The sequence below is a fragment of the Bombilactobacillus sp. ESL1092 genome (assembly GCF_058107465.1).
This window is the reverse complement of sequence record NZ_CM176594.1, coordinates 346,028-576,713: the sequence shown is the minus strand read 5'-3', so window position 1 is coordinate 576,713 and position 230,686 is coordinate 346,028. Positions and strand designations below refer to the sequence as shown.

The 230,686-nt window shown below is 38.1% G+C and carries 185 protein-coding genes, 16 tRNA genes, 6 rRNA genes, 1 pseudogene, 1 CRISPR repeat array, 1 riboswitch and 2 other annotated features (2 of these 212 cut by a window edge); of the genes and pseudogenes, 167 read left to right on the top strand and 41 right to left on the bottom strand.

The features are described from left to right. The 3 genes from AC3B6Y_RS02760 to AC3B6Y_RS02750 all read left to right on the top strand — a co-directional run. On the top strand, window positions 1-1,297 hold the 3' portion of the coding sequence (locus AC3B6Y_RS02760; protein ID WP_489791495.1) for an amino acid ABC transporter substrate-binding protein/permease. The gene continues 113 nt to the left of window position 1, outside the view; 1,297 of the gene's 1,410 nt are visible here — the last part of the coding sequence; its start codon lies off the left edge, out of view; the stop codon is at window positions 1,295-1,297. Then, the gene (locus AC3B6Y_RS02755; RefSeq protein ID WP_489758143.1) at window positions 1,294-2,031 is read left to right on the top strand and encodes an amino acid ABC transporter ATP-binding protein; all 738 of its coding nucleotides are present in this window, start codon (window positions 1,294-1,296) and stop codon (window positions 2,029-2,031) included. Before AC3B6Y_RS02760 ends, AC3B6Y_RS02755 begins: the two co-directional genes overlap by 4 nt. A gap of 175 nt (window positions 2,032-2,206) precedes the next feature. After that, the gene (locus tag AC3B6Y_RS02750) at window positions 2,207-10,396 is read left to right on the top strand and encodes a mucin-binding protein (RefSeq protein ID WP_489791295.1); all 8,190 of its coding nucleotides are present in this window, start codon (window positions 2,207-2,209) and stop codon (window positions 10,394-10,396) included. A gap of 105 nt (window positions 10,397-10,501) precedes the next feature. On the opposite strand, the gene AC3B6Y_RS02745 is transcribed toward AC3B6Y_RS02750, so the two are convergent. Next, window positions 10,502-11,677: a hypothetical protein gene (locus AC3B6Y_RS02745; protein WP_489791294.1), complete on the bottom strand. Its 1,176-nt coding sequence runs from the start codon at window positions 11,675-11,677 to the stop codon at window positions 10,502-10,504. A 175-nt stretch (window positions 11,678-11,852) separates the two neighbouring features. On the opposite strand from AC3B6Y_RS02745, the gene AC3B6Y_RS02740 reads away from it, so the two are divergent. Then, window positions 11,853-13,055, top strand: coding sequence for a metal-dependent hydrolase family protein (locus AC3B6Y_RS02740; protein WP_489758146.1), 1,203 nt, complete (start codon window positions 11,853-11,855; stop codon window positions 13,053-13,055). Between the two features lie 115 nt (window positions 13,056-13,170). On the opposite strand, the gene AC3B6Y_RS02735 is transcribed toward AC3B6Y_RS02740, so the two are convergent. Continuing rightward, entirely contained in the window at window positions 13,171-14,577 is a 1,407-nt protein-coding gene (locus tag AC3B6Y_RS02735; RefSeq protein WP_489791293.1) for a basic amino acid/polyamine antiporter, read from the bottom strand. A 306-nt stretch (window positions 14,578-14,883) separates the two neighbouring features. Here AC3B6Y_RS02735 and AC3B6Y_RS02730 point away from each other — a divergent pair, with 306 nt between their 5' ends. The 3 genes from AC3B6Y_RS02730 (at window position 14,884) to AC3B6Y_RS02720 (ending at window position 18,244) form a co-directional block, all read left to right on the top strand. Continuing rightward, window positions 14,884-16,263 carry a cytosine permease gene (locus AC3B6Y_RS02730; RefSeq protein WP_489791292.1) on the top strand — a complete coding sequence of 460 codons (1,380 nt, stop codon included), beginning with the start codon at window positions 14,884-14,886 and terminating at the stop codon, window positions 16,261-16,263. Between the two features lie 168 nt (window positions 16,264-16,431). Further along, the gene (locus tag AC3B6Y_RS02725; RefSeq protein WP_489769531.1) at window positions 16,432-16,863 is read left to right on the top strand and encodes a MarR family winged helix-turn-helix transcriptional regulator; all 432 of its coding nucleotides are present in this window, start codon (window positions 16,432-16,434) and stop codon (window positions 16,861-16,863) included. Further along, complete coding sequence (locus AC3B6Y_RS02720; RefSeq protein ID WP_489791291.1) at window positions 16,853-18,244, top strand: DHA2 family efflux MFS transporter permease subunit; 1,392 nt, start codon at window positions 16,853-16,855, stop codon at window positions 18,242-18,244. The genes AC3B6Y_RS02725 and AC3B6Y_RS02720 overlap by 11 nt, the downstream gene beginning before the upstream one ends. A gap of 199 nt (window positions 18,245-18,443) precedes the next feature. On the opposite strand, the gene AC3B6Y_RS02715 is transcribed toward AC3B6Y_RS02720, so the two are convergent. Together AC3B6Y_RS02715 and asnB are read right to left on the bottom strand one after the other, a co-directional pair. Then, window positions 18,444-18,611, bottom strand: coding sequence for a hypothetical protein (locus AC3B6Y_RS02715; RefSeq protein ID WP_489758151.1), 168 nt, complete (start codon window positions 18,609-18,611; stop codon window positions 18,444-18,446). 296 nt (window positions 18,612-18,907) lie between these two features. Beyond that, window positions 18,908-20,866 (bottom strand): asparagine synthase (glutamine-hydrolyzing), encoded by a 1,959-nt coding sequence (gene asnB, locus AC3B6Y_RS02710; protein WP_489775147.1) that lies wholly within the window; start codon window positions 20,864-20,866, stop codon window positions 18,908-18,910. 633 nt (window positions 20,867-21,499) lie between these two features. On the opposite strand from asnB, the gene AC3B6Y_RS02705 reads away from it, so the two are divergent. From AC3B6Y_RS02705 to AC3B6Y_RS02690, 4 genes are all read left to right on the top strand, one after another. Continuing rightward, window positions 21,500-23,548: a bacterial Ig-like domain-containing protein gene (locus AC3B6Y_RS02705; protein WP_489791290.1), complete on the top strand. Its 2,049-nt coding sequence runs from the start codon at window positions 21,500-21,502 to the stop codon at window positions 23,546-23,548. Window positions 23,549-23,701: 153 nt separating this feature from the next. Next, window positions 23,702-24,256 (top strand): TetR/AcrR family transcriptional regulator, encoded by a 555-nt coding sequence (locus AC3B6Y_RS02700; RefSeq protein WP_489758154.1) that lies wholly within the window; start codon window positions 23,702-23,704, stop codon window positions 24,254-24,256. 238 nt (window positions 24,257-24,494) lie between these two features. Beyond that, window positions 24,495-24,677 carry a type II toxin-antitoxin system HicA family toxin gene (locus AC3B6Y_RS02695; protein WP_489758155.1) on the top strand — a complete coding sequence of 61 codons (183 nt, stop codon included), beginning with the start codon at window positions 24,495-24,497 and terminating at the stop codon, window positions 24,675-24,677. A 32-nt stretch (window positions 24,678-24,709) separates the two neighbouring features. Continuing rightward, window positions 24,710-25,150: a type II toxin-antitoxin system HicB family antitoxin gene (locus AC3B6Y_RS02690; RefSeq protein ID WP_489758156.1), complete on the top strand. Its 441-nt coding sequence runs from the start codon at window positions 24,710-24,712 to the stop codon at window positions 25,148-25,150. Window positions 25,151-25,572: 422 nt separating this feature from the next. Here AC3B6Y_RS02690 and AC3B6Y_RS02685 read toward each other — a convergent pair whose 3' ends face one another. Further along, window positions 25,573-26,043: a nucleoside 2-deoxyribosyltransferase gene (locus tag AC3B6Y_RS02685; protein WP_489758157.1), complete on the bottom strand. Its 471-nt coding sequence runs from the start codon at window positions 26,041-26,043 to the stop codon at window positions 25,573-25,575. Window positions 26,044-26,146: 103 nt separating this feature from the next. Between AC3B6Y_RS02685 and AC3B6Y_RS02680 the strand changes: the two genes are divergently transcribed. The 5 genes from AC3B6Y_RS02680 to glpO all read left to right on the top strand — a co-directional run bounded on the left by AC3B6Y_RS02680 (window position 26,147) and on the right by glpO (window position 31,351). Further along, window positions 26,147-27,004, top strand: a complete 858-nt coding sequence (locus tag AC3B6Y_RS02680) for an RluA family pseudouridine synthase (protein ID WP_489775149.1) — start codon at window positions 26,147-26,149, stop codon at window positions 27,002-27,004. 69 nt (window positions 27,005-27,073) lie between these two features. Then, entirely contained in the window at window positions 27,074-28,429 is a 1,356-nt protein-coding gene (locus AC3B6Y_RS02675) for a PTS sugar transporter subunit IIC (RefSeq protein WP_489758159.1), read from the top strand. A gap of 5 nt (window positions 28,430-28,434) precedes the next feature. Then, window positions 28,435-28,608, top strand: a complete 174-nt coding sequence (locus tag AC3B6Y_RS02670) for a hypothetical protein (protein ID WP_489758160.1) — start codon at window positions 28,435-28,437, stop codon at window positions 28,606-28,608. Between the two features lie 213 nt (window positions 28,609-28,821). After that, a complete protein-coding gene (locus AC3B6Y_RS02665; RefSeq protein WP_489758161.1) occupies window positions 28,822-29,247 on the top strand; it encodes a DUF3284 domain-containing protein in 426 nt (141 codons plus the stop codon). A gap of 247 nt (window positions 29,248-29,494) precedes the next feature. Beyond that, window positions 29,495-31,351 (top strand): type 1 glycerol-3-phosphate oxidase, encoded by a 1,857-nt coding sequence (gene glpO / locus AC3B6Y_RS02660; RefSeq protein ID WP_489758162.1) that lies wholly within the window; start codon window positions 29,495-29,497, stop codon window positions 31,349-31,351. Window positions 31,352-31,604: 253 nt separating this feature from the next. Here glpO and AC3B6Y_RS02655 read toward each other — a convergent pair whose 3' ends face one another. Both AC3B6Y_RS02655 and AC3B6Y_RS02650 read right to left on the bottom strand, forming a co-directional pair. After that, window positions 31,605-33,209 (bottom strand): hypothetical protein, encoded by a 1,605-nt coding sequence (locus AC3B6Y_RS02655; RefSeq protein WP_489791289.1) that lies wholly within the window; start codon window positions 33,207-33,209, stop codon window positions 31,605-31,607. 303 nt (window positions 33,210-33,512) lie between these two features. Next, complete coding sequence (locus tag AC3B6Y_RS02650) at window positions 33,513-34,619, bottom strand: SLC13 family permease (protein WP_489758164.1); 1,107 nt, start codon at window positions 34,617-34,619, stop codon at window positions 33,513-33,515. 360 nt (window positions 34,620-34,979) lie between these two features. Between AC3B6Y_RS02650 and alsS the strand changes: the two genes are divergently transcribed. From alsS to htpX, 4 genes are all read left to right on the top strand, one after another. Continuing rightward, window positions 34,980-36,653, top strand: a complete 1,674-nt coding sequence (gene alsS, locus AC3B6Y_RS02645; RefSeq protein ID WP_489791288.1) for an acetolactate synthase AlsS — start codon at window positions 34,980-34,982, stop codon at window positions 36,651-36,653. A gap of 307 nt (window positions 36,654-36,960) precedes the next feature. Beyond that, window positions 36,961-37,668 (top strand): acetolactate decarboxylase, encoded by a 708-nt coding sequence (gene budA, locus AC3B6Y_RS02640; RefSeq protein WP_489758166.1) that lies wholly within the window; start codon window positions 36,961-36,963, stop codon window positions 37,666-37,668. Between the two features lie 88 nt (window positions 37,669-37,756). Then, window positions 37,757-38,308: a LemA family protein gene (locus AC3B6Y_RS02635; RefSeq protein WP_489791287.1), complete on the top strand. Its 552-nt coding sequence runs from the start codon at window positions 37,757-37,759 to the stop codon at window positions 38,306-38,308. 11 nt (window positions 38,309-38,319) lie between these two features. Then, window positions 38,320-39,234, top strand: a complete 915-nt coding sequence (gene htpX, locus AC3B6Y_RS02630; protein WP_489791286.1) for a zinc metalloprotease HtpX — start codon at window positions 38,320-38,322, stop codon at window positions 39,232-39,234. 143 nt (window positions 39,235-39,377) lie between these two features. Here htpX and AC3B6Y_RS02625 read toward each other — a convergent pair whose 3' ends face one another. Then, window positions 39,378-40,010 (bottom strand): HAD family hydrolase, encoded by a 633-nt coding sequence (locus AC3B6Y_RS02625; RefSeq protein ID WP_489758169.1) that lies wholly within the window; start codon window positions 40,008-40,010, stop codon window positions 39,378-39,380. Between the two features lie 85 nt (window positions 40,011-40,095). Between AC3B6Y_RS02625 and AC3B6Y_RS02620 the strand changes: the two genes are divergently transcribed. From AC3B6Y_RS02620 to AC3B6Y_RS02605, 4 genes are all read left to right on the top strand, one after another. Further along, window positions 40,096-41,046 carry an SGNH/GDSL hydrolase family protein gene (locus tag AC3B6Y_RS02620; protein ID WP_489769545.1) on the top strand — a complete coding sequence of 317 codons (951 nt, stop codon included), beginning with the start codon at window positions 40,096-40,098 and terminating at the stop codon, window positions 41,044-41,046. Window positions 41,047-41,205: 159 nt separating this feature from the next. Beyond that, the gene (locus tag AC3B6Y_RS02615) at window positions 41,206-42,861 is read left to right on the top strand and encodes a putative polysaccharide biosynthesis protein (protein WP_489758171.1); all 1,656 of its coding nucleotides are present in this window, start codon (window positions 41,206-41,208) and stop codon (window positions 42,859-42,861) included. 12 nt (window positions 42,862-42,873) lie between these two features. Then, window positions 42,874-43,668 carry a hypothetical protein gene (locus AC3B6Y_RS02610; RefSeq protein ID WP_489758172.1) on the top strand — a complete coding sequence of 265 codons (795 nt, stop codon included), beginning with the start codon at window positions 42,874-42,876 and terminating at the stop codon, window positions 43,666-43,668. Between the two features lie 405 nt (window positions 43,669-44,073). Then, entirely contained in the window at window positions 44,074-45,411 is a 1,338-nt protein-coding gene (locus AC3B6Y_RS02605) for an NCS2 family permease (RefSeq protein ID WP_489758173.1), read from the top strand. A gap of 292 nt (window positions 45,412-45,703) precedes the next feature. Here the strand turns inward: AC3B6Y_RS02605 and AC3B6Y_RS02600 are convergent, their stop codons facing one another. Both AC3B6Y_RS02600 and AC3B6Y_RS02595 read right to left on the bottom strand, forming a co-directional pair. Continuing rightward, on the bottom strand, window positions 45,704-46,648 hold the full coding sequence (locus AC3B6Y_RS02600; protein ID WP_489758174.1) for a 2-dehydropantoate 2-reductase: 945 nt from the start codon (window positions 46,646-46,648) through the stop codon (window positions 45,704-45,706). Window positions 46,649-46,999: 351 nt separating this feature from the next. Then, entirely contained in the window at window positions 47,000-47,362 is a 363-nt protein-coding gene (locus AC3B6Y_RS02595) for a hypothetical protein (RefSeq protein ID WP_489791285.1), read from the bottom strand. Window positions 47,363-47,436: 74 nt separating this feature from the next. Between AC3B6Y_RS02595 and AC3B6Y_RS02590 the strand changes: the two genes are divergently transcribed. Next, window positions 47,437-48,615 (top strand): MFS transporter, encoded by a 1,179-nt coding sequence (locus AC3B6Y_RS02590; protein WP_489769549.1) that lies wholly within the window; start codon window positions 47,437-47,439, stop codon window positions 48,613-48,615. Between the two features lie 157 nt (window positions 48,616-48,772). Here AC3B6Y_RS02590 and tpx read toward each other — a convergent pair whose 3' ends face one another. Beyond that, window positions 48,773-49,267 (bottom strand): thiol peroxidase, encoded by a 495-nt coding sequence (tpx, locus tag AC3B6Y_RS02585; protein ID WP_489791284.1) that lies wholly within the window; start codon window positions 49,265-49,267, stop codon window positions 48,773-48,775. 119 nt (window positions 49,268-49,386) lie between these two features. Here tpx and AC3B6Y_RS02580 point away from each other — a divergent pair, with 119 nt between their 5' ends. The 23 genes from AC3B6Y_RS02580 to AC3B6Y_RS02470 all read left to right on the top strand — a co-directional run bounded on the left by AC3B6Y_RS02580 (window position 49,387) and on the right by AC3B6Y_RS02470 (window position 75,164). Then, window positions 49,387-50,874: a glycosyltransferase gene (locus AC3B6Y_RS02580; RefSeq protein WP_489791283.1), complete on the top strand. Its 1,488-nt coding sequence runs from the start codon at window positions 49,387-49,389 to the stop codon at window positions 50,872-50,874. Between the two features lie 102 nt (window positions 50,875-50,976). After that, window positions 50,977-51,471 carry a hypothetical protein gene (locus tag AC3B6Y_RS02575; RefSeq protein ID WP_489791282.1) on the top strand — a complete coding sequence of 165 codons (495 nt, stop codon included), beginning with the start codon at window positions 50,977-50,979 and terminating at the stop codon, window positions 51,469-51,471. A 104-nt stretch (window positions 51,472-51,575) separates the two neighbouring features. Then, on the top strand, window positions 51,576-52,304 hold the full coding sequence (locus tag AC3B6Y_RS02570; RefSeq protein ID WP_489791281.1) for a WxL domain-containing protein: 729 nt from the start codon (window positions 51,576-51,578) through the stop codon (window positions 52,302-52,304). Window positions 52,305-52,480: 176 nt separating this feature from the next. Continuing rightward, complete coding sequence (locus tag AC3B6Y_RS02565) at window positions 52,481-53,530, top strand: DUF3324 domain-containing protein (RefSeq protein WP_489791280.1); 1,050 nt, start codon at window positions 52,481-52,483, stop codon at window positions 53,528-53,530. 93 nt (window positions 53,531-53,623) lie between these two features. Next, window positions 53,624-54,694, top strand: coding sequence for a WxL protein peptidoglycan domain-containing protein (locus AC3B6Y_RS02560; protein WP_489758182.1), 1,071 nt, complete (start codon window positions 53,624-53,626; stop codon window positions 54,692-54,694). A gap of 29 nt (window positions 54,695-54,723) precedes the next feature. After that, window positions 54,724-55,764 carry a DUF916 domain-containing protein gene (locus AC3B6Y_RS02555; protein ID WP_489791279.1) on the top strand — a complete coding sequence of 347 codons (1,041 nt, stop codon included), beginning with the start codon at window positions 54,724-54,726 and terminating at the stop codon, window positions 55,762-55,764. A 35-nt stretch (window positions 55,765-55,799) separates the two neighbouring features. Next, window positions 55,800-56,651: a hypothetical protein gene (locus tag AC3B6Y_RS02550; RefSeq protein WP_489758184.1), complete on the top strand. Its 852-nt coding sequence runs from the start codon at window positions 55,800-55,802 to the stop codon at window positions 56,649-56,651. After that, window positions 56,638-57,684, top strand: coding sequence for a WxL protein peptidoglycan domain-containing protein (locus tag AC3B6Y_RS02545; protein ID WP_489791278.1), 1,047 nt, complete (start codon window positions 56,638-56,640; stop codon window positions 57,682-57,684). The genes AC3B6Y_RS02550 and AC3B6Y_RS02545 overlap by 14 nt, the downstream gene beginning before the upstream one ends. A gap of 21 nt (window positions 57,685-57,705) precedes the next feature. Next, on the top strand, window positions 57,706-58,572 hold the full coding sequence (locus AC3B6Y_RS02540; protein ID WP_489791277.1) for a hypothetical protein: 867 nt from the start codon (window positions 57,706-57,708) through the stop codon (window positions 58,570-58,572). Continuing rightward, window positions 58,569-59,600 (top strand): WxL protein host-binding domain-containing protein, encoded by a 1,032-nt coding sequence (locus tag AC3B6Y_RS02535; protein WP_489791276.1) that lies wholly within the window; start codon window positions 58,569-58,571, stop codon window positions 59,598-59,600. The genes AC3B6Y_RS02540 and AC3B6Y_RS02535 overlap by 4 nt, the downstream gene beginning before the upstream one ends. Window positions 59,601-59,803: 203 nt before the next feature. Next, window positions 59,804-63,283: a BspA family leucine-rich repeat surface protein gene (locus AC3B6Y_RS02530; RefSeq protein ID WP_489791275.1), complete on the top strand. Its 3,480-nt coding sequence runs from the start codon at window positions 59,804-59,806 to the stop codon at window positions 63,281-63,283. Between the two features lie 183 nt (window positions 63,284-63,466). Beyond that, on the top strand, window positions 63,467-64,240 hold the full coding sequence (locus tag AC3B6Y_RS02525) for a WxL domain-containing protein (protein WP_489791274.1): 774 nt from the start codon (window positions 63,467-63,469) through the stop codon (window positions 64,238-64,240). Between the two features lie 39 nt (window positions 64,241-64,279). Next, complete coding sequence (locus tag AC3B6Y_RS02520; RefSeq protein ID WP_489758190.1) at window positions 64,280-65,314, top strand: DUF3324 domain-containing protein; 1,035 nt, start codon at window positions 64,280-64,282, stop codon at window positions 65,312-65,314. A 16-nt stretch (window positions 65,315-65,330) separates the two neighbouring features. Further along, window positions 65,331-66,110 carry a WxL domain-containing protein gene (locus tag AC3B6Y_RS02515; RefSeq protein ID WP_489791273.1) on the top strand — a complete coding sequence of 260 codons (780 nt, stop codon included), beginning with the start codon at window positions 65,331-65,333 and terminating at the stop codon, window positions 66,108-66,110. A gap of 259 nt (window positions 66,111-66,369) precedes the next feature. Continuing rightward, window positions 66,370-67,962 carry a helix-turn-helix domain-containing protein gene (locus tag AC3B6Y_RS02510; RefSeq protein ID WP_489758192.1) on the top strand — a complete coding sequence of 531 codons (1,593 nt, stop codon included), beginning with the start codon at window positions 66,370-66,372 and terminating at the stop codon, window positions 67,960-67,962. A gap of 270 nt (window positions 67,963-68,232) precedes the next feature. After that, window positions 68,233-69,510: a serine--tRNA ligase gene (gene serS, locus AC3B6Y_RS02505; protein ID WP_489769566.1), complete on the top strand. Its 1,278-nt coding sequence runs from the start codon at window positions 68,233-68,235 to the stop codon at window positions 69,508-69,510. Between the two features lie 420 nt (window positions 69,511-69,930). Then, window positions 69,931-71,497 (top strand): 16S ribosomal RNA (locus AC3B6Y_RS02500). 96 nt (window positions 71,498-71,593) lie between these two features. Further along, window positions 71,594-71,667 (top strand) — tRNA-Ile (locus AC3B6Y_RS02495). Window positions 71,668-71,679: 12 nt separating this feature from the next. Then, window positions 71,680-71,752 (top strand) — tRNA-Ala (locus AC3B6Y_RS02490). Between the two features lie 102 nt (window positions 71,753-71,854). Then, window positions 71,855-74,771, top strand: a 23S ribosomal RNA gene (locus tag AC3B6Y_RS02485). Window positions 74,772-74,844: 73 nt separating this feature from the next. Further along, a 5S ribosomal RNA gene (gene rrf / locus AC3B6Y_RS02480) occupies window positions 74,845-74,961 on the top strand. Together the 16S, 23S and 5S rRNA genes with 4 tRNA genes alongside form the textbook arrangement of a ribosomal RNA operon. Window positions 74,962-74,970: 9 nt before the next feature. Then, a tRNA-Asn gene (locus AC3B6Y_RS02475) sits at window positions 74,971-75,043 on the top strand. Between the two features lie 48 nt (window positions 75,044-75,091). After that, window positions 75,092-75,164, top strand: a tRNA-Thr gene (locus AC3B6Y_RS02470). 72 nt (window positions 75,165-75,236) lie between these two features. Here the strand turns inward: AC3B6Y_RS02470 and AC3B6Y_RS02465 are convergent. Continuing rightward, entirely contained in the window at window positions 75,237-75,674 is a 438-nt protein-coding gene (locus tag AC3B6Y_RS02465; protein WP_489769567.1) for a GNAT family N-acetyltransferase, read from the bottom strand. A 169-nt stretch (window positions 75,675-75,843) separates the two neighbouring features. Here AC3B6Y_RS02465 and AC3B6Y_RS02460 point away from each other — a divergent pair, with 169 nt between their 5' ends. From AC3B6Y_RS02460 to AC3B6Y_RS02435, 6 genes are all read left to right on the top strand, one after another. Further along, window positions 75,844-76,476 carry a DNA-3-methyladenine glycosylase gene (locus AC3B6Y_RS02460; protein WP_489758195.1) on the top strand — a complete coding sequence of 211 codons (633 nt, stop codon included), beginning with the start codon at window positions 75,844-75,846 and terminating at the stop codon, window positions 76,474-76,476. Window positions 76,477-76,555: 79 nt separating this feature from the next. Then, on the top strand, window positions 76,556-78,016 hold the full coding sequence (locus tag AC3B6Y_RS02455) for a peptide MFS transporter (protein WP_489758196.1): 1,461 nt from the start codon (window positions 76,556-76,558) through the stop codon (window positions 78,014-78,016). A gap of 166 nt (window positions 78,017-78,182) precedes the next feature. Then, a tRNA-Tyr gene (locus AC3B6Y_RS02450) sits at window positions 78,183-78,265 on the top strand. Between the two features lie 5 nt (window positions 78,266-78,270). After that, a tRNA-Gln gene (locus AC3B6Y_RS02445) sits at window positions 78,271-78,342 on the top strand. A gap of 61 nt (window positions 78,343-78,403) precedes the next feature. Then, entirely contained in the window at window positions 78,404-79,105 is a 702-nt protein-coding gene (locus AC3B6Y_RS02440; protein WP_489758197.1) for a GntR family transcriptional regulator, read from the top strand. 19 nt (window positions 79,106-79,124) lie between these two features. Beyond that, window positions 79,125-80,552: an O-antigen ligase family protein gene (locus AC3B6Y_RS02435; protein WP_489769568.1), complete on the top strand. Its 1,428-nt coding sequence runs from the start codon at window positions 79,125-79,127 to the stop codon at window positions 80,550-80,552. A 169-nt stretch (window positions 80,553-80,721) separates the two neighbouring features. Here the strand turns inward: AC3B6Y_RS02435 and AC3B6Y_RS02430 are convergent, their stop codons facing one another. Then, window positions 80,722-81,435 carry a WecB/TagA/CpsF family glycosyltransferase gene (locus tag AC3B6Y_RS02430; RefSeq protein WP_489791272.1) on the bottom strand — a complete coding sequence of 238 codons (714 nt, stop codon included), beginning with the start codon at window positions 81,433-81,435 and terminating at the stop codon, window positions 80,722-80,724. Window positions 81,436-81,514: 79 nt separating this feature from the next. On the opposite strand from AC3B6Y_RS02430, the gene AC3B6Y_RS02425 reads away from it, so the two are divergent. The 20 genes and pseudogenes from AC3B6Y_RS02425 (at window position 81,515) to dcuC (ending at window position 104,174) form a co-directional block, all read left to right on the top strand. Then, complete coding sequence (locus AC3B6Y_RS02425) at window positions 81,515-82,588, top strand: glycosyltransferase family 4 protein (RefSeq protein ID WP_489791271.1); 1,074 nt, start codon at window positions 81,515-81,517, stop codon at window positions 82,586-82,588. A gap of 27 nt (window positions 82,589-82,615) precedes the next feature. Then, complete coding sequence (nadE, locus tag AC3B6Y_RS02420; RefSeq protein WP_489791270.1) at window positions 82,616-83,434, top strand: NAD(+) synthase; 819 nt, start codon at window positions 82,616-82,618, stop codon at window positions 83,432-83,434. A 12-nt stretch (window positions 83,435-83,446) separates the two neighbouring features. Continuing rightward, complete coding sequence (locus AC3B6Y_RS02415) at window positions 83,447-83,875, top strand: hypothetical protein (RefSeq protein WP_489758202.1); 429 nt, start codon at window positions 83,447-83,449, stop codon at window positions 83,873-83,875. Between the two features lie 146 nt (window positions 83,876-84,021). Then, window positions 84,022-84,107, top strand: a tRNA-Leu gene (locus tag AC3B6Y_RS02410). A gap of 407 nt (window positions 84,108-84,514) precedes the next feature. Continuing rightward, window positions 84,515-84,715, top strand: a complete 201-nt coding sequence (locus tag AC3B6Y_RS02405; RefSeq protein ID WP_489756232.1) for a cold-shock protein — start codon at window positions 84,515-84,517, stop codon at window positions 84,713-84,715. A 91-nt stretch (window positions 84,716-84,806) separates the two neighbouring features. Continuing rightward, complete coding sequence (locus tag AC3B6Y_RS02400; RefSeq protein WP_489758203.1) at window positions 84,807-85,448, top strand: glycoside hydrolase family 73 protein; 642 nt, start codon at window positions 84,807-84,809, stop codon at window positions 85,446-85,448. 65 nt (window positions 85,449-85,513) lie between these two features. After that, window positions 85,514-86,089: a xanthine phosphoribosyltransferase gene (locus AC3B6Y_RS02395; protein WP_489758204.1), complete on the top strand. Its 576-nt coding sequence runs from the start codon at window positions 85,514-85,516 to the stop codon at window positions 86,087-86,089. Window positions 86,090-86,102: 13 nt separating this feature from the next. Further along, the gene (locus AC3B6Y_RS02390) at window positions 86,103-87,218 is read left to right on the top strand and encodes an ATP-grasp domain-containing protein (RefSeq protein ID WP_489758205.1); all 1,116 of its coding nucleotides are present in this window, start codon (window positions 86,103-86,105) and stop codon (window positions 87,216-87,218) included. A 42-nt stretch (window positions 87,219-87,260) separates the two neighbouring features. Beyond that, window positions 87,261-88,559 carry an adenylosuccinate lyase gene (gene purB / locus AC3B6Y_RS02385; RefSeq protein ID WP_489791269.1) on the top strand — a complete coding sequence of 433 codons (1,299 nt, stop codon included), beginning with the start codon at window positions 87,261-87,263 and terminating at the stop codon, window positions 88,557-88,559. Window positions 88,560-88,891: 332 nt separating this feature from the next. Next, window positions 88,892-91,138 carry a DNA helicase PcrA gene (pcrA, locus tag AC3B6Y_RS02380; protein ID WP_489791268.1) on the top strand — a complete coding sequence of 749 codons (2,247 nt, stop codon included), beginning with the start codon at window positions 88,892-88,894 and terminating at the stop codon, window positions 91,136-91,138. Between the two features lies 1 nt (window position 91,139). Further along, complete coding sequence (gene ligA / locus AC3B6Y_RS02375; RefSeq protein WP_489769576.1) at window positions 91,140-93,140, top strand: NAD-dependent DNA ligase LigA; 2,001 nt, start codon at window positions 91,140-91,142, stop codon at window positions 93,138-93,140. 2 nt (window positions 93,141-93,142) lie between these two features. Then, complete coding sequence (locus AC3B6Y_RS02370; protein ID WP_489791267.1) at window positions 93,143-94,291, top strand: CamS family sex pheromone protein; 1,149 nt, start codon at window positions 93,143-93,145, stop codon at window positions 94,289-94,291. A 49-nt stretch (window positions 94,292-94,340) separates the two neighbouring features. Then, window positions 94,341-94,637 carry an Asp-tRNA(Asn)/Glu-tRNA(Gln) amidotransferase subunit GatC gene (gene gatC / locus AC3B6Y_RS02365; RefSeq protein WP_489758210.1) on the top strand — a complete coding sequence of 99 codons (297 nt, stop codon included), beginning with the start codon at window positions 94,341-94,343 and terminating at the stop codon, window positions 94,635-94,637. Between the two features lies 1 nt (window position 94,638). Further along, complete coding sequence (gene gatA / locus AC3B6Y_RS02360; protein WP_489758211.1) at window positions 94,639-96,081, top strand: Asp-tRNA(Asn)/Glu-tRNA(Gln) amidotransferase subunit GatA; 1,443 nt, start codon at window positions 94,639-94,641, stop codon at window positions 96,079-96,081. Next, the gene (gene gatB / locus AC3B6Y_RS02355) at window positions 96,081-97,511 is read left to right on the top strand and encodes an Asp-tRNA(Asn)/Glu-tRNA(Gln) amidotransferase subunit GatB (protein ID WP_489790212.1); all 1,431 of its coding nucleotides are present in this window, start codon (window positions 96,081-96,083) and stop codon (window positions 97,509-97,511) included. Before gatA ends, gatB begins: the two co-directional genes overlap by 1 nt. A gap of 11 nt (window positions 97,512-97,522) precedes the next feature. Beyond that, entirely contained in the window at window positions 97,523-98,512 is a 990-nt protein-coding gene (locus tag AC3B6Y_RS02350) for a diacylglycerol kinase family lipid kinase (RefSeq protein ID WP_489758213.1), read from the top strand. 97 nt (window positions 98,513-98,609) lie between these two features. Further along, a complete protein-coding gene (rlmD, locus tag AC3B6Y_RS02345; RefSeq protein ID WP_489791266.1) occupies window positions 98,610-99,968 on the top strand; it encodes a 23S rRNA (uracil(1939)-C(5))-methyltransferase RlmD in 1,359 nt (452 codons plus the stop codon). 41 nt (window positions 99,969-100,009) lie between these two features. Further along, window positions 100,010-100,651, top strand: coding sequence for an SAP domain-containing protein (locus AC3B6Y_RS02340; RefSeq protein ID WP_489791265.1), 642 nt, complete (start codon window positions 100,010-100,012; stop codon window positions 100,649-100,651). A gap of 396 nt (window positions 100,652-101,047) precedes the next feature. Next, window positions 101,048-102,732: pseudogene (locus tag AC3B6Y_RS02335) on the top strand (adenine deaminase C-terminal domain-containing protein). 32 nt (window positions 102,733-102,764) lie between these two features. Beyond that, window positions 102,765-104,174 carry a C4-dicarboxylate transporter DcuC gene (gene dcuC / locus AC3B6Y_RS02330; RefSeq protein WP_489791264.1) on the top strand — a complete coding sequence of 470 codons (1,410 nt, stop codon included), beginning with the start codon at window positions 102,765-102,767 and terminating at the stop codon, window positions 104,172-104,174. A gap of 111 nt (window positions 104,175-104,285) precedes the next feature. Here the strand turns inward: dcuC and AC3B6Y_RS02325 are convergent, their stop codons facing one another. The 7 genes from AC3B6Y_RS02325 to AC3B6Y_RS02295 form a co-directional block, all read right to left on the bottom strand. Continuing rightward, window positions 104,286-105,368: a M42 family metallopeptidase gene (locus AC3B6Y_RS02325; RefSeq protein WP_489791263.1), complete on the bottom strand. Its 1,083-nt coding sequence runs from the start codon at window positions 105,366-105,368 to the stop codon at window positions 104,286-104,288. A 15-nt stretch (window positions 105,369-105,383) separates the two neighbouring features. Then, the gene (locus tag AC3B6Y_RS02320; RefSeq protein WP_489769585.1) at window positions 105,384-106,226 is read right to left on the bottom strand and encodes a M55 family metallopeptidase; all 843 of its coding nucleotides are present in this window, start codon (window positions 106,224-106,226) and stop codon (window positions 105,384-105,386) included. Between the two features lie 28 nt (window positions 106,227-106,254). Further along, window positions 106,255-107,859 carry a peptide ABC transporter substrate-binding protein gene (locus AC3B6Y_RS02315; RefSeq protein WP_489791262.1) on the bottom strand — a complete coding sequence of 535 codons (1,605 nt, stop codon included), beginning with the start codon at window positions 107,857-107,859 and terminating at the stop codon, window positions 106,255-106,257. Window positions 107,860-108,216: 357 nt separating this feature from the next. Then, window positions 108,217-109,821, bottom strand: coding sequence for a peptide ABC transporter substrate-binding protein (locus tag AC3B6Y_RS02310; protein ID WP_489758221.1), 1,605 nt, complete (start codon window positions 109,819-109,821; stop codon window positions 108,217-108,219). A 216-nt stretch (window positions 109,822-110,037) separates the two neighbouring features. Next, complete coding sequence (locus tag AC3B6Y_RS02305; RefSeq protein WP_489791261.1) at window positions 110,038-111,156, bottom strand: iron-containing alcohol dehydrogenase; 1,119 nt, start codon at window positions 111,154-111,156, stop codon at window positions 110,038-110,040. A gap of 24 nt (window positions 111,157-111,180) precedes the next feature. Further along, entirely contained in the window at window positions 111,181-112,824 is a 1,644-nt protein-coding gene (locus tag AC3B6Y_RS02300; RefSeq protein ID WP_489791260.1) for an acetolactate synthase large subunit, read from the bottom strand. Between the two features lie 26 nt (window positions 112,825-112,850). Then, a complete protein-coding gene (locus AC3B6Y_RS02295; protein ID WP_489791259.1) occupies window positions 112,851-113,783 on the bottom strand; it encodes an AEC family transporter in 933 nt (310 codons plus the stop codon). Window positions 113,784-114,065: 282 nt separating this feature from the next. Between AC3B6Y_RS02295 and AC3B6Y_RS02290 the strand changes: the two genes are divergently transcribed. Then, complete coding sequence (locus AC3B6Y_RS02290; protein ID WP_489791258.1) at window positions 114,066-114,515, top strand: MarR family winged helix-turn-helix transcriptional regulator; 450 nt, start codon at window positions 114,066-114,068, stop codon at window positions 114,513-114,515. A 204-nt stretch (window positions 114,516-114,719) separates the two neighbouring features. On the opposite strand, the gene kduI is transcribed toward AC3B6Y_RS02290, so the two are convergent. From kduI to AC3B6Y_RS02275, 3 genes are all read right to left on the bottom strand, one after another. Continuing rightward, on the bottom strand, window positions 114,720-115,565 hold the full coding sequence (kduI, locus tag AC3B6Y_RS02285; RefSeq protein WP_489790220.1) for a 5-dehydro-4-deoxy-D-glucuronate isomerase: 846 nt from the start codon (window positions 115,563-115,565) through the stop codon (window positions 114,720-114,722). A gap of 125 nt (window positions 115,566-115,690) precedes the next feature. Then, the gene (uxuA, locus tag AC3B6Y_RS02280) at window positions 115,691-116,767 is read right to left on the bottom strand and encodes a mannonate dehydratase (RefSeq protein ID WP_489791257.1); all 1,077 of its coding nucleotides are present in this window, start codon (window positions 116,765-116,767) and stop codon (window positions 115,691-115,693) included. A 38-nt stretch (window positions 116,768-116,805) separates the two neighbouring features. Beyond that, a complete protein-coding gene (locus AC3B6Y_RS02275) occupies window positions 116,806-118,437 on the bottom strand; it encodes a mannitol dehydrogenase family protein (protein ID WP_489791256.1) in 1,632 nt (543 codons plus the stop codon). 439 nt (window positions 118,438-118,876) lie between these two features. Between AC3B6Y_RS02275 and AC3B6Y_RS02270 the strand changes: the two genes are divergently transcribed. The 4 genes from AC3B6Y_RS02270 to AC3B6Y_RS02255 all read left to right on the top strand — a co-directional run bounded on the left by AC3B6Y_RS02270 (window position 118,877) and on the right by AC3B6Y_RS02255 (window position 126,249). Continuing rightward, on the top strand, window positions 118,877-119,545 hold the full coding sequence (locus AC3B6Y_RS02270; protein ID WP_489769593.1) for a GntR family transcriptional regulator: 669 nt from the start codon (window positions 118,877-118,879) through the stop codon (window positions 119,543-119,545). 326 nt (window positions 119,546-119,871) lie between these two features. Further along, on the top strand, window positions 119,872-121,284 hold the full coding sequence (gene uxaC / locus AC3B6Y_RS02265; protein ID WP_489791255.1) for a glucuronate isomerase: 1,413 nt from the start codon (window positions 119,872-119,874) through the stop codon (window positions 121,282-121,284). A 300-nt stretch (window positions 121,285-121,584) separates the two neighbouring features. Further along, complete coding sequence (locus AC3B6Y_RS02260) at window positions 121,585-123,075, top strand: MFS transporter (RefSeq protein ID WP_489758231.1); 1,491 nt, start codon at window positions 121,585-121,587, stop codon at window positions 123,073-123,075. Window positions 123,076-123,114: 39 nt separating this feature from the next. After that, on the top strand, window positions 123,115-126,249 hold the full coding sequence (locus tag AC3B6Y_RS02255) for an alpha-mannosidase (RefSeq protein WP_489791254.1): 3,135 nt from the start codon (window positions 123,115-123,117) through the stop codon (window positions 126,247-126,249). Window positions 126,250-126,475: 226 nt separating this feature from the next. Here AC3B6Y_RS02255 and AC3B6Y_RS02250 read toward each other — a convergent pair whose 3' ends face one another. The 5 genes from AC3B6Y_RS02250 to AC3B6Y_RS02230 all read right to left on the bottom strand — a co-directional run bounded on the left by AC3B6Y_RS02250 (window position 126,476) and on the right by AC3B6Y_RS02230 (window position 130,711). Further along, entirely contained in the window at window positions 126,476-127,501 is a 1,026-nt protein-coding gene (locus tag AC3B6Y_RS02250) for a sugar kinase (RefSeq protein ID WP_489791253.1), read from the bottom strand. 2 nt (window positions 127,502-127,503) lie between these two features. After that, a complete protein-coding gene (locus AC3B6Y_RS02245; protein ID WP_489791252.1) occupies window positions 127,504-128,157 on the bottom strand; it encodes a bifunctional 4-hydroxy-2-oxoglutarate aldolase/2-dehydro-3-deoxy-phosphogluconate aldolase in 654 nt (217 codons plus the stop codon). Window positions 128,158-128,385: 228 nt separating this feature from the next. Beyond that, window positions 128,386-128,676: a DUF8462 domain-containing protein gene (locus AC3B6Y_RS02240; RefSeq protein WP_489791493.1), complete on the bottom strand. Its 291-nt coding sequence runs from the start codon at window positions 128,674-128,676 to the stop codon at window positions 128,386-128,388. Window positions 128,677-128,721: 45 nt separating this feature from the next. Further along, window positions 128,722-129,504, bottom strand: a complete 783-nt coding sequence (locus AC3B6Y_RS02235) for a hypothetical protein (protein ID WP_489769598.1) — start codon at window positions 129,502-129,504, stop codon at window positions 128,722-128,724. 205 nt (window positions 129,505-129,709) lie between these two features. Further along, window positions 129,710-130,711 (bottom strand): choloylglycine hydrolase family protein, encoded by a 1,002-nt coding sequence (locus AC3B6Y_RS02230; RefSeq protein ID WP_489791251.1) that lies wholly within the window; start codon window positions 130,709-130,711, stop codon window positions 129,710-129,712. Between the two features lie 212 nt (window positions 130,712-130,923). Here AC3B6Y_RS02230 and AC3B6Y_RS02225 point away from each other — a divergent pair, with 212 nt between their 5' ends. Further along, window positions 130,924-132,474 carry an RNA-directed DNA polymerase gene (locus AC3B6Y_RS02225; RefSeq protein ID WP_489791250.1) on the top strand — a complete coding sequence of 517 codons (1,551 nt, stop codon included), beginning with the start codon at window positions 130,924-130,926 and terminating at the stop codon, window positions 132,472-132,474. 126 nt (window positions 132,475-132,600) lie between these two features. Here AC3B6Y_RS02225 and AC3B6Y_RS02220 read toward each other — a convergent pair whose 3' ends face one another. Genes AC3B6Y_RS02220 through AC3B6Y_RS02210 form a run of 3 tightly spaced genes read right to left on the bottom strand, consistent with a single transcriptional unit; the run spans window position 132,601 to window position 136,138 of the window. Further along, window positions 132,601-133,890 (bottom strand): PTS sugar transporter subunit IIC, encoded by a 1,290-nt coding sequence (locus tag AC3B6Y_RS02220; protein ID WP_489791249.1) that lies wholly within the window; start codon window positions 133,888-133,890, stop codon window positions 132,601-132,603. Continuing rightward, a complete protein-coding gene (locus AC3B6Y_RS02215; protein ID WP_489791491.1) occupies window positions 133,887-135,296 on the bottom strand; it encodes a 6-phospho-beta-glucosidase in 1,410 nt (469 codons plus the stop codon). Before AC3B6Y_RS02215 ends, AC3B6Y_RS02220 begins: the two co-directional genes overlap by 4 nt. Next, window positions 135,296-136,138: a MurR/RpiR family transcriptional regulator gene (locus AC3B6Y_RS02210; protein WP_489791248.1), complete on the bottom strand. Its 843-nt coding sequence runs from the start codon at window positions 136,136-136,138 to the stop codon at window positions 135,296-135,298. Before AC3B6Y_RS02210 ends, AC3B6Y_RS02215 begins: the two co-directional genes overlap by 1 nt. A gap of 825 nt (window positions 136,139-136,963) precedes the next feature. On the opposite strand from AC3B6Y_RS02210, the gene AC3B6Y_RS02205 reads away from it, so the two are divergent. Both AC3B6Y_RS02205 and AC3B6Y_RS02200 read left to right on the top strand, forming a co-directional pair. Further along, entirely contained in the window at window positions 136,964-138,832 is a 1,869-nt protein-coding gene (locus tag AC3B6Y_RS02205; RefSeq protein WP_489791247.1) for a DUF262 domain-containing protein, read from the top strand. 82 nt (window positions 138,833-138,914) lie between these two features. Then, window positions 138,915-139,619 carry a hypothetical protein gene (locus tag AC3B6Y_RS02200; RefSeq protein ID WP_489791246.1) on the top strand — a complete coding sequence of 235 codons (705 nt, stop codon included), beginning with the start codon at window positions 138,915-138,917 and terminating at the stop codon, window positions 139,617-139,619. Window positions 139,620-139,683: 64 nt separating this feature from the next. Here the strand turns inward: AC3B6Y_RS02200 and AC3B6Y_RS02195 are convergent, their stop codons facing one another. Then, window positions 139,684-140,412 carry a TRM11 family SAM-dependent methyltransferase gene (locus AC3B6Y_RS02195; RefSeq protein WP_489791245.1) on the bottom strand — a complete coding sequence of 243 codons (729 nt, stop codon included), beginning with the start codon at window positions 140,410-140,412 and terminating at the stop codon, window positions 139,684-139,686. A gap of 118 nt (window positions 140,413-140,530) precedes the next feature. Here AC3B6Y_RS02195 and AC3B6Y_RS02190 point away from each other — a divergent pair, with 118 nt between their 5' ends. From AC3B6Y_RS02190 to AC3B6Y_RS02175, 4 genes are read left to right on the top strand one after another with little or no spacing between them, the layout of a single operon-like run. Then, the gene (locus AC3B6Y_RS02190; protein WP_489791244.1) at window positions 140,531-141,376 is read left to right on the top strand and encodes a DNA adenine methylase; all 846 of its coding nucleotides are present in this window, start codon (window positions 140,531-140,533) and stop codon (window positions 141,374-141,376) included. Between the two features lie 37 nt (window positions 141,377-141,413). Then, window positions 141,414-142,163 carry a DNA-methyltransferase gene (locus AC3B6Y_RS02185; protein ID WP_489791490.1) on the top strand — a complete coding sequence of 250 codons (750 nt, stop codon included), beginning with the start codon at window positions 141,414-141,416 and terminating at the stop codon, window positions 142,161-142,163. Next, window positions 142,160-143,101 (top strand): type II restriction endonuclease, encoded by a 942-nt coding sequence (locus AC3B6Y_RS02180; protein ID WP_489791243.1) that lies wholly within the window; start codon window positions 142,160-142,162, stop codon window positions 143,099-143,101. The genes AC3B6Y_RS02185 and AC3B6Y_RS02180 overlap by 4 nt, the downstream gene beginning before the upstream one ends. Before the next feature lie 17 nt (window positions 143,102-143,118). Next, a complete protein-coding gene (locus AC3B6Y_RS02175) occupies window positions 143,119-144,390 on the top strand; it encodes a type II restriction enzyme (protein WP_489791242.1) in 1,272 nt (423 codons plus the stop codon). A 56-nt stretch (window positions 144,391-144,446) separates the two neighbouring features. Here the strand turns inward: AC3B6Y_RS02175 and AC3B6Y_RS02170 are convergent, their stop codons facing one another. Continuing rightward, entirely contained in the window at window positions 144,447-145,283 is an 837-nt protein-coding gene (locus AC3B6Y_RS02170) for a hypothetical protein (RefSeq protein ID WP_489791241.1), read from the bottom strand. A 353-nt stretch (window positions 145,284-145,636) separates the two neighbouring features. Here AC3B6Y_RS02170 and AC3B6Y_RS02165 point away from each other — a divergent pair, with 353 nt between their 5' ends. From AC3B6Y_RS02165 to AC3B6Y_RS02135, 7 genes are all read left to right on the top strand, one after another. Next, window positions 145,637-146,095 carry a NanQ anomerase/TabA/YiaL family protein gene (locus AC3B6Y_RS02165; RefSeq protein WP_489791240.1) on the top strand — a complete coding sequence of 153 codons (459 nt, stop codon included), beginning with the start codon at window positions 145,637-145,639 and terminating at the stop codon, window positions 146,093-146,095. Window positions 146,096-146,097: 2 nt separating this feature from the next. Further along, complete coding sequence (locus AC3B6Y_RS02160; RefSeq protein WP_489791239.1) at window positions 146,098-147,330, top strand: MFS transporter; 1,233 nt, start codon at window positions 146,098-146,100, stop codon at window positions 147,328-147,330. Window positions 147,331-147,344: 14 nt separating this feature from the next. Further along, window positions 147,345-147,812, top strand: a complete 468-nt coding sequence (locus AC3B6Y_RS02155; RefSeq protein ID WP_489791238.1) for a YhcH/YjgK/YiaL family protein — start codon at window positions 147,345-147,347, stop codon at window positions 147,810-147,812. A gap of 197 nt (window positions 147,813-148,009) precedes the next feature. Beyond that, a complete protein-coding gene (locus AC3B6Y_RS02150) occupies window positions 148,010-148,462 on the top strand; it encodes a PTS sugar transporter subunit IIA (protein ID WP_489775217.1) in 453 nt (150 codons plus the stop codon). Between the two features lie 21 nt (window positions 148,463-148,483). Continuing rightward, complete coding sequence (locus AC3B6Y_RS02145) at window positions 148,484-149,884, top strand: PTS galactitol transporter subunit IIC (protein ID WP_489791237.1); 1,401 nt, start codon at window positions 148,484-148,486, stop codon at window positions 149,882-149,884. A gap of 24 nt (window positions 149,885-149,908) precedes the next feature. Continuing rightward, complete coding sequence (locus tag AC3B6Y_RS02140) at window positions 149,909-150,205, top strand: PTS sugar transporter subunit IIB (RefSeq protein ID WP_489758252.1); 297 nt, start codon at window positions 149,909-149,911, stop codon at window positions 150,203-150,205. A gap of 33 nt (window positions 150,206-150,238) precedes the next feature. Further along, window positions 150,239-152,338 (top strand): BglG family transcription antiterminator, encoded by a 2,100-nt coding sequence (locus AC3B6Y_RS02135; RefSeq protein ID WP_489791236.1) that lies wholly within the window; start codon window positions 150,239-150,241, stop codon window positions 152,336-152,338. A 226-nt stretch (window positions 152,339-152,564) separates the two neighbouring features. On the opposite strand, the gene AC3B6Y_RS02130 is transcribed toward AC3B6Y_RS02135, so the two are convergent. Next, the gene (locus AC3B6Y_RS02130; protein WP_489791235.1) at window positions 152,565-153,506 is read right to left on the bottom strand and encodes an NAD(P)H-binding protein; all 942 of its coding nucleotides are present in this window, start codon (window positions 153,504-153,506) and stop codon (window positions 152,565-152,567) included. Between the two features lie 155 nt (window positions 153,507-153,661). Next, window positions 153,662-154,552 carry a LysR family transcriptional regulator gene (locus tag AC3B6Y_RS02125; RefSeq protein WP_489791234.1) on the bottom strand — a complete coding sequence of 297 codons (891 nt, stop codon included), beginning with the start codon at window positions 154,550-154,552 and terminating at the stop codon, window positions 153,662-153,664. Between the two features lie 195 nt (window positions 154,553-154,747). Between AC3B6Y_RS02125 and AC3B6Y_RS02120 the strand changes: the two genes are divergently transcribed. The 27 genes from AC3B6Y_RS02120 to AC3B6Y_RS01990 all read left to right on the top strand — a co-directional run bounded on the left by AC3B6Y_RS02120 (window position 154,748) and on the right by AC3B6Y_RS01990 (window position 182,244). Beyond that, window positions 154,748-155,611 carry a phosphate ABC transporter substrate-binding protein PstS family protein gene (locus AC3B6Y_RS02120; protein ID WP_489791233.1) on the top strand — a complete coding sequence of 288 codons (864 nt, stop codon included), beginning with the start codon at window positions 154,748-154,750 and terminating at the stop codon, window positions 155,609-155,611. A 1-nt stretch (window position 155,612) separates the two neighbouring features. After that, a complete protein-coding gene (gene pstC / locus AC3B6Y_RS02115; protein WP_489791232.1) occupies window positions 155,613-156,536 on the top strand; it encodes a phosphate ABC transporter permease subunit PstC in 924 nt (307 codons plus the stop codon). Further along, window positions 156,533-157,417, top strand: coding sequence for a phosphate ABC transporter permease PstA (pstA, locus tag AC3B6Y_RS02110; RefSeq protein ID WP_489791231.1), 885 nt, complete (start codon window positions 156,533-156,535; stop codon window positions 157,415-157,417). Before pstC ends, pstA begins: the two co-directional genes overlap by 4 nt. Before the next feature lie 4 nt (window positions 157,418-157,421). Beyond that, window positions 157,422-158,219 carry a phosphate ABC transporter ATP-binding protein PstB gene (gene pstB, locus AC3B6Y_RS02105; protein ID WP_489791230.1) on the top strand — a complete coding sequence of 266 codons (798 nt, stop codon included), beginning with the start codon at window positions 157,422-157,424 and terminating at the stop codon, window positions 158,217-158,219. A gap of 11 nt (window positions 158,220-158,230) precedes the next feature. Further along, window positions 158,231-158,989, top strand: a complete 759-nt coding sequence (pstB, locus tag AC3B6Y_RS02100; protein ID WP_489769617.1) for a phosphate ABC transporter ATP-binding protein PstB — start codon at window positions 158,231-158,233, stop codon at window positions 158,987-158,989. 12 nt (window positions 158,990-159,001) lie between these two features. Next, window positions 159,002-159,655 carry a phosphate signaling complex protein PhoU gene (phoU, locus tag AC3B6Y_RS02095; protein ID WP_489758261.1) on the top strand — a complete coding sequence of 218 codons (654 nt, stop codon included), beginning with the start codon at window positions 159,002-159,004 and terminating at the stop codon, window positions 159,653-159,655. Window positions 159,656-159,930: 275 nt separating this feature from the next. Continuing rightward, window positions 159,931-160,995, top strand: a complete 1,065-nt coding sequence (locus tag AC3B6Y_RS02090; RefSeq protein WP_489758262.1) for a 2,3-butanediol dehydrogenase — start codon at window positions 159,931-159,933, stop codon at window positions 160,993-160,995. 225 nt (window positions 160,996-161,220) lie between these two features. Beyond that, entirely contained in the window at window positions 161,221-161,565 is a 345-nt protein-coding gene (locus AC3B6Y_RS02085) for a phage holin family protein (RefSeq protein ID WP_489758263.1), read from the top strand. Between the two features lie 21 nt (window positions 161,566-161,586). After that, entirely contained in the window at window positions 161,587-162,516 is a 930-nt protein-coding gene (gene hprK / locus AC3B6Y_RS02080) for an HPr(Ser) kinase/phosphatase (protein WP_489758264.1), read from the top strand. 2 nt (window positions 162,517-162,518) lie between these two features. After that, window positions 162,519-163,352 (top strand): prolipoprotein diacylglyceryl transferase, encoded by an 834-nt coding sequence (lgt, locus tag AC3B6Y_RS02075; protein ID WP_489758265.1) that lies wholly within the window; start codon window positions 162,519-162,521, stop codon window positions 163,350-163,352. Window positions 163,353-163,421: 69 nt separating this feature from the next. After that, window positions 163,422-164,360: a thioredoxin-disulfide reductase gene (trxB, locus tag AC3B6Y_RS02070; RefSeq protein ID WP_489758266.1), complete on the top strand. Its 939-nt coding sequence runs from the start codon at window positions 163,422-163,424 to the stop codon at window positions 164,358-164,360. A 172-nt stretch (window positions 164,361-164,532) separates the two neighbouring features. After that, window positions 164,533-165,702 carry an alpha/beta fold hydrolase gene (locus AC3B6Y_RS02065; protein WP_489769619.1) on the top strand — a complete coding sequence of 390 codons (1,170 nt, stop codon included), beginning with the start codon at window positions 164,533-164,535 and terminating at the stop codon, window positions 165,700-165,702. Between the two features lie 226 nt (window positions 165,703-165,928). Then, the gene (locus AC3B6Y_RS02060; protein WP_489769620.1) at window positions 165,929-167,650 is read left to right on the top strand and encodes a phospho-sugar mutase; all 1,722 of its coding nucleotides are present in this window, start codon (window positions 165,929-165,931) and stop codon (window positions 167,648-167,650) included. A 223-nt stretch (window positions 167,651-167,873) separates the two neighbouring features. Next, window positions 167,874-169,886: an excinuclease ABC subunit UvrB gene (gene uvrB / locus AC3B6Y_RS02055; protein WP_489791229.1), complete on the top strand. Its 2,013-nt coding sequence runs from the start codon at window positions 167,874-167,876 to the stop codon at window positions 169,884-169,886. Further along, the gene (gene uvrA, locus AC3B6Y_RS02050; protein ID WP_489791228.1) at window positions 169,886-172,732 is read left to right on the top strand and encodes an excinuclease ABC subunit UvrA; all 2,847 of its coding nucleotides are present in this window, start codon (window positions 169,886-169,888) and stop codon (window positions 172,730-172,732) included. The genes uvrB and uvrA overlap by 1 nt, the downstream gene beginning before the upstream one ends. Before the next feature lie 196 nt (window positions 172,733-172,928). Further along, window positions 172,929-173,825 (top strand): RNase adapter RapZ, encoded by an 897-nt coding sequence (rapZ, locus tag AC3B6Y_RS02045; protein ID WP_489769622.1) that lies wholly within the window; start codon window positions 172,929-172,931, stop codon window positions 173,823-173,825. After that, window positions 173,822-174,850, top strand: a complete 1,029-nt coding sequence (locus AC3B6Y_RS02040) for a gluconeogenesis factor YvcK family protein (RefSeq protein ID WP_489758272.1) — start codon at window positions 173,822-173,824, stop codon at window positions 174,848-174,850. Before rapZ ends, AC3B6Y_RS02040 begins: the two co-directional genes overlap by 4 nt. A 36-nt stretch (window positions 174,851-174,886) precedes the next feature. Continuing rightward, a complete protein-coding gene (gene whiA, locus AC3B6Y_RS02035; protein WP_489758273.1) occupies window positions 174,887-175,837 on the top strand; it encodes a DNA-binding protein WhiA in 951 nt (316 codons plus the stop codon). 12 nt (window positions 175,838-175,849) lie between these two features. Then, entirely contained in the window at window positions 175,850-176,530 is a 681-nt protein-coding gene (locus tag AC3B6Y_RS02030) for an SDR family oxidoreductase (RefSeq protein WP_489791227.1), read from the top strand. Window positions 176,531-176,809: 279 nt separating this feature from the next. Then, window positions 176,810-177,826, top strand: coding sequence for a hypothetical protein (locus AC3B6Y_RS02025; protein WP_489791226.1), 1,017 nt, complete (start codon window positions 176,810-176,812; stop codon window positions 177,824-177,826). Window positions 177,827-177,986: 160 nt separating this feature from the next. Further along, on the top strand, window positions 177,987-178,121 hold the full coding sequence (locus tag AC3B6Y_RS02020; protein ID WP_489769626.1) for a bacteriocin: 135 nt from the start codon (window positions 177,987-177,989) through the stop codon (window positions 178,119-178,121). A gap of 456 nt (window positions 178,122-178,577) precedes the next feature. Continuing rightward, the gene (locus AC3B6Y_RS02015; protein WP_489791225.1) at window positions 178,578-179,438 is read left to right on the top strand and encodes a sensor histidine kinase; all 861 of its coding nucleotides are present in this window, start codon (window positions 178,578-178,580) and stop codon (window positions 179,436-179,438) included. A 2-nt stretch (window positions 179,439-179,440) separates the two neighbouring features. After that, complete coding sequence (locus AC3B6Y_RS02010; RefSeq protein ID WP_489769628.1) at window positions 179,441-180,184, top strand: response regulator transcription factor; 744 nt, start codon at window positions 179,441-179,443, stop codon at window positions 180,182-180,184. Between the two features lie 133 nt (window positions 180,185-180,317). Continuing rightward, window positions 180,318-180,671: a YisL family protein gene (locus AC3B6Y_RS02005; RefSeq protein ID WP_489758279.1), complete on the top strand. Its 354-nt coding sequence runs from the start codon at window positions 180,318-180,320 to the stop codon at window positions 180,669-180,671. 19 nt (window positions 180,672-180,690) lie between these two features. After that, a complete protein-coding gene (locus tag AC3B6Y_RS02000; protein WP_489769629.1) occupies window positions 180,691-181,347 on the top strand; it encodes a CPBP family intramembrane glutamic endopeptidase in 657 nt (218 codons plus the stop codon). A gap of 10 nt (window positions 181,348-181,357) precedes the next feature. Further along, a complete protein-coding gene (locus AC3B6Y_RS01995; RefSeq protein WP_489769630.1) occupies window positions 181,358-181,660 on the top strand; it encodes a DUF4176 domain-containing protein in 303 nt (100 codons plus the stop codon). A 2-nt stretch (window positions 181,661-181,662) separates the two neighbouring features. Then, window positions 181,663-182,244 (top strand): 5-formyltetrahydrofolate cyclo-ligase, encoded by a 582-nt coding sequence (locus tag AC3B6Y_RS01990; protein ID WP_489791224.1) that lies wholly within the window; start codon window positions 181,663-181,665, stop codon window positions 182,242-182,244. A gap of 49 nt (window positions 182,245-182,293) precedes the next feature. Here AC3B6Y_RS01990 and clpP read toward each other — a convergent pair whose 3' ends face one another. Together clpP and AC3B6Y_RS01980 are read right to left on the bottom strand one after the other, a co-directional pair. Beyond that, window positions 182,294-182,881, bottom strand: a complete 588-nt coding sequence (clpP, locus tag AC3B6Y_RS01985) for an ATP-dependent Clp endopeptidase proteolytic subunit ClpP (protein WP_489791223.1) — start codon at window positions 182,879-182,881, stop codon at window positions 182,294-182,296. 183 nt (window positions 182,882-183,064) lie between these two features. Next, window positions 183,065-183,619, bottom strand: coding sequence for an NADPH-dependent FMN reductase (locus tag AC3B6Y_RS01980; RefSeq protein WP_489790254.1), 555 nt, complete (start codon window positions 183,617-183,619; stop codon window positions 183,065-183,067). A gap of 332 nt (window positions 183,620-183,951) precedes the next feature. Here AC3B6Y_RS01980 and AC3B6Y_RS01975 point away from each other — a divergent pair. The 16 genes from AC3B6Y_RS01975 to pepT all read left to right on the top strand — a co-directional run bounded on the left by AC3B6Y_RS01975 (window position 183,952) and on the right by pepT (window position 201,423). Then, a tRNA-Arg gene (locus AC3B6Y_RS01975) sits at window positions 183,952-184,023 on the top strand. A 151-nt stretch (window positions 184,024-184,174) separates the two neighbouring features. Beyond that, window positions 184,175-185,257, top strand: coding sequence for a sugar-binding transcriptional regulator (locus AC3B6Y_RS01970; RefSeq protein ID WP_489769633.1), 1,083 nt, complete (start codon window positions 184,175-184,177; stop codon window positions 185,255-185,257). 39 nt (window positions 185,258-185,296) lie between these two features. Then, window positions 185,297-186,316 (top strand): type I glyceraldehyde-3-phosphate dehydrogenase, encoded by a 1,020-nt coding sequence (gap, locus tag AC3B6Y_RS01965; RefSeq protein WP_489758286.1) that lies wholly within the window; start codon window positions 185,297-185,299, stop codon window positions 186,314-186,316. 172 nt (window positions 186,317-186,488) lie between these two features. Further along, window positions 186,489-187,703 (top strand): phosphoglycerate kinase, encoded by a 1,215-nt coding sequence (locus AC3B6Y_RS01960; protein ID WP_489769634.1) that lies wholly within the window; start codon window positions 186,489-186,491, stop codon window positions 187,701-187,703. 25 nt (window positions 187,704-187,728) lie between these two features. Further along, window positions 187,729-188,484: a triose-phosphate isomerase gene (gene tpiA / locus AC3B6Y_RS01955; RefSeq protein WP_489791222.1), complete on the top strand. Its 756-nt coding sequence runs from the start codon at window positions 187,729-187,731 to the stop codon at window positions 188,482-188,484. 70 nt (window positions 188,485-188,554) lie between these two features. Further along, the gene (eno, locus tag AC3B6Y_RS01950) at window positions 188,555-189,850 is read left to right on the top strand and encodes a phosphopyruvate hydratase (protein WP_489769635.1); all 1,296 of its coding nucleotides are present in this window, start codon (window positions 188,555-188,557) and stop codon (window positions 189,848-189,850) included. Window positions 189,851-189,961: 111 nt separating this feature from the next. Next, window positions 189,962-190,525: direct repeats of the CRISPR family, unit length 36 nt; unit sequence GTTTTTCTATTGCTAAATCTTTAAGGGTACAAAAAC. Between the two features lie 122 nt (window positions 190,526-190,647). Further along, window positions 190,648-190,748: riboswitch (TPP riboswitch) on the top strand. Window positions 190,749-190,850: 102 nt separating this feature from the next. After that, window positions 190,851-191,645, top strand: coding sequence for a hydroxyethylthiazole kinase (thiM, locus tag AC3B6Y_RS01945; RefSeq protein ID WP_489769636.1), 795 nt, complete (start codon window positions 190,851-190,853; stop codon window positions 191,643-191,645). Window position 191,646: 1 nt separating this feature from the next. Further along, complete coding sequence (thiD, locus tag AC3B6Y_RS01940; protein WP_489791221.1) at window positions 191,647-192,471, top strand: bifunctional hydroxymethylpyrimidine kinase/phosphomethylpyrimidine kinase; 825 nt, start codon at window positions 191,647-191,649, stop codon at window positions 192,469-192,471. Next, window positions 192,464-193,108: a thiamine phosphate synthase gene (thiE, locus tag AC3B6Y_RS01935; protein ID WP_489758292.1), complete on the top strand. Its 645-nt coding sequence runs from the start codon at window positions 192,464-192,466 to the stop codon at window positions 193,106-193,108. Before thiD ends, thiE begins: the two co-directional genes overlap by 8 nt. Window positions 193,109-193,398: 290 nt before the next feature. After that, window positions 193,399-193,635: a preprotein translocase subunit SecG gene (gene secG / locus AC3B6Y_RS01930; RefSeq protein ID WP_489758293.1), complete on the top strand. Its 237-nt coding sequence runs from the start codon at window positions 193,399-193,401 to the stop codon at window positions 193,633-193,635. Between the two features lie 58 nt (window positions 193,636-193,693). Continuing rightward, entirely contained in the window at window positions 193,694-194,437 is a 744-nt protein-coding gene (locus AC3B6Y_RS01925) for an alpha/beta hydrolase (protein ID WP_489791220.1), read from the top strand. A 13-nt stretch (window positions 194,438-194,450) separates the two neighbouring features. Then, on the top strand, window positions 194,451-196,775 hold the full coding sequence (gene rnr / locus AC3B6Y_RS01920) for a ribonuclease R (RefSeq protein WP_489769638.1): 2,325 nt from the start codon (window positions 194,451-194,453) through the stop codon (window positions 196,773-196,775). A gap of 14 nt (window positions 196,776-196,789) precedes the next feature. Further along, window positions 196,790-197,263 carry an SsrA-binding protein SmpB gene (gene smpB / locus AC3B6Y_RS01915; protein WP_489758296.1) on the top strand — a complete coding sequence of 158 codons (474 nt, stop codon included), beginning with the start codon at window positions 196,790-196,792 and terminating at the stop codon, window positions 197,261-197,263. A gap of 38 nt (window positions 197,264-197,301) precedes the next feature. After that, window positions 197,302-197,850, top strand: coding sequence for a TetR/AcrR family transcriptional regulator (locus AC3B6Y_RS01910; protein WP_489758297.1), 549 nt, complete (start codon window positions 197,302-197,304; stop codon window positions 197,848-197,850). 355 nt (window positions 197,851-198,205) lie between these two features. Beyond that, window positions 198,206-198,482 (top strand) — a binding site (T-box leader). 43 nt (window positions 198,483-198,525) lie between these two features. Beyond that, the gene (locus AC3B6Y_RS01905; protein WP_489790260.1) at window positions 198,526-200,157 is read left to right on the top strand and encodes a peptide ABC transporter substrate-binding protein; all 1,632 of its coding nucleotides are present in this window, start codon (window positions 198,526-198,528) and stop codon (window positions 200,155-200,157) included. A 3-nt stretch (window positions 200,158-200,160) separates the two neighbouring features. Next, the gene (pepT, locus tag AC3B6Y_RS01900) at window positions 200,161-201,423 is read left to right on the top strand and encodes a peptidase T (RefSeq protein WP_489790261.1); all 1,263 of its coding nucleotides are present in this window, start codon (window positions 200,161-200,163) and stop codon (window positions 201,421-201,423) included. Here pepT and AC3B6Y_RS01895 read toward each other — a convergent pair. Together AC3B6Y_RS01895 and AC3B6Y_RS01890 are read right to left on the bottom strand one after the other, a co-directional pair. Next, on the bottom strand, window positions 201,383-201,940 hold the full coding sequence (locus AC3B6Y_RS01895; protein WP_489758300.1) for a hypothetical protein: 558 nt from the start codon (window positions 201,938-201,940) through the stop codon (window positions 201,383-201,385). The genes pepT and AC3B6Y_RS01895 overlap by 41 nt on opposite strands. Then, on the bottom strand, window positions 201,937-202,830 hold the full coding sequence (locus tag AC3B6Y_RS01890) for a Cof-type HAD-IIB family hydrolase (protein WP_489758301.1): 894 nt from the start codon (window positions 202,828-202,830) through the stop codon (window positions 201,937-201,939). Before AC3B6Y_RS01890 ends, AC3B6Y_RS01895 begins: the two co-directional genes overlap by 4 nt. A gap of 51 nt (window positions 202,831-202,881) precedes the next feature. Between AC3B6Y_RS01890 and AC3B6Y_RS01885 the strand changes: the two genes are divergently transcribed. From AC3B6Y_RS01885 to tsaE, 3 genes are read left to right on the top strand one after another with little or no spacing between them, the layout of a single operon-like run. Beyond that, complete coding sequence (locus tag AC3B6Y_RS01885) at window positions 202,882-203,568, top strand: uracil-DNA glycosylase (RefSeq protein ID WP_489758302.1); 687 nt, start codon at window positions 202,882-202,884, stop codon at window positions 203,566-203,568. A 12-nt stretch (window positions 203,569-203,580) separates the two neighbouring features. Beyond that, on the top strand, window positions 203,581-204,549 hold the full coding sequence (gene pta, locus AC3B6Y_RS01880; protein WP_489758303.1) for a phosphate acetyltransferase: 969 nt from the start codon (window positions 203,581-203,583) through the stop codon (window positions 204,547-204,549). A gap of 7 nt (window positions 204,550-204,556) precedes the next feature. After that, the gene (tsaE, locus tag AC3B6Y_RS01875; RefSeq protein ID WP_489758304.1) at window positions 204,557-205,015 is read left to right on the top strand and encodes a tRNA (adenosine(37)-N6)-threonylcarbamoyltransferase complex ATPase subunit type 1 TsaE; all 459 of its coding nucleotides are present in this window, start codon (window positions 204,557-204,559) and stop codon (window positions 205,013-205,015) included. A 45-nt stretch (window positions 205,016-205,060) separates the two neighbouring features. On the opposite strand, the gene AC3B6Y_RS01870 is transcribed toward tsaE, so the two are convergent. Further along, complete coding sequence (locus AC3B6Y_RS01870) at window positions 205,061-205,597, bottom strand: 3'-5' exonuclease (protein ID WP_489758305.1); 537 nt, start codon at window positions 205,595-205,597, stop codon at window positions 205,061-205,063. A 91-nt stretch (window positions 205,598-205,688) separates the two neighbouring features. Here AC3B6Y_RS01870 and murB point away from each other — a divergent pair, with 91 nt between their 5' ends. From murB to AC3B6Y_RS01740, 26 genes are all read left to right on the top strand, one after another. Beyond that, window positions 205,689-206,627 carry a UDP-N-acetylmuramate dehydrogenase gene (murB, locus tag AC3B6Y_RS01865; RefSeq protein ID WP_489775238.1) on the top strand — a complete coding sequence of 313 codons (939 nt, stop codon included), beginning with the start codon at window positions 205,689-205,691 and terminating at the stop codon, window positions 206,625-206,627. A gap of 8 nt (window positions 206,628-206,635) precedes the next feature. Next, the gene (gene cdaA, locus AC3B6Y_RS01860) at window positions 206,636-207,472 is read left to right on the top strand and encodes a diadenylate cyclase CdaA (RefSeq protein WP_489758307.1); all 837 of its coding nucleotides are present in this window, start codon (window positions 206,636-206,638) and stop codon (window positions 207,470-207,472) included. Then, on the top strand, window positions 207,472-208,473 hold the full coding sequence (locus AC3B6Y_RS01855) for a CdaR family protein (protein ID WP_489775239.1): 1,002 nt from the start codon (window positions 207,472-207,474) through the stop codon (window positions 208,471-208,473). The genes cdaA and AC3B6Y_RS01855 overlap by 1 nt, the downstream gene beginning before the upstream one ends. Before the next feature lie 15 nt (window positions 208,474-208,488). Further along, window positions 208,489-209,850, top strand: a complete 1,362-nt coding sequence (gene glmM, locus AC3B6Y_RS01850) for a phosphoglucosamine mutase (RefSeq protein ID WP_489758309.1) — start codon at window positions 208,489-208,491, stop codon at window positions 209,848-209,850. Window positions 209,851-210,048: 198 nt separating this feature from the next. Continuing rightward, on the top strand, window positions 210,049-210,690 hold the full coding sequence (locus tag AC3B6Y_RS01845) for a deoxynucleoside kinase (protein ID WP_489758320.1): 642 nt from the start codon (window positions 210,049-210,051) through the stop codon (window positions 210,688-210,690). A gap of 69 nt (window positions 210,691-210,759) precedes the next feature. Next, window positions 210,760-211,251 (top strand): QueT transporter family protein, encoded by a 492-nt coding sequence (locus AC3B6Y_RS01840; RefSeq protein WP_489758310.1) that lies wholly within the window; start codon window positions 210,760-210,762, stop codon window positions 211,249-211,251. 99 nt (window positions 211,252-211,350) lie between these two features. After that, window positions 211,351-212,550, top strand: coding sequence for a glycosyltransferase family 4 protein (locus AC3B6Y_RS01835; RefSeq protein ID WP_489769646.1), 1,200 nt, complete (start codon window positions 211,351-211,353; stop codon window positions 212,548-212,550). Continuing rightward, window positions 212,543-213,577 (top strand): glycosyltransferase family 4 protein, encoded by a 1,035-nt coding sequence (locus tag AC3B6Y_RS01830; protein ID WP_489769647.1) that lies wholly within the window; start codon window positions 212,543-212,545, stop codon window positions 213,575-213,577. The genes AC3B6Y_RS01835 and AC3B6Y_RS01830 overlap by 8 nt, the downstream gene beginning before the upstream one ends. Then, window positions 213,577-214,626, top strand: a complete 1,050-nt coding sequence (locus AC3B6Y_RS01825; protein ID WP_489791219.1) for a lysylphosphatidylglycerol synthase transmembrane domain-containing protein — start codon at window positions 213,577-213,579, stop codon at window positions 214,624-214,626. The genes AC3B6Y_RS01830 and AC3B6Y_RS01825 overlap by 1 nt, the downstream gene beginning before the upstream one ends. Further along, the gene (locus AC3B6Y_RS01820; RefSeq protein ID WP_489758314.1) at window positions 214,623-216,689 is read left to right on the top strand and encodes an LTA synthase family protein; all 2,067 of its coding nucleotides are present in this window, start codon (window positions 214,623-214,625) and stop codon (window positions 216,687-216,689) included. Before AC3B6Y_RS01825 ends, AC3B6Y_RS01820 begins: the two co-directional genes overlap by 4 nt. Before the next feature lie 17 nt (window positions 216,690-216,706). Then, the gene (locus tag AC3B6Y_RS01815) at window positions 216,707-217,162 is read left to right on the top strand and encodes a Fur family transcriptional regulator (protein ID WP_489758315.1); all 456 of its coding nucleotides are present in this window, start codon (window positions 216,707-216,709) and stop codon (window positions 217,160-217,162) included. Window positions 217,163-217,435: 273 nt separating this feature from the next. Then, window positions 217,436-219,002, top strand: a 16S ribosomal RNA gene (locus AC3B6Y_RS01810). 96 nt (window positions 219,003-219,098) lie between these two features. After that, window positions 219,099-219,172, top strand: a tRNA-Ile gene (locus AC3B6Y_RS01805). A gap of 12 nt (window positions 219,173-219,184) precedes the next feature. Continuing rightward, window positions 219,185-219,257: transfer RNA gene (locus AC3B6Y_RS01800), tRNA-Ala, on the top strand. A gap of 102 nt (window positions 219,258-219,359) precedes the next feature. Then, window positions 219,360-222,276, top strand: a 23S ribosomal RNA gene (locus AC3B6Y_RS01795). Between the two features lie 73 nt (window positions 222,277-222,349). Beyond that, window positions 222,350-222,466, top strand: a 5S ribosomal RNA gene (gene rrf, locus AC3B6Y_RS01790). A gap of 9 nt (window positions 222,467-222,475) precedes the next feature. Then, a tRNA-Asn gene (locus AC3B6Y_RS01785) sits at window positions 222,476-222,548 on the top strand. Window positions 222,549-222,557: 9 nt separating this feature from the next. Then, a tRNA-Ser gene (locus AC3B6Y_RS01780) sits at window positions 222,558-222,648 on the top strand. Window positions 222,649-222,661: 13 nt separating this feature from the next. Continuing rightward, window positions 222,662-222,733, top strand: a tRNA-Glu gene (locus AC3B6Y_RS01775). 5 nt (window positions 222,734-222,738) lie between these two features. After that, window positions 222,739-222,811 (top strand) — tRNA-Val (locus AC3B6Y_RS01770). 28 nt (window positions 222,812-222,839) lie between these two features. Beyond that, window positions 222,840-222,911: transfer RNA gene (locus AC3B6Y_RS01765), tRNA-Glu, on the top strand. 5 nt (window positions 222,912-222,916) lie between these two features. Further along, a tRNA-Val gene (locus AC3B6Y_RS01760) sits at window positions 222,917-222,989 on the top strand. Window positions 222,990-223,082: 93 nt separating this feature from the next. After that, a complete protein-coding gene (locus AC3B6Y_RS01755) occupies window positions 223,083-223,274 on the top strand; it encodes a helix-turn-helix transcriptional regulator (protein WP_489769649.1) in 192 nt (63 codons plus the stop codon). A 991-nt stretch (window positions 223,275-224,265) separates the two neighbouring features. Then, a complete protein-coding gene (locus tag AC3B6Y_RS01750) occupies window positions 224,266-225,441 on the top strand; it encodes a class I SAM-dependent methyltransferase (RefSeq protein ID WP_489757722.1) in 1,176 nt (391 codons plus the stop codon). Window positions 225,442-225,548: 107 nt separating this feature from the next. Then, window positions 225,549-226,748, top strand: a complete 1,200-nt coding sequence (gene metK / locus AC3B6Y_RS01745; RefSeq protein WP_489769650.1) for a methionine adenosyltransferase — start codon at window positions 225,549-225,551, stop codon at window positions 226,746-226,748. 7 nt (window positions 226,749-226,755) lie between these two features. Continuing rightward, entirely contained in the window at window positions 226,756-228,264 is a 1,509-nt protein-coding gene (locus AC3B6Y_RS01740) for an MDR family MFS transporter (RefSeq protein WP_489791218.1), read from the top strand. On the opposite strand, the gene AC3B6Y_RS01735 is transcribed toward AC3B6Y_RS01740, so the two are convergent. After that, window positions 228,194-228,820, bottom strand: a complete 627-nt coding sequence (locus tag AC3B6Y_RS01735) for a phosphatase PAP2 family protein (protein WP_489775244.1) — start codon at window positions 228,818-228,820, stop codon at window positions 228,194-228,196. The two genes, AC3B6Y_RS01740 and AC3B6Y_RS01735, sit on opposite strands and share 71 nt — an antisense overlap. A gap of 177 nt (window positions 228,821-228,997) precedes the next feature. Here AC3B6Y_RS01735 and AC3B6Y_RS01730 point away from each other — a divergent pair, with 177 nt between their 5' ends. After that, window positions 228,998-230,104, top strand: coding sequence for a glucosaminidase domain-containing protein (locus AC3B6Y_RS01730; protein WP_489791217.1), 1,107 nt, complete (start codon window positions 228,998-229,000; stop codon window positions 230,102-230,104). A gap of 42 nt (window positions 230,105-230,146) precedes the next feature. After that, window positions 230,147-230,354: a binding site (T-box leader), on the top strand. Between the two features lie 36 nt (window positions 230,355-230,390). Then, window positions 230,391-230,686: the 5' portion of a leucine--tRNA ligase gene (leuS, locus tag AC3B6Y_RS01725; RefSeq protein WP_489791216.1), read on the top strand. 2,125 nt of this gene lie beyond the right edge of the window; 296 of the gene's 2,421 nt are visible here — the first part of the coding sequence; its start codon is at window positions 230,391-230,393; its stop codon lies off the right edge, out of view.

The window sequence follows — 230,686 nt, the reverse complement described above, 5'->3', positions numbered from 1 at the left end:
ATACGTCGGTATTGATATTGATGTTGTCAAGAAGATTGCTAAGGATCAAGGCTTTAAGGTAAAGATCAAACCGCTTGGCTTTAATGCTGCTGTGCAAGCTGTTGAATCTGGCCAAATTGACGGGGTCATGGCCGGCATGTCAATTACACCAGAACGTCAAGCCAAATTAGATTTTTCCGATCCGTATTATCATTCTGGGGTCGTCATGGCTACTTCGGATAAGGGTCGAGTAACTAGTTTGAGCCAGTTACGTGGTAAAAAAGTAGCAGTTAAGACGGGGACGGCTGGTGCGCAATACGCTAATAGTATTAAACACAAATATGGTTTTAAGACAGTCACGTTTGATGATTCCAATAACATGTACCAAGATGTGTTAACTGGTAATTCGGCGGCTTGTTTTGAAGATCAGCCAGTCATGCAATATGCGATTAAAAAAGGCACTAATCTGAAAATTGTTACCAAGCCGGCATTAAAAGCACCGTATGGTTTTGCTGTTAAAAAAGGCCAAAATCAAGAATTACTGAAAGCTTTCAATCAAGGCCTAACCAATATTAAGGCTAGTGGTACCTATGATGATATTAAAGCTAAATATCTTGGTGGTAAGGCAGATAAAGGCGTTGCTAAAGCAGGAGCTGATCATGAAGATCGGAGCTTTATCGGTTTGTTGAAACAAAATAAAGGTGCGCTGTGGTCCGGTTTTGTTGAAACCATGTGGTTAACCGTAGTTGCCATTATTTTTGCAACAATCTTTGGCGTCATTATCGGTTTATTAGGTGTTGTGCCAATGAAATTCTGTCATTGGATTTCTAGTACAGTGATTTATCTGTTCCGGGGCATGCCGCTATTAGTCTTGGCATTATTTATCTATACTGGAATTCCTAGCTTAACTGGCCAAAAAATTCCCGCCTTTTTAGCTGGAACGATTACGTTAACCTTAAACGAAGGCGCGTATATTGCCGCTTTTGTTAAAGGCGGAATTGAAGCAGTTGATGTGGGACAGATGGAAGCGGCTCGTAGTTTAGGTTTGCCATTTGGTAAAGCAATGCGTAAAGTTATTTTGCCGCAAGGAATTAAGATTATGATTCCGTCATTTATTAATCAGTTTATTATTACGTTAAAAGATACGTCCATTTTATCTATTATTGGAATTTTGGAATTAACCCAAACCGGAAAAATTATTATTGCTAGAAACTTAGAAGGCTTTAAAGTTTGGACCATTATTGCGATTATTTACGTCGTTGTAATTACTCTATTAACTTGGTTATCTAATTGGGTGCAAAGGAGGACACAAGGATGAGTACCAAAGTCGAAGTGAAAAATTTAGTTAAAACCTACGGCACTAATGAAGTGTTAAAAGGAATTGACTTAACAGTTCAAGATAATGAAGTTGTGGTCATCATTGGTCCTTCTGGTTCTGGTAAGAGTACGCTTTTACGGACACTCAATAAGTTAGAAGAACCAACTTCAGGTAGTGTTTTAGTTGATGGTATTAATATTGCTGATCCCAAGACGAATATGAATCAAGTGCGGGAAAATATTGGGATGGTTTTTCAGCATTTTAACTTGTTTCATAACTTAACTGTGGGCCAGAACATTATGTTGGCGCCAGTCGAATTAAAAAAGCAAACCAAAGAACAAGCGCAAAAGAGTGCCCAACAATTGTTAGAAACGGTCGGTTTGTCCGATAAATTTGATGCGACTGTGCAGTCTTTGTCAGGTGGGCAACAACAGCGAGTGGCGATTGCCCGCGCTTTGGCGATGGATCCGAATGTCATGTTATTTGATGAACCAACCTCAGCACTAGATCCGGAAATGGTTGGGGACGTTTTGGCAGTTATGAAAGATTTAGCCAAAAGAGGAATGACCATGATTGTGGTGACGCACGAAATGGGTTTTGCCAAAGAAGTTGCCGATCGGGTAGTCTTTGTGGATTCGGGTAAGATTCAGGAACAAGGCGAACCCCAACAAATTTTTGAGCATCCACAAAATCAACGTTTGCAGGACTTTTTAGATAAAGTTTTGAATGTTTAAAAATAAGATTTAAAAAATTAATACTATATTATTAGCCAACTTGGTCTAAAAAAAGATCAAGTTGGCTTTTTGTTCACAAGCGTTTTAATTTTATTTTGGGTGGAAACGCTATATTATGAATGCGTATTAAGAATGTTCTTATTTTTTGAACAATAGACATAATGGAGGCTGGATGATGTCGAAATATACAAAATATACGCAAGACCAAAAAGTTCATTATAAAATGTACAAAGCTAAGAAGCACTGGGTGTTTGCAGCAATTACGACGTCAACTATTTTCTTGTTTGGCGCTAATTTAAATAATATGACAACGCAAGCAGCAACCGTAAGTGGTGATGATGCCAAAAGCGTCGATCAAGTATTGGCTAGCAGCAATTCTGATAGTTCTACTTCATCTGTTACACCATCGGTGCCAACCGAGCAAGAAAAGCCTGCTCCAGTGGTGCAAACGCCAGCATCTGCCACTCCTATTGCTGAATCTGCTGCGACAGTTAATTCGAATACAACAACTACTAATCAAGATTATAATCAAATTCCGGCAGCAACAGCAGTTCAGTCGAATAATACAGTTCAGTCAACTACTGATTCTACAACTAATAATCAAACTGCTATTCATGAGCCAGTAACTACTACTTCAGCAAGTTCAACGGCTGTACAGTCGAACGCCACTAATTCTTTATTACGTAGCACTACTGCAACAGCACCCCAACAAGTTTCCTATCAAGATGTTTTACGGGATTCGGGGATTGACCAGAATGGGATTGCCACCGTTACCAAAGATAATTTCTTAGATTATTTTGATTACAGTGGTAGTGGTTCCTACGATCCAAGTACAGGTTTGTTTACTTTTACACCAGATGATCGTTCTCATGTCGGCAGTTTTAGCTTAAAGAAAAAGATTGATTTAAGTAATGACTTTTCGTTAAGTGGCAAAGTTCGTTTGGGCGATAAGCCCAGTTATTATGGTGGTGCTGATGGTGTCAGCTTTGCCATTCATACTGGTAATACCGATGATATTGGAGCCTTTGGTGGTAACCTCGGGATTGGTGGTTTACAAAATGCTTTTGGCTTTAAGCTAGATACTTATCCAAATGAAGATTATCAAGCCCCCGATCCAAGTAATTCTGATAATGAGTTTGGTTGGGATGCTGATCAGCCAAATGGTTATTACGCTTATGGTGCCTTTGTCACGACTTCTTTTAAAAATGTCAAAGGAGCTGATGGTAAAGATTATCCACGTTGGTGGGCTACTGTTGACCAAAAGTCTGTTCAAGGTTTGGCCGATAATAATTTAAATAATTCGCTACATGATTTTACGGTAACTTATACCGCTAGCACTCGTGAATTAAAAATTACGTTCAAGACTACTAATGGTGTCACCATGGTTTGGACGAAAGACATTCCAGATACCGATATGTATCGTTCAGTATCCTTAATGATGGCGGCTTCGACAGGTTGGAATACGAACTTACAAGAATTCCAAATTGATCAATTTAAATTCAAACCTGCCCAATTTGTCAATTTGAATTATGTTGATCTGAACGGTAATCCTATTGGCAAAGGAACAGTTTCTCAAACAGTTACGATCAGTGCAGATGGTAAGACTTATACTGCCCAAGAACCGCCAGAGATTGCGGGTTATCAATACGTAGCTGTAGATTCCACGGGACTGCCAAAAACCGGAACTTTAGACAGTAGTACGAGTGGTAAGACGGTTACTTATGTTTATAAACCAGTAGCACAATCCGGCCAACAAGTCATTACTGATCAAGATAATTTAGTAGAAGGTAGTAATTTACCAGGAACTAGTGTTGCGGCCCCCGCAGAAGCTTATAAATCCAACTTAGTTGTCCCAATTACGCGGACGATTAATTATTTAAATGGTGCAACTAATCAATCAATTGCGCCTACTGTGACGCAAACAGTTAATTATTATCTCTCAGCAGTTGTGAGTGATGACGGGACCTTCTTAGGCTACGATACTAATGGTGATGGCCAAGCGGATACGAAAGATAAAACCCAAGCATTGCAGACGATTGGGGCAGCAGGCTCGACAACGAATCCTAATGCTAAGAGCTTTGCTGCAGTAACTTCACCGAGTGTTGAGGGGTACAATGCGCCCAGTCAAGCGGTGGTAGAACAAGCCATTGCGCGTCAAGAAGATGAACCATATGATGTTGATGTTTATTATGTTCAATCTAAGCTCCCCGATACTGGTTTAGCAATGGTGACGACCGGCGATGATTTACCCGATACAGTAAAAGCTGATGATTTAGTAGATACCGTTCATCGTACCATTCATTATCAAGATCAAGCTAAACCGGGGATTCCGATTAGTCCGGATGTTGTCCAACAGGCTGATTACCAATTAACGGGAGTCATTGATAAAGGGAATAATGATCAATTCTTAGGTTATGATACCGATAACGATGGCAAAGCTGACGTCTTGTTAAGTGATTTTGCTTCTACTGCTGACGCGAAAGACGCGGCGGTGACGAAAGTCGCTAAAAACTTCCAACAACAAGAGTCTCCTAGTGTGTCAGGTTATTCCACTCCGGATCAGCCATTTGTAACTGCTAGTTCGGCTGTGCCTGGGACTAAAGATGTGACAGTTTATTATTCTAAATTACCAGTTTTGAGTGAAGATACAATTCAAGCAAACGCTGCAATGGATTTACAACCAGGTTATCTTGTTGATCAAGATGACTCTGATAGTCCTCAATGGCCACAAGAAGCCATGGCAAGCAATTTAAGAAAGAAAATTACGCGCACGATTAATTATGTTGATAAAGATACAGGAGCTCAAGTCTCTAAGCCAGTCACGCAAATTATTGATTACCAGGTGATTGCACAATTTACCGAAGAGAAGACTGACGGTAAAGTTACCGGCATTCACTTTGATGGTTACGTTTTACCAGATGGTTCTTTAACCACTGATAAGCAGACAGCTATCAATCAGAACTATCCACAATCATTAACGGCGGCAGCTGTTGTTTCGCCGAACTTAAGTGCTCAAGATTATGGAACTCCCGATGTGGGCACTGTAGCAGCTGTAGCAATTCCTTATGATAGTAGCGATCAAACTGTAACAGTTAACTATACGAAAAATCGCTTTATCCCAGTGAAGGATTCTGCTAATGCGAAGGGTGATACACCAGTAGAAACTGACAGTTCGGTGAAGATGCCCGAAGAAGCTTGGAAAATTAACTTAACTGGTAATGTACAACGGACAATTAATTATGTATTACCCGCTGATGATCCAGCTGCTTTGAGTGAAATCAAGGAAGCTTTGGGCAAGCAAAAAGAGCCTGATGGTAGTGTTGGTGTGCCATATCTAATATTAACTGATGATGATGGCAATACGGTCGTTTCAGTGCCGCAATTGGTGGATTATCATTTAACAGCCGTGGTAAATGCGAATACTGGTGCTTTTGTTGGCTATGATACCGATGGCGATGGTAGTACCGCCGAAACTAAAGATAAAAAAGCTGCTGTCACTTCCTATATTAATCAAAATCAGCGTTCATTTTATGCTCAACCAACACCAACGGTTGCAGGTTATACACCTGATCAAGCAACTGTCGCTGCTACTGACGCAAATATGGATAATTTGACCGTAACTGTCAAATATGCAAAGAATCGTACGATTGCCATTACTGGTGGTGATCAAACTACTGATGATTTAATTGAACCTGGTAGTCAGTATAAGGTTCCAGAAGAAGCTACAGGGGCTAACTTAAATGGTACAGTATCTCGGAATATTATTTATGTCGTCCCGAATAGCGATAGCGACAAGGCTTTGAATGAAATAACGTCGACTTTAAATAAGCAGATGGAAGCAGGTGGTAGTACACATATTCCTTATCAAGTTTCAGGTGACAAGACTACAGTTACAGTTCCGCAGTCAGTTAATTATCAATTAACTGGTGTTGTGGATGCCACTACCGGTGAATTCCTTGGCTATGATACCACAGGTAAGGGAGTGGCAGATACTCAGGATAGAGATACGGCGATTGCGGCTGCGTTAAAAGATCGGACTTTCTATGACCAACCAACCCCGACCGTAACTGGTTATACTCCAAGTACGAAAGAAGTAGCTGCGAGCCGTGATACAAAAGATATTAAAGTTTATTACACTGCAAATGATTTGATTCCGGTTAAGGGTGCAGATTTAGCTAATGATGCTACGACCATTGATTATGAAGGCACAACGATTACTTTGCCAGATGAAGCTAAGCCAGCAGTATTGAATGGAACTGTTAAGCGTACTATTCATTATAAATCCAAAGATGGCTCCAGCTTGCCTGACTCAACGGCTGCGAACGATCAAGTTCAGACTATTGAGTATCATTTAACAGCAGTTGTGGATTCCACCGGTGCCTTCATGGGTTACGATACAACTGGTGATGGACAAGCTGATACGCAAGATAAAGATTATGCGATTGATGAATATTTAACAAAAAACAAGAGTGAGTTTGCAGCGGTAACCTCACCAACACAATTAGGCTATTCAGCAGATACACCAATTGTAGCTGCTAGCCCAGTAACTCATGTTCCTCAAGAAGAGACAGTCACTTACACTAAGAATCGGACGCTACCAATTTCCGGCGGGGCGGCTCATAGCGTGGGACAACCAGTGGAACCTGGTAGTAAAGCAACTACGCCAATAGAAGCTACAAAGGATAATTTAACAGGAAATGTGACACGGACGATCAAGTATGTCATGGCTGATGGCAGTCCTGCACCAACCCCAGTGGTGCAAGTAGTACCGTATAGTTTGACGGCTATTGTGGACTTTACCGGAGCTTTCTTGGGCTATGATACCAACGGTGATGGTGACGTTGATATTGTGGCTAATACTACTGATGCTAAAAACGAGGCTATTAAAGCGGCAATTAATGGTCGAACTTTCTATGAAGCTCAATCGCCAGAAATTGCTAATTATGCACCTGATCAAACAGTTATTGCTTCAGAAGATGCCAATTTGGATGCTGAAACCGTAACAGTCACTTATACACCGCAAGCAACTGTTACGATTAAAGATAGCGATAATCATGATAAAAATACGCCATTGCAAACCGGTAGTAATTTACCAACACCAGCGGCTGCTTGGAAGGAAAATTTGACTGGTTCTGCCAAATTAGTAATTAAGTATGTGAAAGCTGATGGTACGGAGGTTGCTGCGGAAAATTCGCAAGAAATTCCTTATCATTTGACGGCGATTGTCAATGCTATCACGGGAAAATTTATTGGTTACGATATTGGTGATGGCAAAGTTGGTACGACGAACCAGCAAGATGCTATTCGGCAATCATTTGGTGATCAAACATTTGCAGCTGTAACTTCGCCAACTATTACTGGCTATAAACCTGATAAAGCAGTGATTGAAAATGTTGCACCAGTCTTAAATGGTAATGCTGATAAAAATGCTGCTGGTGACGCTGCTGCTAATCAGAATACTTTAACAGTGACCGTCACTTATACGCCTGATGACATGGCAACTGGTACAATCCCAGTAACTGCTGGTGATAAAGCTAATGGTAATACCCCAGTCGGTGATAGCACTACGTTGAAAATGCCACAAGAAGCATGGGCAAGTAATTTAACGGGTGAAACTACGAGAACGATTAATTATGTCAAAAATGACGGCACAGTAGTTTCTGACCAAGTTGTTCAAAGTAAGACTTATCAGTTAACAGCAATTGTGAATAAAGCAGATGGTAGTTTCTTAGGCTATGATACTGATGGTAATGGTACAGCTGATACCAAGGATAAGACAGCTGCGATTGCTGCTGCCATTACTCAAGATCCATTTGCTGCGGTAACTTCACCAACAGTTTCAGGTTATACACCAGATCAAACCACAGTAGCCGCAGGCACGCAAGCCGGAACAGTGACGGTAACTTATACTGCTGATGGTACAACTCCACCTGAAGAAAATGATACGATTCCAGTGACGGCTGCTGATAATGCCAATGCTCAAACCCCAGTCGGTGATAGCACTACATTGAAGATGCCACAAGAAGCTTGGGCAAGTAACTTAACAGGTGAAATCACGAGAACTATCAATTATGTCAAGAGTGATGGTTCTCAAGCAGCTACCCCTGTTACTCAAAGTAAGACTTATCAGTTAACAGCAATTGTGAATAAAGCAGATGGTAGTTTCTTAGGTTATGATACTGATGGTAATGGTAAGGCTGACACGAAAGATAAGACAACAGCGATTGCTGCTGCCATTACTCAAGATCCATTTGCTGCGGTAACTTCACCAACAGTTTCAGGTTATACACCAGATCAAACCACAGTAGCCGCAAGCACACAAGCCGGAACAGTGACGGTAACTTACACTGCCGCTGATAATGGTGGCGGAACTACACCGCCAGTAACGGATACGACTTCAGTCAAAATTAACGGTACGGCTACCAGATCTGTTTATTATGTCATGAATGATGGTAGTTTAGCTCCGGATTCACAATTACAAACGAAAGATTATAGTTTAACTGCGATTGTTGATAAAGCGGGTCAATTGTTGGGTTATGATACCAACGGTGACGGCTCAGCTGATACGACTGATAAAGATGAAGCTATCAAAATTGCTTTATTTATGGTACCGTTTGATGCGATAGATTCGCCAAGTGTTTCTGGTTATGATCCAAGTCAAACTACGGTTGCCGCAAGTAATGACCCTAATGATATAGTTGTTGTTTATACAAAGCCGGGCACCGCCCCAGCAACAGGAACTACTGCTGTAACTATGCACGGTACTGCAACAAAGACTATTAGTTATGTCATGAGTGATGGAACTACTGCTCCAGCTGCTAAGCAAGAAAGCCAAGCTTATAGTTTAAAGGCAATTGTTGATAAAGCAACGGGTCAAATTAAGGGCTATGATACTGATGGTAATGGGTCAACTGATACCACTGATAAGAATGTGGCAATCAAAACAGCTTTGGCAAAGACCCCATTTGCTGCAGTAACGTCGACACCAGTTTCAGGTTATAATCCAAATCAACAAGTTGTGGCTGCAACTAGTGATCCTAGTGATGTTATTGTTCTTTACACTAACGATGGCGGTCCAGTTACTCCACCCGAAGAAACTGGTACGATTCCAGTAACGGTTGCTGACAATGCCAATGCACAAACACCAGTCGGTGATAGCACTACACTGAAGATGCCACAAGAAGCTTGGGCAAATAATTTAACGGGTGAAACTACAAGAACCATTAATTATGTCAAAAATGACGGTACTCAAGCAGCTACTCCTATTACCCAAAATAAGACTTATCAGTTAACGGCAATTGTGAATAAAGCAGATGGTAGTTTCTTAGGCTACGATACTGATGGTAATGGTACAGCTGATACCAAGGATAAGACAGCTGCGATTGCTGCTGCCATTACTCAAGACCCATTTGCTGCAGTAACTTCACCAACAGTTTCAGGTTATACACCAGATCAAGCTACCGTAGCAGCAAGCACGCAAGCCGGAACCGTGACCGTCACTTATAAAGCTGATAATAATGGTGGTGGAACTACGCCAACTGTACCTGATAATAATAACCAGCCAGGTGACAATAATGCTGACAACAATGGTAATGATATTATTGTTGTTAAACCAAGTGATAATGTTAAACCAGGTCAATCAATTGACAGCAATAATCCAAGCGTTGTTTGGCCGACAGGAACTGCGCAAGAAGATCTGCAAAAGACAGTTACGAGAATTATTAAGTATCAAGATCAATATGGTAATACTTTGAGCTCACCAACGATGCAGCAAGTTGTTTATCAAATTGCTGCTGTGGTCAATAAAACAACCGGTCAATTGTTAGGTTACGATACTGATGGTGATGGTCAAGTTGATACCCAAGATTTAACTGCAGCATTTGCCAAAATCAATCGCACGCAAAACTTTGCTACACAAGTAGTGCCAGATTTAAGTAAGCAAGGTTATGTTCCAGATACTCAAGTTGTTGCCAGTGCAGTGGCTGATACTAACGATCCGGATGTGATTGTGGTTGCTAACTATCAAAAGACTGCTTCAGGTAATGATTCAACTGGAAATACTCCAGGTAATAACACTACAGGTGCCAATGGTAATGGACAAACTCCAAATTCTGCGGCAACTAATCCTAATGGAACGATAACTGGCGACCAATCTGCAGCGCATAATCTACAATTTGATCCGAATGCAGTAACTGGACAGAATTTAAAGAAAGCACAATCTGCTGCTCAAAATAAATTACCACAAATGTCTGATGATCAACAACAAGACCGCACCGCATCATTATTGGGATTCGGATTGTTAGGAACATTATTAAGCTTCTTTGGTTTAGTAAATAAGAAGCGAAAAGATGAAAGGAATGAATAGTTAAAAGGATTATTAATAAAGGTTAACTGAAAATGCTTCATAGCTAGTTGGAAATTTAATCAACTGCTATGAAGCATTTTTTAACTTTTCAATTGTGAATTGTAGTTATAACATCTTTAAGAACACAGAAGCGATAATGACTGAAGCCACCGAAACAGTGGCAAAACCGCCCACTAACATTTTGGGAAGCATTTGGTCATTTAAAACTGCTTCTTCCTTAGGATTGGTAGCTAATTGACTACAAATTTCAGTAGTTAAAATATAATCAGCGGGAAAACCGAATAAGGCAGTTAGAGAACAAGCAAAGGCCATCGCAGGACTCATCTTAAACGGTTTGGCTAAAATCCAAGATGCTAAAAACATTCCTAAAAGACCTAAAGCAATTAACACAATGATTTGTACTAAAACGCCAGCGATAATTTTGGGTGTGGTAATACTTAATTGGGAGAAAATATAAGCTAATAATCCATACATTAACCATTGAAAGACGCCGGCTTTGTTTAAAGCATTGTCTTCCAAAAAGCCTAATTGATGAGCAATTACGCCAAAAATTAAGCAAATAACATTCGCATTAATCGCGTTATGAATTAACATGCTACAGCCATTGGCTAATAGGGCGACAATGAGCACCCGTACAATAATAAAAGCTGAAGTTTGATAATCACTTGGAATGCCGAGCACATTTTTTTGAGTGGCTGAAGTATTCGCATTTTGCGTTTGCTGTGGATCAGCAATATTGCCGGCCCGGTACTCTTTTAAAACGCGCCGACCTTCTTTTTTGAGCATGACAGAAGTTAATGGATAGCCCACAACTGAATGTAAGACAAACATGGCTACTGGTAAAGTGACTAAAGTACTAATGCCCGCAGCTTTTAAGCCATTCGTCATTAATAAAGCGGCAACTAAACCACCAGTTAACGGTGGAATAGCAGCAACCACGGTGCGCCAATCAAAAATAGCAGTGCCGACAGTTAAGGTTAAAGCAATAACACCGATGGTTCCTAATAAAGCAATACAAACCGCGCGCCATTGTTGTAATAGTTCTTTTAAATCCATTAAAGTTCCTAAATGTACTAGTAATAATGAGATGCAGATATTGGCAAAATTAGTGTTGAAAGAAGCTTTAGCAACAATATCTTTAGGCAAAATTGTCCAAAAGCCAATCACAAATAAAATGGCGGTAATAAAGACGGATGGTAAATAAGACTTGGTAAATTTGGAAACCCATTCTCCAACTAGTAAAAATAACATCACAATGCCTAAAGCAACTAAAGAATTCATTGATAAAGCCCCCTTGTATTTTTGTTTTAAAATTAATAAAAGCAAATCTAATTAATTTATTTTTAATCATAAAACGACAATATAAAAAATTCAAGCGTGACTTTATGCGATTAACGTGGTAAATTACAATGTATAAATATTTAATTGTATTTTAATTAAAAGGGAGGGTTCTTTAATGACAACAGTCTATAAAAATTGTAACTTGTTTGTGGGTACTAAAGATGAAGTATTGGCGAATGCCTGGTTTGAAGTGGATGACCAAGGTAAAATTACACAAACTGGAACGGGTACGGCACCTCAAGCTCAACAAACGGTTGATTTAGCGGGTCAATATGTAATGCCGGGAATTATTGATGTGCATACCCATATTATGATGGATCCAAATGACGGCGATATCTCATTCGTCAATGAAACGGATGCAACTGTGGCGGCTTTGCAGAATCTACAAGCATTGTTAAGAACAGGTGTCACTTATATTCGTGATTGTGGTTGTGTCTTTGATGTTGATATTAAATTAAACAAAATCGCACAAGCTGGCGTCTATCAGATTAAGGGCCCGAAGATTTGCCCGTCAGGACGACCAATGTCGATGACTGGTGGTCACGGAGATTTTCAAGAAGGAACGTATGGTGAAAAGAACTGGGGTTATTTAACTGATTCGCAAGATGAAATGCGTAAAGCTGTGCGCACCGCATTTAAACATGGTGCTAAAAATATTAAAGTGATGGCGACCGGTGGGGTAATGTCACCGACGGATCAAATTGATGATACGGAGTTGAGTTTGGCAGAAATTCAAACTGCGGTTGAAGAAGCTCATTCTAAACACATGACTGTCGCAGCCCATGCCGAGGGACGTCAAGGCATCCATAACGCGATTGTTGCGGGAGTGGATTCCGTGGAACACGGTTCTTATGTGAGTGATGAAGACATTGAGTTAATGTTAGAAAAGGGAACTTTCCTAACGCCAACCTTAATTGCTGGTTATACGATTCCGACCTATGGTCAGGGCAAGTTGCCCCAATATATGCTTGATAAAGCGAGTGCTTTTTTAGATGATTATTTTGCTAATATCGGTAAAGCTATCAAAGCTGGTGTGAAGATTTCTTTTGGAACCGACTCAGGAACGCCATTTAATGATTTTACGGATGTCCCAGTAGAATTTCAATTAATGACGCAAGTCGGCGCCACGAATTTTCAAGCATTGCAGGCAGCTGGTCAATCCGCGGCCCAATTGTTGAAGATTGACGCAGAGTATGGAACTTTGGAAGTTGGTAAATATGCGGACTTTCTCGTTTTGAAGCAAAATCCTTTAGCTGACATTCAAGCTATTGCCCAAAAGGACAAGCAGGTCTATCAACAAGGGATCCGCCAATATTAAATTTAATGAAAAATAGGCTAAAGCATTGTGTAGTCGGATTAATAAGAAGTGAATCAAAGTTCAACTACTTGTTAAAACTAACTGCAGATGCCATAGCCTATTTTTGTCTAATTAATTACAAAATTAATCGGTGAAAACTCACCAAGACTAATGCCAGTAAACCAATGATAGCTAAACTGGTGGTGCCTACGCGTTCGCTCGGAGATAAGGGAGTATTTAATTCGTGATGGTTAACATGATAGTATAAATAAATTCCGGGCAAATAAATAATGGTGCAGACTAGTAAATATTGTAGTCCGGATAAAGTAATCCCGATAATTTCAAAACTGATGGTTCCTAAGCCCAAACAGCAGGTCCGCCAATTTTTTTGTTGCCATGAAAACTTAATTTCAAAAGCGGCGACAATGATGTAACAAACAATTACTGCTGCGGTACTTAAACTATAAGCTAATTCGTAAGCTTGGTCAGTAAAGAGCAGGGTTAATAAAAAGATTTGAACCATTAAGCCGGTGACAATTAACGCTAAAGTCGGCGCTTGATGACGATTCTTCTTACCTAAGATTTGGGGCAGGAGATGATGCTGTGCCATGGTACTGAGAGTTTCAGCCGGCAACATGGTCCACGAAATCCAGGCGCCAAAAATGGAAATTAAAAGACCAATACTAATGAAAGTTCCACCCCAAGGGCCCACAATTTTTTGAAATAAGTAAGCCATCACCGGTTGCTGCGCATGAATTAATTGAGCTCGACTAAAGTAACCATAAGGTAAGATAGAGGCTAGAATATAAATCAGCAACAAACAGCTAACACCAATAATTGTTGCTTTACCAGCAGTTTTTTGACTCTTAGCGCGTGAAGACAATACGGTCGCGCCTTCAATACCGACAAACAACCACATCATAATCATAAAACAGCTTTTAACCTGGGGAGCAACACTACTCCAGACCAAATTGTTGTGCAGATTACCCCAAAACTGAGAACTAAAGACATGGGTATTAAAGATGAGTAAACATGCCACAATAAAGGCGAAAATAGGAATGAGCTTACACAAGGTAATTAAGGAATTAATCAAGGCAGCATTTTCCACGCCTTGATTCACTAATAACGTCAGTAACCATGAGCACAGGCTGGCTACTAAAATTGCCGGCCAACCGTTGGCTTTTTGAAAAATGGGAAAAAAATAGCCCAGGGTACTCATGAAAACGGTTGAAAAAGCTACATTACCAAGCCAACCGGACATCCAATAGCCCCAACCACTGATAAACCCCCAAAAATTGCCAAAGCCAGATTGACCATAACTAAAGATTCCCTGTAAATCGGGCCGCTTTTGTAAGAGATCGTTGAGAGTCATAGCTAATAATAAAATACCACCGCTAATGATTAACCAAGCAATTAATGCTGGACCGGGGGCGGCCGCTTTGGCTAAATCACTACTTAAGGCAAAGATTCCCGAACCAATCGCAGTAGTGACAACCAGCGTTGTTAAGGTAAAACCGTTAATTTTTTTTGCTTTATTTTCCATGAAAGCAATTTCTCCTTAATACTATTTCAAATGATGAAAAGTTGATTGATCAATAGCTTCAGTTTTTCCAGAACGTTTGAACTTTGAGATGATTTGTAATTGAGGTTGAAAACTAAGCCTTACTATCATAGCAAATTTCAGCAGTTAACTAAAATCTTTTTGAAAAATCCATTGACTTTTACATTTTAAATCAGTAATCTAGGTCATAAGTTTAGTCCTTTTAACCTAATCCTGTGAGATTAAGAAGGGAGCACAGTTTCAGTTCTGCTCGGGGGTTTGAACTTGCGAGCTTTTTTTGTACCTAAAATGACAAAGGAGAATTTAAAATTGGGATTTAAACAGCAAAACGTCATCAGCAGTTCTGAACAAAATATGTCTAATTGGGATATGTTTGCCACTTGGATTGGGGCAAACGCCAATAATGGTACTTGGTATGTAGGCGGGGTCATTGCCGCTTGTGGTTTTTTGACTTCGTCAACGTTACTCATTATTGTGGGGATTATTTCCTATTTGTTATTGGCTTTGGTTTCATTAGCCGGATATCAAAGTCGCTTAAACACGATGACGTTAATGCGCGGTTCCTTTGGAGTTAAGGGGTCGATTCTACCGTCATTGATTAATATTGTTCAGTTTATCGGTTGGGCTGCGGTTAATACTTACATTGCGGCAGTGTCTGTAAGTTATATTTTGCGGGAAATTTTTGGTTGGTCCTCGCACAATCAAACGTTAAATCGGTGGGGCTTATTTGCTGGCATTCTGATTATGTCCTTACTACATTTAGGTAGTATTTCGTTAGGCGAAAAGTCAGTTAAATGGATTGAACGCATTGGCATTATTTTGGTCACCATTTTTGTTCTTTGGGAATCAATTATTGTTTTAAGAATGGTGCCCTTGAGCCAAATTTTATCTTGGCAACCACCGGTTAAATTACATTTAGCTAATGGTGTAGCGATTGATACGATTGCTGCCTTTAACTTGGCTTGGGTCACCGCCGCTGCGGACTTTAGTCGCTTTGCCAAGAAAAGATCGGGCGCCACTTGGTGGTCATTTATTGGCGCCAACTTGGGTTTAGTTTGGTTTGCTTTAATGGGTATTGTTGCGACCATTGCGACCGCGATTAGTCTGAATAAATTTGATCCCAATAACTCCGATCCAAGTACGATTGCTACCAAATTGGGCTTGGGTGCATTAGCCTTAATTGTGATCATGCTGACTAGTACGACGGCGAATGCGGTGAACTTGATGGCCGCTGGTTCAGCGGCTACGAATATTTTCCCAAAATTAAAATTAAAGGTTGCACTGTGGATTGTGACCTTAGTTGCGACAGTAGTAACATTTATTCCGGCTTATGTGACAACTTTCTTAGAAACTTTTGAACTCTTTTTAGATGGAGTGGGCATGTTCTTAGGGCCCGAAATTGCAATTTTCTTAGTGGATTATTTCATTTTAAATCACCGACAATATCAAATTGATGACTTTGATCAGCCCAACGGTCGTTATTGGTATTATCACGGTATCAATATCAATGCTTTTGGAACTTGGATTGTAGGAGTGATTTTGTATTTTGTTTTGCGGCGCTGGGCAATCATTAATGACAGTGTTGGCGCAACATTTATTGCCATGTTAGTGAGTGCTATAATTTATTGGGCTTTAATGAAAAGCAAGGTAGTCAGGAAAAAAGCTTAATCTCTTAGTAGGTAAAGTTGGGATCATCAGGTATTAATAACGGGTCTGCGGACTTTTTATTAAGCTGATTGTCCCAACTTTTTTAATTCTTGACAATCGTTTAGTTAAGTGTAGAATATATTTTTTGAAAGGTTAGCTAGCTAACGTTTGAAATGTGAGGTGAATCTAGTGCGCAACACTGGTCGGTTATTACAAAAAGCTGCGCGGCAAATGACGAATGATTTTGACCAATTTGCTAAAAAATATGATTTAACTAGTATGCAGATGTCATTTATTGATTACTTAAGTGATCATTCGCAGATTGAGGTTTTACAACGGGATTTGGAGCAAGAGTTCAATATTCGGCGTTCTACGGCGACTTTAATTTTACAGCGTATGGAAAAAAAGCAATTAGTGGTGCGCCAAACTAGTCAAGTTGATGCGCGCCAACGGGCAGTATTTTTGACTGAACATAGTCAAGCAATTGTGCAAGTGATTAAGCGTTATATGAAACAGGAACAAGCACAATTAGAACAACATTTTTCCACCCAACAGGTGCAAATATTTGAAGAGATTTTAACTTATTATCAACAAGGAGGACGCAAAAAAAATGAAAACTGATAAAGCCATTACGCCGAAAGTCATCGGCGCCATTGTAGCTGCGGGGTTAATGTCATTTTGTGGGGTGGTTGTGGAAACGGCCATGAATATTACTTTTCCCACTTTGATGCGCGAATTTCACATTTCCACAGCTACTGTTCAATGGATGACGACGATTTATTTATTAGTGGTGGCAATCGTAGTACCGCTATCGGCTTTGTTAAAACGAAACTTTAAAACTAAAAAACTCTTTTTAACAGCTAATTTTTTATTTATTGTTGGATTAATCATTGATGCCTGTGCACCAATTTTTCCAGTGATGCTTTTGGGACGGATGGTTCAAGGACTAGGAACAGGGATTGCCTTACCATTAATGTTTAACATTATTTTAGAAGAAGTTCCGCCGGCAAAAATTGGATTTATGATGGGAATTGGTTCCTTAATTACCGCAGTAGCACCAGCCGTTGGGCCAACTTTTGGCGGAGTGGTCGTTAATCTGTGGGGTTGGCGCTTTATTTTTGTTTTGTTACTGCCAATTCTAGTAATTTCTTTAATTTTGGGTTTAAGTTGTATCCAGCAAGTCAGTCAATTGGTCAAAACTAAATTTGATTGGTCGGGGATCATTAGTTTACTAATCTTTTTTGTGGGCTTAATTTTTGGTTTTAGTAATTTAGGAACCAAAAAATTGTGGAGCTGGTCAGTTAGCGGTGCTTGGCTATTAGGAATTATTGGCCTCATCTTATTTATTATTAGCTATCAACACACTCAAGAGCCGGTCTTAAACTTAGGTTTATTTAAGCAAGCTAGTTTTAGTGGACATCTAATTAGTTTTTTCTGTTTTCAAATTATTAGTTTAGGGACTTCATTTTTATTACCTAATTATATTCAATTGGTGAATCATCAAAGTACCACGATTGCCGGTTTATTAGTTTTGCCAGGCGCAGCTTTAGGAGCTATTTTGGCACCGTTTGGCGGCCAATTGTTAGATAACTTTGGTGCTCGGAAACCAATTTTGAGTGGTGCTTTGTTAGCAATTGTGAGCTTGTTGATCTTTACTCTAGCAACCGCTCATCTGAACTCAGGATTATTAATTTGCTTATATGTTCTGTATATGGGTGGCGTTGGCATTGCTTATGGCAACATTATGACTAGTGCTTTACAACAGTTAAATAATCAACAACAGGCGGATGGTAATGCTTGGCTGAATACTTTGCAGCAATTAGCGGGTGCTGTGGGCACTTCTTTAGTCGCTGCGATTGTGGCTCAGAGTCAATTACAGCAGAATCTATCTTTGACTCAAAAAACGATTCAAGGAACACAGCATGCCTTTATTTTGTTGTTAATTTTAGCTATTGTAGTCTTCGTTATTTTGTGGAAATTCTTACCTAAAAAGCAGCGTTAATTCATTTTTTGAGCACTATAACGGGAAAATATGTATAAAGTTATGAAACTGTTTTTTCTTGGCATAGTATCATCTTGATGTTTAAAATCATATTCAAAAAATAAGTTATGTGTTAAGATAGTAGTGAAAGAGGGACTGGTGTTCGAGCGCCAATCCCTCAGCGATCCGCTTTAAAGGCGGTGACTTATTACAAAACTACTTAAATCGTCCTATAACTTGCCAAAGTTGTGATAGGACGATTTTTTATTACTTTTTGTTGTTCATGATTGTGGCAACTAATGTGCCAAAAGCAATCATCAACACCAATACCTGATAGGTATTCAAGTAAGACTGGATATCCTTTCTGTTGATTCTTCCGTATTCTCATACGCAAGCACCTCCTTGAGAACAAACAGCCACCGCCCATAAAACTTATCGCACTAACTATTGTAGCATATTTTGTTTCTGCTTTGATTAAGCATAAAAAATTTAATCTCAAATTTTTATATAGAATGCCCGTTAATTAAGGCGGTTCGGATAAACTATTCTTCAGCTTTTTATTAGTTTGCTACTAAAAGCTTTATTTTAGATGAATCAATGAAAAATAAGCAATTAAGTCGTTTTTTGGCTTAACTGCTTATTTTTTTAGTATTCAACTTCTCAGTGTTTCTTGTCACAACTTAATTAAACTAGCGTTCCGTTATCCATAAAGGCTTGCACATCCGGTTGCATGTGTGCATATTTCTCAACGGTACCGTCAAAGTCAATGAAGTACAATTGGTACCAAGTTAAGAAAGTATAGATGTTCCAAATTTGCCGCCGAGCGTCAATTTTTTCATCGTAATTATCTTGCAATAATTGTAAAATTTTGTCTTGATCAAAGAACTCACTGACCCAGTCTTGGCTAAATAAGTCTTGAACTTTATCAAAGTACTTATCTTCCCGGAGCCAGGTTTTAACCGGAACAGGGAAGCCTAATTTAGGACGTTTGGCCCAGTCTTCTGGTAAGTGACGATTGGCAGCCTTACGGAAAATATATTTAGTATCATGCCGATTAATTAATTTTTTCGAAGGAATGGAGTTAGCTAATTCGGCTACTTTTTTATCCAAGAAAGGCACTCTTAATTCTAAAGAATGAGCCATGGAAATCTTATCGGCTTTTTGCAAAATATCATTGAGCATAAAGTGATGTAAATCAATATATTGCATTTGTTTAACTTCTTCAGCATCTTGGACCTTGGCAAAGTCTTCTTGATAGATACCATTAACTGTTAAATCATTTTGATACGGTTTTTGTAAAATAGCATTGGCTTGCTGTGAGGTGAAAATAGTCGGTTGTTGTAAATCAAAAATTAAGGATTCACCAACGTAATAATCTGATGGTTGGGCGCTTTGGCAATATAAATGAACTTTTCCCGGGAAATTAGGCGCATGCTTGATGTCCTTAGCCAAGTGCTGACGGATGCCTTTGGGCAATTTGTGTAAGCCACTGCCAAAGACTTTAATAGTCATATTATGCGAATGCATTCCGTAATTAACATAGCCAGCAAATAATTCATCAGCCCCTTCACCTGATAAGGCGACGGTTACTTTTTTGCGGGCTAAGCGGCACAAATACCAAAGGGGAATCACCGAAGGGTTACTATCTGGTTCGTCTAAGTGGTATTGCATTTCGGCAAAGTCATTAAACGCTTCGTCACCATTAACGGTGACTTGATTAAAGTGAAGGCCTTCTTCATCCGCTAATTGCTTAGCAACACTAGCTTCATCGTAAGGACCGTTATCGAAGTTGACGCTGAAAACTTCTTGTGGATGTAAAACGGAAGTGACATAACTGGAGTCCACTCCCTCAGATAAGAAGCTCCCCACGGGCACATCAGCGATATTGTGCAATTTAATAGAATCTTTGATTGTTTTGTCGATTTCAGCGACTGTTTCTTGATCTGAACGTTGGTGGTTAATCTGATATTGCGCATCCCAATATTCATGAATTTGCAAGTCTTGATCATGTAACTCAAACCAATGCCCTGCTGGGAAGCGATAAACATTTTTGAAGAAAGTTTCTTTCAAATCATTATATTGATTCATCAAAAAAGGTTTGATCGCTTCTTGGTTTAATTCCTTCTTAAAATTAGGGTGCTTCAAGAAAGATTTAATTTCAGAACCGACAATAAAGGTTTCACCATTTTGATAATAATATAGCGGCTTAATACCGAAGAAATCTCGCGCACCGTATAAAGTCTGTTTATTATTATCCCAAATCAAATAAGCAAACATGCCGCGCACGCGTTCTAGCGTGCCAGCCATACCCCATTCTTCATAGCCATGTAGCAATACTTCAGTATCTGTTTCAGTAGTAAAAGTATGACCAGCTTTGAGTAATTCGCTACGTAAATCTTGATAATTGTAAATTTCACCATTAAATGTCACTAAAATTGAATTGTCTTCATTATAGATTGGTTGCTTGCCACCTTGAAGGTCAATAATACTTAGTCGGCGAAAGCCAAGGGCTACTTGGTCGTTGGTATAAAAACCGCTGCCTTTGATATTAGGACCACGGTGTTCAATCATTTTCATCATGGACTGGATCGTTGTTTCTTTGTCGTCAACAGTCGGGTCGCTAAAAGCGATAATGCCGCACATTAAATATTCCTCCTATATACTGATATCATCAGTTTAATTAATGATAGTCAGAGTGTCAATTTATCAAAATTAATTTTAAGCTGTTCCGCCAAGCTTTTAAAGGGGTTTAAAAAATAAAATATTGATAATCAGCTAAGGGATTGATTCGTTGAAAAAATTTTAGTGAGCGAGAAGTGTCATAGTTCAATTTAATTGAAACTAGTATTTAACTGAGCACGTCCGGAACAAAAAAAGTTTATCAAAAAATATGAAAAATGCTAATTAACTATGACAGTCAATATACTGAGGAAACGTTTGAGAAGTTAAAATTCAACCGCTAAATATCTTTTACATCAATTGCGCTGGAACAATCAAATTAATTAGTGAAAAATAGTGCAAGATTTTTTGCAATAAATTGATTAAATAAATATGTCACAAAATATTACTTTTGTAGCACTTGTTTGCGAACTATTCATTTTTACAAAACCTAGGTTAATAATAAGCAATATTGCGAATTGTTATGTGATGATGAGAAAATTATTAATTTAGGTTGGAAGATAAGTAATGATGAATAAAAAGCGGTTAATCTGGTTTTTTAGTATAATTTTCAGTTATTTGGTTCTGTTAATAGTTGTTACACCAGTCCAAGGCAGGGTGCTTTTCAAAAGTAATCCAATACTGCAATCTCAGGCTAGTAGTTTATCGGTTCATAACTTTTTATCGCGTACAGCATTACCTAATTATGAAGTGAACGACTACGATCCAACTACTTTAAATGGTGCCAAAATTAGTTTAATTGAATCTCCGCAAGGAACGTTGAGTAATCCCGCGGGGAGTAACTCCGCTGTCACCATCGATATGATCATCACGCACAAAAATCGAGCACAAGTGATTCCCGCTAATACCAAGTTTACGATGAGCATCACAGCTGGCAATAGTGCTCATCCAGTGAGTAGTGATAACTTCTTGCGGATTTTGTCAGTCAGTTTACCGAGTGATCAAACTGGTAATAGCTATTTTAGTTATGATAAGCAGAGTGATGGTTCGGTGATTGTTACAACTACTAAGGACGTGCCCCCGGGAGTGGATGAAATTCATTTTAATTACCAAAGTGGTACCAATGTTTACAATTGGGATGGTCAAAACAAAGGAACTCCCATCCCGGGCAAAATTCAGACGCAAGTGCAGACTGCTGATAGTCCCGTTAATTTACCCGACTTAGATTATTATATTAAAACCACTCCCAAAAGTAATGGTAGTAACAGTGTCCCCGGTTATCTGTCAGCCATTGATCATTCCGCTGCGTTTATTGATCCTTATTATCCTAATAAAAATTTAGGTAGTCATACTGCCAATATCAATACAAGTGGTGCCAGCGTTGGTGGCTCGATATGGTCATCTTATACATTCAATGGTCAAGATAAAAATGGTGCTGGTCAGTATTATTTTGGTTATGAAGTTAATTACCAAGCATCAATTGGCAAGCCTGATGGTGCTAAGTTAGGTCTCAAATCACAAGACCCGATCGATTTACAACACGTTCACTTATTAAAGCAAATAAAGGATCATGACAATACTGTCTGGGTAGATATTACGAAAGATCCCACTTTGAAATGGACCACGACAGCTAATTCAATCCAAGTCGATGCCAGCAAATATGCAGGTCAAGTTAATTATGCCCCATTATATTTACAAGTTTATGTACCTGAATCCTCGTTAAAGAATATCAATTATGTCAACGCAACAGTAGGTTTTTTTAAAGAATTTTCGATGGCGGCTTATTTTAGTTCAATAACAGATAAACGAACGGTTTATTTTATTGATCCAGATAAGACTATTTATGAGAATCAAACTTATGATCCTTATACAGATATTACAGCTATGAAAGGTAATAGTGCATTAGCTAAAAAGCAGATTACAATTACCGATTATGATGGCTATCCAACAGATGGTACTAATCTAGTGCCTGGCAACTATTCTTTACAGTATCATGCCGTAGATCCAAGCGATGCTACGAATGTTGCTGATACAACTCGGAAAATTACAGTTTTGAAGAATCAAACTAGCTTAAAAGCTCAAGATAGTCAAATTATGCAAGGTAGTTCGTGGCAAAAGTACGATAATTTATTGGCTGTGACTGACCAAGATGGTAAAGTTTTGAATGCTACAGATTATCCCAGTCAAGTGCAAGTTAATGCTAATGTTAATACCCAAGTTCCAGGTGATTATAATGTTTTTTACACCTATATCGACTCCACGGGCAAACAAGTTTCTAAGTCAGTAACGGTGACTGTCTTGGATGCTCCTAGAATCAAGACTTGTCCCAGCTCTCTTGATTTTGGAACCCATTATAGAGGAGCAAAGACCACATTCTTAAATCCACAGTTGAATGCTAATTTGACAGTGGAAAGTGGTATTAAGTTAAATTCTAATTATCAATTTTTAGTTCAGGCACAGAGCAATTCACAATTAGCTGGTAGTTTACTTTTAAAAGATCAAACCAATCAATGGCAGAATTTGTCAACACCCACTTTGCTACCTGTACCAGTGCCAACGCAAACAGCTAGCGATAACTATCCGTATACTTATGATTTTTCCACCTTAATCAAGTCCGATAAATGGAAATTAATGGTCCCAGTTACCGCTCAAAAATCAGGACTGGCTAATCGAACTGTTACGTGGACTATTTCGAACTCGTTATGAGTTCGTAAAATTGAGCAGTAATTCAATGGCAATATTCAAGACGTCATGGTCTGCTATTTTTAAGCTGGATGTCATGAGGAAAAAGCAATTAGCTGCGGCGCAGGATTAAAACAAAAACTACTACTTTGAATTAGTAACGAGCAGGAGTAAACGATGAATGGCAAAGAACAAACTAAAGAACAATCACGTCAATGGTTATGGCAATCATTTCTCCAACTGTTGACTGAGGAGGATTATTCACAAATCACAGTCAAAGAAATTGCCGCTAATGCTTTGTTGGATAGACGGACATTTTACCGCTCTTTTGCTAATAAGGGGGATTTAATCGACTGGTATTGTCAGACAACCTTTTGTGAATATCGCCAAATTATTTTAGCAGAAGACTTTCAAAAATTGACTGTGGAAGAATCTCTGGGTAATTTGTTTAATTTTTGGTGGGATAAACGCCAAACAATTAGAATTTTGATTCAACAAAACTTGGCAGATCATTTTTTAAAAATTTGGAATGATAAGTTTATCGACATATACGATGATTTGAAACTACCAACTCATATACAAGGTACACGAACAGAAATTGAATATTTACAAACTTTTACTTCGGGGGGATTTTACTTTGTCATTATTACTTGGTTAGCTAAAGAAAATCCAGAGCCACCGAGTTATCTGGTGCAATGTTTTGCGCAGGCATATAAACAGATTTGTGAGTAAGAGAACTAAGTGAATTTTGATTACTAACAATTAGCTATAGTAGCAAAATAAGCAATTAAGTCAAAAATCGACTTAATTGCTTATTTTTGTGTATTACATTGTTATCCATCATTTTTAATTTTATTTTGAGATATTTTTATAGGTACTGACTTTAAAGTTTTTGGTAAAATCATTCCATATTTATTTACTATACGTATTATACGTACTAAAATAATCTTTGTCAGGAGGTAAAGTGCACATGCCTATGACACAAAAGGAAATGGTTAATTTGCTTCAAGCCCATGGTTGGAAAAAGACCAAGGGTGGTAAAAGTTCGCACATTAAAATGAGTAAACCCGGCAAAAGACCTATTACTGTTCCACACGGAGAATTAAATAAATTTACCGAACGTGGAATCAGAAAAGAAGCCGGTCTCATGTAGTCGGCTTTTTCCTTTCGGAAAGGGGAAAAATTATGTTATCAAGTTATCCAGCGTTATTTTATTATGACGATTCAGACTTAGAATCAGTTCCATTTTTCATTACTTTTCCTGACTTTGAAAATTCAGGTACACAAGGTGAGAATATTTCTGATGCATTATTCATGGCTTCTGATTGGCTAGGAATAGTTGTTGCAGATTATATAGATAATTCAAAAAAGCTTCCTAAACCATCAAGAATTCAGGATTTATCCTTATCTAAAAATAATCCTTTTCCTGAAGAATTAAATTATGATAAAGGTCAATCATTTATTTCAATGGTGTATGTAGACGTTACTAAGTATGTAGAAAATAATAAGTTGGTCAAAAAGACCTTATCCATTCCGAAATGGGCAGATAATTTAGGCAAGCAAATGAACATTAATTATTCGCAGACTTTAACTAATGCTATAGCAAATATGAATATCAACAAATAGACAAGTATAAGAGCACTCTATAGGGTGCTTTACATAGCGATATTAAGATTGAATTAGCTTATTTTTGCATGACTCTCGCAAAGTTTTTAACTACAATAAAATTAATATGCTTAAATATAGTTTTAAGAATTTTATTATAGTTATGTCCAAGTGTTAAGCAAATTTGCTGCGGATTTTTTAATTGCGTTCCAAGAAGCAGAAGTTTGTGCCTAGCATAAAACAAATAGCCAAGCCAGAATTAGCTTAGCTATTTGTTTTAGGTTAATGCTCAATTTCTAAGAGCTTCTTGGCGCAGCTTGATAATTGCACTCACAAAACTAAAAGCTTGTGCCTAACTTAGATCAAGCTTTCAAGTTAAAAACCAACTTAAAAGTTTAATCTAAGTTAGTTCTCAGCTTTTGCCCAGTTTTGTTCGCAGCTTGTTAAATAACTTCACCCTCGTATAATTTAGTAGGTAATAGATTGAAGTCATAAGATTTTAATTCATCAACGTTAGTCAAGTATGCTTTAATCCCTTTGACTAACATCAAATTGAGACCTTCTTTTTGCACATCATCTTCGCATACTAGGATGACGGGCTTATGAATAGCTTTCATATAACCCATTTCCCAAGCGGTTCCCGTATCTGGATCACTGTTATCCCAAGAAACGACGGCAATATCCGCTAAGTTCATAGCTGTGATATCATTTTGATAGGTCTCATTAGCCCATTCGTAACTACCAAAAATGCCTTCTGGATCGTGGTCGACACTGGCACCTTTGTATTGATGGTCGCGGGGACTATGCAAATAGCCCACGGTTGCATTTTGTTTTAAGGCTGCTTCGACGCGATCTAACAAGGCAATTTGTTTGGGGGTAAAAAAGCCACCAGCAAGATAAATGTGTTTTTGCATGAGAAGATCTCCTTTATTATTAATTGTCTTTGTTATAATTTTAATCTAAAGACCAACTAATTCCTAGTCTTTTCAGGATGAATTTTAAATATCGGGTGAAAGAATGTACATTAAATTTACTAATCAGCAACAGCAGTTAACTTTAAAAAAATTTTTACAGCAGCAAGGCATTAGTCATCGTCTTTACCAAAAGTTGAAACAACAACCAGACAGTTTCTTGGTTAATCAGCAAAGGGTGTTAGGCAACTACCTGGTGCAACCCCAAGAGCAAGTGCAAATTAAGCTACCGACGGAAGTTGACGATCCCCAAGTAGCAACGAGCTACCGACCGCTAACTATTATCTATGAAGATGATAATTTTATGGTGGTTAATAAGCCCCAGAATTTGAGTTCGGTCCCAGGTCCCAGTAATCGGGAAGATACTTTAGTTAATCGCATTAAAGGACACCTGAAACAAGAACATTCTGCTTATTTAGTACCGCACTTAATTACGCGTTTAGATTTTGACACCCAAGGTTTAGTCTTGGTGGCTAAGCATTTGCTGGCTAATAGCTTGGCTAATCAATTAGTGGCCCAACATCAAATTACTAAGTATTATTACGCGTTGGTTGCTGGCAATTTAGAGCAAGATCATGCGGTGATCAATCAACCAATTGGGCAAGTTCCGGGCCAAATTGCTCGGCAAGTGCTACCTGATGGTAAAGCAGCCGTGACAGAATATTGGGTTTTGCAGCGTTTTTTGGACAAGACTTTAGTTAAAGTGCAATTGCATACGGGACGCACCCATCAGATTCGCGTGCATTTTGCCAGCTTGCAGCATCCACTACTAGGCGACCATTTATATCAGGGCCCCTTAGATCAAGGTTTTCAACATCAGGCCTTACAGGCGTATTATTTACAATTTTTTGATCCGCTTGCGCAATTACAGCGCACCTTTGAATTGGAAAATTGTTTAATTTAAGTTATCAGTTGGTGAATACTAAGTAATCAAGTATACTAGTAAGTAAAAGTGTTTGATGGAGGATTTTTGATGGATGCGTTAGTGAAATGGCTTAATAAATATTTAGTACCAATTGCTGCCAAAATTGGTTCCATTCGCTGGTTAGTGGCGTTACGTGATGCTTTTATTGCAATTATGCCCGCCACGATGGCTGGGGCAATTGCCACAATTTTGAATGTTTTTGTGCGGGATATTCCCCAACAAATGCATCTCAATAGTTTTGTCAAAGCAATGGAGCCCATTATTGGGATTAATACACAGGTGTGGACTGGTTCCTTAGCCATTCTTGGTTTGATTTTTGCGTTTACCTTTGGTTATCAAATGGCAATTCAGTATAAGGTCGAACCGATTACTGGAGGTATTGTGACGCTGGGAACCTTTTTAATGACGTTGCCGCAAACCTTTACTTTACCGCTCAAAAAAGCGTTAAGTGCTGCTGATGTGCATACAATTACTCAAGCAGGAGCAACTGTCAGCAAAAACACGATCAGTGGTCCAGGGTATTTTAATTTTAATTCTTACTTTGGGGCGACCGGCTTCTTTACCGTGATGATCATGGGGGGCGTTGCCATTGCCGTTTATATTTGGCTCATGAAAAAAAATATTACGATTAAGTTACCGGACTCTGTCCCGCCCGCTATTGCGTCTGCTTTTACGGGTATTATTCCGGCAGCGGCCGCTTTATATGTTTCGGGAATTGTCACATATTTAGTCACTAAATTAAGCTCACTGACTTTAATTGAAATTATTTCGAAAACCATTCAAGAACCGTTATTGAACTTGTCGCAAGGTTACGGAGCCGTTTTATTAATGACTATTTTGGTTCAAGTCTTTTGGTTCTTTGGCTTGCACGGAACGAATGTTTTAGGACCGGTGTTAGATTCTATTTGGTTTACTGCGCAGGTCGCTAATATCAACGCTTTTGCCCAGCACAAAGCTTTGCCATATTTTTGGACACGAAATTCCTTTGATTTGTATGCGTGGATTGGTGGTGCTGGTTCGACATTACTATTATTGATTGCCATTTTGATTTTTAGTAAGCGAGATGATCAGCGTGCAGTTGCAAAAATGGCGATTGCGCCTGGCTTTTTCAATGTGAATGAACCAGTGATGTTTGGCTTACCTGTGGTCTTAGATCCAATTTACTTTATTCCATTTGTTTTAGCACCAGTGGTCATGGTCAGCACTTCTTATTTTGCATTATCTCAAGGTTGGGTTTCGCCCGTTAAATCACAGATTGTCTGGTCAATGCCGCCGATTATTAATTCGTTAATTGCCACATTAGATTGGCGAGCACCAATTTTACAGATTATCAATGCTTTCATTGCCTTTATTATTTATGTACCATTTGTGAAAGCTGCTAATAAGATTAAACCGCAGGATTAAAAATAATGAAGCATAAACAAAATCGAACGTTGTTTGCTATCAGTGGTGGTTTGCTGATTATTGTTGTGAGTCCACTTTTGCGTTCTTATTCAGAATTTTTTTATTACATGTTTTTATTAGCCGGGGTCGTTTTAGTCTTTTCCAATACGTATCTCTGGTGGAAAAATCGGAAGCATTAACACTACGGCTAAAGGGGCAATGATTGTTTGTACTGTTGAATTGTGAAGCGTCATTGTTCGCAGCTTATGAAATTGCACTCCCAAAGTCAGCAAATTGCGTTTAGCTACAACTAAGAACTTAAGTTAAGAACCAACTTAATCACTTAGTCTAGGTTAGCTTCCAGCTTTGAAGCGGCATTGTTCGCAGCTTGTATCTTTAAAAGGGGTTTTATTATGAAAATGACACTGGACTTTGCTGTTCCGGCACAATATTTATTTGAACAGCTAACTAATTCGGTTTTATATGATATTAAACAGCAAACTGGCAAGAATGTTAAACCACGACAATTGCCTAACTTTAAGTTTGACAAAACCTTTAATAATCAAGTTACAGGACACTTTCAAATAACAAAATATCAACCTGATCAAGATTATGCCTATCAATTAAAAACGAGTAAGAACACTTATCAAGTTAGTTATCATTTGACACCGTTAGATGCAGACAATGTTAAGTTTGAATATCAAGAAATCATTCAAGCAAAGACTAAGACTGGTGATGCTAATAACAACTTATTACAGTTTTTAATTGGCTGGCAACGTAAAAAACGCTTTAAAAAAATGCGCCAACAGATTGTTCAACAGTACCAAGCTAGTCATTAATTAATGGAGAACGATAGCTTTCGCAAATAATCGTCAAACTTTTTAGTAAAGTTGGATGATTATTTTTTTATGAACACTAATTTATGAATTTAACTTAAAGAAGTGTAAAAATCTGTTGCAATTATGCGAATTGTTGCTTAAATTAATTGATGATAATTGTTATTTTTACTAAATTTGAGTAAGATTAAATTATACTGATTGTCGATTGTAATAACAAAGATAATTAAATATTATGGGGGATATTGGGGTGGATTTTTCATATAAAACACGAACAAATATTATCCAAAATTTACAAACTTCGGAATTAGACTTGTTAATTGTTGGTGGCGGTATCATTGGTGCGGGTGTGGCTTTGCAAGCAGCGGCTAGTGGTGCAAAAGTTGGCCTGATTGATATGCAAGATTTTGCAGCAGGAACGAGTTCCCGTTCTACCAAATTGGTTCACGGTGGCATTCGTTACTTAAAGAATTTTGAAATTGGTGTTGTGTCAGATATTGTCTCAGAACGACAAATTGTGCAACATATTGCGCCACATATTCCACGGCCATTTCCAATGTTGATGCCGATTTATGACTCTAAAGAATCAACTTTTAATATGCAAAATATTAAAGTTGCGATGAATCTTTATGATCAATTTGCGGGAATTATTGGGGGACAATATGCTAATAAGTTGTTAACGCGCGATGAAGTATTACAACGCGATCCCTATCTCAAAGCTGAAGGTCTTCAAGGTGGCGGTATTTATTTAGACTTTGTGAATAATGACTCACGCTTAGTAATTGAAAATATTAAAGGGGCCGTCGAACTGGGGGCACTAGCTGCTAGTAATGTCAAAGTAGAACAAATTACGCATAATGACTTAGGTGTGGTTAATGGCGTTATTGCCAAAGATTTATTGACAGATGAGACCGTTAAGATTCGCTCTAAGTTATTGTTAAATGCTACAGGTCCGTGGTCGTCTAAATTTATTGGCCTTGATGACAAAAATGGTTTAGGCCAGATTATTCGTCCCACTAAGGGCGTCCATTTAGTTGTGGATCATCATCGCTTACCGGTGTCCCAACCCACTTACTCAGATTCGGGTGAAGGTGACGGGCGCATGTTATTTGTAGTACCGCGTGAAGGCAAGACTTATTTTGGGACTACAGATACCGACTATTATGGCGATTACCAGCACCCCAAAGTTGAGCAAGAAGATGTTGATTATTTATTGCGCGCCATTAATAATCGCTTTCCAACTCTGCACATTACGTTAAATGATATTGAAGCTAGTTGGGTGGGGTTACGGCCACTGTTGGAGTCCAATGGGAGCTCTGATTATAATGGTGGAACTTCCAATATGGGTAAAATTACGGACGAAAGTTTCAATTTATTAGTTGAGATTATTGATGATTATAATCGAGGGTTTGCCAAACGGCGTGATGTGGAAAAAGTTATCAGTAGTTTGGAAACTACGAATGCGGAATCTCAGCTCAATAACGATCAAATTTCACGCGGTTCTTCGTTAGATGTGGGTGATGATGGTTTAATTAGTTTGGCCGGTGGTAAAATTACCGATTATCGAAAAATGGCAGCGGGCGCCATGGCAAAAATTCGGCAAGGTTTAGCCAATAATTTTAATGTTCAACTAAAAGATATTGATTCAACCAAATTACAGGTTTCTGGGGGCCACTTTGATCCGAATCGTGTACAGCAAGCGTTGGATTACTATCAACAATTATTTATTCGAAAAGGCATTAATCAAACGGAAGCCAAAGAATTAGCTAATTTATATGGTTCTAATTCGAATCAAGTGGCCGCTTATATTGGCAAGATTTCGCCAGCTCCGGGTTTAACCTTAGCAGATACGATTAGCTTACATTACGCCATCGACCATGAGATGGTGCTGACCCCTGTTGATTATTTGGCTCGGCGCACGACTTACTTATTATTCCATCAAGATCGTTTAGCACCGAAAAAGCAAGCCTTTGTTGACGAAATGGCGCATGTTTTACACTGGTCGACCACGCAAAAGAAACATCAAGAACAAACCTTAGAACGATTAATTTCCCAAACGCGGTTAGATTATTTAAAAACAGATTCAGCAATGAATAATATAAATTAAATATTTTTATATATTATGATATTTAATGGCTTGAAATAGTTAAAGCGAGCAATTGACTACACATTAAACAAAAATTATTATATAATTCTGTTATGCTAAGTAAAATTAGCACAACAAAACAGCAGGCAGTAGAAAAACTCCTTGATTTTCTCCCTTTCTTAAAAAAGATTGTCAAACCTCAATTGTCTGCTGAATTGTTTTGAAAAAGGACTAGTGCAATACTAGTCCTTTTTTGCTTAGTTGAAATTGTCGGTTAGTTCAGAAGTTCATGCTGGTTGTGCTTCTTTTTGTAGGTAGCGGCCCACCAACCAGCCATGATTAATCCTAAGCTACCCATAAAGGCTAAGATATTAGCCCACCGCTCTAACCAAGTTGGTTGGTAAATAATTTGGAGCTGGTTGTGACGCGAGGTGGTGTGAATTAAAAACGTTCCACGGCGTGAAATACGATACTTGATAGCATGCCCATTATTCAATACTTGATAATTAGGACCGTTGACTAAGAAGGGAAGGTCAAACGTATTAGTAGTTTGTTTGGTATTTAATTGATACGTCATTTGGTTAAGCCCCGGTTGTCCTTGAAAATAACACTTTTGGTGATTGATATAGCCAGTTGCCTCTGACAATTCATTAATATAAGGGCGGGCTTGTTTGGGATAGTAGTCGACTTTCGCATTTTGAACTCCAACGGTGATGGGGTGCGCAAAAGTGGTTTGTGTTAAGTTGAGCTCATGCCAATCTTTGCGATAATTAACGACTTCAACTAAAGCTAGGAAAGTCAGCATTACACTTAAAATAACTGTCCAACTCATGAATAGTTTTTGCAGTGGCAGGGGCTTAATTAAAGTTAAAAATTGGCCCAATAAGAAGCTCGCTAATAACGTATAAAATGGTCCAAAGCGAAAGGCAAACTGGATTACTGTGACGGGTGTGTGGTTGAACCAAGACCAGGGAAATGCTGGTGTTTGTAACCATAAAGTAACGAAGAGCATAATTGCTAGAATGGTAGTGGTGGCGGAATACTTGCGGTAGTGAATGAGAAAATAGCCGCTCGCTAGGAGTCCGCCGAGTAATAACATTAAGCCCACAGTATGTGGGGTAAAAGTGCGATTTTTTAATAAAGTCGTCAATTGGTCTGACCAACTGGACACCAAAACGTGGTTGAGTTGATAGTTAGTCGGCTGAAGTTTGGAAGGCATCAAATATGTGTGTTGCAGCACGGGCGCCCAGTAACCAAAACTCACGACGAGTGTCGCGGCACTAATTTGCAACCAATGCCAGATCAGTTGCCGCCGGTGTTGATCCAAAATTAATTGGACTATTAAGACCAAGCCCACTAATACACTAGCTAAAACAGCTGTTAATAAGTGCGTGTACAATAAGCCACTGAAGGCAATAATGGTTTGAGTGCGGCCCCCTTTTTTGTGTGCCACTTTGATGACGCCGACTAATAAAAGCGGTAAAAAAGTCATTGCTAAGAATTCACCAATACCAAAATGAGCATAAATGGCTGCCATGCGGTAAAACGAAAAAGTATACAGTAAAGCAGTGGTGATACTTTGGGACCGCTTTTTAGTTAATGAATAAACAGCGTAGTCAGTGATTATTAACGTGAGCAAGTTGACTAAACCTAAATAAAGATATAGGGCCAGAAGATCGTTATGAATTAACTTCATTAAGATAATGAGTGGGTATAAAAATTGTGTTGGATAAAATAAATTAACCAAAGAACCAATGCCAGCAAAAGTATGGGTGGTGATGTAAGGAAAAGCACCAAGTTTAGTTTGGGCTAATTCACTAATGCGTTCAATGTGAAATTGTAAGTCACTACTCCAAATAAAATTATGATAACAGTACATATATTCAAATAAACCAGAAAGTATTAAATAGAGGAGCCCCAGACTGCAGTTTTTCCAGAAGTTATTGGTTTTCATGATTGTTTAATTCCTATCCCTTTATGATAGCTTCATCATAATATATTTATTTACGAATGATAAACCAATTAGATAGAAAAATTAATATTTTTGGAGCATTGTAAAATAATAGGTTGTGACTAAAGTTGCTTGAAGGTTGAGTGCAATCAAACACAAGCGGCTGACTTGGAAAACACTATAAAAAAATGTTCGTATCAAATACGAACATTTTTAAGAAGAATTTTTATATCATTGAATTTTGACTAAAAGCCAACCGACGAATCCTAAAATAACTAATAAGAGCACATTAATTTTTAAAGAGACACCCAAAAAGTGTGTGGCTTCTGTTTTGTGGGTGAAAAAGGAATATTGTTTGTACGATAATAAATTAGCCATGGAAGCAATAATCGTTCCTAGCCCCCCAATATTCGATCCTAAAAAGAGCGCGTGAATATGGTGTGTAAATTTAGCTACTAGAATAGTCGTAGGAACATTACTGATTGCTTGACTTAAACCCAACGAAGTCCAATAAGTGGAGGTCGGACTGGCTACTAAATTGTTAATTACTTTGGCGACAATCGGGAAGCGACTGATGTTGCCGACAGCGATAAAGAAACAAACGAAAACTAAGATAGTAGCGTAGTCAACTCTTTTTAAAGTTTGCGGGCTGACGATTAAAGCAAAAATAACAGCGGCAATTGTCGTCCACCAAACCGGAATCACTTTAAAGATTCCCAAAAAAATAAACGCAGTTAAGACTAAAGTTGCCGTTAATTTACCTAGTTGAATTTCAAAGGGCGTAATTTGAACGTCCATCGGTTCCGGTTTAGTTAAAAGATAAGCAACAATGACTAAGATGATTAATTCAATCAGCATGAGGGGTGTGGAAACGCGAAAGAAATGACCCGCTGTCAAATTGAAATGGGAAAGTAAAAAGAGATTGTGGGTGTTACCAAACGGAGTAAACGAACTACCCAGATTGGCAGCCACGGTAATCATTGTCATAGTTAGCGCCCGACTTAGAGGAACGTCGGAAGCAATTTTAAAGAATAGCGGTGCTAGAATTAAGATGGTGACATCGTTAGTAATGAACATGGCGCCAAAAAAAGCCAGCAAGACTAATGCTTCCATTAGCTGCCGGGAGTTTTTGGCTTTGACAGTTAAGTGCGTTGACAAGAACTGCAATAACCCGATATGTTCTAAAATTTGGACGAGAATCATCATTGATAATAGTGAAAAGATTGTATGAAAATTAATGTCCGCTAATTGTGGTTTACTAACTAAAGTGGATAAAACAGCTACCGTGGCTGCTATCCATAACATCTTATCCATAAAAATATTTTTGAGAACGGCCATGTATAAACCTTCTTATCTACGGATTGGATCATTAACTTGAAACCATTAATATTGTACTTTAATTAGCAAGCAGAATAAAGAGAAAACTTTATGGTAGCGCTTGTAATTGGAAGAAATTCAACCAATACGTAATTAAAAGGGGAATTTGCTGAATTATTTGACTCTTTAGTTAGGTTATTGTACCAGGGTGATTTGATTTTTGCCGTGCTAGCCAGAAGAAAAGTTTAAGTAATTTGGCTGTAATAATTCTACGACAGTTCAAAGCTCATGCAAAATTATCATGGCTTTTCATCATTCGTTTCATAATAATTAAGAAAACGGTATAATATGCTTATTCTTTTATTGGAGGATTATGATTTTATGACGGAAAAGTCCGCAGCAACAGCCATTGTTGAAACAATGATTGAGTATCAGATTGACTATGTGTTTGGAATTCCCGGTGCCAAAATTGATCGGCTCTTCGAAGAACTAGAACACAATGAAAATGTTCATAAGCCTAAATTAATCGTGGCGCGTCATGAACAAAATGCTGCCTTTATGGCGGCAGCAATTGGGCGCTTAACAGGCAAACCCGGGGTGGTATTAGTAACATCAGGCCCCGGAGTTGCCAATTTAGCCACAGGTTTAGTTACCGCTACGGCGGAAGGTGATCCGGTAATTGCTTTAGGTGGTCAAGTTCCGCGGGATGATTTAGCGCGGTTAACACATCAGAGTATTCCTAATCAATCTATTTTGGCACCTGTGACCAAGAATAGCGTTGAAGTTCAAGATCCTAATAATCTGTCTGAAGCTTTTGCAAACGCTTATCAAGAAGCGACCGATACCAAAAACGGTGCGGTATTTATTTCAATTCCCCAAGATGTGATTAATGAAAATGTGACGCGGCCAATTATGAAGCGCCATCCGACAGTAGAGCAAGGGGTTTTAACTGCCGATAAATTACAGGCAGTAGTTCTGGCCATCAAACAAGCTAAAATGCCCGTGATTTTGGCCGGCATGCGCGCTTCGCAACAAAAGGTCACGCAAGCTTTACGTAATCTTTTACGACATACCCCGTTACCTGTTGTTGAAACTTTTCAAGGTGCAGGGATCATTTCCCGTGACTTAGAGAATTTATATTTTGGTCGGGTGGGGCTCTTTCGCAATCAAACTGGCGATATCTTATTAAAGCAAGCAGATTTGGTGATTGCCATTGGCTATGACCCGATTGAATATGAGGCTCGTAATTGGAATCAAGATCGCCAAGGTCAAGTCATTAATTTAGATAATGTCGTCCCTGAATTGACCCAAGATTACCAACCTGATTTAATTTTGCAAGGCAACTTAGCGGCGACGCTTCAAGAATTGACTACGTTGTTAGCAGATTATCAATTGTCAGCAGAGACTAAGGAACATTTGCAAGCTATCAAGCAGGAATATGATCAAAAAGATGTTCCTAACGTTTCAGCTCAAACTACGGGAGTTCAAGATCCGTTGGCCATTGTGCAAGAATTACAAAAACACGTTGATGATTCAATGGTTGTGACAGTCGATGTTGGTAGTCATTATATCTGGATGGCCCGGCATTTTCGTAGTTATGAACCACGGCATTTATTATTTAGTAACGGGATGCAAACCTTAGGTGTAGCCTTACCTTGGGCCATTAGCGCCGCGTTATTAGACCCAAAGCGTAAAGTGGTGTCTGTAGCTGGTGATGGTGGATTCTTGTTTTCTAGTCAAGAATTGGAAACGGCGGTGCGCTTACACGCTAATATTGTGCAATTAGTGTGGGTAGATGGTTATTATGATATGGTGCGTTTTCAAGAGCAGTCTAAATATGGCCGCGATGCGGGTGTGCAATTTGGTCCTGTTGATTTTGTCCAATATGCGCAAAGTTTCGGGGCTGCTGGTTTACGTGTTGATCAAGATCATAGTTTGGCAGCTGTCTTAGATCAAGCATTTAAAATGTCTGGGCCAGTCGTCGTTGAGATTCCGGTCGATTATAGTCGTAATTCTAGTTTGAACCAGGCATTGTTACCTGATCAATTCCATTAATAATTACTGCTACAAATGCTGGTTAAAAGTCGAGGACTAACCTAGGATAAACAATTAAGGCAGTTTGAGACTTGAGTTTTTGGTTGTAGTTAAACGCAGGCTTTTGGTTTTTGGAACGCTAAATAAAATACTGTGACAAAAGCGGTTAGCAGTTGAGTATAGCTTAGAATAAGTACTTAAGTTTTGTTTTTTAAGCTTAGGTACTTATTCGTAGCTAGACGCAAACTACTGCTTTTGGAACGCTAAATAAAATACTGTGACCAATAGTTTAAAAATTGAGCGATTAAATTAATAGGAGGTAAAAAGGATGAATGATGTTTTATATCAACATGGCACACTAGCTTTATTAGTACCAGGTTTGTTAAAAGGAACTTTAACAATCAAAGAATTGCTGCAACACGGTGATACTGGGATTGGTACTGGTGAAGGTTTAGATGGTGAATTAGTCATCTTAGACGGGACTCCTTACCAAGTCGATGGGCAAGGACAAGTTAATATTGTGTCAGGCGATTTTACGGTGCCATTTGCGACAGTGCATCAAGCTGATTTTCAGCCATTAGTAAATTTAGAACAGTTACCAGCTGCCGCAGTTTATCAACAAATTGCCCAACAAACGCAATCCGCCAATATCTTTTATGCGGTGAAATTAACCGGTGTGTTTCAACAAATGAAGACTCGCACAGTTGTGAAAGCACAAGAGCCTTATCATACTTTAGTGGAAGCATCGCAAAAGCAAAGTGTTTTTGAAGCACAAAATATTGCCGGCACTTTAATTAGCTATTATTCACCCCAAGTCTTTGATGGAGCCAGCGTCGCTGGTTTTCATAGTCATTTTTTGGCGGCTGATCATTCGCTGGGAGGGCATGTTTTGGACTTTACCCTGCAACAAGGCCAGGCTTTATGGCAACCATTTGCGACTTTGCAACAACATTTGCCAGTTACTGATTCAGCTTACATGCAGCATGATTTCACTAAGGATCGAGTTACCGAAGCTATTGATCAAGCTGAACGCTAGGCCATAATTTTGTTGATTAGCATGAGCGGACTTGAGTGTTGTAGTTATTCACGGTAAAATTAAGTCAAAATAATAAGGGAGTAAATTTATGTCAACCACGTTAATTATTATCTTAATTGTTATAGTTTTAGTTGTGGTCTATGCCTTGCTATATAACGGCTTAGTGCAAAAAAGAAACCAAGCTCAAGAGTTTCAAAGTCAAATTGCCGTGCAATTAAAGCGGCGCACAGACTTAATTCCTAATTTAATCGAAACTGTTAAAGGCTATGCACAACATGAAAAGCAAACTTTGACTGAAATTGTTAATTTGCGAAACTCGGTAATGAATGCTGATTCATTACAAGAAAAAGTAGACGCCGACAGCAAGTTAACGACTGCCCTGGGACCGATTATGGCCTTAGCTGAAAATTATCCGGATTTAAAAGCTAATCAAGAATTTGGAAAATTAATGGAAGAGTTAACCAATACTGAAAACAAAGTTGCTTATGCCCGCCAAGCTTACAATAGTTCAGTCCAGTATTACAATACGGCAACGCAGACTTTTCCACGGAATTTAGTAGCGAAGTTACATCACTTCTTGCCGATGGAATATTTACAAATTCCCGAAGCTGAGCAAGCAGTTCCTCAAGTCAAATTTTAAGAGGTTAAGCCATGCTATATCAACAAATAACACAAAACAAGCGTCGTACTTATTTAGTTTTGGCGCTTTTTTTCTTAATTCTTGGTTTAATTGGTGGAGTAGTCGGGCAACTTTTTTGGCATAGTTATCAAGTCGGAATAATCGGTGCGTTAGTAATTGCCTTGTTTTATGCTTTAGGCACTTACTTTCAGTCAACTGAGCTAGTGATGAAAATGAACCACGCACAGCCGATTACCAGTAGTGACCAGGCCCCTGATTTATGGCATATTGTGGAAGATTTAGCGTTGGTCGCACACATTCCACAACCAGATTTATATTTCATTGATGATCCCAGTCCCAATGCTTTTGCCACGGGGCGTGATCCTAATCATTCGGCCGTGGCGGTAACGAGTGGCTTATACCAAATGATGGATCGCGAAGAACTGGAAGGGGTCTTGGCCCACGAATTATCGCATATTCGTAATTATGATATTCGCGTTTCCACTGTTGCTTTGGCGTTATCTTCTGCTGTTGTTTTTTTGTCCTCTATGTTATCGAATATGTATCGGTGGGGCTGGCTTTTTGGCAGCGATCGCGATGACCGTGAAGACTCTAATAGTAATAACTTAATTCAGTTGGTGTTATGGTTAGTCGGATTAATATTTTCGATTGTGGGTCCTCTAGTAGCTTCATTGATTCAATTAGCCATTTCGCGTAACCGTGAGTATTTGGCGGATGCTTCAGGCGTGGAGCTAACACGTAATCCGGCAGGGTTAATCAGTGCGTTACGTAAATTGCAGCAAAATGAACAGCCCATGCATCAAGTTGATGAGGCTAGTGCTGCTTTGTATATTACTAATCCGCTAAACAAGAAACATTCTTTGGAACATCTCTTTGATACGCATCCTCCATTAAGTGAGCGGATTGTGCGTTTGGAAAGGATCTAATGTAATGCGTAATGCTAGTTAAAAATAGCAGTTTAGATCGTGAGAAATGTTTATGCACGTGTTTGGTGTTTAACTTATAAATAAAAAAGTAGCCCTTTGAGCATATCAGAACTCAAACGGGCTATTTTGGTGTTGGCTTAGAATTAATGGGCAATTAATTTTAAAATATCTTGTGGTTGTTCAAAGATATAATCAGCATCACTAAAGTCGTCTTGATCGTTAGCGCCCCATTTAGCGAGCCCAAATTTTAAACCAGCATGATGCGCACAACCAATATCATTGCGGGAGTCTCCAATTAAGAGCGTGGTTTGGACCTGGGCATGCAACAATTCTAAGGCTTTTTGTGCCGGTTCAGCGGCCGGTTTAGGATTTTGGACGATGTCGGCAGTCACAAAATGTTTAAAATAAGGTTGCAAGGCAGTTTTCTTGAAGATGGCGGTCACTTCGCGTGAATCTTCCGAAGTAACAATGGCTAAACCAATGTGCTGATGAGCTAGTTGTTGCACTGTCGAGACGATTCCAGGAAAAGGTTGCACTTCATCAATAAAGCCAAAGGCATTTTTGAACACACTTTGAGCCGCTTTGAGATGCTCTTCTTTAGGAATTTGAAAATAATTGAGAGTATTTTCCGCTGTACCAGAAAAAGCAAACTCCAAATCAGCCAGTTCAGTTTGAATATGATAATCCTCTGCTAAAGTTTTTTGTAAAGCTAGTAAACTAGCCTCTTTTGTGTCTAATAATGTACCGTCAACGTCAAAAATAATATTCGTAAACATTTCAGTTCTCCTTTTATGAAAGGTAGCTATGAGTGCTATTATAGTATTGTGTCAGAGTTTTGGGCAATAGAAAGGGAGAGATTTTATGAATTTTCAACAGACAACGGCTAATTATGAAGCACAAGGACTTTATTTTAGTGGTCGTTGGGCACAAACGAGTCATGGGATGTATACAACTAATTTAGGTGCCCGGATTATTACGCAAGTGCAGGGTACAACCACTGTGCAATGGTCATTTTCAACCAAAGCCAATGCGGGGGATACTTGGTTAGCTTACCAGATTGATGATCAGCCTTTTGAACGTTTGGCATTGACTAGTGAACCATTTACCGTGACACTGCCTGATGAACAAAGCCATGTTTTACAAGTCGTTTATAGTGGTAATTCAACTGAAGATAACGTTTGGAAAAGACATCAAGGCTTGTACTTCGACCAAGTACAAACAACGGGGCAATTACAAGCAGTGAAACCTACAGGCACACCTTTAGTGTTTGTGGGCGATTCGATTACGGCGGGTTCTTGGGTTGCTGGAACGACTCCTGGTCAAGATTATCGTGCTGAAAGTAATTATGCAGCTTTAGTGGCTGAGCATTTTAACCGTGAAGATATTCGAATTTGCTATCCGGGTACTGGTGTGGTTAAGCCCGGTACTGGTGGTGTTCCTAATGCCCAAACATTCGTTGATCATTTAGCTGATCAAATTGATTGGCAACCGGATTTTCAGGCTGATGATGTGATTGTTAATTTAGGAACGCCTGATAAAAAGATTAACGATAATGATTTTCGGGTTGGTTTTGAAGTTGTGATGCAAAAGTTGAAATTGCAATATCCCAAGAGTCGTTTGTGGGTCATGATTCCGTTCAGCCAAAATCATGCTGCTGTTATTCGTGAAGAAACTCCTGAATATGAAAATACACGGTTGATTGAAACCAAAGATTGGGACTTGACCTTTACTGATGGCATGCACCCAGATTTAGCTGGTAGTCAAAAAGCAGCTGACTATTTAATTCAAGTTTTAAAACCAACTTTAGGTTAAGCAAGTTGTAGTTAAGTGGCGGTCTTTTGTTGCACCTGAAAAGTTACGAGCTTGACTTTGAATTTGTTCTAAATGCGAAGTTCTCCTGATTGATTTTTGTCAGTTAGGAGAATTTTTTGTATAATAAAGTTTCATTGTTAGTAGATCGAGGAAAATCAAATGGATCAATCAAAGACAACAGCAACTAAAACGCTGAAACAAGATTCATTATTGTCTGGCTCAGCTTGGATCACGGCCAGTGGGATCGTTTCGCGCGCCTTATCAGCTTTATATATTATTCCGTGGAACATTTGGATGGGTTCGGCGGCGACGGTGGCTGCAGCTAATGCGCTATATGGCAAAGTATACAATATTTACGATTTTTTCTTACTTGTGTCGACGGCCGGCTTGCCGAGTGCCATCTCGAAACAAATTGCGCATTATAATGCGTTAGGTGAGTATGAAGCCAGCAATCAATTATTCAAGCAAGCTTTGAAAGTAACGGCAATTATCGGTGTGATTTTTGCCGGAATTATGTATTTTGGCGCTAATTTGGTAGCAGATGTCTTTACCAATGGTGATCCACGGAGTATTCCGGCGCTGAAAGCTTTAGCTATTGCTGTGTTATTGTTACCAACGTTAAGTATTATGCGGGGTTATTTTCAAGGCCACGGTCAAATGGGGCCATCGGCAATTTCCATGATGCTAGAACAATTAGCGCGTGTTAGTTATATGTTATTAATTACGTATATTATCATGCAAATTAAACATGGTAATTACGTTGACGCCGTCACCAAATCAACGTTTGCTTCCTTTATTGGGGCGGGAATTTCGATGTTGTTTTTGTTATGGGGCTTTTGGCGTCAGCGCAAGCCGCTAACCCAATTGGCAGCCACTGGCAGTCACGAGATTAGTTTTACGGCCAAAGATTTTACCAAAGAAATCTTGTTACAGGCGATTCCGTTTATCATTATTGATTCCGCCATTACAATTTTTAAGTTATTCGATCAGTCGACTTTTAATCCGATGATGCAGAGCTTTATGCACATTTCGCGGCAACAATTGGACTATTATTACTCACTCTTTGGTTTTCAAGCTAATAAATTAATCATGGTCGTGGTTTCTTTGGCGACAGGGGTCGTATCCTCAGCTATTCCGATTGTTTCCTCTTTATATACCACTAAAGATACGGCCAAGATTCAGGCGCAAATTGTGAATATCATCAAAATGTTTGCTTTCTTTATGTTGCCGGCAGCGTTGGGGATGTTAGCCGTTTCGCGTCCGTTATGGAGTGCCTTTTACGGTTTTGACGCCTTAGGAATTAAAATCATGCAATTATCTTGTGTGATGGCGTTGCTATTAGGCTTTTTCATGGTCTTGGCAGCTATTTTGCAAGCACTATATCGTAATGTATTAGCCATTAAATATTTAGTAATTGGCTTTCTATTTAAAATAGTAATTCAGTGGCCCTTAGTTTATGTTTTTCACGAATATGGTCCGATTGTGGCGACGATTTTGGCTATGGTTTTAATCTGTTATTTAATGTTGCAAAAAATTCATGCCTTATATCCGTTTAATTTGGCAACTTTATTTAAACAGGATCTTGGCAAAATCTTACTAGGAGCTGTAGTGATGATGATTGTGGTGCTCCTGGTGGATAGTGGTTTTTACGGCTTTGATCACTATATTGGGCGCATTAAAGCAACTAGTTACATGTTAGTTGAAGTAGTCGTGGGCGCTGTGATTTACGGCTTCTACGTGTTAAAAACGCGGTTGATGGATCAAGTTTTGGCAAAAGATTTGACACGTTTACGTCAAATTTTGCATATTAAATAAGTTGGTGAAAAAATGATTGCAGTTAAAACTGTTAATTTAAGTAATGGAAAAATGGTGTATTTAACAGAGGACCTAGGGGCAACTGCAAATACAATATTCTTGCCGGATTTAACGCAAAGTGTGAATAGTTGTCTTCAGATCATGACGTTTAACGGCCTAACGAATAGTTATGCGCTGGATTGGCGCTACCATGGTCAGTCAGTAGCTCAAGGTTCAGTTGATGTCATGAGCTTTGCTCAAGATTTACAAGAATTTGTAACGACCCTCCAGTTAAAAAATTACCAAATTGTCGCAGCTGGTTTAAGCTTGTTTGTGGCATTACAAGCAATGCAAACTGGTCTCAAACCGCATCAAGTGGTGGTTCTAGATCCCCAGTGGCAGCCCGCGTTGCCATATAGAACTACACCTCAGATTGCGACCTATCAAGATTTAATAGCTTTTGGCCAACAACAGGTGCAAACTTTACAGCAAAAACAGGACTTAGATGATTATCAACGCCAAATGCTCTTAAATGCTGTCATGGCCGATTTTCATCAAAGACCGGGCGGCTTTGGCTTGTATGTTGATTCAGAGTTGCAAGCGGAATTTGTGCAAAGTTTACCTAAGAAATTATTGCTAAATACGAAAGTGCCAATGACGTTACTGATTGCCCAATCAACGCAAGATCAATTGCCTAAACAATTAGCGCATCATCCACAATTGCGTACGATTTATCAGCACTTTAGTCAAAGCTATGTCTTACAAACGATTTACAGTAAGCAGTTGTTACAGGTAGCACCGTTAGAAATTCTCAATTTTTTGGCATAATAAAAACCTCCAACAAAATGTTGGAGGCTTTTTAATTTAAATTATTGAGGGGGATTCAAAATTTAAATATTGAGGGGGAGAAGTGAGATTTTTTCTATCTCATCAACTTACAAACTATATATTACACAGAACATATGAAGAAGAAACTTTTAAAATGTGAAGAAATTGTGAATATTTGTTAAGTTTAAGTAAAAGTTAGCAAGGGCAAGGCTTGGCGGCTTTCAAAAGATAAAAAAGCGCAAAATGACGGCAATGCAGCTCAATCAAGACCTGCTTTTTAGTGAAAGGCGAACATTATTACTGCTAAAGTTTAAAATATATCGTAAAATACTAGATTTTTGACATCTTAATCCGTATAATAAGAGACGTTGTTTCTGAAAAAAGAAACTATTGGGAGGAATTAAGATGAGCAAACAGCCGCAGGGACTGTTAGAAAAAGTTTTTGATTTGAAAGCCAACCGAACCAATCCGCGCCAAGAAATGATTGCGGGTACAACGACGTTTATGGCGATGTCTTATATTTTATTTGTTAATCCCAATGTTTTAGGCGATGCAGGGTTGAATCAGGGAGCGGTCTTTGTAGCCACGGCGTTGGCGGCCATTGTTGGTTGCTTAGCGACCGCCTTGATTGCTAATTATCCGGTGGCGATTGCACCTTCATTAGGGAGTAATGCTTTTTTTGCTTATACAGTGGTTTTGGGCATGAAAATTCCGTGGCCGACGGCTTTGGCTGGGATTTTTGTAGCTTCTATCTTATTCATGTTAGTCACAGTGTTTAAAATTCGAGAAAAAATCATCAATAATATTCCCGCTGATTTGAAATCAGCGATTGCGGCCGGGATTGGTTTATTTGTGGCCTTTGTCGGCTTACAAAATGGTGGCTTGGTCAAGGCTAGTTCGTCAACCTTGTTGACGATTACCGATTTTCATAATCCAACGGTTTGGTTAACCGTTTTTGGCTTAGTATTTACATTAATTTTGGTAGCTTTAAAAGTGCCAGCTAATTTTTTGTTGGGCATGGCGGCAACTTCGATTGTGGGCATTTTAACCGGTTTGATCAAGATGCCGACGGCAATTGTCGCCGGCGTGCCAAGTTTAAAACCAACCTTTGGTCAAGCAATTTTTCATGTACAAAATGTTTTTACACCGCAAATGATCACCGTGATTTTAATTTTCTTCTTAGTGGCCTTTTTTGATACGACGGGAACTGTAGTGGGCTTAGCAGAGCAAGCCGGGTTTATTAAGCGCGGTGAAAAAGTACCGCCACGTTTAAGCAAGACACTATTAAGCGATGCTTTGGCGATGACGAGTTCTTCCATTTTTGGTAGCTCACCAACTGCAGCTTACGTTGAATCGTCAACAGGGATTGCTGTTGGTGGCCGAACAGGGTTAACTTCTTTAACAGTAGCCTTTTGGTTTGCGTTAAGTTTATTCTTCTCCCCATTATTAGGAGTCGTGACTTCCCAGGTCACAGCCCCGATCATGATTATTGTGGGTTCATATATGGTCACTTCATTGGGTAGAATTGACTGGAGTAAATTAGAAAGTTCTTTCCCAGCATTTATGACAATTATTGGAATGCCATTTTTCTATGATATTGCTTACGGTTTTGCTTTTGGGGTCATGTCTTACGTTTTGATTATGGTCTTTGAAAAAAAGGGTAAACAAGTTCATCCAATTATGTATGGTGCTTTTTTCGTATTCCTGTTCTTATTAATTGCCATGAACCAAGCACATTATTGACCAAATAGATTAAATTAAAAAAAGCTATATCTTAATAGGTATACAATTAGGATAAACTTAAAGGACTAACTGACGATATTTAATCGGAGCTAGTCCTTTTTGCCTGCTAGCTTGTTACTTTGATTCAACAAAATAGATAAATATCTACGACTGAAATAATCGCAGATATAAAAATGACCGCCAAAGTTATTCGAATTTTGAGGGTCATATCATTAATATGGACATTTTTTATAGTATTCAACTGTTAAGTGTTTTTAATCTTGTAGCTTCATTTTTGGTTTTGTGGAAATTATTAATCTAATTTGGCACCAATTAATTGTTCTTTACTGTGAATTAATTGGGTTAATAAACGACATTCAGGAGTCGGAATGCCATATTTTTCACCCTTACGCCAGACGGCACCATTAATAAAATCAATTTCGGTTAAACGATGATGGTTGACTAAGTCTTGGTACATAGAGGGATAGTGATTAGCAATGTTGCCATAGAAAGTTTCATCAATATGGTGGAACACTTCATCTTCGTCAAGATCGGTACCTTCATGGCGGGCAACGGCAGCAAATTCAGCGATAATATCCTTCAAGTAAGTTGTAGCTTCTTTAGTTTTACCGAGTTCGCCCATGTTACATTCCAAAAGTGAACATAATGAATTTAAAGTTCCATTCACACAGGCTTTACGCCAAATTGAGTAACGAGCACTATTACTATAAACGGACTTAAGACCGGCATCATTGAAGACAGCAATTACTTTTTTCGCAAATGATTCGCCTTGAGGGCCTAAGTTTTGAATTTCAACGTTGCCATCACCAAATAACTGTGCATGTCCCGGTTTGTCATAACCAGCAGTAAACATCGTGACCCCAATTAATAACAAGTTTTGATCAACATACCGTTCAAGAATTTTTTCGTGACCCATTCCGTTCATCAAGCACAAAACGTAAGTTTTGGGGGTCAACAAAGATTTAATTTGGTCAAAATACTCTTCTAGTTGATAGGACTTAGTAAAGACAATAATTAAATCGGCAGGATCTTTGATTTGGTCGCTTTCATTAGGATAGTAAATCGGCAATTTAGCACTGACTTCAACGCCATCTAAATTGGCAGAAATCCCATTTTGGCGAATAGCTTCAACGTTCGGTTTCCAGCCGTCAATTAATGTCACATCATTACCCGCCTTTTGCAATGCGTAACCAAAACGGGTACCCATACCGCCGACACCAAGCATTGTGATTTTCATAAATGATGCTCCCTTCGTAATTTGTAATTACTATCTTAGCACCATGATTAATTATTTGCCATCTATTTTTAATAAAAAGTTAATTAAAATGAATATTAGCTAGCGATTTAGCTGATTTGAAAAAGATCTATTATTAATTTTAATTTAATAAAAAAGTTTAACACAGTGATAATTATTTGACATTTGGTCTATGAAATTTTATATGCTTCTGCTCACAGGTTTAATATAATTGCGTTCGCAAAACTAAAAGCTTACGTCTAACTACGATTAAGCTTTCAAGTTAAGGATCAAACTTAAAAGTTTAATCTAGGTTAGTCCTCAGCTTTTGCCCAGTTTTGCTCACAGCTTGATTTAATGATGACTAGTTCGGTAATGTGGCTGACTCTGATGTTTGCCGGGTAAGTGTTGATACTTAGGGGTGGAAGTTTGAGTTAATTGGTAATTTTTGATCTTACCAGTGACAATTTTGCCCTGTAACTTTTGTTGTTGCCAGAATTGTAAAGTTTGGATTAAAGTTTGCGCTTGTTGTACTCTGGTTAAATTCTGTTCTTGTTGTTGAGCCACTGGAATGACTTGCTGCTGAAGATATTGAATTTGTTTTTGATTGTACTCTAATAGTTCTTTGGTTAAAGGAGAATGTAAGTATTGGTTGGCCAGTTGCTGAATCATGCGCAAGGCATCTTTGGTGTTTTGTGGTTGATAAGAATTTGACATAAACTTATCCTTTCTGCTAATAATGTCATTATATTATAATAGAATTAAATTAGTAGGAAGAAAAGGAGTTTAATATGCGCCAAGTTCGTTTGGTTCCATTGTTAGGGGTGGCCTTCTTTAATGAAACGGCCTATAGCATGATGTGGCCGTTAGCAACCATTTATATTAATACTATTTTGCATAAATCATTGACGGTGGCAGGCATTGCGTTGATGTTTTTTTCGGCTGCTAACGTGTTAGGTGCGATGGTTGCCGGCAAAATGTATGACCGGTTTAATCAATTTTACCTAACAGTGGGGGCCATGTTAGCCTGTTTAGCAATCTGCGTTATTGGCATTTGGTTCACTGGTTGGCCCAATTATGCCTTGGTGTTGACGGCTTTTGGCGTGACAACGGGTTGGCTAACCACGGCAGTGAACGTCTACGGCACATTATTGCCCCATATCTCAACCACTAAAGCTTTTAACCTGATTTATTTAGTCTTAAATGTAGGCTTGGTCTTGGGCACAATGCTGATCAGTGAAATGTTTAAACGATCAGTTGCTCCGATTTTTATTTTGGCAGCAGTTTTATACTTATTGTCTTTAATCATTCAAATCGTTTGTTTTCCTAAGCAACGCTTGGAATACCAAGTTGCTGCAGCAAAGCACGCTAACAGAACTCCTAAAAAACATCCGCAAGCGCGTGTGCGCCAATTATTTGTGGTTAGCTTTTTAACATTAGTAGTCATGTGGACGATGTATTCGCAATGGGAATCGAACTTTTCCGTTTACTTAATTGATAGTGGTTTTGCCTTACGCGTTTATAGTTTATTATGGGCATTAAATGGAGTAATCATTATTATAGTGCAATGGCTATTGACGTGGCGACCACAAATTATCAAAAACTTGGATCACCGAATTGTGATTGGCTTATTCTTTTTGACAATTTCTTATTTTGTCACGATTGCTAGCAAACAAGTCGCCTTGATTTATTTAGGGATGATTTTGTTGACGATTGGCGAGGCTATTTATGTCCCGACAGTTCCAGTTATTATTGACCAATGGACGCAACCGGAAGATAAAGGGCGCAGCCAGGGATGGGTCAGTGGCTTTTCTTCACTGGGCCGCGCCATTGGACCAGTCTTTGGGGGACTAGTGATTGATCATTCTTCTTTTAAGATGCTCTTTATTATTGCGGGAATCTCGATGATTGTGATTACACTGTTAAATACGTGGAATATTCAACATTACCGAAAGAATAAGACTAACTAAAAAAGCAAGTTCTGAAGTCTGAATTAGGCTTAAGAACTTGCTTTTTAAGTGCCAAACCAGTGCTGATTAGGCATTAATTTTAAAAATTTCTTCATTATAATAGCTTACAATATGTTCGGATGAAAAAATCAGCACTAAATTGTGTATTGAACACTGCTTATTCGTTTTGATCTAATTGAGCCAAAACTTGGTCATAATTAGGTTCATTGGTCATCTCGGGCACCACTTCTTGGTAGCTAATCGTTTGATCGGGTTCAACAATCCAGACGGACCGGGCTAATAAACCACTGTCGGCCATTAACAAATGAGTTTGTTGACCGAAATCCTGTTTGACGTCAGAAAGCAATTGCATTTTTTTAACGCCTTGAGCTGCACACCAACTAGCTTGTTGCTCAGCGGTGTTCGTTGAAATAGTGACAAAATTGATGTTAGGATATTGATCCATTGTTTGATTAAAATGTTTCGTCTGTAAACTGCAGACACTGGTATTAATATCGGGTACTACACTAATGAGCAAGGGTTTGTTCAATAATGATTTTAAAGTAACGGAGTTTTGATCTTGATCAAGAACCGTAAAGTTGGGCATCTGGCTGCCAACTTGGGGAATGTCAGTGAGTGTACAAAAGTCTTCACCATGACGAGTTATTTTCATTTTTCTTCACCTCTATCTTAGTATACTATGTTTGAAATCTTCCCGTAAAAGAAAAGGTTTTGTTTGCTATAATAAACTTCAGAGCAAAGGGGGCATAGTAGCATGAATTTTTTTTAACGATGGATTTATCTAATATTTCGGCTGGCATTGAGCATTCTGAACTGAATCGCTTGCGCTTATTTCAACAACATCAAGTTCCAGCCAAGATTGTGACGACTTATTATCGCAATGATTGGGCCGCTGGTCCGGGCAAGTTTGGTTTAAACTTAGATGACGTTATTAATGTCTTTGACTACTTTGGGGAAAATCATGTGGATTTTTATCAAACGAATACTGCCCAAGATTATTGTCGTACGCATAATTATCAATTAGTGCAGGAGTTAGGCTCTGATGGTGCAGAACTGGGTTTTAAAATTCAAACACACGACGGCCGGCAAGGTCTTATTCGGGCTGATGAAAAATCGCAACAATTGACTTCGGTGGTCTTTGCTCCCTTGGGGAGTCAAGTGCCGAGTGTTGCGGAAGGCTATGATACCCGCGGTTTTTTGTCTAGCAAGTATTACTACGATCGCCATGGCCAGGTCACCAAGCAAGAAGTGCTTAATCAACAAGGCCAAGTTACTTGTACGCAAGTTTATAAGGCTGATCAAAAGAGTGTGGCTTTATATAAGCTAAAGTATCACGGCAAGAAGTATCGGTTTACGGATTTGCGTGATTTCCAGGCCTTTTTTTATGATTGTTTAAATCAAGACTATGGTTTGAACAATTTATTTATTGCCGACCGTGTGGAATGCGTCGAGAGTTTGCCACGAATGCAAACCGCAGCTCAAAAAGCATTTTATATTCATAATCAATTCTTAAATGGTTGGCAGGCTGATGTCATGACGGGGGGATTAAACTATAACTATGAGTATGGTTTAACCCATAATGAAGAGTTTGATTATATTATCTGTCCGTCCAATTGGGAGAAGCAAGAGATTAATCAACGCTTTCACATTGGAGAGAAAGTGGTGGCTATTCCGGGTAAACCCAGCCAAATTGATGTTCCTCAAGTTGAATTCTCCCAACGCGATCCGCACTTGATTATCATGGTGGCCCGAATTTCACCCGAAAAACAAGTTGATCAAGCCTTAAAAGTTTTACAGCGCGTGCGCCGTGAAGATCCGCTAGCGCGCTTAGAGGTTTATGGGGGCATTACTTATCAGCAAGAAGCAAAAAAAATTAATCAGACCGTATTGAATTTAAAATTACAAGATGCTGTGCAATTTAAGGGTGTCGTGGCCAATATGGCAGAAGTTTATGATCGAGCTCGCGTTTTAATTTTGACTTCTTTTGCGGAAGGCTTTCCTTTGACGTTATTAGAAGCAAGTAGTCATGGGGTACCCATGGTGAGCTATGATTGCCGTTACGGCCCTCGAGAAATTGTGCATGATAATGAAAATGGTTATTTAGTTCCACAAGACGCAGTATCCACTGCAGCCCACAAAGTGATTGCAATTTTGCAAAATGATCAATTAGCTCAAAAATTAAGTCAAGGTGCTTATCAAAGTGCACACCAATTTGAGCCGGAAGCAGTATGGCAATTGTGGCAACCATTAATAAGCTGAAAGTTGTTCAGTTATAATTAATTGTGTTTGAACTTCACAAAATTAAGTGCTATATTAACAGTGTGTCTAGAGCTTCTAGTCTTACGAAAGGAGTCGTGATTTTTGGAAAAGCAAACTCACAAAGTATCAAAACGACTCCCTTGGCGTAAGGTAACTGGTTTAATTGTTGCGGTAATTGCTACTGTGGCAATTGTGATTGGCGCTTATTCGACAGCCATGTGGGCGGGAACCGATTACGATTATCAAGGTAATGAAGTTGCCCAGGCCCTACCAGTTACTCAAGGCGCTACTCGAGGGGGAGGTAGTTCTAACTCACAATCTAAGTCATCAACTGCTTCAGTAATTATTCCACAGTCTAACACGGGCGCTAATAGTCAACAGGCGAAAACTCCTAAGTTAGATCAGTTGAATTACCCACAAACTGGCGGTGCGGATCAAAACGGACCAGTGCAAGTTGTGGGTACGCCATCATATCCACAAACGGGAAATGATGTCAGCTATGGAGCAATTGCGTTAGGTGTTGGTTTACTGTTTGGGTTAGGATTATGTTATCGTAAGCAGTTCATAACATTTTTTGATAATTTTAAGCGAATTTAGTTATTCTTTGAAAATAAACTATTGCAAGATTAAAAAAAAGTGTTATTGTATTTATGTACTGAGAATACCATTCGGTATTTGAAATTTTTTGGGGGGATTTACTAATGAAAATGAATAAATTATTTGCTTCTGCTGCTGCCGCAGTTTTAGCATTGACGGCTGTTGCACCTGTAGCTACTGTAGCTAATGCTGCTACTAATGGAGTTCCTGGTGGACTTGGTGAAACTTCAAAAGATAGAAATGATACTAGTGGTACAGCTAGTGGAAATTCTATGGCTAGTGTTAATGTTCGTGATGGATTTTTATCATTAGATGATGTTCCTGATCTTTCATTTAATCCTGCTGTTAAGGGCTCAGGAGTTGCTTCTTTTAGTGATAATAATAATTTGGGTTCACAAACACATCAAATTTCTGATAATGGTAACTCTCAAGGATTATTAAGAATTACTGACTCACGTCATAATACGGATGCCTCTGGCTCTGAGACCGATCGTAGTTTAGGTTTTCATTTAACAGCTAAGTTAGGTGCTTTCACTAGTGATGCTAGAGATACCAGTCATGATATTACTTCTGGTTTCAGTATTGTTTTCAATAAGAACATTAATGAAACTAAGAATGCTGCACAAGCTATCCAAAAGGATTCTACTATTTCACAAGATGCTGACAATACTATTTTAACTGAACCTGCAAATAATAATCGTCAAACATTTAGTTATTATTTAGGCGGAAAAAGCTTTGATAAAGATAGTATCAGCTTGAATATGCCTACTACTCTTGATGAGGGTGCATATACTGCTCCTATTACTTGGACATTGTCTGCTGCTGTTCAATAATATGTATAAGAAGGAAAGTACTTCCTTGTTGGAAGTGCTTTTTTTTTATGAAAATATAGACTTTTAGTATTGTTATTATTATTTATTTTTAATTAGCACATTGACTTTTAATCTTAAACGCTTAATATAAAAAAGTAGCATGTATATTATTTTAATTATTGGGGTGTAAATGACTAATGAATCATTTAAAAAAGATTTTAATGACTGTTTTATTGTCTACAGTAACAGTTGGGTTATTTATTGTAAATTTATCTACTGCTAAAGCGTCAGTAGGCAATTATGGTATCAAACCTAATTATGGACAAAATCAAGTTGCTCAAGATGGGCAAATTGATATTTATGGTGCACCAGGAAGTACTCAAAGCGTATCACTAGGAGTAGTCAATAAAGATACTAAAAGTCATCGGTATACTGTAACGGTAAATACTGCTGGTACTAATAGTAATGGCTCTTATGTCTATGATAAGAAAAACATTTCTGATTCATCTCTAAAATTGAAAATTTCTGGTTTTGTTACGCCTAGAGTGCAAACCGTGAATGTCCCTGCTAATGGTATTGTTAATGTTAATTTTCAAGTTGAAATTCCTAAGCAGAAGTTTTCAGGCTATTTAATGGGTGGTGTCGTTGTTTCACCAGCTAAGGGTGAAAAAACTGTTAATTCACTAAGTCAACATGGTACTTTATTAAGAAATAAATTTGCTCAAGGTTTACCACTAAAAGTTCGTCAAGATAAAAATTCAAAGAAGCAACCTAAATTTAGAGCTCGTCAAGTTGTCCCTTATGCTAATTTGAGAGGACATAATAGTCGTGGTGTTAATGCTAATATTCAAAATTATACCAAGGGATTTAATAACAACATTAATGCTAAAGCAACAGTTACTAAGAAGCCTAATGACCATAAATTTAAAAAGACCGCTACTTTAACAGCTATGTCACCAGCTCCTAATTCTAACTTTAATTACGCTATTGATTGGGGTAACACACCATTACAGGCAGGTAATTATCATCTTCATGTTAAGATGACTTCAAGCGATAAAGTTCAGTCTTGGGTCTTAGACAAAGACTTTACGATCACTTCTGCTGATGCTGGCAAATACAACAAGTTATCTGGTATTAAGCCAAACTACATGTGGCTATGGATCTTAATTGCCGTCTTAGTCATCTTGTTAGTCTTAGGTTTAGGTATTTACTTCGGTCGTCGGAACAATAACAAGAATAATAATTAAACTTAAAAGTGTTTAATAAAATTGTGTGGATACTTAACAGTATCCACATTTTTTTGTATAATTATGCTATCATTAATCCGTTATGGGGGATCTATGAAAAAATTTAGCCTATTTATCATTAGCGTCTGTACTTTGCTTTTGGCGCTCACACAAATACAATCTGTAAAAGCGGATGTCAATAATATTTCGGTTACACCAATTGTCGATAATTCGAACGTCACGGACCGTTTTCAAATTGTAGCTAAGCCTAATCGCGTGTACCAAGTTAAATTATCAATTACTAACTTTGGCGCAGTGAATACCAAGGTGCGGATTCGTCCTACCAATGCTTCCACGACGTCGCAAGGTGGGATTACTTACCAAAAAGTTGTTCATTCGGGCGACAGCGATTTGCGTTATGCTTTTAAAGATATGACGCAAGCTAAGATTATTAAATTAAAAGCTAACCAAACTAAAGAAGTAGCATTCAACATTCAAATGCCACCCAAGGCCTTTAAAGGTTTGATGCTCGCCGGTTTTTATATTTATGATATTAATGATTCAGCTAGCCAAGGCTTGAAAGTTCCTGTGTGGCTCACGGAAGATAATCACCCAGTGGGTGGGGTTTTGGTATTGAATAATGTGACTCCTCAAGCAGTCGAACATAAGCCGTTTATCAATGTTAATCTATCCAATAATCAACCAGGATTGATGAAAGATGTCGTGGTGCATATGACCTTGAAACGCAAGGGACTGCTCGAATTGTTTGGCATGGGGTTCAAGCCCGTGAATGTGGATCAAGTTTATAAGAAGATTGCCCCTAATTCTAACGTTCCGATTGCGTTTGATCAGCAATCACTGCCAATTAAACCAGGCATTTATCAAGCCGTGGGAACTGCTAAGAGTGGTAAGACGCACTGGAAGTTTTCCGGAACGTACCACATCACTAAGAAACAAACTGATAAGGTTAATAACGATTGCAAAGGTTTAACGCCTGATAAGACAGTTTTGTATTTGATGATTGTGTTAGGTCTCATCATCTTAATCATGTTTGTGGTTGGTGGTTTATGGAGCCAATCTAACAAACAAAAGAAAGCACAACAACAGCGTCAAAACCAGCAGCAACAGAATCAATCACAACCCAATAATCAAAATAATAATTTTAATCAATATCCGAGACAGTAAGCTTTAGATTTAAATGGGGGAATTTATTCATGAAGCAACGACGGATTTCAATGATAGTGATCCTGACGTTACTATTGGGGGTTTGGACGCTTTCCACCAATTCAGTGGCAGCAGCCAAAAAATTACCGACGCAGGAACGTTCATTTACTGTAAAGGCGATTTTACCCAAGAATCAAACGACGGATCAGGAGACGTTTTTTGATTTACAAACTAAGCCACAACAAAAGCAACACTTACGCTTATTAGTGTCGAACATCGGCAAGAAGCCTTTGAATATTAAGGTCCAGATCAATGATGCTTATACTTCCGGCAATGGGATTATTAGTTATGATCGCCCAAAAGTGAAGTTATATAAGCCGCAAAATCCTGCTTTATCTAGCTTAATTAGTAGTAAACGCACTTATCACGTGCATGTTAAACCGCAGTATTCCAAGATTGTGACCTTTACCTATCAAGCACCCAAGACGGAGTTTCAAGGAATTATCTTGGGGGCGATTGTTGCAACTGCGGGAGTCAGTTCTTCGAAGAAAAGTGAGTTTGCTATTCAAAACCAAGTTCAATACGTCACAGGTGTGGTGTTGCGTTCCAAAAAAGATACTGTCAAGCCAGCAATTACCATGGGTAAGCACGTAATTGCTACGACACGCGCACAACAGACGGGGTTAGGCTTTACTTTGTATAATGCTGCGCCGATTAATGTTAGTCAGCTGAAGATGACTAGTTCAGTCAAACGCAAGGGTCATAGCAAAGTCATCACGAAAAAATTGCATAATTTGCAGATGGCACCAAGCTCGACGTGGAATGTGTTATTACCACAAAGTAAGATTCATCCTGGTTCTTATACATTGACTTTGCATTTGCAAGCTAAGAATCATTATCAAAAAACTTTTGTACGGCACTTTACAGTTACTAAAGCCAACGTCAATGCAATTAAGAAAGCTACACAGCCAAAGCACTATAATCGCTTGTTGCCGTGGATCTTTATTGGATTAGTATTAATAATTGTCTTAGGATTATTATATTTACTGTGGATTTATTTAAAAGGTCAAAACAAAAATGGACGTTCTTAGTTCAAGTTGCTATAATGACTTCGAGGGGTGAGATCTTGAAAAACATGGGGAAAATGATCATCTCAACTGTTTGTCTCTTAATTTTTGGTTGGGGAGTTAATGAACAATCTTTAATGGTACAAGCTGATAGTGATGTGACGCGGAGTGATACTGATCCAACTTTACAAGCGGGTGATGTTTCCACGCGCGACGGTGATAATAGTACTGATGGTACGACGGGCAGTACAAATGTAACGGTCACTTTTATCAACGGCAGTATTTACATTGTCCAGATGCCCAACTTTGATTTTGGTACGGGGCATGATTACCGGGATACGAGTTTTAATTTGAACAGTCCTAGTAGCAATAAAAAAATTGATCGTTCTTTAATCGTTAACTCACCAGATAGTGCAGTTGGCTTTTATGTGTCAGTTGCTAATTACGGTAGTACATTGATTGATTCTAGTTCAAAAGCAGATGTAACTAGTTCTGCTGGCTTGTCAAATACTAAACTCGGTAGTTTAGATTTGGATAGTGGTGTTAATGATAATCCAGTTTCAACACAAACTGGTTTGCCAGGAACTGATAGGGCTCCTGTAACAGCAGGTTATACTTATGGAAATAATAGTACTAAAAATCCATTCGGTGAAATTCCTCTTACCAGTGACCCATCTAAGTCAGTGACTCCTATCACAGTTTTAAATGCTGATAGTGGCTTTCAAGGCTATATTCGTTTATCATTTGTTGCTCCAACTAGTGCTACTTTGAATTTAAATAGTACTGTTTTAGGGAATGTACAAACTTATATTCATGATAATAAAATAGATAATGCTACATTCATTTTTCCATTGCATTGGACGGCTAATTTGAATAATGTAACTAAAACAATTGCCAATGAACAAATGTAAGTTTTTAAAAAATTGGGCTTGGTTGGTTATCTTGTTGGTAGCATGTTGTGGTTTGGGTAAAAGTCAAATCGTTCACGCGGCGGGGGGCACATTCAGTGTCGAACCCGAGCAGTTAACAAATCAAATTGGTTCAGTTAAGGGTGGTTGGTACTTACATGTTCAGCCAAATCAAACGTATCAATTGAAGTTTAAAATTCTCAATTTAACTAACCAGTCCAACGTTATTACGGTCAAGCCAATTCCTGCTCAGACTAATTCAGATTTACAGTTGATGATTGATAATCCCTATGCTAAGCCGGGACCCAAGGCCCAGTTTGATTTACGTAAACTAGTTACTCCTTTGAGTGTGGAAGTTCCAGCTAAAAAAGAAGTCGAAACGTCCGTAACATTAAAAATGCCACGGCAACGGTTAATCGGACTTATTATGGGAGGGCTGTTGTTTCAGTCACAGACTGACTTCCAGCAACAGGAACAACAGGCTGTTAAGAGTAAACAAGGTTCGGCAACGATCTCAACAGCCAATATTAGTTATGGTTTGAATTTGCGCCAAGATGATGCCATCTTATTACCTCATTTTCAAGTGGGGACACCAATTTTAACTTCACAGGCTAATCGGGTGGTGATACAGACACCAATTAAAAATACCGCACCATATCCTTTTTTAAAGGGACACTTGCGAGTTAAGATTAGTAAAAAGAATTATTCACGGGCGAACTGTACCATGGTTTTAAAAAACGTTAATTTTGCACCTAACTCGCAGACTAAGTTATTATTACCTTGGCGTAAGGGTCGCTTGATGCCGGGAACATACAATGTTACTTATATATTGGATCATCATAAGCAACATTATGTATTTCACCGCCATATTATTTTGAGTCCACAGCAGTCTAAAAAGTTAAATTACTTTTTGCCACGAGCACAACGCAAGTATCGAAATGTGATCATTATTTTAGTACTGTTTTTGGTGATTTTGATGGGCTTAATTTCTTGGTGGGTTTATGCTTATGGGCAGAATTTATCGAAGAAAAAGTAGCGCCGATTTTGGGGGATTAAAATGAAGAATACTTATAAGACAGTAATGTTCACCAGCTTAGTTTTAGCAGCAGTAGCAGGTGCTAGTGTTAATGAGTTGAATGTTCAAGCAGCAGGTAATGCGCTGGATGGCGTGTCAGGAGTAGATCCTGGACAAGCTTTAGGAGCTAATAGTGGCATTGATTTTAATAGCGCTGCTGCAAATCCGTCTGATGCAGCGACTGATAGTGCTAATAATCATGACTTTCAATCTTTCGGTGGCATTGATTTTGCAGAAGATCGGATTTCACGGCCAATTTTCTTAATGGAAGTTCCTAATTTTGATTTTAATATGAAAGTCGGTGCTACTACTGCTGAAATGACGGCCTCTTCTGGTAATCGGTATTTAGTGGTCAATGATACTAATGCTGGCTCTGGCGTGCATAATCTATGGGAGGTGGATGTAAAAGTGGGTTCTTTTTATAAAACTTCCGGTTCTGCTCAGATTAAATTATCTAAGATTACGCCGACAATACCGTCAATTAATTTACCATCTACTAATGTAGGCAAGCGAACGAGTTATGGAAATTGGAGTGGTAGTGGTTATACTCCGTCTAAAATATCTGGTGCTTTACAGGGTCCACCAACTCCGGCAGACAATTCAAAGCCTGATGGTTTGATTTTGTTAGCTAAGGATGGTAGCGACGCCGATCCTAATCCTTCGCAAAGGGTCATGCATATAACCGGTAGTAATTATGATTCTCATTATTATGGCTTAGATTTTAACGATCCTAGTTATGCTAAATTAAATGATTTTCCCACTACTAAGATAGAAAATTTAAAAGATAAGTACGTTGCTCCAATTACTTGGACTTTGCAGTTTACGCCAACTGGTCAGGCTTCCAAATGAAAAATAAATTACGTTTTGAACAGTTAATTTGTGCACTAGTCATGGTCTGTGGTTGGTGCCTTTTTTTTCAAAAGCAACTGGTACAAGCTGATCCCGGTTCACCGGTACAGGTACAATTACAAGTTCCAAAGGAAAATCAAGTTCCGGCTAACAGCGGTGTTGTGCAAGTTGATTTAAAGCCTAAGAAGTCCGCAAAATTTGCGTTATACTTAAAAAATTTGACTGATCAACCAGTGCAATTAAAGATTTTTGGTGGAACGGCACAAACTACGGAACAGGGTGGCTTGAGTTTAGCATCAAATAAACATTTGTTGATGGATCAGTCGTGGCAATATAGTTTGGCAGACCTGGGTTTAAAAACGCAATACTTAGTGCTCAATGCCAATCAAGAACAGGCTGTACCCTTAAAAATTAAAGCGCCAGCTCATTTTAAAGGTTCAATTGCGGGTTCAGCGGTTGTGCAGACTTTGTTAACCAGGCGATACAATAACCAAGTAAATAATTTTCAAATGGCCTTTGGGGTGTTAGCTAATGTGGGCGCTGTGGATAAGTTACAACCTAAGTTACGTCTAGGGAAAGTGCGTGTGCGTTCATATGCGGGACAGCCACAAGTAGTGGGTCAAATTCATAATCAACGTCCGATCTACTATGGTAACGGAGCGGTTGACTATGATATTCGCGTTCGCGGTTTAACCAATAACTTTGACAAGCATTTGAATATTCCCCAAGGCGCCTTGGCGGCCAATTCGATTGCGCCAATCGCTATTACGTTAGGTAATAATCCTATTAAAGCCGGCAATTATCAGTATAGCGCGCAGGTAAATGTGGGCAATCGGAACTTTCATTTTCAACATAACTTTACGATTAGTCCCAAGCAAGCTTGGCAGTTGAACCGCCAAAATCCTAATATTAAGCGTACCAAATGGCCATTGATTGTCGCTATTGTCATTTGTGGTTGCTTACTGTTTGGTTTATTCTTGTGGTTGTTGTTCAAGTTTGCCAAGAATCGTGGGCGAAAACAGAAATAAATAATAAGGACTAAATACAAGGTCACTCCTAACCAAATTAGGAGTGGCCTTTTTCGTGTAGTAGTTTAAGTTATTTGTAATTGTCTTGCACCATATATGAAAACATTGTGACTTTTTTCACCTTGAATTCTTCCAAAATGAGATTTAAAATTAGCATGAAATTGTTTTGAAACGATTTCAAAAATAATATGGGGGAATAAAGAGTGAATATAAAGCAAAAAAGTTTTACGACTGCCGGAGCATTATTAGGACTGGTCTGTGGTTTAACTTTAATTCAACAAAATGTGCAAGCTGCTGATAATGAGCAAGTAGCGAATGTTTCAGATCAGGTAGAACCAGTAGCTACTGATCAAGCTTCAACGAGTTCAGCACCGACAAGTACAACAGTAAGTCCTGCTTCCAATACGACTTCTGTGGCGGAGCAAACGCCACAAACTAACACCTCAGCTAATGGAACGACAGCAGTTACTAACGATGTACCTGCTACAGAAAACCAAGCTACCACTACAACGGACGTTAATTCAGCAACGGCTGCAGCTACGAACGATTCAGCTACACCTGCTAATAATTCTAATGCAACGGTATCAGTAACTAATAATGACACGCAACCAGTGAATGCTGATGCTACAGCAGATAATAACGTTATTACTAGTGGTGTTTGGGGAACTAGTAAGTGGGAATTTGTTCATGAAGGTGACGATTATACCCTGCATTTTCACGCAGGAACTTTAGGAAATGATTCTGGTGAATATTTTATTAACGGTCATAGTTTTGGTGGAATAGGTACAAAAGTTTTGAACGGCAATTTCACATATAATAATGAATTAACAAAAGTTATATTTGATCCAGGAGTGGTTGCAGACACTAACTTATCTTGTTTATTTTCAGATTTAAATAATTTAAAAATTATTGAAGGGTTAAACAATCTTGATACATCCCAAGTAACCAATATGTCTGGTATGTTTTATTATTGTTCAAGATTAACAAGTTTGGATTTAAGTGGTTTTGATACATCTCAAGTAACCAGTATGTTTGATATGTTTAGGGAATGTTCAGGATTAACAAGTTTGGATTTAAGCAAATTTGATACTTCAAAATTAACTAATATGAATACTATGTTTTATGATTGTTCAGGACTAACAAGTTTGGATTTAAGTGGTTTTGATACATCAAAAATAACCAATATGTCTTATATGTTTTATGATTGTTCAAGATTAACAAGTTTGGATTTAAGTGGTTTTGATACATCTCAAGTAACCAGTATGTTTGATATGTTTAGGGAATGTTCAAGATTAACAAGTTTGGATTTAAGTGGTTTTGATACATCTCAAGTAACCAGTATGTTTGATATGTTTAGGGAATGTTCAAGATTAACAAGTTTGGATTTAAGTGGTTTTGATACATCAAAAGTAACCAATATGTCTTATATGTTTTATGATTGTTCAGGATTAACAAGTTTGGATTTGAATGGTTTTGATACATCAAAAGTAACCAATATGTCTTATATGTTTTATGATTGTTCAGGATTAACAAGTTTAGATTTAAGTGGTTTTGGTACGTCCAATGTAACTAATATGTATAATATGTTTTATGATTGTTCATCATTAACAAATTTAGATTTAAGTCAATTTGATACATCAAAAGTAACTAATATGTCTTATATGTTTTATGATTGTTCAGGATTAACAAGTTTGGATTTAAGTGGTTTTGATACATCTCAAGTAACAGATATGGGTAGTATGTTTTATGATTGTTCAGGATTAACAAGTTTGGATTTAAGTGGTTTTGATACATCTCAAGTAACAGATATGGGTAGTATGTTTTATGATTGTTCAGGATTAACAAGTTTGGATTTAAGTGGTTTTGATACATCAAAAGTAACCAATATGTCTCATATGTTTTGTGATTGTTCAGGATTAACAAGTTTAGATTTGAATGGTTTTGATACATCAAAAGTAACCAATATGTCTTATATGTTTTGTGATTGTTCAAGATTGACAAGCTTGGATCTGAGTCAATTTGATACATCTCAAGTAACCAATATGTCTTATATGTTTTGCGATTGTTCAAGATTTACGAGCTTGGATCTGAGTCAATTTGATACACCAAAAGTAACCGATATGTCTGGTATGTTTGAAAGTTGTTCAAGATTTACAAATTTGGATTTAAGTGGTTTTGATACATCTCAAGTAACCGATATGTCTGGAATATTTTATGACTGTTCAGGGTTAACAAATTTGGATTTAAGTGGTTTTGATACATCAAAAGTAACAGATATGGGTAGTATGTTTAATGGTTGTTCAGGATTTATAAATTTGGATTTAAGTGGTTTTGATACATCAAAAGTAACCGATATGGGTAGTATGTTTAAAGGTTGTTCGGGATTAACAAGCTTGAATTTAAGTCAATTTGATACATCAAAAGTAACCGGTATGTCTGGTATGTTTGAAAGTTGTTCGGGATTAACAAGTTTGAATTTAAGTCAATTTGATACATCAAAAGTAACCGGTATGTCTGGTATGTTTGAAAGTTGTTCGGGATTAACAAGTTTGAATTTAAGTCAATTTGATACATCAAAAGTAATGAATATGGGGTATATGTTTGAAGGTTGTTCAGGATTAACGAGTTTGAATTTAAGTCGATTTGATACGTCCCAAGTAACTTATATTTATGGAATGTTTGAAAATACTAACGAATTATATCAGTTAACGTTAGGATCAAAAACAATTCTGAACGAAAACGTTTACCTTCAAGCCGTTCCAGTTGAAGGTACTAAAGTATCAGGTACTGATAAAGTTATTACTTCACCATATTGGGTCGCAATGGACGGCACTAATTCAAGAACAAAGTATACTTCTGGAGAATTAATGAAAATGACTAATCGTTCTGAAGTAACGACTTATGAGTGGGATACTCAACCAGCTATGATCAATCGAACTCAAAGAAAATCCGTTACTCGAGTTATCAATGTTCATCAACCAGATGGACAAGTTAATACAGAATTACAAACTGTTACCATTCAACGTAATATTAAGGATAATGAAGATGGAACGGTGACCTACGGTGATTGGTCCAAAGCTAATTGGACATTGTACACTGTGCCAGAAGTTGCAGGTTATCAGGCAAGTCAAACTGCGGTATCTGAACAGGCTGTCACTGGTGACACTAAAGATCAAACAATTGATGTATACTACACACCAATTGAACAAACAGTAACAATTGAATACTTGTATGACGGTGACGCAGTTGACACGCAGCAGTTAACTGGTTATGTCGGTGATATCTTAAATATTAATTATCATACTCCAGCTGGTTATGAAGTTATCGATCAACCACAAACAACGGTAACGGTTGATGCTTCAGGACAGCAGATTATTCAAGTTGCTGTCGATCATCAGATTATACCTAGCTTAGAAACTAAGACCCTTACGCGAACAATTAATTTCCATTATCCAGATGGACAAGTTAAGAGTCAAAACCAAGTGGCAATTTTAAAACGTAACATCTATCAAGATGCAGTTACAGGCGACAGGGTTTATGGTACTTGGCGCGGTGATACTTGGGATGCTGTGATGGTACCAAAGGTTAGTGGCTATACTGCTAGCCAAGATACAGTGGCTGAACAGGCGGTTACTACAGATACTACTGATCAAGTGATTGATATTTTCTATCAAAAAGCGTAGTGCTTGCGAAACTTTATCAAGTGATTTTTGAGGCATGAGTCCATGAGAAATGGGCTCTTTCTCATTTGGCGCGCTGAAAAAATTGATTTATTTTTAAGAATTTAAGTGCTTTGTTGAAAAATCTATTGTATAATTAGTTCGATGTAAATAAGTAAAGATTTTTTTAAGGTGGGGGACTTCTTTATGAAATTAAATAAATTATTGAGTATGGGAATTTGTGCTACTTCTTTGTTAGCTATTGCCGCTCCAATGTTGGCACAAACTGTTAGTGCCGCTGATGCTACTTTGGTAAATGGTGCTGGTAATACTGCTACTTCTAGTGCAAATGCTTCAGGATCTTCTCAAGCGTCAGTTGGATTTAAACCAGGTGATTTGATTTTATATCAAGTGCCAAACTTCAATTTTGGTACGGGTAAAGTTGCAAAAGCTGGTGCAATTGATATGGCTGGTTCAGCTGCTAATCGATTGGCTGTTGTTGTTGATAATCGTTCTACTGCTAATGCATCTGGTAAGGGTAATGTTAATCCATGGACTTTGAATGTATCTGTAGATAAATTTAAAACTTCTTCTACTGATACTGGCGTTGAAATTCCGTTGGGAATTAATGATAAATCTGATACGTCTGCATTTAAAATGTTGAATTTAGATCAGTCCACTTATAGTTATTCTAATAGTGATGTTTATAGTACTGCTGATAATAAAGCTACACCACTTGATGATTCTATGGCTAAGGGAGATATTTCTGGAGATACTAAGCTTGCTCTGGTTTCTGGTTCAAAACGATTTGGCGTAACTGGATTTGATTTTACAGATCCAGCTTCTGTAAGATTGCTATTAGATGCAAACAACGTATCTAAAGTTGATCCTCATAGTAATTATACTGCCACGGTTAATTGGAATCTGTCTATTGATCCGACAACCCCAGCTTCAGCTCCAGCAGGCGGCGCCGGCGCATAGTATTAATAACCAAAAACTTCTAGTTTAGAGGATACGATTTTGCGAAAATTATTACGTCCATTGATTTTTTTGATGGCTTTAATAGGTAGTTTCTTTATTATTCATCCCGTGTCAGCGGCAATTACTGGTGCGGCTGGTTTTTCCGTTGAACCTGAGGGCAGTCAAGGTGCTGCACAATCGGATTACTTTTTGTTAAATGTGGAATCTGGTAAGAGTTATCCACTAAACTTAAAGATTACTAATAGTAAGAAATATCCCATTGACGTGGTGGTTAAACCAACAGTTGCTGGGACGACTAATCAAGGTCAGATAAATTATGCTAATGTAACTAGTGTTCGTGACTCCAGTTTGAAGTATGACTGGACCAAAATGGGACCAGTTAAACAAAAGGTCACGATTCCGGCTAAGGGCTCTCAGACGGTTTCAGAAACCATTAATGTGCACGCACCCAAGTTTAATGGTGTACTGTTGGGTAGTTTTTATATCTATTCACCAACTATTAACCATAAGATGCATCATAAGAAGTCTAAAGGCATGAGTTTAACTAATAACTATTCTTATTCAGTTAGCACATTGTTTAAAGTTGGTAATGTTGATAAAGTGCAACCAGATCTGCGCTTAGTTCGGGTTCGGCCGACTTTATTAGGCATTCAGCCTGCTGTGAATATTAATTTGCAAAACTTTGAACCTAAGTACATTACTAATAATGATATGCGGGTCAAGGCGAAGATTTATCCGGCTAGGAGTAACAAACTACTCTTCCAGAATAGTCAAAAGCAAATGAACTTCGCGCCGAATTCTAACTTTAACTTTCCAGTTAGCTGGGGTAATAAGCCGATGAAAGCTGGTAATTACCAAGCTCGCGTGCGGATTAATACTTCAGGTAAGAGTTGGTATTTCAAGAAGAACTTTACGATTTCGCCAGCGGATGCTAACCGGTTGAATCGCAATAATCCAAATACAAAACGTAATTATTGGCCATTAATTATTACGATTATTGTCATTGTTTTACTATTGATTGGCGTATTATTCTATTGGTTCTATAAGCGAGGACAAAATCAAGCAACTAAATAGTTATGGGGGGGATAACTTGAAAGTAGCAAGATTTAATGTTTTATTAATAAGTTTAATTGCTGCCATCTTCATCTTTAGTACTCCCACTATGGCTGCGGATGATGCGAATGTCGTTAATCGACCGGCGGATGCTACTTCAGGCGCAGTAGAAGCCAACAGCTCAGCAAATGTTGGTTTTGCGCCAGGTAAGCTGGATTTACGAGTTCCTAATCCCGAGAATGTTGGTTTTCCAAATTTTGGTACGCAATATGTATTTGCTAAAAGCATCTGGAAATATCAACCAGTAATCCAAGCCGGACAAACCGAAGCTAAACCGATGCTAGATAATACGATTATTGTGACTGATACTCGGGGGGCTGAGAGTGGCGGTTGGAATTTGAGTGTTTCTTGCTCTAAATTTCATAATACCGACACGAGTGTTGCTCCTGATGAACAAGTGCAGCCCATTTCGTCGCTAGATTTTACTAGTGCTAAAATTGTACAAGCCAATGTAGATAGTGCCGATAATTTTTCCTTAGCGCAAAATTTTGATTCGAGCTCATCGGGAATTACTGGTTTGAATACTTTAACGGGTTCGCAGAATTATCCTTGGGTTTATCCGAGTGATGATATCAATGATCCTAATACGACAACTACTTTATTTACGGCACAAAAGGGGACCGGTTTAGGTTATTGGGGCTTATTCTTAACAGGAGCGCAGTTAGTAACTCCAAGTCAGAATGGGCAAGTTGCTGGTAATTTTAAGGCAACGTTAACTTGGACACTCAATGGTGGTAATCCTACGACACAAGCGTAAACTTCTCGTGTTAATTTAACTTAATAAATGAAAAAGGACATGTTTCATGTCCCTTTTTTGTATAGAACATTTTTTATAAAAATCTGTTTTAAATTATTTTTTATTGATTGTTTTTAGTAATAATAGTTGAAATCTGTGTTATCTTGGATTACATTAAAATTGGTTGTACATTATAATATTTATTATATAATGATTATTATTTGTTAATTTTAAATGCTTAAATCTTAAGTAATGAAATTAATTAATGGGGGGTATCACATTGGAAAAAGAACAAGACTTATTTTTGTCAGTTTCTGATATGGAGAAGTTACGCTTGTTTGAGCGGGTCAGACAATTAAAGATTATGGAGATTTCTTATCGCGATGATCTCAAAGCTCATCAAAGTCTAGATTTTGATATTAAAGATATTAATTTTCGCCAAGCAGCTGCACAAATGAATAAAAGTTACGGCAGTATCTATAATACTTACGATGGTATTATTCAAGATATGAAGGAATTATTGGGGAAAGATGATCCAACAATCGAAGAAATTTTTTCTGTTGACAATGATCAGTATCACTTTTTTTTAGTTTCCCATTCGGATGCTTACAACTTTATGATGGCGATTTTGGAAGATACTTGTCAGTCATTTGATGATTTTTATCAAGAGTGTGGCAATAGTAAAGCAACTGCTTTGCGCCATTTAAAACCGATGCGTTTATTTTTGAAAACTTTTAACGTACGAATTACTTATGAAAAGATGCGCTTTGTCGGGGAAGAAACAGATGTTAGATTAGCAATATCCGCGATGTTTTGGGAAGCAACACGGGGATTTGCTTGGCCTTTTAAGACTATTTCTGAGGAAGAAAGCGAGTGGCTCGTCAATCAAGGCTTGGAGGCTTTTCAAGTAGTAGCGCAACCGAATCCGATGACTTTTCGGGTTTATCAAATTTATGCCACTGTCAATTGCTTACGGATTTATCATGGCCATTTTGTGGAACGCAATGCGAAAATCGACTGGGTACGTTATCCAAATCTGAATGTTTATGAAAGCTTCATGACCGAAGATAGTTATGAACGATTTGCGGACAGTGACTTTGCTAAGATCATTCAGTATTATCGAGATTTGACGCCTGCCCGTTTAATGAATGAATCTTATAATATGTATAATTTGGTTAACTGTTCATTATCCATTGTTCCTTGTGGCAATGAAAAAGCCGATGAAATTCTTGACCATATTCAAGAGTATGATACTAAGATTTACGACTTTGTGGGGGCATTCTTACAATCGATGCCTTATAATATTCAGCGACAATTTAATTTATCCGATGAAATTGTTAAGCTCTATCGCATTGCCTTGATGCGGGTCTTAATCGGGGGCTTGGCGTTTGGTAATAGCTATTACCAAATGGTAGAAGTCTACACGGGAGAAAAATCAGGGCTATCCAGTATTGATTTGCCAGAGTTTAAGAAGACCATTCGGAATATTTTGCAGCATTTATTTGAGCAAAATGAATTTCAAGATTTTCAAGATAAAGTTAATTTGCTGACCAATGCGGTTTACAAGATTTTGCTTCGAGTCGTGGTCATGTTTTCTGATCATTTTGCAGTTCAAGTCTACCTCAGTATTGAAGAAAATCAGTTGTACCGTTTTGATATGGTAGAAACAATTGATAGTTTGCCTTACGTGCAATTAGTTCAAGATCCTAATGATGCAGATTTGATTGTGACGACTTCGAGTCATTATACGTTAGATCCTACACAACATGACATTTATATCTTTAAGTGGGAACATGATGCTAATAGTGCCCAATATGGCCAGTTGATAAGTTTAATTCGGGATATTTGGACGGAGAAAAAGATTTCCAAATAAAACTTGCCTTTTAATGTTAGTTATATTACTATCAACCTAGATAACGTAGATATCTTACCGACTTTACAGAGAGCTAGTGCAGTGCTGAGAGTTAGCAGTTGGTGTTCCAATATCGTTTCAAACGGATAATGAATAAATTATACGGTCAGCCCCGTTATAGCTGTTAGAGCGTAGTGTGAAACACTAAAATTGGGTGGTACCGCGATGAAGAGTTGATTCGTCCCTTTAATGGGGATGAAGACAACTCTTTTTTATTTAAAGGAGGAAATTATGTTAGATTTAAAAGTGATTCGCAATAATCCTGATTGGGCGAAAAAAAAGTTAGCTGAGAGAAATATTGCAGGGGAAGAGATTGATCATTTACTAGACTTAGATGTTAAGCGTCGCCAAGTGATGGCGCAAACTGAAGATTTGAAAGCTAAGCGCAACGAAGTTTCGAAGCAAATTGCTCAAACTAAGCGACAAAAGCAAGATGCTACTGCCGCGATTGCTGCCATGAAAGAAGTTGGCGCGCAAATTAAAGATTTGGATGAGCAATTAGCAAAGCTTAATGACCAAACGGATTATATTTTAGTCCGCTTGCCCAACTTTCCCGATGATTCAGTGCCTGTTGGCAAAGATGAGTCTGCCAATGTGGAAGTTCGTAAGTGGGGCGAAATTCCGCACTTTGACTTTGAAGCCCAAGCTCATTGGGATATTGGTGAACAATTGGGGATTTTGGATTTTGAACGGGCTGCGAAAGTTTCGGGTAGCCGCTTCGTTTATTATTTAGGTGCCGGTGCGCAATTAGAACGGGCGTTATACAACTTTATGTTAGATGAGCATCAAAAAGATGGTTATACAGAAGTTATTCCACCTTATTTGGTCAATAGTGATTCCATGTTTGGTACTAGTCAGTTTCCTAAGTTTAAAGAAGATGTTTATACCATTGTCGATGAAGAACGGCCATTGACTTTAATTCCTACTGCTGAAGTTCCCCTAACTAACTATTATCGTGGCGAAATTTTGAGTGAAGACCAATTACCAACTTATCTTACGGCTTTGACACCATGTTTTCGTTCTGAAGCCGGTTCTGCTGGCCGTGATACCCGCGGTTTGATTCGCATGCACCAATTTAACAAGGTGGAAATGGTTAAATATGTTAAGCCGGAAGATTCTTGGGATGAATTAGAAAAATTAACCGCAAATGCGGAAAATATTTTACAGAAGTTGGAATTACCATATCATGTCATTACTTTGTCCAGTGGTGATGCTAGTTTTAGTTCTGCAAAGACGTATGATTTAGAAGTTTGGATGCCCCAGCAAAATATGTATCGGGAAATTTCGAGTTGTTCTAATTGTACAGATTTTCAAGCACGGCGCTCACAAATTCGTTATCGTGATAAAAATGGTAAGTTACAATTTGTTCACACCTTAAATGGTTCCGGACTTGCAGTTGGTCGAGCAGTGGCGGCCATTTTAGAAAATTATCAAAATGCTGACGGTAGTGTCGATATTCCTAAAGTTTTAGTTCCATATATGAATGGTAAAACTAAAATTACTAAGTAATATGTAGGCAATTGAATCCTAAGAGAAGATGAAATATCTTTTTTTAGGATTTTTTTATATCGTAAAAAAGCAGTCATACCAAGGGATAGAGCAATAAGTATCAAAAAAGAATAAAAAAAGATGGGCAAAGGGGTTGCAAAAGGGTAAAAAAGTTGATAATATATTTTCTGTTGTCAATGAGTCATGCGCGTCACTGTTAAGCAAATAAAAAAAACAGTTGACAAGCTCATGATAAGATGATAAACTAAATGAGCCGCTTAATCAAGTGGTAATCAACAAAAAGTTAAGTAGATCTTTGAAAACTGAACAAAGTTTCTTTAAAAGCCAAGTGCTGGGTTCTTGAAAAAGAACCTGTCAATTTAAAAGTAATAAAGAAGACAAAGAACGTTAGAGTTCTAAGTCTGAGTCAACAAACTAACAAAAAATGAGAGTTTGATCCTGGCTCAGGACGAACGCTGGCGGCGTGCCTAATACATGCAAGTCGAGCGAGCAGAAGTAACGGAATACCTTCGGGTAGGAAGATATGGACGCGAGCGGCGGATGGGTGAGTAACACGTAGGTAACCTGCCCTTTAGCGGGGGATAACAATTGGAAACAGTTGCTAATACCGCATAAAGTGCTTAATCACATGATTAAGGAATGAAAGACGGTTTCGGCTGTCACTAAAGGATGGACCTGCGGCGTATTAGCTAGTTGGTGAGGTAAAGGCCCACCAAGGCGATGATACGTAGCCGACCTGAGAGGGTAATCGGCCACATTGGGACTGAGACACGGCCCAAACTCCTACGGGAGGCAGCAGTAGGGAATCTTCCACAATGGACGAAAGTCTGATGGAGCAACGCCGCGTGGATGAAGAAGGTTTTCGGATCGTAAAATCCTGTTGTTGAAGAAGAACGTGCTTGAGAGTAACTGCTCAAGTAGTGACGGTATTCAACCAGAAAGTCACGGCTAACTACGTGCCAGCAGCCGCGGTAATACGTAGGTGGCAAGCGTTGTCCGGATTTATTGGGCGTAAAGGGAGCGCAGGCGGTTTGAAAAGTCTGAATGTGAAAGCCCTCAGCTTAACTGAGGAAGTGCATCGGAAACTGTCAAACTTGAGTGCAGAAGAGGAGAGTGGAACTCCATGTGTAGCGGTGAAATGCGTAGATATATGGAAGAACACCAGTGGCGAAGGCGGCTCTCTGGTCTGTAACTGACGCTGAGGCTCGAAAGCATGGGTAGCGAACAGGATTAGATACCCTGGTAGTCCATGCCGTAAACGATGAGTGCTAAGTGTTGGGAGGTTTCCGCCTCTCAGTGCTGCAGCTAACGCATTAAGCACTCCGCCTGGGGAGTACGACCGCAAGGTTGAAACTCAAAGGAATTGACGGGGGCCCGCACAAGCGGTGGAGCATGTGGTTTAATTCGAAGCAACGCGAAGAACCTTACCAGGTCTTGACATCTCCTGAAAGCTGTAGAGATACAGGGTTCCCTTCGGGGACAGGAAGACAGGTGGTGCATGGTTGTCGTCAGCTCGTGTCGTGAGATGTTGGGTTAAGTCCCGCAACGAGCGCAACCCTTGTTACTAGTTGCCAGCATTAAGTTGGGCACTCTAGTGAGACTGCCGGTGACAAACCGGAGGAAGGTGGGGACGACGTCAAATCATCATGCCCCTTATGACCTGGGCTACACACGTGCTACAATGGATGGTACAACGAGAAGCGAACTCGTGAGGGCAAGCAGAACTCTAAAAACCATTCTCAGTTCGGATTGCAGGCTGCAACTCGCCTGTATGAAGTTGGAATCGCTAGTAATCGTGGATCAGCATGCCACGGTGAATACGTTCTCGGGCCTTGTACACACCGCCCGTCACACCATGAGAGTTTGTAATACCCAAAGCCGGTGGGGTAACCCTTCGGGGAGCTAGCCGTCTAAGGTAGGACAAATGATTAGGGTGAAGTCGTAACAAGGTAGCCGTAGGAGAACCTGCGGCTGGATCACCTCCTTTCTAAGGAAAAATAAACGGAAAGCAGTTGGCAAGAAACTTTGTTTAGTTTTGAGAGGTCTACTCTCAGGGCACCAAGAGACAAGCGCGAAAGAAATCGGGCCTATAGCTCAGCTGGTTAGAGCGCACGCCTGATAAGCGTGAGGTCGATGGTTCAAGTCCATTTAGGCCCATAGAAATAGTACGGGGGTTTAGCTCAGCTGGGAGAGCACCTGCTTTGCAAGCAGGAGGTCATCGGTTCGATCCCGTTAACCTCCATTGACAGGAAACTGTCAAGGACATTAGTACTTTGAAAACTGAATATTATGAGAAGAAAGACACCGAGAATCGAGAGATTCGAAAGTAAGAAGTAATAAGTAAGGTTAAGATAATAAGGGCGCACGGTGGATGCCTAGGTACTAGGAGCCGAAGAAGGACGCAACGAACAGCGAAATGCTCCGGGGAGTTGTAAGTAAACGAAGATCCGGAGATATCCGAATGGGGGAACCCGGCTAAGGTAAAGCTTAGTCACACTGCGACGAAAGTTGTAAGTGAGGAAGACGTGGTGAACTGAAACATCTAAGTAGCCATAGGAAGAGAAAGAAAAATCGATTTCCTGAGTAGCGGCGAGCGAAACGGAAAGAGCCCAAACCAGAGAGCATGCTCTTTGGGGTTGTAGGACTGGGACGTGAGATAGTCGAAGATAGCTGAATCAGTTGGGAAGCTGAACCAGAGATAGTGATAGTCTAGTAGGCGAAATCAGAGACACTCTACCAGTATCCTGAGTACGGCGGGGCACGTGAAACCCCGTCGGAAGCAGGGAGGACCATCTCCCAAGGCTAAATACTCCCTAGTGACCGATAGAGAACAAGTACCGTGAGGGAAAGGTGAAAAGCACCCCGGAAGGGGAGTGAAATAGATCCTGAAACCGTGTGCCTACAAGTAGTCAGAGCTCGTTAAAGAGTGATGGCGTGCCTTTTGTAGAATGAACCGGCGAGTTACGATTGCGTGCGAGGTTAAGTTGAGAAGACGGAGCCGCAGCGAAAGCGAGTCTGAATAGGGCGAAAGAGAGTACGTAGTCGTAGACCCGAAACCAAGTGACCTACCCATGTCCAGGTTGAAGGTGCGGTAAAACGCACTGGAGGACCGAACCCACGTAAGTTGAAAATTGCGGGGATGAGGTGTGGGTAGCGGTGAAATTCCAAACGAACTTGGAGATAGCTGGTTCTCTCCAAAATAGCTTTAGGGCTAGCCTCGGAGAAGAGGATCTTGGAGGTAGAGCACTGTTTGGACTAGGGGCCCAACATGGGTTACTGAATTCAGATAAACTCCGAATGCCAAAGATTTTTCTCCGGGAGTCAGACGGTGAGTGATAAGATCCATCGTCGAAAGGGGAACAGCCCAGATCACCAGTTAAGGTCCCAAAATCCATACTAAGTGGAAAAGGAAGTGGAACTGCACAGACAACTAGGATGTTGGCTTAGAAGCAGCAACTCATTTAAAGAGTGCGTAATAGCTCACTAGTCGAGTGGTTCTGCGCCGAAAATGTACCGGGGCTAAGTATGGTACCGAAACTGTGGATGTGCATCGAAAGATGTACGTGGTAGGAGAGCGTTGTAAGCACGAAGAAGCCAGATCGAGAGGACTGGTGGAGAGCTTAGAAGTGAGAATGCCGGTATGAGTAGCGAAAGACCAGTGAGAATCTGGTCCACCGGATGACTAAGGTTTCCTGGGGAAGGCTCGTCCGCCCAGGGTTAGTCGGGACCTAAGATGAGGCCGAGAGGCGTAATCGATGGAAAACAGGTTGAGATTCCTGTACTGTTCAGTGTTGTTTGAACGATGGAGGGACGCAGGAGATGAATTGTGAGCATGCAGCTGGAAAAGCATGTCTAAGCAGCGAGTCTGGATATGAGTCAAATGCTTATAACCGCGAAGGATGAGTTGTGATAGGGAGCGAAATTAAAGTAGCGAAGCACAATAGTCACACTGCCGAGAAAAGCTTCTAGTGAGACACTGAATACCCGTACCGCAAACCGACACAGGTAGTCAAGGAGAGAATCCTAAGGTGAGCGAGAGAACTATCGTTAAGGAACTCGGCAAAATAGCCCCGTAACTTTGGAAGAAGGGGTGCTGGTGTAAGAGCCAGCCGCAGTGAAAAGGCCCAAACAACTGTTTATCAAAAACACAGGTCTCTGCAAAATCGTAAGATGACGTATAGGGGCTGACGCCTGCCCGGTGCTGGAAGGTTAAGAGGATGAGTTAGACTTTGGTCGAAGCCCAGAATTGAAGCCCCAGTAAACGGCGGCCGTAACTATAACGGTCCTAAGGTAGCGAAATTCCTTGTCGGGTAAGTTCCGACCCGCACGAAAGGCGTAATGATTTGGGCACTGTCTCAACGATAGACTCGGTGAAATTATAATACCCGTGAAGATGCAGGTTACCCGCGACAGGACGGAAAGACCCCATGGAGCTTTACTGTAGCTTGATATTGAGTTTTTGTGTAACATGTACAGGATAGGTAGGAGCCGTAGAGATCGGTACGCTAGTATCGAAGGAGGCGCTGGTGGGATACTACCCTTGTTATATGAAAGCTCTAACCCGCGCCGTTGAAGCACGGCGGGAGACAGTGACAGGTGGGCAGTTTGACTGGGGCGGTCGCCTCCTAAACAGTAACGGAGGCGCCCAAAGGTTCCCTCAGAATGGTTGGAAATCATTCGTAGAGTGTAAAGGTAGAAGGGAGCTTGACTGCGAGACAGACAAGTCGAGCAGGGACGAAAGTCGGGCTTAATGATCCGGTGGCACCGTATGGAAGGGCCATCGCTCAACGGACAAAAGCTACCCTGGGGATAACAGGCTTATCTCCCCCAAGAGTTCACATCGACGGGGAGGTTTGGCACCTCGATGTCGGCTCATCGCATCCTGGGGCTGTAGTCGGTCCCAAGGGTTGGGCTGTTCGCCCATTAAAGCGGTACGCGAGCTGGGTTCAGAACGTCGTGAGACAGTTCGGTCCCTATCCGTCGCGGGCGTAGGAAATTTGAGAGGATCTGTCCTTAGTACGAGAGGACCGGGATGGACATACCACTGGTGTACCAGTTGTCTTGCCAAAGGCATAGCTGGGTAGCTAAGTATGGAAGGGATAAACGCTGAAAGCATCTAAGTGTGAAACCCACCTCAAGATGAGATTTCCCATTCAGTAATGAAGTAAGACCCCTCAAAGAAGATGAGGTAGATAGGTTGCGAGTGGAAGTGTAGTGATACATGGAGCTGAGCAATACTAATCGGTCGAGGGCTTAACCAAGGGTGTCGAGTAAGAACATAATATTCAGTTTTGAGAGGACTAAGGTTCTTTCAGAAGGTAAGAAGAGAGCAAGTGTGGTGGCGATAGCGAGGAGGAAACACCTGGAATCATGCCGAACACAGAAGTTAAGCTTCTCAGCGCCGAAAGTAGTTGGTGGGAAACTACCTGCGAGGATAGGTCGTTGCCATGCTGCTCTTATTCCGGTTTAGCTCAGTTGGTAGAGCATCTGACTGTTAATCAGGGTGTCGTCAGTTCGAGTCTGACAACCGGAGTTATAGTCGGATGTTTAACCGGCTTTTTTTATTAGTTTCGGATTGTTCGCCAGCTTAGCTCAGTTGGTAGAGCATCGGTATCGTAAACCGAGGGTCACAGGTTCGAATCCTGCAGCTGGCAGTATTATTATAAACAAAATAAAAAACGTTATATTAAGTTATAGCGTTTTTTATTTTGTCCATATTTATTTGATTAAACAGCTTTAACCATTTTATGGTGTTTGATACCAGCATCTAAAAATTGATTGCCTTCGACCTGATATCCTAAATTAGTATAAAAATTTTGAGCTTGATCTTGCGCATTTAAGACGAGAGTTTTAATTCCTTGCGTTTGAGCGTGTTGTTCAATCATCTGCATTATTTGACTGGCAAATCCTTGATGCCGAAAATTTTGGCGAACAGCAACTCGTTGAATATGCCATTGGGTTGGCGTTTCTTTTAAAACGCGCGCTGTGGCAATTGGCTGGTCGTTATGTTCATCGTAACCTACATAATATTGACAATTTGCTTCATCCTGATCAATTTCTAGATCAGCCGGAACATGTTGTTCTTGAATAAAAACTGTTTTTCTTAAAACTAAACTATCTTGATAAATTTGATCATTTAAATCGTCCGTGAATTTGATAATCATTTTTTCTTCCTTTCTTAACGCAAATTAGTTGACGAATTTGTTTTTTTAGCTCAATAATTTAATTGGATATTAAATTGCAAGACTTAATAATATTAGTTCTGTTTAACCATTGTGAAAATAGAGCTAATGTTTTTAATTTTACCATAAAGTATTTAGAAAGGAGGTTCTTATGAGTTCAATTACAGCATTTTTAACCAGTCAATCAACGATTCAATTAGCTCAAGATTTGTTAGGACATGAATTACAGTATCACTCTGCCTATGGTTTAACTGCTGGTTTGATTGTTGAGACAGAAGCATATTTAGGTACGCCGGATTCTGCTTCACATGCATATCGTGGTCATCATTCTCGCGCTAATCAAGCACTTTATCAAGATCCAGGAACCATTTATATTCATTCACAGCGCGGACATTACTTATTGGACATTGTTGTTCAAATGTCAGGACAACCAGAAAGTATTTTGATTCGGGCTCTGCAACCGACCAAGGGGTTAACTATTATGCGAGAACTACGGCAACAGACAACGACGACTAATTTAACGAATGGACCTGCTAAGTTGACCCAAGCGTTAGGAATTACGTCGCGTGATTTAAACCAAACCCCCTTGAGTTTCAAGACGCTGAGTTTAAGTGATCAACGAATTAAAACGCCCAAAATTATTAAAACTTCTGCGCGGATTAATGTTAGTCAACGTGGTAATTGGGCACAAAAACCTTTACGTTTTTTTGTTGCGGGTAATCCTTATGTTTCTAATTGTCGCAAAAAAGATTGTTTATTTACTAGTTTGGGCTGGAATCGCTAAATTGGGCATTGTTTTTTGACATTATCTATTAGAAAGATTAAAATGTTAGGGCATTGTTTAATATTTAGGGAGAATATTTATGGATACAAAAAAGGAAAAGACGTTCTTTGGTCAGCCTATGGGGTTAAAGACCCTATTTATGACTGAATTTTGGGAACGATTTAGTTATTATGGCATGCGGGCAATTCTGTTGTACTACATGTACTATGCGATCAAGCTCGGTGGCTTAGGCTTTAAGCAAGAAACTGCTGCGTCCATTATGTCTATTTACGGGTCATTGGTTTATATGACCAGTGTTTTAGGAGGTTATATTAGTGATCGTATTCTAGGTAGTCGGCGAACCGTCTTTTGGGGCGGGGTTTTGATCATGTTTGGTCATATCTTCTTGTCGTTGCCGCTAGGTTCTACCACGTTATACTTGTCGATTTTGTTCATTACAATTGGTACTGGTTTGTTAAAACCCAATGTTTCGGACATGGTCGGTGATTTATATAGTGCTGAGGATAACCGCCGTGATGCTGGATTTAGTATTTTTGTCATGGGAATTAACTTAGGTTCCTTAATTGCGCCCGCAGTGGTTAGTCAAGCTTGGAAGAGTTTTAACTTCCATGTTGGCTTTTCACTAGCTGCGATTGGGATGTTCTTTGGTTTAATCACGTATTATATTCAAGGAAAGAAATATTTACCAGCAGAAACGTTGAAACCCACTGATCCTATTACTGATGCTGAAAAAAGTAAACTTTATAAAAAGGTCATTGTCTTTGTCATAGCAATTGTCGTTATTGTTTTATTAATGATGGTCATGAAGTTAGCTAGTTTACAGAACTTTATTAGTTTAATCAGTATTTTTGGCATTATTTTACCAATTGCATACTTTATTATTATTTTAAGTAGTAAAAAGGTGACTAAGATTGAAAAATCGCGCGTTTATGCTTATATTGGCTTATTTATCGCTGCGGTAATCTTCTGGGCCATTGAAGAGCAAGGTTCTTCTATTTTGGGCTTGTTTGTTGCTAATAATACGCAATTGCATTTGGGGAGCTTTGAATTGAATCCAAGCTGGTTCCAAATGTTAAATCCATTCTTTATTATTATCTATACACCATTATTTGCTTCACTTTGGACTAAACTAGGTAAAAAGCAGCCTTCGTCACCGACTAAGTTCTGGTTAGGCTTAGTCTTTACCGGTATTTCCTATTTAGTTTTGGTTCTACCGTTAATGGGCGGTTCACACGGCAAAGTTAATCCATTATGGTTAGTTTTGAGCTGGGGCATTGTAGAAATTGGTGAAATGTTAATCTCACCAATTGGTCTTTCAGTTACGACTAAATTGGCGCCCAAAGCTTTCTCATCCGAAATGATGAGTATGTGGTTCTTAGCAGATGCTGCGGGACAAGCTATTAATTCCCAATTAGTTAGATTTTATCCACACCACGAAATGGCTTACTTTGGTGTAACGGGGTTAGTAGCAATTGCCTTTGCTATTCTCTTGATTTTCTTTACACCAAAAATCAAAAAATTAATGTCCGGAATCAATTAATAAAAGTTCACCTTTTGGTGAACTTTTTTCGTTTTTTAAAAGAATTATTGGTATAATATTCGTGGAATGTTTCGGAAGTTATCAATAGAAAAATAAAAAATTTGTTATAACCTCTTGCAAAATGGAACAAAATTGGTTATTATATTTAATGTCCTATTGATATGTTGGAAGGGTAGCGAAGTCTGGCTAAACGCGGCGGACTGTAAATCCGCTCCTTCGGGTTCGGTGGTTCGAATCCACTCCCTTCCATTGATTGGGTTATAGCCAAGTGGTAAGGCAATGGACTTTGACTCCATTATGCGCTGGTTCGAATCCAGCTAACCCAATAATTGACTGAAACGTTGGTTTCAGTCTTTTTTTATTTTTAATTTGAGGGGGGTAATCTCCGTGTCCGAAGTACCAATTTATGTTCAAATTCATAACCAAATGAAATCCGAGATTGCCCAAGGAAAGTGGCAAGTAGGCCAAAGAATTCCGTCAGAGCGCTGGTTAGCACAGCATTTTGCTGTGAGTCGCATGACCGCACGGCAAGCCATTCAGACCTTGGTTGATGAAGGAATCTTGTCACGTAAGGTTGGTTCTGGAACTTATGTTGCTAGTCAAAAAGTTCAAGAAAAAATGTCCGGAACGACTAGTTTTACAGATATTATGAAATCACAGGGCAAAAAGCCGGCTAGTCGCGTTGTTTCCTATCATCTTGCCGAACCGACGCTCAGTGAGAAAGAGCATTTACAATTAGCCGATAAAATTGATGTTTTACGAATGGAACGCATTCGCTTGGCCGATGGCGTGCCCATTTGTTTTGAAATCACTACTGTACCGTGGAATCTCGTTCGAGATTTAAGTCAACAGCAAATTACACAATCGCTGTATCACGCTTTAGAGCAAAAGGGCTTAAAGCTCGGACACGCTCAACAGAATGTGTCAGCAATGTTAGCCTCAGAAAAAGTAGCTGAGCTTTTAAAGGTCAAGCGAGGTGCTCCTGTGCTAAGATTACGGCAGGTTACCTTCTTAGATGATGAGCAACCGTTTGAATATGTTCGTTCACAGTATGTGGGTGAGCGCTTTGAGTTTTATTTAGAAAGATAAAAGATAATGGAGAATTATTGTGAAATCTAGTTCAATTCAACGTTTTAGTTGGTATTTAATGATTTATTTTTTAATACAACCAATTTTGGATGTGATTACCGGTTGGCAAATGAAAGTATTGCCTAACTTTAGTTTGACACTGGGCGTAGCGATTCGTGCAATTATGCTAGTTTTAATTGTTGGCTTTATTTTAAAAGTTGCGCACCAGCGTGATGATTGGCTGGATCGTTATGTGCCGTGGTTCTTAGGACTATTATTAGTATTAGTTGTGATTAATTTGGTGGTTAATTATTTCAATAAGCCCGCTTTTTCGTGGTTTACAGAAATTTCGGCGTGTTTTAAAAGTCTGCATTACTTAATTATTATTTTGGGCATGTACTACGCGTTTAAGAATTTATCAGCACAGCAATTAAAGCGTTCGGTGCCGGTTTTTGTTTATTGGGCACAAATGATGATTAACGTGGTCATGATTGTAGCAGTTATGACCAAGACGGCTTTTCATACCTATCCCCAGGGAAAATTAGGAACAAGTGGTTGGTTTAATGCTGGCAATGAGTTAAGTGCAATTTTGGCAATTGCCTTTCCAATTGTTTTGCTATATGCGCTAGAAAAGTCTCAGCAGCAACATAATTATTGGTACTTTGGCGGCGTGATTCTATCCGTCAATTCTATTACAATGCTCGGAACGAAAAGTTGTTTCTATGGGATGATTTTAGCGCTCATTTCGGCCTTCTGTTTGCAGTTAATACGAATCTTTGTGACGCATGAAAAAAAAGCTGCCAATATCATTAATACGGTTCTAATTGCCGTTTTATTGGGGGGAGTTTTAGCAATTTATCCGCATTCACCAGTTCATGATAATAGTGTGATTCAAAATCGAATTATTCGCGAAAATCAACAAAATAAAAAGAAAATGTTGTCTGATAAAAAGCACAGAAAGCATATGGATCATTACGAGCGTTTCTTATTGCAAAATAAGGAATTAAGTAATCCGCTACTAGCGAAGTTATTAAGCGGCCGGACCAATTATTATCGCCTAAATAGTTATGAATATAAAAAATCTGCCTTGGCCCAAAAATTATTTGGGATGGGCTACGGGGGTAATTATCGTAAGCATCCACGAACTGTGGAGATGGATTGGTTAGACTTCTTCTTCCAATTTGGAATTATTGGTTTCGTGATTACAATTTTGCCGTTAGTCGGCATTATCTTCTATTTATTGTTTGAATTCTGCCGTTACTTTTTCCAACCAAAAATTCAAACCAATTTATTATATTTTGTGGCCTTTGGCTTGGGAATTTTTATGTCAATCTTTTCAGGGCATGTTCTCAATGCGCCCGGAGTTAGCATGTATTTTGGTTGGGTCACAGCATACTTGTTGTTTGTCTTACAAAAACCCAAACCACAACATCTAGCTTCTCGAAAAACTAAAGTTATGTTTCCTTAAAGCTGAAATTTTTTCTAAGTAATCAAAAATTCCGTTCTTAAAAATTAATTTAGGAACGGAATTTTTTTGCGTCGTTGGCGTAATTTGAAAGGTAATGATGCTGTTACAAAAATTAAAAAGATATTATTAGGACACTATTAAGTGCGGAACTACTCAAAGATTTTTAGGGTTAATGTTGCTGCTTAACTAATTTTAAAAAGCGCGGTAAAGCTAAGAAACGTTTAAAACGACTAGGATGGCTTAATAAGCGATAGAGCCATTCTAAGTGCCAGTTTTGAATTAATTGCGGGGCGCGTTTGACCGTTCCAGATAAGACGTCAAAACTGCCTCCCACGCCAATCCAAATTGCAGGCGTCAGTTGGCGGTGGCGATAAATAAATTCTTCCTGTTTGGGAAACCCTAAAGCGACAGCCACGATATCAGGTTTAGTTTGTTTTATTTCTTGGACAATGGGTTGTTCATCTTGAAAATACCCGTCATGTGATCCGACAAGTTTTAGTTGGGGATATTTTTGGTGAATATTTTGGACGGTTTTAGTAATAATTTCGGGTTTAGCACCTAATAAATATACTTTTAGGCTACACTTATTGGCAATTTCTAGTAAACTAGTAAGTGTATCAAAGCCAGTAATTCGTTCAGAGAGTGGTTGATGCATCATTTGTCCTGCTTTAATAATCCCAATACCATCAGGAGTGATGTAGTCGGCTGTTTGAATTAATTTGCGATATTCTGGATGATCGTAAGCATAAACTGCAATCTCAGGGTTAGCAGTAACAATAAAGGTATTTTGATGATTAGCGATACGTTGCTGGAGTAACTTTATAAAATTTTGATTAGTAGTACTAATAAAAGGCAAATCTAAGATTTTAATTTGTTTTGGCAATTTTTCTAAACTCCTTTTTTAATACCTTTAGTTTACGATAACTAGATTTGTTTAACAATTTATTGTGAGGATTTAATTTATGAAAACTTTACACGTGAACGCCGGGAATGAAAATGGCGGCGGACGAACGATTATTATTAATATTCTACGGGGCTTGAATCAACGAGATATTGATTCGCAGCTCTTAGTTTTTGAACGGGGTCCAGTTTCTGATCTAGCAAATGAATGGCAAATTCCCACTACTATTATGAACCAAGATGGGCAGTTGGATTTGCGGGTGCTCGGGCGTCTCAAGAAGTTCATTAATGATAATCAAATTGATATTGTGAATACGCATGGTCCCCGGGCTAATTTTTTAATGAGTTTGATTTATAAGCATGTGCATGCAAAGTGGATCATTACGGTTCATAGTGATCCTTATGTGGATTTTGCTGACAATTTCAAAGGAAAGTTAATGACTTCTTTAAATTTACGGGCCTTGAAAAAAGCTGAGCTATTGATGCCAGTAACTGCTAAATTTAAGCCAATTTTAGAACAAGTGGGGATTGCCGCAGACAAAATCAAGCCGGTCTTTAATACAATGTACTTTCGCGAAAAAGCGCCCCAAACGACGCGACAAGATCCGTTTACGCTATTGAATGTTGCTCGTTTAGTGCCTGTGAAAAACCAACAATTACTCTTAAAAGTTTTAGCAGAGCTAGATTTTGACTGGCGCTTAAAGCTAGTGGGTGATGGAACTTCGCGGCCCCAATTGGAACACTTAGTACAAGAACTAGATTTGGCACAAAAAGTCGAATTTATCGGCTTTCAAGACAAAACAGAGCAGTATTACCAAAACGCGGACTTATTTGTCCTACCATCATTATCGGAAGGCTTTCCACTAGTTTTACTAGAAGCAGCTAATAATGGTTTACCCGTGGTCGCTAGTGATGCTGGTTCGGATGCGCAAGCCGTTCAACCGGGGCTGGGTTGGATTACCCCTATTAATGATTTTGAAAGCCTAAAACAGGCGTTAATTCAAGCTCATGACTTGTGGCAAAAAGATGAATTACGCGCTTTGGGCCAGAAATATTATGAATATTGTGCTGCCAATTTTTCTAACGAACGTTTGGCTCAAACAATCAGTGAAATTTATCAAACTGTGTTAAAGTAATTGTATTTGAGAAATGAGGTTTTAAGATTGCGTCCATTACAAAAAGAAATTATTGCTTTTGAAAAAGTTGCGCCCCAGATTGATCCCGAACAAGAAGTACAGCGGAGTGTGGACTTTTTAAAGCATTTTTTACAAAAAAATCAATTAAAAACATTAGTGTTAGGAATTTCTGGTGGTCAAGATTCGACTTTAACAGGTCGCTTGGCCCAGTTGGCTGTGAGTGAATTACGAGCAGAACACCCCCAATCTAGTTACCAATTTATTGCCGTTCGTTTGCCTTATGGGCAACAAGCTGATGAATCAGATGCTTTACAGGCTTTAGATTTTATTCAACCGGATAAGACTTACCGGGTGGATATTAAGCCAGCAGTAGATGCAGTCGTGGCTAGTATCACACCTAATGGCTTAGCCATTAGTGATTTCAATAAGGGCAATATTAAAGCGCGTCAACGCATGATTGTACAATATGCGATTGCTGGTGAAACTAAGGGCGTTGTAGTGGGAACCGATCACGCCGCGGAAAATATTACGGGTTTTTATACTAAATACGGTGATGGTGCCGCCGATGTTACGCCTTTATTTAGGTTAAATAAGCGCCAAGGCCGTCAATTATTGCAATACTTGCAAGCCCCGGCCAATTTATATACTAAAACCCCGACGGCTGATTTAGAGGATGGTCGGCCAGGCTTAGCTGATGAAGTTGCTTTGGGGGTAACGTATCAAGAGATTGATGATTATTTGGAAGGCAAAGAAGTCACAGCAGCAGCGGCCCAAAAGATTGAAAACTGGTATTTGAAGACTGCTCATAAGCGGCAGTTGCCGTATACAGTTTTTGATCAATTTTAAGGAGGCAAAGACATGGTTAATAAAGCACAACAACGGGCGATCAAGTATGCACAAACGTTAAATGATGTTTTACAACGGACGCAGGAAATTCAAGAAGAGTTGAATCCTAAGTTTCAAGAAATTAAAACGGCTTTGCAAAAAAACGAATTAGAGCAAATGCAATCCGCTCATTACTTGGCAATTCAGGGTGATTTTCAGCATGGAACTGATGAATATGCTCAATTAACCCAACAATTAGCCGATTTAAGAGCTCCAGCACGTTTTATGGGCATTCATATGAATTTAGTTCAAGCCTATCAAGCTTATGTTCAAGCTTGTCAGCAAATGATTGATAGTATGAAAGATAATCGTACGGTGGACTTGGATCAATTTCAACAGTCTGAACAAGATCAAGACCAAGCAACGGCTGAGATTGCTAAGTGTTTACAGCGCTTAGGTTAAAATTTTTTGTTCCAGCTCCCAATTGGAGTTAGATGCCAGTTGCCTCATAAAAATAAAAGATTTGTGTTAATTGATGCTAATTTATTTTTGCCGCAGTTGCTTGCAAAATTTGCCCATTCATATTATGATGAATGAGTATTGTTTTTGCGGGCATGGCGGAATTGGCAGACGCGCAAGACTAAGGATCTTGTGGAGAATTATCTCCGTGGAAGTTCGAGTCTTCTTACCCGCATCTTAATTAAAGTAGCTACGGCTACTTTTTTTGTTGTCATATATGAAAATGATTGAACAAAAATCGCTTAATACTCAATTTTTGGCGAATATTTAAACAAGTGGCACTACGACAATTTGGATAAGAATATTATTCACTTTACTAGATTTTTTAATTTTTTGATTGCTGGTTTCTTAATGTGAAGAAGTGGTTCTTGTTAGGCTCTAGGAGCGCAAAGAGCTGTTTAAAGTGTGCTTTCCATATTAAAATAAATTTAATAAATTTAGCAAAACTTGATTGATTATCTTTTGTGAGCATGTTAATATAAAGACGTGTTTTTGAATGGTTATGGTTCGATGGTTCATGTGTAACTAACTTCCATATCGGCCACAAAGAAATGCAAAAAGTGTTTTGAGGAGGATGTTCACATGGAACATGGAACAGTAAAATGGTTTAACGCTGAAAAAGGTTATGGTTTTATTACTCGCGAAGATGGTAGTGATGTATTCGTACATTTCTCCGCTATCAACGGTGAAGGCTATAAGACTCTTGAAGAAGGTCAATCAGTTACTTTCGATATCGAAGAAAGTGATCGTGGACCACAAGCAGTTAACGTTAACAAAGACTAAGCTTAAACTCTTAGTGCTGACCAGCCCACGGGCTGGTTTTTTTTTACATAAATCTTGGGTGCATGTTATCATAATTATGAGAAAGATATCGGTGAAAAATTTGGCAAAAAGGCGTAGCCGGGCAACTCAGCAAAATAATTTTGCGAATGGCTTGGTGGCAATTTTAATCTTAGGTTGTGGATTTGTTTTAGCGGTCATAATGATTAATCATTGGCGACAAGAAGTTGTGAACTCGCAGCCGAATATTCAAGTACAGAATCAATTTCGGCAAAAACAGCAATTTATTAAAAAGTTAGCGCCAGCGGCTGTTAAATACGGGCAACAGTATCATGTATTACCAAGCGTGACGTTGGCCCAAGCCGTTTTGGAAAGTAATTGGGGTCAAAGTAGTTTGGCTAGTGATTATCACAATTTGTTTGGCGTGAAAGATGACAATCCCCAAGAGTCGCAAGAATTACAAACTCAAGAGTACCAAAATGGACAGTGGGTCACAGTGACCGCCCGTTTTAAGGTTTATACTAATTTTGAAGCATCCATTGCCGATCATGATGCATTGTTGGCAAACGGTACTACTTGGAATAAGCAGCAGTACCAGCACGTACTAGCGGCTGACAACTATGTCGAGGCGGCGCGAAGTTTGCAAAAAGATGGTTATGCTACAGATCCAGATTATGCTAAAAAACTAATCAAAATTATTCAGACTTATAATTTAGATGAATATGATACCAAATAAATTAAAGTATTTCACTAATGCAGTGATAATGGTAATCTTAAAGTAAAGCTTAGGGAGGCACCACAATGCGTGAACTAGAAGAACGAATCAAGCAGGATGGTCGAGTTTTAGGCCAAGATGTGCTCAAAGTTGACAGTTTCTTAAATCATCAAATTGATCCGCTGTTAATGCAAAAAATGGGTCAGGCTTTTTATCAGCATTTTCAAAAATTGCCGATTACCAAAATTTTAACTGTTGAATCTTCGGGAATTGCGCCCGCCGTTTTAACGGGCGTTGCTTTTCAAAAGCCAGTGGTTTTTGCTCGGAAGCATCGTTCTATTACAATGAGTTCGGATTTATATGTTGCGGATGTTTACTCCTTTACTAAAAAAGAAACTAATCAAATTAGTATTGCTAAAAAGTTTTTGACTGCTCAAGATCACGTTTTAATTGTGGATGATTTTTTGGCTAATGGACAAGCAGTTTCCGGCTTGACCACGATTATTCAACAAGCAGGGGCGACGTTAGAAGGAATTGGAATTGTCATTGAAAAGACTTTCCAAAAAGGGCGGCAGCTGATTGATGAACAGCAGATTCCGATTCTGTCCTTAGCTAGAATCAGTGGTTTTGAGAACGGAAAGGTAATTTTTGCAGAAGAATGAGGCAGAATTAAGCATGGAATTTATGGAACCGAACAGTAAATTAGGAATTATTCATGGTGGTAGTAGTGATCAGCAATTGGCCATTCAAGCGCAAAATATGGGCTTTCAGGTGACAGTTTTGACTGACCAGCCGAAGCAATGGACTAATGTTGTTAGTAAATTAATCGTGGGTGATTACCACAACTTAGAATTGTTAGAACGCTTGTTTCAAGCTGTGGATTTAGTTTTATATAATGATAGTCAGATCGAATTACCTGATCCGCAACAATTAGCCCAGCCGGAAAAATTAGTTCAAGGTACTGAAATTCTTGATTTGATGCAAGATCGTTATTTAGAACGGTGCTTTTTGAACGAACATAATTTGAATATTACTCCGTATGTCACGGTTGTGAATAAAGCTGACTTACAAATGGCTGTTTCAGAAATTGGGTTTCCATGTCTTTTAAAACCGATTCAACGCGCGGTGGATCCTGATTTTCAAGAAACATTTTATAATCAAGCACAAATTGACAATTATCAATTGCCACAAGGCTCCTTTATTTTGGAATCATTGGTCGATATTCATCAAGAAGTCTTTGCCATGGTTACGAAAGATTACACGGGCGACATTAAAACTTATCCGTTGATCAAGGTTACACGCCCGCAAGGCTTGAAAACGGCTTTAGTTACGAAAACTGATGAAGTCGCTTTGAAACAAGAAGTGCAAGAAATTGCCCAAACCATTGGCAGTCATTTGCATTATCAAGGCTTGTTTGCGATTAAATTGTGTACTACCCAATCTGGAATGCTCTATGTTGAACGGTTATATCCGGGAACCGTGTTTTCCGCGCAAATTTTTGCAGCGGTGACGCAAACCTCTCAGGAAGAATTGTTAATCCGCAGTTTGTGTAATTGGCCCCTGCCTAACTTAACCCCCTGGATGAATGGCTGTGAGTTACAGGTGACTAAACAGCATTTGTCCACAGCGGTGGCTTTGATTCAGCAACATCCACAATGGCAATTAAAATTTAATCATCGTGACTATTCGTCTGCCACAGACCAAACAGAAGTTGGAACTTTAGTGGTTTTTGCGGAAAATGAACAACAATTACTCAATTATGTGAACGCCACAGAGTTGTGGCAGATTTAAAAATAGCGGTAGCTTTACAGTTAAGGGATAAAGGAGAAGTTCATGGTTATCAAACGGTATCAGAATCCAGCAATGGCCCAAATTTGGAGTGAGCAAAATAAATATCAGGCGTGGTTAGAAGTGGAGATTGCCGTTGACCGGGCTTGGAATCGTCTCGGAAAAATTCCGGATGCTGATTTAGCTGCCATTGAACACAACGCTAGCTTTCAAGTAGCAGATATTATCGCAATGGAAAAAATTACGAAGCATGATGTGGTAGCTTTCACACGGACTGTTTCCAAAAGCTTAGGTCCAGAAAAAAAGTGGATTCATTTTGGAGTTACTTCGACAGATGTCGTCGATACAGCGTATGGCTATTTGTTAAAACAAGCTAATACTTTGTTGCGCCAAGACTTAGTGGAGTTGTTACACGTAGTGGCTCAAAAAGCGCAACAATATAAAACAACGGTGATGATGGGCCGGACTCATGGTGTTCATGCTGAACCCACCACCTTTGGCTTAATATTGGCCAATTGGTATTCAGAATTAAAACGCGATTTACAACGGTTTGATCATGCTGCTCAAGGCGTTCAAGCCGGGAAGATCAGTGGTGCAGTAGGAACCTTTGCTAACGTGCCTCCCGAAGTCGAACAAATGGTGTGTGCCCAATTAGGTTTGACAGCGCAGGAAATTTCTACACAAGTGTTACCGCGTGATTTGCATGCTGAATATATCATGACGTTGGCTTTGATTGGGGCTTCCTTAGAACGTTTTGCCTTAGAAATTAGACATTTACAACGCACTGAAGTGCGCGAAGTCGAGGAACATTTTGCGCCAGGACAAAAAGGTTCCTCAGCGATGCCTCATAAGCGTAATCCGATTGGTTCAGAAAATATTACGGGTTTAGCACGTGTTTTAAAAGGACATGTTTTTACCGCACTAGAAGATATTGAATTGTGGCATGAGCGGGATATCTCGCACAGCTCAGCGGAACGGATTATTTTGCCAGATTCCACGGAAATTTTGGACTATATGTTACAACGTTTTACTAAAATTTTAAGCAATTTAACCGTTTTTGAAGATAAAATGGCTGCTGATTTAAATGTTACGCATGGCTTGATTTATTCACAACGCGTGTTGTTGAAGTTAATTGATGCGGGGTTAAGTCGAGAGCAAGCCTATGATTTGGTGCAACCCAAGACGGCTCAAGTTTGGGAAGAGCACGTGGACTTTCGGCCGTTACTAGAAGCTGATGAGCAAATTATGCAGTATTTGAGTCCCACTGATTTAGATGAAGCCTTCGATTATCACTGGCATTTAAAACATATTGATGAAATTTTTACCCGAGTGGGCTTAAATTAGAGTGCTGTGTGACAAAACTGACTTGTTTGAAAATAAAAAATAATAAATCAAGGTTGGGGTCAATCAGCCTAATGATTGTGCGCGATCATTAAGTTGATTGAATTAAAAAAGCCAGCAGTTCAGTTCAACCTGAACTGTCAGATGACTTTTAGCCCAGCCTCTTTGTTTGGAATTAAGCTGCAGGGATGCTAAATTTTTGGAATTAGACGCACTGAAAAATTGGTGGATAATTTTTGCGCTTGTATGATAGATATTCTTTTCGTGTGGCTGGATTGTCCGCAAGAGTTTGCTATAATTGAGACTGTAATTCAGAAAAGAAAAGGAAGAATTTAATGTCAGAAACAGCTATTTTACAGGGACTAAACGATAAACAAAAACAGGCAACAACGACAACAAATGGTCCCTTGTTGGTTTTGGCTGGAGCTGGTAGTGGTAAAACGCGAGTTTTGACACACCGGATTGCTTATTTAATCGAAGAACAAGAGGTTTTGCCGTGGCACATTTTGGCGATTACGTTTACCAATAAAGCTGCGCGCGAAATGCAAGAACGGGTTCAAAAATTGTTAGGTGAACATGCACAAGGAGTTTGGGTCTCAACCTTTCATTCGATGTGTGTGCGAATTTTGCGGCGCGAGGCAGAAGCAATTGGTTATAGTCGCGCTTTTACAATTACGGGTTCATCAGAGCAATTAACTTTGGTGAAGCAAATTTTAAAGCAGTTAAATCTTGATCCCAAAAAATATGATCCGCGGGCTTTATTAAGTGTGATTAGTGGTGCCAAAAATGAGTTACTAACGCCTAAAACTTATGCTCAACAAGCTAATAGTCCGTTTGAAAAAGTTGCTGCCCAAGTTTATGAACAATATCAGGCGCGCTTACAAGATAATCAAAGTATGGATTTTGATGACTTGATTATGCAGACGACGATTTTATTTGAGCAAAATCCGCAAATTTTAGATTCTTATCAAGAAAAGTTTCATTACATTCACGTGGATGAATATCAGGATACGAATGATGCTCAGTATCGCTTAGTTAGTTTGTTAGCAGCCAAATACCAAAACATTTGTGTCGTGGGTGATGGCGATCAGAGTATCTATGGTTGGCGCGGTGCTAACATGGATAATATTTTGAATTTTGAACAGGATTATCCTCAAGCACAAACAATTTTATTGGAACAGAATTACCGCTCGACCAAAGTGATACTACAAGCAGCTAATGATGTGATTGCCAATAATAATAATCGGCAACCGAAGAAATTATGGACAGATAATCCGCAGGGTGAAAAAATTGCTTATTATCGTGCTGCTTCCGAACGGGATGAAGCGTTGTATGTAATTGACCAAATTGTCAAATTACGCCAGGCGGGAGATTATCAGTTAAAGCAAATGGCCATTTTGTACCGGACTAATGCACAATCGCGAATTTTCGAAGATCAATTGTTGAAGGCGAACCTACCATACAAAATTATTGGTGGGCACAAATTCTATGATCGCAAAGAAATTCGGGATGTTTTAGCCTACCTACAATTGGTTGCTAATCCTAAAGATTCTTTAAGTTTTCAACGAGTAATTAATGAACCTAAACGCGGGATAGGACAGGGCTCCTTGGCGAAGTTGCAGCAAGCTGCCGATCAAAAACAAATTAGTTTGTTAGAAGCAGCTTTCAATGCCGATACCATTACAGGCTTGTCAGGTAAAGTTAAACTCAACCTGCAAAATTTTGCGCAGATGATTCACAAGTTGCAACAACCCAAGGCTTATGCCAATATGACTGATTTAATGCAAGCGGTGCTTGAACAAAGTGGCTATGTGGCTAACTTAGAGCGGCAAGATAGCCTTGAGGCTCAAACACGTTTAGAAAATATTCAAGAACTATTAACGGTGACACAAGATTTTGATCAAAATTATGAACCAGAGGATGAAGCGGCTGATTTTTTGGTCGATTTTTTAGCAGAATTAGCGTTAGTGAGCAGTGAAGATACGGAAGCTGACCAAAGTGATCAGCTGACGTTGTTAACATTACACGCGGCAAAAGGTTTGGAATTTCCAGTAGTCTTTTTAGTGGGCATGGAAGAAGGAATTTTTCCTTTAAGTCGCTCACTGAATGATGCTGAGCAATTGGAAGAAGAACGGCGGTTGGCTTATGTCGGCATTACCCGGGCACAGGAACGGCTATATTTGACCAGTGCCTGGTCCAGAATGTTATATGGTCGTACCCAGAGTAATCCTCAATCGCGATTCGTTGACGAAATTACCCCTGATTTATTAGAACAAAAAGCTGTGCAACCACAAGCTAATACGACGCAATACCCGTTTGATCAACGTCGCTCTATTCGTCGGCCACGTAAACCCCAACAACACCCACAAGCTCCGAGTGTGGCGAATCAAAGTGCTGCTGGTCAAGTTCATTGGCAAATTGGTCAACAGGTGCAGCATAAAGCTTGGGGCATTGGGACGATTGTAAAAGTTACGGGACAAGGCGAAAGCGCCGAGTTAGATATTGCCTTTGAACAACCGACCGGCATTAAACGCTTATTAGCTGAGTTTGCCCCGATTAAAAAAATTGAGTCAGGAGAATGATATGGATCAATCTACAGCTCAAGAGCAATTAACTAAGTTACGCACACAACTGAATCAGGAGCGGGCAGCTTACTATACTAAAGATGCCCCCTTAGTTGAAGATTATGTTTATGATCAACAATATGAACAATTATTACAATTAGAACAGCAGTTTCCCCAATTAGTAACGCCAGATTCTCCTAGTCAATTGGTCGGCGATGCTGTTTTACCAGAATTTTCAAAAGTTAATCATGCCATTCCGATGTTATCAATGGGTGATGTTTTTTCATTTGAAGAGCTGCAAACTTTTAATAATCGTTTAAAAATGGCTTTAGGTCATCCTGTAGATTATTGTGTGGAGTTAAAGATTGATGGCTTGGCGTTATCACTGCGCTATGAACAAGGAAAATTAGTCCAAGCTTCCACCCGTGGTGATGGTCAAGTAGGTGAAGACGTGACAGCTAATGTGCGAACAATTAGTGATATTCCTCAGACTTTAGCTCAGCCTTTGGATCTGGAAGTTCGTGGTGAATGCTACATGTCCAAGGCTGCTTTTCAACAATTAAATCAAAAACGTGATCAAAACGGTGCCAGTGCTTTTGCCAATCCGCGCAATGCTGCTGCGGGTAGCTTACGGCAATTGGATGCGCAAGTCACGAAACAACGGCAATTAAGCACTTTTATCTACACTTTGATGCAACCGCAAGCTTTAGCTGTGAATAATCAAGCCCAAGCTTTGACGACAATGCAAGATTTGGGCTTTCAAACGAATCCTGACCATTTTGTCAGTCATGACTTAGAAGGCGTGCAAGATTTTATTGCTAAATACCAAGAATTACGGACTGATTTACCCTATGGCATTGACGGAGTAGTTTTAAAAGTCAATGACCTCCAAGCTCAAGCAACTTTGGGCAATACGGTCAAAGTTCCACGGTGGGAAATTGCTTATAAATTCCCCCCCGAGCAAGCTAAAACACGGATTAATGAGATTGTCTGGACTGTGGGGCGGACAGGTGTGGTGACACCGACTGCTGTGATGGATCCTGTACAATTGGCGGGCACGACAGTGGCGCGAGCCACGTTGCATAATCCAGATTTAATTAAACAAAAAGATATTCGCTTGCATGACGTGGTATTGCTTCATAAAGCGGGGGATATTATTCCCGAAGTTTCGCAAGTTTTGGTTGATCAGCGTTCTCGTGATAGTCAACCATACGTCATTCCACAACAATGTCCTTCTTGTCAATCGCAACTGGTGCATCTGGAAGAAGAAGTAGCTTTACGTTGCATTAATCCAATGTGTCCGGCGCAGGTGCAAGAGGGCTTAACTCATTTTGCATCACGGAATGCCATGGACATTACAGGTTTAGGCCCGAAAATTATCCAACAGCTGTGGCAAAAACACTTAGTACGCGATGTCGCTGATTTGTACCGGCTAACAGCCAGTGACTTGACGGAAATTCCGGGTTTTAAAGATAAATCCATTCATAATTTGTTAACAGCTATTGACCGCTCGAAAGCTAATTCCTTAGAACGCTTATTATATGGTTTAGGGATTCGCCATGTTGGTGCGAAAGCGGCGTTGTTATTAGCACAAAATTTTCAAACTTTAACCGCGTTGATGGCTGCTTCCAAAGAGCAAATTGCGCAGATTGCAACTTTAGGGGAGATTATTGCGGACAGTGTGACTGTTTATTTTCAAAATCCGAAAGTACAGCAACTAGTTACAGAATTAGCCAAGTTACAAGTCAATTTAACTTATCAAACTGCTGGTGCTTCAAGTGATAATACCATCTTTAATGGTAAAACAATTGTCTTGACGGGCTCTTTGCAACACTATACGCGGGCGCAATTGACGACACAACTAGAACATTTGGGAGCGCATGTTACTAGTTCCGTTTCCAAAAAAACCGATATTTTAATTGCTGGTGCAAAAGCAGGTAGTAAATTAACGAAGGCTCGGCAATTAGGAGTAGCTATTTGGGATGAAAGCCAATTACAACAACAACTTGAGGAAGTGTAAATATGCCAAAAAATAAGATTGCGGGGATTTTTACTGTCGTTTTGACAACGTTATTATTAGCTGGTTGTGGTAACTTAAATAATTCCACTTTGTCTTCACATAGTAATGAAAAAAGCAGTAAGATGACGACTACCGGGGCTTCGAAAACCGGACAATATAGTACCTTACTGAACAATGGCAAGTATCATACCAGCCCGATTACGGGTTTAACGGCTGATAGCGATAGTGATAATGATGGTAATCAAGCAGCCTTTGAAAGTGGCCTACTGGATATTTCGAAGAAGGAATTTTCTACTGACCGTTATTCTTTTCAAGAAGGTAAAATTATTTCAGCCAAAATGGCCCAGAATTGGTTAGATCGTAAATCAGCCAAAAATCCGACGGGATTAAATCCGGAAGATAATGGTTCACTAGAGCCCGATAAGCGCAATCCTATTTATCTGCAGCAATTATTGGAACAGGATTTTTATACACAAAATGATAAAAGTTATACTTTATCCGGTGTGACAATTGGCTTGGCAATGAATGATGTCGATTATTATACTAAGGAAAAGTATGGCGCTCAGTTTGAAACGAAAATTACCCCGGAACAGCGTTTGGCGCAGGGGAAGAAAATGGCTGATGAGATTGTTACGCGCTTACGCCAAAAAGCTAGTTTAAAAAATGTGCCTATTACAGTTGGTTTGTATAAACAAAATGTGAATGACTCGCTAGTCGGAGGGACTTTCTTTAGTTATGGTGTGAGTCAGCCGAAGCAAAAGCAAGTTGCTGACTGGAAAGCTATTAAACAACAAAATCAAGTTTGGCCGGTGGTTAATGATGAATCACCAATTAATAGTAGTGATGCCGATAGCTTCTCTAACTTTAAGAACCATGTGCAAAGTTATTTCCCTAATTTAAGTGGGGTAACTGCGCAAGCTCATTACCAGGATGGTTCTTTACAAAGATTAGCTATTACAATTACGACTCAATTCTACGGTGTGGCACAGATCAATAGTTTCACGCAATTTGTCCAAGATTCAGCTAATCGATATTTACCACAACAACCAGCCGTAGAAATTAAAATTCAAACCGTTCAGGATTTGCAGTCGTTGTTAACAAAAGATTATAATAGTAAACAGTATAGCAGTCATGTTTTGACTTCTTATTAAAGTTAGAGAGCTCATTTATTAAATATTGTGTTTATGAAGGGATGATTTAATGCTTGATAAAGAATTAGTGCGCCATGTGGCTGACTTATCAAAGTTAGAATTTGATGATGCCAGTTTAGAACATTTTACGGTGCAGTTAGACGACATTATTCGAATGGAAGATGAATTAAGTCAAGTGGACACGGCAGGAGTTGCGCCAACGACGCATATTGCACGGCAAGAGAGTACTTTTCGACTTGATGAGCCTCAAGAAGGTCCGGGTCGCGACACACTTTTAAAAAATGTTCCAGAACAAGAGAGTGGCTTTATTAAAGTGCCATCAATGTTAAATCAGGGGGACAAGTAACGTGAATTATTTTGATGAAACAATTGCGACGCTCCATCAAAAACTGGCTACGAAACAAATTAGTAGTCAAGAGTTAGTACAAGCAACTTTAGAAAATATCCAGGCACTGAATCCACAGTTGAATTCCTTTATTACTGTCAATGACGCTGCAGCCCAATTGGCACCAGTAGCGGTGGGTCCTGATGAAACCTTAAAGGGAATTCCGTTGGCCATTAAGGATAATATTTTAACTAAGGGCATGACCACGACTGCTGCTAGTAAAATTTTAAATAATTTTGTGCCAACTTATGATGCCACGGTGACGCAAAAAGCGTTTGAGGCTGGTTTAATTAATATTGGTAAAACCAATATGGATGAATTTGCGATGGGTTCTTCCAGTGAAACATCTTATTTTGGACCCGTTAAAAATGCTTGGAATACGCAAAAGGTTCCCGGCGGTTCTTCTGGTGGTTCGGCCTCGGCAGTGGCTTCAGGTCAAGTTATTGCTGCTTTAGGAACTGATACTGGTGGTTCCGTGCGCCAGCCGGCTTCCTTTAATGGTGTTTTTGGAATTAAACCGACTTATGGTCGCGTTTCGCGTTGGGGCGTGATTGCCTTTAGTTCAAGTTTGGATCAAGTGGGCGTTTTGTCACGCCACGTGGCTGACTCAGCTCAAGTTTTACAAGCGATCAGTGGTTTTGATCAACATGATAATACAAGTACCCAACAACCAGTGCCTGATTGGAACATTCAAGCTGATGTGCGTGGCTTAAAAGTTGCCGTTCCCGAAGAGTTTATGGGTGAAGGTGTCGATGAACAAGTCAAAGCGCAAGTTGAACGGGGCATTCGCATTTTAGAACAAAATGGTGCCACGATTGATACCGTCCAATTACCACATGCGCAATATGCGGTGCAAGTTTATTATATTATTGCATCAAGTGAAGCTTCTTCTAACTTACAACGCTATGATGGCATTCGGTATGGTTATCGAGCACAAGATGTTCATAACCTGGATGATGTTTACGTTAAGTCACGTAGTGAAGGTTTTGGTGATGAAGTTAAGCGCCGGATTATGTTAGGTAGTTTTGCTTTATCAGCTGGGTACTATGATGCTTACTTTAATAAGGCGGCACAGGTGCGGACATTAATTATGGATGATTTTAATAAAGTCTTTCAAGATTATGATTTAATCGTGGGACCGACCGCACCAACAACAGCCTTTGATTTAGGGAGTCGGATTGAAGATCCAGTAGTTATGTACATGAATGATATTTTGACTATTCCGGCCAACTTAGCTGGTTTACCAGCAGCTTCAGTGCCTGTGGGCTTAGCTGAAGGAATGCCAGTGGGCTTACAGATGATTGCCAAGCCTTTTGCAGAACAAACCATTTTTAATGCTGCCCAAGTTGTCGAAGATGAATCAGCATTTTTACAGCAACGTCCACAGTTAGGAGGCAATAATTAATGAACTTTGAAACGACAATTGGCCTAGAAGTGCACGTGGAACTTAAAACAAAATCCAAGATGTTTAGTCCCGCCCCTGTTTCCTATGGTGCTAGTCCCAATACGATGACTAATGTGATTGATTTTGGGATGCCTGGAACTTTGCCGACCGTTAATCAAAATGCTTACCGTCTAGGAGTTATGGTTGCTTTAGCTTTGAATGCGGAAGTTGAACACCATACGCATTTTGATCGGAAGAATTACTTTTATCCAGATAATCCCAAAGCTTATCAAATTACGCAAAAAGAAAAACCGTTGGCTCATGATGGCTGGATTGAAATTGAAGTCAATGGACACAAGAAAAAAATTGGTATTGAAGAAATGCATGTTGAAGAAGATGCTGGTAAAAATACCCATGCGGATGATGGTTACTCGTATGTTGACTTGAATCGGCAAGGTACACCATTAATTGAAATTGTGTCCAAGCCTGATATTGCTTCACCAGAAGAGGCTTATGCTTATTTAGAAAAATTGCGGCAAATTGTCCAATTTACTGGTGCTTCAGATGTCAAAATGGAAGAAGGCTCCATGCGGGTGGATACTAATATTTCTATTCGCCCCATTGGCTCAGATAAATTAGGCCAAAAAGTTGAATTAAAGAACTTAAACTCGTTTAGACATGTGTTAAATGGTTTAGCTTTTGAAACCAAGCGGCAATCCGAGATTTTAATGGCAGGGGGTTCAGTGGCGCAGGAAACGCGGCGTTACGATGAGGCTACAGCTTCAACGATTTTGATGCGGGTCAAGGAAGGCTCCGATGATTATCGTTATTTCCCAGAACCAGATTTGCCAGATTATCATATTACTAGTGAATGGATTGAACAAATTAAACAAGCCATTCCAGAAATGCCTGATAAAAGACGGCAACGCTATATTGACGAATTGGGCATTCCAGAATACGATGCGGGTGTTCTAACAGATACCAAAGAAATGTCAGATTTCTTTGATCAAACCGTCGCTTTAGGTGCTGATGCCAAGCAAGTTTCTAATTGGTTGATGGTCAATGTCAATGCTTATTTGAACGAAAACGATTTGGATTTGGCGCAAACGAAGTTGACACCGCAAAACTTAGCGACAATGATTAATTTAGTTAAAGATGGCACGATTTCTTCGAAAATTGCGAAGAAAGTTTTTGCAGAAACGATTGCTAACGGAACTGAACCGAAGGCGTTCGTTGAGGCTAAGGGAATGGTTCAAGAATCTGATCCTAACGTGTTGACACCAATTATTAATCAAATTTTGGATGATAATGAACAATCAATCGTTGATTTTAAAAATGGTAAAGATCGGGCTATCGGCTTTCTAGTTGGTCAGATTATGAAACAAACGCGTGGTAAGGCTAACCCTAAGATGGTGAACCAAATTTTAAATGCAGAAATCAAAAAACGCTAAGAGGTTAATGAATGAAAGCTCGGTTGATTTATAATCCAACCTCGGGAAATGAAACAATTTTAAAAAGTGTTGCGGGCATTTTAAATGTGTTGGAAGAAGCGGGGTATGAAGCGAGTGCTTTTCAAACGACGCCAGAACCGTTATCTGCCCAAAAAGAAGCCCAGCGGGCAGCTTTAGCAGGGTTTGATTTAATTGTGGCTGCTGGGGGCGATGGAACCTTAAACGAAGTGGTGAACGGCATTTCACCATTAGATAAGCGCCCACCCATGGCAGTGATTCCTGGTGGGACAACGAATGATTATGCGCGGGCTTTGAAAATTCCCCGCAATGATCCCGTAGCTGCGGCCCGCGTCATTTTAAAAAAGCAATTATTGCCAATGGATATTGGCAAAGCAGGCGACCACTACTTTATGAATATTGCTGGTGGCGGCTCCATCTCGGAAGTGACTTATGAAGTACCGTCAGAATATAAGTCCATTTTGGGGTATTTAGCTTACTTAGTTAAAGGCGCTGAGATGTTGCCCCGAATCAAACCAATTAACATGCATATTGAGTATGACGATGGCGTCTATGATGGTGATGTAACACTGTTCTTATCGGGATTGACGAATTCCGTTGGTGGCTTTGAGCAAGTTGCTCCCGATGCAGAATTGGGTGATGGTAAGGCATCTTTGTTAATTGTTAAAGGCGCCAATATTGCCGAAATTCTAGTATTAATTGCCAAAGCTTTGAATGGCGGTAAGCATATTGATGATCCAAAGATTATTTATACTAAAACCAAAAAGCTTTTTGTTCGCCCCAATGATGATCAGCGGATTATGATTAATTTGGATGGCGAATATGGTGGTGACGCACCGATGGAGATCAAGGTTTTACGGCACCATATTCAAATTTTTGCCGATATTGATGCCATCCCGGATCACTCGTTAAATACAGAAACGCCTGATGAAAAGCAAGCTGAAGAACAGTTTGTTCAAGGTGTTAATTCATTAAAAGAATAACTATTAAAGTTGTCTCGAAGTTGTTAGACTTCAACTCAGCAAATGATTTTGTTGGGGGAGACAACTTTTTTAGTCAAATTAGGTAAAAGGAAAAATTATGAAAACAACCAATTTAAAAAAGAATCAAGTCGTGACGTTGGAGATTTTAGATTTATCCTATGAAGGCTTAGGCGTGGCTAAAGTTGACGGTTACTCGTTATTTGTGGAAAATGCTTTGCCACAAGAGCAGGTTAAAGCAGTAGTCACGAAGGTAGGTCGCAAGTTTGGTTTTGCTAAAACTTTAGAAGTTTTACAAGCTTCACCAGATCGGGTGAGCCAATATGATCCCAAATATATCCAAACGGGTATTGCACCGCTCATTCATTGGCGTTACGAGCGGCAGTTAGAATTTAAACGGCAACAAGTGGTGAATAATTTTCAAAAGCATCATTTAGACATCGCCGTTCAACCGACCGTGGGGGCGACGCAGCCGCTAGGTTATCGCAATAAGGCACAGATTCCAGTACGGACGCTTCAGGGTCAAGCCACGACCGGTTTCTTTCGCAGTCGCTCCCATGATTTAGTGCCATTAGATGATTATTTGATTCAAGCGCCAGCAATTGATGCGGAAATTAATCAAATTCGGGACTTATTACGACAATTTGGTTTACAAGGCTACGATGAGATTCACAATCGTGGTCAAGTGCGTCATATCATGGTGCGGCGCTCTGCAACAACTGGTGAGCTGTTGGTAGTGTTGGTCGTTATGTCTGATAAAATGAAACAGTTGCCACAGTTATGTAAAGCAATTATGCAAAATGCTACTGTTAAGTCTCTGTATTTAAATATCAATGCGAAGAAAACGAACGTGATTTTGGGTTCGAAGTTTGAATTAGTAGCAGGTCAAAGTTATATTACGGATCAAATTTTAGGAAAAGAATTTCGCATTTCGCCGCAATCTTTTTACCAAGTTAATCCGGAGCAAACGCAAAAATTATATCAATTAGCGATTGACGCAGCAGCTTTAACGGGACAAGAAATCGTTGTGGATGCTTATTCTGGGATTGGAACGATTGGTTTGAGTTTAGCCGACAAGGCGCAGCAAGTGATTGGCATTGAAGTAGTCAAACAAGCCGTGCACGATGCGCAAGTTAATGCCGCGATTAATCAAATTGATAATGCCCAATTTATTGTTGGTAAGACAGAAGATGTCTTACAAAAATGGGCACAAGAACAACGCCCAATTGACGTGTTAGTGGTGGACCCACCACGCAAGGGGTTAGATTCTAGCTTAATTGAGAGTATTCACAGCTTAAAACCCCAGCGTATCGTTTATATCAGTTGTAACCCAGCTACGCTGGCTCGCGATGTAGATTTATTACGTACGGATTATCAAGCCAAAATTAGCACTCCAGTCGACATGTTTCCAATGACTAAGCACGTGGAAAGTGTTACCCGGTTAGAGCGAATTAATTAATTGGGTTAGGTTCAAAAGTTCTGTATGAGGAGGAACAATGAATGGATCAACGACCAGAATTTAGTTCCCAGTTAACTAGTACAACTTTTTTGCAATATTATTGGTATAAGCAAGAATTACAATCTTTTTGTCGTCAATATCACTTACCGACTTATGGGACTAAGGCTGAATTAACCCAATATTTAGTCCAATTTTTAGATGGAATACCAGTAGCACTGATTAAACCGCGACGTAAAGTTCAATCTAATAATTTAAAATGGCAAGATTTGCAGCCGACGACTAAATTGTTAGATAGTGGTTTTACCTTGAATAATGAAGCCCGGAAATTTTTTGCGCAGTATTTTGGGGTGGCAAAGTTTTCGTTTAAAAAGGCGATGGCTATTAAGTTGCGTTCCGTTCAGCTTGATCAGGATCATGAGGCAACGGTTCAAGATTTAATTGATGCTTATCAATCTCCGTCTTGTACGGTTGTTACGGCTGAAGAGCAGACCTATCAATGGAATAACTTTGTAAAAGATTTTTGTCAAGATCCATTAACAAAAGACTACCAGCCTAAAATGAAAGTAGCCGCCATTTTGTGGCAACACGTTAAACAACGGCGGGGTTCTAAAAAATATCGGTCAAAATTATTGGCAGAATTTGCGGCGGAAATTAAGGATTATCAAAAGGCTGGGACAGTATAAAAGAGAAAAAATTGCGCCCTCAAAAATTTTTAACTAGGGTGTCATGCTGTGGTTTGGGTTACTATGTCGATAAAAAATGTAAAGCAATGACACAAAATTTTGGCGTAAAAACTCTGGATTTATCAAAATAGAACTAATTAATTAAATTTAACAAGTAAATTTAAAGACCAAAGTCAGATAAATAAAGTTTGAGATGGTATTTAATCTATTTCAAAGTTCATATTTATTTTGATTTGAGGTCTTTTTTGCTTTTATTAGATAAATACGTATTATATATATAGATTATACAATTTATAGTTCTGTATATGCGAATTATGTTCTGGTTTTATACTGATATAGTTCTTGAATTAGTAGTATAATAAGATTGAATTATAAAAAATAAAGGAGATTGTTATCATGACAGTTGTTGATCAGCTTTTTATCAATGCACAGGTTTTTAATGTTTACTTAAAAAAATTTCAAAAAGTCAATATTGCCGTGAAGGACGGGCAAATTTATTGGGTAACGAAGGAACAGCCACAAGCCCAGCAAGTGATTGATTTAAACGATAAATTTGTGATTCCCGGCTTAGTTGATGCACATATGCACATTGAAAGTTCAATGACCACCCCCACGGCTTTTGGCGCCCAAGCCGCCAAATTTGGCACCACGACGATTGTGGCGGACGACCATGAAATTGCTAACGTGGCTGGATTGAGTGGACTGAAAGAGTTTATGGATCAACCGAGCTTAATTGATATCTTTTTTGCTATTCCGTCCTCGGTGCCGTCAACTAATTCCCAGATGGAAACGACGGGAGGAGTCATTGACGAACAAGCAGCCAGTCAATTATTAGATGATCCGCGGGTGGTAGTTCTGGGCGAAGTTATGAACTTTAAAGGCGTAGTGGCGCAACCGGATTCTCTGATTAATAAGTTAATTGCCGTGTGTCGCAAAAAACGACCGACGATGCCGCTGGAAGGACATTGCCCCAAGTACTTAGACGAAGATTTAGCCCGCTTTATTGCCGGTGGGATTACATCGGATCATACTCAGCAGACACCCACGGGGATGTTACAGCGCATTGCTAACGGAATGTTTGTGGAGATTCAGGCCAAGTCGTTGAAGCCGGAGATCATTCAAACGATTATTGATCAGCAACTGTACGAACATGTTTGTTTTGTAACCGATGATGTAATGGCTGATGATTTACGCGAAGGCCATTTAAATAAATTGGTGGCACAAGCAATTAGTTATGGTCTCAGTCCAGAAATGGCTATTTATATGGCAACTTATACACCTGCTCGTCGCATGGGACTATGGGATCGAGGTGCGATTGCCCCGGGCCGGGTGGCCGATTTAATCGTTTTAGACGACTTAGCAACTTTTAAAATTAATTCAGTGTATAAAAATGGTCGCTTGGTTCAAGATATTAAACCCCAACCAGTGCATTTTAGTGAACAATTAAGCCATTCAGTACAAGCTAGTCCCTTAACGGTCAAGGATTTAGATTTAACAGTTGCCCAAGAAAATGGGCAAGTAACGGCCAATGTCATTGCAATTGAACCAACCAGTACCTTTACCAAATGTGAACCCACTACCTTACAGTCAAAAACCATCACGTACAATGGCAAGCGGCTGGTTTAGCTTTATTAGTAGTCCAAGAGCGTTATGGGCACCATTATCCATTACAATTTGCTCTGATCAAAGGTGCTATTAATCACCCCGGCGCAATTGGAACCACATGGGCACATGATCACCACAATTTATTAGTTTTGGGCACTGATTTAAAAGATATGGTCGTAGCACAAAATCAATTAGTACAACAGCAAGGCGGTTATGTAGTAGCTAAAAATCAGCAGATCATTGCTAACGCGCCACTACCAATTGGTGGGGTGGTATCTAATGCTCCGATTCCAGAACTGGGGCAACAATTAGCGGAGGTGCGTCAAGGAATGCAAAGCTTAGGCTATCATCATTTTAATGAAATTATGTCTTTGTCGACGTTATCGCTCTTGGTTTCACCGGCATTAAAGATTTCTGATCAAGGAATGTTCGATGTTAAATCACAACAACCAGTACCGTTATTTCCAGCTGAATGATTGATATTTAGTTTTTATGGGGGATAGACTTAATGCAAATTATTCTAATCTTGTTAATTAGTTTAATCGCAGTCAGTATTTTAGTTTATATGTTGATTAAGAAGAACGATATTAAAATGACATTATTACTGTTGGGGCTAATTTTGATGTATGTTGCCCTTATATTGGGACAAAAAGTCAAAGTTACTGTGCCAACGGGAAATGTGTGGCTCAATCCGTTTCAATCATTAGCTGATCAATTTAGTAACACTTTGGTGGGTCCAGGATTTGTGATTTTGTTATTGGGTGGCTATAGTTCTTATATGAACCAAATCCAAGCTAATCAAGTAACTGTTGATGCCTTAAGTAAGCCCATTAAAAAGATTAAATCTGTGTATATCTTAGTGCCAATTGTCTTTTTATTAGGCACCCTCATGTCCTTAGTTATTCCCAGTGCTGCTAATTTAGCCATTATTCTGTTAGCAACTTTATATCCAGTTTTAAGAACTGCGGGCATGTCCAGGTTTAGCGCGGCGGCTGTGATTGCTACTTCTGCGACCATTGTCCCCACGCCCTTAGGGGCCGATAATGTGGCTGTAGCAGCTCAGTTGCACTTACCGGTTAGTACCTATGTCTTTAAGTACCATGCTATTATCTCTATTCCGACTATTTTAGCGATGGCAGTCGTGCATTACTTTTGGCAAAAATATCAGGATAAAAAGTATCCAGAAAATTTATCTTATTCAGCGGAATTGGCGCAAAGATCAGACCCCAATCAGGTCAAAGAGGTTCAACAAGTTCCAGATTATTCTGGGGGCTGGCGCTTGATTTATGGAATCTTACCATTATTGCCAATTATTTTATTATTAGTTGTCTTTTTTATCAATTTAGGACTGAAACACCAATTGACTTTAAGTGTTCAGGTCGTCTCAATTATGAGTTTTATAATTGCGGTCTTTGTTGAATTTTGTAAAAAGCGGCAAATAAAAATTGTGCTCAAGGAAACTAATGAGTTCTTTAATGGGATGGGCAACGTAATGGGTGTGGTAGCTCTGTTAGTATCAGCACAGGTCTTTGTCCAAGGTTTGACTTCTATGGGCTTAATCAATCTGATCCAAACGATGATGCACCATTTAACAGGAGCTGGTTTTATCCTGCCAGTCATTATGGTTATTTTTACAGCAGTAATTGTTTTACTAAGTGGTAGTGGTATGGCCTTAATCTTTGCGATGATTCCCTTAATTGTGCCATTAGCTAAAGCCGCTGGGATTGCGCCAATGGCATTATCGGTACCGATGCAATTAGCAGGCAATTTGTTTCGAGCAGTTTCGCCCGTAGCGGCAGTAGTCTTGATTGTTGCAGGTGAAACTCAGTTGGCACCTTTACAAATTATTAGACGCACTTGGGTACCAATGTTTTTTGGTGTAATAATGATGTTGATTTTGTCGTTAATCATCTTGTAAAGCAATAATTGGAACAATTACAAATAAAAAATATCCATTAATTGAATTTCATTAGTATTAACTAACTCAGAACATTCAATCATGGATATTTTTTTAGAGGTATTTTACAATTTATTCGCCCTTAAAACTGTTAATCGTTGGTTCGTCAATTGATTCAATAATCTTGACGGCTAGTTTAACGGCGTTTTCAAAATCATCAAGATTTGCCCAGTTGAAAGCTGTGTGTTCATAGCGCACTGGAATGCCAATGACAATAGTTGGAGCTCCGCGATAGTATAAAATCGGAGCGCCATTAACACCGCCGCCGGTCCGGACCGAACGAGTATGCGGAATATGATTTTTGGTAGCTAAATCATCAGCGTATTGTTCAAATAATGGATTAGCAATAAAGGATGTATCCATATCACGGAGCATTGGTCCGCGTTTGAGACCAGTTTGCGCTAACCAATCAGGCGTAAAAGTATCATCACATGGACAACCTTCAAAGACAATTGACAAGTCAGGGTCAATGTTACGCACAGTAACTTCAGCCCCGCGCGTTCCAACTTCTTCTTGAGTTGACAAAGCCATGGTTAAATCAACATTTAAATCTTGATCAGCTAAATCAGATAAAGTGGCAACTAAAGCAGCGGCACCAACGCGATTATCAAAGTCTTTGCCGAAGAACATGCGGGTGGTGTCAAAGTATTCGCAATCAGCATCCACCACAATCGGACAACCAGTGTTAATTTTGAAGTCATTAATAGTTTCTTCACGACTAGTGGAACCAACATCAACCGATAAGTCGGCAATTTGGGGCACAGCGTTACGTTCGGCGTCAATCATAAAATGTGGTGGCTTAGTGGCTACGACACCTTTAATATATTGACCGTCTTGATTGCAAACCCGCACCCGCATGGCTGGAATATTAGTTGGAGCCCAACCGCCTAACGGTACGAATTTAATTAAACCATTTGGTCGAATGGCTTGAACAATAAAACCGACCGAATCGGCATGTGCATCCATTTGAATCATTGGGCGTTTGCCAGTATTTTGCTGGCGACTGACGTAACTATTAAACATTCCGTCAATTTTGGTTTGCCCAAAGGGTTTAGTTTGTTCTTGAAAATATTTAGCGACTTCCATTTCAAAACCGGAAGCACCATTTAAATTGGAAAAATGTTTAATTAGTTCAATTTCTTGATTTTCTTTCATTTACACTACTCCTAATTAGTCTTGAGTACCAGCTAACATAACAATGGCAATAATTTCATTTAACAGAGCTTTCATGGATGGGCATTGAACTTCCACTGTGCGCCCATCAACGCGTGTTACATCTTGCATTTGTTCAACGGCATCTGCCTTAGCAGTATTAGCTAATTGAATCTTTAAAGTTAAAGGTGTGCTTAATGGTTGCACAGCAGTATAAGGCGCCGGATTGTCAATTACTTCTTTGGCACCATTGATAATATCAGCTTTAACTTGTTTGCGCGGATAACTCATCGCGGAGAAGCGATTTAAGGATTTTTTTGTAACAACTACTTTAGGAGTTGGACACATTTTTTCGTCGACGAGTTGTTCTTTAAGTGCCGAGTCACCAATGACTAAAGTTACCGGAACACCCAATTCGTTAGCATAAGCGACATTAATAGTCGTTTCGTTTTGATATTGACCATTAATCCAGACATTATAAGCAGAACGGGCACTGTAACTATGATCCATATTGCCGTGTAATTTACCAATTCCTGAGTGGTAACCAACAAAGAAAATTTGGTCAAAGGAATCATCCAAGCCACTCATCATATAATCTTCACGCGGATAACCACTAATTAAAGAGATCCGGTCGTCAATATCTGATAAATAGTCATAATCTAAGTTCGTACCTCTGGCGTGCGAATCAGAAATCAAAATTTCATCAATTTGACTGTTGTTCGTTGCTTGTTGAATGCCTTGAAGGGTCCAAGCAACTTGTTCGTTATAAAGCTTCCGGAACTTGGCAGTATCGTGATCGTCCATGTTCCAATCAGTAATACCTGCTAAACCTTCGACATCAGTAGAAATATAAATTTTCATAATTGAATTTACTCCTAATAGTTATTTTTTATTTCATGTAGGCATTTTTATAATATGGGAAGCCCATGGGACCCATGACAACATTCTTTAATTTTGGATTAATTAAATAGACCATTGAGACATAATACATAGGAACGACGGGCGCTTTTTGAACCACCATCTTATTAGCAGCTTGCAAACTATCCCAACGTTGTTGTGGTTGTGTAGCATATTGTCCGTTAGCATTGTCGACTAACTGATCGTATTTACTATCGCTGAATTTGCCTTCATTGTTCTTGTTGCCGGTCTTTAAGAGGTTCAAAAAGTCAGTAGGGTCATTAAAGGTTGGTGTCCAACCATTAATGACGGCATCAAAATCTCCGGATTGACTGGATGATAACCGACTATTAAATGGGACTGATTTGACTGAAACTTTGAGACCAGGCAGATGCGTCTGCAGTTGTGACTGTAAGAATTCATCGACTTTTTTAGTTTGATCATCGTTGCTAGAAAGAATAGTGAAATTAGCCGATTTGAGCCCCAATTCGCTCAACCCACTTTGCCAGAGTTGCTTAGCTTGTTTAACATCATATTGGTTTAATTGCCCTGCTTCTTTGGAGAAATCTTTACCAGTCTGTTCGTTTTTAAAACCAGTTGGCACAAAGCCAGAAGCTGGAACTGATTTATCTTGTAAAACTTTGCCGGTCAGTTGTTGGCGATCAATAGCCATGGACATGGCTTGGCGAATTTTTTCATTACTAAATAATTTGCGTTTAGTATTGAATTCCAGATACATAGTTCCCGGAAGTTTACGAACATATAATGATTTGCTCTTAGCGTGATTTTTAATCTCCTGCCCGGTTAAGGGCACCATTGCCAATTCTTTGGATTCAAATTGGTAAGCACCGGTATCCTGACTTTTAATAACGGAGACTTTGATTTTGTTCAAGTGGACGTGCTTTTTATCCCAATAATGGGGATTCTTGACATAGGACCAAGTGTCACTAGTGCCATCCCAATCTTTTAAGACAAACGGTCCATCATATAAAGTATGTTTGGCATCGGTACCGTATTTCTTACCTTGAGCTTGAACATACGGTTTATACAATGGGAACGAAGCACTCATCGCTAAAACGGATGGGAAGTACGGCACGGCTTGATTTAACTGAATTTGCAGTTGATACTTACCAGTGGCTTTGATGCCGAGGTTACTCGGAGCTAACTTACCACTATTAACTTCTTTATAGTTTTTAACGTTTTCCAAAAAATAAGATTGCTGTGATTTAGTTTTGGGATCAACAGTCCGTTGCCAACCATAAACAAAGTCTTGCGCGGTCACAGGCTTGCCGTTGCTCCAGTGACCATTATGTCTCATGTTAATCGTATAAGTAGTTTGATTGTTTGACAATTTCGGCTTACTCGTGGCTAATGCTGGAATAATTTCACCTTTTTTATTGAAATTATATAAGCCCTCATTGACTTGCTCGGCAACTTCGGCAGATTCATTATCCATCGCCAGTGAAACATCGGCAGTGCTTAACTCTGCGGAAGTCCCAATGGAAATGTCTTTTTTGTTGGTGGCATTATTATGACCACAACCAACAAGGCTTAGGCTACTAAGTAAGGTCAAACCCATTAAATAGATTTTCTTCATGAACATCCCTCCTTAAATAATTTAGAAATTAATTTTATTCTAATTCGACATTAATTTAATTGCAAACTAAAATTAAAAATAAATGTAAAAAGTTTTTAAAAATTAAATTCAGAAATTTAAAAAATAATAATAATAATTTGGCTAATAATTTTTTGACTAAGTGACTGAATATTCATGCCTAGACGACCTTGGCTAAGCATTATACTTCATAAAAAAACTGCGTTTCAGCTAATCGGATTGGATAATCAACAATCTTGATTGTGTGCTAAAACGCAGTTAAATTAATTAAAAATAGTCTTTATTATTAATATCTTTTGGTCAATTGGTAATTTTATTTTAATTAACCAATGAATTTAATTAGTTCATGATGGCATTTTTGTAATATGGAAAGCCCATAGGTCCCATCACAATACCTTTGAGTTTGGGGTTAATCAAATAAACAAGAGATAGGTAATACAAGGGAACGACTGGCGCTTTTTGAACAACTAGTTTGTTGGCGGCTTGCAGATTATTCCAACGTTGTTGTGGCTGCGTAGCATATTGATTATTAGCAGTCTTGACTAACTGATCATATTGGCTGTCGCTAAATTTGCCTTCATTATTTTTGTTACCTGTTGTTAAAAGATTTAAGAAATCTGTCGGATCGGCAAAAGTTGGTGTCCAGCCATTGATGACGGCGTCGTAATTGCCAGCTTCACAAGAGGCTAGGCGACTGTTAAACGGGACTGGTTTGACGTTAACTTTGAGTTTGGGTAAGTGGGTTTGTAATTGTGACTGCAAAAATTCGTCCACTTTCTTAGTCTGATCATCGTTACTAGATGTAATAGTAAAACTAGCCGATTTCAATCCCAGTTCGCTGAGTCCACTTTGCCATAATTGTTGCGCTTGCTTGACGTTATATTGGGTTAATTGTCCAGCCTGTTTGGCAAAATCTTGATGAGTTTGCGGATTTTTGAAACCGGTAGGAACGAACCCTGTGGCTGGTACTGATTTGTCTTGTAAAACTTTGCTCGTCAATTGTTGGCGATCAATGGCCATGGCCAGGGCTTGGCGAATTTTTTCGTTACTAAAGAGTTTACGCTTATTGTTGAATTCTAAATATTGCGTGCCGGGTAACTTGCGGACATATAAAGCTTTACTTTGGGCGTGATTTTTAATTTCTTGACCAGTTAAAGGTACCATGGCTAATTCTTTAGATTCAAATTGGTAAGCACCAGTATCTTGACTCTTGATCACAGAGACTTTAATTTTGTCCAAGTGGACGTGCTTTTGATCCCAATAATGCGGATTTTTGACATAAGACCAAGTATCGCTGGTGCCGTCCCAGTCTTGGAGAGTGAAGGGACCGTTATATAAAGTATGTTTGGAACTGGTACCGTATTTTTTACCTTGGGCTTGGACATATGGTTTGTAAAGAGGGAAGGAGGCGCTCATGGCTAAAACTGATGGAAAATATGGGACGGCGTGTTCTAGTTGAATTTGCAGTTGATACTTGCCAGTAGCTTTAATGCCAAAATTTTGTGGGCTCATTTTGCCGGAATTAATTGCTTGATAATTTTTAACATTTTCTAAAAAGTAAGATTGCTGTGATTTGGTTTTGGGATTGACAGTTCGTTGCCAGCCATAAACAAAATCTTGGGCGGTGACAGGTTTACCATTACTCCAGTGGGCGTTATGGCGCATGTTAATGGTATAAGTAGTTTGATTGTTCGATAATTTAGGCATTCCGGTGGCCAGTGCGGGGATAATTTTGCCTTTTTTATTGAAGTTGTAAAGTCCCTCATTGACTTGTTCGGCCACTTCGGCAGATTCATTATCCATGGCTAATGAAACGTCGGCGGTACTTAATTCAGCTGATGTTCCAATGGCGATTTCTTTTTTAGCATCTGCATTCTTATGACCACAACCGACTAATCCAAAACTGGTGAGTAAAGTAAGGCCAATTAAAGCTATTTTTTTCATAAGTAGCACTCCTTTAACTTTAAATTAACGCAATTCTAATTTAAAGCTAATTAAAAAGCAAGGAGTTAGTCGCAAAAACTTGGATATAACAATGTTGATTATTGCAGCCTAAAATTAAAATACTTTTAAATGGATTTTAATTATTAGCTAATAAGATCAAAAAAATGCTCGGAAATCATGTTAGATTGCCGAGCATTGCTGAAATTAATTAGAAAATTAAAGTAATTGAGTATAAATATCACAGACATCTTGTTGAGTTAAAGTGATGGGGGAATTAATCATTAATCGTTGTTGATTGTCCATCACTGATTGGGCAAACTCTTGGCAAGTTGGTTCAGTCATGCCAATTTGACTTAAACTTTGATTGGGTAAAATTTGGTCAATTAGTTTTTCTAGTTCAGAGAGCGTAGCTTTAGGAGCAACAGGTAAAACCGTTGCTAAAATATTTTCTAAAGCAGATAAATCAGCTCCCAATTCTTGATATTTTCTGAAGGTGCCACTAAATACTAAATAATTGGATTGGCCATGAGCGATATGATAAGTTGCTCCGATCGGGTATGCTAGAGCATGAACGGGGCCGCAACCAGCATTGCCGAAGGCTACACCGGCCATAGTACTGGCTTCTAAAAAGTCTAAGAGTAATTGACCTTGAGGTGTTTGCCCGACTTGTTGTTGGATAATAATTTGATTGTAGCCTTGAATAATTGTTGTCATAGCCTGCACAGAAAACAGTTTACTAAAGCTAGTAGCTTTGGGTGACAAGTAAGATTCAATTGCGTGGACTAACGCATCAATGGAACTAGTAGCAAACACTTTATAAGGCATAGTTTTCGCTAATTGCGGCACTAGATAAACTTGATCGGCATACATTTGCGGGTAGGCTAAGCCAACTTTAGTTTGTTTAGCTAAAAAGTTGAAGACGGCAACATTGGTAACTTCGCTGCCGGTACCAGTGGTCGTTGGCACAATAATCAATTGCCGCTTTTTAGTTAAATTAGCGCCGTTTGCAGCAATTTGCTGCATATTAACTCCAGCACCGTAAACCAGTAATTTAGCGTTATCAATCACGGAACCACCGCCAATAGCAAGAATGCGATCATAATCTTTGGTATTGACTTGTTGTAATAGTTGATCGGCCGCTTGATCAGTGGGTTCACCCTGAATATAATTTTCGAGATAAACCACGTCGAGTGGAAGTTGATCGAGGTCCAAATGGGGTTCAATAATATACTGATTAGTTAAGAGCAAATCATGTTGACCCACTTGTAATTCTTGAAATAAAGTTGGTAAATCAGGCACACTAGTAATTGCGGGTTTGATACTAAATTCATTCATAAAACTTTGCCTACTTTCTGTTTATTAAAGAGAAATCGTAACTTGACCAAGTTTGTCAATTAACTTCATATTTTCGGAGTAATCAACGGGACAAACAATAACATTGACTTGTTGATTATTTAAGCTAGCTTGCAAGGTTTGTACTAAATCTTGCCGGCTTTGGACTAGATGAGCATTAGCACCAAATGATTGAGCGTAGCTAATCAAATCGGGATTTTTAAAATCAACCTCGGAGTGATGACCTAATTCCATATCCATCTTCCATTTGATTAGGCCGTAAGATTGATCAACCCAGACTAAGTTGGTCATTGGGACTTGATAACGTACGGCAGTTTCGAGTTCTTGCGAGTTCATCAAAAAGCTACCGTCGCCCATAACCGCCAAAATATTTTGGTCAGGACAAGCAAGTTTGGCACCAACAGCCCCTGGTAAAGTCCAAGACATTGTCGATAAACCATTATCAATTAACACGGAGTTTGGCGTGTAACTTTGATAGAGACGGGCCATCCACATTTTGACAGCACCAGTATCTACTAACACAATGCCTTGGTCATCGACGGCTTCACGAGTAGCAGTGACAATTTGTTGGGGAGTGAGGGGAACTTGACTTTCTTGTTGACCAAAAGTTAATTCAGCTTGCACAGCTTCTTTGATCGTAGTTTTTAAGGCAGGTACTTGAAAGTCAGTGAGCTCAGCCTGTAATAACGGAACAGTAGCTTTTAAATTACCGATTAAATTTTGACTAATGGTATAATGCGCATCGGTATCTTCTTGAAAATCATTCAAATGAATAATCTGTTTGTCACCCTGTGGATTAATCCGGCTAGGATCAAATTCTGATAGTTCATAACCAATCGTAATGATAACGTCGGCTTGATCGTAAGCAAAGTTTTCATAGTCGTGGCGCATGAAACCAATGACACCGAGAGCTGATGGTAAACGATCATCAATTGCTCCCTTTCCCATAAAAGTGGTGGCTGCTGGTAAATTAGTTTGTTTGATGAAATCATTGACGACTTGACTAGCGTGATCGCGAATGACCCCCATGCCAATTAAGGCAATCGGATGTTGAGCTGTTTTGATAATAGCAGCAGCGGCCTTTAAATCGGTTGTTTGTGGGATAGTTTGATTGGCGGGAGTGGAAGCAGCTAAAGGAATGTTAGGCACGGCCTTTTGCGGTTCAATATCCTGGGGAATGCCCACATAAACGGGACCAGGACGGCCATTGACAGCTTGATTAAAGGCTTTGTTGATGATTTCTGGAGCGGCCTGAGCTTCATAGATATTTTCGGACCACTTGGTCACTGGCTGAAACATAGTTCTTAAGTCAATCACTTGGTGTGATTCTTTATAAATTCGATTCAAACCACCTTGGGCAGTGATTGCAATCAGTGGTGTCGAGTTGGTCTGGGCATCAGCAACACCTAAAAGTAAGTTAATTGCGCCCGGTCCCAAGGTAGCGGTAGCAACGCCTGGTTGCCCTGTTAAGCGGCCGTAGACGTCAGCCATAAATGAAGCACCTTGTTCATGGCGAACCAAAATAAATTGAATTTTATCTGAATCATGGATGGCATCGACGATGCGAATATTTTCTTCACCCGGGATACCAAAAACATATTTAACGCCCCGATCTTCTAAAACTTGAACGATTTGTTGTGCAATATTCATTGAAATAAACTCCTTTATTGATTAAATTAAATGCCTAAAAATACGATAATAAAACCTAAGGTGATGACTGATAAAACGGTACTTAAGAACAGTGTTGAAGCCATCTCGCGCTCGGCTAAGTGATATTGGTTAGCAAAAATTGTACAAATAGCAGCGGTGGGGATGCCCAGGGAAACCAGAGATTCTTTTAATGTCTGCGGTGCTACTTGGCACCACTTCATGAGTAGATACATAATTGCGGGGATAATCACGATTTTAGTTAATGTGTTGCCCCAAACCGGTAATGATAGTTTAGGTTTTTTCTCAAAGAGCACAATTCCTGAAGAAAAGAGTGCTAAACCACCAGTAGCTTGACCTAAGACAGAGAAGCAACGTTCCCAATCAGGAGAAATAGTGAGGCCACACATGACTAAGATAAACGCCAAAATTGGGGCCCAGACCACTGGCTTTTTAAAGGCATTTTTTAAGTTAGTGCCTAAGCTGATCTTTTGATTAGAATCACTGGAAAGTAAAATCACGGTTAACGGCACTTGAATAATGTTCATGACTAAACCACCAATTGAAACTAAAAGGGCACTTTTGTCTGGAAATAAAGCTCCCAAAACAGTGGGACCCACGAAGGGAATTGCCGGTCCAGTAATAGCTAAAGTTCTCAGTGCTGCAAGTGAGAGGCTATTTTTAAACATGTAGCGTAATACTAATAGGACAATTACATAACCGCCAACCATTCCGATAAAAATCCATAATGCAACTTGCACATTTTGCAATAAAATGTGGCCATTAGTGGCTACAATACCGCCAAATAGGCTGAGCGGCAAAGTATAACTCATGACTAATTTGTTAATTTCAGTTGCGCTATTACCGTTAAAATCTTTGCGAAAGCCGGCATAATAGCCCAGCATTAAAGTGACAACTACAGGTAATAAGGCGCTAATTAAAGTAGAAATCACTAAGGTCATCTCCTTTTGTTTGTAAAAGTTAAGTAGTGAACGTTCACAATGCAACAATAGTTCTTTGTGAAAAAATTGTCAATCACTTTTTGCAAAAAATATTTAATTTAATTAGTGAAATAGTATTCAAAAAAATTGCCAATTACTTGTAACAAAAGTGGTTAGCTAAATTCACATTTGGCCGTAATTTTTTCTTTAAAAAATTTCAAATTAAGTGAGTCATTTCAAAAATCTGTCAATAAATCGTGAAAAATCTGGTAAACTAAATTTAAAGGTAGGTAATTAAAAAAGATGACTGATAAATTTTATCCGGGAGATTTCGCACAATATTTTTCTGTGATTCACCGGGCATTTTTACGAGATACACATGCGGCCTATCAACAATTACATTTGAATGCCACGAGTGCTTATATTTTAGTTTTGTTATGTAAAATAGGCTCCCAAAGTCAAAATGATATTGCCAAAACATTATTGATTAGTAAGGGCCAAATTACCCGGGAAATACAACGTCTAAAAGCGCTGGAATATGTAACACAAGAAGTTTCCGATCAAAACCATACGCGAAATATTATTTCGATAACTAAAGCAGGACAGCAGGTTTTGTCGCAGGTGCAAGTGATTCGAAATGATTGGTGGCAGCAACAAATTACTCAAAACCAAATTACGAAACAATCGCTGTTTGAACCCACCTTGAAGCAAATTACCCAAAAATTAATTGCACGTTCACAAAAAGAAAAGTAATTAAAAAAGTCAACTTCAAAAGCTTGCCATAATTGGTAAACGTTGGAAGTTGGCTTTTTTTGATTTAAAGATAGTTAAAATAAATTTCCTATGATCCAGAATTAATGAAAAAAGTTATTGCTAATTTGTGTAAAGATTCAGATGCTAATTGTTTACAATTGTATTATTGCAATACTTTCTTACAAAACGTTTTATATTGCTCAATTAACGTAAATCATGCATTTTAATTTGATCCATATCATCATACGTTTGATTTTCGCCACACATAGCCCAAATAAATGAATAGTTTTCAGTTCCAACACCGCAGTGAATGGAGTAGCTAGGATTAACAACAGCTTGTTCGGATTCTAACCAAATATGTTTTGTATTAGCAGGTGTCCCCATAATATGCATAACACGTGTATCTTTGGAGGCAAATTCGCAATAAAAGTAGGTTTCCATACGCCGAGCGTGAGTATGAGCAGGCATTGTGTTCCAAGAGCTTCCAGATTCAAGAACTGTGTAGCCCATTTGTAGCTGGCAAGTCTTCATTTGCGATGCATCAATATATTTATGAATAATCCGCTTGTTCATATGTTGTTGATCACCTTTAGGCAAAGCAAGAGAATCTGCATAAGGCAGCTTTTTATTGGGATAAGCATGATGGGCTGGGGTAGAAACTACGTAAAACTTAGCAGGATTATTTGGATTACCTGACGCAAAGATAATTTGCTTAGTGCCCATTCCAATGTAATAACCATCATGAGGGGCAATATTTTCCTGTTGACCATCAATGGTGATTGAACCGCTACCACCAATATTAATAAAGCCCAGTTCACGGCGTTGCAAAAAATATTGAACGCCCAATTCTTTGCTTAGAACGATTTCTAAAGGTTTATTGGTAGGATAAACGCCACCAAAAATCATTCGGTCATTGTAAGTGTAAGTTAGATGAATCTCTCCGGGAACAAAAATTTTTTCGGTTAAAAATTCCGTTCGCATTTGTTCGGTATTGTAATGGTCTATATCTTGTGGACTATGTGCATATTGAATTTTCAGGTCTGGTATCATAATATTTTCTCCTTAATAATTTTTATAAAATTAATGATTTTGAGTTTTGGGTTCTGAAAATAGCAAAAAGTGGTGAATAGTAATCCTTAAGAATTGTCTATCCACCACTTTTAGTAATCAGTAAATTATTTGTGATCTTTGTTAATTGCTTCCCATAAGCCATTGAGATAGGTAATCCCCAAAGCACGATCATATAATCCATATCCAGGGCGTCCTTGTTCACCCCAAATATCGCGACCATGATCCGGTCTGATATAACCATCAAAGCCCGTATCGTACAAAGCTTTCATAATTTGATACATGTCTAGAGAACCTTCAGAAGACAGGTGCGGTGATTCATGAAAATCACCGTTGTTCCCCATAAATTTAATATTACGTGCATGAACGAAAGGCACACGATCTTTGGGAACAAATTCTCTAATGATGGCAGGAACATCATTCTTAGGATTCTCACCTAAACTGCCTGTACAAATAGTAAAGCCGTTATATTTTGATTCATATAGCTGTTCAATGGTTAACATATCGTCCCGGTTTTTAAAGATCCGCGGTAGTCCAAATAATGGGCGGGGGGGATCATCTGGATGCATGGCCATGCGAACATCATATTGTTCACAAACAGGAATGATAGCATCTAAGAAATATTTCAAATTGTCAGTTAACTTTTGCGTGTCCACATCTTTATATAATTCAAAGAGATGCTTAACTTCCGCTAAACGCTCAGGTTCCCAGCCGGGTAAGATATAACCGTTGGAGTCTTTTTGCACAGCAGCTGCAATTTCATCAGGACTACCTTCGACGTATTTTTGCTCAAAAGCTAAAGCATGAGAACCATCTTTTAATTGATAATGAAGGTTAGTTCGTACCCAATCGAAGATGGGCATAAAGTTATAACAAATAACTTTGATACCATAGTAAGATAAATTTTTAATGGTTTCTTTGTAGTTCTCAATATACTTATCTCTAGTTGGTAAACCAATCTTGATATCATCGTGAATATTAACCGATTCTATCACTTCTAATTTTAACCCAGCAGCTTCGACTTCGTCTTTGAGATTTTTGATTTTGTCTTTTGGCCAAACTTCACCTACGGGCACATCATATAACGCTCCAACTACTTGAGTTGTTCCGGGTATCTGACGGATATCTTGTAACTTAATTGAATCATCATCAGAACCAAACCAGCGAAAACCCATATTTTTCATTTATATCAAACATCCTTTGTCATATTATATTTTACAAATTAATAACTTTTATTAGTGACTGTTTCATGCAACGTTTTTCTAATTGCTCCTTGGGAACTAATCATTTCTGTAAAGTAATTTTCAACTTTATCGCCCAAGCCAATTTCGTATAAATTGTTACCAAAAATACTCTGATTCTCTAAAATTGGTTTTAAAGCTTGATGAACATCATTATTTTGGCTACCTAATTGAATTTTAACTAAATAGTGTTTTAAAGTTTCCAATAATGGATCACGACTTTGTTCGAAAGCTTTGCCTTGGTCATCAAGTCCCATTAAATAACGACACCAACCAGCTATGATGAACGGGATAAATTCCAAATCCCGCGGATCACGATCAGGGTCATCAATGTAGCGTTGTAATGTCACACCATAACGAATTGGAATTTTTTGGGAAGTATCACTAGCAATCCGTTGTGGAGTATCTGGAATATTTTTATTTGGTAAACGCTTATTAATTAATTCATCGATGAATTGTTTGGGATTGATAATTTTAGGATCTGGAACGACTGGTAAGTCCTCACCATAACCTAAATTTTTAATTAAGGCTTTTAAATCAGCATCAGCTAATTCACTAGAAATGGAATTAAAACCTAGTAAGCAACCAAAAATTGCTAGTGCAGTATGCAATGGATTCAAACAAGCCGTAACTTTCATTTGATCAGCATCATTTACTGTTTTACGATCCGTTAAAATTACACCCGCTTGCTCCAGAGGAGGACGACCATTAGGAAAATTATCTTCAATCACAAGATAATGGGTTTCTTCAGTATTCACAAAAGGAGCAATATTAGTGTGTTTGGGTGTGTGAATGATGTTGGTATCTTCAAAACCCTCTGCTTTTAATTGTGCTGCTACCTTTTCGGATGGATTAGGGGTAATTCGATCAATCATCGTCCATGGAAAAGACACTTTCTGTGGATTCTTCAAATATTCAATAAAACCGGAATCCACAAATTTGTTATTTAACCAGCCGTTGGCAATTCTTAAAATTTCAGTTTCTAATTTTAGGCCATTTTGTGAGAAATTATCGGTACTAACCATGGCTATCGGTAGTTGGCCGGCTTGATAACGAGCCAGTAGTAAATGAGCCACAGCGCCCATATTAGTAGTGGGATTACTTGGACCATTTTGAATATCTAATTTGGCGTCTGGCGTTAATTCATCATTAATATCGGTTAAAGAATAGCCTTTTTCTGTAATAGAAAAGGTCGCTAATTGTAGAGATGGTTTGGTGAAAATATCAGTTAATTGTTCCCAGCCACTTTGATTATTTTGATTAAAATACAATGCTTTGGCGACACTGGCAAGAACTTCTTGTTCTAAACTTTCATCAGCTTTCATGGTAACGCTCAAAATCCGATTATGATATTTATCGTAAACTTGGTCAATTACATTTTCATCATAAGTTTCTGCCACAATAATACCACTATTAAGTTGATCTTGATTTAATAAATCTTGGGCAATTTTAGCATGAAAGCACCGAAAAAGATTACCACCACCAAAATGCACCCAAGTTGGCTTGGCTAAAGTGTTATGGGTAATGGTTTGAGAATCATAATTTGGTGTTTTGATATTTTTTTCAATAAATAAATGTTTGTCTGTGAGATAATCATCTAATAATTTAACCATATTAATCACTCCTTTAATAATAGTAAAAAATTGCTTTTGGTATACTAATATATCACTTACTTTTGCTACTAATGTATTCGTTTTATGTATTGTTGTCAAGCCATATGAAAGTTGATTATCAAGTTATCTGGTAACGAAATTTCACATCAATGTTTATTTTTATCATAATTCTTGTCAAAACTAACTTATGATTATTGTGGTTTAATATATAATAAATTTTTTGTAGGATTCATTTAAGCATTAAACGGTATGTGATCAAACCTCAATTTGAAAATTTAATGTAACTTTTTATCTACAGTGAGATTAAAATGATGTTAAGATTATTATCGATAGTGAAGTATTTACTTATTAAGTAATGAGTCGGTTTAGGTATTAATGCTTATTTTGAGATACGAATTAAATTTGGACTTGTTTTATTTTTAGAATAGGAGTTAAAGAATTGATAGCAATTCAAACGATGAAAGATCAAGTGTATAACATTATTTTGCATAGAATTATCAATTTATACTACATTCCTGGTCAAAAAATCTCGGAAAAAGATTTAAGCAAGGAGTTAAAAGTTGGTAGAACCCCCATTCGAGAATCTATCTTGCAATTAAGACAAGAGGGCTTGGTTAATGCAGTTCCACAATCGGGTACGTACATTTCAAAAATAAATTTGAAAATGGCTAAAGATGCTCGTTTTATGAGAGAAAGTGTGGAAGTTAAGGTTATTAGTGAAGCTGTGAAAGTTTTGAAAGATTCGGATTTTACTTTGCTAAAACAAAACATTGAGCGGCAGACATTGGCTGAAAAAGAAAATAATAAATTAGAAAAATTTTTTAACGAAGATGAAGCTTTTCATCATTATTTTTATACCATTACTTCTCATGAACAATTGTGGATATGGTTACAACTGATTAACATGAATTTAAATCGATTTAGATTTTTACGTTTAAAAAATAAAGATTTATCTTGGGATTCATTAATTAACGAGCATTTAGATTTAGTTAATGCATTAGCGGCTAAAGATGAATCTAAGTCAGTCAAATTGGTTTCTTTGCACTTGCATAGAATGTTAGATGAAGAACCCAAATTACTCAAAGCTTTTCCGGAATATTTTGAATAGCAGAAAAATTATTGATTAAGTGAATAATTTTAAAAAACTGTTTTTATTAATTCTATTGGATTATTAAAAACAGTTTTTTTATGCTTTGAAAGATCACTTTGTTTAGTAAATTGGTCTAGAAAGTGATGTTAAAAAACAACTCATAATCGAAATACCATCTTCTGAAATTGTATAAATAAAGAAATGATTAGCCCTAAGCAAATTACTTGACTATTGACAGATTGATTTTTGTAAGATATTATGAAACCGTTTTAAAGATATACTAATATATCACTGCTTGAAATTGGTAAACTTTCTGACGTTTGATTTTTAAAGGAGGATTAACAATGGTTTTATTGAATAAAGATTTTTTGTTAACAAATGATTTTGGAAAAAAATTATTTCATAATTATGCCGCTAAAATGCCGATTATTGATTTTCATTGTCATTTAGATCCTAAAGAAATTTACGAAAATAAAAATTATCCTAATCTAACTAGAATTTGGATCAATGATGGTTCAGCCGGAGACCATTATAAATGGCGTTTAATGAGAGCCAATGGTGTGCCAGAAGAATTAATTACCGGTGATGGTGATGATTATCAGAAAATGTTGGCTTGGGCTAAAACTATTGAAAAGGCAATTGGTAATCCATTGTATGAGTGGACCCACTTGGAATTACAAAGATTTTTTGGAATAAAAGCTCCTTTAACCAGTAAAAATGTTCAAGAAGTTTGGGATAAAGCCAACAAAATGTTAGCAACTGCTGATTTTAAGCCGCGCAATTTGATTAAAAACTCGAATGTCAAAGTAGTATGCACGACTGATGACCCTGCGTCTGACCTCCATTATCATGAATTGTTAGCAAAAGAAGAAGACAGTAATGGTTTTAAAGTTTTGCCGGCAATGAGACCAGATAAATCCTTTGATATTCAAAGTAGTTCTTATAAAGATTATCTTCAAAGTTTAGGAACCGCAGCTAACGTGACGATTACTGATTTTGCTAGTTTAGTTACAGCTTTAGAACAGCGGTTTGAATACTTTTCTAATCATGGCGGAAAATTATCAGATCATGGTCTAAATACCTTCCATTTTGTGAAAGTTAGTGCAGAAGAATTAGATCAGATTGTTGCTAAGAGACTTACAAATCAACAATTATCAGCTACTGAGGTTGATGCTTATACTACAGGCTTAGTGGAAGCTTTAATGCGCTTAAATAAAAAATTTAATTGGACGATGCAATTTCATATTAATGCGGTGCGTAATGCTAATAAACCAATGTTTCAAAAGGTTGGCCCGGATGCTGGCTTTGATTCTATGGGAACTCAACCCGATATTGCTGGACAAATGATGAACTTATTGAGCGATATGCAGAATGAAGATAATATTCCTAAAACAATTTTATATTCTTTAAATCCGAACGATTGGATGCAGTTAGCAACCGGTATGGGCGATTTCTATGAAGGCAATGTGCAGAAGATGCAATTAGGTTGTGGCTGGTGGTTTAACGATACACGTGAAGGAATGATTAACCAACTCAATACGATGGCACAGCAAAGTTTATTAGCCAATTTTGTTGGAATGTTGACAGATTCACGGAGCTTTTTATCATATCCACGACATGAATATTTCCGCAGAGTTTTGTGCAATTTAATTGGTGAATGGGTAGAACGCGGCCAAGTTCCAGAAGATTACGATTATTTGGGGAAAATTGTCGAAGATATTTCTTATAACAACGCTAAGACGTATTTTGATTTTTAACAATCTAATCATTAGCTATTGAATTTTAAGTAAAATTTGTGTTTTGAAAATTAAGTTGAATGGTCAAACTGCTAAAGCTTGGGTTCAGATTTTAGCGACTAGTAGTTGAGATTTTTTCAGTTTAACTTTTGTTTTTAAATGAGATCAAGATTTAAAAAAGATTGTCGTTAACAATTAATTGTAATCGCTTTTTTGTGTTTTGAACGAAAAGTACTCTAAATATTTAGGAAGGAAACTAAATTAAATATGAAACTTTCTGAGAAAATTTCAAAAAGAATTTACACTCCACGAAAGATTAATATGTGGACATCTTTAGGGTTTGGAATTAATGATTTTGTCGGTGGTGGTGGAATGACCATCATGGGCGCGTGGTTACTGTATTTCTTTACCACTTTTTGTGGGTTAACTGCGACGCAAGGTGGTATAATCATGGCCACTGCTCGGGTGCTCGATGCCATCTTAAGTTTATTCGCTGGTGCTTTGACCGATAATTTTTATAAAACTAAGTTGGGTAAAAAATATGGTCGTCGTCATTTTTGGTTAATCTTTGGTGCACCATTTCTATTTATTTTTGCCATCATTTGGATTCCTAAAATGAACTTTTGGTATTACATGTGTATTTACTGTGCTTATGATCTATTATCTAGTTTTTTGTTAATACCATGGGAAACTTTACCTACAGAAATGACTAAAGATTACAATGAGAGAACGAAATTGTCATCTACTAGAATGTTCATTTCGGCTGGTGGAACTTTTTTGGCCACATTTATTCCGGGACAATTATTCAAGATTTTGGGTCAAGATTCTCCAAGTCCCTTCTTTATTAACGGTTTAATTTTTGCAATTATTTTTGTGATTGGGATGTTTATTTCAAGCTTTTCTACTTGGGAAAAACCAGTTAGTGAAGTGGAAGCGGAAGCCAAGGCTGCTAAGCTTAATTCTGATAATACTAATGAAGGTAATAGCATTAAGAAAATGCTTAAGGAAACCTTTGGTGGTTATGTTGATGCCTTAAGAATCAAAGCTTTTCGGCAACACTTATGTATCTATCTATTTTCATTCACAGGTAAAGATGTTTACAATACAGTCTTTACGTACTTTGTTGTTTTCTGTTTAGGTGCTACAGCAACATTATCTGCTAATTTGTTATCGCTTTCGATCGTTGGTGTTTTAATTCCATTAATTGCGGGACCGGTTATGATTAAGTATGGTCCACGAGTACTTTATAGCTTTTCTTATATTACTATGATAGTGATGCTTGGAGGCTATTACTTCTTGTTCAAATCTAATATTAAAATTGTAGGAGTGATGGTAATTGTCATCTATATAATGTCCTTTATTTATCAGGCAGCACGGGCTACATTGGAGTTTACACCGTGGAATGTTTTCCCATTTGTTCCGGATTTAGATGAAATGGTTACAACTGAAAGTCACTCAGGCGCTTTTGCTTCACTAATGAATTTTGCTAGAAAATCAACTGTTGCATTGTCAACAGTGGTCGTAGGAATGATTTTAGATCATAACGGCTTTGTTAAGAACAACTTACACCAAACTATGCAAGCACAAAATACGATTGCTAATATTCTTTTGTTTGGTGCTGGTGGGTTATTGTTAATTGCGTTAATTATTTCTTGGACGTTCCATTTAAATAAAGATACCCATAAGATCATTACGGACGAAATTGAGCGTTTGCGTAATGGCGGTTCCAAGGATGATGCTACAGAATTAACCAAAAAAACTGTTAAAGATTTGACTGGTGTTTCCTATGAAAATGCATGGAAGAAAAGATAATTTTTAATTGGCTTTTGGGCAATTGTTGAGGAGATAATTATGATTTTTACTGTTGAAAAAATACAAAAAATTGCTGATGATTTGGGAGAATATCGCTATAAAAATAGAAAGCATATTTCTGGTTGGAAGTGTTTGAATGCTTCTCCTCAAGTAGAAAATGAGATCCCCGATGACAATCAAAATTGGAAGGAAATTGCTTTAGGTCATATTTGGAGTGGAATTGATCAATATTTTTGGATTAAGTCTCAAGTAGAAATTCCGAATAGTCCTGATGACCAGGTTTTGTTATTTGATTTAGGCTTGTTGGGAAATTTAAAGCATACTGGCATTGAAGCACAACTTTATATCAACGGTGAGATGTATCAAGGAATTGACGCTCATCATAAAGAAGTTTTTTTAGATCAACAATATAAGGGTACTGTGATTCAGTTAGCTTTAAAGTTATGGACGGGCTTGCCAGGGAGAAAAGGCGATTCTTTAGATCCAATGTTGCACATTTTTAAAATGGCCGATTTAGTTTCTTTGGATAAGCAAGTAGATAATCTGTATTTCTTAGCTAAAAATGGTATAGAGACTGTTCAACTATTAAATGATGATGATCCCCGCAGACAAAAATTGTTGAATTCTTTGGACTTTTCCTTAAAAAAGCTAGATTGGTCCAATCCAGGTTATGATGAATTTTATAATAGCTGCTATCAAGCTCAAGAAACATTAGAACAGCAATTACAATCTCAAAAAGAAGATAAAGAAAATTATACGGTCAACGGCATTGGACACACGCATATTGATTTAGCTTGGTTGTGGCGTGTTAAAAATACTAAAGAAAAAGGTGCTCGTTCTTTCAGTACAGTGCTTAAATTAATGGACAAATATCCAGAATATACATTCTTAGCATCAACGCCACAACTATATGATTATATTAAACAGGATTATCCTCAGTTATATGCTCAGATTAAGTCAAAAGTTGCAGAAGGACGTTGGGAACCTGAGGGTGCAATGTGGGTGGAAGCCGATTGTAATATTTCTTCGGGAGAGTCTTTAGTTCGTCAAATTCTCTATGGAACTAGATTTTTTAAGAAAGAATTCGGTAAAACATCACATACTCTCTGGCTGCCAGATGTTTTTGGTTATTCTTGGGCTTTGCCACAAATCTTAAAAAAATCCGGGATTACGACTTTCATGACAACTAAATTGAGTTGGAACGAATTTAATCGGATGCCCCACGACACCTTTTTGTGGAAGGGGTTAGATGGAACTAAGATTTTAACGCATTTCATTACTACTCCGGATCCTAATGATAGTAAAGGTCCATTTTATTACACTTATAATGGAACGATGACTCCTGAAACGGTTAAGGGAATTTATAAGAGTTACCAAGATAAAGATGTTAATTCTTCGTTGTTGTTGGCTTACGGCTATGGTGATGGCGGTGGTGGTACAACCCGGGATATGATAGAAAATATTCGGGCCATGAATCAATTGCCAGGTTTACCGAAAATTACAACTAATGCCACTGGCAAATATTTTAAAGAATTGCACCATAATATTGATAATGCTCTACAAAATGGTCAATATGTTCATACTTGGGATGGAGAATTATATTTTGAATATCATCGGGCAACATATACTGGCCATGCAGCTAATAAAAAAAATAACCGTAAAATAGAAATTCTCTTGCGTAAATTAGAATTATTAGAAGTTATTATGATGTTGAATAATGATAGTTGGCAATATCCATCTGAAATTCTTGAACAGTCTTGGAAATTACTTCTAAAGAATCAATTTCATGATATTATTCCAGGATCAGCAATCCATTCGGTTTATGAAGATAGTCAAAAAGATTATCAACAAATTTATGATAACTTGTCATTGTTATTGAAGGATATTTCTGGTAAATATCAAACTCATCCAAATGAATATTCTATTTTTAACTCTACAGCTTGGAGTATGAACGATCTTGTCACAATTTCTGAACCTAATAGCGGTTTGTTTTACGATGAATCAGGTCAGCAATTAGTTAGTCAAAGAGTTGGTGACAGTTATTTGGTGGCGACACCAAATATCAGTCCGTTTAGTAGTCAAAAAATTAAATTTGTTAATCAGTCAAAGGAAGCTTCCGTTCAGCAGTATGATGAAGCTCAAGTTAAAGATAATGTCTTGAAAAATAAATTTTATCAAATCGCATGGAATGCTGATGGTCAATTATTAGAAATATTTGACATTCAAAATAATCGCCAAGTTTTGGCTCCCCATGAATTAGGAAATGTTTTAGAAATTTTTGAAGATCGACCGCGCGAGTATGATGCTTGGAATTTGGATATTTCATATAAAGAAAAAAAGCAGGAATTAAAAGCTAACAAAATAGAAATTATTTCCCAAGGACAATTATGTACGATTGTAAGATTTTATTATCACTTTAATCAATCTAGTTTGAAACAAGATATGATTGTTTACAATAACCAACAGCGGATTGATTTTAAGACGCATGTTGATTGGCATGAACGGCAAAGAATTTTAAAAGCATCATTTTATACCAATGTTAGATCGACGGAAGCCACTTATCAGATTCAGTACGGTAATGTTAAGCGGCCAACTAATTGGAATAATAGTTGGAATATGGCAAAGTTTGAAACTGTTGGTCATCAATGGGCTGATTTGTCGGAATACGGCTATGGTATTGCCTTAATGAATGAAAGCAAGTATGGTTATGATATTTTTGACAATAAGATGAGCATTTCACTGTTAACTGGAAGTGTTAGCCCAGATAAAACAGCAGATATTGGAGCACATGATTTCACATATAGTTTATTGCCACATCGAGGAAGTTTTGTAGATGGCAATGTCGAAAAAGAAGCTTGGCTATTAAACGATCCATTAACTGTTTTCCAGGGCACCGATTTGAATAAGGATTCTTTAATTAATATTTCTAATTCAAATACTGTGTTTGTTGATGCTGTGAAGAAAGCTGAAGATAGTGATGATGTAATTGTTCGACTACACGAGTACGCTGGTGGTTCGGAGCAAATTTCTTTAATGCCACACTTTAAAGTCAGTTCAATTAGCGAAACTAACTTAATGGAAGAAAAGGAAGCTTCACTTTCAATGGCTGCTGATGATACGGTTAAGTTAAGCTTTAAGCCTTATGAAATTAAAACTTTGCTGTTGAAACGATAAAGCTTGACTTCAAGTATCAAAATGTTTGGACAAAATGAAGACGTTCGTATTGAATACGAACGTCTTTTTTAGTGCAATAGATTGGCATTTGAACTGACGTTAGTAGAGGTAACATTGAAGAAAAGAAAAAACTAACTGGATCAATTTACTGATCTAGTTAGTGAATGAATCGTTCTTACTAATTGATAACAATTTTATTTAAGTGAGTGAAGTTGCTATTCCCAAATTATCTAACGACCCGCATGCCATCTTGTTTGTTCATAACAGACATGATTTCCGAATCTGTGACTAAATTTAAGTCGCCACTAATAGTGAGTTTTAAAACACTAGCAGCGAGTGCATAGTTTAATAATTTTTGAGTATTAAAATCATGTATCAACCCATGAATTAAACCAGCGGCAAACGCATCGCCACTAGCCACGCCTTCCCAGACATGCATGTTATAACTAGGAGTCTCTAACACCTCATTTTGATTGACTAAAAGAGCCATCCATTGAGAATCTTCGACAGAATGAACGTTTCTTAAAATGCTAGCCACAGTTTGACAGTTAGGATATTTTTTCATAATTTGCTGCATACCGTGAATAAAATCAGCTTTTTGATCAATACCATGAGCCATATTACCATCAAAAGCCTTAATGCCTAGAGCGGCCTCAAAGTCTTCATCATTAGCTAAACAAATGTTTACATAAGGCATTAATTGATTCATCGCTGTTTGCGCAGCTTCTTTACTCCACATTTTAGCGCGATAATTCAAATCGCAAATGACGGTAATGTGATTTTTTTGACAAAAATCTAAAGCAACAAGTAAAGTTTGGTATATTTCTGACGAAACTGCTGCTGTGATACCAGAAAAATAAAAGTAGTCAGCATCTTTTAAAATATCTGGCCAATGATATTCGTTAGCCTGAGAAGTGGCAAAAGAACTATTTTGACGATCATAAACAACACTAGTATTGCGAATGCTGGCACCTTTTTCAAAGAAATATATTCCTAAGCGCGGGCCACCTACCATAATATTAGTCGTGTCTACACCATAGCGGCGTAAGGTTCCCAAAGCTGACTGCCCGAGGGCATTATTTGGAACTTTGGTAACAAATTGTGAGTGATCACCTAAAAGAGCTAAAGATGTAGCAACATTGGCTTCAGCTCCACCATATAATCCAGAAAATTGATCAGTTTGAATAATTCTTTGGTTTTCAGCCGGTTTGAGCCTGAGCATTATTTCGCCAAAGGTGACTATCTTTTGCATTGTTAATCACATTCTCCTTGAATACGCAAGATTTCTTGATGATAAGCTTCAGCCCGCTTTTTAATGGAAGCAAAATCTTGTTGACGAGCAGCACCAGTTAAATCACTACCAGTTCCAACTATCACGGCGCCTGCTTTAAACCAACTACTCATGTTGTCTAAGTTGACACCACCGGTAGGCATGATATTGACATAAGGTAAGGGAGCCTTAACGGCCTTGACAAAGTCCCAGCTAACAGTACTTCCAGGGAAGACTTTAACAACTTCGGCACCATAACGCATAGCAGTTTGAATTTCGGTAATTGTCATACAGCCCGGCATATAGGGAATTTGATATTCGTTGCATAATAGAGCGGTTTCTTTGTCAAAGGCAGGACTAACTATAAATCTGGCACCCGACATGATAGCAATCCGAGCTGTAATAGCATCTAAAACAGTTCCTGCGCCAATAATGACATCCTTATCAGGAGAATACTTTTTATTTAATTCGGCAATAATTTGATCAGCTGCGGGAGCTGTAAATGTTAATTCAATTGCTTTGACACCACCATCAATACAGGCTTCCGCGGTCTTATAAGCTTCATCTTTGGAATCACCTCGAACTACGGCAACAATTTTTGCAGTTTTTAATGCTAATACAGTCTCAGTTTTTTGCATAATGCCCTCCTTGAAATATTAATATATTACTTTTACCACAATTATGGTAAACCTTTACTTCGTTAGTTTCAAGTGTTTTGAAGACTATCAATTAATGACTAGTTATGGTCAGAACTAAAAAAACCCCTTCAAAATAATTTTCTTCAATCGAAATGTCTTTGAAAGAGATTTATTGATTTGAAACGGTCAATTTAAACGTGATTTGCTATTATAATTAACCTTAAGGTGTTAAAGCAAATGACTATTATTATAACTGCGAATAAAATCTTTAAAATAAGGTAATGAAAAAGTGACCTTGCCGCGCTCAGGGATTGTGATTAATTGCGAATCTTTTAATCGCGCACGATAAACAGAGAGGTAATTCTTGGGCTTGCCCAATGTGGTTTGAACAAAACTAATCGGTACAATTTTTTGTGTGTAACTAGCCATAGCTTGTAAAAATTTTTGATCAGTGGGAGACAATTCAGTGTAGAGTTTTTCATAAGAATTACGGTAAAGGCCTTGTTTAGTTGCAGATATAGTTTGTTCAATTACTGTTTGGTTAATAACGTCTTTACTGAAGCGCTAAGCATAATAACCAACTGTTTGAAACGCGTAAGGATATCCGCCAGCACTTTTTGCCAGCAATTCTAAGTCTAGTGGGTCAATTAATTTATTTCCCTGTTGAAAAGTCATCTGGTATTTATTGATCACATCATCTTGCGCTAATTGGCTGAGGTAAATGCGATTACTTCTCAATAAAAAGGTTAGGACTTGATCATTTTGTAATTCGGATAAGCGATTAGGTAGTCCAGTCATTAATAAAGCTAAGTTATATTCTTCGCCAATCAGCATTTGGTACATGGAAGCAAATGCGCGAACATCGGAACTGACTTCCATTTCATCAATTTCGATTAAGACAAAAATGTTCCTCTTCTTAAGAGAACTCAGCATTTGTTCTAAAATTCCTTTATAGTCAATTACTGGCGTTGAGCTGTTACTTTTAAATGTAATACCAAACATACTAAAATTTAATTCTGCAGAAAAATGTTTCAAAACTTGTTTCCAATTAATACCCTCAATTTTTTGTAAACCCAGAATTAATTGCATTATTAAATTATCCTGGCTGAGAGTTAATCTGAGACAATACCAGTTTTTTAGTAACTTTAAATTTTGTTCAACATTAAGTAAAAAAACAGTTTTGCCTGATCCGCGAACACCATAGACCAAGGAAGTTTGGTATTTGCCATCTTGACTAGTTAGTCCAGCCAAATAATCATGTAGGATGCTTTCTTGGTTTAAAAGGATTGTGGGTAAACGGCCAAAACTAGGAACAAATGGATTTTGGGATATTTGGGTATTACTCAAGCTTAAAACCTCCAATTTTATACTTTCTTTATACTTCTAATTTACATTTTATACTTCTTTTATACTTGCGAAAAGAATAGTATTAAGACGAAAAGAATAGTATTAAGACAAAAATTATTTAACTTGGATGTACATTTTGTCCTATTAAAAATTAGCCAAAAAAATAACCTGCAGCCATCTTAGTCACAGGTTATTTGGTTTGACGTTAATTTAGATAAGCGATATCTTCATCATCTTGAACTTTGAAAGTCCGATAATCAGTTTCTTGCAATAATTCTGGTGTTAAACGAACGCAATTAATGCGTTGATTGCCATAAGTGGAGTAGTAGTAACTGCGTGATTCTGCACAGATATAAGCACTGTAACAAGTGTAGTCGAAAGTATCATCAGTGGTTACTACAATTCCGCGCGGAATGCTGACGGGTTCTAACATATGATGGGCGAGACTGACACCGGCAGCTTCATCAGCGGCTTGTTCGACATTTTGCTTCATAAAAGCAGTCCGGACAAAGCGACTGACAGGTGTGTAGTCACCAGGTAAACCAAAAGTACCAGAACCTTGACTAAATGGCTTGAGAGTTTTGCCTAAGAAGTCCACATCTTCATGTTGCTTAGGCGTAACAGATAAGTAATTACGTAAGTTAGTTTCATGCCAGTGGTAATCAGGACTATTAGTCATGACGCCAATTGAATTATCAATCAAATGCACGCCGTCAGCTTGAGGTTCGACGATTAAACTAGCACCGGTCGTGTCGGAGAAGATATAGTGCAGTGGTGACACAACTTTTAAAGTTGGATTGGCATCATTTAAAATGGTAATTTGTTCTTGGAATAATTGTTTGATATCAGCTAAATTAGCAGCTTGTGACAAAATAACAGAAATCACTTTGTCAGGGGAAACGCCCCAAGTATTAGCAGCAGCTTCGTCTTGATAGCTACAATAACCAGGAAAATAAAGGGTGCCACCCATCACGCCTTGGTCATTAACACCATCAAAGGTAATTGGTGCTTGATTTTCTAAAGTTCCCATACCTAAGAAGGCATGCTTACTAGTAACCTGTTGGTCACTGCTGTAAGCCGAAGCAAACGTTTTGTTCTGCGGAACGAAGACAACTTCTTGAGCCATCTCCATCATAAAGTCCATGGTGCGCGAAAAGAAGTGTTTCTTATCTTTAGTTTCCATGGTAAAACTACTACAACCGATCATTTTATCACTCCATATTCAATTAGTTGGTAAGCATTATAAGCGTGTCAAAGCGGGAATGCAATCGTCAATTTGAAATAATTTTACAACCTTAATTATACTTGGTACAACTGCAATTGAAATTCATAGTTAATGAATTTCAATTAAAAAGCATGACCGTTTTATAGTATAATTACTTGATAATTTCTTTTGTTAGATGGAAAGAAGGATACATATTGTCAAATAAAAGAGTTTCCGTTATTGATGTAACTTATAAAGAAGCTGAAAATTTTTTCTTAAAACCTGAATCTTATATAACCATAGACTTACCAGTTTATTTTGATTTTAGTAATGTATTAAAACAAGTTACAAAAAAATTTAAAAATGAAAATACCACGATCTTAAACTTGTGTAATAAAAAAAAGCTTATTAATACTGATGTTAATTACACAATGCTTCTTAATAAAGATGGTTTATATGATTGGCGCCCTATAAAAATTGTTAATCCATTTTGCTATGTAGATTTAGTTAAATTACTTACAAATGAAGAAAACTGGAATGAGATAATTAAAAGGTTTATAGATTTTAGGAGTGATGAAAATATAATTTGTATCAGCTTACCTGTAATTTCGAAAAGTGAAGAAAATGATAAAGCAGAAACAATTTTAAATTGGTGGGAAAATTTAGAACAGGCGTCTATAAAATATGCTTTGAATTATAAGTATTGTGTTAAAACTGACGTTACTAATTGCTATGGTTCGATCTATACCCATAGTATTGCTTGGGCAATAATGGGTAAGGAAAAAGCTAAAGTAAATAGAACAGATGATTACCTAGGAAATAAAATAGACCATTGTATACAAAGAATGCAATGTGGCCAAACGAATGGTATTCCTCAAGGAGGGACTGTTTTTGACTTTATTGCTGAAATAGTTTTGGGATATTCTGATCTGCAATTATCTCACAAACTGAATCATGAAAAAATTTCTGATTTTAAAATCATAAGATATAGAGATGACTATAGAATATTTACTAATTCCAAAGATTTAGCCAATCAAATAATGAGATACTTATCAGATATTTTAGCTGATTTAAATATGCATTTTAATTCAAAAAAAACCATGATTACTACAGACATAGTTGGAACCGCTGTCAAACCTGATAAATTGTTTTGGACTAAACAACGTTCGTTGATTCAATTCAAAAAAGGTAAGAAAAAAATTTATAATTTATCTATACAAAAACATTTATGGCAAGTCTATGAATTGGCTAAGAAGTACCCTAATTCAGGTAGTGTTAAAGTTGCATTGCAAGAATTCACATATAGAATATCTAAAGATGACAGTTTTACTAATGAACAATTAGATAAAAACTTTTTTGCGTTAATTGGAATATTAGTTTCTATAATTGAAATTTCACCTAATTCGATTCCTCAAGAAGTATCTGCCATTAGTATTATTTTAGATAAATGTAAAGGAGAGATTAAGGTAGGAGATGTTATTAAGCAAATATTGAAGAAGTTAAAGGACATACCTAATACTAGCTATATAAATGTTTGGTTACAGAGACTTAGTATAACAGATAGTATTTGTAATGAAGAAAGTGAGCACATTGATAAAGATCTTTTATGTCAATCTGTTAAAAAAAATACGTCTATATGGAATTTTAAATGGCTTAATGATGAAGAATTTAAATGTGATAGCATTATTAATGCGAAAAAGCTACACGGTTTGTCTTCATCTGTAATACCTTATGATGAAATTAAAGTTTTTAACGACAATTATTAGTATGTAATTTTGTATGTTGGACTTATAAATAAACAAGCTGAAATCAACTTCAAAACATGTATAGTATTTTTGAATATTGCTTTCAGCTTGTTTTTGTGTAAAATTATTTCTGATCTGTAACTCTTTTTATATTTGTTCTTGTTTAGCGAGCAAATCCAAATCAACTTTGCGAATAAATGGATAGTAAACAATCGTTGATAAGATAATGATAATTAATTGCCATAGAGCTGTTTTCCAGCCACCAATTAAAAAGCCTGAGATGATGGGCGGCGTGGTCCAAGGAACCATCACTCCAGAAAATAACGGTAAGACTCCCCATGCCATTAACCAATAGCTGGCGGCACCAACAATCATTGGAAAGGCAATAAAGGGAATAATGAGATATAGATTTAAGACAATCGGTGTTCCAAAGATGACGGGTTCATCAATATTGAAAACATTAGGCAAGATAGATAATTTACCTAATTCTTTGAGCATGCTTGACTTGGCAAAAAAGGTCATATAAATGACCATGCCGACGACGATCCCGGCTCCCGTCATGCAGAGATAATTATCCCAAAACTGCTGGGTAAAAATGTGACCACCATTCGAAATTGTTAACTTTTTGCCGGCATCGAGTAATGCTTGGTTGGCCGACATATTAGATTGGAGAATGGGGGCTAAAATGGCACCACAAATTGCACCACCGTGCACGCCACACCACCAAAGCAAAGACATGACCATCGACATGATTAAGACACCACCAAAAGAATCGGTGACGCCTTGCAGGGGCGTTTGAATAACAGAATAAATAATTTCAGTAAAACTGATGTTGGCAGTAAATTTAAAGATCGCGTAAACAATACCGGCAACGATTAAAACAACACCTGATGGAATTAGGGAAATAAATGAATTAGAAACTGCTGGTGGAACACCCGCTGGCATTTTTATTTGCCAATTTTTGCGGATACAAAAGCTGTACAACCAGCCAGCCGCTAAACCAACGATGATAGCAGTTATCATACCTTGACCAGCAGTCCAATCTTTGGAAATAGCATTGGTAACCACGACGCCTTTAGCAGACTTAATTTTGAAAGGCATGAGTAAGATAAAAGCTCCTAAGGCGCTTAAACTGCCAGCAAAGGCGGTTTCAATTTTGTCATTTTTTAAATAAACATAGGTAATTCCAGTTACCGCAAAGAAAGACATAAGGGCAAACGAACTAGCATAAATTTGATTGAAGACGTTAGCTAAACCACAGTTGGTGATAGCCTTAGCAACTGCTGGGATAGGAATGTTGGCTAATAACAGAAAAAGTGAGCCGACAATCAGAAATGGTAAAACAAACATCATGCCATCTTTGAGAGCCTGAATAGCTTTAGTATTAGTAAACTTTACGACAATGGGAACTAACTTTTCATTGAGAAATTTTTTCATTTTTGCGCCTCATTTTTAACTCCAAGACAAGCACCATTGGTGGCAATGATATTTTTGTACCAATAAAATGATTGCTTTTTATAGCGCTTGAAAGTTTGAGCATCGACATAAATAAAGCCATAACGTTTTTCAATTTCTCCAGTCGATGCACTAATTAAATCAATCGCGGACCAAGGGGTGTAACCGAGCACGGCAACACCGTCCAGTTCAATGGCTTTGAGCATTTGGGTGATGTGCTGTTGTAAATAGTTGATGCGATAGTCATCATTAACTTGACCGTCAACTAATTGATCATAAGCACCAAAACCATTTTCTACGATAAATAAAGGCTTTTGATAACGTTCATAAATCACATTTAAGATATAGCGTAAACCAATCGGATCAATGGCCCAGCCCCAATCACTTTTGGGAACATTGGGATTAGCAACTTCAGTAAAATCATTGGTAGCGTTAAATTTGGCAGTAGTTGATTTGTAATAACTAAAACCAACATAGTCCACGGTTCCGTGCTTAATTGCCGCTAAATCTTGTTCTGTAATATCTAAGTTGAAATGTTTACGCTCCCATAATTTGGTAACGTAAGTAGGATAAGAACCACGAACTTGTACGTCACTAAAGAAAAAGCGCCGATCCATTGCCTTGACACTGGCCATAACGTCTTGGGGCTGACAAGAATACGGGTAAATTGGACCAAAGTGGAGCATACATCCGATTTGCAACTGTGGATTGATTTTTTTGGCGGCTTGAACAGCTAAGGCACTAGCAACGAATTGATAATGACTGATTTGATACATGGTTTCTTCGGCATTTTCATCAGCTTGATATAAGACACCGGCACCAGTCCAAGCGTTGAAGGGATTATCAATATCAATCAGATTGTTAATTTCGTTAAAGGTCATCCAGTATTGAACCTTGTTAGCGTAACGGTTGAAACAAGTGGTAGCGTAGTGGACAAAAAAGTGAATCAGTTTACGATTACGCCAGCCGCCGTACTCTTTAGCTAAATGGTAGGGCATTTCAAAATGCGAGAGGGTAACCACTGGCTCAATACCATATTTATGGCATTCGTCAAAAACGTGGTCGTAAAACTCTAGCCCCATTTCATTAGGATATTGTTCATCGCCTTGCGGAAAAATGCGTGACCAAGCAATACTTAGCCGAAAACATTTAAATCCCATTTCGGCCATTAGTTTAATGTCTTCCTTATAATGATGGTAAAAATCAATTGCTTGGTGGTTAGGATAGATTGCGTTATCTAAGACACCAGCAGTGATTTGACGAGGATGCTTGACGTCGCCTTTAGTCATGACATCAGTGACACTAACACCTTTGCCCGCTACATTCCAAGCACCTTCGTATTGGTTGGCAGCAACGGCACCACCCCATAAAAAATTACTTTGCAAAATTATTTTCCTTCCTTTGACTGATCAACTTGGTGTGAGATACATTGGACTGATTGATAATTGGCTAACATTTTAAAAGAAACCAGAACATCAAAGAGATACTGTAAGGCGGCCACGTAGACCACGTTACTTAAATCCAGTGTTCCTTTGGTAGTCATAATGACAATTGTTTCATCACAAAATTGGCAAATTGAGCGTTGTGTGCTATCACAAACAACTATGGTGCGATAGTTTTGGTGGCGCAATTGTTGAGCAACTTGATACATTTGCTCATTGTTGCCCGTGTGTGTCAAAATAAAAGCGACTATTGGTTTTTGATTAGCTTGAGCCGTATTAGTGTGCATCGGATTGGGCGCATTATAGGCATTGGCATTGCAACCAACTTCTTCTAATTCCCAACAAAAACTCCGCGCTAATTCATAATTTAAACCCTGACCGTAAATTTCAATACGCTCAGCTTGTTGAACCAGCTTAATGACGCGTAAGATAGTTTGGGCGTCTAATAAACTGTTGGTATATTCAATGGCGCGTTGATGAATTTGCTCCACGCGTTGAAAGACGTCCGTGATAGATACACTAGTATCTAGTGGTTTGACATCTAAGTCTTCTCGTAATTTGATAATATTGGGCAGTTCTGAAGCAAAATGATACTTGAATTGAGAATAGCCACTAAACCCCGCCTTTTGACATAAACGAACCACGGTTGCTGCACTGGTATAACTATCCTTGGCTAGTTGGTTGATGTTTAATTCCAAAATTTTTGTAGGATTGTGGATAATATACTCTAAGACTACTTGTTCCTGTGCTGTTAAATTAACAATCGCTTGCATCTCATCTAAGATCATAAAATTTCAAGTTCCTTTCCAGTCGACATGGAAGAGAGGCTATAGCTTTAATACAACCTCACAAGTATTATAAGAGGGTAAAAATAGCGATTCAATGGTTATTGATTATATTGGTAATCGTTTTCAAAAAAGCGCGGTTTTTATTTTAAAATTGGAAGATAATTTCAAAAATAGGCTGAGACACAAAAGGATTAGTCGATTAATGTAACCTAATCTCTTGGCCTCAGTCTTTTGGGCAATAAAGAATTAAACTAAAATGTTGGTTTTGATGTTGAAAAATCAATTGATTGGCTGGTTAACAAGAAAGTAATAATTAAAATGGAGGGATTAATGCACCAAAGCATACACAATAAAAAAGCTAGTCATTAAGATTAGCTTTCGGTTAGTCACCACAATCCTAACTAAGTATGTTCAGTACTATTTTCAAATTGGATTAGAGACTAGTTATAGATTATAGATTTGTTTCAATAAAATAATTTGTGGATTGATACAAGATTTATTCGACGTCTCGAATAAATGGTATGAACTCACGACGAAATTTTTTCTGTTGCTAAATCTTTAAGGGTACAAAAACATATACCATTTGTTTACAACAATTAATAAATAATGGTAAATATGTACTGTAATAATAGCTTGTTTTATATGATTTGTCTATATACCATTTAGTTTACACTAAATATAATTTGTAGCATACAAGAGCCTCCTTGACTTTTGATTTTTAATAGGTAATATTAGATTAAAGGTTATGAGGACTTTAACATCTTTTATTGATATGATATCACTTTTATGGACTTATATAGCAATCAAAATCGAGGACCTGATTTTATGCGAACAGAAGAAGAACCGATTATTAGAAATTTAGATGGTACTGGTAAAAGACTGGTCATACCTGTTTATCAGCGAAATTATGATTGGCAACGAGCTAATTGTCGGCAATTGTATCAAGATTTGTTAACAGTTATTAAAGAAAAACAAAGCAATCATTTTTTTGGCAGTATTGTCCAAATTCATGACGAAGGCTCGTCTGGTGATGAGGTTATTATTGATGGCCAGCAACGAATGACAACGGTTTATTTACTATTATTAGCAATCGTTAATCTTTTAGATGCAAAAAAAGTTGAAAGTCATGATTTACAATTGTTACCACGAATTAGAGAGAGTTATTTAATTGATAAATATGCACCTGAAGGAGCATGTTTAAAACTTAAACCGATTTATGATGATGAATTGGCGTTACAAAAGCTAGTAACAGGACAAGTCGGTGACTATATTAAAGCGTCTAATGTTACAACTAATTACTTATATTTTTACGATACTATTTTACAAAATAAAGTCGATATTGATGAACTATTTGCAGCTATTAATAAGTTACGGATTGTTAAGATAACTCTAGATCCACGCGAAGATAATGCTCAATTGATTTTTGAAAGTTTAAATTCAACGGGAGTAGATTTAACCGAAGCTGATAAAATTCGTAACTATGTTTTGATGAATCAGTCCCAAAGACTGCAAGAAAAATATTATCAACAATACTGGCACAAAATGGAGCAATTAACGCAGTATCAAGTGTCTGATTTAATTCGCGATTTTTTGACCTTGAAGTTAAAGCGTGTTCCTAAAATTAATCAAGTTTATCCTGAGTTTAAAAAATACGTTCAAAAATCTAAGCTTGAAATTGAACCAGTTTTACAAACGATCGAAACGTTCATTTTTCGGCGGCTGATTTGTGACTTATCAACAAATTCACTCAACAAAGTTTTTGCCACTTTATATAATGATATTACTAAGTTGGCTGCTAGTGCTGAACAGTTTGTGCCTGTCCTTAATTATATTTTACTGAATAAACAGGATTCAGGACGCTTGCCAAATGATCATGAATTTTCTAATGCTTTAGCAACTAAAGATATTTATCGCATGCAATCTAAAAATAAGCGTTACTTATTTAATCGGTTAGAAAATCAGAATTCACGTGAACGGGTTAATGTGCTGGAAAATATGAATAATGGTACTTATACAATTGAACATATTATGCCACAAACTTTATCTACGATTTGGAAGAAGGAGTTGGGGGCCAATTATCAACAAATTCACGATCGGTGGCAAAATCGATTGGCGAATCTGACGTTAACGGCCTATAACAGCAATTATAGTAATCGCTCTTTTGCAGAAAAGAAGACCATGCCAGATGGGTTTAATCACAGTGGTTTTCGAATGAGTGAGTTTATGAAAAACTGTGATCATTGGACGGAAAAAGAATTATTGGAGCGAAACGATTTATTAAAGCAGCAGGCTTTAATATTATGGTCTTATCCAATAACGAATTACGTTCCACCGGTTAAGATATATGAACAACATACCATTGATGAAGATTATCAATTTACCGGTAAAAAATTAGTATCATATACTTTTCAAGGTACGACGTATCCAGTTAAGTCTTGGCGGGAAATGTATATTGCCATGATTCATAATTTTATGGAAATTGATCCAACCCCGATTTATAAATTGGTCGCTAGCAAAGCTACTAAAGGTTTGGGATTGCATTTTACTAGTGAGTCTGTTTCTGTAACTAAAGAAGTAACAGATGGAGTTTATGTCAACGTTAATACTGATACTTGGAATAAAATTCACATGTTGCGCAAACTATCTGATCTGTATCAGGTTGATATGAATGAGTTAGTGTTGGAAGTGAGATAGATGAGGAAAATTTATTAGTAATAATTATTGAATATTTGGATCTAAGTACTTATTCAATATAATGTAGAGGAAGAGATAAAAGATGCAAAATAAAGGGATAAAAATTAATTGGTCATTTATTGTTTCTGTTATTGCCTTATTGGTTTCTTTATATGCATATTTTTTAAATAGAACTAATGAGCCGTTGAATATTGATACAGATTATTTTTCAGTAAAACCTGGTGTTGATGGAATTATAGGTATATCTACAAATATTAAGCAAGGAAAATTGGGCTCAATTTATATAGCAAGTGCAGACGGGGATGGTGTTAATGCATTGAATATCTCTAACGATATTAACCATAATATTTTTGATAGAAAATCATTATCCCAATCTCATGAGAAAGACTATACTGTTAAGATTAATTACGAATCTAAAAAAATTTTATTGCATAGCAATGACGGCAATAACTATATATATGGATTTGTAATATATAAAGATGCTTATAGCAATTCATTTCAAACAGATTGCTTATATATTCCTCTGAGACCGGGGCATAAATCTATAGTTGATTTTAGGAAAAATATGGGATTTATGAAATACAAAAAAGAAGACTTAGATGGTGCAATTATAACTAACGACTATTTAGTATCCAAATTTAACGTAGACAAATCTGTAAAAAGTGTTGATGAAGAAATAAAAAAACAAAAAATGACACCGGATTACAGTATCAATTATCGTAAAATAGAGCATGATAGAAAGAATATATTATGTTATTTTAAAACTAAATTTAATGATAATTATTAAAAAATTATTTTATAAATAATTTTTTATTTACATAAAGGCTTGTATAGTCCTGACTTATTATATTTTATTTTTTCACCACAAATAAATACTCATGTGCCAATAACAAAAAATCACGCTGTTGCTTATTTTTCCATTTGCTAGAGCCCTTACAGTTAAACTGTTCTTTAATAATAATTTCTTTCAGTTGGAATTTGTTTTTTAAAAAAGTATTTAAAACTTCAAATCCCAGTGGCATAACTAATCCATGTTTTCGAATGTCACCAATTAAGATAGCACAATACTTGTTTTCTTTGAGTATTCTTCGACATTCTTTTGCTACTAAATTCATTTTCTGTAGAAATTGCTCATAATTTAGTAACGATAAATCGTCTAATTGTCCTTGGCTGTAGTGAATAATGTCAGCATAAGGCGGATGTGTACATATTAAGTCCACTGATTGGTCAGGAATAAAATCCAATTTGCAAGCATTACCTTGTTTAAGATAAGTTTTATAATCGTAATTCCATTTGAAGTTTAATTTTTTGCGTGTAATTTGTAAAGCTCTGTCATTAATATCAACTCCTAGACCAATTCGATTTAATAATTTGGTTTCTACAAGAGTAGTTCCACCACCCACAAACTGATCTAAGACAATGTCACCTTCTTGTGAATATTTCAAAATGATATTGCGGGGTACATAGGGACTCCAATTACCACGATATTTACTATCGTGTGTTGCCCAATTTCCATGTTCAGGAAAAGACCAGATTGAAGTTTGTTCTAACTTGAAATTATCAGGTTGCATTTTAGTCATTATGTCAATTACCTCTTCATTTTTTAATTACGCGAAAGTAGGTGATTGACTTTTTTGATAGTTTGACTATGATAAGATGTTTACAGATAATGAATTATTTAGGAGAAACCACTTTATCATGACTTTATCAAAAGCAAACTCAAAATTAAGCCCAGTTACCAAGTGGGTTGGCGGTAAACGCCAGTTATTAACTGAGTTACATGAATATCTGCCTGCTAGTTTTAATCGTTACTTTGAACCATTTGTTGGTGGTGGGGCATTGTTATTTTCGTTGGCTCCTAAACAAGCAACGATTAATGACTTAAATACCGATTTAATTGCTTTATACGAAACTATTAAAAATAATCCCGAAGAATTAATTTCTTTATTGCAGAAACACCAATTAAATAATAGTAAAGATTATTATTTGAAATTGCGGGCGTTAGATCGTAGCGATGCAATCACTAGGTTAACTAAAGTTGAACGTTCTGCGCGGATTTTATACATGTTAAAAGTGGATTTTAATGGGATGTATCGGGTCAACTCTAAGGGACAGTTCAATGTTCCTTATGGTCGCTATAAAAATCCTAAGATTGCTAATCAAGATAACATCTGTGCCGTGAGTGAGTATTTTCAAACAAATGAGATTACTTTTTTAAATGGAGATTTCGAACAAGCAGTAACTGATGTGCAAACTGGTGATCTAGTCTATTTTGATCCACCATACATTCCGTTAACTGAGACCTCATCGTTTACTGCTTATACAGCAGATGGCTTTGAGTTCACTGATCAGCAGCGTTTGCGAGATGCTTTCTTTGTTCTTGCGGATAAGGGAGCTTATGTTATGCTGAGTAATTCAGATACTCCGCTAACGCGTGAGCTTTATCGAGATGCTAAAATTCATCCGGTTGCTGCTAATCGTTTTATTAACTCTAACTCAAAGAAGCGTGGCAAAGTTGGTGAGTTGATTATTACTAGTTATTAACTGGGAGGCAAAGTTGAAGACTATTTTGGCTGATGAAATGACAACTTTAATTCAAGCTGATAGTTTTTATTATTTAAAAAATTCGGCGGCTGAATCAATAGATTTAATTGTGACAGATCCGCCTTATTTTTTAAGTAATGATGGCATATCGAATCACAGTGGGCACATGGTTAGTGTTAATAAAGGTGACTGGGATCAGCTGCAAGCAGAACAAGTGGAACATTTTTATCAAAAGTTAATCCAAGAATTTCAACGTATTTTAAAACCGGATGGGACCGTTTGGATTTTTGGTACAATGCATAATATTTATTTGATTGGTTATCTTTTAAAACAATATAATTTTAAAATTTTAAATAATATTACATGGCAAAAAACTAATCCAGCACCTAATTTAAGCTGTCGAATGTTTACGCATTCTACAGAAACCATTTTATGGGCTAAAAAAAGTACTGGAAAACAGTACTTTAACTATGATTTAATGAAACAAGAAAATGGTGGTAAGCAGATGAAAGATGTTTGGACCACTTCAACGGTATCCAAAAGCGAAAAACGCTTCGGTAAACATCCCACGCAGAAGCCATTGTCGGTTTTGTTAAGGATTTTGCAAGCATCTGCCAAATCTGGTGACTTAATTTTAGATCCCTTTATTGGATCGGGAACAACAGCCGTTGCTGGTAGAATGTTAGGCTTCAAAACAATTGGAGTTGATAATTCTAGTGAGTATTTAGGAATTGCAAAGCAACGAATTTTAGATTATCAAAATGAAAGAATAGGTAAAATTAAGTGAATACACTAGGTAATATTAGTTATGCTCAATATTTGAATGCACCAGTCGATGATAAATTTAACTATTTTATGAGTACGCTTTTTCCAACTAATCGAACGCCATCATTTTGGGTTAATTGGGACAATGTTGTAAAAAACATGCAGGAACATGAAATCAATTTAAATACGTTAAATTATTTAGTTGGCAAGCCTGATATTGAAACTAAAGCTATTCAATTATTCAAAGAACAACCACAATTACTCAAAACTGTACCAATTTTGTTAGCTTGTCGTGATAAAGAGTTAGCGGTGCTTGATGTTTCTTCTACCGGTAGATTAGGTACATATAATTTGAATTTTGAAGAGCCCGATTTGAATAAGTTGGATAATTACATTACTTTTTTGCGTGAATCAGGCTTATTTGTGTTTTTACAAAGTAATTTGAACAAATCATTAGTTGACTATGTCTATGGTGTTCAAGCTGGATTAGATAGTAATGGACGAAAAAATCGTGGTGGTACCCAAAATGAAGATGTTTTGGAAATTAACTTAAAGAACTTAGTTGCTAAGTTTTCGAATTTAGAATATACAACACAGGCAACGCGTGACCATATTGAGAAAAGTTGGCATATTTCAGTTCCAGAAGCGTTAGATAAAAGTAAAAAAGGTGGCCGTAGATATGACGGTGCAGTTTATAATCAAAACACTGGTTGTATCACGGTGATTGAAACCAATTTTTATGTCAGCAGCGGTTCAAAGTTAAAATCTGTTTGCGGTGAATTTAGTGAGATGTATAGTTCTTACTTAAAATCAGCATCTAATGTGAATTTTGTCTGGATTACTGATGGTCCAGGTTGGAATCAAGCTAGGAATCCACTGCATGAAGCATTTACAATCATTCCCAAAATTATTAATTTAAATATGATCAATGCGGGTTTTTTGGAAAAGGCAATTATTTAATAAATGGTGAATTAAAAATGACTAAAATAGATGATAAATGGGAAGAAATTTTTCGTAAATATAATATTTTGAGCATACTTGAAAGGGATAATAAATTTCCAATTTGTGCTGATCAAATCAAGAAGTTTTATGAACCACGATTAATGACAAAATTTGATTTTGGCTCTTCGTTACCCAAAATATTTCGTGATAATAATTTGTCAATTCTGCCTGACTCTCGTGGAACTTATTTAATTGGCAGATTTAAAGCATATTATCATTTTGATTATCAAGAATTAAAGCCAATCCGCGTTCAAATTCCTAATTGGGTGCGAACTTTTGATAATCTACCTGTAAGTTCTGAAGCATTGGCTATTAATGTTGCTCAAATGACTGGCATGATAGATTATGTGATGAATAATAATGATAATCAAATATCAGCAATTAGTACACTCAATGGTCGCTTATCTTCTCAAAAGTTTAGTTACTATATTGATCTAAAAGATAGTACCCCAGTAAAAATCGATGTTGAAAATAGTCAAATGGAAATTGATGGAGCATTTGAAACTTCCAATTTAGCAATGATTATTGAAGCTAAAAATACGATTCCTAATGATTTTATTATTCGTCAATTGTATTATCCTTTTAGGATGTATAACAATATTATGAGTAATAAGCTAATTGTTCCAGTTTATTTGACGCATGTTGACGGTATTTATGGATTTCATATTTTTGAATTTAACGATATTGATAACTACTCTAGTATTAACAAAATTAAACAAATTAATTTTATAGTGGATCAACAACTAAATCTGGATTTAATGGATGTTAAGTCAATTAGTGATCATAGCAAGAATCTTCCTGAAAGTAATACGCAGGTATTTCCTCAAGCTGATAGTCTTAGTTTGCTTATGGAAATGTTAAGCAATTTAATTAATTCTAAGGATAAATATGAATTAGTTAAAAACTGTGGATATCAAGCGCGACAAGGTGATTATTATGGAAATGCACTAGTTTATTTAGGTTTTGCTGAAAAGATTGAAGGAAAATTTCAAAGAACAGAATTGGGGAACAGAATAGCTAGAATGTCCAATTCTAATGATCGTAATCGAATAATTATTCAGCAAATCATTAACCATAAAGTTTTTAATGTAGTATTTAAGTACTACCTCAAACATAATGAGCTTTCTGATGACTATATTGATAAGGTTTTAATTGAGCATTTACCTAACTTGAGCTCAGAGACTATTAAAAGACGTCGTAGTACCGTAAAGTACTGGCTTAATTGGATTATTGATGTTGCCGCTTAATAATACTTATGTAGATAAAAGGTGCCGATAATTAATTGAATCAGCACTTTTTATTTTTATTCTCTTCCCCGATCATCCGCAAAACCTTCATCTTGCTGTTGTTGAGCTAATTGGTTAGAACGATAATAATGCATATCCGTCCACATTCCTGCACCACTAGCTGCAAATAGGACGGGCGTTTGTTGGCCATCAATGTTTTCATTCATAATGTAGTAATATGTTCCATCACCAGCACTTTGGTACCAGCCACGTAAGTCAACAATTGGCGAAAGTGGTGCAGTATCAAAATTTGCGGTTTGTGGATCGATAGTAGATAAAGCGACCCAATTTTGCATGCGATTTTGTTGCTCTGCATTTAAAGAACTTGTGCCCGTATTTAAAATTGCTTGGTCGTCAGCAGGGCGCACGCTGCCATCGTAAGCATAACTATCCTGACCATCGACACTAATCTTATTGCCCATAAAAGTAATGGATTTAACAGCATCAGAATCTTCATCATAACCGTACCAAGTGCCCTGCATACTTGCTGGAAAATCGACTTTTTTAAATTCACTGTCACTCGTAGCTGGTTGGGATTGCGTTTTGGCGGTTGACGTTTGCTCATTTTGTGCAGTTGCCACTTGAGGTTGTTCGGGATTAGGGTTAGTCGTCCATAAATTGGCAGCAATTTTGGCTAATTGCTGTCCATGAATGTTCTTGGTTGTTATGATTTGCCATTGACTACCTGCAGCTAACAATTTTCCTAGTACCTTGTGACCATTGGTAGAATAGAGGTTTGTCGTTTTAGCAGTTGTAGTCAGTTTGGCAGCTGTTAGTGGTTGTTTATGCAATTGGCTGCCACCAATACTTAATAAGGTAGCACTAAGTAACATATAAATTGTTCTTTTCTTCATCTTAAATCCTCCTTAAATTATAAATAGCACTTTGTGTAATTAATTTCAAATGAAATTAGCAGTGCTCTGCAGAATTAGAACAATTGATAATTTTTTCACAATAAAGTATTGCTTTTTAAAACCAAAGCGATTACAATTTCTGTGTAAAGTTAGTTAACCGTTTTAGTAAAAAAAGAATAATTAATAATTATTTATTAGTTGCTATTTATTGACTTACTACACAAAAAAGTGAATTTAATTAATATTAAACGATTAACTAAAAATAATTAAGACAAACCGGTAGCTTAATTTGCTTTACATTAAATAAGTTAAGCGTTTAACTTTAGCTCAATTAAAAGGAGGTAAGTGTTGCCATGTTATTAACAAAACTCAGCGATTATCAAGCCTGCGACTATCAAAAATTAGCTAGGGCCATTCAGTTTTTACAAGTAACAGATTTGACAAAGACGCCGTTAGGAAAAAGCCACCAACAAGGGGAGAGCTTTTATTGTCAAACATTGGAATATACGACTCAAAAAATTACTGATTTTAATTTTGAAATTCATCAGCAGCGCTTGGATCTGCATTATCTAGTCGAAGGTACTGAAGAGATTGACATTGCGACGGATACCAATGTGCGATTATTAGGTGCTTATAATGCGCAACGGGATTTGCAATATGTTCAGCCACCGACAAATTATCAAAAAATAATTTTACATGCTGGTGATTTAGTTTTAATTGGGATGCATGAACCACACCGCACCAACGGTTTAGTTCATGAACCAACACACGTACGCAAAATTGTTTTGAAACTTGGCAGTGAGGAGGAATAAAAATGTCTGAGTCTGCAACTGGTAAATGGAATGCCAAGCAGATTTTAATTCTAGCAGGTATCTGGTTCGCTTTTTTAATTAGTTTTATTACGCGGCTATCGTGGTCAACAATTATGCCGGCGGTGATTGATTCGTTACATTTCACAGTGCAACAAGGTAATTCATACGTTACGGCCTTTTATATTGGCTATGCAATTACGGTTTTGCCAGGAGGGATGCTGGCTGATAAGTTTGGTTATCGTAAATTGTTATTGACTGCGGTGGCTGGCAATTTGGTAGTTATGTTTGCCATGGTCTTTATGCGCGGTTATTGGGACGGGCTGATTTTACGTTTTGTCTTAGGTTTAGTTAGTGGTCCTGATTTATCAGCGTGTTTAGGCATTATTACAGAATGGTTTGATGGTAAGAAACGTGCCACGGCCACTGGAATTTTCAATACTTGTACCTCGTTTGGTTTAACCGTCATCAACCTATATGCGCCCACTGTTTTGGTTCATTATGGTTGGCGGGCAGCTCTAGCAGTCACGGCTTTGTTTCCGTTAGCAGCGTTAGTTTTTTCCTATTTTACTTTAAAAGGAACACCACCATTTCCGCAACAATTTAAGGTGAAAACTAAAACTGGTCAAGTGAAAGAAGAATCAGCTTTGATGCGTTTGAAACACGCCATTAATAATCGCAGCGTTTGGTTATTAGCGTTGACCGGCTTATTTGCCACAGGCGCCAAGTGGGGCGTGACTAATTGGGCTAATTTATTTATTGTGAAAAGCTTGAAGTTTAGTTTGGTGAAAGCCGGTACCGCCATGTCCATCTTTGGTATTACTTCGGTAATTTCAATGGTCGTAGCGGGATGGATTTCTGATCATTCCAAACTATCGCGCCATCTTTGGGCAGCAATTTTTATGGCAATTTTCACACCCACAATTATTGGTTTTGCTTTAATGCCACACGGCAACTTAGCCTTGTTGTACTTTTGGACGGGTGCAATGGGTGTCGGAGCATTTATGTTTAGCACGATCACCAATAATCTGTCCGTGGAAGTGGCTCCCGCCGATCAACGTGGGACGGTTTCAGGCTTCATCAACGTCTTTAATCAAGTTGGTTCTTTTATTGCGCCCGTAATCTTAGGCCAAATTTTGGCGGTTACAGGCAGCTATGTGACTTCGTATTTAATCATTGCCGCGTTTCCGTTAGTTGCGGTAGTAGCACTTTTATTTGTACGCGAAGAAAAAGAATAGAGGAGAGAATAATTATGGAATTTGGAGCAAGTAAACAACATCAATTTAATACGACCGTTCAAAAACGGATTCAAACAGCTTTAGATTGGCTAGATGCGCGTTCAACCCAGGAATTGTTAGCTGAACCGTTGGGTAAAAAGCAAATTGCACCGGGCGTCGAATTACGATTTCAAGAATATGACACCCGAGACTATCAGACGATGAACTACGAAACCCATCGGGAACATATTGATATTCACTACATGATTACGGGTGCTGAATGGGTGCGTTTTAGTGATGCGGGAACTGCTAAACCCGTTAGTCCTTATGATCCTAAAGAAGAGATTCAATTTTTTAGACATCCTAAGACGCATGGTAAAGCTTTATTGACTGAACGACATTATGCAATCTTTTATCCGTCGGATTTGCATGCTGCTCATGGGATGGTTGCTAACAAAGTAGGACATAATCATAAATTGTGTGTCAAAATTGCTATTAATTAAGCATTTTAGTTAATCGCTTAACTACAAAATAAATGAAGCATTATTGGATTACAGTAATCTAATAATGCTTTTTTTGTGTGATGGTGCAGTACTTGCACCAAGATTTCGTTGGATTTGCACTATTAAAGCGCTTTTATGAATGGTTAAATAAAACGTGAACAGAAATAGCAGCCAAAGAGAAAGGGGGGAAGTAAAAGTTGAATCTTTTGAGTTCTCAGTTAGTATTTGCGCAAGTTGAAGCAAAAACTTCATCTGAAATCATTCAATATTTGGCACAACAGCTGCAAATGTTTGGCAAAGTACAACCAAATTTTTCTCAGGCAGTTCAAGACCGAGAGCTTAAGCAACCGACGGGGTTACCTAGCGGTAAAATTGCGGTTGCTATCCCACATACAGACGTTGAATACGTCAAGCAACCGGCGTTAGCTTTTGCGACCTTAAGGCGGCCTGTCAAGTTTCATAATATGGCCGTTACTGAACAACTGCTGGATGTGCAAGTTGTGGTGATGCTGGCCTTGAAAAACCCGCATAGTCAGGTACAGATGTTACAAAAGCTGATGACTTTGTTTCAAAATCAAGTTTTATTAGAACAACTAGTTCAAATTCAAGACCAGCAACTTTTGTTTCAACAGCTTGTGGCAAATTTTTAGTTAATAATTGAGGAGATAGGTATGAAACCGATAATTAATTTCATTATGTATATTGTTGGACTGGGGCCAACGGTTTTGATTCCCATTATTATGTTGATTTTTGGTTTGTGCGTGCGGGTACCTTTTACTAAAGCTTTACGTGGTGGCTTAATGGTCGGTATTGGTTTTATTGGCTTAAATGCCACGGTTTCGATTTTGACCAGTGTCATGAATCCTGCCATTAAACATATGATTGCCGTGATGCATTTAAATTTACAGGTCATTGATGTTGGGTGGCCATCTGCTTCAGCGATTGCTTACGGAACAGCAGTCGGAGTCAGTATGATTCCCCTCGGAATTGTGATCAATTTGATAATGTTAGTTACGAAAACCACTTCAACTATTGATGTCGATATTTGGGATTTTTGGCATTTTGCTTTTAGTGGTTCTTTGGTTTACGCTTTAACTAAAGATATTGTCTTGAGCTTGTTCTTGGCGAGCGTCAATATGATTGTCATTATGGTCATTGCTGATCGTACCGCTCCGTTATCTGAAAAATATTTAGGGTTACCGGGAATTTCTATTCCACATGGTTATGCTGGTTCCTTTGTTCCAATTGCCATTGTTTTTAATTGGATTTTAGATAAAATTCCGGGAATTAATAAGATCCATCTAGATGCCAAAGACTTTAACAAAAAGTTTGGCTCTTGGGGTGAACCAACATTATTGGGCTTTATTATTGGACTGGTGATTGGTATTTTGGCTTATGGCTTTATTCCGGGCATGACGCTGGCTACTAAGTTAGGCAAAATTATGTTAATGGGGGTTACGCTTTCCGCCGTCATGATCATTACGCCTAAAATGGCAGCGCTATTATTACAAGGCGTCGTACCTGTTTCTAATGCGATTCAGTCTTTTACGCAGAAAAAATTTTCCGGTAAACGCAAAATCTATATTGGAATGGACACGGCAGTGGGCATTGGTAGTCCGGTTGTTTTGGCCTGCGCGACTTTAATGATTCCAGTAGCATTGTTGTTTGCTTTTATCTTACCAGGTAATCAGTTCTTACCAACCATTGGCTTAGTTGGTTTTGTCTTTATGTTTCCATTAATTGTTTCGATTACACACGGGGATTTTTTCCGGTCCTTTATTATTGGCGCAATTAACGTGGTGATTGGTTTATGGATTGGGACGAATTTAGCCCCCTTGATTACGAAATGTGCTCGGGCGGCGCACTTTGCTATTCCCAAGGGTTCGTCATTAATCTCCAGTATTGATTATGGTTCTAATCCATTTCCATGGTTATTTGTTCAAATTGCACCTTTCAAGTTCATTGCTTATGTCATCGGAATTATTCTTATTGTTGGTTTGTGTTGGTGGAATCGTTCGAAAATCATTGCTGAAGAAAAAGCACTTGATCAAACAGAAACACCTACCAAATAATTTAGTTGAAGGAGTGTCTTTATTATGAAGAAAATTTTAGTAGCTTGCGGTGCTGGCGTGGTTACAAGTACGGCAGCCATGAATAAGTTAGAAGAAGAATTGGCTAATCGTGGTATTTCCAAGGATGATTATACTTTAGGTCAAGCTTCTGTGGCCCAAGTAGAGTCCATGGCTAGCGACTATGATTTAGCAATTACGACCACGCAATATGATAATGATGCTGTTAAAATTCCAGTAATTAACGGTTTGCCATTATTAACCAATATCGGTGTGGATAGCGTCATTGATGATATTATTGCTAAATTAGATTTAGGAAAATAACAATCGAAGTAAAACTTTTAAAGGATGATGGATGTGATTACTGGAGAGGTTGCAGCCACAGCGACAGGTTATCATAAATTATTGAATTATTTGCTGGTATCTTCAGGTTACGTTAGCTTAACAGAAATTATGACAATGTTTAATGTCTCGCGCAGAACAGCCTTTAATTGGTTGGCAGCCTTGAATCAGCAATTACAAAGCCAACACCTTGAAGAAATTGTTAATGTTCCTCGCTATGGATACCAATTAACTGATCATACCAAGCAAGTTTTAAAGCAGCAACCTAGTGTTAAGTTGGATGAGCGGGGGATTCACTTTAGTTCCAGGCAACGCCAGACATTAATTATTTGGACATTGTTGGATGATTCTAAAGGAGTGTCTATTAACCAGTTAACACAGCGCTTTGCTTGTTCGCGCAATACGATCATTAACGACTTTAAAGTCTTGAGAACGCGTTTTCCAAAATTAGAAATTGTCAGTACCCATCAAGGTCACCAAATTCATGGTAATGAACGAGCAGTGCGCTTAGTTGTTTATGAATTACTACAAAATAATGATGCCACACTTTTTCAGTGTATTCAGCAATTAAACTACTCATTTTCACAATTTGAGAAACAATTAACTATTTTTCAGACAGCTTTAAAAATTAGTTTTTCGGAAAATGCGTTGCAACAATTAATTTATTTATTAATGTTTACTAAATGGCGTTATCAACAAGGAAAAGAATTGGCTACTGAGCCCGGACAAGCGTGGTTATCTAAAAATACAACCGGGATTTTGCCGGCTTGTCAGAAACTATTGGAAACTATCTGCCAAAAAACTGTAACTAATAATGAAGTAGTCTTTTTAAGCAAAATCATGCTGTGCGCACAAGCAACCGCGGTTTGGTGTGTTAGCCCCAGATTATATGATAAATTAACACAAATTGCCCGGGAAATAATTTTTCGGTATAAACAATTAACCGGAAATCCGATTTCTGATCGACATTTTGTCGAAGTATTGTGTAACCACTTGTATGCGACTTATTTTCGAGTAATGTTTAGGATTCCATTTGTTTCGGATGAAATTGCAGATATCAAAAGAAATTATCCGCAGTTACTCAAATTAACTACAATTGCCTGTGCCCCGTTAGAACAATATTTAAAACAGGAACTGCCTGTTAATGAAATAGCATTAATTTGTTTATATTTTGGGCCTCAAAGTGATGTCGTTTACCAAGACTGGTCGGTAAACAAAACGGATAAATATCAACTGGCCGCCTTGGCTGAGGTGTTAGTTGTGTGTTCCAGCGGTATTGGGACTTCTGTAATGCTTTATCATGAATTAATGCAAGCTTATCCGCTGATTAAATTTTCGCCACCACTCAAAATAGCAGATCTAAACAATATTTTTCAGGCTAATTATCAGGCTAAGTTAATTATTAGTGCGGCCCCATTAGGGCAAAGTTCTTACCCAGTCCCCGTTTTAACTGTTAAAGCAATCTTAACAGAGCATGATTATGGTCAAATTGAAAATTATTTACGCACGCAAGTGCCACAAAAAATTGAGCACAATAGTAATGCTGTGAATCAACTACTGACTATTATTAAGGAATACGCGGATGTAAAAGATGAGATGGGTTTACGTTCAAGTCTAGATAAGTTTATTTTACCAGCTAATGATTTAGCTTTGACGGATACTTTGCCTTCTTTAGCTAGTCTTTTACCTGTGCAACATATTAAGTTGTTGCATCATTCGTGCAATATGCAGTGGCAAGCGGTATTACAATTAGGCTGCCAGTTATTAGAGTGCGATCAAATTATCAATAGTTTTTATTTTTCTGATATTACCAATTTGATCAATAAATACGGACCGTATATGTTGATTGCAGATCATGTTTTTTTAGCCCATGCAGCACCCAGTTCTCATAGTCAAACAGTCGGTTTGGCATTGGTGGTACTAGATCAACCAATAAAGATTTGTGCCCAACACCAAACAGTTGCTATTAATTGCTTATTTGTTTTATCACCAGGGACAAATCATGAACATGAAAAAGCGCTAACTGAATTAATTGATGTTGTGAAAAATCAGCATTGTGTTGAGAGCTTAGTCAATGCTCAAACAAAGCAAGAGGTCAGAAATATTTTGATTTAGTTATTGAATGGATTAATTTTGAGCTTAATTAATAAAATTGGTACCGATATAAATTTCGTTCCGCATTTATATTGGTACCAATTTTTTTGATAATTATTTGAAGTGTCTTCCCAAGATTTATTTAGAATATGTTCCAAATAAATAAGGCTAGAATTGAATTGTTGACTGTTTGGATAATTTATTCATCCAATTAAGTTGTTCTAGTCTCATTTTTAAGTTTCAAATACTAATCGTCTTTTGAATGGCGTTCACCAATTTGAAATTCTGCTTGGTGTTCAAACATGTAACGCACAGATATCGGTTGACTACCTGTTAATTTGTAAAAATCATTGGTATAGGTATTCATTTTACCTTCACGAATGGCCTTGGAAAAAGTGACCATGCCATCAGATGAGAAGGGTGCTTCAGAATCTTTTTTAAATTGGCCATCAGTGGTTCGAGGTACACCCATGGCATCAAAGATTTGGTAATTTTCTTCATCACTAATGGCGTGATATTGAATAGAATTGCCTGTGACGTCATTAGCAATATTGATAAAATCGCTGATGGTTAGTAAATCTTTACCATTGATGTTTAAAATTTGGTGGTGCAAATTATCAGCTAATAAGGCATACGCAACGGCTTTGGCACAGTCTTTACGTGAAATATAGGCCATTTGACCGTCCCCTTGGCTATTGGCTAAATCTTGTCCTTGTTTAACAAAGGTAAAGTAGTTGGTGATCATAGCTTCAGCATATTGTGAATTACGTAAGAACAGATAATCAAGTCCACTCTTTTTTAAATAGTCTTCGGTATAAGCATGGTCAATTTTTTCGATACTAGGATTACTAGGGTCGCCGGCATTGACTAGTGAAGTATAGACAATTTTAGTTACACCGGCTTGTTGAGCAGCATCAATGACATTTTTATGAGCTTGCTGGCGTTTAGCACCCACAAAAGGCATGGAAATCAAAGCAAGGACGTCACCGCCAGTAAACTCTTCCACTAAACCAGCCTTAGAATTAAAATCAGTTTGGCGAACATCAATTCCTTGCTGTGCATAGTTGGCGAGCACGTTAGGATCATAACCACAAAAGATGAGTTGTTGTTTATTGGCTAATTGGATTAGTTCTTGCGCAGCTTGACTACCTAAATTACCATCGACACCTGTTAAGATTAACTTTTTCATGAATTTTTCCTTTCTAGATAAAGTGGAAACAAGCTTGTTAACTAACCGGATTAAATATCAAGCGGCGTCACTGTACCTGCTTTCAACTTTTAATTAGCTTAATCATATGTGATTATTTGAGCAATTGCCAATATAAAAAATAACTAGGTTAGAGGTTAAACCTCTGCTGAGATTGAATGAGCTTGGTGAATAATTTGTGCTAATTTAGCATGATCAAAATCTTTCCGATAAGCTAAGACGATTTTAAAATGATGATGGGTTTGGTTAATAGGCAATAATTTTAAGTTGGAAGTTTGGTTGGTCAGCGGGTAGTTGTCCGGAAAAAAGCCGATCAAATGTTGTGTTTGAATCAAAAAAAGTTCTGTTTCTAAATCCTGTACTGTTGCTTTTATTTGAGGTGTAAAGCCATCTTGCTGGGCATGCTTTAACATTAGTTGATAAGATTTACCAATTGTCTGTGGAGCAAGCATGACGAGTGGATAGTGATATAACTGTTTCAAAGTGATTGCTTGGCAGTGATATAGAGGATGATCGCTATCAATAAGTGCACAGTATTTTCCTTGATATAAGGTAATGGTTTGCAATGAGGTCTCATTGTGAAATTCTGAATCAAAACTGATGGCTAAATCGTATTGACCATTATTTAAGTTATGAGCCACGTCTTTAAGTTGCTCTTTTTCTAATTCCAAAATTAAGTGTGATTGCTGCTTTAAAGTTTGCGTGATTTTGATTAAAAAATTTAAATCAATAAGTGAAGTATATTCTAGGCGAATACGTTGCTTGTCAGTACAAAAATCGGCCATGTCCTGCTCTAATTTTTGATACTGTTGACAAATTAAGACAGCTTTCGAGTAGAACAACTGTCCTGCAGCCGTAGGAACAATTGGTTGTACACTGCGATCAATTAATTGAACATTGAAATGATTTTCCAATGAACGAATTTGCTGACTAACACTTGTTTGTGCAATATGATTTTTTTGTCCAGTTTTCGTAAAACTGCCAGTATTTACTAGATCAATAAAATATTGCAATTTGTCTAAATTCATGTAAAAACCTCTCACAACCTTGGACTTAGGTCTCAATATTGTCTTAGTGATAAATTGACTGAAATTGGTTTTAGTTTAATCAATAATTAATTTAACTACAAGCAGCCTTAATTTTTCAGAAATTTACATATAATTTACACAATTAATAATAAAGTTTTACATTGGTTTGCTATACTGCTCCCGGAGGTTGAACCAATGAAAAAATTAAATTGGGGATTGCTATTGATCATGGCTGGTCTGCTATTAACTGGCTGTCGGCGTAGCCATCAGGAACAGAGCATTACAGCAGTGGGTTCGTCGGCGTTACAACCCTTAGTGGAAGCAGCTGGTGATCAATATAATCAGTCTCATCCTAATTCTTTTATTACAGTTCAAGGCGGTGGGAGCGGTACCGGATTATCGCAGATTCAACAACGAGCAGTGGCGATTGGCAATTCAGATGTTTTTGCAGAACAAAAGACCGGGATTAAGGCTCACAAGTTAATTGATCATCGTATTTGCGTGGTAGCGGTCGTGCCTGTCGTTAATTCTCAGGTAACGATCAAAAATGTTACTTTGCAGCAACTACAAGAGATTTTTGCAGGTAAAATTACCAATTGGCAAACTTTGGGTGGCCCTAATTTGAAAATTTCAATCGTTAATCGGGCACCAGGAAGTGGCACTCGCATGGTTTTTGAACAACAGGTTATGCAAGGACTAACTAGCGTCAAAGCGCCCGAACAAGATTCTAGCGGGATGGTCCGCCAAATTGTGAAAAATACGCCGGGAGCGATTAGCTATGTAGCTTTACCGTATTTGACGCATGATTTACGAACTTTGAAAATTGACAATATCGCGGTCTCCGCCAAAAACGTGCAAACCAATCGTTGGAAAATTTGGTCGTATGAGCATATGTATACCACTAAAAATCCTAATTTATTAACTAGAAAATTTATTGATTATCTATTAAGCACGGCTTTTCAAGAGCGTGAAGTTAAGCAAATGCACTATATTCCAATCCAGTCCATGCAATATCAACAAGATGCTCACGGTAAAGTCACGAAAGTTAGGGGAAAGTAAAATGTCAGATTCCATTACGAAAAAGCTAAATCGACCTTCCGTATCTGCCAAATTAGAACAACGGGGCAAGTTAATAACACAATGTTTAACTGTTTTGGTCGTTTTATTGGTTTTGGTCATTTTAGGTTTTATTGCCACCAAAGGGGTAGCAGTTTTTTTTCAGGATCATGGTAGCTTGGTGGATTTTTTAACAGGGAAAACTTGGAGTCCCGAACAAACTAATGGACATCATGAACCGTTGATTGGGGCATTACCGATGATTGTCGGTTCTTTTGCGGTGACCTTACTGGCAGTTTTTGTGGCTACGCCGTTTGCCATTGCAGCGGCCATTTTTATGACTGAAATTGCACCGCATAAAGGTAAGCAAATTTTGCAGCCAGTGATTGAACTGTTAGTGGGGATTCCGTCGGTTGTTTATGGTTTTATTGGTTTAGAAATCGTCGTACCCATGGTACAAAAAATTGCTGGTGGTAGTGGCTTTGGGATTTTGGCGGGAGCCATAGTGTTATTTGTCATGATTTTACCAACAATTACCTCAATGACGGTTGACGCTTTAACTGCAGTACCGCGTTATTACCGCGAAGCGTCACTGGCCTTAGGAGCGACCCAGTGGCAAACAATTGCCAAAGTAGTGTTAAGAGCAGCAGCACCGAACATTATGACGGCCATTATTTTTGGGATGTCGCGGGCTTTCGGTGAAGCCTTAGCTGTACAAATGGTGATTGGGAATGCTATTTTAATGCCTACTAGTTTGGTAGCGCCTGCTACGACGTTAACGAGTGTCTTAACGATGAATATGGGGAATACAATTATGAAAACAACGGCTAACAATGCTTTGTGGTCCTTGGCCTTGTTATTGTTATTGATGTCTTTGTTGTTCAATATGCTTGTCAAATATTTGAGCAAACGAGGTGCGTTGAAATGAATCCACAAAAAGTTAATAAAATTATGACAGTGATAATTTATTGCCTGTCGGGGCTGATCATTTTAATTTTGTTGGCGTTATTACTATATATTTTTGGCAAGGGAATTAGTGTGATTAATTGGCACTTTTTAACTAGTCCAGCTAAAAGTTTTCAAGCTGGTGGGGGAATTGGGGTGCAATTATTTAATTCACTATATTTATTGGTCTTATCAATGGGGATTTCGTTGCCCTTCGCTCTAGGAGTGGCCATCTATTTGTCTGAATATGCACAAAATCTCCGTTTAACGAATTTGATCCGTTCAGCAATTGAAGTGCTCAGTTCTTTACCATCAATTGTGGTCGGTCTATTTGGCTTTTTAGTTTTTGTAATCAATTTACATTTACAATTCTCAATTTTATCCGGTGCCTTAACGTTAATGGTGTTTAATTTGCCCTTATTAATTCGGAATATGGAAGACGCTTTGCAAACAGTTAGTCTAAGCCAACGTGAAGCCGGCTTAGCGTTGGGCTTGTCGCGCTGGGAGACAGTGCTGCATGTTGTTATTCCGGAGTGTTTGCCCACGATTGTAACTGGCGTAATTTTAGCAGCGGGACGAGTTTTTGGCGAAGCAGCGGCTTTGATTTATACTGCGGGGCAAAGTGCGCCACCGTTAAACTTTAGTAACTGGAATATTTTGAGTTTAACGTCACCACTTAATCCGTTGCGGCCCGCGGAAACTTTAGCCGTTCACATTTGGAAAGTGAATTCCGAAGGCTTAATTCCGGATGCACAGGCAGTTTCCTCGGGAGCATCGTTAATTTTAGTATTAGTGGTTTTAAGTTTTAATCTCTTGGCGCGCTATTTAAGCAAAAAACTATACCAGCATTTAACAGGAGAATAAGGTGATGGCAGAATTATTAACTTACACGGCTGCCTTAGCTGACCAGGCAGAAGTAGCGTTAGCAACCAAGAATTTGTGTGTCAGTTACGGTGCGAAAGAAGCTTTACACGAAGTGTCTTTACAATTCGAACGTTATAAAATCACATCATTAATTGGGTCTTCTGGTTCGGGCAAATCGACGTTTTTACGCGCGCTCAATCGGATGAATGATACGGTTTTTAGTGCGCAAGTTCAGGGAGAAATTATGTATCGCGGAGTTGATATTAATGCTCCTAAAGTCGATGTTTACACGGTTCGTGAACAAATTGGCATGGTTTTTCAGCGTCCAAATCCGTTTGCGAAATCAATTCAAGATAATATTACTTTTGCTTTAAAACGGCGGGGGGTGACTGATCCACAAAAGTTGTCTGAAATTGTAGAAACTTCATTAAAGCAAGCGTCTTTATGGGAACAAGTCAAAGATAATCTGCATCAGAGTGCTTTATCATTGTCCGGTGGGCAACAACAACGCTTGTGTATCGCTCGAGCCTTAGCTTTGCAGCCAGATATTTTGTTGATGGATGAACCAGCTAGTGCCTTGGATCCGATTTCAACGGCAAAATTGGAGAATACGATGCAGCAACTAAAGCAAAACTATACCATTATCATTGTGACTCATAACATGCAACAAGCGGCGCGAGTGAGTGATTATACAGCCTTTTTTCATTTGGGAAAGATGGTTGAGTTTGACCAAACGCGTAAAATTTTTACGCGGCCGAAAGTGCAATTAACTGAAGACTATGTATCGGGGCATTTTGGTTAAAGGAGGAGTATATGACAGCAGATATTTTAACGGCGCAAAATGTACATGTGTTTTATGGTACGAATGAAGCGTTGAAAGGAATTAATTTAGCCATTAAACAGCACGAAATTACTGCTATGATTGGTCCTTCCGGGTGTGGCAAATCAACTTTTTTGCGCTGTTTAAATCGGATGAATGACTTAATTGCAGATGTTAATATTCAGGGACAAATCGAATTAAAAGGACAAGATATTTATGCGCCTACTATGAATACTGTTCAACTGCGAAAACAAGTTGGCATGGTCTTCCAGCAACCCAACCCGTTTCCATTTTCGATTTATGATAATGTGATTTACGGATTAAAATTGGCGGGGATTCGTGAGCGTCAAGTTTTAGATGAAGCTGTCGAGACTAGTTTAAAAGCCGCGGCTGTTTGGGACGATGTTAAAGACAAACTACATCAAAGTGCCCTGGCCTTATCAGGTGGTCAACAACAGCGAGTTTGTATTGCACGGGTTCTAGCAGTTAAGCCCGAAGTCATCTTATTAGATGAACCAACTAGTGCTTTAGATCCCATTTCAGCCACTAAGATTGAGAATATGTTATTGGAACTACGCCAGAATTACACCATGGTAATTGTGACCCACAGTATGCATCAAGCGTCTCGAATTTCTGATCAAACGGCGTTTTTTTATCAAGGTGAGTTAATTGAAATGGATCAAACTAAAAAAATATTTCTGAATCCACAACAGCAAACAACCGAAGACTATATTAGTGGACGGTTTGGCTAGAAAGAGGTTTTTATGCGGAGTGATTTTACAACAGAATTAAATAATTTACATGTTCGCTTTGCGGAGATGGCAATGATGGTGAATGAAGCTCTCAAAAAAGCGATGACCGCTTTTATGCAGAATGATTTAACCATGGCACAAGCAGTAATTGATAATGATCAATATATTAATAATCGTGAAGTCAACTTAGAACAAAAGTCATTTGAAATGATTGCTTTGCAGCAACCTGTGACGTCTGATTTGCGGATGATTGTAACTATTTTAAAGGCTAGTTCAGATTTAGAGCGGATGGGAGATCATGCGGTTCGCATTGCTCGCACGACCTTGAAACTTAAAAATAAAAATGCAGTTGGCCAAGTGAAACTACAGTTAGAACAACTAGCCCAACAAGTTGAAGTTATGTTTAATCAGGCATTAGATGCGTATTTAACCAATGATGCGCAAAAGGCGATAGTTGTTGCTCAGCAAGACGAACAAATTAATCAACTGGCTCATGAAATTGATCATCTTTGTGTGGCAGAAATGAAAGCTAATGCGCAAAGTATTGATGATGGAACTTCTTATTTATTAGTGGCGACCCATTTGAAACGCATTGGCGATTATGTCACTAATTTATGTGAGTGGGTCGTCTATCTTCAAGAAGGAAAAATCTGCGATTTAGGTTAACCAAAAGTTGCTGTAGGCGGGTTAGAACAATAGTTAAAAAATGTCATTAGAAAGTTTTAGACTAGCTGGTGGTGTTTTTACAGACTTTGTTCTAACCTGTTTTTGTTTTTTAGCAGAAAGATAAATTTTGTTAAAGAATTAACTTATTTCATCTAGAATTATTTTGAGCAAAGTGATATTATTTACATGTTGAATACGGTTGCATTAAAAAGCAAATAAATAAATTATGCAGCGATATCTGACATTTAGTTATTGAATAATTGGGAGGCAAAATCATGAAAGCAGCAAGAATCTATGGTAAACAAGATTTACGAATCGAAGATGTTGAATTAGATGAGCCAAAATCTGACCAAGTTCAAATCAAGGTGAAAGATATTGGTATTTGTGGCAGTGATATTCATATGTACCAAGAAGGCACTGGTATCCCATATAAGAAGCATCCGTTAACCGGTAAAACTGTACCAATTACTGAAGGACATGAATTCTCTGGTGAGGTTGTGAAAGTCGGCTCCGACGTAACGAATGTTCAAGTTGGTGATCATGTTTGTGTTGAACCTATTATTGCCTGTGGCAAATGCGAATTTTGCCGTAAAGGCTTGTACAACTACTGTACACGTGGTGTGGGTCCTGATGGTAGTTTGCAATTTATTGGTTTTTCCGATGATGGTGCCATGGCTGAATATGTAAATGTGAAAGATATTTATACGTTCAAGTTGCCTGAAGGCATGGACTATGAATTGGGTGCCTTAGTAGAACCGACAGCTGTCACTTATGAAGCAGTGCGTGATAGTGGTTTGATTGCTGGCCAAACAGTTGCTGTTATCGGTGCAGGCCCAATTGGCTTGTTAACAGCTTTGGTAGCTAAATATGCTGGTGCAACTAAAGTTTATATTGCTGATTTATCACCTGAACGTTTGGCTAAAGCTAAGGAATTAGGCTTTAGTGACGTTATTAATTCTGGCGAAGTGGACCTAGTTAAACATGTTTATGAAGAATTACCACAAGGAGTGGACGTAGTCTTCGAATGTGCTGGTGCGCAACCAACTTTAGACCAGGCGGTGCAATTAGTTGCTCCAGCTGGTGTTTTAGAGATTGTGGCTTTATTTAATGGCGATTATAAATTCGACATTACCACTTTACAGAACAAGGGTGCTGATGTGCATACGATTATGGGTTATGCCAATGCTTTCCCACCTTCCATTGGAATTATTAACCAACACCGCGACGTCTTCAAACAATTAGTAACTAAGAAGATTAGTTTGGATGATGCTGAAGAAGGTATTAAGTCATTGATGACTGATAAATCACAAGTGAAAGTAATGATTTCTCCCGAACTTTAAAAAATAGTTTTTGACTAGCTGATTTTGATTTGTTTCATACTATTGCCTGATGTCTATTAGGCGCAGTTGATACAAGTTGAGATCAGCTTTTTTTTATTATTGCCATTGAAAAAATGATTGCTTTTCAATTGGAGCAAAAATGATTCGAACGTTGTTCAAACAGAACCACGGTGATGTATGCGGGATATGCTATAATGAAAAAATAATGTTAAGGAGAGCCGAGCTTTGAAATTAATTTATCAGACCGTGATTAATACTTTGCTATTTATGGCCATTGCCAAAGTCCTGCCAACACTGTTTTATCTGAGTGATTGGATTACTGCTTTAATCGCTGGTTTTGTTCTAGTTTTGTTGAATTTAACAATTAAGCCATTACTGAAGATTATTTCTTTTCCAATTACGCTACTGACCTTTGGCTTGTTTTCGATTGTCATTAATGCCTTAACTTTAGAGATCATTGCCACCTTAGTTCCAGGTTTTGTATTTCATAATTTTTTAGCCGCAATGTTGACGGCTGTTCTAATGTCATTTGCAAATTCATTTGTTGGTTATCATGTTTTTCAAAGATAAAGTTGAGAGAGGATTTAATTGATGGTAACAGTTCAAGATTTAATCGATCATACGAATATTCAAGTTTACAGTGGAGCAGAATTTTTAAGTGAACGCAATATTACAGAAAGTGAAATTTCTCGACCAGGATTGGAACTAACTGGTTATTTTGATTATTATCCGGCGGAACGGGTTCAATTATTTGGTCAGACGGAGACCTCTTATGCGCAATCAATGACTTCCAAGAATCGTTACCATATTTTACGAGAAATGGCGACTGATCAAACACCAGCGTTTGTTTTTTCTAGAGGCATTCAGCCATCAACGGAGATGCAGCGTGCCGCGAAAGAACATCGTATTCCTATTTTGACTTCACCTTTAACGACCACTCGAGTTTCCAACATTATTACGCAATATTTAGAAAAGGTTTTGGCGCCCCGGAAAAGTATTCACGGTGTCTTGATTGATGTTTATGGCTTAGGAATCTTGATTAAAGGTGATTCCGGGATTGGCAAAAGTGAAACAGCCTTAGAATTAATTAAAAATGGTCATCGTCTAGTAGCGGACGATCGCGTCGATGTTTACCAACAAAATGAGCATACGATAGTTGGTGAAGCTCCCCAAATTTTAAAAAATTTAATGGAAGTACGCGGAATTGGCATTATTGATGTGATGAATTTGTTTGGCGCAAGTGCGGTCAGAACCTCTATGGAAGTGCAATTAATTGTTAATCTAAGCGCTTGGTCAGAAGATCAGAATTATGATCGGATTGGGACAGACAATCAAACGGAACGGATTTTTGATGTTGATGTACCTTCAATGGTGATCCCGGTCAAAGTCGGGCGAAATATCTCTAATATTATTGAAGTGGCTGCTATGAATTATCGGGCTAAAAAATTAGGATATGATGCTGCCGCCCGCTTTGAAAAACAATTAAATAATTTAATCAAAGAACATTCAGAAAGTGAGTAAGTATGAGTTTAGCTTTAAATCCAATTTTTGTGCAATTTGGCCCCTTTGAGATCCATTGGTATGGGGTCATTATTGCTTGTGGTGCGATTTTAGGAGTTTTGTTAGCTTTAAACGAAGCTCCTAAACGGCAAATTATGAAGGATGACTTAATTGATCTAGTGCTCTGGGGAATTCCGTTTGCACTCATTGGTGCACGTATTTATTACGTGGTGTTTCAATGGTCTTTTTATTCGAAATATCCGAGTGAAATTATTAAGATTTGGCATGGCGGTATTGCCATTTATGGTGGCTTGATTGCTGCTTTTATTGTGGCAATTATCTTTACTTATGTTCGACAACTACCGTTTTGGTTAATCTTAGATATTGCTGCGCCGAGTTTATTAGTGGGACAGCTGATTGGGCGCTGGGGCAATTTTATGAATCAAGAAGCTTATGGTGCAGTGACTTCAGCACATTTTTTGCATGCTTTACATCTACCACCATTTATTATTCACCAAATGTATATTGCTGGGGCTTATCGCCAACCAACGTTTTTATATGAATCATTGTGGAACTTAGTCGGTGTGATTTTACTATTGAGTTTGCGTCACCGACCGCATTTGTTTAAGCAAGGTGAAGTCTTTTTAAGTTATGTATTATGGTATTCTTTTGGCCGCTTTTTTATTGAAGGAATGCGGACTGATAGTTTATACTTATTGAACATTTTAAGAGTTTCTCAAGTTTTGTCGTTAGTTTTGTTTATTGGCGCTGGTGTCCTAATATATTATCGGCGTAAAAAAGTGCAACCACCAGATTATTTGGCCGGAAGTGGCTTAAAATTTCCCTATCAACGTTAGTGGAAAGCACAATACTAGCTTTTGGTCAATTTAACTCTTATGATTATTATGTGATAAAAAGTAGAAAGTGTGGCTCAAATGCAAGAATATGATGTAATTGTAATTGGCGCGGGACCTGCCGGCTTAACGGCCGCTTTGTATGCTTCACGGGCTAACTTGAAAGTCTTAATTTTAGATCGGGGCATTTACGGCGGGCAAATGAACAATACCGCCGAGGTGGAAAATTATCCCGGCTTTGATTCCATTATGGGACCGGATTTAAGTGAAAAAATGTATCATTCAACTATTCAATTTGGTGCCAAGTATCAATACGGAATGGTGACGGATGTTGAGGATCATCAATCTTATAAAATCGTTAAAACCAGCGATGAAACTTTTAAGACGGGAGCTTTAGTGATTGCTACTGGCTCAGAGTATAAAAAAATCGGGGTTCCTGGCGAAGAAGATTATTCCGGTAAAGGTGTCTCTTATTGTGCTGTCTGTGATGGGGCTTTCTTTAAAAATGAAGATTTAGCGGTCATTGGTGGTGGTGATTCTGCTGTTGAAGAGGGAATTTATCTAACTCAACTAGCTAAATCAGTCACCATCATACACCGGAGAGACCAACTACGGGCCCAACCAATTTTACAAAAGCGGGCCTTTGCGAATGACAAAATTAAGTTTATTTGGAATGCCGACGTGGAGGAGATTCAGGGCGACCAAGCAAAAGTCACTGGTGTGAAATACCGTGATAAAATCTCTGGTGCCGAGCAAGTGCTACCAGCTAGTGGTGTGTTCATTTATGTTGGTATCCAACCTAATACACAGCAATTCAGTGACTTAAAGATTACTGATGAAGCTGGTTGGATTATTACGGATGATCAAATGCAAACCCCAGTCCCAGGAATTTTTGCGGTGGGTGATGTGCGCAAAAAGACTTTGCGGCAAATTACCACAGCAGTTGGTGATGGTGGCTTAGCAGGTCAAAATGTCTTTAATTATTTACAAACTTTGGCTGATGAAAAATAGCTAGTTTAGTTAATTATTTGAATTATAAGAGCAAGTCGCGTGGAAAAGTTTTTAACTTTTGTACGCGGCTTTTTTGGTATCAATTAGTATTTGTAGCTTTTTTGAGAGCAAGTACTTGCATTTAAAAACTATTACTGATACGATTCATTTGTGTTAGAAAGGAGTGGCGACAATGTATCAAAAGTATATGGACAATGAGCAATTTAATTTTCAAATTAATCGTTTTTTAGAACCGTATGAAAAGGACGTAGCAGTACAAAAGGTTATTGCACGAACAGCTTTGCAGATTAAAAGTCGTCAAGATTGGTATGAAACTTGGAATCAGCTAGCAATGAAGACGGCACAAAAAGCCACAGCAACTCAGCAAATGAAAGATTATGGCTTAGCTTCGACTTATTACCAGTTGGCAGATTTCTTTTTGACTGAGCAAGATGAACGCAAGCAAGCAACTTATCGAGGATATGTTGATAATTTTTACCACAGTATTGACACCACTAACTTGATTTCTGAAGATGTTCCTTATCAAAAAGGTATTTTGCCAGTAGTTCGAATCAATCATCCGCATGCGCAAAGAACTTTACTATTTCATGGTGGTTTCGATTCTTATTTGGAAGAAATGCTTCGTTTAGTCTTTCAATACGGTTTAGATGATCAATTACCAAATTATAATTTTGTTTTGTTTGAAGGTCCTGGTCAAGGACGAGCTTTACGTTCAGGGTTAGCTTTAACTTCTAAGTGGGAAGAACCCGTTGGGTATTTGCTTGATTATTATCAATTAGACTCAGCTGATTTATTGGGAATGTCTTTGGGCGGATATTTATCCGTGCGAGCCGCTGCTAAAGATCATCGAATTCGGCGCGTGATTGCCTATGATGCAATGTTGAATTTAAGTGATGCATTGGTAATGAAGTTGCCCCAAGCTAGCCAATATTTAGACCATTTAGATGATCCGAAAATTGCGACTAGTTTTAATGACTTTTTGGTTAAATTATCCAATAATAATGTTGATTTAGCTTTTAAAATGCAAAAAGGCATGGATATTACGTTAACTAAGCAGCCTGTTGATTTTGTAAAAGAGGCTTTAAATTATACCTTGAAGGGAGTATTAGATGAAGTAATAGCAGATGTATTATTAATAGGCGGGACTAAAGATTTATACGTTCCTGCAGCTGTTACTTTAAAAGAAGCAGCAGGTCTAGTTAATGCCAGATCTCTGACGGTGAAAATTTTAACGGAGGCTAGTGGCGGTGCTAGACATTGCCAAGTTGGAGATAAGAAATTGGCTTTTCAAATATTAACTGAATTTTTAAGTTCGAATAATTTAATGACGAATAAAAATTGAGTTGAATTAATTTCTTAAGTTAGCCACTCGAAAAGTAAAGGGCACCGAGATAAAAATTCAGCATCATTGTTTTAACAAAACTCCCAGCAGTTAAATTATTTCTTAAATATTTGGAACGGTCGCGTTTTTTCATTTAGAATAATTAAGTTGTCGTAACCACTTTTCTTAGTTGAACGGTATAATGAATTAGGAAGCTTTAAATAACTAACAAGGTGGAGGCTGAACCATGAGTTGGCAAGATAATTATCAAGTATGGGCACAATATCCGCATTTGGATCCGACTTTACAACAACAATTAACGAAATTAGCAACAGATACGAAACAATTGGAAGCCGCTTTTTATGAACCATTAGAATTTGGAACGGCTGGCATGCGGGGGTTAATGGGCCCAGGCATTCATCGGATGAATTTATATACTGTTCGCCAAGCAGCAGAAGGTTTGGCCAAATTGATGGATACTTTGACACCACAAGAAAAAAACAAAGGCGTGGTCATTAGTTTTGACTCTCGGTACAATTCTCTTTTGTTTGCACAAGAATCGGCGCGGGTTTTAGGTCAACATCAAATCCCAGTTTACCTATTTGACAGTTTGCGACCGACACCGGAATTGTCATTTGCCGTCCGGCATTTGCAAACTTATGCAGGCATTATGATAACGGCCAGCCATAATCCGGCCCCTTATAATGGCTTTAAAATTTATGGTCCTGATGGTGGGCAAATGCCACCGAAAGAATCAGATTTGATTACCAAATATGTGCGCCAAGCAGCCGATTTATTTCAAATTGCTGTGGCGGACTTACATGAATTACGGCAGCAACATTTATTAACAATGATTGGCGAAGATGTAGATCAAGCTTATCTCAAAGCTATTCAAGCAGTTTCAATTGACCGCCAGTTACTGGCTGATTATTCGCAAATGAAATTTGTTTATACGCCATTGCATGGAACGGGTAAAATGTTGGCGGGTCGCGTTTTTGAACAAGCTGGACTGAAAAATATGCAGTTAGTGAGTGAACAGGCGATTTTAGATCCCGAATTTGCCACGGTTCAATTTCCAAATCCGGAATTCGCGGAAACATTTAATCTAGCGATTCGCGATGGTCAAAAGAGTGCGGCTGATGTTTTAATCGCAACAGATCCCGATGCCGACCGCCTAGGAGCAGCTGTCTTGCAACCAGATGGCAATTACCAATTAATGACGGGCAATCAAATTGCTTGTGTTTTGTTGGAATATATTTTAAAGACTAAGCAACGCTTGCATCAATTACCTAAGAATGCGGCAGTGGTTAAATCAATTGTCTCTACCGAATTAGCAACGAAAATTGCCAATCATTATCAAGTCCAAATGATTAACGTTTTGACTGGTTTTAAGTTTATTGCGGAGCAAATTCAACAATTTGAACAAACGGGGGAACATCAATTTTTATTTGGGTTTGAAGAAAGTTATGGTTATTTGATTCAACCGTTTGTCCGGGATAAAGATGCGATTCAAGCTAGTTTATTATTAGCTGAAGTGGCCGCGTATTATAAGAGTCAGAATTTGACTTTGTATGATGGCCTACAACAAATCTACCAACAATACGGTTACTTTAAAGAACAAACGATTGCGAAGACGTTTGCTGGTGTCGACGGTGTACAGCAAATGCAGACTTTGATGCAACAATTTCGTCAGCAAGTGCCCCAAACCATTAATGGGACCGCTGTTGTTAGTGTCCAAGATTTTCAAAGTGGTCAACAAATAAATTCTGATGGAACCCAAGCAACATTAAATCTGCCCCAGTCCAACGTCTTGAAATTTATCTTAGCAGATGAAACTTGGATTGCGGTGCGGCCATCGGGTACAGAACCCAAGATTAAAAATTATGTGGGAGTTTGTGCCGATAACCAGGCCACGGCTGATGCTAAATTAGCTGCTTACGCTCAAGTGGTTAATGCGTGGTATGACTAAGTTTAAAACTTTTTGACTGCGGATTAGTTTAAGGTTATATGTTAATGGCGAAAATATGTTCGGAGTGGTATGATATGAACCACTAGGTTAAAAACTTTATGAAGAGTCAAATTACTAAAGTAAGTTTATCCTTTAGAATTTGGCTTTTTTGACTTTAAAGATTTAAAGTGAGTCGCACTTGAGACGAAAAGAATGCTCGTATTGATGTTAAGGAGGACTCAGAGTGATTGATCGGATAACAGATAATCAATTTGAATTAGTTTCTAAGTATCAGCCGGCAGGTGATCAACAACAAGCTATTGATCAATTAGTAACAGATTTTCAAAAGGGTAACCGTACGCAGGTGTTAAAAGGAGCTACCGGAACTGGAAAAACTTTTACCATGGCCAATGTTATTCAAAAATTGAACAAACCGACGATCGTGATTTCCCATAATAAAACGCTGGCTGGTCAGTTGTATGGTGAATTTAAGGAATTCTTTCCTCATAATGCGGTGGAATACTTTGTGAGTTATTATGACTATTATCAGCCAGAAGCTTATGTGCCTTCTAGTGATACCTATATTGAAAAAGACTCCAGTATTAATGATGAAATTGATAAATTACGTCATGCGGCGACTTCGGCATTACTAGAACGTAATGATGTGATTGTGGTTGCTTCCGTTTCGTGTATCTTTGGTTTAGGTGATCCGCGGGAATATCAACAAAGTGTCATTTCCTTGCGGTCGGGGCAAGAGATTAGTCGCGATGAATTACTCAAGAACTTAATTAATAATCAATTTGAACGTAATGATATTGACTTTCAGCGGGGCCGTTTTCGGGTACGCGGTGATGTGGTCGATATTTTTCCAGCGTCACGCGATGATCATTCTTTACGCATTGAATTTTTTGGCGATGAAATTGACCGGATTTTAGAAATGGATCCATTAACTGGGGAATTAATTGGCGAACGTCCGCAGGTTTCGATCTTTCCGGCAACGCATTTTATGACTAATGAAACACAAATGCAGGCCGCTTTAGAACGCATCTCTTTGGAATTGGACCAACGTTTAAAAGAATTAAAACAGGCTGGTAAATTGCTGGAAGCCCAACGCTTGGAGCAGCGTACTAATTATGATATTGAAATGATGCGAGAAATGGGATATACGTCAGGCATTGAAAATTATTCGCGACACATGGAAGGGCGTAGCGAAGGCGAACCTCCGTTTACATTACTTGACTTTTTTCCCGATGATTTTAACATTATGATTGATGAATCTCATGTGACGATGCCGCAAATTCGTGGTATGTATAATGGTGATCGCGCCCGTAAGCAGATGCTGGTTGATTATGGCTTTCGCTTGCCAAGTGCTTTGGATAACCGCCCGTTAACTTTAGCGGAATTTGAACAGCATGTTAATCAGATTTTGTACGTTTCTGCAACGCCGGGTCCTTACGAAATGGAACAAACTAACGAAGTGGTGGAACAAGTAATTCGTCCGACTGGTTTGTTAGATCCTGAAATAGAAGTACGGTCGATTATGGGCCAAATTGATGATTTAGTAGGGGAAATTAATCAGCGTATTGAGCAACACGAACGGACGTTGGTGACGACTTTAACTAAAAAAATGGCTGAAGATTTAACCGATTATTTAAAAGATTTGGGCATTAAAGTGGCCTATTTGCACAGTGATATTAAAACTTTGGAACGCACGGAAATTATTCGGGATCTGCGGTTAGGCAAATACGATGTATTGATTGGCATTAATTTATTGCGTGAGGGCATTGATGTACCAGAAGTGTCCTTAATTGCAATTTTGGATGCTGATAAAGAAGGTTTCTTACGCTCTGAACGGCCGTTAATTCAAACGATTGGACGGGCTGCGCGGAACGTTCATGGTCATGTCATTATGTACGCTGATCATATCACCGATTCAATGAAAGTAGCGATTGAAGAAACTAAACGGCGGCGGCAAATTCAGCAACATTTCAATGAAGTCCATCATATTCAACCACAAACAATTCAAAAGCCAATTCGCGCAGCGATTACGGCCTTAAAGACTGTTGATAATAGTAGCAGTCAAGAACAAGCAATTACGCAAGATCCGTTTGATTTTAATAATATGACCAAAAAGGATCAGACAGAACTGTTGACGCAATTGACTGATCAAATGAACCAAGCTGTCAAAAAATTAGACTTTGAACAAGCAGCCAATTTACGCGATACAATTTTAGAATTGAAAGCAGAGATTGATTAATGGTAAACGAAAATATTGTCATTCACGGTGCCCGTTCGCACAATTTAAAAAATGTCGACGTCACAATTCCACGCAATAAATTAGTGGTCATGACCGGTTTATCCGGTTCTGGTAAAAGTTCTTTAGCCTTTGATACTTTGTATGCTGAAGGACAAAGACGGTATGTACAAAGTTTATCTTCTTATGCCCGCCAATTTTTAGGACAAATGGATAAACCGGATGTGGATTCAATTGATGGCTTAAGTCCCGCCATTTCTATTGATCAAAAAACAACATCCAAAAATCCGCGTTCTACCGTCGGCACTGTCACTGAAATTAACGATTATTTACGATTATTATGGGCGCGTGTCGGGACTCCGATTTGTCCGAATGATGGAACACCGATTACGAGTCAATCAGTGGAACAAATGGTTGATCGGTTATTACAATTACCCGAACGTACCAAGGTGCAAATTTTGGCGCCAGTTATTCGTGCCAAAAAAGGCCAGCATAAAAAAGTTTTGGTCAAAATTGCTAAGCAAGGTTATGTCCGTGTCTTAATTGACGGCGAGCAGCATGAAGTTAATGAACAACTAGAGCTCAACAAAAATCAAAAACACGATATTTCTGTTGTGGTGGATCGGGTAGTTATCAAAGAACAGATTCGTTCGCGGCTGTTTGATTCGATTGAATCGGCCTTACGGTTATCCGATGGTTATATGACCGCCGATGTGATTGGTCAAAAGGCGTTAGTGTTTTCAGAGCACTATGCCTGTCCTTTATGTGGTTTTGGCGTTGGCGAGTTGGAACCGCGCTTATTCTCATTTAACGCTCCGTTTGGTGCTTGTCCGGAATGTGATGGTTTGGGGATGAAACTAGAAGTTGATCCCCAATTGGTGGTTCCTGATCCTGATTTGACGATTGCACAAGGGGCAATTGTTCCTTGGAGTCCAGAGCATTCTCAATATTATCCACAGGTATTGGAACAAGTTTGTGAGCAGTTGCAAATTCCTCAAGATGTGGCTTTTGCCAAATTATCACCTGCACAACAACAGACCGTTTTATATGGTAATGATCAACAAGAAATTCATTTACACTTTGATAATGATTTTGGCAGTGTCCGTGATGTTGATACCTATTTTGAGGGGGTCATTCCTAATATTAAACACCGGTATGAAAAACCTTCCAGTGCTTTTATGCGGGAAGTGATGCGGAAATATTTTACAGAGCTACAATGTCCGCTTTGTCATGGGCAACGGTTAAACCAAAAAGCCCTGTGCGTTCAAGTCAATGGTCAAAATATTGCCGCTGTGTCCGATTTAGCCATCAAACAAGCTTTGCCGTTCTTTCAAAGTGTTAAGCTGTCGCCACAAAATCAGGTGATTGCGCAACCAATTTTAAAAGAAGTTATTGATCGTTTATCCTTCTTACAAAATGTCGGTTTGGACTATTTAACTTTATCACGAGCAGCGGGAACTTTGTCTGGTGGTGAAGCTCAGCGGATTCGTTTAGCCACGCAAATTGGTTCCAACCTCTCCGGGGTTTTGTATATTTTAGATGAACCCTCCATTGGTTTACATCAACGGGATAACGAACGTTTAATTCGCTCCTTAAAAAAGATGCGTGATTTAGGCAATACGCTCATTGTGGTGGAACACGATGAAGATACGATGCGGCAAGCTGATTATTTGATTGATGTCGGTCCAGGCGCTGGTGCTGCTGGGGGCCAGATTGTGGCAGCAGGAACGCCGGCAGAGGTTCAGGCGAACCCGCAGTCGTTGACAGGACAGTATTTAGCTGGTAAAAAATATATTGCCTTACCAGCACAACGGCGCGCAGGTAATGGGCAATATATTGAAGTAACTGGTGCGGCGGAAAATAATTTAAAAAAGATTGATGTACAATTTCCGCTAGGCAAATTTATTGCGGTGACTGGTGTTTCGGGTTCCGGCAAGTCATCATTAGTTAATACGATTTTACAACGCGCTTTAGCTCAAAAAATCAATCATAATTCGCAACGCGCCGGTCAATATCAAAGTATTACGGGTTATCAACATCTAAAATCTTTAATTAATATTGATCAAAGCCCGATTGGTCGCACTCCCCGGAGTAATCCTGCAACGTACACAGGGGTCTTTGATGATATTCGGGGCTTGTTTGCGCAAACTAACGAAGCCAAAGTGCGGGGTTATACAAAGGGCCGGTTTTCTTTCAATGTCAAAGGTGGTCGGTGTGAAGCCTGCAAAGGTGACGGCATTATTAAGATTGAAATGAATTTCCTACCAGATGTTTATGTTCCTTGTGAAGTTTGCCATGGGACCCGTTATAATTCAGAAACCTTGGAGGTAACTTATAAAGGCAAGACGATTGCTGACGTGTTGAAAATGACGGTAATGCAAGCTTTAGAATTCTTTGATCATTTACCAAAGATTAAGCGGAAGTTACAAACGATTGTTGATGTGGGGCTAGGCTATGTCCAATTGGGCCAATCAGCAACAACTTTGTCTGGTGGTGAAGCTCAACGGATGAAACTAGCTTCTGAACTATACAAGAAAGTTGATGGGCAAAACTTTTATATCTTAGATGAGCCGACAACTGGGTTACACGTTGATGACGTCAAACGTCTTTTGGCGGTTTTACAACGCTTGGTAGATCAAGGAAATACCGTTTTAGTGATTGAACATAATCTGGATGTCATCAAATCGGCAGATTGGTTAATTGATTTAGGACCTGAAGGCGGTGACTTGGGTGGTCAAGTTGTGGCCACAGGAACCCCAGAAGAAGTAGCTGCTAATCCGCATTCATATACCGGGCATTATTTGCAACCTGTGTTAGAACAAACACCACGGGCAAAAGACTTGGATTAATATCCAAGTTTTTTTAATACTACGGGCTAATTATTTAATCGATAAGAATTGTTAATTGATAAAATAATCTCTATAATAAGTTTGTTAATTTCAGTAAGAGTAGTTGAAGTTTAAATTTGCTAGGACTTGTCAGTAAAAATTTTGCTGTCAGGATAGATACTGCAACTTAGTGGCGAGTAAAGGAGCGGATGACTGAGTGACTAAGCAACAAAAAAAGACGGATTTAGTAATTATTTCCGGAATGAGCGGTGCTGGTAAGACAGTAGCGGTTCAGGCTTTTGAAGACATGGGTTATTTTTGCATTGATAATTTACCACCAGCTTTATTAGGTAAATTTATTCAGCTAGTTCAAGAAGCAGGTAATATGAACAAAATTGCTGTAGTCATTGATTTACGGTCACAGGTTTTTTATGATCAGCTTTTGAGTAGTTTAACGGGACTAGAAGATTACTCAACGATTCAAACAAAAATTTTATTTTTAGATGCGACTAATGAAGAGTTAGTGGCACGTTACAAAGAAACTCGACGCTCACATCCATTGGCTATGGAAGGACGCTTGATTAATGGCATTGTCAAAGAACGCCGTTTATTAAAGCCACTATACCAACGAGCGGCTTTAATCGTTGATACCACTAATTTAACACCGCGCCAATTACGCGCCGAAATTTTTCATCAATTTGATCAACAACAAGTAACGCCGTTTCATATTGTGGTCATGTCCTTTGGCTTTAAGTATGGTGTGCCTATTGATGCAGATGATATGATGGATGTGCGCTTTTTACCAAATCCGTATTATGATCCAGTGATGCGGCAACAAACGGGGCTTCAAAAAAATGTTGCGGCTTATGTTTTTAGCCAAACCGCGGCACAGCAATTTTATCAACAATATTTTACTTTAATGAAAACGATCATTCCCCAATATCAACAAGAAGGCAAAACGATGTTGACAATTGCCATTGGTTGTACTGGTGGCCAGCACCGTTCGGTCGCCATCGCTCAACGATTAGGAGAAGATTTACAACAATTAAATTATGATGTCAAAATTGATCATCGAGATATCAATCGACATAAGGAGTCGGTGAATCGTTCATGAGAGATACTACGAAGACTATCAAGGTTATTAAAGGGCGGAAGCCTAAAATCACGGTAATTGGTGGTGGAACAGGCTTACCTGTTATCCTACACAGTTTACAGCAATTAAATGCTGACATCACAGCCGTAGTGACTGTAGCAGATAATGGTGGCTCCTCCGGAGCTATTCGTAATTATATTAATGTGGTTCCCCCAGGAGATATTCGTAATGTGTTAGTTTCTTTGTCTAATTGGGAGCAATTACCGTTAGACGTTTTTCAATATCGCTTTAATAGTGATGATTCTTTTTTGGCGGGGCATGCGATTGGCAATTTGGTGATTGCGGCTTTATCAGAAATGTATCAAAATGATATTTTTGATGCAGTGCAACAGTTGGCCAAAATGATGGAGGTGGAAGGACACGTCTTTCCAGTATCTAATTCACCACTGACTTTGCATGCTGAATTTACAGATGGTACGCAATTAGCTGGTGAACACGAAATTACTTACGCAGGTAAAAATATTCAACGCGTCTGGGTGAGTGATACCAATAATCCCAAGCAAAAGCCCGCGGCAGTTTTGCCGGTCTTAGCAGCTATTATGCAGGCCGATGTGATTGTGTTAGGACCGGGAAGTTTATTTACGAGTATTTTACCGAATTTAATGATTAGTAATGTGCAGCAGGCTTTGCAACAAACTTCAGCAGAAGTGGTTTATATTTGTAATATTATGACGCAGATTGGCGAAACTGTTAATTTTACAGATGCAGATCATGTGCGGGTGTTGAATCGTCATTTGGGCGGGCACTATATTAACACCGTGTTAGTTAATGGTAAGCCAGTTCCGAGTGATTATATGGATCATGAAAAATACAATGAATATTTGGCGCAAGTTAAGTCGGATTTTGCAGGCTTACGGCAACAAGGCTGTCGTGTCATTACGGATGATTATTTATCGTTGCATGATGGCGGTGCCTTTCATGATGGTGATAAAGTGGCGCGAGAATTGTTAAACTTGGCTTTTCAAGCGGGCACTAGAAAACAATAAAAATGAGTTTTGTATGTAAAAAAGGTGGTATGTCTGATGGCTTCTTATGCCAGCACTGTCAAAAAAGAATTAACTAGTCTAGAAGTTCATCCAGAGCATGCGCGGGCCGAATTATCGGCTTTAATTCGAATGAATGGCAGTTTATCGTTAGTTGATCATCATTTTATTTTGGATGTTCAAACAGAAAATCCCGCGATTGCGCGGCGGATTTACGCGTTATTGCAACAGTTGTATACCGTGGAGGCGGATCTAGTGGTTCGTCGCAAAATGAAATTGAAAAAGAATAATCAGTATATTGTACGCTTGCGCCGGCAGGTGCAGCCTATTTTAGCCGATTTACGTATTGTAGAAGTTAACGGCTTTCAAATTCGGACTGATATCCCAGCAGATGTGCTGAATTCCAAACAACGCGCACGGTCCTATTTGCGGGGAGCCTTTTTAGCGGGGGGAAGTGTCAATAATCCGGAAACTTCTAGTTATCATTTAGAAATTTATTCCTTATATGAAGATCAGAATCAGGGAATTTTGCAATTGATGAATCAATTTAACTTGCATGCGCGGGCGACGGCTCGGCGCAGTGGTTATATTGTTTACCTGAAAGAAGCTGAAAAAATTTCGGACTTTTTACGGGTGATTGGCGCCACGTCAGCAATGTTAAAGTTTGAAGATATTCGCATTGTGCGCGATATGCGGAACTCGGTTAATCGTTTAGTCAACTGTGAAAATGCCAATATTAATAAAACAATTAAGGCGGCGAGTCAGCAAGTTGAAAATATTAAATTTTGGCAAGATAATTTTGGCTTAGAAACGTTACCCCCGAAGCTTAAGGAAATTGCGGAATTACGTTTAGCTAATCCGGAGATGTCTCTAACCGAATTAGGACAGCTAGTACCCAGTGGCTCAATTTCTAAGTCTGGAATTAATCACCGCTTACGCAAACTTAATGATTTGATTAAAAGTAAAAGAACTGCTGGATTAGAAGTTTAAGGAGATAAATTAATGCGTGTTTTAGTGGTAGGAGCTCATGGTCAAATTGGACGATTAGTAGTTCAACAATTACAGTCAGAACCACAAATTCAGGTTGTGGCGGGTCTAAGACAGTCTGCGCAAATCGCTGCTTATCAGGCTCAAAGTGTGGCCACGCAATTCATTGATTTGGCCGGTGAGTTAAATCAACTGGTGCAAGCAACCCAAAATATTGATGCAGTGGTGTTTGCCGCGGGTTCTGGTGGCAAAACTGGGGCAGATCAAACCATGATGATTGACTTAGATGGGGCGATTAAAATGATTCAAGCTGCTCAGTTAGCGCAGACCCAACGTTTCGTGATGGTTAGTGCTCTCCAAGCTGACAATCGTGGATTATGGTCTTATCAACGGCAGGAGTTATCAACGGGAAATTATTATTACGCTGCTAAATATTATGCTGATCAATGGCTACTGCACAGCGGCTTGAATTATACGATTATTCGCCCGGCAGTTTTAACTAATGCTGTTGGGCAAGGACGTATCCAACTAGCATCACGGTTGAGTTTACAAACTGATGCGGGCTTGCGCTCTATTGCCCGCGCTGATGTAGCGGCAACTATTGTGGCTTGTTTAAAAAATCCGCTCACGATTAAGCAAGCATTTGACCTCAGTAGTGGGGAACAACCAATTGAGCAAGCAATTGCCAGTTTTTAAGTAAAATTATTAATTGAAAAATTACAGCTAGGATCAAAGCTGTCTAACCATTAGACACTAGAGGTCCTAGCTTTTTTAGTAATTTAAGCCAGTAATTGTGATAAAAAATATTGCAAAAAAGTTTGAAATTGATTAAGTGTTAGCTTATTTTATGGTTCAATTAAAAATATTTTGTATTTTAAGTAATACTTTCGTTTTTGAATTTGTTCACATATGTTATTATTAAACTAAAATAAAGTTTTTGTGTATTTTTTAATTAATGAATTGAAGGGATAATTTTTGAAAAAAGACAAATTAATTTATTTAATTCAAGCAGAAATCAGTAGCCTTAACCAAAGTATCAATGAAAATAATCTATCAACTATTGTGGTGCGGATGCAGGAACAATTAAATATTTTATCAGCCATTGATAAAGCTACTTTTTTGGATGCTGACGTGCCTCTATCGGCACGGGATTTGCCAGCAGAATTATCAGCTGGCGGTCCTAAAGCACAGGAGGTTACGGGATATTTTAAGCAATTATTACGCGGAGGAATGCTTGATCTAACTCAACCTGTTCCAGTTCCGGAAGCAGTTGTCCGGCAATTAAATTTACGTTCAGGAGATCTTGTCCGCGCCACTTTGACATCAGAAACTGTTAATGTGCAAAACACTGTAGAATCACCATATCAGTTTGAAGTTTTGGATCGTAGTCGTGAAGTCGCGTTGGCTGTGCGAGAAGTTAAGTCGCAATTATTAGTGCAACAGCAATCTGATTCTGATCAATTGTATATTGAATTTAATGATGATTCTGGAACGCAAAAGATTATTTTATTAACTGATGAAGATATTGAACCTTTTCAATTGGCAGCAGGAGATGTGGTTGATTATGCCCACGAAATTAATAATCCAGCATCTGGCAAAATCATTTGGAAATATTCAAATACTGAAAATATCACTAGGCCCGTGCTCGAAGCGACCACTGCTAAACATAAACGGCGCAAGTTTAAGCCCCTTTTTAAGGGATTAAAGATTTTAACTATTGGTAGTAAATTGGCGGAAACGAAAGATACAATTACTTTAAGAGCTGGCGATTATCGCTCCTTAACTGGTCAGGAAGCACCGCAAGTTTTAGCAGAGCAGATTCAGGATGCAGATTTAATTGTGGTCTTTAATAAGAATCTTAGTTCCACTGAATTAAAAACTGTGCGGCAAATTTGTAAAGAATATCAGAAAGTGACGACTTATACCAAAGATTTAACCGGAACGCCCTTAGCCACCCGATTATCATTAATGAAAAAGCAGCTGAATAAATAAAGTTGAGATATTTTTTGGCTTTAAATAATTAAAATCTAATCAAATGATTATAAATAGATTAAAATGATTTTGATTATGGGCGAAAAGTAAGCGTTAATAAAATATTGCTGACTAATTTAATTCTTGGACTATAATATCAGTTATAAGGGAGGTATTTATTATGTTGAAGAATTTATCAGATACAGAATTACAAAAAGTTACCGGTGGTGCACAAGCTTCTACAATGGCAACGGTAGTTGCACCAAATGAACCACTTCATGAATGGATATGGCACTTAATTCACAAACATGGATAATAGATGATTTTTGTTAATTTATGGGTTGATATTTTTGATAATTTTTTTATCTTATATTTGGTGTTAAATCTTATTCATTACTTTAATCGTAAATATCATTTGTACTTTATTCTTACGGATCTATTAGTAGCATTCTTTTGGGGGTGTATTGGTAGTGAAGTAGGTAATTTGTATTTTTTATTATGGCTAATTTCTTCTATATCTTTTTCATTTATTAAATATAAAAAGTTGGATTATTTTAGCTATACTATTAAGACTGTATCTATTGTCCTTTTAATTTTTATCAGTATTTTTGTACAATTTATATTTAGAATATCTAATGTTTACAATCTTTATAATAATGTTGGGGTGGTATTTTGGGCTAACTTTATTACCTTAATTTTAATAGTTTGCTTTATAAGCATAGATGCTTTTTATAAATTTAAAATAACAAATTTTTTATTTTATTTTAAAACTATGGATTTATCTAAGTACTTGTTTATTTTTATTTTTACGCTGTTTCTTATTGTAGAAGCTATTTTAGTTACTAGTGATAAAGTTAAATCCACTTATACTGCATTATCATTAATTTTGTTATTATTTGTGGTCTTTGCGACATGGACAATAGTTTACGCTTGGCTATTTTTTAAGGCTTATGTAGCGCGGCAACAGGCCGAGCAAAGGGTTAGAGAAGATCGCCAACTGCGTGCAGATTTATCTAGTATTGAACAGCAATATTCAGAGTTACGCAAATTTAAGCATGACTACCAAAATATGTTATTGGGTTTAGAAGGTTTTGTCAAAAATGGTAATAATCAACAATTAACTGATTATTATCAAGAGCTACTAAAGCAACAACCGATTAAGCAAGATTTGAAGCAGATGACCATTGCGAATATTGATTATTTAAAAAATGATCCAATTCGTGGCTTGGTTATCCAAAAGTTTTTAACAGCTCAACATGCCGGCGTTCAATTACGGCTTGAATTAACTCAAGAAATTCGATTACAACAAGTTAATATTTTGACAGTTGTTAGAGTTCTGGGAATTTTGTTAGATAATGCGATTGAACAAGCACAAAAAGAAAAAGATCAAGTTGTTGGCTGTTCGTTTGTGGCATCTACTGGTCAAGTCGAGATTGTGGTTGATAATGCAGCATCGAATATTAAAAATGTGCATCAATTATTTGAATCCGGGTATACAACGAAAGCTGCTCATCAAGGTGTGGGATTAACTAATGTCCGGCAGTTAATTAGAGATGATGAACAACTTTGGTTAGATACGCAACTAGGTGAGAACCACTTATGTATTACATTAATAATTACAGAGGAGGGATAGTGATGCTCCCAGTATATTTGCTTGAAGATAATCAAGAACAGCAAATACAGTACGCTAAGATTATTCGTAGTGCAATTAGTGATAATCATATGGACATGGAGTTGATTTGTCAGACACTATCGCCACTGGAATTATTATCAATGGCTCAAGAAAGCGATAGCAATTACGGCTTGTTTTTCTTAGATATGGAAATTAATAACAATACGCATGCTGGTCTGCAATTGGCGGTAGAAATTCGTCACTTATTACCACAAGCTAAGATTGTTTTTATTTCTATCCATGATGAATTAGCCGTGATGACTATTGAACGGCGAGTAGCACCATTAGATTTTATTGATAAAGATCATGGCTTGGATAGCGTTGAAACCAAAATACGTGAAGATTTACATTTAGCCATTGTGGACTATCAAGCGATAGAACAACCACAACAGCGAATGTTTTCTTACCGAATTGGTAGTCGTTATTTCACGGTTCCGTTAGATCAGGTATTATATCTGACGACGGCAGAAGTTGCTGCTGGTCATGTCTTGTTGCATACCAAAACGCGGGAAACTGAATTTTTAGGTAGTTTGAATAATTTGGCACATCGTTATCAAGAGCTGTTTCGGAGTGATAAGAGTTATTTAGTCAATTTGCAACAACCTTGTAAGTATGATAACAAAACTAAACAATTAAGGTTTCAAGATGGTAGTAGCGCATATGTTTCTTTGCGTCGGGCGCGAGAATTGATTAAATATTTGCGTTAATTAGTGAAGAATTGCAGTAATAAAAAATGTTCGTGTAATCTGTTAAGATTTGCGAACATTTTTTGTGTAATTATTGCTTAATTACAATGATCTACTAAAATAAAAGTTATTAAATTGGAAAGGGTGAAGTTAGATGTTCTGGCCTTGGTTACATTTAATTGTCGTACTAATTTTAATAATTGCAGTCATTAGTGGTTTACGAAAAAATGGGCAACATCCCAAATTATGGGCAATGATTGCGCGGCTAGGTTATTTAGTATTGTTAATCAGTGGAGTAGTCATGTTACCTTATCCGTGGCATGAACATCCATTATTAACAATTATCAAACTTTTGGCAGCGTTGGTCTTAATCGGAATTATTGAAATGGCTTTTGCGAAAAAGCAGCAACATAAATTAACTAGTAACTGGTTATGGCTGATGCTATTGGGAGCTGTCATTGTCATTACCTTAGGCTTTTGGCTCACTAGTGGTTTTCCATTATTTTAAAAAGTGAGGATTATTTTGTATGAAAGTAACTAGAAGTAGCCAACGAAATGTACGGCACATTGCAGTTTTAGTTGGTTATTTTTTATTGTATTCGTTGGCGCAAACGCCTATTGCTATCCCCTTATTGCAACGACAAGTGTCAAGCTTAGAATTGATCCTACTGCTTGTCTTATTGTTCATCTTGATGGGAGCATTGATTGCTGCATTGTGGAATAAATACCGCCACTTACCAGCTTTGCGAACAACTTGGCCACCTGTCAAACATGCGGGGCTTACTTTTGTCGGCTTATTTATTATAATGTTCTTGATTGGTCTTTTAAGTAATTTGTTTCCGACCTCTGCTAATCAACAAGAACTGGATTTATTGGCTAAAAAATCGCCAATTATGTTGAACTTGTTTACGATTATTTTTGGTCCCATTATCGAAGAATTCATTTTTCGTGGATTATTTTTTAAATATTTTTTTCCAAAGTTAAAAAATAATGGACAAACGGTCTTAGCAATTGTTTTGTCAGGTGCAATTTTTGGATTGATGCATGCTCCGGCTTTTAGTTTAGTAGTCATTCCCTATATTTTAGCTGGTTGTTTGTTAGCAACCACGTATGTTTTGTATCAAGGCGATATGCGCTATAACATTGCTTTACATTTTTTGAATAATTTAATTGCATCATTGTAAGGAGAATCATATGAAAATTTTACCAATTGGCTCAGTAGTAACCTTAAAGGGTGATCAGGAAACGCCCTTAATGATCGTGAACCGTGCAGCACTGTTTGAAGAAAAGAAAAATCAAATTGGTTATTTTGATTATTCGGGTGTTTTGTATCCCAATGGTGTCGATGAAACCGAAGATTTTTGTTTTTTTAATCAAGAAGATATCAAAGAGGTACTTTTTGAAGGGTATCGTAACCAAGAAGAACAAGAATTTGCTCAGCAATACGATCAATTGGTGGCGCAAAGTGGCTATCCTAAGTTAAAGAGTACGTTATAGTTATGACGGCAATTGAGCAGCAGAAGGCGCAGTTACGTCAAGAACTTTTAAAACGGCGGGCGCAGCTATCACCGAGCTATCGTAAACAAGCAACCAAAGTTATCACGAACTTGTTAATTAATTTGCCACAGTTTCAAATGAGTCACACGATTTTTACTTATTGGTCCGTGGGTTCAGAATTGGCGACGCAGCCTTTGGTTAAGGTGGCGCAAAGTGAGCAGAAGGTGATAGCCTTACCGCGAGTTTATGCACAACATCGGATGCAAGCGCAACTGTTTCAAGGACAACGAGCACTACAAAAAAGTTCTTTAGGAGTTTTAGAGCCACCAATCACAGCGCCTATTATTGCTCCAGCAGAATTAGATTTAGTGATTGTACCGTGTTTAACTTGCTCCTTAGTGGGCAAACGTTTGGGTTATGGTGGCGGTTATTATGATCGTTATTTACAACAACAGTCGTTAACAGCAACGACAGTGGCATTATGCTTTGCGCAGTTGCAAAGCGCACAAGTACCAGTAACGTCGCTAGATTATCCTGTTGATTTTGTGATTACTGAACAAGGTGTTGGTAAAGTGATTGAATAAAAAAACACGGCCATAAGGTCGTGTTTTTTGTAATGATTAATTTGCCCAATTATTTATTTGAATTGTTAGTCATAATATCATCAATTAAGCCATAATCTTTAGCTTCTTGAGCGGTTAAATAGTTATCACGTTCAGTATCGCGTTCAATGGTTTTGATATCTTGGCCAGAATTATCTGCTAAGATTTTATTTAAACGTTTGCGGGTCTTTAAAATCTCTTCAGCCACAATTTCAATTTCGGTTTGTTGACCTTGAGCGCCGCCAGAAGGTTGGTGAATTAAGACCGTGGAGTTTGGTAAAGCAAAGCGTTTGCCCTTAGCACCAGAAGATAATAAGACACTAGCCATTGAAGCAGCCATTCCCATAGCAATGGTTTGCACATCGGCTTTGACAAAATTCATAGTATCCATAATTGCTAAGCCGGCGGTTACAGAGCCACCAGGAGAGTTGATGTACATATAAATATCTTTTTCAGAATCTTGAGCATCCAAGAATAACAGTTGGGCAATGACCGTATTAGCTAAATCATCAGTAACTTCGCCCGATAACATAATGATGCGGTCTTTTAATAAACGAGAATAAATATCGTAGGCACGTTCACCACGTGAATTTTGTTCAATAACTGTAGGAACTAACATAAAAAAGCCTCCTATTGCTTATTAGCACTCTATACATTACTCTGCTAATTTATCATATATTTAAAAAAAGTCAACTCTCATGACTTCATTTTCAGATTGCTTAATAGTAATAAATTGATTATTAAAAAAAGGACTCTAAGAGTCCTTCATGTGCGAACTTGAAAAAAGTTCTGATTGAATATCTTAATACCGATTGATCAATTCAACAAATGCATCAACAATGGATTGTAAGAATTGCTTTGTATTGTCATTATTAACTTGACCATTGTCATCTAAGTAATTCATTACATTGCCTAGGTAAGCTTCAGGCTGTTGCAAAGTTGGCATGTTTAAGAAGACTAATGATTGGCGTAAGTGGTGATTAGCACCAAAAGCACCAGGGGCACCAGGTGAAACACTAACAACTGCAGCAGGCTTCTTATCCCAAACGCTTTGTCCATAAGGACGAGAACCGACATCAAGGGCGTTCTTTAAAACAGCGGGCGTGCTGCGGTTATATTCTGGGGTAACGAATAAAATAGCATCCATGTCTTTAACATCATTACGGAAACGGCTGTAACTAGCTGGCTCTTCTAATTCACCATCTTCAAAATCTTGGTTGAAGATTGGCAAGTCACTGATATCGATTAATTGTGCATCGTAGCCTTCAGGAAACATTTCTTTCATTGCATTAGCGATTGCCTTGGAAAAAGATTGCTTACGTAAACTACCGACGATAACTCCAATTTTTTTAGTCATAATTTTTCCTCCCAAATTTTATTACAAGAACATAGTATACATAACATTATTGGAAAAGAAAGTTTTTTGCTTCAAGAAAAAGAACGATTAGATACCATTGCAAAGCTAAAAATACCGTCATTAATGGATTTGTCCACCATTTTTAGTACTTGAAATTTATTTTCCAAAATCATTTGAAACTAATCAATAGATTTAAGTAGTAAGCACCCAAAATGAAACTTATCATTTTACTATGAGGTAAGATCTGCAGTTAAAGTGTTGAAAATAATTAATAAAAAATCTATTTAGGTATTGCCAAATGTTCTTTCATCGTGTAATATATTTCATGTATTGCGCCGCTAGTGTAATGGATAGCACACAAGATTCCGGTTCTTGGGATCTGGGTTCGACTCCCAGGTGGCGCATAGTTGGTGGTTCATTACAATTTTGTGATGAACCATTTTTTTCTGTAAAAAAGTGGTTTTGTTTATTGCAAATTAAAAATTAAGTTGTTATAATCTTGTTGTGAGTTGGAAATGTTACTCACATATATTTTTTGATTGGATGGGTCTTAATATGCCACACAGGGACAAAATTAGTCCCACGGCAAATGCATCGTCAGTCAACGATGAACTTGGTTGGATCGAAGCCATTGCACCAGATTTTTTAAGTACCCTGCGAAAGCGTTATCGAATTTTGCAGGAAATTCGCTGGATGCAACCAATTGGTCGGCGGATCTTGGCAAGTGAGTTGGATCTTTCAGAACGAGTTTTGCGGCGGGAAACAGATTTGTTTAAAACTAGTGGCTTAATTAGCTCCTCTAAATCAGGGATGATGTTAACCGAAAAAGGCGAAGAGATTGTTGCTCACCTCGATGTGGTTATTGGTAAGTTAAATGATACTTCCGTTATTGCAACGCGTTTAGCTTCCTTTTTAGGAATTGAACAAGTTATAATCATACCGGGTGATAGTGAACATCATCGACGGGTCTTGGAACTAATGGGTCAAGAGTTAAATCAGATGATGGATCATTTTTTGCCTAGCGGACGTTCAACCATCGCGGTAATGGGTGGTACAACAATGGCTGCTGTGGCGCAGGCATTGACTCCTAAGTTGTCACAGGAACGGAATTTATTGTTTGTACCTGCCCGTGGTGGTTTGGGCGAAGGAGTTTCAATTCAGGCCAATACGGTCTGTGCTGAAATGGCACATCATGCTAAGGGACATTATCGTGCACTCTATGTTCCTGAAGATATCAGTGCTAAAAGTGTGGCCCCTTTACTGGAAGAACCTGTAGTTAAGTCGGTTTTGGATTTGATTAACCAAAGCGATGTGGTAATTCACAGTATTGGTCGTGCCAAAACTATGGCCAATCGGCGCAACATGTCGTCGAAAGAAATTGAGTTATTGGAAAACAAACAAGCTGTTTCAGAAGCTTTTGGTGTTTTTCTGGATGCTCAAGGTAACGTCGTTTATAAGATACCGAAAATTGGTTTACAGGTTTCGGATCTAATTAATGTTTCACATGTGCTAGCAATTGCTGGTGGTGCTAGTAAAGCTGCCGCAATTTGCTCATATATGAAAATTGCTCCTCAGCAGACGGTTTTAATTACTGATGAGGCAGCCTCAGAAGCGATTTTAAGGGATAAAAACCTTTAAAATAAAATATTTTATTTTTCCTGAAGGAGGAAATCTTACATGACTACAAAAGTAGGTATTAATGGTTTCGGACGCATTGGACGTTTAGCTTTACGTCGTATTTATGAAGTTGCAAATGATGACTTGGAAGTTGTTGCAATTAACGACTTGACATCACCAGATATGTTGGCTCATTTATTAAAGTATGATACAGCTCATGGTAACTTCAAACATGAAGTTTCAGCTACTGATGATGCAATCGTAATCGATGGTAAGAAGATTCCTGTTTACGCAGAATCAGATGCCCGCAACATTCCTTGGGTTAAGAATGACGGTGTTGAATTAGTACTTGAAAGTACTGGTTTCTACACATCAAAAGAAAAGTCACAAGCTCATATTGATGCCGGTGCTAAGAAAGTTTTGATTTCTGCTCCTGCTGGTGATTTAAAGACTGTTGTTTATGGTGTAAATGACGACACAATCACTAAAGATGATCAAATTATTTCTGCTGCTTCATGTACTACAAACTGCTTGGCACCACTTGCTAAAGCAATGAACGATGCTTTTGGTATCCAAACTGGTACAATGACAACAATCCATGCTTACACAGCTACTCAAAAGTTACAAGATGGTCCTGATCGTGGTGGTAACAAGCGTAATGCCCGTGCTGCTGCTCAAAACATCATTACTCACTCAACAGGTGCTGCTAAAGCTATTGGTTTAGTTATTCCTGAATTAAAGGGTAAGCTTGATGGCCATGCACAACGTGTGCCAGTTATTACAGGTTCTTTAACTGAATTAGTTGCTATCTTGGATAAGAAAGTTACAGCTGATGAAATTAATGATGCTATGAAGAAAGCTACTGATGGTAACGAATCATTTGGTTACAATGGTGACGAAATTGTTTCTTCCGATATCATTGGTACAGAATTTGGTTCTGTCTTTGATCCAACTCAAACACAAGTTGTTGAAGGTTCAAACGGCGAACAAATCGTTAAGACTGTTGCTTGGTATGATAATGAATCAGGCTTTACAGCTCAAATGATCCGTACTTTGCAAAAATTTGCAAGTATGTTGTAATACCTTAGCTCATAGTAGATGAATTACTGAAGAAGGCGGAGGGAGGATTTCTCCTTCTGCCTTTTTTGATTGAAATGATGCAATCGTAATTAAAATTATAATTTGAGATAAAATCCTTAATAGTTTGAATTTTTGAAGAGAGCATTTTTCTAAGTAAATTAGGAGGCCAATTATGGCAAAATTAATTGTTTCTGATGTTGATGTCAAAGACAAAAAGGTCTTAATGCGGGCAGATTTTAATGTTCCGTTAAAAGACGGTAAAATTACTAATGATAACCGGATTGTGGCAGCTTTGCCAACGATCAAGTATATCTTAGATAATGGTGGTAAGTTGATTCTATTGTCTCACTTAGGTCGTATTAAGAGTGACGCTGATAAAAAAGAATTAAGCTTACGTCCAGTTGCCGAACGTTTAAGCGAATTATTAAAGAAAGATGTCAAGTTTGTTCCTGAAAACGAAGGTCAAGCTGTTGAAGATGCTATTGCTGCAATGCAAGATGGCGATGTAATCTTGTTAGAAAACACACGTTTCCAAGACATTGATAATGATTTTGGCAAGCGTGAAAGCAAGAATGATCCTAAGTTAGGTGAATATTGGGCTTCTTTGGGCGATGTATTTGTTAACGACGCTTTTGGTACAGCTCACCGTTCGCATGCTTCTAACGTCGGGATTGCTACTGCTATGAAAGCAGCCAACAAACCGGTTGCTGCTGGTTTCTTGATGGAAAAGGAAATTAAGTTCTTAGGTAATGCCGTAGAAAATCCAGTTCATCCATTTGTGACAATTTTGGGTGGTGCTAAGGTTTCTGATAAAATTGCTGTGATCGAAAATTTAATTCCAAAATCCGACCATATTATTATTGGCGGTGGCATGGCTTATACTTTCTTAGCTGCTCAAGGTCATAAAATTGGTAAGTCATTATTTGAAGAAGACCGTGTGCCAATGGCTAAAGAATTATTAGCTAAAGCTGGCGATAAGATTGTCTTGCCAGTTGACCATGTTGTGGCTACTGAATTTTCTAATGAGGCACCGCATGAAGTTACTGAAGGTGTCGATATTCCCGATGATATGATGGCTTTGGATATTGGTCCGAAGACTATTAAGTTATTTGAAGATACTTTAAAAGGTGCTAAGACTGTGGTTTGGAATGGACCAATGGGTGCTTTTGAAATGAGTAACTTTGCTAATGGTACTTTGCAAATTGGTCGAGCTTTAGGCGACTTGCAAGATGCTACGACAATCGTTGGTGGGGGCGATTCAACTGCTGCTGCCCAACAATTAGGAATTGCTGATAAGTTAAGCCATATTTCTACTGGTGGTGGTGCTTCCTTGGAATACTTGGAAGGTAAAGAATTACCAGGTATTGCTGCTATTTCTGATAAATAATTTAAAATTAAGGGAGAATTTAGTTATGCGGACACCAATTATCGCGGGTAACTGGAAAATGAATAATGCTCCAGCAGATACCACGAAGTTTGTTAATGCAGTTAAGGATCAATTACCTGATTCTAATAAAGTTGAATCAGTCATTGCTGCTCCTGCTGTTGATTTACCAGCTTTATTAGCAGCTGCTAAAGGTAGTAATTTAAAGACTGCTGCTGAAAATTGTTACTTTGAAAATTCCGGTGCTTTCACCGGTGAAACTAGTCCTCAAGTTTTGGCTGAAATGGGCATTGATTATGTTATTATTGGTCATTCTGAACGCCGGGATTATTTCCATGAAACTGATGCAGAAATTAATAAGAAAGCACACGCAATCTTTGCTAACAAGATGTTACCAATCATTTGCTGTGGTGAAACTTTAGAAACTCGTGAAGCTGGTCAAGCAGAAGAATGGGTTAAAAACCAGGTTACAGCTGCGTTGAAAGATTTATCAGCACAACAAGTATCCCAATTAGTGATTGCTTATGAACCAATCTGGGCGATTGGCACGGGTAAGACGGCTACTTCTGATCAAGCTCAAGAAATTTGTCACGTTATTCGCCAAACTGTTGCTGATTTATATGATGAAACAACAGCTGAAAACGTCCGGATTCAATATGGTGGTTCAGTAAAGCCTGCTAACGTGAAAGAATTAATGGCTAAACCTGATATTGATGGTGGTTTAGTTGGTGGCGCCAGCTTAGATCCAGAATCTTATTTACAATTAGTTAATTATCAAGATTAAGCAGTTTAATTAATTTAGTTTAAATGTTAAAATTAAGTGTGTTGATCATTTAACAAAAGGAGAATATTAAATGTCTGTTATTACTGATGTTTTAGCTCGTGAAATTTTAGATTCACGTGGCAACCCAACTGTTGAAGTTGAAATGTATACTGAATTAGGTGGCTTTGGTCGCGCCAGTGTTCCTTCTGGTGCTTCTACCGGTGAACACGAAGCTGTTGAATTACGTGATGGCGACAAGTCCCGTTTTATGGGCAAGGGCGTTTTGAAAGCTGTTAAAAATGTTAACGACGTAATTGCCAAAGAAGTTATTGGTATGGACGTTACTGATCAACGCGCTATTGATCAAAAAATGATTGAATTAGATGGTACTCCAAACAAGGGTAAGTTAGGTGCCAATGCTATTTTAGGTGTTTCTTTAGCTGCTGCTCATGCTGCTGCTGATGAATTAGGTTTACCTTTGTACGAATATTTAGGTGGACCAAACAGCCATGTTTTACCAACACCAATGATGAATGTTATTAATGGTGGTAAGCATGCTAACAACAATGTTGACTTCCAAGAATTCATGATTATGCCTGTTGGTGCTAAGAGCATCCATGAAGCTATTCGGATGGGTTCTGAAACTTTCCATAACTTAGCTTCTATTTTAAAGGAACGTGGCGACTCTACAGCTGTTGGTGATGAAGGTGGCTTTGCACCAAACAACATGAAGAATAATGAGGAACCATTCCAAGTTTTAGTTGAAGCTATTGAACGTGCTGGTTACAAGCCTGGTGAAGATATTGCCATTGCTTTTGACTGTGCTTCATCTGAATACTACAATACCGAAACTGGTAAGTATGATATGAAGGGTGACGGCAAGTCTTACACGGCTGAAGAAATTGCTGACTTGTTATCAGACTTAGTTGACAAGTACCCAATCGTTTCCATTGAAGATCCTTTGGATGAAAACAACTGGGAAGATTGGCAAATGTTGACCAAGAAGTTAGGCGACAAAGTCCAAATTGTTGGTGATGACTTATTTGTAACCAATACCGATTACTTGAAGAAGGGTATCGATATGGGTGTTGCTAACTCTATCTTAATCAAAGTTAACCAAATTGGTACTTTGACCGAAACCTTTGAAGCAATCGAAATGGCTAAAGAAGCTGGCTACACAGCAATTGTTTCTCACCGTTCTGGTGAAACTGAAGATACCACGATTGCTGACTTAGTTGTTGCTACAAACGCGGGTCAAATCAAGACTGGTTCTATGAGCCGGACAGATCGGATTGCTAAATACAATCAATTAATGCGGATTGAAGAACAATTAGGTTCCGCTGCTGAATATAAAGGTGCTAAGAGTTTCTACAGCATCAACAAATAATCAGTAAAAAATAAAAGCAGTGTTGGTGCGTTCACGTACCGGCACTGTTTTTTTGTATAAAAAAACTTAATTTTCAACTTACCGTCGAAAATTAAGCTACATAATCATACAATTTTTCTATTGCTAAATCTTTAAGGATACAAAAACTATATTGTGTACCATGCATTGAATCGGATTGTTTTTCTATTGCTAAATCTTTAAGGGTACAAAAACGAAGTTAAGGCTCGTGTTGGAATGTCGTCCGTTTTTTTATTGCTAAATCTTTAAGGGTACAAAAACAAGTCGGCACAATCTATACAGTTCAATTAAGTTTTTCTATTGCTAAATCTTTAAGGGTACAAAAACGATTAATGAGAACTTAAAAATTGGGCGATAGTTTTTCTATTGCTAAATCTTTAAGGGTACAAAAACATGACACTACTATCGTTTTCATTTTTAGAGGTTTTTCTATTGCTAAATCTTTAAGGGTACAAAAACTTTAAAGTGGTTAACAGCTTTTGAGATTCCGTTTTTCTATTGCTAAATCTTTAAGGGTACAAAAACACTTCAATGCTGATTCGGTTACATCCTTACGTTTTTCTATTGCTAAATCTTTAAGGGTACAAAAACAAAACTACCTGTCGGTCCTCTTCATTCTCGGTTTTTCTATTGCTAAATCTTTAAGGGTACAAAAACCTCAAATTTGCTCTGAGATTTTAGATACCCTGTATTTGAATTATAACATAGCAAGTAAAAGATCTTTAATACAATTTTATCTTGCGAAAATTTATTATTTTGATTATAATGAAAGCGTTAAAAATATAAGCAAGGGGTGCCAACTTGGCTGAGACAGATCTTTAATCTGAACTCTTTGAACCTGTAAGTTAGAACTTGCGTAGGGATGTGCTATTAAAATTAAGACTATTGATTAATAGGCGTCTCAATTGAGGCGTCTTTTTTAATTGCATTTTTACGAGAGCAATTAATTTAGAAGTTCTGTGCATATTAGGAGGAATTTTAGATGAAGTTATCATTGTTAGATGATTTGCGTAAACAGAATCCGGTTGTATTGAACATTTCTAATTTCGTGACTGTTCAAGATGTGGCCAATGGTTTGAATGCATTGGGAGCATCACCAATTATGTCAGAGGAAATTGCAGAAACCAAAGAAATGGTGGGAATCAGTAATGCTGTTTCTTTAAATTTAGGTGCTTTTACTCAAGAACAAATTGAACACTTAAAGACGATGGGCCAAGCGGCTAACGCTGCTCAAAAGCCCGTTGTTTTGGATCCAGTGGCAGTCGGAGCTATTAATTATCGTAAGCAAGTCGCGCTAAAGTTGTTACAAGATTTTCAGGTATCGGTTATTCGAGGTAATGCTGGGGAGATTGCAGCCTTGGCAGATTTTGATTGGCAAGCTAAAGGGATTGATGCAGGTGCTGGAACTGGCGATGTGATTGAAATTGCCAAAACTGCTGCACAAAAGTTTCATTGTGTTGTTTTGATGAGTGGTGCAACGGACTATATTACCGATGGTCAGCAGGTAGTGGCTGTACACAATGGTACGCCACTATTTGCGGCCCATGTTGGTTCGGGAGATATGTTGACTAGTATCGTTGGCGCTTTTTGTGCAATTAGTTCAGATAATTATTTTGAAGCAGCGCAAACGGCGGCATTAGTTTTTGCAGCAATCGGTGAATTAGCAGTCGGTAATCAAAAAGTTGGTCCCGGTAGCTTTACTGTAAATTTATTAGATCAATTAGCTTGGGCGACAACTGATCAAATTAATTCAATCGCTCAATATGAGGAATTATAATATGATTGAAAAAATTAATTCTTTTCCACAAACATTAACGATTGCTGGAACAGATTCTGGTGGTGGTGCTGGGATGATGGCTGATTTTAAAACGATGCAATCATGTCATGTTTTTGCCACAGGTGTCGTAGTGGCTGTCACAGCTCAAAATACTTTAGGCGTACAACAATCGTTTATGTTGCCTGAAGAAATGGTCAATGCCCAGTTTGCTTCGTTGGCCGCGGATTTTCAAATTCGTGCTTGTAAAACAGGGATGCTAGGTGACGCTAACCATGTAGAATATGTTGTTCATAATTTACAAAAATATGATTTTGGGCCGTTGATTGTTGATCCGGTCATGATTGCTAAAGGTGGATCTGCCTTGTTGACTGATGATGCGATTGAGGTTGTTAAGCAACAGTTATTACCGTTAGCAACAGTAGCTACACCTAATTTACTGGAAGCGCAACGGCTAGTCGGACATGAAATCAAAACTTCAGCTGATTTTCAACAGGCCGCTTTAGAAATTCAGGCTATGGGCACCAAAAATGTGCTGATTAAAGGTGGTCATGCTCAAGGCGATGCAGTGCGGGATTATTGGTTATTTCAAGATGGAACGGATTTGTGGTTAAGTGCCCCCCGTATTGCAACCAAGCGAACTCACGGAACCGGTGATACTTTATCATCATGTTTATGTGCCGAGTTAGCAAAACAAAGACCGCTCAAACAAGCAGCAAAAATTGCTAAAGACTTTACGCAAACTGCAATTAAGAATACTATTCAAGTCGGTCATGGACATGGTCCGCTGAATCACTGGGCGTATCAGGAGGAAAAACAAAATGACTAATTTTCAAGCAAGTATTTTAAAAGCATATTTTATTTGTGGAACGCAAGATCTTTTGCCTACTAAAACTTTACCTGAAGTAGTCGAACAAGCTTTAAAATCTGGCATTACTGCATATCAATTTCGCGATAAAGGTCCGCAAGCTATTAGTGATAAGCAACAACGTTTGTTAATGGCTCAACAATTGCGTCAACTATGTAGTCAATATCAAGTCCCCTTCATCGTTGACGATGATGTTGAATTGGCACAAGAAGTTCAAGCTGACGGTATTCATGTCGGTCAAAGTGATGAAAGAATTCAACAGGTTATCAAAGAAGTTGGTGGTCAGATGATTGTGGGACTATCTTGTTCGAATGAACAAGAAATAACATTGGCTAATCAAATTCAGGGAATTGATTACTACGGCTGTGGTCCAGTATTTGCTACAAACTCTAAGGCTGATGCTTCACCCGTGATCGGAATAAAAGGCTTAATTCAATTGAATCAACTGGCGCAACGACCGATTGTCGCCATTGGCGGCATTGCGGCAGATAATGTACGGGAAGTAGCTCAAACTGGAGTGGCAGGTAGCTCTGTTATTTCAATGATTGCTCAAAGTCAAGATATTGCAGCAAGTGTGCAATTATTAAAGGCAAATTAGCGTAAAAATCAACCATAGTAATTACTGATAATTTGACGGATAACAACCAATCAATTATGTAAGGGACAGTAATGAAAAAGATTTTTTGAGAATCTGGAAGAAATTGACTAAAAGTTGATTATGCCAAAGCAAATGCTTGTTTCCAATTAATCATTGGATAGGTATTTGCTTTTTTATTTGGTAATTATTTAAAAATAATTGACGAATGAATTAGGCTAGTTAGGTTGCAACTAGTAAATGCTAAATCTTTATGTTATGCTATCAGTAGTGCCATAACGGAGGTTATAAACGTGTACAGTTTACTAACAAATATTTTAGTTATTGATTCTATTTTGATTGTTATTGCCGTTATGATGCAACCACAAAAACAGCAAGACGCGTTGAATGCTTTATCTGGCGGAGCAGGTGATTTGTTTAACACGCAGAAGAAACGTGGCTTTGAAGCATTTATGGAAAAAGTTACGACAATCTTAGCAATTATTTTCTTTGTTTGTGCGCTTGCATTGGCTTTTATGTCATCAAAATAAACTTAAATCCTCCTGTTTTTACAGTGGGATTTTTTTATTGAGTTTGCGAGGTGTAAAGATGAAGCGAGTTCCTCCCAAAACGTTGTTTGTTGATCAAGGTGAACGAACGGTTATTTTTTTACATTCATATACAGGTAGTCCCAATGATTTTTTGTCATTGACTCGGGTTTTAGCCAAACAAAATATCAGTTCTTATTTACCGCTATTTACAGGTCATGGAACTTTAAATGCGGTCGATATTTTACAACAAGGTAATCCAGCAGCTTGGTGGGCGGATACTAAAGCTGCCATTGATTTTGTCCGTCAAACAAAGCGAGGTCCTATTAGTATTGTTGGGTTATCGTTAGGTAGTTTGTTTGCCCTGAAGGCGTTAGCAACGATGCCAGATTTAAAAAGTGGTGCGGTGTTAGGTTGTCCAATATTTAATGATGATTTAACTAATGTCTCAGCTGGATTTTATCAATATGAAACCTATTTAGAACAACAACAAGAATTAAGCGTTGGCCAAAGAGCCATGCGCAAACGCCAAGTGGAACAATTACTACCGCAGGCGTTGGCAGGAATTAAGCAAACTGCTTTGACAGTCCGCCAACAATTAGACAAAATTAAGCAGCCTTTATTTATTGGTCATGGTCAAAAGGACCAAATGGTTGATATTCAGTCAGCCCAACGTTTAGCAGCTATTTTGCCACCAAAACAAGTAGTGACACACTTTTATCAAAATGCCGGCCATGTCATTACAGTGAACCAAGCACGGCCCCAGTTAGAACAAGATTTAGAAAACTTTTTATTGGTAAATTAGGAGTAAAAATTGAATGGCTTTAGAAAAAAATAAATTAATTTCAGATGTTTTAGAAGTATTTCGTAATTATCCGGATCGCAAATATACTGCTCAAGATATAGTAGATTTATTGAGATTACACGGTTCTGAATCTTATAATCACGTTTTAAAAGCGTTAGCTGTGTTAGAGGGTGAAGATAAGATCACTGCTCATGATCGTAACCAATTTAAGATGACACCCATTGATCAAAAAGTTAGTGGGACTTTTCGGGCTAATGACCGCGGCTTTGGTTTTGTTCGGTATGACGATGAAGAACCAGACATCTTTATTGCGCGAACCAATACTTTGAATGCGATCAATGATGACGAAGTTGAAGTCCAGATTTTAAAACCTGCTAATCCTTGGGGAGATAATGGGGCTGAAGGCAAGATTACTCAGATTTTAGATCACGGCCTGAAACAAATCGTTGGTGAATTTATGCCTTATAGCGATGTGCAAGTTAAAAAGACCGGGTTAGTCGGTTATGTCAAGAGTCATGAAAAAAAGATGGCCAATAATCCGGTTTTCATCAAACAAACGGGAATCACGCCCCAAATGGGCGACATGGTACAAGTAGAGATTACTAATTATCCAAGTGCCGACTTTCCACGCAGTATGGCAGGCATTGCACTGAAAACTTTGGGTAATAAAAATGATCCCGGTGTCGATGAATTGTCCATTGTTTATCAAAATGATGTGAAAGATGAATTTCCAGAAGCAGTTTTGGCAGCTGCTCAACAAGTTCCAGATCACCTAACCGAAGCGGATTGGCAAGGTCGAGTAGATAATACTGAACAAGTAACCGTAACGATTGATGGCGATGATTCGAAAGACTTTGACGATGCCGTCACTTTATGGAAATTGGAAAATGGCAATTTTCATTTAGGAGTACACATTGCTGATGTAACCCATTATGTTAAGCCCGGCAGTCCTTTAGATCAAGAAGCTTACGAACGTGGGACGAGTACGTATCTCGTCGATCGGGTTATTCCAATGCTGCCATTTCGTTTATCAAATGGTATTTGCTCTTTAAATCCGGGTGAAGATCGTTGTGTTTTGACCTGTGATATGGAGATTAATCCGCAGGGAGAAATTATCAATCATAAAATTTATCCTAGTGTTATTCGCTCACATGCGCGTTTGACGTACAATAATGTGAATAAAATTTTAAATGGGGATGCTCAAATCCGCGCCCAATATGCCGATTTGGTACCAATGCTGGAAGAAATGGCGCAATTACATGAGATTTTATTTGCTATGCGACATCAGCGTGGGGCAATTGATTTTGAAGAAACAGAAGCCAAAATCATCGTTGATGATCAGGGACATCCTACAGATATTAAATTACTGGAACGTGGTACAGCGGAAAAAATGATTGAATCCTTTATGCTGGCAGCCAACGAAACAGTTGCAGAACATTTTAATAAGTTACACGTCCCGTTTTTGTATCGGGTGCATGAACAACCGGATCCGGAAAAGGTAAAGAATTTCTTTGAAATTGCTAGTTCGTTTGGTTTATCAGTTCCGGGTGATGCTAAGCATGTTACCCCCAAGATGTTTCAAACTGTTTTAGAAAAAGTAGCTGGTAAACCCCAAGAAGCAGTAATTACCACGATGTTATTACGGAGTTTACAACAAGCTAAGTATTCTCCGGATCCATTAGGCCACTTTGGCTTAGCGGCCACTTATTATACGCATTTTACGTCCCCAATTAGACGTTATCCTGATCTAATGGTACACCGGATGATTCATAGTTATGCTGATGAGGGTACCAGCGAAGATATTCAAAACCAATGGGCAGAACAATTACCAGAAGTTGGTGTTCACACCTCAGCTTGTGAGCGAAAATCGATTGATGTAGAACGAGCAGTTGATGATTTGAAAAAAGCTGAGTTTATGGCTGATAAAGTGGGACAAGAATTTGAAGGTGTCATTAGTGGTGTTACCAGTTTTGGCATGTTTGTTAGCTTAGAAAATACGGTAGAAGGTTTGATTCATATTTCTAATATGCTAGATGATTATTATGAATATAATGAAAAAGCCTTATCCATGATTGGCAAACGCACCCATAAAGTGTACACAATGGGTGATAGTATCAAGGTAAAATTGATTCGTGCAGATGCTCAGCAACGCCAAGTGGACTTTGAGCCAGTGCTAAGTCCAGAGGAACAAGAACGGGCCGATGCAGAAAAAAAACGCCGTGAACAGGAACATCAAAAATTCTTGCAACGGCATAAAAATTCAGGACGACGTTCTCAAAAAAATACTAAACAGCGCTCGGGCAAATACGAACGAAATAATCAAAAGTCCCGTCATTAGGGGGATTGATAGTTATGAAGAAGCATCATCAAAAAGCAGCGAATGAAGTTGCCAACAACAAAAAAGCGCGTCATGATTATAATATTTTATCCACGTATGAAGCTGGGATTGCTCTAACAGGTACCGAAATTAAGTCAGTGCGCGCTAGTCGGGTTAATTTACGGGATGGATTTGTGCAATTTCGACGAGGAGAATTGTGGTTAGCTAATGTTCATATCAGTACTTATGACCAAGGTAACCAGTTTAATCATGATCCCTTACGCGATCGTAAATTATTACTACACAAAAAAGAAATTAAAAAAATTAGTGGTGAATTGTCTAAAAAGGGAATTACAGTAGTTCCACTAAAAATGTATCTCAAACACGGTTTCGCTAAAGTTTTAATTGGTGTGGCTGAAGGTAAAAAACAATACGATAAACGAGAAACTATTAAACGTCGTGATCAAGATCGAGAGATGCGGCGCAATTTAAAAAATGTTTTACGATAAAAGATGATATATAAATAAATTTATTCGAGGAGTTAATGATGAAACGTGCAGTAACCATTCATTATTTAATCCAGCATTTGGAAGAATTGCTCAAAGCAAAAGCGACTAATGTTTTGACCGTTAGTGACTTAACTAATAATTTGTCGATTAGTCGCAGTACTTTTTATCGTTATTTTCCGAATGGAACTGCTTCTATTTACCAATCGCTGATTCAAGAGCACTTGGCAAAATTACAGCAGCGAACTTTTAGTGATTGGCATCAACTGGTGAGTTACTGCGTATTTTATTTAAATAATCATCAAACAAGTTGTCGTTTAATTTATCGGGTGCTGTGCCAGCAAAATTTATTAAATTGGTTTTATCATGAAATTTTAAATTTTTTAAATACGTATTCGACGGATAATTTAGCTATTTTGGAAGTTTTACAAAATAATTGGGATGAATTGGAGTTAATAACTAGCGCAATTTTTCACCAATTAAATAGCTGGTTGGAAACAGATTTTCAAATTGAAGTAACTATGGTGTTAAAAAGGTTAGATGTGGTCGGCTATCTGTTAACATGTCAAGCCATTAATGAAGCAATGTGATCTAAATGTATCAAAGTAAGGCGTTTAGGGTAAATTGTTTCTTTTTTTATCATTTATTCTTTTGTATATTATATTTATATCATGATATAAATAAAAAAATCAGGAGGAATGGATTTTTAAAGAATTCAATTTAAAATAGAGTTTGGACGAAAGTTTCGGTCAATTAGAAAAAACGAATAACCTCTGAGAGGAAGATGGGAATTTTTTCTAGCCAGAACTTCTAACAACAATAAGAGGCAGACACCAGCTTGGTAAAGTTTTGGAGAAAACCTACTTGTTGGTCCAAACTCTATTTTTTTGGAATTGGGTACTTGACATTTAATTTTTAGGATTTATAATTTCACTATATGTTAATATTTTTTAATCTAAAAGATGAGTAAATTAGATTATTCTTACAGAGAGACATTGGTAGGTGTGAAATGTTAGGTAATCTAGTTGAATATGGTCTTTGATTAAGATTAATTGCCGAGTTCAAGGAATAAGGTAATTATGGTGATGGCCATTAGCACATAATGAAGAATAATAACCTAATCGTTTCGAGGTTGTGTACAGACCAAGGTTATTGTTATTCATAAGCGGTTTTATTTTTAAGATCGAAAACCAGGTGGTACCACGTCTTTGTCGTCCTGCAAGTCAATAATTGACTTGCAGTTTTTTAGTTTGGAGGAAAAATTAATGACTCATCAATGGAAAAGTTTTTGGGGAATCTTGCTCTGTACTTTGGCTTTAGGAACACAGGCTAATTTACAGATAGCGCAAGCTAAAACCAAAAATACGTTGAATTGGACAGAAAGTTCTGAATTGGCTACTGCAGATATTTCGCAAGCTTCTGACACCTTAAGCTTTGACGTTTTGTTGAATACGCAAGAAGGTTTGTATCGTTTGGATGCTCATGGCAAGGCGCAACCAGCTTTGGCTACTAAAACCAAAGTTTCAGCTGACGGATTAACCTATACGTTTAATCTTCGACCAAATGTCAAGTGGTCCGATAATACGCCCGTTACCGCTCAAGATTTTGTGACTTCGTGGCGGCGGACGGTAGATCCCAAAACGGGTTCCAGTGATGCGTTTTATTTAAATCAAGTACAAAACGCGAAGCAGATTAATGCCAATAAACTACCAGTTGATAAATTGGGAATACAGGCTTTAAGTAAGCATAAATTACAGGTGAAATTAACTCAGCCGGTACCATACTTTAAGAAATTGTTAGCGTGGCCGTTGTTCTTCCCTCAAAACCAAGCAGCAGTTAATCGTTGGGGAAAAGATTACGGTACCACTTCTGCTAAAACGGTTGCGGACGGACCATTTATCTTAAAAGGTTGGAATGGCAGTAGTGATAATTGGCGTTTAGTTAAAAATCCGCATTATTGGGATAAAAAACATGTCCGTCTACAACAAGTTAAGGAGGATGTCGTTAAGGATCCGCAAACCGGGTTAAATTTGTATCAATCCAATAAAGTGGATGAAACAATTCTTTCAGGCACGCAAGTTCCTAACTTAAAAGGCCAAAAAGATTTCTTAGTGCGCAAATCGTCTAATATGACTGATATGAATTTGAATCAAAACAAAGTACCAGCCTTTAAGAATCAAAAAGTACGGCGGGCCTTTTCTTTAGCAATTAATCGGCATCAATTGGTTAAAGGTGTTTTAGAAGATGGTTCTTTAGCGCCCAAAGGTTTTGTACCACAAGGATTAGGATCTTATCAAAACAAAGATTTTGCACAAGTTAGTCAAGTTCCTAATTCGACGAGCTCTAACTTAAAACAAGCTAAAAGTTTATTGCGTCAAGGATTGAAGCAAACTAATACCAAGCAATTGAACTTAAGTTTACTAATTGATGATACGACTACTTCCAAGCAAACGGGTGAATTTATTCAAGGCTCATTAAATAAGTTACCCCATGTCAAAATCACATTGAAGACTTTGCCCAAGGTGCAGCGTTTAGCTCGGGAACATCAAGGTGACTATGATTTAGTGATTACTAGTTGGCAATCAGTATTTTCGGATCCTATTAACTTTTTGGATATTTGGGAAAGTGATTCATCTTATAATACTTCTAAATTCCATGATGCTCAGTTTGATCATGATTTGGATTTGTCGGAAAACAAGCTTTCTCAAAATAAAGCCCAACGTTGGCAATATCAAGTCAAAGCTGAAAAGCGTTTAATGAAATTACAAGGAACAGTTCCGTTATATCAAGGTGTCAAAGCGCAATTGTTGAATACCAAAGTTAAAGGTTTAGTTTACAATGGTTCTGGTGTTCCTTATGACTTTAAGACCACTTATTTCAGTTCAAAGAAGGATTAGTGAATGAAGTACGCAATTAATCAACAACAATTACTAGATGATTTCTTAACTTATGTAAAAATAAATACGCAATCTGATGCTTCGCAAGCCTTAGATCAAGTGCCGACCACTGCCGGTCAAACGCAGTTAGCACACTTATTAATGCAGCAACTGCAGGATTTAGGTTTGCACGAAGTTAAATTAAATCCGCAAAATAGTTTTGTGACAGCTTTATTACCAGGAAATACGCTGGCCATGCCCGCTATTGGTTTTATTGCACACTTGGATACTGCGGCTGACTATTCTGGAGCTCATGTGCAACCACAGGTTCATGCTAATTATCAAGGGCAAGTAATTGAGTGGGCTAACGGGTTAAAGTTAGATCCACAGCAGTTTCCTAATTTACAGAATTATATCGGTCAAACTTTGATTACTGCCGATGGAACGACGCTCTTGGGAGTTGATGATAAAGGCGGGATTGCGGGATTAATCGCGGCTTTGCGCTATTTGGTTAACAATCCTCAGTTGTTACACGGACCGATTAAAGTGGCTTTTGGTCCAGATGAAGAAATTGGGCGCGGTGCAGATCGCTTTGATGTACCGGATTTTGCGGCTGATTTCGCCTATACGTTGGACAATGGTTTAGTCGGAGATATTGAATATGAGACATTTAATGCTGCACAAGCCGTAATTGATATTTCCGGAGTTAGTGTTCATCCTGGACAAGCCTATGGTCAAATGGTTAATGCGATTAGTTTGGCTGAACAAATTGATCAACGATTGCCCCAAAAAGAACGGCCAGAATTAGTTCGAGGCTATGATGGCTTTTATTTATTAAATCAATTTCAGGGTGACGTTTCCCATGCGCATTTGGTTTATATTATTCGTGATTTTTCGCGAAGTGCTTTTGAACAGCGCAAACAAGATCTGCAAAATATTGTCGCCCAATTAAATGCTCAATTTGCTCAACCGCGGATTCAGTTAACACTGACGGATCAATATTACAATATGGCAGACATTATTAACCAAGATCGTTATCCAGTGACCTTGGCGAAAGGGGCTTTAAAGAATTTACAAATAGATCCACATGTGAAACCTTTTCGTGGTGGGACAGACGGTTCTAAGATTACCTATTTAGGTATGCCGACGCCCAATTTGTTTAATGGTGGCGAAAATTTTCATGGCCCGTATGAATTTGTAACAGTAGAGGCCATGGCCCAATTAGCTCAGACAATTATTGAAATAGCTAATCTCTACGCTCAAGATCATAAGCATGTGACAGATTAGTCTGCAACCGATGCAGTGGCCAATTTTTGATTGAACGTTGATTTTTGGATAATCGGCTGGTTTGGTTTAAAACAGCAGCTAATAAAAGTCCAATTTGCGCATCTACTTGAGGACTGATTTGGAGTAGGTAGCCTTCATGACCATTTTTTAAATAAATGTTATCAACAGACATGATTAAATGATGGTGAAAATCATGGACCAAGTAATTATTGGTTAATAAATTACCAGAAACTAACCAATGTAAACTAGGAGCAATCATTAACTGGCGGCGATGATTAGTGATATGAATTAATTTAGTGATTAAAATATCGGCTAATTTAATTTGGTAATTAGCCCATGGATGCGTGCTAGTTTGAATGATATCACCCAACTTAGTTTGGCGCGGTGTTAATAGTTCATAATTAATTTTCCAACGGGGAGCTGTGCGAATAAGATAGTAGCACAGCTCTTGTTGTTGATTAGTAACTTGAATGACTCCTGGTAAATTAGCGGCATTAAATTGGAGATAATAAATCATTTTAAATTGGCTGCTTGCTGTTTATTTAAAGCAATCGCATGGTAAATAGCTTGCGCAACGCCATTTTGACTATTACTGCTGGTTTGGTATTGTGCTAGTTTCTTAATTGGCGCAATTGCATTGGCCATGGCGACACCAATTCCTGCCGCCTGGATCATTGATTCGTCATTTAAATTGTCACCAATCGCCATGACCTCACTCATCTGTAAACCTAGCTTATGAGCAAAAGTGGTTAGTGCGCGGCCTTTTTGGGCCTTAACATTATTGATTTCAATATTATTGGGTGATGAGGAAGTAATGACAATTTCGGAATTTTGTTGTAATTGTGCTCTTAATTGTTGCAATTTTTGCGGATGACGGTCACTAAAGACTAACAGTTTCATCACATTGATTTGAGGATCATGCAAAAGTGCGTCAAAACTTTTCACATAATTGATGTTCATTAATTCGGCCCGTGAAGTAGCACGTGCTACGGCCATTTTATATAAGAGATTGGGGTTTAATTTGACCAATAAATTAGCCGTATGTTGAATACGCTGAATGCGACTATTGGAATAAATTCCTTGATCGGTAATGATTTCAAAATAGAGTTTACTAGTTTTAATATGCGTTAAACATTGTTTTAAATTAGAACGATCAATGGGGATTTTGACGACAGGTTCACGGTCTTGATTATAAACTAAGGCTCCATTTAAAGTGATAAAGTCCGGTTTGACCGTTAAATTGCTGACCAACGGAGCCGCTTCACTTAAACCACGACCAGTGGCGACAACAAATTGAATTCCTGCTTGGTTTGCAGCTTGAATTGCGGTAATATTTTCTTTAGAGACAATTGATTCACTATTTAATAACGTTCCATCCATATCTGAAGCAATTAGTTTAATTGTCATAAGTTCCTCCTATATCAATAATCAAATTTTACCATAATAGGTGGTGTGAAGTTGAAGCAATTAATAAAAAATGATTGGCAACAAATTCTAGAACCGGAGTTTGAAAAAGATTACTATCGACGCTTACACCAATTTTTAAAACGTGAGTATCAAGAGCAAACTGTGTATCCAGATATGTATAATATTTTTCAAGCTTTTGATTGGACCTCATTTAAACAAACTAAAGTGGTTATTTTAGGTCAAGATCCCTATCATGAGCCAAATCAAGCTCACGGACTGAGTTTTTCGGTTTTGCCGGGAAACAAAGTACCGCCATCTTTACAAAATATTTATAAAGAATTGCAAGCTGATTTAGGTTATCCACCAGTACAACATGGTTATTTAAAATCGTGGGCTGATCAGGGCGTTTTGTTGTTGAATTCTGTTTTGACGGTTCGCCGTGGCCAGGCTTATTCCCATCAAGGTAAGGGATGGGAACAATTAACTGACCAGGCAATAAAAGCGCTCTCGCAAAAAGGTGGTGTCGTCTTTATTTTATGGGGAAAGGCTGCTAAATCAAAGATGAACTTAATTGATACTAATAAAAATACCATTATTAGTTCAACTCATCCCAGCCCTTTTTCCGCTAATTATGGTTTTTTTGGCTCACGACCATTTTCTAGAACCAATGAAGCTTTAAAAAAGTATGGTGAAACGCCAATTAATTGGCAATTACCACAAACAGTCACAGAAAATTAGGAGGATTGAATCATGGAATTATTTGAATCGTTGAAGCAAAAGATTAGTGGTCAAAATAAGAAGATTGTTTTTCCAGAAGCTACTGATGAACGAATTTTAAAAGCTGCTGTGCAATTACGACAAGATCAATTATTAGAACCGGTTTTTTTAGGTGACCCTACTCAAGTTCAAGCGAAGGCGAACGAATTAGTCTTAGATATTTCAGGAATTAAGATTTTAAATCCGCAAGATTATGACCAATTTGATGAAATGGTCACAGCTTTTGTCGATCGGCGTAAAGGTAAGAATACTGCTGAACAAGCACAACAAATGTTACGCGATCCTAATTATTTTGGTACTATGTTAGTTTACTTAGATCAAGTAGATGGCATGGTCTCTGGAGCAATTCATCCAACTGGTGATACGGTGCGCCCAGCTTTGCAAATTATCAAAGTTAAACCAGGTTTAACGCGGACTAGTGGGGCCTTTATTGTTCAAAAAGAGCAGCAACGTTATTTGTTTGCTGACTGTGCAATTAACATCAATCCAAGTGCAGAAGAGTTAGCCGAAATTGCGGTTACTTCAGCTAAAACTGCCAAACTATTTGACATTGATCCTAAAGTTGCGTTATTGAGTTTTTCAACTAAAGGTTCAGCGAAGAGTGATGAAGTAACTAAGGTTGCTCAAGCAACTAAATTGGCTCAAGCACAAGCACCCGATGTTCCTATTGATGGTGAATTGCAGTTAGATGCAGCTATTGTGCCTTCAGTTGCTGCGCAAAAAGCTCCTGGTTCTAAAGTTGCTGGTCAGGCAAACGTCTTTGTCTTTCCAGAACTACAATCAGGTAACATTGGTTACAAAATTGCCCAACGGTTTGGTGGCTTTGAAGCTATTGGACCGATTTTGCAAGGTTTAAATAAACCGATTTCTGACTTATCTCGGGGAGCCAATGTTGAAGACGTATATAAATTAGCTATCATTACGGCCGCCCAAGCATTATAATCAAATAATGGAAAAAATAACTTATAGTGCATCCGAAACGATCCAGTATGGTTGTCAATTAGCGCAACTTTTATTACCTGGTGATTTATTGCTCTTAGATGGCGATCTGGGAGCTGGCAAAACGACTTTTACACAAGGAATTGCCCAAGGGCTAGGGATTAAGCGCCCAGTTAAAAGTCCGACTTTTACGTTGATTCGCGAGTATCCGCAAGCTAAATATCCGTTGTATCATATGGATATGTACCGCTTGGAAAATGCCTCGGCTGATGATTTAGGTTTGCAGGAGTACTTTGATGGTTCGGGGATCGTAATTGTAGAGTGGTCACAGTTCATCAAAGAACAATTGCCACCGAATTATTTGCGGATTAATATTGAGCGGATGGATGAAGTAACCAGAAAATTGCAATTTCAACCACAAGGTACGCGTTACCAAACGCTGGTACAAAAACTTGCGACAATTAATTAACTAAAAAATCTCTGTTGAATAAAAATATTTGACAGAGATTTTTTATTAATCTTTTAATTGAATTAAATCTTGTAATGCGTCAGCTCCAAATTGTGCTTGTGTTTGTAATAAAATCTCAGCACAAGCTAATGTATCATCTAAGGCATGATGGTGATGTTCTAAATCAATTCCTAAGGCTTCACAAACGGTATTTAAACGATGATTTGGTAAATCGGGAAAAAATTTACGAGAAGTTTTGAGGGTATCAATTACGTGATAACATGGCGGAGTGATTTGATACTTTTGTAAGCAGTTTTTTAAAACGCGGGTATCAAAGGCAGCATTATGCGCCGTGATTAAATGCTGCTGATTAAATAATACTTTAATGTGCGACCAGACTTGCTCAAAGGTCGGTGCTGTTTGGACATCTTGTGGGCGAATGTGATGAATCGCAATATTACGCCGATTAAAGGGTGCCTGGGGATTGATCAATGTATAAAAAGTATCGATAATTTGATTGTTTTCAATTAAAGCGAGCGCTAAAGAACAAGCACTATCAGCTTGATTATTGGCCGTTTCAAAATCCATTGCCACAAAATCCATGGAAAAACCTCACAATTACAAACTTATTTTTAAAATTCATTATATACTATAATGGTGTTATTAGGGAAAACAGTTAGTTAGGAGATTGATCATGCAAGACAAAGTAAGAAATCAATTTTTAGATGATCTACAATTAAAAAAACAATTATTAGCATTACCAGTGGAAATTAAAGTTGCTGATTCCCTGAGTAACTATACATTTACTAAAACCGGTGGTCCGGGCGATTATGTTGCTTTTCCACAAACTTTGGCGGAATTACAATTATTGACTGACTTTGCGCGAGAAAAACAATTGCCGATAACGGCTTTAGGTAATTCCAGTAATTTAATTATTAAAGATGGTGGTATTAAAGGTTTAGTCATTATCTTAACTAAATTAAACCAAATTGCAGTGCACGAGCAGCAAATCACCGCTCAAGCGGGAGCCAGTTTAATTGAAGTAACTAAAGCTGCGAGTCAAGCGGGGTTAAGTGGCTTAGAATTTGCCGCGGGTATTCCGGGCAGTGTCGGCGGAGCCGCTTTTATGAACGCCGGAGCTTATGGTGGTGAAGTTAGTACAGTAATTACACAGATTCAAGAAATTTTACCTACGGGTCAATTAGTAACTATTAAAAAACAAGATTTAAATTTTGCTTATCGCCATAGTGTGGTACAGGACAATCACGGCATTGTGACAGCTGTGACGTTTACGTTAGTACCTGGCGATGCACATAAAATTCAAGCTAAAATGGACGAATTAAATGCTTTAAGGCGGGCTAAGCAGCCACTAGAATATCCGTCTTGTGGGAGTGTTTTTAAACGTCCAGAGGGTTACTTTACCGGTCCCTTAATTATTAAGGCGGGTTTACAAGGGAAGATTATTGGTGGTGCGCAGGTTTCACAGAAACATGCGGGCTTTATTATTAATTTGGGAACAGCGACTGCCAGTGATTATTTGGCGTTAATTAAATTAATTCAAGCCACTGTGCAAGAAAAATTTGGTGTTGCTTTAGAAACTGAAGTGCGGATTATCGGTGAAGATCAGAGGTGAAAGTAAGCGTGCAAAATTGGTTAAGCCATCTTTTTACGTTAAATTCTTTAACAAATGTTATTGATATTTTATTTGTGTGGTTTTTAGTTTATAAATTATTAATGATGATTCGGGGCACTAAGGCCATTCAGCTATTAAAGGGACTATTTATCATTTTGATCATTAAACTAGTCAGTTGGTTCTTTAATTTACGGACGATTGCCTATTTGACAGATCAAATTTTTAATTGGTCAGTCATAGCAGTTATCATTATTTTTACTCCAGAGATTCGTCGCGGCTTAGAAAAATTGGGCCGTTCGCCATTGTTTTTTTCCATGCGTGACGAACAAAAAGATTTAAGTAACAATTTAATTGATGCCTTGGATAAAGCAATTCAGTATATGTCCAAACGCCGAATTGGGGCTTTAATTACGTTAAAAATGAATACTGGCTTAGAAGAATATGTAGAGACCGGAATCAAACTTGACGCTGATGTGACCGGCGAGTTATTAATTAATATTTTTATTCCTAATACGCCTTTACATGATGGTGCAGTTATCATCAATCAAAATAAAATTGAAGTTGCTGCGGCGTATTTGCCGTTGTCAGAAAGTAATGCCATTCCGAAAAAATTAGGCACTAGGCACCGAGCGGCCGTGGGGATTAGTGAAGTAACTGATGCTTTGACGATTGTGGTTTCGGAGGAAACTGGTGGGGTGATGATTACGCATAAAAATCATATGATGTTAGATCTTAGCCGGGATGATTACTTGAATTATTTACGGGCCCAATTAGCTCCCACAACGCCACAATCCAATTCAATTTTTAAGAAATTTTTGGCACATTTCCAGAAAGGAAATAACTAATGAAAAAGTGGCGCAAATTCATTGATTCTAAATATTTTTATTTGTTATTATCCTTTTTGGTAGCGTTATGGCTGTACTGGAGCGTCTCCTTGCCTAGTATTGGCAGTACCCGAAATGGAGTAACTGCTGGCAATGTGGTTAATGCTAACAAAACTGTTACCTTTAATATGAAATTACAGGTAAATTCCGATGCGGAAAATTATTTTATTACTGGTTATCCTAAACAAGTACGCGTCAAATTGGAGGGCCCCTCAGCCCTAGTCACGGCAACCAAGAACACACATAATTTTACGGTTTACATTAATCTGCACAATTTAAGTGTAGGTCATCATCGTGTTTTAATTCATCAAAGTGGTTTAAATCGCGATTTAAAGTATTCGATCAAGCCGCATTATGTCGAAGTTGATATTGAGCCAAAGGCTCAACAAGTATTTCCGATTCAAGCTAAATATAATGCAAAGCAAATTGCTCCGGGTTATATCGGTGGCGATGCTAGTGTGGATCCGCAGGTGGTTCAAGTCGTTGGTGCACGCAGTGAAGTTCAGCGAATTAGTCAAGTGGTGGCACATGCTAAGTTACCTCATGGTACATCAACCGATTTTCATCAAGAAGTTTTATTGCAAGCGTTAGATGCTCAAGGGCGCACGTTATCAGTCCTGTTAACTCCACAGACTACCCGGGTTAAAGTTCCTGTCAGTTTACCGAGTAAAAAAGTAAACTTAAAATTTGTACCAAAAAATCTACCCGAAAATAAAAATTATCACATCACTTCGGATGTCGCTGCAGTACGCGTTTATGCTAAGAAAACAGTATTGGATAATCTTAATGAATTAGAAATTCCAATCGACGTTTCTAAGATGGGAACTAAAAAATCAAAAGTTGTTACAATTAATCAAGTAAAATCTGATATTATAGATTCGAGTCCACGAACTATTAAGGTCTATTTAAAAACTGGTGATGATCAATCTTCAACAGTTAATCCAGCTTCAATAAATAATTAGAATAAGAGGATAAAAATGGTTAAATATTTTGGTACTGATGGTGTCCGCGGTATTGCGAATAAAGAATTAACACCGGAGCTAGCTTTTCGCTTGGGACGTGCTGGTGGGTTTGTATTGTCCCAACAAAAAGATAGTGACGAAGATCGAGCAGTAGTTTTGGTGGCACGTGATACTCGTAAATCGGGACAAATGTTAGAAACAGCATTAATTTCCGGATTATTATCGGTCGGGATTGAAGTTTTAAATTTAGGAGTGATTACGACTCCAGCAGTGGCTTACTTAGTTAAAGTCCAAGGAGCTGATGCCGGCATTATGATCTCGGCGTCACATAACCCAGCCAGCGATAATGGTATCAAATTTTTTGGTCCAGATGGTTATAAGCTCAAGGATGCTACTGAAGAAGAAATTGAACACTTCTTGGATCAACCAGAAGATTCTTTGCCGCGGCCTTCAGCTGAAGGCATTGGTACTTTGGAGGACTATAAGGAAGGCTCTTTGAAATACTTAGAGTTCTTACGGCAGAGTATTTCTGATGATTTATCAGGAGTAAAAGTGGTGTTAGATGGTGCTAACGGTTCAACTAGTCAATTAGTCAGCAAGTTATTTGCAGATTTGAACGTCGATTTTACCACGATTGCTACTAATCCTGATGGGGTTAATATTAATAATGGTGTTGGTTCTACGCATCCGGAAAAATTAGCGCGAGAAGTGGTTAAGCAGGGGGCGCAAGTCGGATTAGCTTTTGATGGTGACGGTGACCGCTGTATTGCTGTTGATGAAAAGGGGAATATTGTTGACGGTGATAAAATTATGTTTATTCTGGGCAACTATTTTAAAGCCCACGGTCGTTTGAAAAAGGATACTATTGTTACTACAGTGATGAGTAATTTGGGCTTATACAAAGCTATTGAAGCGAACGGTATGAAGTCCGTTCAAACGGATGTTGGTGATCGCCATGTGGCTGCTGAAATGGTTCAGAATGGCTATAACTTAGGTGGCGAACAATCAGGTCATGTGATCATTTTTGATTTGCATAACACGGGTGATGGGATGTTAACCGGTATTCAGTTGTTAAACGTTGTTAAACAAACTGGTCAACAATTGTCGCAACTAGCAGCGCCAGTAAAAACTTATCCACAAGTATTAATTAATGTGAAAGTGCAAAATAAAAATGATTGGCAAAATTATCCTGCCATTCAAGAGGCCATTGATACAGTTGAAAAGGAAATGAATGGTGATGGTCGAGTTTTAGTTCGCCCTAGTGGGACTGAAGCTTTACTCCGGGTAATGATTGAAGCTGCTACTAGAGAAGATGCCCAACGTTTTGGCAACCAAATTGCGAGTGTTGTTCAAAAAGAAATGGGATTGGATGCTTAAATTATTTTGATTGATTAAACAGGCTAGCCTCCGTGAAAACTAAAATAGTAATTTACGGAGGCTAGCTTTTTTATTGCTCTCATAAAGATTAGTTAATTGTTGACAACTACTAGATTTAGTAGTAACCCAAAGTTGAGCTACAATATGTGTGGGGTATGTGCTATTATAGATAAGGATTTTTTAAGGAGGGCAAACATGATGATAGTTTTAAGTGGTATGATTGGGGCAGGTAAAAGTAGCCTAGCAACGCTTGTTTCAGAGCATTTAGGAACACAAGCTTTTTATGAACAAGTTGATGATAATCCCGTCTTACCCTTGTTTTATGATGATCCTAAAAAGTATGCATTTTTATTACAAATTTATTTTTTAAACAAGCGTTTTGCTTCTATTAAGCGAGCTTTGTCTGATGATAACAATGTTTTAGACCGTTCAATTTATGAAGACTCTTTATTCTTCCATATCAATGCCGATATGGGACGAGCTACTAAACAAGAAGTGCAAGTTTATGATGAATTATTAGATAATATGATGGAAGAGTTGCCATATGCTGCTCATAAAAAAGCGCCTGATTTATTAGTACATTTGGATGTTTCTTATGAGAAAATGTTGGAGCATATTAAAAAGCGGGGGCGTTCTTATGAACAACCTGAGAATGACCCTTCACTAATTGATTATTATCATAATTTGTTAGGACGCTATGATCGGTGGTACGAGGATTATCATTATAGTCCTAAAATGAAGATTAGTTGTGATCAATATGACTTTGTTGAAAATGAAGAGGATCGCAAAAAAGTTTTACAGTTAATTGATAATAAGTTACAAGAGCGTGATTTGTTATAAAAAAATTTGAGACAGTTTGGAGAACTCCAGGAAAACCTGTCTTTAAACAAAGATGATGGAGGATTTATTTTGAAAAAATATTTTGCAGAGTTTTCAACTCATGATTGGATTTTAAATGCGCTAATGGCAGCAATTTATGTGGTATTGACCATTACCCCACCTTTAAATTCTTTAGCCTACGGCAATATTCAACTACGCATCTCAGAAGTTTTGGTCATGTTACCTTTTTACAATAAAAAGTTTATTCCCGGCTTAACCTTAGGCTGTTTTATTACTAATTTATTTAGCCCGACGGCGGCGGTGGATATTTTTGTCGGAACTTTTGCGTCGTTACTAACTTTCTTATTAATAATTCATCTTCACAAAGGCTATTGGGTCCCCGTGATTGCTGGCATTGTTAACGGTGTGATTGTGGGTTTGGAACTCAACATTATGACGAAGGCACCATTATTTTTAACGATAGTATATATTTTTATTGGTGAGTTTATTGCAGTATTGATTGGATATATTTTGTTTTCCATTTTGTGGAAAAATCGGCAATTTAAAAAGTTGCTTTCCTAAAGCAGTTGAAAAACTGCTTTTTTTATTACGATAATATGTTTTGGCGACTTATTTTGTTATAATTAGGCATATCAACCTGATTTAAGGGAGTATGAAATAATGAATATTGGGATATTTACGGATACTTATTTCCCCCAAGTTAGTGGTGTAGCAACGTCTATTCAAACTTTAAAGAATGACTTAGAACGTAAGGGAGATACAGTTTATATTTTTACAACCTCTGATCCGCATGTTGCTAAAAATACTGTGGAACCTAATATTTTTCGTTTAGGCAGTATTCCGTTTATTTCGTTTACCGATCGGCGTATTGCGTATCGTGGAATGTTTCATGCATTAAAATTGGCAAAAGAATTAGATTTAGATATTGTGCATACGCAAACGGAATTTTCACTGGGACTGATTGGTAAGTTTGTTGCGCATAGCTTAAAAATTCCGTGTGTGCACACGTATCACACGATGTATGAAGATTACTTGCACTATGTTTTGAATGGTCATTTATTAAAGCCAGCACACGTTAAGCAAATGTCCAAGTTATTTATTTCCGGAATGTCTGGTGTGATTGCGCCTAGTCAACGCGTTTATGATACTTTACGCGGTTATGGTATTAAAACGCCGATGCAAATTATTCCGACCGGAGTTGATTTGTCGGCTTTTACCCAGCAACTTGACCCACAACCGTTGTTACAACGTTGGCAACTAACTGATCGGCATCCTATTTTATTGACGCTCAGTCGTATTGCCAATGAAAAAAAGATTGAATTATTAATTCAACAGTTACCACAATTAATTAAATATTATCCCGAACTAATTTTAGTCATTGTTGGTGGTGGCCCTGATAAATCTGATTTAGTCCAACAGGTTCAACAGTTAAGTTTACAGCAACACGTTTTATTTACTGGTGAAGTTGATCATGATCACGTGGCGCCATATTATCAAATGGCAGATTTGTTTGTTTCCGCTAGTGATACGGAATCACAGGGCTTAACATTTATTGAGGCATTAGCTTCTGGTTTAAAGTGTGTGGTGCGTTCGAGTCCTTACACTGATAATTTACTTGATGATCCAGCACTTGGAGTCACTTATGAAGATCCCAAACAGTTCGCTAATTTAGTGTTACAATATTTGGATCATCCAAGAGCTTTTGATGATCCGGAACCACGAAAGAAAAAATTACATGAAATTTCAGCCGATTTATTTGGTGATCAAGTCTTAAACTTTTATCAAGATGCTTATAAATATTTTTTACGTAAAAAATTAGCTAATGAGCCATTAAAGGACGGTCAATATTACGATGATTAAAATCACGATGTTTTCGTCATCACAAAAAGTAGCAGGTCAAGGAGTTGGCAGTGCTTATACTGAGTTGATGCAATTATTAAACACTTCTTTAAGTCAAGATTTTCAAATAAATGTCAATGACTTTGTCCACACCAGCGATATTAGTCACTATCACACCGTTGATCCGCAGTTTTATGCTTCTACTTTTATGAAAAATCGCGGCCGAAAAATTGGCTATGTTCATTTTTTGCCAGAAACACTACAAGGTAGTTTGCGAATTCCTAAAATGGCACAAGGGCTAGTTAGCAAATATATTATTTCATTCTATCAACGCATGGATCATTTGATTGTGGTTAATCCGAGTTTTATTCCTAAGTTAGCACAACATGGGATTGACCCACAAAAAGTGACGTATATTCCAAATTTTGTCTCGAACATGGAATTTTACCGGTTTTCTGACAAAAAACGGAATCAAGTTCGGGCTCAATTGGGTTTGGCTCCAACTGATTTCATGGTTTTTGGCGATGGTCAAGTGCAAAAACGTAAAGGTATTGATGATTTTTATCGCTTAGCGGTGGAAAATCCTGATGTCCAATTTATTTGGGCCGGTGGTTTTTCGTTTGGCGCAATTACTGACGGCTATGACCGTTATAAACAGATGATTCGCCAAGCACCGAAAAATTTAACTTTTACAGATATTATTCCGCGTACGCAATTAAATGAATATTTAAATGCGGCTGATTTATTTTTATTACCTTCGTATGATGAATTGTTCCCAATGTCGGTGCTAGAAGCCTTTAATACAGGCACACCAGTAATGTTGCGTGATTTGGAACTTTACCAAGCAATTATTGCTGATAAATATCGTCCAGCTCAGGACTATGCAGCCATGAATCAAGCTTTACGAGAATTGCAACATGATCCAGAACAATTAGCGGCTTTAGCACAAAAAGCGATTAGTGCTGCTCATTATTATTCACAAGAACATTTGAGCCGAATTTGGCATGATTTTTATTTAAACCAATTTCAACAGATGAGGAACGATTAATGAATCGTAAAAATTTTGGAGCAATGTTAGTAATGCTCGCGATTGGCGGGGGAATCTTTGCTTTTGAAATTCATAAAACTAACTTGCAATCATTGTTGCATCAAGCAACCACTATCAATTGGTGGTGGCTACTGATCGCTTTTGGATCAATGTTTTGTTCGTTCTTTTTTGAGGCTTTAGTTTTAAAAGTTTTGTTGCAGAATCGTGATGATGAGTTACATCATTGGTGGAATATTTTAAGAATTCCTTGGATCCAAGCTTTATTTAACGCGATTACACCTTTTTCTTCGGGTGGACAACCCGCACAAATCGTTTCTTTAGTTCAATCAGGGGTCGAGGTAGGCCGTGGTAGTTCAGTTCTATTAATGAAATTTGTTATATATCAAACGATTGTTTTAATTAACTTTATCATTGCAATGCTTTTTCAATTTGACCAAATTGCGCACCATTTTGCCGGATTAGCTATCTTGATTGTTTGTGGTTTTTTGTTACACGTTGTGACAATTGGTGTATTATTAATGATTATGTTTTATTATCGTTTTACGTGCCAAGTAACATTATTAATCATGAAATTTGTCGGTTTGTTTGTTAATACAACCAAAGTACAGCATTGGACAACTAAGGTGCTTAATAAAATTGACAATTTTTACCAAGAAAGTTTAATTTTAAAAAAAGAACGGCGAAAAGTTTGTAAAGCAGCTGTTTTGACTTTTATTCAATTAATTTTTTATTATTTAGTGGTTTATTTCACTTTGTTGGCTTTACACGTGCAACATGTTAATATCATTAACGTTTTAATTACACAAGTAATGATTGTCATGATCACATCCATTTTTCCTATTCCGGGTGGTACAGGTGGCGCTGAATATAGTTTTCGCACTTTATTCTCACAGTACATTAGCTTGCCAAGTCAACTGGTTTTAGGCATGTTTATTTGGCGCTTTATAACTTATTATTTAGGCATGTTTTTAGGAATTATTGCCATTGCATTTAAACCAATTAATGAACGTACTCAGTATTCGGTACGTGGAGGAAAGATTTCAGAATGAAGAACTTCGGAAAAAAATTAGCAAAAACTTTCAACACTAAGCTAGGCTTTTTTACTTTAGCGGTGGTTTTGTGTTGGATTAAAACTTATTTGATTTGTTTGAATAAGTTTAATTTAGGAATCAAGACGAGCATGCAGGCGTTTTTGTTATTCTTAAATCCTATTCCAACAACCATTTTATTATTAGGAATTGCGCTTTATTTGAAGGGGCGTAAATCATACATTTACATGATGATTATTGATCTAATTACGTCAACTTGGCTCTTTGCTAATATTTTATATTATCGAGAATTTTCGGATTTTTTAACTTTGACGTTAATTAAGGGTTCTAGTTCTGTTTCGAATAATCTGGGTACCAGCATTGTAGGAATTATTAGACCAACTGACTTTTTAGCTTTTGCAGATGTTTTAGTATTAATTATTTTGTTAGCTTTTAAAGTTGTGAAAATAGATATTCAAAAGTTAACTACGAAAATCCCTTTGACCATTACAGGTATTGCTATTGTTAGCTTTGGGATTAACTTAACTTTGGCGCAACAGGATCGTTCAGGCTTATTAACCCGGACGTTTGATAATAATTATATTGTGAAATATTTAGGCTTAAATGCTTATTCGGTTTATGATACAGTCAAAGCTGCGAAAACTAGCGCAGTCAAAGCTAGTGCTGATAGTTCTGATATGAAGACAGTTAAGAACTATATGAGTAACAATTATGTTGCTCCGAATGTGCAATATACCGGAGTAGCTAAGGGTAAAAATGTTTTTGTGATTCATTTGGAAAGTTTCCAACAATTTTTATTAGATTTTAAATGGGATAATCAAGAAGTTACTCCTAATTTGAATAAGATTTATCATGAAAGTAATACTTTGAGTTTTGATAACTTCTTTAATCAAGTAGGACAAGGTAAGACTGCAGATGCCGAAATGATGATGGAAAATTCTTTATTTGGCTTGCCTGAAGGGGCAGCGATGGTAACTGACGGTACATCGAATACCTTTCAAGCTGCGCCAGCTATTTTAGATCAGCATGGTTATACAACCGCATCTTTTCATGGCGATGTACCTAGTTTTTGGAATCGCGATAACACTTATAAATCCTGGGGGTATAACTATTTCTTTAGCTCCAATTACTATAAGCAAAAGAAAAATTATAATGTTGGTTATGGTATGAAAGATAAGATCTTTATGAAGGATACTGCTAGTTATATCCAACAGTTGCCGCAACCTTTTTATGCTAAAGTGATTACCGTTACGAACCACTATCCGTATTTGTTAGATAAAAAGAATCAGACCATTTCTAAAACTAATACCGGTGATAAAACTGTTGATGGTTATGTACAAACAGCACATTATTTAGATCAATCAATTGGTGAATTTATGAATTGGTTGAAAGCTACAGGCTTAGATAAAAACAGTATGGTAGTCTTTTATGGGGATCACTACGGTATTTCAGGTAATCATAAGAAGGCTGTTGCTAAGTTATTAGGTAAGGACAAATTTAACGATTTTGATAATGCCCAATTTCAACGGGTACCATTTATGATTCATATGAATGGTTTGCAAGGTGGAGTTAATCACACGTACGGTGGCGAAATCGATGCATTACCAACAATTTTGAATTTATTGGGTGTTAATAATCGTAATAATATTCAATTTGGTTCTGATTTATTGTCGAATAAACATCCACAATTAGTTGCCTTTCGGAACGGAGACTTTGTATCCCCAGAATTTACGAAGGTCAACGGTGCTTACTACTATACTAAGAATGGTAAAGCGGCAAAAGACTTGACCCCAGAACAAAAAAGTCGTGTTGATGCTATGTCTAATAAAGTAGCAACTGAATTATCATTGTCGGATAAGATTATTACTGGTGATCTGCTGAGGTTCTACACACCAAAGGGGTTTGACAAAGTAAATAAAAAAGATTTTAATTATTCTAAAAAGAAATCCTTAAAGAAATTAAAGGCTCAGAATAAAAAAGATAAGTCTAGCTTGGAATATAAGAATAATAATAAATCATTAATGAATCTCTATCACACAGACGCTCCAGAGCTAGCTAATTAAGAAAGGAGTGGCTAAGTTTGGATACTGATCAATTTGAAGAAGAATTTCAGGAACAAGTTCAAGACCTAAGGCAACACAAAGTAAGGATGACTGAACAGAGATTGCTTATTTTGAAATATATGATGACCCATCAAAATCATCCTACAGCGGAAATGGTTTATAACGATCTCAAAGATGAGGTCACTTCCAATGTTAGTATTGCTACTGTCTATAATAATCTCAAGTTTTTGTCTAAAATAACTCCAATTAATGAATTGACCTATGATGATAGGTCAATTCATTTTGATTATTATCACCAAGAACATTTTCATGCAATTTGCCGAATTTGTGGGCAAGTTTACGATATTAATTATCATGATTATGAATCTTTAAAACGGCGGTTAATCAAGGATTCAGGGTTTGAAATAGAAAAAATCGAATTAAATATCCAAGGAATTTGCAAAAAATGTCAAAAAGGGGTTGCAAAAGGGTAAAAAAGTTGATAATATATTTTCTGTTGTCAATGAGTCATGCGCGTCACTGTTAAGCAAATAAAAAAAACAGTTGACAAGCTCATGATAAGATGATAAACTAAATGAGCCGCTTAATCAAGTGGTAATCAACAAAAAGTTAAGTAGATCTTTGAAAACTGAACAAAGTTTCTTTAAAAGCCAAGTGCTGGGTTCTTGAAAAAGAACCTGTCAATTTAAAAGTAATAAAGAAGACAAAGAACGTTAGAGTTCTAAGTCTGAGTCAACAAACTAACAAAAAATGAGAGTTTGATCCTGGCTCAGGACGAACGCTGGCGGCGTGCCTAATACATGCAAGTCGAGCGAGCAGAAGTAACGGAATACCTTCGGGTAGGAAGATATGGACGCGAGCGGCGGATGGGTGAGTAACACGTAGGTAACCTGCCCTTTAGCGGGGGATAACAATTGGAAACAGTTGCTAATACCGCATAAAGTGCTTAATCACATGATTAAGGAATGAAAGACGGTTTCGGCTGTCACTAAAGGATGGACCTGCGGCGTATTAGCTAGTTGGTGAGGTAAAGGCCCACCAAGGCGATGATACGTAGCCGACCTGAGAGGGTAATCGGCCACATTGGGACTGAGACACGGCCCAAACTCCTACGGGAGGCAGCAGTAGGGAATCTTCCACAATGGACGAAAGTCTGATGGAGCAACGCCGCGTGGATGAAGAAGGTTTTCGGATCGTAAAATCCTGTTGTTGAAGAAGAACGTGCTTGAGAGTAACTGCTCAAGTAGTGACGGTATTCAACCAGAAAGTCACGGCTAACTACGTGCCAGCAGCCGCGGTAATACGTAGGTGGCAAGCGTTGTCCGGATTTATTGGGCGTAAAGGGAGCGCAGGCGGTTTGAAAAGTCTGAATGTGAAAGCCCTCAGCTTAACTGAGGAAGTGCATCGGAAACTGTCAAACTTGAGTGCAGAAGAGGAGAGTGGAACTCCATGTGTAGCGGTGAAATGCGTAGATATATGGAAGAACACCAGTGGCGAAGGCGGCTCTCTGGTCTGTAACTGACGCTGAGGCTCGAAAGCATGGGTAGCGAACAGGATTAGATACCCTGGTAGTCCATGCCGTAAACGATGAGTGCTAAGTGTTGGGAGGTTTCCGCCTCTCAGTGCTGCAGCTAACGCATTAAGCACTCCGCCTGGGGAGTACGACCGCAAGGTTGAAACTCAAAGGAATTGACGGGGGCCCGCACAAGCGGTGGAGCATGTGGTTTAATTCGAAGCAACGCGAAGAACCTTACCAGGTCTTGACATCTCCTGAAAGCTGTAGAGATACAGGGTTCCCTTCGGGGACAGGAAGACAGGTGGTGCATGGTTGTCGTCAGCTCGTGTCGTGAGATGTTGGGTTAAGTCCCGCAACGAGCGCAACCCTTGTTACTAGTTGCCAGCATTAAGTTGGGCACTCTAGTGAGACTGCCGGTGACAAACCGGAGGAAGGTGGGGACGACGTCAAATCATCATGCCCCTTATGACCTGGGCTACACACGTGCTACAATGGATGGTACAACGAGAAGCGAACTCGTGAGGGCAAGCAGAACTCTAAAAACCATTCTCAGTTCGGATTGCAGGCTGCAACTCGCCTGTATGAAGTTGGAATCGCTAGTAATCGTGGATCAGCATGCCACGGTGAATACGTTCTCGGGCCTTGTACACACCGCCCGTCACACCATGAGAGTTTGTAATACCCAAAGCCGGTGGGGTAACCCTTCGGGGAGCTAGCCGTCTAAGGTAGGACAAATGATTAGGGTGAAGTCGTAACAAGGTAGCCGTAGGAGAACCTGCGGCTGGATCACCTCCTTTCTAAGGAAAAATAAACGGAAAGCAGTTGGCAAGAAACTTTGTTTAGTTTTGAGAGGTCTACTCTCAGGGCACCAAGAGACAAGCGCGAAAGAAATCGGGCCTATAGCTCAGCTGGTTAGAGCGCACGCCTGATAAGCGTGAGGTCGATGGTTCAAGTCCATTTAGGCCCATAGAAATAGTACGGGGGTTTAGCTCAGCTGGGAGAGCACCTGCTTTGCAAGCAGGAGGTCATCGGTTCGATCCCGTTAACCTCCATTGACAGGAAACTGTCAAGGACATTAGTACTTTGAAAACTGAATATTATGAGAAGAAAGACACCGAGAATCGAGAGATTCGAAAGTAAGAAGTAATAAGTAAGGTTAAGATAATAAGGGCGCACGGTGGATGCCTAGGTACTAGGAGCCGAAGAAGGACGCAACGAACAGCGAAATGCTCCGGGGAGTTGTAAGTAAACGAAGATCCGGAGATATCCGAATGGGGGAACCCGGCTAAGGTAAAGCTTAGTCACACTGCGACGAAAGTTGTAAGTGAGGAAGACGTGGTGAACTGAAACATCTAAGTAGCCATAGGAAGAGAAAGAAAAATCGATTTCCTGAGTAGCGGCGAGCGAAACGGAAAGAGCCCAAACCAGAGAGCATGCTCTTTGGGGTTGTAGGACTGGGACGTGAGATAGTCGAAGATAGCTGAATCAGTTGGGAAGCTGAACCAGAGATAGTGATAGTCTAGTAGGCGAAATCAGAGACACTCTACCAGTATCCTGAGTACGGCGGGGCACGTGAAACCCCGTCGGAAGCAGGGAGGACCATCTCCCAAGGCTAAATACTCCCTAGTGACCGATAGAGAACAAGTACCGTGAGGGAAAGGTGAAAAGCACCCCGGAAGGGGAGTGAAATAGATCCTGAAACCGTGTGCCTACAAGTAGTCAGAGCTCGTTAAAGAGTGATGGCGTGCCTTTTGTAGAATGAACCGGCGAGTTACGATTGCGTGCGAGGTTAAGTTGAGAAGACGGAGCCGCAGCGAAAGCGAGTCTGAATAGGGCGAAAGAGAGTACGTAGTCGTAGACCCGAAACCAAGTGACCTACCCATGTCCAGGTTGAAGGTGCGGTAAAACGCACTGGAGGACCGAACCCACGTAAGTTGAAAATTGCGGGGATGAGGTGTGGGTAGCGGTGAAATTCCAAACGAACTTGGAGATAGCTGGTTCTCTCCAAAATAGCTTTAGGGCTAGCCTCGGAGAAGAGGATCTTGGAGGTAGAGCACTGTTTGGACTAGGGGCCCAACATGGGTTACTGAATTCAGATAAACTCCGAATGCCAAAGATCTTTCTCCGGGAGTCAGACGGTGAGTGATAAGATCCATCGTCGAAAGGGGAACAGCCCAGATCACCAGTTAAGGTCCCAAAATCCATACTAAGTGGAAAAGGAAGTGGAACTGCACAGACAACTAGGATGTTGGCTTAGAAGCAGCAACTCATTTAAAGAGTGCGTAATAGCTCACTAGTCGAGTGGTTCTGCGCCGAAAATGTACCGGGGCTAAGTATGGTACCGAAACTGTGGATGTGCATCGAAAGATGTACGTGGTAGGAGAGCGTTGTAAGCACGAAGAAGCCAGATCGAGAGGACTGGTGGAGAGCTTAGAAGTGAGAATGCCGGTATGAGTAGCGAAAGACCAGTGAGAATCTGGTCCACCGGATGACTAAGGTTTCCTGGGGAAGGCTCGTCCGCCCAGGGTTAGTCGGGACCTAAGATGAGGCCGAGAGGCGTAATCGATGGAAAACAGGTTGAGATTCCTGTACTGTTCAGTGTTGTTTGAACGATGGAGGGACGCAGGAGATGAATTGTGAGCATGCAGCTGGAAAAGCATGTCTAAGCAGCGAGTCTGGATATGAGTCAAATGCTTATAACCGCGAAGGATGAGTTGTGATAGGGAGCGAAATTAAAGTAGCGAAGCACAATAGTCACACTGCCGAGAAAAGCTTCTAGTGAGACACTGAATACCCGTACCGCAAACCGACACAGGTAGTCAAGGAGAGAATCCTAAGGTGAGCGAGAGAACTATCGTTAAGGAACTCGGCAAAATAGCCCCGTAACTTTGGAAGAAGGGGTGCTGGTGTAAGAGCCAGCCGCAGTGAAAAGGCCCAAACAACTGTTTATCAAAAACACAGGTCTCTGCAAAATCGTAAGATGACGTATAGGGGCTGACGCCTGCCCGGTGCTGGAAGGTTAAGAGGATGAGTTAGACTTTGGTCGAAGCCCAGAATTGAAGCCCCAGTAAACGGCGGCCGTAACTATAACGGTCCTAAGGTAGCGAAATTCCTTGTCGGGTAAGTTCCGACCCGCACGAAAGGCGTAATGATTTGGGCACTGTCTCAACGATAGACTCGGTGAAATTATAATACCCGTGAAGATGCAGGTTACCCGCGACAGGACGGAAAGACCCCATGGAGCTTTACTGTAGCTTGATATTGAGTTTTTGTGTAACATGTACAGGATAGGTAGGAGCCGTAGAGATCGGTACGCTAGTATCGAAGGAGGCGCTGGTGGGATACTACCCTTGTTATATGAAAGCTCTAACCCGCGCCGTTGAAGCACGGCGGGAGACAGTGTCAGGTGGGCAGTTTGACTGGGGCGGTCGCCTCCTAAACAGTAACGGAGGCGCCCAAAGGTTCCCTCAGAATGGTTGGAAATCATTCGTAGAGTGTAAAGGTAGAAGGGAGCTTGACTGCGAGACAGACAAGTCGAGCAGGGACGAAAGTCGGGCTTAATGATCCGGTGGCACCGTATGGAAGGGCCATCGCTCAACGGACAAAAGCTACCCTGGGGATAACAGGCTTATCTCCCCCAAGAGTTCACATCGACGGGGAGGTTTGGCACCTCGATGTCGGCTCATCGCATCCTGGGGCTGTAGTCGGTCCCAAGGGTTGGGCTGTTCGCCCATTAAAGCGGTACGCGAGCTGGGTTCAGAACGTCGTGAGACAGTTCGGTCCCTATCCGTCGCGGGCGTAGGAAATTTGAGAGGATCTGTCCTTAGTACGAGAGGACCGGGATGGACATACCACTGGTGTACCAGTTGTCTTGCCAAAGGCATAGCTGGGTAGCTAAGTATGGAAGGGATAAACGCTGAAAGCATCTAAGTGTGAAACCCACCTCAAGATGAGATTTCCCATTCAGTAATGAAGTAAGACCCCTCAAAGAAGATGAGGTAGATAGGTTGCGAGTGGAAGTGTAGTGATACATGGAGCTGAGCAATACTAATCGGTCGAGGGCTTAACCAAGGGTGTCGAGTAAGAACATAATATTCAGTTTTGAGAGGACTAAGGTTCTTTCAGAAGGTAAGAAGAGAGCAAGTGTGGTGGCGATAGCGAGGAGGAAACACCTGGAATCATGCCGAACACAGAAGTTAAGCTTCTCAGCGCCGAAAGTAGTTGGTGGGAAACTACCTGCGAGGATAGGTCGTTGCCATGCTGCTCTTATTCCGGTTTAGCTCAGTTGGTAGAGCATCTGACTGTTAATCAGGGTGTCGTCAGTTCGAGTCTGACAACCGGAGTTTTTATTTGGAGAGTTGTCCGAGTGGCTGAAGGAGCATGATTGGAAATCATGTATACGGGCTTTTACCTGTATCAAGGGTTCAAATCCCTTACTCTCCGTTAGCTTTTAGCTGACCCGTTGGTCAAGTGGTTAAGACACCGCCCTTTCACGGCGGTAACATGGGTTCAAATCCCGTACGGGTCATTTTTGGAAGATTAGCTCAGTTGGGAGAGCGTCTGCCTTACAAGCAGAGGGTCACAGGTTCGAGCCCTGTATCTTCCATTTTATTTTATAAATAAATATTTGTTCTGACCCGTTGGTCAAGTGGTTAAGACACCGCCCTTTCACGGCGGTAACATGGGTTCAAATCCCGTACGGGTCATTTTTGGAAGATTAGCTCAGTTGGGAGAGCGTCTGCCTTACAAGCAGAGGGTCACAGGTTCGAGCCCTGTATCTTCCATTTTTAATATCCTGGTAAAGCATTGATAATTAATTAATGCTTTTTTTGTGTTTATACTAGGTTTGACTAAAAGTGTTAAAGTTATTTGACATTATGAAGTGGAATACAATATGGAAAATAAGATTGCCAATTTTAAAAAAACAGCGTTATTCACAGGCGCAGTTAGCTGAATTAGCTAATGTTATACGGCAAACTGTTAATGCTATTGAAAATAATAAGTATGATCCGTTGTTGTTGGTTTGGGAGTGGTCATATGTTTTTGCATATTGTCACTTGGACCATTAAAAAATGTATACAATCAAAAATGGCACTTCCTAATTAGAAGTGTCATTTTTAATTCAGGTTTATGTTGATAAGCTAGACTATTTTGTTATCTTTGCTTTTATAAGGGAATTTTTCCTTTAGCGTTAGCTTCTTGTTTGCGAGTGGTTTAGTTACTGCTAATTATTAAAATTAGATCTGGATTACCAGCCAGACTGTACTTTTACTTTCGCAAATATTTTAGCATTAAAATTTAAATGAAGTAATTTAAAAAACTAAAAATTCCTCGCACAATATCTAATTGGTAATCGTTTAGTTTTAAATGGAGTAAATATTTAACTATTAAAATTATTAAAAAGCAACCTAAATAGCTCACAACTGCTAAGTTGGTTAAATAATGTAGTAGGTATAATCCCAATAAAACTACTCCAATGCAAAACCCACCGATAAAAATCTGGTGCGAGTTGTTAGTTAGTGTAGTCAGTAAAGTAAAAAAATTAATTAAAATAATATTTAAAATAATTTGGGCGGATAAAAAATGAAGTATTGGAAAAACAATGACAATACTACTAAAAATCGGCAGAAAAAAATTCCAGATAAAAGTTGAAACAGAATTATTAGCAATAAATAAGCAAATTAGTAATTCGCATAACCAAAGAATAAAGAGGTAGTGAGGGTACGATTGCAATTTTAACAAATAAGCAATTGCCAGACTGAATACGAAATAAATAAGATTGAAATATTTATTGGCTTTTAAGGGGTGGAAAATATTACTATAAACAACAATCAGAATTGTTAAGATTAACGACACCATACTATTGTGATCATAGTTGGTGGGGTATTTTAAAGTTAAAATCATCGGATAAATTAACAAACTTATGAGATTAGTTGCGGAATTGATTAGTTTCATTGCTGAACTCCTTTATGAAGACTAGTTTAATTTTACTAAATTTGAAGATTATTAGCTAATGGTGTAATGTAGGACTATTGGATTGAGAAATGAGGTCAATAATCTATGTTAGAAAAAACTTTTTATAAAGAGTTATTAAAAAATTCGTTTAATATTCCTCTTAAGGTAACCTATTGGGATGGTAAGACTGAAACTTATGGTACTGGCGATCCCCAAATTCATATTACTATTCATGAAGCTATTCCAATTAAAGAGATTGCAGCTAACGCTTCAATTGCTTTAGGTGAAGCGTATATGGATAAGAAAATTGAGATCGATGGCAGTATCGAAGATTTAATTTTAGCCGCTTATCAAAGTAAAGATAGCTTTTTATACAATAAAAAATTTAAACAATTTGTTTCCAACCGTCAACATTCAGAGAGTAAAAATCAAGAATATGTTCAAGATCATTACGATATTGGTAATGACTTTTATAAACTTTGGTTAGATGAGACGCTAACTTATTCTTGTGCGTATTTTGAACATGAAGATGATGATTTAAAAACTGCACAGTTGAATAAAGTTAATCATATTTTGAAAAAGTTAGATCCTCAACCAGGCAAAACGTTATTAGATATTGGTTGTGGCTGGGGTACTTTAATGCTGACTGCTGCACAAAAATATGATTTAAAGGTTACGGGCATTACTTTAAGTGAAGAACAGTATAAATATGTGACTGCACAGATTGAAAAATTAGGTCTGCAAGATCGCGCAGAAATCTTATTGACGGACTACCGTGAACTGAAGGGCCGTCAGTGGGATTACATTGTTTCTGTGGGCATGTTTGAACATGTAGGTGAGGAAAACTTGCCAGGTTATTTCCAAGATGTTAGTGATTTCTTAGTTGACAATGGTAAAGCGTTGATTCACGGAATTACGATGCAAACACAACATGGTGGTTCCAATGGCTGGATTGATAAGTGGATTTTCCCAGGTGGGTACATTCCCGGCTTAACAGAAAATATCCAAAATATTATTGGTTCCGGATTGCAAATTGCTGATACTGAAATGTTACGTAGACATTATCAAAAAACCCTTGAAATTTGGGATCATAATTTCCAAGCTAAATTACCAGAAGTCATTGAGATGATGGACGAACGTTTTAGTCGCATGTGGGATTTGTATTTACAAGCTTGTGCTGCTTCCTTTGCCTCCGGACATATTGATGTTGTGCAATATCTGTTAACTAAGGGTCCTTCTGGAACTGGCTTGCCAATGACTCGTGATTATGTTTATAAATAATTAAGTATTAATGTTTTTAAATATGTGATAACATATTTTAGTTAACTAAATTCCCGATGGGGCTATTTAGCTTACCTGTAACCTAAATTCAAGGGGGAAGTATTTTTATGGAAAAAGAACGTCATTTCTTTACATCGGAATCTGTTTCAGAAGGACATCCAGATAAAATAGCTGATCAAATTAGTGATGCTATTTTGGATGCTATTTTAGCTAAGGATCCGCAAGCACGGGTTGCTTGTGAGACTACAGTGACCACTGGATTAGTTTTGGTTGCTGGCGAAATATCAACGACCGCTTACGTTGATATGCAAGCTATTGTACGTCAAACGATTCGTGAAATTGGCTATACGGATTCGGCTTACGGTTTTGATGCTGATACTTGTGCCGTGATTATTGCGGTTGATCAACAATCGCCTGATATTGCGCAAGGGGTGGATGACGCCTTAGAAAAAAGAGATTCAGACAATGATACTGATCCGCTAGATCAAATTGGTGCTGGCGATCAAGGCTTGATGTTTGGTTATGCTACCAATGAAACACCGGAGTTTATGCCTTTGCCGATTATCTTGGCTCACAAGTTGGTTTACAAGGTGACTCAGGTCCGCAAACAACATGAATTGACTTATTTACGCCCGGATTCAAAGGCGCAAGTTACTGTCGAATATGATGATAACTGGAAAGCTTTACGGGTTGATACAGTTGTTTTAAGTACGCAGCATGATCCGGATGTCAAGTTAGCTGATTTACGGCAAGATGTGATTGAAAAAGTGATTAAACAAGTTATTCCAGCTGAATTATTGGATGCTGAAACTAAATTCTTTATTAATCCAACTGGACGCTTCGTTTTAGGTGGTCCAAGTAGTGATACTGGATTAACTGGTCGTAAAATTATTGTCGATACCTATGGTGGTTTTGCTCATCATGGTGGTGGAGCTTTCTCCGGTAAAGATGCGACTAAGGTTGATCGTTCAGCTAGTTATGCGGCACGTTATGTGGCTAAAAATTTAGTTGCTGCTGGGGTCGCTGATCAAATTGAAATTCAATTAGCTTATGCGATCGGGGTAGCACGTCCAGTTTCTATTAATGTTAATACCTTTAATACAAGTGATTATAGTGATTCGCAAATTGTGCAAGCTATTCGGGAAGTCTTTGATTTAAGACCAGCCGGAATTATTGAAATGTTAGATCTAAAGCGGCCAATTTATAAGCAAACGGCTGCTTATGGCCATTTTGGGCGCACTGATGTGCAATTACCATGGGAACAATTAGACAAAGTTACAGCGATTCAGCAAGCTATTCAAAAGTAGGGATATTGTGAATTCAATAGTAAAAAAAACAAACGTTAAGTGGGTCACGGTTGCAGTCTTTGTAGCAACTTTCATGACAGCCGTCGAAGGCACGATTGTTTCGACGGCGATGCCGACAATTATTAGTGATTTACATGGCTTGAAATTAATGAATTGGGTCTTTTCAATCTATTTATTAATGAGCGCGGTCACGACGCCGATTTATGGTAAATTATCTGATCGCTATGGTCGTAAAATTTTATTAAATATTGGCTTATTAATTTTTGTCTTGGGTTCTTTTTTATGTTGTATTTCGCATTCTATGTTGCAACTAATTTTGTCACGGGTTTTACAAGGACTAGGTGCTGGGGCAATTCAGCCGTTGACGTATACCGTTTTAGCTGATATTTATCCGTTAGAAAAAAGGGCCAATATGATTGGCTTAAATGGGTCTGCCTGGGGAATTGCCTCAATTGTGGCGCCTTTGTTAGGTGGTTTTATTGTTGAACAACTGTCTTGGCATTGGGTCTTTGCCATTAATATTCCCATTGGTTTGATTACAATTATCTTGATTCAATTATTTTTGCATGAACCTAAGCGCAGTCAAGCTGTGCGTGAGCCGGTTGATTTTCAAGGTATTATCTTATTAACGTTCGTCTTAGTTTGTTTAATGCTCGGGCTACAGAACTTAAATAATGCCCATGCTTGGCTAATTAGTTTAATTTTGTTAGTAGCAGCCGTATTAGGTGCTTTTGTATTTGTGAAGGTCGAACGGCAAAAAGCAGATCCAATTTTGCCGTTAAAATTATTTAAAAATCGTACTTTTGTTGTACAAAATGTGTCGATTCTATTAATTTCTGGTTTTTTGATTGGTTTTGATGCTTATTTGCCAATTTGGATGCAGAGCGTTTTAGGACTGAAGCCGTCGATGGGGGGCTTTGTGGTTACACCTAGTTCGGTAGTTTGGTTATTTGGTTCTTATATTTCTGGTAAAATGATTGCTAAATATCCACCGCATAAAATTACGTTATTTGCACTTAGCTTTCTAGTGGTTGGCTGTGGGTGCTATCTGTTGTTACCGTTAAAAACGGCCTTTGGCATTTTTCTAATTATCTCTGCGGTGGTTGGTTTTGGTTTTGGTTTGTCGATTACAACTTCCACGGTTACTTCGCAAAGTGTAGTCACAGCAGATGAAGTGGGAACGGCCACCAGTTTCAATACGTTAGCTCGTAATTTGGGGCAAACCTTGATGGTTTCCGTCTTTGGAATTGTGATGAACCTAAAAATGGCACAAGGAGTACAACAACATTCAGGTTTAACTTTTAAAATGTTGGATCAAATGATTAATTCTTCGACCGCGCATTTGTTAGCAAAACAATATTTAGCACCAGCTAGACAAATTGTTTATGAAGGCTTGCACTGGATTTTTGTAGTGGGAATTATCATTTTAATTGTGGCAGTTATTCTCAATTTCTTTGACCATAGTGATTATTTGTTAAAGGATTTTCAAAAAAGCCAAGGTAAATCAGCAGAGTAATTCCACTAGCTAAACAGGTACCTGCTAAAACGTCAGAAAAATAATGAACGTGTAAAATGGGACGACTGATAATAATGATGAGGGCAATTACCATTAAAAAAAATGGTAATTGCTTTTTTTTCGTAGTTTGGTAATAGATGAGAATTAAACTCCCAATTAAAGCAGTGGTAGCCATAGCATGACCGCTAGGAAAACTAAAGCCAGTTGCTTGGACGAGATGATTTAAGTTGGGACGAGGTCTGTGAATGAGCGCTTTTAAAACTTGGTTTAATAATAAATTACTTATTACGTTACTAAGCAGAAAAAATCGTTGGCGTTGATTCTTTAAAATGAAGCTAATAAGGATAGTTAGACTAAAGACGACTTTAGGCGCGCCAATAGTGGTAATGTATTTGAAGAAGGTTCGATTATGTTCACTCAAAAAAGCTAAGTGTTGAAAAAACCAGAAATCACAGTGCCGTAATGCTGGCTGATGATGAAATAACATCATTGTCAAAATTAAAAAACAAGAGATAAAGAAAATGCTAAGAAAAAGTAATAGTTTTGATAATTTCATTAATAATCTCCTAAAAAATAATTAATTTTTTGGTAAATCTTACCGGAAAGGGCATTGATTAAGTTCATTGGTGACTATAATTAGCTTGAAGTAGTGGGAAGTTTAACTAATAAATGAGATTGGGACAAAGACCTTAGTATATTTTTATCCCAGTCGCAAATAAAGGGGGTCTGTTTGATGAAAAAACATTTAAGAAGATCAGTTAAACTAGTTGCAATTAGTTGCTTAAGTTGTTTAACTGCATTAAATGCTTTAAAGCATAGTAGTGTGACGAGTTATGCTGATAGTTTTGATCAAGTGACAATTAACGTCAATGATGCTGATAACTTGGAAAATGTGGTCACATCGTCCGGATATGGGGATCAAACATTTTTAAATTATTTGGGTTTATCGGCGCAAAAGTTAGCCAATAATAATGATCTTTATGCTTCAGTTATGTTAGCCCAAGCACTCTTAGAAAGCGGTTGGGGGACAAGTACTTTAGCCCAGGCGCCTAATTATAACTTGTTTGGTGTTAAAGGCAGTTTTCAAGGATCAGCGGTTAATATGGCCACGCAAGAAGATGATGGCAGTGGTAATTTGTATGGTATTCAAGCTAATTTTCGCAAGTATCCCTCCTATCGTGAGTCCTTAGAAGACTACGTTCGTTTACTGCGCGATAATGGCATGTATTCTGGAGCTTGGCGTAGTAAAACTAGTTCCTATAAAGATGCTACTAGCTTTTTAACGGGGCGTTATGCCACGGATACATCATATGCCGATAAATTGAACAGTTTGATTGAAAAGTATAATCTAACGCGGTTTGATCAACCAGTTGATGCTACTAAACCAAGTGTCAATGACATTGTAGTCAATAATGTTAGTTTAGTCACAAATGATGTGAACCATAATTCTACAAGGAATACTTATCAAAATCAACAAGCCCCGGTAATTGTGAGAAATAAATTTCAAAATCCAGCAGCTGATGCTTCAGCTACTAGCGAAACACAAACGCCGGCTTTACCGGTTATTGTTAATAATTCCCTGAATGAATTAATTAATACCAACAAGGAAATATTGCAAGCTCCTAGTACTAAACCAAGCAATCGGCCTAAGGATGCAAAAACTGAAACTGATTTTTCACGGACAATTCCTAGTGGAGATCATGCTGATCCAGCTGCTGTTATTAAAAAAGCACCAGTTGTGCAGGCTAAAGCAGTTTCTAATACTAAGTCAACCCCAGCTACTGATAATTCAATTCAAGTTTCGCCACAGGAAGCTGCAACTGAAAATTCGTCAGACTAGTTGCAATTAGCGTGATTTTTATTTATAATATGCGTCAGATTAGTTTTTACCAAAGGAATAGTAATTGAAAAATTGATTATCAGAGAGTGGAAGGTTAGTGTGATTTCACAGATATTTTTTAATGAACTCATCTTTGGAGTTTGATTACTGAACTAATAGTAAGTAGTCACGGGGTATCGTTAAATACTTGAGAGTTATATAGTTAATATATAAAACTTAGGTGGTACCGCGGGTAAATTTCGTCCTATTGCAAGAGCAATGGGACTTTTTTTGTAGGAGGGTAATTATGGGTTATAATCACAACGTTATTGAAAAAAAATGGCAAGCCTATTGGGCCGAACATAAGACGTTTAAAACAACAGAAGATCCAAATAAGAAAAACTTTTACGCGTTAGATATGTTTCCTTATCCGTCTGGTAAAGGTTTGCATGTTGGTCATCCAGAAGGGTATACCGCGACCGATATTATTGCCCGGATGAAGCGGATGCAAGGCTACAATGTCTTACATCCCATGGGGTGGGATGCGTTTGGCTTACCCGCTGAACAATATGCGCTGAAAACTGGACATAATCCCATTGATTT

What these genes read in the sequence shown, in the direction of transcription:
- AC3B6Y_RS02755 (WP_489758143.1), top strand. Translation starts at nt 1,294, where the DNA reads ATGAGTACCAAAGTCGAAGTGAAAAATTTAGTTAAAACCTACGGCACT.
- AC3B6Y_RS02750 (WP_489791295.1), top strand. Translation starts at nt 2,207, where the DNA reads ATGTCGAAATATACAAAATATACGCAAGACCAAAAAGTTCATTATAAA.
- AC3B6Y_RS02745 (WP_489791294.1), bottom strand. Translation starts at nt 11,677, where the DNA reads ATGAATTCTTTAGTTGCTTTAGGCATTGTGATGTTATTTTTACTAGTT.
- AC3B6Y_RS02740 (WP_489758146.1), top strand. Translation starts at nt 11,853, where the DNA reads ATGACAACAGTCTATAAAAATTGTAACTTGTTTGTGGGTACTAAAGAT.
- AC3B6Y_RS02735 (WP_489791293.1), bottom strand. Translation starts at nt 14,577, where the DNA reads ATGGAAAATAAAGCAAAAAAAATTAACGGTTTTACCTTAACAACGCTG.
- AC3B6Y_RS02730 (WP_489791292.1), top strand. Translation starts at nt 14,884, where the DNA reads ATGACAAAGGAGAATTTAAAATTGGGATTTAAACAGCAAAACGTCATC.
- AC3B6Y_RS02720 (WP_489791291.1), top strand. Translation starts at nt 16,853, where the DNA reads ATGAAAACTGATAAAGCCATTACGCCGAAAGTCATCGGCGCCATTGTA.
- AC3B6Y_RS02715 (WP_489758151.1), bottom strand. Translation starts at nt 18,611, where the DNA reads ATGAGAATACGGAAGAATCAACAGAAAGGATATCCAGTCTTACTTGAA.
- asnB (WP_489775147.1), bottom strand. Translation starts at nt 20,866, where the DNA reads ATGTGCGGCATTATCGCTTTTAGCGACCCGACTGTTGACGACAAAGAA.
- AC3B6Y_RS02700 (WP_489758154.1), top strand. Translation starts at nt 23,702, where the DNA reads ATGAATGGCAAAGAACAAACTAAAGAACAATCACGTCAATGGTTATGG.
- AC3B6Y_RS02695 (WP_489758155.1), top strand. Translation starts at nt 24,495, where the DNA reads ATGCCTATGACACAAAAGGAAATGGTTAATTTGCTTCAAGCCCATGGT.
- AC3B6Y_RS02690 (WP_489758156.1), top strand. Translation starts at nt 24,710, where the DNA reads ATGTTATCAAGTTATCCAGCGTTATTTTATTATGACGATTCAGACTTA.
- AC3B6Y_RS02685 (WP_489758157.1), bottom strand. Translation starts at nt 26,043, where the DNA reads ATGCAAAAACACATTTATCTTGCTGGTGGCTTTTTTACCCCCAAACAA.
- AC3B6Y_RS02680 (WP_489775149.1), top strand. Translation starts at nt 26,147, where the DNA reads ATGTACATTAAATTTACTAATCAGCAACAGCAGTTAACTTTAAAAAAA.
- AC3B6Y_RS02675 (WP_489758159.1), top strand. Translation starts at nt 27,074, where the DNA reads ATGGATGCGTTAGTGAAATGGCTTAATAAATATTTAGTACCAATTGCT.
- AC3B6Y_RS02670 (WP_489758160.1), top strand. Translation starts at nt 28,435, where the DNA reads ATGAAGCATAAACAAAATCGAACGTTGTTTGCTATCAGTGGTGGTTTG.
- AC3B6Y_RS02665 (WP_489758161.1), top strand. Translation starts at nt 28,822, where the DNA reads ATGAAAATGACACTGGACTTTGCTGTTCCGGCACAATATTTATTTGAA.
- AC3B6Y_RS02655 (WP_489791289.1), bottom strand. Translation starts at nt 33,209, where the DNA reads ATGTACTGTTATCATAATTTTATTTGGAGTAGTGACTTACAATTTCAC.
- AC3B6Y_RS02650 (WP_489758164.1), bottom strand. Translation starts at nt 34,619, where the DNA reads ATGGCCGTTCTCAAAAATATTTTTATGGATAAGATGTTATGGATAGCA.
- alsS (WP_489791288.1), top strand. Translation starts at nt 34,980, where the DNA reads ATGACGGAAAAGTCCGCAGCAACAGCCATTGTTGAAACAATGATTGAG.
- budA (WP_489758166.1), top strand. Translation starts at nt 36,961, where the DNA reads ATGAATGATGTTTTATATCAACATGGCACACTAGCTTTATTAGTACCA.
- AC3B6Y_RS02635 (WP_489791287.1), top strand. Translation starts at nt 37,757, where the DNA reads ATGTCAACCACGTTAATTATTATCTTAATTGTTATAGTTTTAGTTGTG.
- htpX (WP_489791286.1), top strand. Translation starts at nt 38,320, where the DNA reads ATGCTATATCAACAAATAACACAAAACAAGCGTCGTACTTATTTAGTT.
- AC3B6Y_RS02625 (WP_489758169.1), bottom strand. Translation starts at nt 40,010, where the DNA reads ATGTTTACGAATATTATTTTTGACGTTGACGGTACATTATTAGACACA.
- AC3B6Y_RS02620 (WP_489769545.1), top strand. Translation starts at nt 40,096, where the DNA reads ATGAATTTTCAACAGACAACGGCTAATTATGAAGCACAAGGACTTTAT.
- AC3B6Y_RS02615 (WP_489758171.1), top strand. Translation starts at nt 41,206, where the DNA reads ATGGATCAATCAAAGACAACAGCAACTAAAACGCTGAAACAAGATTCA.
- AC3B6Y_RS02610 (WP_489758172.1), top strand. Translation starts at nt 42,874, where the DNA reads ATGATTGCAGTTAAAACTGTTAATTTAAGTAATGGAAAAATGGTGTAT.
- AC3B6Y_RS02605 (WP_489758173.1), top strand. Translation starts at nt 44,074, where the DNA reads ATGAGCAAACAGCCGCAGGGACTGTTAGAAAAAGTTTTTGATTTGAAA.
- AC3B6Y_RS02600 (WP_489758174.1), bottom strand. Translation starts at nt 46,648, where the DNA reads ATGAAAATCACAATGCTTGGTGTCGGCGGTATGGGTACCCGTTTTGGT.
- AC3B6Y_RS02595 (WP_489791285.1), bottom strand. Translation starts at nt 47,362, where the DNA reads ATGTCAAATTCTTATCAACCACAAAACACCAAAGATGCCTTGCGCATG.
- AC3B6Y_RS02590 (WP_489769549.1), top strand. Translation starts at nt 47,437, where the DNA reads ATGCGCCAAGTTCGTTTGGTTCCATTGTTAGGGGTGGCCTTCTTTAAT.
- tpx (WP_489791284.1), bottom strand. Translation starts at nt 49,267, where the DNA reads ATGAAAATAACTCGTCATGGTGAAGACTTTTGTACACTCACTGACATT.
- AC3B6Y_RS02580 (WP_489791283.1), top strand. Translation starts at nt 49,387, where the DNA reads ATGGATTTATCTAATATTTCGGCTGGCATTGAGCATTCTGAACTGAAT.
- AC3B6Y_RS02570 (WP_489791281.1), top strand. Translation starts at nt 51,576, where the DNA reads ATGAAAATGAATAAATTATTTGCTTCTGCTGCTGCCGCAGTTTTAGCA.
- AC3B6Y_RS02565 (WP_489791280.1), top strand. Translation starts at nt 52,481, where the DNA reads ATGAATCATTTAAAAAAGATTTTAATGACTGTTTTATTGTCTACAGTA.
- AC3B6Y_RS02560 (WP_489758182.1), top strand. Translation starts at nt 53,624, where the DNA reads ATGAAAAAATTTAGCCTATTTATCATTAGCGTCTGTACTTTGCTTTTG.
- AC3B6Y_RS02555 (WP_489791279.1), top strand. Translation starts at nt 54,724, where the DNA reads ATGAAGCAACGACGGATTTCAATGATAGTGATCCTGACGTTACTATTG.
- AC3B6Y_RS02545 (WP_489791278.1), top strand. Translation starts at nt 56,638, where the DNA reads ATGAACAAATGTAAGTTTTTAAAAAATTGGGCTTGGTTGGTTATCTTG.
- AC3B6Y_RS02540 (WP_489791277.1), top strand. Translation starts at nt 57,706, where the DNA reads ATGAAGAATACTTATAAGACAGTAATGTTCACCAGCTTAGTTTTAGCA.
- AC3B6Y_RS02535 (WP_489791276.1), top strand. Translation starts at nt 58,569, where the DNA reads ATGAAAAATAAATTACGTTTTGAACAGTTAATTTGTGCACTAGTCATG.
- AC3B6Y_RS02525 (WP_489791274.1), top strand. Translation starts at nt 63,467, where the DNA reads ATGAAATTAAATAAATTATTGAGTATGGGAATTTGTGCTACTTCTTTG.
- serS (WP_489769566.1), top strand. Translation starts at nt 68,233, where the DNA reads ATGTTAGATTTAAAAGTGATTCGCAATAATCCTGATTGGGCGAAAAAA.
- AC3B6Y_RS02465 (WP_489769567.1), bottom strand. Translation starts at nt 75,674, where the DNA reads ATGATTATCAAATTCACGGACGATTTAAATGATCAAATTTATCAAGAT.
- AC3B6Y_RS02460 (WP_489758195.1), top strand. Translation starts at nt 75,844, where the DNA reads ATGAGTTCAATTACAGCATTTTTAACCAGTCAATCAACGATTCAATTA.
- AC3B6Y_RS02455 (WP_489758196.1), top strand. Translation starts at nt 76,556, where the DNA reads ATGGATACAAAAAAGGAAAAGACGTTCTTTGGTCAGCCTATGGGGTTA.
- AC3B6Y_RS02425 (WP_489791271.1), top strand. Translation starts at nt 81,515, where the DNA reads ATGAAAACTTTACACGTGAACGCCGGGAATGAAAATGGCGGCGGACGA.
- AC3B6Y_RS02415 (WP_489758202.1), top strand. Translation starts at nt 83,447, where the DNA reads ATGGTTAATAAAGCACAACAACGGGCGATCAAGTATGCACAAACGTTA.
- AC3B6Y_RS02405 (WP_489756232.1), top strand. Translation starts at nt 84,515, where the DNA reads ATGGAACATGGAACAGTAAAATGGTTTAACGCTGAAAAAGGTTATGGT.
- AC3B6Y_RS02395 (WP_489758204.1), top strand. Translation starts at nt 85,514, where the DNA reads ATGCGTGAACTAGAAGAACGAATCAAGCAGGATGGTCGAGTTTTAGGC.
- AC3B6Y_RS02390 (WP_489758205.1), top strand. Translation starts at nt 86,103, where the DNA reads ATGGAATTTATGGAACCGAACAGTAAATTAGGAATTATTCATGGTGGT.
- purB (WP_489791269.1), top strand. Translation starts at nt 87,261, where the DNA reads ATGGTTATCAAACGGTATCAGAATCCAGCAATGGCCCAAATTTGGAGT.
- pcrA (WP_489791268.1), top strand. Translation starts at nt 88,892, where the DNA reads ATGTCAGAAACAGCTATTTTACAGGGACTAAACGATAAACAAAAACAG.
- ligA (WP_489769576.1), top strand. Translation starts at nt 91,140, where the DNA reads ATGGATCAATCTACAGCTCAAGAGCAATTAACTAAGTTACGCACACAA.
- AC3B6Y_RS02370 (WP_489791267.1), top strand. Translation starts at nt 93,143, where the DNA reads ATGCCAAAAAATAAGATTGCGGGGATTTTTACTGTCGTTTTGACAACG.
- gatC (WP_489758210.1), top strand. Translation starts at nt 94,341, where the DNA reads ATGCTTGATAAAGAATTAGTGCGCCATGTGGCTGACTTATCAAAGTTA.
- gatB (WP_489790212.1), top strand. Translation starts at nt 96,081, where the DNA reads ATGAACTTTGAAACGACAATTGGCCTAGAAGTGCACGTGGAACTTAAA.
- AC3B6Y_RS02350 (WP_489758213.1), top strand. Translation starts at nt 97,523, where the DNA reads ATGAAAGCTCGGTTGATTTATAATCCAACCTCGGGAAATGAAACAATT.
- rlmD (WP_489791266.1), top strand. Translation starts at nt 98,610, where the DNA reads ATGAAAACAACCAATTTAAAAAAGAATCAAGTCGTGACGTTGGAGATT.
- AC3B6Y_RS02340 (WP_489791265.1), top strand. Translation starts at nt 100,010, where the DNA reads ATGGATCAACGACCAGAATTTAGTTCCCAGTTAACTAGTACAACTTTT.
- dcuC (WP_489791264.1), top strand. Translation starts at nt 102,765, where the DNA reads ATGCAAATTATTCTAATCTTGTTAATTAGTTTAATCGCAGTCAGTATT.
- AC3B6Y_RS02325 (WP_489791263.1), bottom strand. Translation starts at nt 105,368, where the DNA reads ATGAAAGAAAATCAAGAAATTGAACTAATTAAACATTTTTCCAATTTA.
- AC3B6Y_RS02320 (WP_489769585.1), bottom strand. Translation starts at nt 106,226, where the DNA reads ATGAAAATTTATATTTCTACTGATGTCGAAGGTTTAGCAGGTATTACT.
- AC3B6Y_RS02315 (WP_489791262.1), bottom strand. Translation starts at nt 107,859, where the DNA reads ATGAAGAAAATCTATTTAATGGGTTTGACCTTACTTAGTAGCCTAAGC.
- AC3B6Y_RS02310 (WP_489758221.1), bottom strand. Translation starts at nt 109,821, where the DNA reads ATGAAAAAAATAGCTTTAATTGGCCTTACTTTACTCACCAGTTTTGGA.
- AC3B6Y_RS02305 (WP_489791261.1), bottom strand. Translation starts at nt 111,156, where the DNA reads ATGAATGAATTTAGTATCAAACCCGCAATTACTAGTGTGCCTGATTTA.
- AC3B6Y_RS02300 (WP_489791260.1), bottom strand. Translation starts at nt 112,824, where the DNA reads ATGAATATTGCACAACAAATCGTTCAAGTTTTAGAAGATCGGGGCGTT.
- AC3B6Y_RS02295 (WP_489791259.1), bottom strand. Translation starts at nt 113,783, where the DNA reads ATGACCTTAGTGATTTCTACTTTAATTAGCGCCTTATTACCTGTAGTT.
- AC3B6Y_RS02290 (WP_489791258.1), top strand. Translation starts at nt 114,066, where the DNA reads ATGACTGATAAATTTTATCCGGGAGATTTCGCACAATATTTTTCTGTG.
- kduI (WP_489790220.1), bottom strand. Translation starts at nt 115,565, where the DNA reads ATGATACCAGACCTGAAAATTCAATATGCACATAGTCCACAAGATATA.
- uxuA (WP_489791257.1), bottom strand. Translation starts at nt 116,767, where the DNA reads ATGAAAAATATGGGTTTTCGCTGGTTTGGTTCTGATGATGATTCAATT.
- AC3B6Y_RS02275 (WP_489791256.1), bottom strand. Translation starts at nt 118,437, where the DNA reads ATGGTTAAATTATTAGATGATTATCTCACAGACAAACATTTATTTATT.
- uxaC (WP_489791255.1), top strand. Translation starts at nt 119,872, where the DNA reads ATGGTTTTATTGAATAAAGATTTTTTGTTAACAAATGATTTTGGAAAA.
- AC3B6Y_RS02260 (WP_489758231.1), top strand. Translation starts at nt 121,585, where the DNA reads ATGTGGACATCTTTAGGGTTTGGAATTAATGATTTTGTCGGTGGTGGT.
- AC3B6Y_RS02255 (WP_489791254.1), top strand. Translation starts at nt 123,115, where the DNA reads ATGATTTTTACTGTTGAAAAAATACAAAAAATTGCTGATGATTTGGGA.
- AC3B6Y_RS02250 (WP_489791253.1), bottom strand. Translation starts at nt 127,501, where the DNA reads ATGCAAAAGATAGTCACCTTTGGCGAAATAATGCTCAGGCTCAAACCG.
- AC3B6Y_RS02245 (WP_489791252.1), bottom strand. Translation starts at nt 128,157, where the DNA reads ATGCAAAAAACTGAGACTGTATTAGCATTAAAAACTGCAAAAATTGTT.
- AC3B6Y_RS02230 (WP_489791251.1), bottom strand. Translation starts at nt 130,711, where the DNA reads ATGATCGGTTGTAGTAGTTTTACCATGGAAACTAAAGATAAGAAACAC.
- AC3B6Y_RS02220 (WP_489791249.1), bottom strand. Translation starts at nt 133,890, where the DNA reads ATGAAAAAATTTCTCAATGAAAAGTTAGTTCCCATTGTCGTAAAGTTT.
- AC3B6Y_RS02210 (WP_489791248.1), bottom strand. Translation starts at nt 136,138, where the DNA reads ATGATCTTAGATGAGATGCAAGCGATTGTTAATTTAACAGCACAGGAA.
- AC3B6Y_RS02205 (WP_489791247.1), top strand. Translation starts at nt 136,964, where the DNA reads ATGCGAACAGAAGAAGAACCGATTATTAGAAATTTAGATGGTACTGGT.
- AC3B6Y_RS02200 (WP_489791246.1), top strand. Translation starts at nt 138,915, where the DNA reads ATGCAAAATAAAGGGATAAAAATTAATTGGTCATTTATTGTTTCTGTT.
- AC3B6Y_RS02195 (WP_489791245.1), bottom strand. Translation starts at nt 140,412, where the DNA reads ATGACTAAAATGCAACCTGATAATTTCAAGTTAGAACAAACTTCAATC.
- AC3B6Y_RS02190 (WP_489791244.1), top strand. Translation starts at nt 140,531, where the DNA reads ATGACTTTATCAAAAGCAAACTCAAAATTAAGCCCAGTTACCAAGTGG.
- AC3B6Y_RS02185 (WP_489791490.1), top strand. Translation starts at nt 141,414, where the DNA reads ATGACAACTTTAATTCAAGCTGATAGTTTTTATTATTTAAAAAATTCG.
- AC3B6Y_RS02175 (WP_489791242.1), top strand. Translation starts at nt 143,119, where the DNA reads ATGACTAAAATAGATGATAAATGGGAAGAAATTTTTCGTAAATATAAT.
- AC3B6Y_RS02170 (WP_489791241.1), bottom strand. Translation starts at nt 145,283, where the DNA reads ATGAAGAAAAGAACAATTTATATGTTACTTAGTGCTACCTTATTAAGT.
- AC3B6Y_RS02165 (WP_489791240.1), top strand. Translation starts at nt 145,637, where the DNA reads ATGTTATTAACAAAACTCAGCGATTATCAAGCCTGCGACTATCAAAAA.
- AC3B6Y_RS02160 (WP_489791239.1), top strand. Translation starts at nt 146,098, where the DNA reads ATGTCTGAGTCTGCAACTGGTAAATGGAATGCCAAGCAGATTTTAATT.
- AC3B6Y_RS02155 (WP_489791238.1), top strand. Translation starts at nt 147,345, where the DNA reads ATGGAATTTGGAGCAAGTAAACAACATCAATTTAATACGACCGTTCAA.
- AC3B6Y_RS02145 (WP_489791237.1), top strand. Translation starts at nt 148,484, where the DNA reads ATGAAACCGATAATTAATTTCATTATGTATATTGTTGGACTGGGGCCA.
- AC3B6Y_RS02140 (WP_489758252.1), top strand. Translation starts at nt 149,909, where the DNA reads ATGAAGAAAATTTTAGTAGCTTGCGGTGCTGGCGTGGTTACAAGTACG.
- AC3B6Y_RS02130 (WP_489791235.1), bottom strand. Translation starts at nt 153,506, where the DNA reads ATGAAAAAGTTAATCTTAACAGGTGTCGATGGTAATTTAGGTAGTCAA.
- AC3B6Y_RS02125 (WP_489791234.1), bottom strand. Translation starts at nt 154,552, where the DNA reads ATGAATTTAGACAAATTGCAATATTTTATTGATCTAGTAAATACTGGC.
- AC3B6Y_RS02120 (WP_489791233.1), top strand. Translation starts at nt 154,748, where the DNA reads ATGAAAAAATTAAATTGGGGATTGCTATTGATCATGGCTGGTCTGCTA.
- pstC (WP_489791232.1), top strand. Translation starts at nt 155,613, where the DNA reads ATGTCAGATTCCATTACGAAAAAGCTAAATCGACCTTCCGTATCTGCC.
- pstA (WP_489791231.1), top strand. Translation starts at nt 156,533, where the DNA reads ATGAATCCACAAAAAGTTAATAAAATTATGACAGTGATAATTTATTGC.
- pstB (WP_489791230.1), top strand. Translation starts at nt 157,422, where the DNA reads ATGGCAGAATTATTAACTTACACGGCTGCCTTAGCTGACCAGGCAGAA.
- pstB (WP_489769617.1), top strand. Translation starts at nt 158,231, where the DNA reads ATGACAGCAGATATTTTAACGGCGCAAAATGTACATGTGTTTTATGGT.
- phoU (WP_489758261.1), top strand. Translation starts at nt 159,002, where the DNA reads ATGCGGAGTGATTTTACAACAGAATTAAATAATTTACATGTTCGCTTT.
- AC3B6Y_RS02090 (WP_489758262.1), top strand. Translation starts at nt 159,931, where the DNA reads ATGAAAGCAGCAAGAATCTATGGTAAACAAGATTTACGAATCGAAGAT.
- hprK (WP_489758264.1), top strand. Translation starts at nt 161,587, where the DNA reads ATGGTAACAGTTCAAGATTTAATCGATCATACGAATATTCAAGTTTAC.
- lgt (WP_489758265.1), top strand. Translation starts at nt 162,519, where the DNA reads ATGAGTTTAGCTTTAAATCCAATTTTTGTGCAATTTGGCCCCTTTGAG.
- AC3B6Y_RS02065 (WP_489769619.1), top strand. Translation starts at nt 164,533, where the DNA reads ATGTATCAAAAGTATATGGACAATGAGCAATTTAATTTTCAAATTAAT.
- AC3B6Y_RS02060 (WP_489769620.1), top strand. Translation starts at nt 165,929, where the DNA reads ATGAGTTGGCAAGATAATTATCAAGTATGGGCACAATATCCGCATTTG.
- uvrA (WP_489791228.1), top strand. Translation starts at nt 169,886, where the DNA reads ATGGTAAACGAAAATATTGTCATTCACGGTGCCCGTTCGCACAATTTA.
- AC3B6Y_RS02040 (WP_489758272.1), top strand. Translation starts at nt 173,822, where the DNA reads ATGAGAGATACTACGAAGACTATCAAGGTTATTAAAGGGCGGAAGCCT.
- whiA (WP_489758273.1), top strand. Translation starts at nt 174,887, where the DNA reads ATGGCTTCTTATGCCAGCACTGTCAAAAAAGAATTAACTAGTCTAGAA.
- AC3B6Y_RS02030 (WP_489791227.1), top strand. Translation starts at nt 175,850, where the DNA reads ATGCGTGTTTTAGTGGTAGGAGCTCATGGTCAAATTGGACGATTAGTA.
- AC3B6Y_RS02020 (WP_489769626.1), top strand. Translation starts at nt 177,987, where the DNA reads ATGTTGAAGAATTTATCAGATACAGAATTACAAAAAGTTACCGGTGGT.
- AC3B6Y_RS02015 (WP_489791225.1), top strand. Translation starts at nt 178,578, where the DNA reads ATGGATTTATCTAAGTACTTGTTTATTTTTATTTTTACGCTGTTTCTT.
- AC3B6Y_RS02010 (WP_489769628.1), top strand. Translation starts at nt 179,441, where the DNA reads ATGCTCCCAGTATATTTGCTTGAAGATAATCAAGAACAGCAAATACAG.
- AC3B6Y_RS02005 (WP_489758279.1), top strand. Translation starts at nt 180,318, where the DNA reads ATGTTCTGGCCTTGGTTACATTTAATTGTCGTACTAATTTTAATAATT.
- AC3B6Y_RS02000 (WP_489769629.1), top strand. Translation starts at nt 180,691, where the DNA reads ATGAAAGTAACTAGAAGTAGCCAACGAAATGTACGGCACATTGCAGTT.
- AC3B6Y_RS01995 (WP_489769630.1), top strand. Translation starts at nt 181,358, where the DNA reads ATGAAAATTTTACCAATTGGCTCAGTAGTAACCTTAAAGGGTGATCAG.
- AC3B6Y_RS01990 (WP_489791224.1), top strand. Translation starts at nt 181,663, where the DNA reads ATGACGGCAATTGAGCAGCAGAAGGCGCAGTTACGTCAAGAACTTTTA.
- clpP (WP_489791223.1), bottom strand. Translation starts at nt 182,881, where the DNA reads ATGTTAGTTCCTACAGTTATTGAACAAAATTCACGTGGTGAACGTGCC.
- AC3B6Y_RS01980 (WP_489790254.1), bottom strand. Translation starts at nt 183,619, where the DNA reads ATGACTAAAAAAATTGGAGTTATCGTCGGTAGTTTACGTAAGCAATCT.
- AC3B6Y_RS01970 (WP_489769633.1), top strand. Translation starts at nt 184,175, where the DNA reads ATGCCACACAGGGACAAAATTAGTCCCACGGCAAATGCATCGTCAGTC.
- gap (WP_489758286.1), top strand. Translation starts at nt 185,297, where the DNA reads ATGACTACAAAAGTAGGTATTAATGGTTTCGGACGCATTGGACGTTTA.
- AC3B6Y_RS01960 (WP_489769634.1), top strand. Translation starts at nt 186,489, where the DNA reads ATGGCAAAATTAATTGTTTCTGATGTTGATGTCAAAGACAAAAAGGTC.
- tpiA (WP_489791222.1), top strand. Translation starts at nt 187,729, where the DNA reads ATGCGGACACCAATTATCGCGGGTAACTGGAAAATGAATAATGCTCCA.
- eno (WP_489769635.1), top strand. Translation starts at nt 188,555, where the DNA reads ATGTCTGTTATTACTGATGTTTTAGCTCGTGAAATTTTAGATTCACGT.
- thiM (WP_489769636.1), top strand. Translation starts at nt 190,851, where the DNA reads ATGAAGTTATCATTGTTAGATGATTTGCGTAAACAGAATCCGGTTGTA.
- thiD (WP_489791221.1), top strand. Translation starts at nt 191,647, where the DNA reads ATGATTGAAAAAATTAATTCTTTTCCACAAACATTAACGATTGCTGGA.
- thiE (WP_489758292.1), top strand. Translation starts at nt 192,464, where the DNA reads ATGACTAATTTTCAAGCAAGTATTTTAAAAGCATATTTTATTTGTGGA.
- AC3B6Y_RS01925 (WP_489791220.1), top strand. Translation starts at nt 193,694, where the DNA reads ATGAAGCGAGTTCCTCCCAAAACGTTGTTTGTTGATCAAGGTGAACGA.
- rnr (WP_489769638.1), top strand. Translation starts at nt 194,451, where the DNA reads ATGGCTTTAGAAAAAAATAAATTAATTTCAGATGTTTTAGAAGTATTT.
- smpB (WP_489758296.1), top strand. Translation starts at nt 196,790, where the DNA reads ATGAAGAAGCATCATCAAAAAGCAGCGAATGAAGTTGCCAACAACAAA.
- AC3B6Y_RS01910 (WP_489758297.1), top strand. Translation starts at nt 197,302, where the DNA reads ATGAAACGTGCAGTAACCATTCATTATTTAATCCAGCATTTGGAAGAA.
- AC3B6Y_RS01905 (WP_489790260.1), top strand. Translation starts at nt 198,526, where the DNA reads ATGACTCATCAATGGAAAAGTTTTTGGGGAATCTTGCTCTGTACTTTG.
- pepT (WP_489790261.1), top strand. Translation starts at nt 200,161, where the DNA reads ATGAAGTACGCAATTAATCAACAACAATTACTAGATGATTTCTTAACT.
- AC3B6Y_RS01895 (WP_489758300.1), bottom strand. Translation starts at nt 201,940, where the DNA reads ATGATTTATTATCTCCAATTTAATGCCGCTAATTTACCAGGAGTCATT.
- AC3B6Y_RS01890 (WP_489758301.1), bottom strand. Translation starts at nt 202,830, where the DNA reads ATGACAATTAAACTAATTGCTTCAGATATGGATGGAACGTTATTAAAT.
- pta (WP_489758303.1), top strand. Translation starts at nt 203,581, where the DNA reads ATGGAATTATTTGAATCGTTGAAGCAAAAGATTAGTGGTCAAAATAAG.
- tsaE (WP_489758304.1), top strand. Translation starts at nt 204,557, where the DNA reads ATGGAAAAAATAACTTATAGTGCATCCGAAACGATCCAGTATGGTTGT.
- AC3B6Y_RS01870 (WP_489758305.1), bottom strand. Translation starts at nt 205,597, where the DNA reads ATGGATTTTGTGGCAATGGATTTTGAAACGGCCAATAATCAAGCTGAT.
- murB (WP_489775238.1), top strand. Translation starts at nt 205,689, where the DNA reads ATGCAAGACAAAGTAAGAAATCAATTTTTAGATGATCTACAATTAAAA.
- AC3B6Y_RS01855 (WP_489775239.1), top strand. Translation starts at nt 207,472, where the DNA reads ATGAAAAAGTGGCGCAAATTCATTGATTCTAAATATTTTTATTTGTTA.
- glmM (WP_489758309.1), top strand. Translation starts at nt 208,489, where the DNA reads ATGGTTAAATATTTTGGTACTGATGGTGTCCGCGGTATTGCGAATAAA.
- AC3B6Y_RS01845 (WP_489758320.1), top strand. Translation starts at nt 210,049, where the DNA reads ATGATAGTTTTAAGTGGTATGATTGGGGCAGGTAAAAGTAGCCTAGCA.
- AC3B6Y_RS01835 (WP_489769646.1), top strand. Translation starts at nt 211,351, where the DNA reads ATGAATATTGGGATATTTACGGATACTTATTTCCCCCAAGTTAGTGGT.
- AC3B6Y_RS01830 (WP_489769647.1), top strand. Translation starts at nt 212,543, where the DNA reads ATGATTAAAATCACGATGTTTTCGTCATCACAAAAAGTAGCAGGTCAA.
- AC3B6Y_RS01825 (WP_489791219.1), top strand. Translation starts at nt 213,577, where the DNA reads ATGAATCGTAAAAATTTTGGAGCAATGTTAGTAATGCTCGCGATTGGC.
- AC3B6Y_RS01820 (WP_489758314.1), top strand. Translation starts at nt 214,623, where the DNA reads ATGAAGAACTTCGGAAAAAAATTAGCAAAAACTTTCAACACTAAGCTA.
- AC3B6Y_RS01755 (WP_489769649.1), top strand. Translation starts at nt 223,083, where the DNA reads ATGAAGTGGAATACAATATGGAAAATAAGATTGCCAATTTTAAAAAAA.
- AC3B6Y_RS01750 (WP_489757722.1), top strand. Translation starts at nt 224,266, where the DNA reads ATGTTAGAAAAAACTTTTTATAAAGAGTTATTAAAAAATTCGTTTAAT.
- metK (WP_489769650.1), top strand. Translation starts at nt 225,549, where the DNA reads ATGGAAAAAGAACGTCATTTCTTTACATCGGAATCTGTTTCAGAAGGA.
- AC3B6Y_RS01735 (WP_489775244.1), bottom strand. Translation starts at nt 228,820, where the DNA reads ATGAAATTATCAAAACTATTACTTTTTCTTAGCATTTTCTTTATCTCT.
- AC3B6Y_RS01730 (WP_489791217.1), top strand. Translation starts at nt 228,998, where the DNA reads ATGAAAAAACATTTAAGAAGATCAGTTAAACTAGTTGCAATTAGTTGC.